A 230,686-nucleotide genomic window follows, 5' to 3' on the forward strand; every position below is an offset into this window, starting at 1 on the left:
TGGCGGAGCGAAGCGGGTCTAAAATAGGACATAGGAACATTGAATTCCAGACGTTACTTGAAAAGGGAAGTTATCTTGTTTTAACGTTTGATCAATAACCTGTTTTGGCACTTCTAAACGAGGCCAAAACAGGTTTTTTGTTTGCTGGCGTAAGGAGTTTCGGCATTGGGATCAAACCGTGGTATAATTGAATTTCAAAAATACAATAAACGTCATGCGGGCTGTACATACGCTGCATGCAGGAGACATTATGGATTGGATTATTGGCGCCGTATGCGCTTCTATGGTGGCAGGTGCTGCCTATGCGAAAAAGTCGCTAACCTTGTCTGGCTGCCTGGCAGCCATCATGATGGGAACGATATATTACGGAGCGGGTAACCTGTTCTGGTTTGGCACGTTATTGTTGTTTTTCATTACTTCAACGTTGCTCTCCAGGTTTCGTAAAGATCGGAAGCAGGAGCTGGAGAAATCCTATGCCAAGTCAGGAAATCGGGATGCCGGACAAGTGATGGCTAATGGTGGAATGGGTATGTTCCTATGTCTGGGATACTGGATATTTCCACATCCGGCATGGGTGTATGCTTTCATTGGTGTAATGGCTACCGTTACATCGGATACATGGGCAACCGAAATTGGGAGTCTCAGTCGCAAGCCGCCGCGCTCTGTTCTCACGTGGAAGGTACTTACGCCAGGTGCTTCAGGAGGTGTCTCACTTCTTGGCACCGTGGCTGCAGCCGTAGGCGGGGGTCTGATTGGTGCGGGAGCATTCTTGTTTTCCTGGATCGCCGGGATAGAAGGGCTTAGTCTGTTTAGTTGGACTTTTGTCGGTCTTGCAGGCGGGTTGGCAGGGGCTTTTGCCGATTCCTATCTGGGCGCAACGGTGCAGATGATGTATCGTTGTACTGTGTGTGGCCGTGAAGTTGAGGTACATGAACATTGCGGGCATCCAACGGTGCGGGCTCGTGGCTGGGCATGGATGAGTAACGACCTGGTGAACGTGCTTAGCTCGGTGATCGGCGGATGTGTGGCGATTGGTTTAGGTAACATTTTGGCGTTGTAAGGGGGAGTACATTTGAGCACTGTACAGGGAGACAAATCGGAGGCTATTTTGGATGCGGCCTATGGTATTTTTGGCTCGAAAGGTTTTTATGAGACCAAAATGTCTGATATTGCAGACGAAGCCGGCATCGCAAAAGGCACCATTTATTTATATTTCAAAAGCAAGGAACAATTATTTATCGCAGTATCCAAGCGGGATTGTAACAGTTTTATCAGTCGTCTTGAATATGCTTTGAACTCGTATGAGAACACAGGTGATAAACTTGGAGCAATAGCCAAGACCCACCTTACGTATTATTATGAGCGTCGCAATCATACCAAGCTCTTTTTTATGGCACCCAATAATGATCCGGATCTGATGAAATTCATGAAGGCATTCATGAATCAATACATGAGTATGGTGTGTGAGGTATTGGAAAGTGCAAGTGTACCTGAGCCTGTATTGCTCGCTGAAGCCTATATTGGAATTCTGGACCGGCTGAAGATGGATATCATGTTGAATCCGGAGTTTAATGAGGAACATCTGAACAAACGAATTGCTTTTGCAGCAGCATTGTTTCTGGATGGATGCCGCTCTTTTTTACAAGTTTAAAGTAAGTGCGCGGATGTACGTAATATTGAATTTTAATTCACAGAGAAGTGGGTACGAGCAATGAACATAATGACGGTAGAGCAAATTGCAAAAAGTTATGGCGAAAAAATATTGTTCAAGGATGCTTCATTTGGTATGGCTGATCAGGACAAGATTGGTGTCGTTGGGGTAAATGGAACCGGTAAATCCACGTTTTTGCGTGTGATATCTGGTATGGAACCTGCAGACGCGGGACAGATCTCGATCGGTAATGACGTACGTATTCAGTTCCTGGCGCAAAATCCGGACTTCAATCCGGATAATACGGTACTGCAACAAGTATTCGAAGGTGACAGCATGGAAATGAGAACCGTGCGTGAATATACGGAAACGATGGAATTATTGGAACTGAATTCGTCCGATCCAGCGTTGCAAGAGCGGTTATTACGTTTGAATCAGCAAATGGAGCAGCTTCAGCTCTGGCAGATGGAGAGTGAAGCGAAGAGCATTTTGTCCAAACTGGGTATTCGTCAATTCGATGCACTGATGGGCACATTGTCTGGCGGACAACGCAAAAGGGTAGCACTTGCTGCTGCACTGATTCATCCTTGTGAACTGCTCATTCTGGATGAGCCTACGAACCATATTGATAATGATTCGGTCGTTTGGTTGGAGCAGTACTTGCAGAAGCGCCGCGGCGCACTGCTTATGATTACGCATGATCGGTATTTCCTGGATCGTGTGGCGAATGTCATGCTGGAATTGGATCATGGTCGTTTGTTCCGCTATGAAGCCAACTATACACGTTTTCTTGAACTGAAGGCAGAGCGCGAAGAACGGGAAGCTTCTTCGGAACAGAAGCGTAAGAACTTGCTTCGGACGGAGCTTGCATGGATTCGTCGTGGTGCCAAGGCACGGACGACGAAACAAAAAGCGAGAATTGATCGCTTCGAACAACTCAAAGACCAACAAGGAGTCCAGCGCTCGGGTTCATTGGAAGTATCCGTTGGCTCCACTCGTTTGGGTAAAAAGATTCTGGAGATCGAGCATCTTTCCAAATCCGTGGGTGGCCGCACGCTGATCGAAGATCTGAGTTATATTGCCGTACCTGGAGATCGGGTAGGGATTGTCGGACCGAACGGTAGTGGTAAGTCCACGTTGCTTCAGATGATATCTGGCAAGCTGGAACCTGATGCAGGTGTGGTTGACGTTGGTCCTACGGTCAATCTGGGTTATTTCACACAGGAACATCAGGAGATGGACGAATCTCTTCGTGTGATTGAGTATATCAAGGAAGTGGCCGAGAATGTGAAAACAGCTGATGGCTCTCTGATTACAGCATCCCAGATGCTGGAGCGGTTCCTGTTTACTCCGGCATCCCAGTGGACGCCAATCTCCCGTCTTTCTGGTGGAGAGAAGCGTCGTCTGTATCTGCTGCGTGTGCTGATGGCTGCTCCGAATGTATTGCTGCTGGATGAGCCGACGAATGATCTGGACATCCAGACACTCGCTGTACTTGAAGACTATCTGGACGATTTTCCGGGTGTTGTTTTTGTGGTATCCCATGATCGCTATTTCCTTGATCGTACTGTCGATAAAGTTTTGTCTTTTGAGGGCAACGGTGCAGTACGTGTGCACGTCGGCGATTACAGTGAGTATGCGGAATGGATGCTGAAAAATGCACCTGGAGTTACTCAGGAAAGTGATACAGGAGCGGTGAAGGTGAAGCAGTCATCGGAGAAAACGACTCCTGCTGTGTCAGCGGCTAAACCGAAGTTGAAATTCAGCTTTAAGGAGCAACGTGAATACGACCAGATTGATGAAAATATTGAGAAGGCTGAAGCCAATCTTGTCCGGATTAACAAAGAGATGGAAGAGTCGTTTAGTGATTCTGCCCGTCTGCAGGAGTTGATGGCGGAGCAGGTTGAGGCTGAACGTCATCTGGATGAATTGATGGAACGCTGGACCGTTCTGAATGAACTTGCAGAGCAGATTGAACAGAGCAAGTCTTAATTTATAACTAAACATCGCCCTTTTTTCCTTCGTGACATTATGTCGCATAGGAGGAGAGGGCGTTTTTTGTCTGCAAATTTGCGCATTAAAGTGAAACGTTCTGTATGTTCATAACGTTTTATAAGTAAAGAATTCCATAGAAGGGAGAGAACACCACACTTATGTATAAGGAAATTAATGAACAATTGGCAGTGCTCAAGGAAAAGGGGAGAATTTACGAGAAATGGACCAAACGTCTGGAGAAGCTTCAAACGGAGGAAAGCGAATGGGAAGCAAAGGTAAAAAGTCGTCTGGAGCATCTCCAGAAGGAGCAGAAGGACGTTGATCGACTGAACAGTATGACATTGTCAGCATTTTTCTATCAATTGATTGGCAAGAAGACAGAACGGCTGGAGAAGGAAGAACTGGAACTCATGGAGAGCAAGGCTGCATACGACACCGCTTGTCGCATGTTACAAGACGTACAGGAGCAACGAATTCATGTGGAGCAGGAGTTGGAGGGCCAACGGCAGTATCAGTACTGGCAGAGCGATTACAACGCGCTGTGGGGGAAGAAGGAAGGTCGTCTGCTGGACCAGGATGCGGAATTGCAACAGATGGCTGAGAATCGGGAACATCTGGCGAGCGAGCTACAGGAACTGGATGAAGCTTTCCGGGAGGGAGAATATCTGCTCTTTGCTCTTGAACGTGCCGAGAAGGCTTTGTCTTCGGCAGGTAATTGGGGGATATATGACATGATGGGCGGTGGAGTCATCTCCACGCATATCAAGCGAGGAAGAATGGATGACGCTCAGGTCGCCATCATGGATGCAGGTAAGCGTCTACGACGTTTTCAGAAGGAACTGGAGGATGTAGAGATGGCTGTACACGCGGATCTGCATCTGGGAGGTCTGCTTTCATTCGCAGACTATTTCTTCGATAACCTCTTCGTGGACTGGATGGTTCAGGACAAAATTCGCAAAGCCGAACGTCAGGTGAAGGATGGACTAAGCGCGGTTAGGAAGACCATGCAAGTGCTAAGAAATGAAATGCGTGACCATAAGGCAGAGTTAGAAATATTGGATAGTAAATATCATGCATATGTGGAACAGGCAGATTAAGAGATATGACAACAAAGGCCCCTTCCAAGCACACCGAATTGTGCTTGAAAGGGGCCTTCTGCTTAGACGAACATGTGGATGTTATTCATGACAATTTCGTCGATCAATGATTCTTTTTTACTTGGTTGTAATGTAGGCTGCGAGCAATCGTGCCGTATTCAGGACAGCATCCTTATGTGTACGCTCCATGGAATGAGATGCATGAACTCCAGGACCGATCAGTGCTGCACGGATATTGTTTCCTCCGCGTAATGCTGCACTGCCATCTGAGCCATAGTGGGGATAAATGTCGACGACGTAATTCATCCCATCTTGTTTGGCCAGTTCAATGAGACGACTGGTCATATCGTAGTCATACGGGCCAGAAGAATCTTTGGCACATATAGAAACGTCGGTTTCTTTACAGCTCAGGTCATCACCCATAGCTCCCATGTCTACAGCGATCATTTCACTGATTTCCGCAGGGATATACGATGCGCCATGTCCAACTTCTTCATAGTTCGAGATAAGCAGAGAGACGTTATGTAATGGTTTCCAGCCTTCACGATGTGCAGACTCAAGGATGCCAAAGAGGGCAGCCACGCTGGCTTTGTCGTCCAGATGACGTGATTTGATATAACCACTCGGCGTGATGACTGCGCGAGCATCAAAGGAGATAAAGTCGCCGACAGAGATCCCGAGTTTCAACACATCTTCCTTGGAGGAGACGACCTCATCGATTCGAACTTCCATATGGCTCTCGGACCGTTCAAAGGTACGTGCATCCGGATAGACGTGGACAGACGGATGAAGGGAGAGAATGGTGCCCGTGTATGTTCTTCCATCCCGAGTATGGATGCTGCAATATTCGTTTTCGATACTTTGCATGGAAAATCCACCGACAGAAGTAAGCTTCAATGTGCCATAGGATGTAACCGAGCGTACCATGGCCCCTAGCGTATCCACGTGAGCGCTTAAAGCGATTGTCTTGGAAGAGTCCTGTCCGGGCAATGTAAGCACCGCCCCGCCCTTGTTATTCAGCTCACAGGCGATGCCCAGTGCGGCTGCTTCCTTCCGGATCATCTCGATAATATGATGTGTGTAACCACTTGGGCTTGGTGTATCCAGCAATTTTTTCAGGAAAGACAGAACGTATGATTCATCAATTGTAAAACTCATTGTGTAATTTCCTCCTCGGATCATGGGTGTGGTGTGAAACAAAATACAGCCTGTCTGGGGGAGAGAATGTGATACTACCATTCCTGACTCGCCAGCAGGCTGTCTCTGATTGGTTACAGTGTTCCCGTAGGGTTTCCTTTGCGCTGACTCTGGATCGAATCATTCTCCAATAGGCTGTCGGATTCATTTGAGTCAAGCGAATCCATCGATTTGAAAGAATCCAACGTAGATTTGCTTGTCGCGGAGCTTTCCAATTCAGATACACGCAATTTCAATTGTTTATTCTCACGTTGCAGTCTGTATTGGCGATAGATGCCATATGACCCTACAATAATTCCACCGATCAGGGTACAGCCGAGAATCAGCAAGATCAGCGGGATTTGTACCGTGTTAAATAACAGGTTGACTTGTACGGAATCCACATTAATAACCGCAAAGATTCCCGTGAGCAGTGCAAAAACAAGACCTGCTATGAGTGCCCATTGCATTTTCATGGTGTTGCCTCCTTGTTGAACAATTGAGAACTAGATATGCATTACCCATATTCGGGTATGTTGCATCTTGCAATGATGATAAAATCCCCTGCCCGAACGGGCAAGGGATGCAGGTCACATGGAAAGACAACCTTATTTGGTTAGTTGCTCCATCTGTTCAATCAGTTCCTTGAAGACACTCATAGCTTCACGAATTGGCTGTGGTGTAGACATATCCACACCTGCTTTTTTCAGAATGTTGATGGAGTAATCACTGCCACCGCTCTTCAGGAAGCCAAGATATCGGTCAACAGCCGGTTGGCCTTCTTCCAGGATTTGCTTGGAAAAGCTTGTTGCTGCGGAGAAGCCTGTAGCATATTTGTAAACGTAGAAGCTGTTATAGAAGTGGGGAATACGAGCCCATTCCATTTCAATTTCTTTGTCAACAGCCATGCCTTCTCCGTGATATTTAACGTTCAGATCATAATAGATCTCGGATAACAATTGTGGTGTTAATGCGTCACCTTGTTCCGCACGTTCATGAATGATTTTCTCGAATTCAGCAAACATGGTCTGACGGAATACCGTTGTACGGAATTGGTCGGCATAATACGTCAACAGATACAATTTTTCCTTTGGATCTGTTGATTTGTTAAGCAGATAATCCATCAGCAACGCTTCGTTGGTTGTGGATGCAACCTCAGCCAAGAAGATGGTGTACTGTGCATCACGATACGGAAGTGTTGTATCCGAGTAATGTGAATGCAGAGCGTGACCCATTTCATGTGCGAGTGTGAACATACTGTTTAGGTTATCTTTGTGATTCAACAAGACATACGGGTGAGTGCCGTAAGCGCCCCAGGCATATGCGCCTGAACGTTTATTTTCATTCTCATATATATCGATCCAGCGGTTATCATATCCATTCTGCAATGCGTCAGCATAGTCCTTGCCGAGTGGTTTCAGACCGTCTTTAACCGTTTGTTTCGCTTCCTCATAGGTAATATCCATTTTGTATTCGTCTACGAGTGGAGCGAACAGATCGTACATGTGCAATTGATCTACACCCAGCAACTTTTTGCGCAGGTCCATATAACGATGCAATAACGGAAGGCTCTCGTGAATGGTGTCTACCAGATTGGTATACACATCCGTTGGGATGTTATCTCCATATAGGGACATTTCCATCACGGAAGGGTACTTCCGAACATTAGCATAGAACATATTTTTGGTTACATTTGCATTCAAGGCAGCTGCAATTGTGTTCTTCTGTTTGGCATAGGTTTCGTATACCGCTTTGAAGGCACGTTCGCGAACTTCACGGTTAGGGTTCTCCAGGAACTGAATGTAGCTGCCGTGTGTCAGCTCAACTTCGTTACCATGTTCATCCTTGATTCTTGGGAACTTGAGATCGGCGTTATTCAGCATGCTGAAGATTGTCTGTGGTGCTTGTGAAAGGTTGCCTACCTGTGCAAGCAAAGCCTCTTCTGCTTGGCTAAGAACGTGGGCTTTTTCGCGTTTCATCTCTTCCAGCGTAAATGTATAAGCAGAAAGTTTTTCGTTTGCAATAAATGCGTCCAACTGATCATCCGGCAGGGAAAGAATCTCTGGTGTGACAAAAGAAAGTGCTTCACCAACCCGTACGCCTAATTTCTGGGCTTTTTGGGACAGGTTTTGATATGTAGGATTCGCTGTGTCTTCATCTTGATGCATACGTGCGTACACAAAGAGGCGTTCTATTTTGAGGCTGATCTCATCTTCGAATTCGAAGCAAGATTTGAGTACATCAGGTTGATTCAGTTTGCCTTGGAATTCGGAGGCCTTCTTGGCCAAAGACGATACTTCTTCATATTCTTGATCCCAGGCTTTCTGATCGGCAAATAAATCTTCCAGTTTCCAGCTATGTTCAGCCGGCACCTCGGAACGTTTCAATAATTGACTCATGGAAATCCTCCTTTGATGATCTGATGAATGTATGGACGAAGCTGCCTTCGTCTCGCTTGCCTGTGCGGAGAGAGACGAAGGAATCAGACTAAGTACCAGGATAACAGATAGCGATTTCTGGTATTTCAACGGCCTTCCTCCTTACGATACGAATAATCTCGTATAGTATGACCTTAGGCACGTTGAAATATTTGAGCATCTGGGTCCCCGTGATTAGGCTCCCATGTTATACAGAAAATAAACGATCAGGAAAAAGGCGAAACAAATGAGCAGGGTAGCAATAAGCGCCATTCCCCGTCTTAATCGATCCGGGATGGAATTGCGTCCCAGAATAAGCACAATACCAAGAGAGAAGGCAAGGATAATAAAGATGACGACATTGCTTGAGTCAAGCTGCATGGGTTAGACCCCTTTGAAGGCAGCCATCAATTGACGCCATTCATCCTCACGGTTCTCAAAATCTGCTTTTGGAAAACGGCGTTCAGCCCAGTGCATTAATGCAGGACGGCTAAGGAATGTATGGCATTCTTCGCCCCACTCTTCCGAAATTTCTCGCAGTACGAGATATTTGCCTTGAACTTCTACGGTCATCATATTCCACTTGTCTGTTTTGTATATTTCATGTTTTTTTATCATAGGTAGTCTCCAAACTAACGGTTTTGGTAAAATGATACCGTACCCTACGATTCAAAGCAAATTTTTTCGACATTTATGGAAAGATAAATTGCAAAATGGAAGCCCATACAGTATAATAAGGGTATTCGCCATAGATGGCGATATTTTTAGGAGGTTTTTCATTTGAAAGGTACAGTTAAATGGTTTAACGCAGAAAAAGGCTATGGCTTTATTTCAGTTGAAGGCGGCGAGGACGTATTCGTACATTTCTCCGCAATCCAAGGAGATGGCTTCAAAACATTGGAAGAAGGTCAAGCGGTAGAATTCGAAATCACTGATGGAAACCGTGGTCCTCAAGCAGCTAACGTAAACAAACTGTAAGAATTTATCCGGCTAACGGACTTCTTATATATTATAAATTTATAGCTGAATAATAAGAACCTAAGCACAGTCCCCCAAGGGAGGCTGTGCTTTTTTTGATTCTAACATTTTCAGTGTAAATAACGGTTGAATACGATGTAAGTTTCCCTGTGTGTTCAGGAGACACGATTGGTCATGCTGGACCATAACTTCAATCCGAAACCGATTAGTGCAGCCAGGGAGAAAGCCATAGCGGTGAGATAGAAGGTTTGTCTGCCTGCATGTTCCAGCAGCAGTCCGCCCAACGTTCCACTAAGAAGTCCCGAAGCACTGGACCAGACAATGGTGAACAAAGCCATACCTGTAGCTCTGTAGCCGTCCGGAACTAGGCGAATGATGTAGCGGACCGCCGTAACGTAGAAAATACCAAAGGTAACACTGTGCATCGTCTGAATCGCAACAACAGCTGCAGGTGTATCGGAGACAGACATGAGAAGCAAACGAACCGTATACATCAGTGCAGCAAAAGCAATTAGCGGCAGTTCTTTATAACGGTTTCCATACTTGCTGAGCAATAGAAATATGGGGATTTCACTTACGGAAGAGATCAGCAAAGACCAGCCGATCAGCCCCTCGCTGGCACCCAGATCTTTTAACGTGATGGTAAGGAATGCTTCGTTCATGCGATGTCCCATGGCAAGCAAAAATACACAGCCAAAAAAGGTGAGCACATCTCTGCGTTTCAAAATAGCCCATAACCCAGATAGATCCATTTTGCTACTGCTCCCCGAAGGTTGATCCTTCAATTGAAAACTGATCAATAGTGTAGTTGCAGCAAGACCAACGCAGACCCAAATCGTCCATGCTGGACCAAAAGATCCAAGGAAATACCCGATACTTAATGCAAAGAAGGCATAACCGATCGATCCGAAGACTCGAATGGAAGTGAAATTTCGGCCGTACTTGCTGGCCGTTGTAATAGCCATCGTATCGGAGAGTGGATAGACCGGATAATAGAAAAAGTAAAACAGGGTCACGAGTACAAATACCTGACCAAAAGTTGTTGCATTGGCGAGCATGATCCCTGTGATCAATTGACCACCAAGCAGAATGATCATCACTTTGCGTACCGTTTGGTAGCGGTCGCTGGCCATGCTCCAGAACATATTGGAGAACACAGAGATGAGGGGGCCAATTCCGTAGAGATATCCAATCTCAGCCCGACTGAAGCCCAGATGACTGAAGTAAAGCTGGAAGTAGGATACCACCAGAACGGTGGAACCAAAGATGGTGAACATGAGAGCCCGCAACCAGTTCTGATCCGGGCGGGCGTTGTGACTTAATTTCATGATGAGAGACTCCAATCTTGATAACAATTCAATGATTTTATTACCCTTTCAGGGATGTTGATTTACGGACTTTCGGCACGGACATCGTAGGTTCTTGCTTCGTGCGTCGGATAACAAGCCAGACAATGATGAGTTCGGCGAGCAGGCCAAGGGATTGGGCAACAGCGCCAATCATGCCGTTCCACGCAGGAAAAATACTAACCAGTATAAGCAGCACAATTACCGTGCAGATTGCATTCGCCGTTTGCGAACGAAACATCGTTTTTGTCTGACCGCGAAGCAGAATGAGGCCATTGCTGAAATCCAGAAAAGGGAAGATCAGCGGAAATAAGACGAACGCACGCAGTGTCCACAGACTTTGTTGCAAAAGCTCGCCCTGAACGCTCATGACATTTTCGAGTACCCATGGTCCCAAGGGGGTATAGGCAATCGACACCATCATCGCAAACGGAATAAATCCGGTGACAAGTGCGAATTTTCGTACCAGTTTGGCGTCTACAAGGTAGAAATTCAGCACGATCTGATGGATGTATGTAAAGAAGCTTAGCATCAACTGCATCAGACTGCTTGCTATGGCAAAGGATGAAATGGCTAGTGCGATCCCGGTCGTTTTGCCAAGTACGATGTTAATAACCGGTCCTATGAACAGCGCTACAAAGCTGGATAACAGAAGCGGCTTATAAAAGCGAAATACGTCTCCCTTGCTCTCGACGGGATGATCCTCAAGCTTGGCTGGCATCTTGCGCTTGATGCTGTTACCCTCCAGAAAGCTGACAAGCGCTTCAATCATCATGCCAGTAGCAAAAATGATAGCGCCTACACGTCCACTGTCAATGCTGTCTGTGTATATGAAATAGAGGGATAGGCCGTACATTCCGGCTAAACGGAATACCATCCCGATGGTTAACCACTTGGTGCGGTTATTCGTAATGATGATCCCCTGATAGATGTTGCGGATCACTGAAAAGATACTTACATACATGAGAATTTCATATACGTCGATGACTTTGTTCAGCAGATCCGGACTTACACCAAACAAGTATTTGAACACCCCGGTACCAACGGGAGAGTATACGATAAGAAACCCAATGAGAAGCACACAGGCAAGAAATATTTTGGTCACAAACGTGAGGGCCTGAAAGGAAAGGCGATCGCGAACCAGTGCGGAACAGGTTTGCCGCAGCAGGGTGGAGGGGCGTTCCGTGAGGGTTAACAAGCTACCGGCGATTGCATAGCTGGCAATAACCGTCTCGGGATGAGCGGAACGTGCTAATGTGCTGTTTATGATGACGTGAGAAATGGTGACGAGAGAGGCGGAAATGCCAAGTGGCACAAAAAAAGAAAATAACCGTCTCCACGAAAGTGATTCACTTGACGACATGTCAACGACTCCTTTGATGGATGAAATATGCCTAGTATATCACAAAGCTTTGGGCGCGGATGCGATTTTTTATGCGGAATATGCGGCAGATCATTTGTACAATTAAGGGGATCATATTATAATAGGAATGGTTAAAAATCGCTCTAATACGTATTCAACCAAGTGGAGGCACATTTATTTTGAGCCAATCAAATCGAAAACGTCATCAATATCCGCGTGGACCGCTGGCATTGATGAGAGGGGTGTACAAATACACCATTCCGGAAACACGGAAGGCACTGAATGGATGGCGTGCTCAAGCTGAGGCGATTCCGAATGAGGAATTGCGTACACAGGCACTTGCCAGTCTGAAGGATAAACAGTTTCACTGTGAAGGCGGAACCGTCTACGCATTAGCTGATTTGCCAAACAGACACATTCTGATTCCGCTGATCGTTTCATATCAAACTATTAGTGATTATTTGGACAATCTGTGCGACCGCAGCACGTCGATGGACCCGGATGACTTTCGTCTTCTCCATCAATCCATGCTTGATGCGGTAGATCCCGAAGCAATTCCCGTCAATTATTATGCCCTCCGTGAGGAGCAGGATGACGGCGGATATCTGCGGAATCTGGTGACCACATGTCAGGAACTGACCCGTCAGTTACCAGGCTATACGTCCGCCAAGCCCCAAATTCAGGATCTGGCAGGCCTATACACGGACCTGCAGGTATATAAGCATATCAAGCCGGAACTGAGAGAAACGGCACTGCTCGAATGGTGGTCGGAGCATCGCCATCGCACACCTCAGTTTCGTTGGAACGAATTTGCTGCTGCAACTGGCTCTACACTGGGCGTTTTCATGCTGTTTCTGGCTGCGAGTGACGATCAGTTGACTGAAGAGCAAGCGGCCTCGATCCACACGGCCTATTTCCCACATGTATGCGCATTGCACATTATGCTCGATTATTTAATTGATCAGGATGAGGACCGCATCGGGGGAGATCTCAACTTCTGCAACTATTATGAGAATGTGGAGACAATGCTGGACCGAATTGCTTTTATTGTGGAGATGGCACGCAGCGATGTGCAGAAGATTCCGGGAAGCTCCTTTCACCGGATGATCATCGAAGGACTGATTGCCATTTACCTGTCTGATCCCAAAGTCAGCGAACAACAGGAAGTTCGCGTTGTATCCAAACGTCTGCTGAAAAATAGTCCGATCACAAGAATATTTTTCTTCATTTTCAGTCGCTGGATACGGAAAAATATGTAAGTCAGGTGTGATATTGCGGAGCCTGAAGTGAAACTAGAGGAGGAAGAAACATCATGACAGCAGTAAAGAAAATCGCAGTATTAACGAGCGGTGGTGATTCACAGGGGATGAACGCGGCTGTTCGTGCGGTTGTTCGCAGCGGACTGTTTCACGGTCTCGAAGTATTTGGAGTTCAACGTGGATACCAGGGTCTTTTGAATAATGACATTTTCCCAATGGATTTGCGGAGTGTAGGAGATATCATCCAACGTGGGGGAACGGTTCTTCAATCGGCACGTTGCAAGGAGTTCTATACCGCTGAAGGTCAGCAAAAAGGTGCGGACATTCTGCGTGCGCGTGGCATTGACGGTCTGGTTGTTATCGGTGGGGATGGTTCCTACAACGGAGCAAACAAACTGAGCAAGCTGGGCATTAACACCATGGGTCTGCCAGGAACGATTGATAACGATGTTTCATTCACCGACTATACCATCGGATTTGATACAGCTGTAAGCATAGTAGTTGATGCAGTAAACAAATTACGTGATACGATGTCTTCACACGAACGTTCTTCCATCGTTGAAGTTATGGGTCGTCACTGTGGGGATATCGCTCTGCATGCCGGACTTGCTTCGGGTGCTGAAACGATTCTTGTCCCAGAAGTTCCATTTGATATGGACGAAGTAGCAGATCGGATGAAAGCTAACTTTGCACATGGCAAACGTCACAGTATTATCATCGTTGCAGAAGGCGTAGGCAAAGGTGAGGATGTAGCAAAAGAACTGATGGAACGTTGCCCAACGTATGAGCCACGTGTAACCGTTCTAGGTCACATTCAGCGTGGGGGTACGCCAACACCTTTCGACCGTAACCTGGCAAGCCGTCTTGGCGACTTCGCTGTTCGCAGTCTGATTGCAGGCGAGACAGACAAAGGTTGTGGCATTATCAAGGGTGAACTTACCCTGACGGATATTGATAAAGTGGTTAACACAAAAAAAGATTTCGATATGGTGACTTACGAGCTTGCACAACGTTTGTCCCAATAATTCGATTCATACGCAAAGAGCACAATCCCGCTTTAACGTGGATTGTGCTCTTTTTGTTGTTTCACGGAGTGAGTATATCAATGTTACCCCTTGCGGAGTGCGGCTTGTTTTTGTACTAGGAAGAGTCTCCAGAGAAGCGCTGTTGCTCCTACAGCAAGGCCGGCAATGAGGCCGATCCAGTATCCGAAGGCACCGAGTGAAGTATACGTAGCAGTTAGATAACCTACAGGCAAGCCAATGATCCAATACGCTATGAACGTAATGATCAGTGCCGGATTAACATCTTTGTAGCCACGCAATGCTCCTTGGGTCGGTGTAGCAATCGCATCCGAGATCTGAAAGAAAATGGCGTAGATGAGGAAATGCTGCGTAAGTGCAATGACCTCTCGATCGTTTGAATACACGCCTGCAATCTGTTCGCCGAACACAATCAACACGATCGCTGTCAGCAGTGAGAGTCCGATGGCTCCACCAATTCCAAGCAGACTGTATTGTCTGGCATCTCTCAGACGCCCCGCACCTGCCTCATAGCCCACAAGGATCGTAAGAGCCATACATATGCTCACAGGCAGCATGTAGAGCGTAGAAGCGAAATTCAGCGCCGCCTGGTGGGCAGCAATTGTTGTGGTATCGAAACGGCTCATCATTAAAGTCACAGCAGCGAAGATGGACGTTTCGAAAAAAGTCGCAAATCCGATGGGCACTCCAATCTTGAGTAACTCTTTCCATTTGGAGAATGAGACACGGGTCCATTGACGGAAAATGCCATACTGGGCGAAAGGTTCGACCCGATGGACAAAAAAGAGACTAATAAGAAAGATCAGCCAGTATGTACATGCTGTAGCAACACCAGCACCAACACCGCCCAATTGTGGAAAGCCCCAGCGACCGAATATCAGCAGATAATTTAGAAAGATGTTAACGGGCAGGGAAACCAACGTAATGAACATCGTAGTCCGTGTCTGGCCAAGTGCATCCATGAAGCTGCGCAGCACTGTATATCCGAAGAGCGGGATAATGCCAAAAGCAAGTGCACACAAAAAATAGAAGGCAACTTGGGCAACCCGGGGCTCCAGAGGCATTCCGTTCAGTATAGGGCCAAGTAACAACGCCCCGGCTCCGATAACGACGAGACTGACAGCAATTCCAAGATACAATGCCTGGATGACGTTATACCCGATCTGATCATTACGTTTGGAACCCAGCAGATGGGAAACGACAGGTGTAATACCGATCAGAATCCCGCTTAGTCCAGTTTGAACTGGCATCCAAAGACTTGTGCCGATTGCGACGCCTGCAAGGTCGGCCGGAGAAAACTTGCCTGACATATTGGTGTCGAAGAACGACATGGCAGAGAGGGCGATTTGAGTGGTGAAGATGGGCAAAAATATAATCAGGAATTTCTTCACTTTTTGGGAAAAACTTGTTGTGTTCATGTTCACTGGCAGTGCCTCGCTATTCTAAAGAGATGTCATCCAAGTGTCATATCTGGACAGCTATTTATTGTAGTGGATTTTGTTCAATTTGAATAGGGACAGAACCAGAGTAGGGGGGAGAGAAAAATGAACACCAAAAAACCTCGCTCCGCTTCAAGCAGAACGAGGTTGGATGAAATGAGAAGTATGAAAGAGTGCGGATTACTTATATTGTACACCTGATGTATAACGGTTGGACGCATTCCAGAGCAGATATTCATGTACATCCATGTCTTTCATTGCTCTAATCTGGTCTTCCACTTGTTTCTTGCCATACTTGACATAATGCCCACTGCCCAGCCAGCTTGCTGTGAAGTCCTGAATCCACGGACGAATGACGGGTTTGAGTTCTTTGGTAGGGTCTAGTTTCTTGTGTGTATCTTCCATTGAACCCTTGATGGTTGTGTAAGGATCTTTGTCAGGGTCCTTGACCCCATACCAGCCAGTAGAATAGTGACTAGGGTATACCATCGGTGAGATTACGTCCACGTTTTCGGATATTTTAACAAAATCCTGTCCAATGCCTTCAGCCGCAGGTACAGAAGCGGCATAACCGAAAATATCAACCGAGACACGGACCCCTAGCGGGGCTAACTCCTTGCGTGCATATTGCACGAATTCAGCCACAACATCCACGCGTGACTTGTCAGATTTGGTATATTTCAATACATCGGCTCGAGTTTCGAAACCTTCCGGGAAACGAACGTAGTCAAATTGAATCTCTTTAAATCCAAGCTTGGCTGCTTCCTTTGCAATCTCAATGTTGTAGTCCCATACTTCCTTGCTATACGGATTCACAAAGCTGTCGCCTTTGCCATTTGCCCATACAGATCCATCCTTGTTTCGAAAGGAGAGCTCCGGATTTTTCTTGGCAAGAATCGTATCTTTGAATACAACGACACGTGCAATCGGGTAGACCTCATGTTTTTGCAATCGTTTCATCAAGGCATCGATATCCCGGATAAAAGGTTGGGATTTACCCATTTTCTGAAGCGCTTTGTTTTCTGTGGGATAAGTTATGTATCCGAGATCGTCTTTGATATCAATGACCATGGCATTCAGTTCTGTACTGTCTGTCAGCTCCAACAATTCTTTCATACGTGCGCCGCCTGCGCTGTAGGCCGTTACATAAATACCTTTGACCACAGGTGCATCAGGTTGAGGATCAATTTTGGCAGGTGGGTTATCGGCATCAATAACAACCTGATCTTTTTGAGATTGGATAATTGCGGTGTTAAAACTGTTGGTTAACGATTGGAATTGAGGGGTTCCCTGGTCCGCCACTGCGGGGGCACCACCAAAGCTTCCAAAGGCCATAGCCATTAAAGCCCAAAACATGTTCATTCATTTCCACTCCCTTATGTGTGCATTCCATGTATGAATTATACATTAAAGCCTCTGGGCTTTTAACCATATTAATCAAGTAATGAAACACATGGAAAAAATGAAAACCGCTTCCTGCTGAGGAAATCCCCTGCAAGAAGCGGCGTGATCAATCTGAAAAAAATTATTGAATGTAAATCTCATTTTGATGCTCACAAATACTGTACTGAATGATTTCCATTGCGTCTCCCTGTTCCAGGATGCCCAGCCCATCCCGGAGGACAATCAGTGAGTCGAGTTCATTCGGTTTCAAGAAAGGGAGCATTTCCGGGCACCATCTGTTGACAATCTCAAACAGTTTTACCGTTTCCATATCCACAATAATCACCCTTTCCTACTCGAATTCCAAAATGGTAAGTCATTCGGCGCGATTCGGGAAAGCATATGGCCTGTGAAATTGAAGGGTTGAACCTGCTATACAACATATTTAGGAGCCGTACACCGTTATTATACCACAATGTTGTGAATTGTTAACCGTACAGGTGTCTCAACTTCTGCGAAATGAACCCATAACACCAACCGTTTCCACAATGTTAACAAAAGCGTTTGGATCTGTATCCTTGATAATACGTTTAATTTCAACCAACTCGTAGCGGGTGGTAACGGTCATGAGCATGTCCTTCTCAATATCCGTGTATGCTCCCTGAGTCTTAATTTTGGTAACTCCACGAGGCCGAACAAGTAATTTTTTTAACATGGCTTCGGTTTCGTTTGTAATAATGTACAGTGTTACTTTGACGTGACTGATATGGATCAGATCAAGCACTTTGCCTGTAATGTAGATGGATACCATCGAGGCCAAGGCTGTATTCCAATTGTCACTCAGGTAACCTGCAAGCATAATGATCGTACCGTTCATACCGGCCATCACTGTACCAATCGGAAAGTCTCGTTTACGCGTGAAAATGGACCCAACAATGTCGAGTCCTCCTGTGGAGCCGCCGACTCGGAAGGAAACGCCAGTACCCATTCCAATAAGCACACCGCCAAATACAGAACTAAGTAAAGGATCTGTAGCCACAGCAAAAACAGGCAGAAGCGCAATGAACCAGGAAGTGGCTGCTACCGAAAGAATACTTAATGTAATGAAGCGTCGTCCAAGAATAAACCAACCTGCAATGAGCAGGGGAATGTTAAGAACAAAATACATTATACTAAGATTCAACGTTGTAAAATAACCCAGAAGCATTGAAATACCGGACACCCCGCCGCTTAAAAGCTGATGGGGGACCAAAAACCAGTTGAAGCCGCAGGCAATAGCTGCAGCACCCAAAATGATCACTAAAGAGTGCCAAATTATTTTGGGCAATTTAATCACCTCATTTATATTTAAAACCAGATTGCTGGTAATCTTGAATTGTTTTGTGATATAATAATTTGTGGATATTCTTGAGTAGGAAACTTTTCCTAAATGGAGCAATAAAATTTTGAAATGTTTCAAACACATGTATGTAGTTTTAGTCTTATGTTGGGGACCCATTCATGGAATTATATTCGTTAGTGAAAATAATTCGTCCCGTTGGGATACCCTATAAATATTAACGCTACTTAAGAATACAGACAACAAAGTGGATTGTCCACCATGTCCACCATATAAAAGGAGCATGAATAATTTTGACAAATTTAAACTTTACAGATTTCAATCTTGAACCACTGGTGCTGCAAGCCATCACTGAGCTCGGGTTTGAAGAAGCAACACCGATCCAATCCAAAGCGATTCCTTTGGCACTCGAAGGCAGAGATTTGATTGGTCAAGCTCAAACAGGTACGGGTAAAACAGCTGCATTCGGTATTCCGTTGATCAGCAAAATCTCAAAAAGTGACGAGAAAATCCGCGCCCTTATTATGGCACCTACACGTGAACTTGCAATTCAAGTTGCTGAAGAGATCGAAAAACTCACTCGCTTCAAAGGTCTTCGCTCCCTGCCAATCTACGGCGGACAAGATATCGTGCGTCAAATCCGTGCACTGAAAAGAAAACCACAGATCATCATTGGTACACCTGGACGTCTCCTTGACCACATCAACCGCAAAACAATCAAACTAGATGATGTACAAACTGTTGTACTGGATGAAGCAGATGAAATGCTCGACATGGGTTTCATGGAGGATATCCAATCCATCCTGAAACAAGTTCCAGACGAGCGCCAAACTATGCTGTTCTCAGCAACAATGCCTCCTAACATTCAAAAATTGGCACAACAATTCTTGAACAATCCTGAACACATTTCTGTGATTCCGAAACATGTTAGTGCACCATTGATTGACCAATCCTATATCGAAGTACCTGAGCGTCAAAAATTCGAAGCATTGAGCCGTTTGTTGGATATGGAATCTCCTGAACTGGCGATCGTATTCGGACGTACAAAACGTCGTGTTGACGAATTGGCTGAAGCTTTGCAAAAACGTGGATATTCTGCAGACGGTCTTCATGGTGACTTGTCCCAGAATCAACGTGATGCGGTAATGCGTAAGTTCCGTGACGGCAGCATTGACGTACTCGTTGCAACAGACGTGGCTGCACGTGGTCTCGACGTATCTGGTGTAACTCACGTTGTTAACTTTGACCTTCCGCAAGATCCGGAGAGCTATGTTCACCGTATCGGTCGTACAGGTCGTGCGGGTAAAGAGGGTGCTGCTTGGTCCTTCGTTACACCGCGTGAGATTGATCACTTGCACTTCATCGAGCGTGTAACACGTCACCGTATTCCACGTAAACCACTGCCAACAATGGCAGAAGCGGTTGAAGGTAAACAACGTTTGACAGCAGAGCGCTTGCTGGAAATCGTACAATCAGGCGAACTGAACGAATACAAAGGTATTGCGATTCAAATGCTTGAGCAATATGATTCTGTTCAACTGTTGTCGGCTGCACTGAAGCTCCTGACAGGTGACAAAAAGGATGCTCAAGTTGATCTGACTCCTGAAGATCCAATCCGTGCAAAACGTCGTAAACCAGATGTTCGCTCAGGCGGACGTAAACCATCGGGTTACAGCGGCAACCGCACAAGTGGTAGCGGCGGCAGTGGTGGTGGTTACAACCGCGATCGCAACAGCAGCGGCAGCGGACGTGGCGGTTACAACCGTGATCGTAACAGCGGCAGCAGCACTGGCACTGGCGGTGGAAGCAGAGAAGGTGGTTACAACCGTGACCGCAAACCGCGTCCAAGCAGTAACGAAGGACGTCGTCCAGCGAAAGATTCTTCTTTCGAGTAATATAAACGTATGATCTGAAAAATGGAGCGGGCAACTGCTCCATTTTTTTATTTTCAAAGTGACTGCATCATTTTATTTTACTATCATAAGCGGCCAGAAGCGCTAGCTAAGGACAATGACGATCTCTTTTCGGGAAGTACTGGCTTTTCCTATCTATAATAAGGTATATTAATATTAGACTTCAGGTAATTCGCAAGGCTGCAGAGGAGGAGAAATGTTTGGAATTTAAAGGAGCTATGGGTGGGATCTACCGGCTTACAGAGTGGATTACGAGACTGGCCGCAACCAATCTGTTGTGGGCTATTTGTTCGTCTCCGTTCTTGTTTTTCTTGATTATGAAACTGCTCGTGATGCAGCAGAACCTCGCAAACGAATCATTGCAAATGAACTGGGCTATAGCTATTGTGGCACCGCTTACACTGTTCCCGGCGACTTCGGCGCTGTTTACGGTTGTTCGTAAATGGAATATGGGCGATACGGATGTACCGATCTTCCGTACTTTCTTTGTAGGTTACAAGGAAAACTACAAGCAAAGTTTAATTGGGGGTATTTTTTACACACTGCTATTCGCGATTATGTATCTGGATTATACAGTGTACATGACTCAGTTCCGCAATATGCAGCTCGTGGGAATCATCATGTTAGTACTGCTTCTCTTGTTATTTGTATCACTCTTTAACTTCTTCTCGATGGTTGTACATTATCATATGTCCATCGGACTCATTATCAAAAACGCGGTATTGCTTACGCTGATCAGACCATTCCGTGTATTTTCCACATTGCTGGGAAGTGGATTGCTGTTCTACATCGGTTTCCGTTATCCGGTCTTGTTTGTTTTCTTCATTATCAGCATCATTGCTTGGTTCGCTTTCTTTAACTTCTACGCAACCTTCAACAAGATGCAGGAGCAGATGGAGAAGATGCAACTCAAGAAGGAAGAAGAGGAAGCTGCTGCGCTGGCTGAACAATCAGCAGAGAATGGTGAAACACCTGAGCCATCAGACGACAAAAACATTACATTGCAAAAATAAAACATGATGAATCGCCATTTACTTTTTACACAGTTAGGGATATAATAATTGTACATCCTGCGATGTACGTTTCGGTTATTCGTTGTTTTGAACCAATGATGATGTCTTCGGGAGATCAACACAGAATGTTGCTGAAAAGCCCTGTCTATACGACATGGGGACTTCAAAAAGCATTTTTGCGGTCACCCACCTGCCAAGCAGGTTCATAAGACAATGTAGCCGGACGGCATAGGCGGGTTCCTAAATCTTCATGTACAGCACCCTGACTTTTCCTCTACAAAAGGAATTTCAGGGTGTTTTTAAGTTGTGATGAATGTTTTTGATTGGTTTTATGATAAATATGATGCTTGCCCTTTTGTTACTACTTGAACAATGTTACACTAAGATACATAAATGGAACGGTTACAATCAAAGGAGGAAGGGTCTTGACCTTAAAGAGAACGCTCGTCGGTATCATCCGCAGCATGGAGGGGACCAGCGATCGAGCCAAGGATCCCAAATTAAAAACACGGTATTATAACTTATCCAAAGACAGAGCCTGGGAAGAGGTCTCTTCGACACTCAAAAAGATTCCGGGTTATAAAGTGCTGCATGAAGTGCCTTCTGTTGGAGAAGTTATTCTGGAGAAGCGGACTACCTTTGGACGGACGATGGATATTACAGTTTCCATTATCTCAGTAAGTCCTGTTCGCAGTGCGGTGGATATGTATTCAGCTTCACGTGGTTCACTTGGAGACTTGGGTTCCAATTATCGCACGATTATGAACTTATTCTCTGTACTGGATAAAAAGCTAAGCAAGTATAAAGCAAATGATTGAAATAGATGATAAATAACAAAAAGCGAGTGAAGGTTAACCTTCCTCGCTTTTGTTCTGAACGTATGATAACTTCTACAGCAAAGCTTTTACAGCAGCAATCGCTTGTTCGAAGTTAGGGGAGTCTGTCATTTCAGGCAAATACTCCACATATGTAATCCGGTCTTCGGCATCCAAAACAAAAATGGAGCGCATGTCGAGTTGGAATTCTTTGATCAGAACGCCGTAGTCTTCACCGAAAGAACGTGTTTTGTAGTCTGACAATGTAACTACGCGGTCAACACCAGCTGCTCCACACCAACGAGCCTGAGCAAACGGAAGGTCAACACTGACTGTCAAGACAACAACATTGTCTCCGAGTTCTCCAGCTTCCACGTTGAAACGACGAGTTTGCGCATCGCATACGCCAGTATCCAGGGAAGGAACAACGCTGATTAATTTGATTTTGCCTGCGAAGTCTTTCAGGGAAGCATCCTCAACCAGGTTCTTGCTCAGTGTAAAATCAGGTGCTTGATCGCCCACTTTCAGTTCGGGTCCGATCAATGTAATAGGGTTGCCTTTAAATGTGGCTGCGCCTGTACGTTCTTGTGTCATAATAATGTTCCTCCTTATAAATTGGTGATCCGTGCCAAAATCCATTATAATCTTTTATGAAAGGCATTGTCCAATTCGGGCATGTACCATTACGATGGATCAGAGATGTGAGTCCGATCTGAACAGGGTGGAGTGAAAGAAGAAATTTATGATATTTATTCGCTATGAGAACTGGAAAGGTTATTTGAAGTATTTCCCTTTGACGTCGCTTTTTTTAATTGCCAATGTAGTCATGTTTATTGTGTTAACGGTGAACGGTGGATCAACGAACAATATGGTGCTGCTGAAATTCGGGGCACTTACGAATCATGAACTGTTCGCGCATGAATGGTGGCGTTACATTACATCCATGTTCCTGCATGCGGGCTTCGGTCATTTATTGTTTAACAGCTTTGCGTTAATTGTATTTGCTCCACCGATGGAGCGGTTGCTCGGGTCGGTAAGGTATGGTGTATTGTACCTGGGTGGTGGTGTATTGGGTAATATTCTTGCTGTTGCGTGGTACAACTCGGTTGGGAGTATTACCATCTCGGTAGGTGCTTCAGGAGCGATCTATGCCGTCTATGGTGCATTCCTGTATGTAGCGCTGTTCCAGCGAACGATGATGGACGAGGCTTCGCGCAAAACGATGTACACATTGCTTTTGTTCGGGATCATATTCTCCTTCGCCATGTCAGGCATCAACTGGATGGCTCACCTTGGCGGATTGTTGGGTGGATTCTTTATTTACGGACTGTTGATCAGATTGTGGAAACCCCGCAGCTTAAAGCGGTAGTCAGAACGTTCTCAAGATGGAATACAGTCAAGGATAAGTAGTGTATAACAGATTGGAGCGATCAGGCGAGTGGAATTAAGACAGTTGCATTACTTTTTGAAAGTGGCACAGAAGGAACATGTAACACAGGCTGCTGAAGAGTTGCATGTGGCACAGTCGGCGGTGAGTCGTCAGATTCATCAGCTGGAAGAAGAACTGGGCGTGGACCTTTTTATGCAAAAGGGACGAAACCTGCAGTTGACTGCAGTGGGGCAGCTTTTTTGCAAACGAATTGAAGGTATATTAAAAGATTTGGACAAGGCAGTTGGGGAAGTTCATGAGTTTCTGGACCCGGAGCATGGAGAGATTCGAATTGGGTTTCCGCATAGCCTGGGGATTCATCTCATTCCTTCCGTGGTGGCTGCTTTCCGTCAGCGCTACCCCAACGTGAAATTCAGATTCAAGCAGGGGATGTTCCCTACGCTGATTCGTGATGTGTTATCCGGAGAGGTAGACTTGGCATTCATTTCTCCTTTTCCAGAGAAGCATGATCAAGTAGATGGCGATATTGTACTCACGGAAGAATTACATGCGATCCTTCCTCCTAATCACCCGTTAGCTGGTGAAGAGACAATTGCGCTTGAACAGCTCAAGGATGATAAATTTGTATTGTTTAGCAAAGGTTATTCTCTTCGTCCTATTGTGTGGCATGCCTGTCTGGAAGCTGGTTTTACACCCAAGATCGCATTTGAAGGGGAAGAGACCGACACCATCCGCGGATTGGTCGCTGCGGGCATGGGGGTCAGTCTGCTGCCTGAGATGGCGTTATTCCAGACGAATCCGTTGCAACCGGCACATGTGGCTATCTCCCATCCAAAAGTAACGCGAACTATCGGGTTAATTCATCGTGCGCATGATAAACTGCCGCTGGTTGCTCAGTCCTTTCGTTCATTCTTGCTTGATTATTTCGGTTTACAACAAAACAATACCCCATCCGATTAACGGTGGGGTATTGTTTTTTGTTTTTGTTGTATTAAGTATCCAATTAATCGCGGCTGTTGAAGATTCCGATGTAACGAATCAACTCAAGCAGTGAAATCAACGCTGCAGCAACGTAAGTCAAGGCTGCGGCATTCAGAACTTTTGCAACACCTTTTTCTTCTTCATTACGGATGTACCCTTCGGATACCATAATCTCTCTAGCGCGATTACTTGCATTGAACTCAACCGGTAAAGTGATGAGTTGGAATGCTACAGTTACGGAGAAGAAGATGATACCGATACCTACAAGGTTCATGGCATTGAAGATGAATCCTGCAATTAACAGGAATGGAGCTAATCCGGATGCAAAGTTCACAATTGGGAAGATCCGGTGACGCAGTGCCAGCATCGGATAACTTTCTTTATGCTGAATGGCGTGGCCAACTTCGTGACACGCTACCGAAACAGCTGAGATTGAGTTTTCGTAATATACTGGTTCTGATAAACGTACAACCCGATTGATCGGATCATAGTGATCAGAGAGTGTACCGCGTACAGGTTCAATTGGAACATCATGCAGGCCGTTAGCATCAAGCATCTGGCGAGCGGCATCGTAACCAGTCATTCCGTTCTGGTTCGGAACCTCCGACCAACGTCTAAACGTACCTTTAACGCGAAATTGCGCCCATAAAGAGAGCAAAAAGGCGATAATGATCAATACGAACATACCGTTATTAAAACTCATATTCATTCCTCCGCTTTCTAAGAATAAGCTACATCATGGTGTTCTCAAGCAAGATTTTTAGTGCCTCCATTGTACCGGCACTTTTGGTGAGGAGTCCTGCCATCATTTTACGTGCTTGTACAGGTTTCATCTCTCCAAGTAGCGGTTTGAGTTCGTTAACCTCTCGCTCAAGTTGTTGTACGTGAAGTTCCAATGTTGTCAATTTGCTGGCAACTTGTTCTTCTGTACTAACCAGACGCCACTTCTCAAGAGATTGCTTAATCTCGTCGAGACTATACTTCTCTTGTTTCATCTGTACAATACGTTCAAGCCTCGTTAAAGTTTCATTACTATAGAGACGATAATTTTTTTGTGTACGTTCTTCGGGAGCGATTAGTCCAAGCTTTGTGTAATAATCAATCGTCCGTTCACTAACACCAGCGGTCTTGGCGAGTTCGCCAATCCGAAAAAGTTTCATATCCCCAATGATATTCACCTCGCTTGCAAGTTCAAATGTAGGGAATTGTAGTTTCCACTTGTGAATTTCTAGACTACGCCCAATTTTTCTTACTAATAAGTATGATACATGATCTTTAACCGTACAGTCAAACGTTATGCTTTGGCAATCAGCATACTGCATTTCTATATCTATGTACTCATAGAATGTGATTATGTACTTAAGTGCAAGAAAAAGACGTATGACTTTATTCCCAGAAATAATTTTCAATTTTGATGAAAATACTCTTGTCAACTTTCCTCTCTTCTGCTTATAATGACATTAAGAGTTTCACGTTATGTGAAGAAACTTAACATAAGAGGGAGTGGGGTATATGAGAAAGAAATGGTTGGTTTCCATGTTAGTAATGCTTACTTTGTTCGCTTTTCCGGTTAGCGCATTTGCGGCTGCGGAGGGTCCGACTAACATTGAACTTCAAAGTGGTTTGAACTCAGCCTTTACGTTTTTGGCTGTTGTACTCGTGTTCTTGATGCAAGGGGGATTTGCTTTACTTGAAGCGGGTTCAACACGAATGAAGAATGCAGGACACATTGCGGGTAAGACCATCCTGACATTGGGAATTTCAGTTATTGCCTTCTGGGCTTTGGGTTTCGGTCTTGGTTTCGGTAATGGTAACAGCTTCTTTGGAACAACAGGATTCTTCCTGAGCGGTGACAAGATGGCTGCTTCCTTCGAATCACTGGCTTTCTCCGATGTTCCACTGACTGTTAAATTCGTTTTCCACCTCGCTTTTGCGGCGGTATCTCTGGCCATTGCCTGCGGTGGTATGGCTGAACGTGCAAAAATGAGCGTATATATTGTATTCGGTACACTTTATACCATTATCATGTATCCGGTTGTTGCTCACTGGGTATGGGGCGGCGGCTGGTTGGCTGAGCTGGGTATGCAAGACTTTGCAGGATCGACGGTTGTTCACTTGACTGGTGCGACTGCAGCATTGGTAGCGACGATTTTGTTGAAACCACGTATTGGTAAATACAACAAAGACGGCAAACCTAACATCATTCCAGGTCACAACCAAGTGTATTCCGTACTCGGGGTTATTATCCTCTGGATCGGTTGGTTCGGTTTCAACCCAGGTAGTACGTTAACTGCCTTGGATGACGGATTCTTTGGTTATGTTGCATTAACTACTAACGTAGCTGCTGCAGCTGGTGGTGTTGCTGCACTGTTGATTTCTTGGGCAGTTCTTGGCAAGTCCGATATTCCTAGCATGTTGAACGGTGTGCTTGCGGCACTCGTTGCAATTACAGGTGCTTGTGCCTTTGTTGAACCTTGGGCAGCTTTGGTTATCGGTGCTTTGGCTGGTGTTATCACATTCTTCACAGCACAGTACTTCGATCGTAAAGGAATTGACGATCCAATCTACGCTTTCTCCGTACACGGTGTTGCTGGTATGTGGGGAGCAATCTCCACAGGTTTGTTCGCTACACCAGAACTTGCTGAGCATGCGGGTGTAGGTCAAGCGGGTCTGTTCTATGGCGGTGGATTCCACCAATTGGGCGTACAGCTTCTCGGTCTGGCAGGTGCTTTTGCCTTCGTACTGGTAATGTCCTTCATTATTCTGGGCGGAATGAAAGCGATCATGGGCATCCGTGTTACTGAAGAAGAAGAAACAATGGGTCTGGATATCAGTGAGCACGGTACTTACGGATACCCTGAACAAATGAAAAATGTAGATTCTAAATCCAATGGCGGTACGTTCAGCTCCTGAGGTGAATAATGCTGAAACATGCTTCAAGGAGGCTGGACATGATGGAACCCATCTCGTATACAAACTATTCCTGGTCTTATCAGGGAATCGATGGTGCGGTGTCTTCTCAAGAACTGCGCCAGGCACGTGTGATATTACAGAACGAGCTCCAGGAATTGTTGTCCGCTTCCTTGTCGCCGATCGAGTGGTACCAAACGGTAAATGAACTGCATGACCGGATTGCACGGAAAGCAGTAGAGTTATGCATTCAGGGGATGGTTGAGGAAGGCTTCGGCCAACCTCCCGTCCCCTATGCCTTTATCGTATTTGGCAGTTCCGGCAGGGAAGAAGCAACGTTATGGAGTGATCAGGATAATGGCATGATCATTAGCGATACTCCGCATGAAGGTAAAGAGGAATATTTTGCTCAGCTCGGACAGCGAATGACGGATATGTTAGAAGAGCTTGGTTACGCCAAGTGCGAAGGTAAAGTCATGTGCTCAGAGCCACTCTGGAGAAAAACGCTGGCGTCATGGAAACAACAATTAGCAGATTGGAGCTCGGATCTGAATTGGGAGCCCGTTCGTAATCTGATTATTGCTTCAGACATGCGTTTTGTTGCAGGTGAGCAAAGTCTGGCGGAGGAATGGATCACGAGTTTTTATGAACAGTTCAGACTGATTCCTGAACTTTCGGATGCAGTTCTTCGCAATACGGTTAAACATAAAGCTACATTAAATGTACTTGGACGTGTGGTCACAGAACGATTTGGTGAACATGCAGGCGGATTTGATGTCAAGTATGGCTTGTACATTCCGCTGGTGAACAGTGCTCGTTATTTGGCTTTGCAACATGGAATCAAGGAGTCATCTACGTTAAAAAGAATGGAGAGACTGACTTCACTTGAAGCTGTTCCATTTACATTACTGGATGCATGCCAGCGGGCCTTCTTAGCTGCTTTGAAATTTCGCAGAAGTACACCGGTTGTCATCCAAGGGGATTTGCAACATAGCAGTGGGTTTCTGGATGAGAAACAGATGAAACAAAAACAGATTCATTATGAGCTCAGGGATACGCTCGGGTTGGTACGACGAGTGCATCGTGCTTTGCAAAGACAGTTGCGTTTTGCAGAAAGGAGACGTCCATGAGAGAGCCGGCAAGGGGCAATACAGGATTCTGGAATTCGCTGCGTCAGGGAGGGGTTCCTTCCGCCATCGCTTCCATTATGGGAGCCCCTACGGCGCAACACATGGCGTTTATCCGCTCTATGATGAGAGAACAACGCAGACCTGAGGTTCTGCATACACCTCTAAATGAGCTGGACGCAGTTGTATTTGATCTGGAAACGACGGGATTTTCGCCCCAGCACGGGGATGAGATTATCTCATTTGGTGCGGTCCGTATACATGGAGGTGTGGTACTGGAAGGAGAACAGTTTTATACGGTGGTGCAGTCCAAGACTGCGGTTCCGGAACATATTACTGAACTTACAGGTATTACACAGGAGATGACGTTGGACGCACCAACTTTGCTGGAAGGGTTGCATGATTTCATGTCTTTTGTAGGTGGAAATGTTCTGATTGCACACGCAAGTGCGCATGACCGAGCTTTTCTGAATGCAGCTCTGTGGCGGACTTCAAAGGTAAGGCTGACACATCGTTTAATCGATACGATGATGTTGGCCCGCTGGCTTGAACCAAGCAGGCCGGGGTATGGTTTGGATGAATTGCTGGAATCCAGAGGGATTCCGATCTATGGACGTCACCATGCACTGGAAGATTCAAAAATGACTGCACAGTTATGGTCCTGCTACTTGGAGGACATGACTCGTAAAAATGTGGAGACTTTGGGTGATTTGTATACCCAGCTAAGTCACGCATAACGGAACGGGAAGCAGATTGTATGAAGGCACAACGTGTTGTGCCGGATCCTGCGATTCCTTCGAAGATTCAATCCGATAACCGTTCAGATGCATATGAGATCGCGACCCGCTTGTAAGGTCGGGTGAGCCGATGAGGTACATCTGAAGCAAACCGGCGAAGGCCGGAAGAGCTTGCAAGTCCTCTAAGGAAGGAACAGGCCTGGTCTGGGGATGAGAATGGAAGATACCGATGAGCTTGGGCTCGGAGAATACGCACCGAATCCATTCGGCATCATCCAGAGTAAAATGGTGCAGCGGGTCAGGTGCTACGTTACGAATGGGCTGAAACCGACTGATTCGTATACCGCCCGCTGCGGTTTCACCCAGCATAACCCCGCAGGCTTCTTGCGGCAGCGAAAGGAACATGTGCTTTGACATCTCTTGTTCTACGGAAGAAGGGATGTAGAAGGCGTTTTGCTGCCCGTGAAGTGCTGCCATTTGTATTCACCCCTCTCTCTTTGGCTCCTGCTATGGCAGGAGTCCTTTTTCATTTTATTTTCTGTGATGCGGATTGTAAAATTTTAAAGGAAAAGGGTACAATAATAAAGAGAACATTTGGGAATCATGTTCTGGTGAACTATGATAGAGCGTGATAAACACTTAGCATATGCAGAAATTACGGTTTCAGTTTCAATATGCTAATTATATAAAAGGGTGGCGGGTTATGAAACGAAACATATACATACTCCTTGGTGTTGTCTTGCTGGTTGGTATTGCACTGGCCCAGAATGCGGGTGACGGCATTGCAGCCGTCTTTAAGCAGGAAGAACCCATGCCTACAGAGACGGGACCTCGTGCGGGTCTTCTGGCGCCTGCTTTTTCTCTGACAGCAATGGATGGGAAGACGTACAGTGTGGGCGGTGCCAAAGATAAGGCCACGTTTGTCAGTTTCTGGGCATCCTGGTGTGAGCCGTGTAAGCAGGAAGCTCCAGAGCTGAACAGAATGGCTGCAAAATACAAGGATAAGCTTGACATGTATGGGGTTAATGTAACGTCATACGATAAACTCAAGGATGCCAAAGCTTTTGTGGATGAGTACCAACTGACATTCCCTATTCCCTTGGATGAGAAGGGGACTGTGTATGCTCAATACAATGGGGTGGCTTTTCCAACGAATGTTCTGATTGACTCCAGAGGAGTTATACAGGAGATTGTTCTGGGCATATTACCCGAGAAAGAGTTGGAACGTAAGATTAAAAAGTTAATTGCGAATTAATTTTCATGTAAACAAAGAAGCCTTTGCATCCATGAATCATGGGTACAGAGGCTTCTTTTTATTTTCCGGGAAATAAGCGTTATTAGTGGTTGCTTATCCCATGAGCAGGAATAGGGAGTGTGCCCGGCTCATCCTGCAATTTTTCTTGAAGCAATGCATAGCGGAAACTGTGAACGAGCGCTTCCCAACTTGCTTCAATTACGTTCTCGGATACACCGACAGTGTTCCATGTGTTCTCCGTATTTTTGGATTCGATCAATACACGAACTTTCGCGGCTGTGGCATCTTTCTCATCCAGTACACGTACTTTGTAGTCCGAGAGGTGCATGTTGGCGAGTGAAGGGAAGTATTGCACCAGTGCTTTCCGAAGCGCATTATCGAGTGCATTCACCGGACCGTTACCTTCAGCAGCGGTATAAGCGCTTGTTCCAGCGATATTCACTTTGACAAAAGCTTCAGAAACAACGGATTTGCCTGCCGTTTTCTCTACAAGCATTTTGAATGATTCAAACGTGAACAATTCTTTCATATCACCGTTCGCTTCACGAATTAACAATTCAAGCGAAGCATCTGCGCCTTCGAACTGGTAACCCTGATGTTCCAAGTCTTTGATCTTTTCAATAATCTGACGTGAATTGGCACTGCTTGGATCGAACTCAAGCCCCAGTTCCTGAGCTTTGGATACAATGTTACTTTGTCCGGCAAGTTCAGAGACCAGCACACGTTGTTTGTTACCAACCAGTTCAGGCACGATGTGTTCATAGGTACGTGAATCCCGCAGGATGGCAGAGACGTGAATCCCACCTTTGTGAGCAAAAGCAGCATTGCCGACATAAGGCTGATTAATCGGCATATTCACATTGGCAATCTCGCTAACATAACGAGCCACGTTTGTAAGTTGTCTCATGGAATCATCAGTAACACATTCATAGCCAAGTTTCAGTTGCAGGTTCGGGATAATGGATGCGAGATTGGCGTTACCGCAACGCTCTCCATAACCGTTCATCGTTCCTTGCACCTGACGGGCTCCGGCTTGTACAGCGCTGAGTGTGTTGGCGACAGCCAATTCACAATCATTATGTGTATGGATCCCGAGATGTGCATGAGGCAGGATTCTATGCAGTGTGGATACGATCTCGTGCACCTCGTTTGGCATCGTCCCGCCATTGGTATCACACATAACGAGCCAGTCCGCTCCAGCTTCGTGGGCCTTGGTCAAGACCGCTTGAGCATACTCCGGGTTATGTTTGAACCCGTCAAAGAAGTGTTCTGCATCAAAGATCACTTCCATTCCATTCTGTTTCAGATAGGCGATGGAATCATAGATCATGGACAAATTTTCTTCCAAAGTAGTCTGCAAAGCGGTATGCACATGGAAGTCCCATGATTTACCGACCAGGGTTGCAGCCTGAGCACCAGATTCGATCATGCGCTTCAGGTTGGCGTCTTCACTAGCAACGCTGCCTTTACGGCGGGTACTGCCAAAAGCAACAACCTTTGCGTTGAGGTTTAATTCCTTGACTCTTTTGAAAAACTCAATGTCCTTGGTATTGCTGCCGGGAATTCCGCCTTCAATATAATGGACACCCAGGTCATCAAGCTTCTTGGCAATTTTGAGTTTGTCGTCTGCCGATAAGCTGACACCCTCCCCTTGTGTGCCGTCACGTAAAGTCGTATCGAAGATGGAAATGGCCTTTGACATGAAGATCCTCCTTTGAGATAAAGCGCTCTTTTAAAAGTTTGGATTGTAAGTTAGGAAAAGCTGTTAAGTACGTTAGTGGACGAATCCTTCGATTCGGCAACGCTACACTGTGTTAAACTCAATGCGCTGATTTGTCCTAAAGTCGTCAATTTGTATAATTAATTATTATAGCACCATTATAGCCAAATGCTACATAGAAATCGCAGTTTCATGTAACAATTAACGGATTTTAGAGAAAAAAGAAGGATGTTAATCATAATCCGGATGTATGTTATAATCTATTATTGAGTTTTAATTGGAATATATGGAAGAAAAGGAGGGTTAATTTTGAGTTTTGTATGGGAAAATACGATTATTGCTCTGATCACTTTGATACTTTTTGTGAGTGTAGGCTGGTTAATTATTCGGTCTCTGATCAGATCTCGCAGAAAATAAATGCTCATGACTGAATTAACATAACGGGTTTGATATACTATAGAAGAAAGAAATTCGTTTCATTAATTAGTGTGCAAGAAAGGGCGGGGGTTCATGATGTCTTCAGGCGGCAATCCTCCAGCAAATGTGGATCAATATTACCCTGCAGCCGGACGGGTAATTCTGCATGTCGATATGAATGCTTTCTACTGCTCTGTACATGAAGCCGAGGAACCAGATTTATATAGAGGAAAAGCAACGGCCGTTGCGGGCAGCAGTGAACTGCGAAAGGGTGTAATTGTAACCTGCTCATATGCCGCTCGTAATCGAGGCATCTCAACAGGTATGGTTGTGCACCAAGCCATGAAAAAGTGCCCTGATCTCATTGTGATTCGTCCTGATTTCCATTTATATCGTCAATATTCAAGAGCCTTCATGCAGATTGCGTATAGTTATACGCCTCAACTTGAGGCTACATCCATTGATGAATGTTATCTTGATATTACAGGTTCAAGGCAATTCGGGAATCCAATGGAGATTGCGGAGAGCATTCAGCGTAGAATCAAGGATGAATTGGGGCTGCCATGTTCCATTGGCATTGCACCCAACAAATTATTGGCGAAAATGGCTTCGGATCTGAAAAAACCGAACGGTATTTCCATTTTACGCATGAGAGACGTACCCCGGATTCTTTGGCACAGACCATGCAACGAGATGTTTGGCATTGGCAAAAAAACGGCCGAAAAGTTGAAAAAACTGGGTATTGAAACGATTGGTCAATTGGCCAAGTCGGATGAGAACATGTTGACCGAACTATTTGGAGTTAATGGAGCATGGCTCAAAAATTCCGCGAATGGCATTAACCATTCCGCAGTTCACGCGGAACGTGAAGCCAATAAATCCATTGGGCATACAACCACTTTACCGGCGGATGTATCGGATATGAATGAGATTCATCGGGTGTTCCTCAATATAAGTGACCAGGTAGCCAGAAGGTTGCGCAAGCACGAAATGTTCAGTCAGGGTATTCAGATTACAATCCGGACACCGGATATGAAGACAATCACTCGATCACGTCTAATGGAAGTTCCTACGGAGGATGCAACGGTCATTTACCGTGAGGCCTGTAAACTATTTGAGAAGCATTGGGGTAGTGGCAAACCTGTACGCATGCTGGGTGTGACACTTCAAAACCTGATTCCAAGAGAGGAATCCGCTGTACAGATGGACTTGTTCGAATATGAGCAGAAGCCCAAGAAGGACAATCTGATTCGGATTATGGATCAGTTACGTGATAAATTTGGTGAGAATGCTGTTGTGACCGCGGGCATGCTTGGAGACGATCCTTCCGTGCTGCTTCGTAATCATAAAGTGCGCGGTACTTCCCTGCAAAAAGATAACTTGCAAAGTCTTGATTAAATAAGGGATAATAGAGACTTGTGGTTGCAAAATGTTTGTAATTATCCTTACTTTGTATTAATATGTTTCTAGATAAAAACACTGTACGTTTTGAATTTTAGGAGGAGAGAATGTAAATGAGTAAATATACTTGGGTTGAAAAAGACACATGCATCGCATGTGGCGCTTGTGGAGCAACAGCTCCAGACATCTACGATTATGATGATGAAGGTTTGGCTGAAGTTATCTTTGACGGCGATGCTAACCATGGTGTCAAAGCTATTCCAGACGACTTGTTTGACGATATGCAGGATGCATGCGATGGCTGCCCTACAGATTCAATCAAAGTAGCGGACGAGCCTTTCAATAAAGAAGGCTAAGTATTTCTCACATGAACATAGAGCACTTTCTTTTGTCTTAACGACAAAGGAAGGTGCTTTTTTTGCATTCATTTAACTGTGATTATCTGACTATGGATCAAGGACGAACATTGTCGACCCCCCTTTTTTCCACCGGGTACTCAAGTCCTATGGATTCAACGCCTGGTTATGCCGATATATAATGATATACGGAAAAAGGCGAAATAGTGGAGGATCGGATGCAAAATACTCATCTAAGAACATATGTCAAGAAACATCCCGACAATAAAATGGCCTGGTACTTGCTCGGAAAGGAGTATTTGGGCGAAGGACAGGAGGCCAAAGCCAACTATTGCTTTCAGCAAGCGGGCGAGGTTTATGAGGCATTTGAACGCAGTAAAGCTCCTGCTGACATCTGGGTAGACTATCAGGAGAAACTGGTGGAGATGTCTGAGCAAAAGGAGAGAAAACAACGTAGACGCAAAATGTGGCTTACGTTGCTCATGCTGCTTGTGTTGGCAGGTCTGCCACCTGCGGACGCTCCGGGTTTCAGTCGGGAAGCAGCTGACGCACTGTCAGCCGCACTGGAATCCACGGATGACATCGAAGCGCCTGTAGAAGCGGATAAACAGGTTGGAACTGCATCCATTGCGCCAAGCAATGTGTTCACTGCTGCGGCATTTGGTGGAGGTAATCATGGCGAGGCTGCGCTCGCAGCTGCCTGGTCCGGGTCTGGCCCAAAAGTAGAGACTTCTGCTGTACTGGGTATGCAAACCACGGATGACTGGTCTTTATGGAAGCGAAATATGCCTGTGAAATACATAGTACAAACCAATACAAGCGGGAAATTAACTGCACAGAGTTATGATGCCAAGCAATGTAACTGTGAACCTCCTGAAATTACACCGAAAATCAAAAAGATGGCCTTGGCGTGGACCGCCAAGCAGGAAGCAGCTGCATCATTATCAAGTGCAATCGTTGCCTATCGCAAAAAAAATGACGCTTGGCCCAAGAGTGTAACGCAAATGGCTCAGCCATTTCCGAACAATATTCTGGGAGAGACTGCGTCAGGGATGACCGAGATGTTTCCGAAGCTGCTAGCTTTGCATCAAGGAAAGGTACAGGAAGGAAAGAACGATTCGAGTGGTAAAGAGAATGGTTCAACGACTTCGAATTTGTCTCAAGGCAAAAATGCCGCTTTTGCAGATACGCTGGGAGGTCAGCCTTTTTTGCAGGAACCGCTGGAGATTGTCATTGATAAGAATAAACATAAACTTGCATTAATCAGTGGGGATACCATTGTTCGTATGTATGATGTGGGACTTGGCGGTGATCGAACACCGGAGGGGTCATTTGTCATTACAGATAAAGTGGTCAATCCGAATGGACGCTCGAACGGTGAGTTTGGAAGCAGAGGTATGCAACTCTCGAATACGAATTATGCCATCCACGGGACCAACGAGCCAGACAGTATCGGACTGGATGAGTCCCTTGGATGTGTGAGAATGCGTACAGGAGATGTAGAAGAGTTATTCGCTCTTGCTCCGCAAGGCACTCCGGTACGCATTGGAGAAGATGTACTGCCAGATCTGACGCTTGTTCCAGAAGCAAAGCAGCGTTATCAGCATACGCTTGTTCCAAAGCAGAATAATCCGAACAAAACGTATCACTGGCTGAATTGATCTGTTTGATATGTAGAATCAGATGGATTCAGCCTGAATCATCTACATGTTGGCAATAATGATAAGAGCACCAATGATGATGATCAAGCCGCCTACACTGGCTGCTGTCCATGCAATGGCTTTGCGATTCACTTCTTCTTTCTTTTGCTGTAATGCAGGTGGTTTACGTTTGGGAGCCATGAGTTATTCCTCCTTATTTGGAATAGAACTGGTGTAGAGTAACCATGCTCTCATTGTAAAGAATTCAACTCGTCATTTCCAGTGGGCGGGTGGATTTCTTGTGAGCATTTTGTATTATTCGATTTGTGCTGTCTATGCGCAAACTACTTTCCTTTTTAATAAGAAACAGATAAACTTGTGAGTAGAGTGTTTTTTTACATATGAAAAGACGGACAACGGCTTTTTGGCGTACCGGACCAGAACGGAGTGAGTGATTTGTTATACAGAAGTCTTGCTAAACCTTTGTTGTTCAAAATGGACCCTGAACAGGCCCATCATCTGATTATTGGCGGCCTTAGTGGCGTGGGTAGCATCCGTCCGGTTCCTTCCGGACTGCGTGTGATGTACGGCGTTCGTGAAACGTCTGATCTGGCTGTTGACATGTTTGGGTGTCATTTCCCTACACCTGTTGGTCTGGCTGCGGGTCTGGACAAAAACGGGCAGGCCGTAACGGGCTTTTCTTCCATCGGATTTGGATTCATGGAAGTGGGAACCGTGACACCACTTGCACAACCTGGTAACGATCAACCACGGCTGTTCCGTTTGCCTCCAGATGAGGCGTTGGTGAACCGAATGGGCTTTAACAATCTTGGTGCGGAAGCCATGGCAGGTGAATTGGCACGTCTACAGGATCGGCGTATTCCAGTGGCTGTTAACATCGGCAAGAATAAGGCAACTTCTAATGAGGAAGCTCACCTGGACTATTCGAAGTGCATTCAGGCACTATACGATTATGCTGATCTGTTCGTGGTTAATATCAGTTCACCAAATACACCGGATTTGCGTAATCTGCAACATGGGAATGAATTGAAGGAACTGCTCGCTGCGGTTATGAACGAGATGAACGTGCAGCATGCACGAGCGGGCGGACCGACCAAATCCGTTCTGGTGAAGATCGCACCGGATGTGAATGATCAGGAACTTGAATATATGGTTCAAACAATTGCAGACAGCGGTGTTGCTGGCATTATTGCTACGAACACAACCATCAGTCGTACAGGACTTTCCCACCAACATGCGAAGGAAACAGGTGGTCTGAGCGGTAAACCTCTACGTGACCGTTCAACGGAGATTATTCGCCAGATCTATCGCCAGACCGAAGGCAAACTTCCGATTATCGGTTCAGGTGGCATTTTCACAAGTGAGGATGCATACGAGAAAATTAAAGCCGGAGCAAGCTTGGTCGAAATATATACAGCATTGATCTATGAAGGACCTGAGGTGAATCGGCGCATTCATGCCGGACTGCGTGAGTTGCTACGCAAGGACGGTTATCGTCATATCTCCGAAGCGGTTGGTGCGGAGCATCGGTAAGAAGGAATGTGAATCCCCGGAATGAAAATATAGAAGCATGGGAAGAGCGTAAAATGGTTCGGGACTCTTCCCCCCACCAAACATCATGTATAATGGAATAGAACAGGGGACGCTATAGAGACAGGAGGCATAAGCATGGACGGTAGAGACTGGGGTACATTTTTACTTCCTTATGAACAAGCGGTAGAGGAATTGAAAGTCAAGTTTAAGACAATGCGAGCGGAACTGAAGAAACGGGAAGAGTATGCCCCGATTGAATTCGTTACCGGTCGTGTCAAAAAAATATCCAGTATTTTGGAGAAATCCAGACGACTGAATGTGTCGCTTGATGACGTGGAAACAGGCATTGAGGATATTGCAGGTATCCGCATTATGTGCCAGTTCGTGGATGATATCCGCCGGGTTGCCGAGTATATTCGAGGTCGTAAGGATCTCACGGTACTCATTGAGAAAGATTACATTACGAATTTCAAAGAGAGCGGCTATCGCAGCTTCCATATGATTATTGAGTATCCTGTTCAGACGGCTCTGGGACAAAAGAAAGTTTTGGCCGAGATACAGATCCGGACACTTGCCATGAATTTCTGGGCTACCATTGAACATTCGCTGAGTTACAAGTTTCGCGAAGGGTTACCTGATGAGATGAGAACCAGGCTGAAAAAAACGGCTGAGGCCGCGTTTATACTGGATAACGAGATGTCTGCAATTCGTCTACAGATTTTGGAGGCGCAGAAGGCATTTGAGGATGATTCCAATATCGTGTCAAGAACATTGAATATCATTCATCAATTATACTTCTACCACCTTGTCAGTGAAGCAATTGAAGCACAGAAGCGATTTAACGATTACTGGGAACGGCATGATATGGAAGGGCTCAAAGACTTGCTGGATGACGTGAAGAAACTTCTGAACAACGCCAGAAAGGGCGAAAACCCGGATGAGCACCTATGAGCCACTGTACGTTGACTACTTAATCTACTTCAATCGGGATCAGGATTATTTCGAGTGTCATGAGGTGTTGGAAGAATTGTGGCTGGAACGTAACCGGGATTCTCTCTATAAAGGGTTGTTGCAAATTGCAGTTGGTTTATACCACTTCAGGAATGGCAATCTCCGCGGAGGAACGATGATGTTACAGAGCTCACTTGATCTTCTGGAACCTTATCCTGCTACGACTCTGGGCATTGAGCTTGGGATTTTGGTACAGGAAGTAAAGGCAATCGTGAAGCAACTGTCTGAGCCTGACGCTCAGTCTGTGACTTATAGGGATTTGTCCATACGAATTGTTGATGAGGTCTTAGAACAAGAGATATCTAGAAGATCGCTTGAGCTAAAACCTAATATTCCGCAGCGCCGGAGTCCTACCAGAGGGCGAATATACGAAGAGAAGATGAAGGCGATGGATCAGAGTAAAAGTTGAACCGTAATCAGCGTTAACATTCAAATGAGCATCCCATGGATATGAAGTTCCATGTATATGAAACACCCCGACGATTCCTGTAAAGGGAACGATCGGGGTGTTTTTGAATGTTGCGTCATATTCAGATGATTGCAGGTGGCACGGCCTGTCCTTCAACAGAACAGTGTCTGGTGATACAAGTGCCTGATTGTAGATACTTGTGGAAACGGATCTATCAGTTAGCTTGCCGAAGGAGTAGCGCTGCCTTTATATTTTTGGAAAAATTGTTTGTAATCATCCAGTGTGTAGCCTTGGTCACTGCCATTCTCTTTCAGTCCGCCAACCATACGGTCTTTCTCGACACCAGCCTCATAATAGACGAGTGTAGGCGTGAACTCGATATTGTAATCGGTCCATCCTGCTTCGAATTCACGCAGATTGAACTGCGGAAGCTCAATACCTTCACTGTCAACCAGTGGCATCAACTGAGGTGTTGTTGCACGGCAGTGCGAGCAATCGGAAGCAAAGAAATAAACGAAAAAGCTGTCTTTGTTATCGATTTTGGCTTTGAGATCAGTGGGTACAATAATTTGTTGATAGTTGGGATCACTAAGTAGCTCCCGTGTAGCTGGATTAAGCTTGGAAGCAGCGATGCCATAAGCATTTTCCACTGAATCCATCTGTTTCTTGGATTGCTGGTCTACGACAACCAGTGCTGCAATCATAATGATTAAAATACCCAGGAAAATAAGGATCGCAGCACTTTTCTTTTTCTTCTTGGATTTCATTGGACATCCCCCATCGATCATATCGAAATATAGTTTGGGCAAAAATAAAGGTTGGGATAATATGCATAAACACCCGAATTTTTGCTCAGGAATCAATCTACTTGCCATTATACTACATTACACGCTGTAGTGGAATAGATACGATATGATAGGAAAGCAAAGCTTGGATATGATAAAATAAAACGATATTGCAATCTTACCAAGACAGGATGAGTGGGAATATGGGTGTAAAGTTACCTTTGATATTTGCTGAGCGAATGAAAAGTTTGCTGGGTGATGAGTTTGAACAATTTATGAAATCTTATGAACAGTCTCCCCATGCGGGACTGAGAGTGAATACGCTAAAAATATCGATGGAACAATTCGATGAGATTGCTCCGTTTGATCTAAGACCTATTCCGTGGTGTGAGACAGGATTCTATGTACCTCATGGTGTTAAACCGGGGCTGCACCCTTATTATCATGCAGGCCTGTATTATATACAGGAACCAAGTGCAATGGCTCCAGTTGAATTATTGCAGGTGGAGCCTGGAGATCGTGTGCTTGATCTGTGTGCTGCTCCTGGAGGGAAAACAACACAGATTGCTGCAAAGCTGCAGGGCAAGGGTGTACTTGTGACGAACGATATCCATGCTGAACGCACCAAAGCGCTGGCCAAAAACGTGGAGTTGTACGGGGTGCGTAACGCGGTTGTTTTGAATGAGTCGCCAGAGCGGATCGCAAATGCATTTCCTCATTATTTTGACAAAGTATTAATTGATGCGCCTTGCTCAGGTGAAGGTATGTTCCGCAAAGATGAAGACATGGTGAAATCGTGGGAACATCATTCGGTGGAAAAATGTGTGCTCATGCAGCGGGATATCTTGGAGACTGCGGCACGGTTGCTGGCACCGGGAGGAACCATCGTATATTCGACATGTACCTTTGCGCCGGAGGAAAACGAAGCGATGATTGCGGAGTTCCTGAATGTAAACCGGGATTTCGTAGTAATGGACATTCCTGAAGATACAGGGTTCGCAACAGGACGTCCGGAATGGGTACGTCAGATGATGCCAGAGAAGGCAGAGGAGACGGAAGCTGTACTGGATCAAACGCGTGGCACCGCAAGATTGTGGCCTCACCTTTTGGAAGGAGAGGGACATTATGTCGCTGTATTGCAGCATCGTCTAGGGCAAGAAGTAGAAACAGATCAACCTGGAGTAGTTAAAGAAGGAGCAATGGAGTATGGGCAGGTCGTGGATGTGCCCAGGATTGAAGCAGAGGGGAACAAGGATCACTCTATTGCTGCTTCTTCAATTGCTATAACCAAGGCTGATCGTAAAAAGGAACGTTTATTGCGAATCGAATCCCGAGAGTCCCATGACAGACAGGCTGGCGGCGGCAAGAATTCGGGTAAACAGGGCAAAAAAGGTAAAGATCACGGTGGTCGTAAATCGGAACGGGGTCATGGACGCGGAGCTGATTCGGCAAGTATTGATCCGGTTGCGATCTACAGTCAGTTTATGAAAGAACAATTGGAGATTGAGTTAACGGGAGAGACGGTATGTTATGGAGATCGTGTGTATCAATCATCGGTTGGTGCAGCTCGGTTGGAGGGACTGAAAGTCATTCGTCCAGGCTGGTTTATGGGCACGATCAAGAATGGACGATTTGTTCCGTCCCACCCGCTTGCGTGTGCTCTGAATGCATCTGAAGCACGGAGAAGCGTAAATCTGTCATCCGCTGATGGCGAAGCCGTGAGATACCTCAAGGGTGAAACGTTAAATATTGAAGAAGAACGAGTGGTGCTCAAGGCGGATACGTTTGCCAAAGGGTATGTTCTTGTATGTGTAGATGGTTATGCCGCTGGCTGGGGAAAATGGCTGGATGGTGTACTGAAGAATGAATATCCGGCAGGGTGGAGGTGGACATCGGTATGAGTGGAAAAGGCAAACAAACGTTGCGTCTGGACAAAATATTAAGCCATATGGGTGTGGGAACACGAAGTGAACTCAAAAAGATGGTGAAACAAGGCAGAATCCATGTGGACGGCAAAGCGGTGAAAGACAGTGGTGTACAGGTGAACCCTGAGGTCAACGTTATTGAAGCCGATGGTGAGCGGATTGTGTATCGGGAGATGACCTATCTGATGTTGCATAAACCTCCGGGTGTCGTGTCTGCTACCGAGGACAACAGAGATAAGACGGTACTGGATCTGCTGCGCAAAGAGGATCGGGTGTTCAATCCTTTTCCTGTGGGACGACTGGATAAGGATACGGAGGGACTGCTCATTCTTACGAATGACGGTCCACTTGCCCATGATCTGTTATCTCCACGCAAGCATGTGCCCAAAACCTATGAAGCCCGTGTGCTGGGAAACGTGGATGAAGCGGATGTGCAACGTTTCAAGGCGGGCATTCAATTGGATGACGGGTACGAGACATTACCTGCTCAGCTGACTATACTCGGTCAGGAAGAGACGGAAGAAGGTACGATCTCGTCGATCTCGCTTATTATTCACGAAGGGAAGTTTCACCAAGTGAAACGTATGTTTCAGGCGGTAGGCAAGCGAGTGGTCTATCTGAAACGCGTAGCCATGGGTGAGCTGGAACTAGCTTCCGATCTTGCTATCGGAAGCTATCGTGAACTAACCGCAGATGAGTTGAGCCTTCTGCGGAAGTAAAAGCTCCCGTCCTTCGCGAAGCGGAGCAGGGAGTCGTGGAGGGAAGCGGAGCCCCGATACTAACGCCGAAGGCGAGAAAGCTCCCGACCTTCACGAAGTGAAGCAGGGAGCCGGGCAGAGAGCGAAGCCCTGCCCGTAATGGTCCCGGTTAAGCTTGGGCGGGACCGCCGCTGACCAGCGGTGTGCCCGGCAACAAGCGTTCCGACAACAACCGTGACATAGCAAGACCCGACCTAACACCGGTGAGCAAGACGGGAGTCCAGAGGGCAGAGCTCTCTGGGGCCCTCCCTCGGAAGGGAGGGTTTGGGTGGGTGCGACCACTAACAGATGAGGATGAAGCCAGAATGACTTATAAATTAATTGCACTTGATGTAGATGGAACACTGCTGAATGATCATCATGAACTTACCGAATGGACTCAGGAGACCTTGATCCAAGCTTCCCGTCAGGGAGCAGAGATTGTCCTGTGTTCAGGTAGAGGTCCTGCCAACACGATTCCTTTTATGGAGCAGATGGGACTGGATGGATATGTGATTACGCATAACGGCGCCGTTACCGCACAAGTCGATACCCGTGAGGTAGTTCATCATTTTGCATTAGATGGACAAGGACTGGAGCCGATTATATCCTACTGTCGAGCCAATGGAGTACATTTTGACATCAATACGGCATTTGGTCTGTATGTGGATCAACCGGAAGGTTTGGGGTTGCAGGTACGTGAGATGTATTACAACTTTATGGCTGAGCCGCTGAAGTTACCCAAGTGGGTTGACATGACAGAACCGCTGGCGAAGTTCACTGCATTTGGTCCGATTAAACAGATGGATGCAGTACTTCAGGAATGGTCTACCTGGAATCTGCCTTATTATATGACACGGAGTGGTGACTTTTTTATTGATCTGATGCATCCCGAAGCGTCCAAAGGCGCTGCACTTAAAAGGCTTGCTGAATCGAAAGGAATCATGCCTTCGGAGATTATGGCGATTGGCAACTACTTCAATGATATTACGATGCTGACTTTTGCGGGAAAAGGCATTGCCATGGATAATTCACCGGACGAGGTGAAAGCTGCTGCGGACGAGGTTACACTCTCCAATAACGAGCAGGGTGTGGCACACGCAATCCAAAAATATGTGTTATCCGTCTAACCCTACATCTTATACTTAAAATGCACGCTTTCCTCATAATCTACCGTCCTCAGGGGCATCCTAAGAGAATAACGTTAGGAATGGAGGAGGACACGTGATGAATTATGATGTGGAATTGGTTGCAGACCTGCGGACATCAGGTGGAGAAGTACAGGACGTGATGGTCAATGGTCAATATGCAGGCTCACTGTTCCTTGTGTATAGAGAAGGAGATCGTTTATCAGGTAGTCTTCAGATCGAGCAGGAGTCTCTGCCAGATGATACAGAGCAACGTATCGTGGAAAAAGTACATGCCTATGTCCGATCTCTTGCAGATGCGTTGGAAGCTGCGTATTATGAAGTGCTGGTTAGTTGTGGCTCATTACATACGGTTCTGCATATGCCTGAGTCAGAGACAGTGTGGCCGTCTGAAGAGATGAATCATGACGAAGGCAGCTATGACGATATAGACAGCAGTGGAAGTAAGGTAATCCCTGTTTCACAAGCCGAATCGTTTACATATGAAGATCGGGATCAGGTTCTGGAGATGGAAATGGTAAGCGCAGGACGCAGCATATCGACGTATATTTTCAATGATGTCGAAGGGCAGGAACTTGCAGAAGCTTCCTTAAAACAATATGGCGCTGATGTACAAGGTGAAATACACTGGTATGACGAGCCGGAAGAGAATCAATTGGAAGCTGCGGCAGAGTTACTTGTCAGAGAGCTGGATGAAGATATCATCGATACGATTACAATCCGCATGTGGCATCAGGGCAACGAACTCGAGACGCTAGAGTGGGTACATCGCGATTTCTCCGAGGAATTTGAGGATACCGATGAATCGGATCTGGATGAGTTGGAAGCTGCTGAAGAAACATGTTATGTCATGCTGAAGCGTAAGGATCGGGAGTTCCGGGTATATGAGCTGTTTCTTCAGGAACGAGGTGGATTGCCTGTGGGAACAGCAACAATAGACACTTCTCATTCCGATCTGACGGGATACATTGATTACGAGGTTCCTGGTACCAGCATTCAGCGAAAGAGCCTGGTCGAAGTGTTGATGCAGGAGTTGGACAAGGAAATGGAGTTTGACACCTTGCATCTGACGATGTTGTATCGAAATCAGATTATTGATGAAGCCAGAATAGATGGGTAAAGGGCAACCGCCTTTTACCTTTTTTTTGTTCTCATTTTGACGAAAAATCCATTTCCCGGTATAGTACCATTAGTTTAAAAGAGATCAGGAAGCGGAGGAGAACAATGATGCACTCATTCAGGATCAGTAGCGAATATATTAACGATGGTTTTCAAGCGGTTCAGGCGAAGCTGGAAGATACGGAGGATGTGATGTCGCTGCTGGTGGAGACAGCCGAATGGTTACAGAGCCAAGGTTCTTCCCAATGGAACGCTTTGCTTAAAGGTGAAGATTCACATGATACGGCAGGGGCGATTCGCCGTGGGGATGTGTTTGTATTCAAAAAAGGGGCGGACGTAGCGGGGATGGTCATCCTTTTGGTTCAGCCAAGTCCTTGGGATATTCATCTTTGGGGTTCAAAAGCTCATGCCGAGGATGGCGCAATTTATCTGCATCGGTTAGCGATTCGAAGAAAATATGCTCAGAGCGGTTTAGGACGTTCCATTTTGCAATGGTCCAGCAGCGGGATACATTTTGAAGGCAAACATAATCTTCGGTTAGATTGCGGAGCGAGCAATGCTACGTTGAACGCCTTTTACGCGCGGAACGGGTATACTTTTTTGGGAGAGACCGATGGTTACAGTACATATGAGAAGCCCGTGGAGCCACTGAGCTGAGAATTCTGACTATCCTATGAATATGTTGACGACAACCGCAAGCGATGGGCTGCTGAATTAGAGCTTTTGCTTCTGAGGGGAACGTTTCATGAATATGTTGTATATACGAGTTATCGTAATATAGATGTTCCGGCTTCCCTATGTCATAATGGATAGTAGATTAGTACGTAAGTTAGAAAGGGGGAAACTAACGGTGAAATTGCTGCAGGCGCTTTTCTTTCCTCCGGAGCAGCCCGGAGGTGTATCCTCTATGATTCCGTATATGCAAGAGAGATTTACAACCCCGAGGTGGGAAATGGATCTGTTCTCGTTGCCAAAGCGAATTCGCAACAAGGGCAGAGAGGAAGTTCAGTTCGAAACGTTTGACTGGACGGAATATCAGGATAGTCCTGTTGTCCAAAAATATATTCAAACTTATCGTGATTATCTTTGGTGGACCAAACTGCGTATTCAGAAGCCCTATGATCTGATCCATGCCCACCACCCAATTGCAGGACTTGCGATGAGAACGGTTTTCCGAGATACACCCCTCATTCAGACGATACACTCCAGTTATGAACGAGAATTAATCCTTAATGGACGCATTGAAACGGATGGACCGGAGCATCGATTCCTGCTTGCGATATATGGTGAGCTGGAACACCAGGCAGAGCGCCTTTTGACGGTGTCGGATTCGTTCCGCCGTTATCTGGCTCCCTACGTGAAGGAACCTGATGTCATCGGTGTGATTCCCAATGGATTTGATGAGAAGCGCTTTAAGCCGATCCCTCATGATAATGCGATACCACAGCTGGTCACGGTATGTCGGCTTGTTCCGGCAAAAGGGTTGGATATTCTTTTCAAAGCTTGTGCGGAACTGAAGGGTCGAGGTCATGATTATGTGTTACATATTATTGGAGATGGACCGATTCGTCCTGATCTGGAAGAATTGGCGCAACGATTGGGGATCTATAATGAGACCATTTTCTATGGTTACACGCTGCACCCTGAGGAATTCATGCCATTCTTTGATATTTTTGTACTTCCTTCACGGGCAGAAGCATTTGGTTCCGTCTTCGCTGAAGCGGCGCTGAGTTGTCTTGCCCTTGTGGGTACGGATGTAGGTGGTATACCGGAACAGATCGAGAACGGTAGCAATGGGTTGCTTGTACCGGCAGAAGATCCTTCTGCATTGGCTGAAGCGCTTGAAAAGGTGATGCTGGACCCGGCTTATCGTTATGAACTTGCCCGTTCAGCGTGTGAAAAAGCCAAGACACATTACTCGCTCGGCAGATCAGTCAATGAGCTGAAAAAGATGTATCTACAGTTTCCTAGCCAAGCCTAAAACGTAGAGCAAAAAGTGCGAGCCGCTGTGATAAACAGCGGCCTTTTGTCATGTTTAAGGAAAGAGTACCCGCGGTGAATTGTGGTTAGAAGGCAAACGGATGCTCATATTCATGAAATACATGGACCGTGAGATTTATATATTGTTGCGTTTACGAAAGGTGCCCCAGCGGTTCAGTACCAATTTGGCAGCCCAGATTAATGCCATTGTTCCAAAGATGGGGTAAAGGATGGACAGCAGGGAACTGAATCCAAACTGGCTGAGTGAGTAACACAATAGCATAATGCTTAATGTAATGAAACGGGGATGGACACGTATATGTTGTCTCAGTTGCAAGGTCATTCCATAGATATCGGCTACAAAGGTAGTGAATATTTCCATGAAAATAAGGGATACATATACAGATTGCACTGCCCATCCAAGTTGAAAGGCAATGCTGCCCATCGGGATTTCGAATTGGATGATGCCGGGCATCTGAGCTGACATGGCAAAATGAGCTGCCATCAGCATGAAACCAACGCCAATTCCACCCAATACTCCACCCCACTTCAGCACATTCCGGCTACGAATCTGGTTACCTACAGGCACAAGAACAGCTTGAGCCAACACCAGATTGAATGAAGTATACAACAGTGGAGACAGCCACACTTGAATAGGGTTTGAGTCTGTCGTCAGTGTGATGAATCGGGAAGCACCTGGATGATGGATGGTACTTGTGATCATGAGCAGAGATAACAGGAGCATCATGGGCACAACGATGCTATTCATTTGTAGGATGGCTTGAATGCCCCGACCGAGAAGCAGATATGTCCCTACAAGTGTGACGATCAGACCTGTCTGATAATGCAAACCCAGATGTTCGACAAAAACGGAGCCTGCTCCGGCAAGCATGACACTGTTCACGCCAATGAGAATGAGAAGGGTCACCCAGGTGATCCATTTGCCCGCCTTATGGCCGAATAAATGTTTGTTCAGATCCTCATAAGAGCGGGACCCGGTATCGTGAGCGATCAGCATCATTTTGGTACCTAACCAGACAAAGAGCATGGTGGATAAGCCTATGGTGATGGTGGCCCATTTGCCATACTGGGTAAAAAACTGCAAAATTTCCTGCCCTGTAGCGAAGCCGGCTCCAACAACCGTTCCAATGTATGTAAATGCGATCTGCAGCACCCGAAATGCCTGTTTCATGTGTTTCCCCTCTCAGGCCCCTGTATAGTTTGGACATGCGGGTACCATGGTACAAGGTATGCTTGACCCACGAAAGTCATGACAATCGATAATGAGCTTTGGCTTGAAATGCGTCCCAAGGACAGCGTCAAGGCAATTTCGCTTGAACTTATAGATAGATATATGATACTTTTACCTCATAGGATAGGCTTGGGAGGTCAAATCATGGAATTATTGAAACAACGAATTTTACAAGAAGGTGTGGTTATCTCGGATCAAGTATTAAAGCTGGATGGTCTGTTGAACCACCAAATTGATCCTGCATTAACGATGGAGATGGGACGTGAGTTCGCTGCCCGTTTTCGTGAAAGTGGAGTAACTCGGGTAATCACGGTAGAATCCTCAGGGATTCCGGTTGCGTTTGCCGCAGCCTATGAACTGGGGGTGCCACTTGTATTCGCCCGTCGCAAAAAAACACTTCTGGCTGATCCTGATGCTTACTGTGAACGTGTACCGTCCTTTACCAAAGGAATTGTAACTGACATTATGGTATCCCGCGAGTTCATTCATGAGAATGACCGCATTTTGTTCATTGATGATATTATTGCCAATGGAGATGCCGCTCGTGGCGTCATCAAAATTATCGAGCGTTCCGGTGCGGAACTCGTCGGATTCGGCGTTGTGGTCGAGAAAAGTTTTCAGGCGGGGGCACGCACGATTCGTGAACAGGGTATTCCGGTGGAAGCCTTGGTACGCATTCGTTCCCTGAATGATGGTACGGTACAATTTGACGATAACGAAATGTGACATTTTAAAGGAATAGGGCCTATTTTTTGAACTATGCCTTTGCATGACCGCCGATTTCATTTATAATGGGGTTATGTTAGGGAGAGGAGGCAACACCATGGGGAACCAACCGGCAACAGAACAATTTTTTAATGATAAGCTGGCGGAATCGAAAGTTCATTTTGAACGTGCCCTGGATTGTAAACATACGGAATTCGATGACCTTTATCCCTATATGATTGAACATCCTCAATTTTTCTGGTACAAACGCTATGTTGCCTGGTCAGAATTACTGACGATTGTAGGCTTGTGCGAAGAGTTGTCCTTCTCTTGGAAAGAACAATTTACACCGCATCAAGTGGAGTACCTTGAAGAACGTGTGATGTCCGCCAAAGTGCTTGATTTTTGGTTCGAGAAGAACGACAGCAAAGAGCACGCGCAGCGGTAACTTTCAGTCGGGACATAATTTCGAATGACATGACAGTCCAATACAGTCACGTGAGACCTAAATGACTTTTCATTTAGGTCTCTTTTTGTAAATAAATTTGAATTATAGGAGCCATGAAGATGATTAGTGATACAGAATTGGACGCCCTGCGTCTGTCAGGTGAGAAAGTTAGAGTCGTACGGGACGAGCTGGAATCGAACGACGTGAAAGGGATTGTGGTTGCCTGGGATGGCGAGCAGGTACTTATCCGTCGTCAGAATCGACGTGTCGTTAAGCTGGACCGAGGTTACAGCTATCAGCTGTTCAGCGAGCCGCGCCAGAGTCCACTTAGTGAGTAACAGCTGATAATTATGGCAGGGCCATGAGCTTTAAATGTTTGGAATTACCATGATTTCTTGGCATAATTGGCTCACTCGGGAGAGAAGATAGGTACAGTGAGGAAGATCTGTAACTATAGCCGAGAGGGTGTGCTACAAGCCATGACATTGATGAATGATAAAGTTCATGCCTACAAGGATCAGATTGGAGCATTAAGCGATGTGCTGCCAGGTGTGGTGAAGTCGTATCATGAGTTTACCGGAGAATGTTTCCAACCTGGTGTGATTGATGCGAAGACAAAACAGCTAATTGCGCTTGGCATTGGATTATTCGCCAACAATGAGGTATGTACCTTCTACCATGTAGAAGAAGCCCGTGCTAAGGGCGCAACAGATCAGGAGATTATGGAGACCGTAGCCGTGGCTGGAGCTGTTGGTGGAGGACATGCCCTGTCTCAGGGTGCGATGCGAGTGCAGAAGGCGCTGCATTAGTAAGCAATGCAACATACATTTTTAAGTGCAAAAAAGGCATCCGGTTAATAACCGATGCCTTTTTGTATGTGAATCACATTTTACCTAACATTTTATCATACATAAACTGTCCAGTTACCCGACGTGCTGTTACATAACGATCATTGAAGTATGGATTCGATAACTTCGTGATGCTTACACCTTTACTGCTGGAGGCATGAGCGAATTGTCCGCCGCCGATATATACACCTGTATGTGAAATGCCTTTGCCTGTTGTATTAAAGAACACCAGATCACCTGTCCGAACATTGCTCTTGGATACGGGAGTACCTGCTTTGGCTTGCTGCTGCGAAGTACGTGGTAATTCAATGCTGTATTTGTTGAAAAGATATCTCATAAAACCAGAACAGTCGAAGCCGGCTACAGTTGTGCCACCCCATTTGTAAGGAATACCTGTCATGTTGTTCACTACGGAGTTGATACTGCTTGCCTCTGTGCTTGTTGCCCCGGATGTAAATAATACAGCTGCTCCAAAAATGGAGATAATCAGTTTTTTCAAAATCAATGTTCTCCCTTCGATGCCTACGGAGTTAGCTAAGGGTTCGGTAGAAGGTTCCCTATATTTCCTATGTATAAGAATAATTCACCCAAATTGGTTCCCCCGTTTTCAAACATGAAACTCGGCAATGAATAATTAAGTTTTTGTAACTATTTGAAACTATATTGCATAAATGCGTAATTGTCAAACCCATTTAAAACCCTTCGTAATACCTCAATGTTAGCGGAATTAAGGTTTTTATATGAAAGAAGGGATCAAGTTTGGGTATCATTCATGACAAAAACGTCATTATTGGTTCGTTTAAGACGAATTTGGATAAATAAATAGGTTTGTCATGAGTTAAAAGAACTATCCCGTTATGTAGAATTAGAGAGATTATATTCATTAAGTTGCATATATTGACAAAAATCGATTTTTTGCATATTATCTGATTATCCAATCCACATATTGGATGAAAATTGATTTTATTATGCGATAAATACAAATAAAGGAGGTTTGGGTCGTATATCATAGGTAAAGTAGAAGTGGAAGATTTATAAAAACGAACATAGGAGAGTGTTACATTTGAAAGCGAAGAAAATAATTACTTTTGTCCTGGCATGTACGATGGTGTTCTCAGTAGTTGGAATGGCAGTTCTCCCTGTAGGGACGGTATCTGCTGCAGATGCGTCGGGTACTACAGCGAGTATTTCTGATATTTTGAAGAACCAGCTGCCGGATGGAGGTTGGAGAAAAGATTATAAACAGACAAGTGGAGAGTGGGCAAAGTCCACGATAGACAACAAGGCTACATACTCAGAAATTAGAAGATTGGCGAAGGAATTTAAAAAGACGAATGATCCGCGTTACTCCACAGCTGCAATCAAAGGAATTAACTTTTTGATCAACATGCAGTATTCAAACGGCGGGTGGCCACAAGTTTACCAAAGCTCCGGATACCACAAGCACATCACTTACAATGATGATGCCATGATTAATGTAATGATCATGCTGGATGAAGTAGCAGCACGCAAAGGTGATTTCTCATTTATCGACAGCACACTTGCTAACCGCAGTAAAAATTCAGTTGCCAAAGGTGTGGAGGCGATTCTGAATACACAGGTCGTTTCAGGTGGTAAGCTGACAGCATGGGGACAACAACATGATTCCAGCTCTCTTAAACCAGCGAGCGCAAGAATCTACGAAGTGCCATCACTGACAGCTGGAGAGAGTGTAACGATTGTTAAATTTCTGAAAACCAGACCTGCTAACGCTAAAATTACCGCATCCATTAAAGGAGCGGAGGCTTGGTTTAACAAAGTGAAAATTACGGGTTACAAGTATGAAAGAGCTAATGGAGATAGTAAAATTATCGCTGATTCCAAAGCTGCACCAATTTGGGCACGCTTCTATGAGATCGGAACGGATAAACCAATCTTTATTGGTCGTGACGGGGTAGTTAAATACAAATTAAGTGATATTGATAAAGAAAGAAGAGGCGGTTATGCATGGTATGGCAACTGGCCTTCCAAGCTGTAATTTGTAGTATGCTTCCGTTTTAATGAACCAAACTATTAACAGCAGTTAAAGGTAAAGCCCGAATCGACATGGACGTCTGATTCGGGCTTTATTGTTATTACTTTCAGTGTTGACATGATAGATTACGCATGATATATTATTTCTTGTCGCCGATATGGATGACGGAGATACAATATGCGGTCGTGGCGGAATTGGCAGACGCGCACGGTTCAGGTCCGTGTGGGCTAACCCCCGTGGAGGTTCGAGTCCTCTCGACCGCATCTAATAAAAAGACTCCTTAAGCTAACGCTTAAGGAGTCTTTTTTTGCATTTTTTGATATAACACTAACTTTAGTGATGAGTATTCAAGAGGTTAGTGCTTAGCTGCACGTACAGCAAATGTCTTCCATCAGCCATACGGAACGTTTATTGTGCTGCGGTAACATTAACGCTGTCAATATTCGGTCCTTCCGATCCGGTGGTAACTACTTTCAATGTATTGGTCCCCGTGTTCATGGGGACCTGTATTGTTTTTTCAACCCAAGTGGACCAGCTTCCCGTAGCCGGAAAGGGCTCGTTGCTAATGACTTTGGTTCCGTTCACAAAAATGTCGAGGTTCCGAGTGCCGCTTTCCAGCGCATAACGAAACTTTACGTTTTTGGTACCTGTTGTCGTGTTATTAATGCCGTTCCATTGAATGGCCGAACCAGTCATCGCATTGAAGTTAACATACCCGGAGCCAGTGTAACCGGGGTAGATTGTTTCAATGGTAGCTTCCGTAAGTGACGTTCCGGTCTCGGCTTCATACGTCGTGCCACTGCCTGTATTCCCGCCGCTATTTCCGCCAGTAACGTTGGCAACAAACGTTGTTACGCTCTGAGGCGGGAGCTGTGCCGTGAAGGCTCCATTGGATACGTTAAGCGAGGTTCCGCTTGCCAGGTTTCGACTGCTGTCCGTAATCCATGAGGACACAGTAGAGGCATTACCATTCTGCAGAACGAATTTTTGGCTTGTGGCTGAAGTTCCACGGTTAATTGCCACGACGACGACTTTGTTATCACCTTTATAGGCTGAGACAAATGTGTTTGTATCCGGATTTTTCGTTGCATCGACTCGCAGGTAGCCTGGACGCACGAATTTAGAGAAATGAGCCATATTATACCCGCGTTTGCTTATGGTACCGTCCTCTTTCATCGGACCATACTGTCTGCGGATGTACCACCACACGTAGGCCTGGAAATCACCTTCTACCATGGCATTGTGCATGTGATAGGAAACGTCTAATGCTTCAGGCCAGCGGTCTGCTGAGTTGTTGTCACTGTTTGGAACATACACTTCAGTCATCCACAGTTCTTTACCGGCTCCTTTTTGCTTAAAGAGAGGGTAGGCAAAATTCGAAATCTGGGTTCCATACGTATGTGCTCCCAGAATGTCCATGTTGGCAAGTGCCTGCGGATCATTCAGGATTGGGTCGGATATGTTTTTTAAGTACTGGAAGGATTCAGGCGCCATGACTTTGGTACCTTGGATGGACCCGGCATTTTCTTTCATGAATCGAAGGATCTCTTGTGGAGTCCACCAAGTCCAGTCATGAGCATAATCCGGTTCGTTTTGTACAGAAATGGCATACAGATCTACGCCGTTATTTTTCATGTAGGTTACAAAGTCGTTCAGATGTTGCGCATATGCGGTATATTTGTCGTATTTCAGACGTTTGGCATTTGTGTCCCCATTGCGGTTGAACGTTTCAACCATGCTGCTTGGAGGATTCCATGGGGATGCAAATACAATAGCACCCTTTTCGATAGCTCGTTTGGCTGTGGCAACTTCACGATACCAGTTATTGGAATCTGGATCAACGTAGATCCTGAGAATGGAGAAGCCTAATTGATTCTGGTCATTACCAAAAGCAGTTTCACGTTGAGCGGGAGTCAGATCACCAATCCAGGCAGGAAGGTTAATGCCCCCAAAGCCCTTGATCAGCTGTTTTTCCGAGGACAAATTAATGTTGGCATCGCTGGCTGCTGACACATTTGTCGGGGTTAACATCAAAGGCAGGGCTGTTAAACAGGCCAAAAGAACATTAATCGTCTTTTTTAGTTTGAATTTCACTACTTTCATCCTCCTCGATAATAGTAAGTTGCATAGAGAAACCGCAACCAGGAATAACAAACAAGAATAGCGGATTGTCTGGCATTTATTTTATGTAAACCCTTTCAAAACCTCCTTCCATAAATCATAGGATAGAAATGAAGCATAGAACCTCTTTCATTTGTTGATTCTACTAAAAAATTCCTAAACTGAAAACCTGACAAATTACAGTATTTTTTCTAATTAATCTCTTTTATAACTGTTCAATGACAGTTCTTGTCTGAATGCTAAGGAGAAAACTGGAATGATGGAGATCTTCACTTGAGATAGAGGTCTTCAATGGCGGGGATATGATTATTAAGGAAGGCTTTGGCTTACATAATCCTCCCTTCATTATCAAACAATGAGATCACAGAAGTTACGGGGAGGGAATCATGATGAAGGTACAGAGAAAGATTTATCGATTCATTGCAGGTATCATGGCATTGTTGATTGTGTTTTACGCAGGCATATCGGCAGGAGGGCCTACAGCGGCAGCTTCAGAGTCCACATCGAATCACAAACGGTTAGCGATTATCATCGATGATGTTGGTAATGACATGAAGGGTACGGCAGAGATCCTGGCGATGCCAGTCAAACTGACGGTAGCGGTTATGCCTTTTTTACCAACAACGAAGAAAGATGCGATGGCTGCACATGAAAAGGGAATGGATGTGATTGTGCACATGCCCATGGAACCCAAGAAAGGACGACCTGAATGGCTGGGCCCGGGTGCAATCACATCCAATCTAACAGATGAAGAAGTCCGCTCACGCGTGGAGAAAGCGATTGATGATGTGCCCCACGCCATTGGCATGAACAATCATATGGGTTCCAAAATTACTTCGGACAAACGCATCATGTCCATTGTGCTCGATGTATGCAAGGAGCGGGGTCTCTTCTTTGTAGACAGTCGTACGAACTTTCGCTCCGTGGTGGGGGAACTGGCCATATCCAAAAACATGCCACCTGTAGGTAATGACATTTTCCTGGATGATCAAAACTCCAAGCAACACATTCGCAAGCAACTGGATCTGGCTGCTCAGCGTGCGATCGACAAGGATATCTGTGTTGTCATTGGTCATGTCGGTCATTCGGGGATGAACACATCCGCAGTAATTCGTGAATCCGTCTCCCGTCTGAAAAATCAGGTCCAATTTGTAGGGATTGGTGATCTGGTTCGAGATGTGTGGCAATGGCAGTCTGCTCCTACACTACCGACAGATAATAAATAATGCCATTGGCAATGGACTGGGCGATTCGTTTTTGCTCAGCGGGGTCATTCATTCTGGCTCGATCTGCCGCATTGCTCAAAAATCCGGTTTCGACGATGACGGCAGGTTGCTTCACGTAATTCAATATATAAAAGGGCTTGCCCCATACAACCCCGTGCTCCGTTTCGTACAACTTGTTCATGGCACCCTGAATGGATTGGGCCAGCAAATAACTCCTGCCTTCTTTCTGGTGCAGTACCACCGGGCCGTGTGCTGTCGATCGGGGACTCCAGTTCGCATGAATGCTGACCACGATATCTGTACTTACTTCTTCGCTAAGGCTTTTACGTTGGGCAAGATCTCTGGTATGACGGGAGCGGCTGTTCAGCCAGCGGTTCTCATCACTAAGTGCATAATCACCAAGTCGATTGATGATAACGGCATAACCTTTGCTGCGAAGCAGGAGATAGACCTTTTGGCTAATGGCCAGGTTGATATCTTTTTCCAGCACACCTTGGGCTGACGTACCACCGTCAATACCCCCATGGCCTACGTCGAGCAGGATAACGGGTGCTGCAAAGGCATGATGACTTGAGCGATAAGCATCTCCATCGGTCACTGGCAGCATGGATGGACTGTTCTGGGACGGGGCTGCTTTTCCATGCGCGACATGGTGGGGCAGGATGGGAAGACAATGGAAGCTAATGAGCAAGGCCACCGAAGCGGTCAGCAGCTTATACATGGGAATACACACTCCTTCATGAAATAGGTACCGGATGCAGATTAAAGACTGTATGGATACCTTTGGCATTAGACTGTGCATTTTGAGGGTTTTCATACTCCTTTCAATAAAAAAATGTTTAACCATTGCACATCCTGCACACAATAGAACTATCGTAAGCTCCGTGAAAGTGCAGGAGCGAAGGAGGCAGAGGTTATGGCCAAAAGTGATGAGTTGGTAAAATACATTACGCAACGTGTAGTACATTATATCGATACGCCGAAGGATGAGCGGAAAGGTCGCACCAAAAGGAAAGAGCCGTGGGCGATGAAGTGGTTTGGTATGATCCCTTTCGCTGTATCCCTGTGGGTGGGGAAAAAGGAAAAAGAATTCGATACACAGTCTCATAAACGAAGTTCTTCGGGCAAAGGGTGACTATCGCTTACCTATTTCACTAATAGTAAACCAAAAGACGCAATCCCTTAATAAAATGGGAAGGCGTCTTATTTGTTGTTTTACAAATTATCTGACTGTGTCTTAAGAATTTGCTGATGATCAAGGATTTACGAGGTAAAAATGGCCATCTTGCTGCAATGTGTTCAAAGGGACAAAGCGTTGAATGGATGATTTTCCACCTAGCGATACATATAGAATGGACTCTGCTTCCTGATCTGTATGCCACAGCTGATAACCGCTAACGGGTAGAGGACCGCCGTATACAACGTTACGATCACCCGCTGAGAAAACAATCTCTTGATTCTCCCCGTGTTGTATCACATCTTGTGCCCGGTCGGCAGCAACAGGTTTGGAGGTAATCCACAACAGATTGTCAGCCGGATTGAAGACGGGTCGCAGATGAAGTGGGTCGACTGATAAAGATGGCGTTGTGGATAAATCAGTTATGCTGACAGAGGTCTGTTTGGAATCAGTCTCCAGCAGGTTCAGGAACTCTGATGGCAGTACATCTCCGTTCGTAGCATCAATATAAAGTGCAGGATGATTAGGTTGCTCCACTTTCCAATAAGCCAGCAGGGGAAGAGCATAACCAAGATGAAGCTCTCCTCCGGCAGCAAGTAATGCCTCAAGGTTCACATGTTGTCGATCCAAGGTTTGTCCAAGAAGTTCATTGTTGTATGGTGACTGTTCTCCATGACCATATTCACTAAGCATCAACTGACCCTGCTCTGTGGCCGTAATAATCATATATCCGATCGGTTTGCCTTCAAACTCAGCTTGTACGAGCCAGCTATGTAAACCCGGCCCCAGAGGGTAGAAGTCCAGGTCGGCGTTCTTCCAATGCACTTCGCCGTTAGCTGTACCAAGTGTAACAGCTTGTTGCTCTGCAAACCGTTGCACAGCAGCGGGAGCTAGCTGTTCATTCTGAATGGCATGATGTTTGGGACTATACTCAATTGATGATGCGGGGGATAGCGAAGATGTTTTTTGTTCCTCTGCATTGGCTATCGACCAAAAAGAGAATAGGGCAAGACAACTGAGCAAGCCCAAGGTTATACAGGTTGTTTTCCGAGCGTTGTTCCAACACGTATGAAAGAATCGTTTCAAATTTACACCTACTTTTTCATTTATCCGTTACCTGAGCGGGTCCTAATTTCATTCTAGGGGACAGGTTATGCAAAGGTTGCTGCAACCTGTCGGGCGGCTGATCATGAATAAACACTACTTTTGCCAGCATTTGCAGGAAAAGTAGTGTCTTCGTCTATCTTAAGTGAAACATGCCGCTGCTAATGGCAGTCACTTTCACTTTGGGTTCATATTGCCAGATCATCTCGGTCCGGCGTGTCTCATACTGCAGTTTCATAGCTTCGCGATCGATTACCGCCTGTTTTGCTTTCTCTTCTTCGGCATCTGTCTCGGAGTCGATCGGTACTGCGGCCTCTGCCGCCAGTTCTACATCTGCTCCAATGGGTTTAGCGTTAGTTATATCCACAACTTTTATCAGTGATGCAGGTGGGGTGCGGTCAGAATGGACATTCTCATTCTCCGTGTCTGAGGTTATGTTACCTGGTAATTCTACCTCAGGCGTATCTTCCCGGAGTACCGCCTCATAGTAGGTGTCCAACACGTCCAGCTCCAGATCAAGCCGCTCTTGGGCTTTCTCTGCCCAGCTATAATCGAGTTCCAGCAAGCGGTTCGTCAAATGAGATTCCAAAGCAGCTCCGGCATCAAATAACGAAACTTTAGCTGTCTGTACATGCATGTTCTCCGCAAGCCTCGGACTGAGATCACGTCGGTTCAGCTTCGTGCCGAATTTTTCTATAATTTCACCCGAGCGAAGGGAGATGCCGAGAAAATGCAATTCCTCCCGTTTCAAATCACAGGCGAATTCCACCTTGAAACACACACCAAGCCAAGGCTCATATACGGCTGGCGCTGTAGCCCGCAATTGCCGTTTGGCAGCCTGTTCGAACAGGTTCACGAAGGCACCGCCTTCACGGGCAGCGCCGAAAATCTGCTGCAGTCTGCGACTGCCATACACCACTTCTTCACGCAATATTCGTCCTGGTCCCAGCTGTGGCAGTGATGGCGTAATACCGAAGTAACGGCCTAGAATAGTTTCTTTTGGTGGTTCCCCTTGAGGACTGCCGTTGGTTACGCCATTCGTTCCATCAGGGTTAGGAACAGCAGGAGGTGATGCTTGCGCAGCTGTGGCTTCTGCTGCTTCAATGGCCTGCTGATAACTGTCAGGATCAAATATAAATGTAAAGGACATCGTCTCAGCGGGTGCTCCGGTTCGTTCCACAAACCCCCAATAATAGGGGCGATTGGTCAACGCTTTGTCCGCCTCAGGCGAGAGTTTGACTGTAACATGGGCAGGGGAACGCTCCATAATCTGACAATCCAGTGCTTCCAGATAGGTGAGAACATAAGCCTGCACTTCATGGGGAGACATGGTCATGAGTTAGCTACCTCCTTTGCGAAGATCTAACAACCTGGATACGGCAGGCCCTTCATCTGAAACCTCACGTTGAATAGAGTTCAACGATTGTCCAAGTGAATCCATTTTGCGGCGAATATCTTCATCAGTTTGTGATTCCAGCATGATTTTGTACAAACTTTTCTCAATAGACTCCTTCTTCTCCAGCCGTTCCAGAATGACATCCAGCCCGCCGATCACCATCTCAAACATATTGATCTTCTCATGCAGCAGATTCAGAATATGTTCCTCAATGGTTCCAGTCGTGGATAAATTGAAGATGTTCACGTCATTTTGCTGTCCCAGCCGGTGTACCCGACCGATTCGCTGCTCTACCCGCATAGGGTTCCAAGGCAGATCAAAGTTGATCATATGATGGCAAAATTGCAAATTGATGCCCTCACCACCCGCTTCGGTTGCAATCATGGCCTGTACACGCCCGCGGAAGAGATCCATCATCCAGTCTTTTTTGCCTCGATTCATACCACCCCGATAGGGTACAGCCGTAAGCCCATTGTTGCGGAAATAGTTTAGCAGATACTCCTGCGTGGCCCGGTATTCGGTGAAGATAATTACTTTTTCATTCATGTTCCGAACCAGTTCCATCGTTTTCTCCGCTTTGGTATTCTCCTTGATCGCTTTAATATGGGCAACGAGTTCCCAAATCTTGTCCCGAAGGGGAGAGTCCAGCGGAAGTTTCTTCGACAGATTAACCAGCGTCACGAATACAGCATCCCGACTGCTGCACACTTCACGCTGCAATGTAACAAGGGAGAGCATGCTGCTCAGGTTGCCGCCAGCTTCCTGGTACTGGTCTTTAACAAAGGAAGTCACGCCATCATAAAGCGCTTGTTCTTCGGGCGATAGTTGCAGATTCACGTTGGAGACATTCCGTTTGGTAAATTGAACAGGGCCTTCGCCGCGGCGGTTACGAATCATGACTTTGGATAACTCGTTCTTAAGCTGTTCCTGATTTTTCGGAACCCGTTTGTCTACAACAAAGTTGGCCGCAAAGTCACCCTGACGACCCAGTTGACCGGGCTTCAGCAGGTTGATCAAATTGAACAATTCACTCATATCGTTCTGCACAGGTGTAGCTGTAAGAAGCAGACAATACTTTTTGCGCAATTTCAGCATGAATTGATAGTTGGTTGTTTTCTTGTTTTTGAGCTTATGAGCCTCGTCAATAATAATCATGTCGTAATCAGTATTCAGCAGCATATCTTTATGCGGGTCACGTTTGGCTGTATCCATGGAAGCAACAACCACTTCATTCTGCCAGGAATAGGCCTTTTTCTGGGCAATAGCAGGGATGCCAAATTTTGAATTCAACTCCCGTACCCATTGCAACACAAGAGAGGCTGGCACGAGAATGAGTACCTTGGATACGAGACCCCGAACCATATATTCTTTCAGAATGAGACCGGCTTCAATGGTTTTGCCCAGACCCACCTCATCGGCGAGAATGGCCCGGCCTGACATTTCAAATAATACTCTGCGTGCAGTGTCCATCTGGTGAGGGAGTGGGGTAAGGCCTTGTAGATGCTTGAGACATTGGATCTCGTCAAAATTGGGAATAAGGTTGGTCTCTTCGGCTTGAATGCCGAGTTGAAAGAGTCGGTAATCCCCCCAAGGACCTCCTTTATCCAGTCGTGATTCCAATTGATTAATCCAGGTCCGATCAAATTCCAACGGAACGGGCAGCTCGGCTACAGGTTGATTCATGTGGTGCGGGTTTTTCCGGTTCATGGTGTTTCCTCCCCTGCCATACGTGATGACGTTTTATTCGTAGGTAATAGTATGGACGAATGAGAGTCAGTTCATAACTATGTGGGTTCAAATAAGGAATATTTACACTTGTCAATCCGATGACAGAATAACCTTCCAATCGCTGTTATCCCCAGATTTTTTTTGATTCCCTTGTCCAAAGGGGGAAAACCCGGGGATAGCGTATGCTTTCGATGCAGCTTTCTTTCAGAAAGCTTTTAGGCCAACGCTTCGCTTTTTCAGGTTTTTTCTGTCCTCTCCGTTGACGTGCAAATGATTAGTTTAACTTATATTGAACCCAGAAATTTAGTAAAGGCACATGTTTTTTCTGTGCCAAAAAATTCACTGATGTCGTATTCATGCGTATGAGGGTGTGTGAAGAAGTTTGTCCGAACAGGGGAGTCTACAAAATAAGGTCTGTGATAAAAGTCATATGTAAAATCAATATATGGTGTATTATACTGAATTTATATCACTATATGTGGTGTATCGTCATAATTTACTCATATAGTGAACATGGAGCTTTATACCGGGGAGGTTGAATGTAGCGATGAAATCGAACCAACGATCGTACCAATTAGAAGGACTCAGCGAAAAAATATTTCTGGACCGATACGCTTGGAAGGACGCTGATTCGAATCATGCCAAGGTCGGAGATGTGGTATTGGTATTAACGAAGGATGATCCGAAGTTCCCAACCAAGGAAGTGGGCGAAATCATAGAACGTCAGGGTCAGCTTGTACAGGTAAGAACTCGAAGCGGAGAGATGATCGAGACAAGTGTGGAGAAATTGACACTCAACATAGAAAAAACACCGGAAGAGATGTGGGACCGTCTTGCCAAAGCGATGGCTTCTGTCGAATCCACAGCTGATAAGCGGGCAACGTGGGAGTCCAAGTTCCGCTCTGTGTTGGAAGATTGGAAGTTAGTACCCGGAGGCCGAATTGCTGCAGGTGCGGGGGCAAGCGATGAGTTGACACTTTTCAATTGTTATGTCATTCCGTCTCCGCAAGACAGTCGGGGTGGAATCATGAGAACCTTGACCGAGATGACGGAGATTATGGCACGTGGGGGAGGTGTTGGCATTAATTTGTCCTCTTTGCGTCCTCGCCGAGCGGTGGTGAAAGGTGTCAACGGATCATCCAGCGGTTCCGTATCGTGGGGCGGATTGTTCAGTTATACGACTGGACTGATTGAACAGGGCGGAAGCCGCCGGGGTGCGCTCATGCTGATGATGAATGACTGGCATCCAGATGTGCTTGATTTTATTACCGTGAAACAAACGATGGGGCAGGTGACCAATGCCAATCTGTCTGTATGTGTGAGCAACGCATTTATGGAGGCTGTCAAGCAGGACGGAGATTGGGACTTGGTTTTCCCCGATACGAACGATCCGGACTACGACATCGAGTGGAACGGGGATATGCAGCAATGGAAAGCCGCAGGTCATTCGGTGGTGCACTATCGTACACTGAAGGCGCGCGAAATCTGGCATACCATTATTGAATCAGCCTGGAAATCGGCAGAGCCCGGTGTGGTATTCATGGAGTACTACAACCAGATGTCCAACAGCTGGTACTTCAATCCGATTATCTGTACTAATCCTTGCGCAGAACAGGGTCTGCCTGCCTGGGGTGTATGTAATCTGTCTGCCATTAATCTGTCCAAATTCTACGATGAAACAAATCATGATGTGGCATGGGATGAACTGGCGGAAACCACTCGTATCTCGACTAGATTTTTGGACAATGTCATCGATGCAACACCATATCATTTTGAGGAAAATAGACTGAATCAGCAGCGTGAACGCCGGGTTGGGCTTGGCACCATGGGACTGGCAGAGCTGATGATTAAGCTGCGTATTCGATACGGCAGTCCTGAATCTCTTGTTTTTCTGGATAGACTGTATGGATTCATGGCGAAGGAGGCCTATCTGGCATCGGCAGAGATTGCAGCAGAGAAGGGAGCTTTCCCAGCTTTTGAAGCTGAACCGTATTTACAGAGTGGATTCATGAAAAACATGGTTGCGACGTACCCTGAAGTGGGAGAGGCCATCCGTAAACAGGGCATTCGAAATGTCACACTGATCACACAAGCGCCAACGGGAAGTACAGGTACGATGGTGGGCACATCAACAGGTATTGAGCCGTATTTCGCCTTCAAGTATTTCCGTCAAAGCCGTCTAGGTTATGATGAACAGTTCGTACCGATCGCACAAGATTGGCTGGATGAACATCCTGGTGAAGCTTTACCAGACTATTATGTGACGGCGATGGATTTGTCGGCTGAGAATCACATACGGGTGCAGGCAACGATTCAGCAATGGGTGGATAGTTCGATCTCGAAGACGGCCAACTGTCCGGCTGATTTTACAATGGAGGATACGGCTGAGCTGTACGAACTGGCCTTCGACCTTGGCTGCAAAGGAGTAACGATATACCGTGATGGCAGCAGGGATGTGCAGGTGTTGTCCACGTCGAAGAAGGAAGAGACCCAAGGTGAAGATCAGAACACGGCGGAAGCTGAAGAGAAGACAGTCGTATCTGCTATAGAAAACCCGAATAATGCTGAAGTACAGGCAAGTGATGGAACTTCGAATAGCCAGGTTGGTGTTAGAACGCATTCTTCCGATCAAGCCCCGTCCTCTTCTACAGTGCTGGATAAACAATACAGAAGCCGTCCTCAAGTACTGCGCGGTGCGACATACAAAATCAATACGCCATTCGGGATGGCTTACATTACGATCAATGATCTGGAGGGAACGCCGGGTGAGATCTTCCTGAACGTGGGCAAAGCGGGATCGGACGTGTTTGCCATGGCTGAGGCACTCGGTCGAGTGTGCTCTCTGTTCCTTCGATACGGAGATCATGGGCACAAGGTTGAACTGTTGATCAAACATCTCAAGGGAATCGGTGGTTCGGGAGCGATTGGCTTCGGGGCCAACCGGGTGGAATCGATTGCTGATGCAGTCGCCAAAGCATTGGAATGTCATGTACAGAGCGATGTGCAGGAGAACGAAACTGGAGCATTAATAGAACAGAATCAAGTGGAGAGCACGTATCCAGAAGTGGAGGATCAGAAAACCTTTATCGAATCGAGAGATTTATGTCCTTCATGCGGCTCGGCATCCCTGATGAATGTGGAAGGTTGCAAAACATGCAGCAACTGTGGGTACAGTAAATGCAATTAAATATCTTTTGAAAAAAAGAGAAAAAGAAAGGCACTCCTGACTCCATTACGAAGTCAGGAGTGCCTTTTTGTCATTTAGATAACTAACACCAATCTTGGCATCGATCTGCAAGTGATTGCAATTCATTAAATACAACACCAGCATGGTAGCCGTCGCACACGGCGTGATGTAACTGAACGGATAAGGGAAGATATACTTTATCGTTCTGTTGAACATATTTCCCCATCGTGAAAATAGGCAACAAGTAGGTTCCCTCGTTGTAAATATTCAGATTAAATGCCGTAAAGTTCACCCAAGGAATACTGGAAACGGGAAAAGTATTTGGCGGTTCAGTGGGTTTGGCAACAAATTGTTTGTGATCTTTGTAATTCTTCATATCTTCCAGATAACGAATGTGGAACGTCTCGAAATCTTCATGGAATGCTGTCCAGATCGTTGAGAAACTCTTGTTGTCCTCATGAAAAATCGTATAATTCGGAGACATTTCGTCCCAGTAGCCCAATCTCCCCTCGGCATCAAAACAAGTTCGAAATTCCCTGTGTGCATTGACGACCGTAGAGATCATATGAATAAGAGCCGGATAGAACTTCAATCCTTTAAGCTTCAGTTCGTTGATCAATAGAGTGATATCCAGATTAGCAGTTATGCTGTAGGTACATCTGACCTGATTCAAGTAGTGGTCAAAGTATGGCTTTCGATCCCACTGATCTAACACGATTGAATTAAACATAAGTTATAACCTCCTAAATTTGAATAATGGATTTATTTAGGAGGTATATTTGACTGATTTGACCATATCCTATCACATTCCCAGTATCGTATTTTTAGAAATTGACCATTTCAGTATACCATGATAGTGAATATGTCGCTTATAGCGAAATCGTTTGCAAAACGCTTTTTCAACCTGTTTCTTTCCTTTATAATTAAAATTGTCTTTATAACGAAGAAGAGAGGGGATTAGATGCGTCAGCCGATAGAAGAACCTATATTTTATTCTTATCCTGGAATGGTAGCGGTGGTGACTTCACGTCATGAGGGAGTTCAGAATGTGATGGCGTCCGGATGGCATACATACATCGGATCATCACCAGGCGTATACGGCATCTCCCTTCGTAAGGAAACATACTCCTATGAACTCATTGAGAAGAGTGGCGTATTCGGTGTTCATTTCCTGCCAGGTCATCGATCAGAGTGGATTCAAGCTGCAGGAACGTTCAGTGGAAGAGATACGGATAAATTCACAAGATTCGGCATTCCATATGAGGAAGGAATCAAGGTAAGTGTACCCATGTCGACAGATGCTTATTTTGCTTATGAATGCAAGGTTATGGATATTACGACATATGGTGACCATGAATGGATTGCAGGCGAAGTGTTGCAGCGATATCAGGATCAGAAGTACTTTCTGGAGAATGGAATGGTTGATCTGGAGAAGTTGCAAATCCCAATGTACACAGGGCGTTCAGCATACCGGATCATGGATGCGAGGACAGAAGAAAAGATTCACCCGTTCCACCTCTAGGGTCCTAGGCAAGAAGAAGCAATTATGAGCAAAACTTTCAATCCGGTCTGACATAGGTTTATAATGGATATTGGCTGCTGAGCAAGTCGGCAGCCTTTTGTTATGAATTCAATTGTTTCAATCGATGTGTGCGTGGGTATGCTGGTTTGCGCAAGTGAGACAGGTAATTTTAGCCACTCGATGAAAAGTACTATATTTAACGACAAAATTAGAGTATGATTTTACAGCTATATGAGCTGGCAGGAAAGGTTACATCGGTTTAATCGTTTGTAACTATTCCTGTAAAGTATAAGGCTTAATACGGGCGTATAATGCTAAACGTGAACTCACGAATGAATATAAAGAATATTTTAATAATTAAACTTAATGGACAGGCAACTCGTCTTCTTTAAGATTATAGAATTCACACAGAATGTCGCATCATCGGATCGTGCTTCGAACAGAAGCTTTTCTTATGTTGTAAATGAAAGATGGAAGGTGCAATACGTATGTTAATGACAACCAGAACGATCAGGAGTTCCTTTATGCCCCTAACACCGATGTTGTTGACTCACAGTAACAAGGAGGGGCATGCATGTCACAATCGTTAAATCGTAAGAGACATATGAACGGACTTGACGGCTTGCGAGCCATCGCTGTACTTGCGGTAATCGCGTATCATCTAAATTTGGATTTTATTCCGGGCGGACTGCTCGGTGTAGGTATATTTTTTGTTCTCTCGGGATATTTAATTACAGATATTCTCGTGTCACAGTGGCAGGAACATGGACGCATTTCACTCGGTGATTTCTGGGTAAGACGGGTAAGGCGTTTGCTTCCAGGCATGCTGACCATGACAGCTGTGGTGATGATCTGGTTGGCTTGTACAGATCCATCCCGGCTTGCTGCGCTTCGTGGTGATATCGTTTCGGGTGTATTATACATAAGCAATTGGTGGTATATCTTTCACAACGTTTCCTATTTCGAAAGTTTTGGCCCTCCATCACCGTTTGGACATTTCTGGTCACTGGCTGTGGAAGAGCAATTTTATCTTATATGGCCTCTTCTACTGATCGCAGCAATCGTAGTGTTCAAAAGAAAGGGATGGCTGGTCGTTTTCATTGTCGTCGCAGCTGAATTATCTGCTGGCGCAATGGCCATCATGTATAATCCGGATTTGGACCCGAGCCGTGTATATTATGGAACAGACACGCGGGCATTTGCACTGCTTGCTGGTGCTGCTCTTGCCGTGGTGTGGCCTAGTCGCAAGCTATCGAACTCTCTGTCTGGCATGAACCGGCTTGTGCTCGATGTGTCGGGACTTGCTGCGCTCGCTTTGTTAATCTACATGATGCTGAACAGCAGTGAATATGATCCGTTTCTGTATCAAGGGGGCATGGTGCTTCAGGCTATTGCAACAACGTTGCTGGTAGCGGTGTTGGCTCACCCATCGTCTTTCCTGGCACGTATCATTGGCGCGAAGCCATTACGCTGGATCGGAGAGCGATCCTACGGATTATATCTGTGGCATTATCCGGTCATTATGTTAACCAATCCCGCGGTGGATACGGGAGGAACACACCCTGTACGCATCATTTTACAGGTTGCTGCAACGGTTGTACTGGCCTCATTGTCCCTTAAATATATTGAAAATCCGATTCGGTACAATGGATTCCGTGATTCTTGGTCCCGATTATGGGGAAGAGGGCGGTCATCAATCGGTATACGTAACGTATGGTGGAAGCGGGCAGGTCTGTTGATGACGATTCTGCTGTTGTCCTATACGGTATCTCAGATGATGGTCTCACATGCAGCGAACTCCGATTCCCATTCGGTATCGATGTCCAACACATTAAATGGAGAGAATTCCGTAGCGGAGGAACAGGGACAGGATGTGTTGCCAGCTATTACAGGAACGTCAGGCTCTGGCCAAAAGAACGATACTCATACCCATAAACCGGAAGCAGGAACGAAAGATGATCCGGGGGAAAATGAGAAGCCAACAGGAGAGTCTGCTCCAGATTCAAAACCTGACGAACAGGACAATTCAGTGAATCCTGGCAAGGACGGTCAGTCTGAAGATAAGCCGGCTGATGACTCCGTGACGAACGAGAATGATACATCGGATGACGCCGGAGCGAATCAATCCGATAATACGGATCATACGGATCATACGGATGATACACCTGATTCATCTCAGGACAATGAAGAAACGGCTCCTCCAGCCCAGGATGGTAAGGTTCATTATACTGTCATTGGAGATTCGGTGATTTTGGATGCAAAACCGTATCTGGAGCAAAGTATATCAGGAGTGTATGTGGACGGACATGTCGGTCGTCAGATGTGGCAGGCAGGCGATGTATTGGAAGGTCTGAAGCAAAACAACCAAATGGGCAGCAAAGTGGTGCTGGAGCTCGGGACGAATGGTTCTTTTAACTCCAAAAACTTGAATGCTGTGCTTGATTATCTGAAGGATGAGGATCGGGTATATCTGGTTACTGTGCGCGTACCTCGTCCATGGGAACGAACGGTGAACAGGGCGTTGAATGAAGCAGCATCCAAATACAGCAATGTCTCGTTAATTGACTGGAACAGTGCAAGTGAGGGACATGACGAATATTTTGAAAAAGATGGCGTACATCTCACTACGCAAGGGTCCGAAGCTTTTGCAGAACTGGTGAAGAACAGTATCCAATAATACGCAATCCATATTTAATACGATTTAGCACTCATTCATTATATATAGCCTGGGGTGAAGCAGCCGACGGCTGCAACAAGAAAGAGCTCTCATTGTGAGGGCTCTTTTTATATGTTATGAACAATAAGTCAGCAAAGTAAATTCCAAACAGGGGAACCGATATTTTTCACCCCTGCATCCGTGGATCGTCACCTTACGGTATGATAGCGTTAACATTTACAATAAGTGTATTCAAATCGCCGAGGGGGATTATAGAGATGTTGAAAAAATGGCTTTCGGGTTTCCTGACAATAACATTGTTCTCCATTATTCTGGCTGGCTGTGCTGGCGGGGACACTTCAGAAGGAGGCAGCGGCAATGACAAAGTAAGCGTCACACTCTGGCACAACTGGACCGGACAGGATGCAAAGGCGGTTGCGATGCGCAAAATAATTGAAGATTTCCGCGCGGCGCATCCAGATATCGAAGTTGTGGATGAAGGCTTGCCAACAGATGGTCTCAAAACCCGGCTTCGTACGGTGGCCGCTGCCAACGAGATGCCAGACCTGTTCGTGATGTGGCCGGATGCCATGACTAAGGAATTTGTCAAAGGGGATCTGCTACAGCCCATTAATGCAGAGCTGGACGCAAAGCCGGAGTGGAAAGACAACTTTATCCCGAATGCACTGGATGGATACACTGTGGACGGGAATATCTACTCCGTGCCGATGAATCTGGCGCCAAGTTCTTTCATTTATTACAATGAAGCTCTTTTCAAACAGTACAACGTAAAAGTACCTGAGACATGGGCGGAACTGGAACAAGCGATTGCTACTTTTAATCAAAATAAAGTCATTCCCATGGCACTTGGCAACAAGGCCAACTGGGTAGCTCAATCTACGATATTCAGTACACTGGCTGATCGGATTACCGGCACAGACTGGTTCCTGAAAGCGGCAGCACAAGAGGGTGCAAGCTTTACCGATCCACAATTTATTGAAGCCTTGAACAAGATGCAGGAGCTTGGCAACACCAAGGCATTCCAGGATGGATTCAATAGTATCGATGAGACACAGATGATGCAGCTTTATTTCCAAGGTAAGGCAGCGATGGTCATGAACGGCGGATGGGCCTTGGCAAATCTGGTGAACAATGCACCTGAAGAGGTGTTGAACAACACACATATTACGATTCTTCCTCCAGTGGACGGAGGTCAGGGTGAACCAAGAACAACATCCGGTGTAGTAGGAACCGGGTTGGGTGTAAGTAAAAAGCTGAGCGGTGCACAAAAAGAGGCAGCGATGGAGCTGTTCTATGCGCTGGCAGGACCTGATGGTCAGAAGGCCACATTGGATAGCAGCACATTGGTGAGTTACAAGATTGATCTGGACAAAACCAAAGCACATCCATTGTTCGTAGAATTATATGATCTGATGCAAGAAGTGAAGATCACGCCAGTATACGATTCCAAGCTGGGATCGGCAACGGTTGAGGTTATTAATAATGCATTGCAAGAGTTGCTAATGGGCGGCAAGGCTGAAGACATTGCAGCCAAAATTCAGGCAGCTCAAGCCAATGCAGTTAGTCAGTAACCATTCGTTAAAACCCCTTCCCGGCAGGGGAGGGGTTTTAAGTATGAATGGGATAGTCAGTTGCAAGTTGGTAAAGGCATTTATCGAAGGGAAGTGAACAGATGAACGCACTGCGCAGTCGGCGTTTTATTATGCTGGGGTTGGCCCCGGCAGTCATCATTTATGCATTGTTTGTATTTGTACCGGTCGTGTGGTCGGCATACTACGGTTTCTTCAACTGGTCCGGCATCGGCGCATCCAAATATATTGGTATGGATAATTACGTGGAGATCTGGCATGATCCTGTATTTTGGCGGGCACTGAAAAATAACGTTATTTTTGTGTTGGCATCGGTGTTTGGACAAATTCCGTTAGCGTTGATGTTGGCGGTCATATTACACAAAAGCAATCCATTACAGCGGTTTCTGCGCTCAGCCGTATTTCTGCCGATGGTGTTATCCACTGTCGTTATCGGTATGATCTGGCAGTATATCTATCATCCGCAGATCGGGATATTGAACTTTCTGCTGGACGCTCTGGGGCTGGAAAGTTGGAAGCTGCAATGGCTTTCCGATGACAAGATTGCCATTTTCTCATTGGTACCGCCGCTGCTCTGGAGCTTTGTCGGGTTGTATCTGATTATCTTTATCTCGGCACTACAGAATATTCCAGGCGAGATTCATGATGCTGCCAAAATAGACGGTGCTTCAGGAATCCGGAAACTGGTGTCGGTCTCTTTGCCCATAATCTGGGGTACGGTTCAGGTAGCGATCATTCTATGTATTTCGGGTAGTCTGAAATCATTTGATCTGGTCTACATCATGACCAAGGGTGGTCCGGCACATGCGACGGAACTGCTTGCAACGTATATGTACAATTCAACCTTTACAACATACCGATATGGTTTTGGTAGTGCGATCTCCACAACCATCGTACTGATCTCCCTGCTGCTGATCGGAACAAGCCAGTGGCTAACTAGTCGCAAACGAAAAGAGAATCAATAGAGAGGAGGAGTTATCATGCGCGTGACACCTGTATCCATGCCATCACCACAAAGCAGCTCGGGCCATCCGATTCGCCGTCTACGTAGCGGAATTGTTTGGACGCTGCTAACGGTCTATGGTATTTTAACATTGTATCCGTTCTACTGGCTCGTGATTAGTGCATTCAAAACAAATGAAGATTTCTATAGCAGGCCCTTTGGTCTGCCGGAAAACTGGAATGTTGCCAATTTCAGCAATGCATGGGAAAGCTCCAGGCTGGGAACCGCTTTTGGCAATTCACTAATTGTATCGGTGGGATCACTTATTCTGACGCTGTTTATTGCAGCGCTGGCTTCATTCATCCTGGCTCGTTTCCAGTTTCGCTGGAAAGGGTTGATCATGACCTTCTTTGTTGTTGGTATGCTCATTCCGATCCATAGTACGCTTGTCCCCTTATTTATTCTAATGAAACAGATGTCCTTGCTAAATACGTACTGGGCCTTAATATTACCTTATACGGCTTTTGCATTGCCTACGGCCATTTTTGTGCTTACGGCTTATCTGACAAGTGTTCCACGTGATATTGAAGAGGCAGCTTTCATTGATGGAACAGGACTTTGGGGGCTGTTTACCCGGATCATGTTACCCATGTCTGTACCTGCGTTGTCAACGGTTACGATCCTGAGTTTCCTGCATGCGTGGAATGACTTTTCATTTGCGCTTGTATTCATCAACAAAACCGGATTGAAAACGTTACCGCTGGCCATTGCGAACTTTGCGGATGGGTATCAAACCGATTACGGATTAACGCTTGCTGCCATGACCCTATCGGTCATTCCAACCATTATCTTGTATCTCATATTCCAGGAACAAGTTATGAAAGGCATGACAGCAGGAGCTGTCAAAGGATAAGCGAAAGCGCATCCAGAGGAGGAGAAACGTTTGGCACGCTGGCTCACATCTTCGTTACAAAGGAAGCTATCGGTCGTCGTGACGGCTTCAATGATTGTGCCATTGCTGGCGTTGGGTCTGTTCGCCTTTCTGATCTCTTCCCGCATTACAGAGCAAAAAACAAAGCTGTCCGGCATGGATACGCTGAAACAGGTGGAAGCGAATCTTCGTTATATGTTACAAGATGCCGAGAACCTATCGATTTTTCTGATTGGAGAACGGGACATCCAGCAGTATCTTAGCCACAATGAAGATCATGAGCTGGACCGGGTGGATATCCTGGGCAGGATGACCAATCTGGCGGCTTCCAAGAAATATATCGCCAACATCGCCATATATCCGGGACGTTTTGATGCCACATTGTCAACCGCTACCTGGTATGTATCCAATGAATCCAACCTTTCGTATCCCTCTGTTCCAAGCGGTGAAGCAGTCAAACAATGGACAGGGGTATACCCGGTGCAGAATTACGCGGGTATTCAAAATGTGATCACATTGGTTCGGCCAATCCGTAGTATCCATGATTATCGACCCATCGGCTGGTTAGCCATTAGTCTGGATGAGAAGGCCATATCCAAGGGATGGGCGGCTCTGGGATTAGGCAGAGGGCAAGGCAGACTGGAGCTCATCGGCAGTTCTGGAGAGATTCTGTCTTCGATGGACAAATCCCGGCTTGGACTTAAGCTGGAAGGTGTCGAACCAGGGATTACGACGTTAATTCAGGATGGCGGTAGCGGAACCACCACGTATGGCAGTGGTGACGATAAACGGACGTTGCTCTATTATCCGGAAGAATTGACGGGGTGGACGTTGGTTGGAACAGTCCCATACGACCAGTACAAGTCCGAGAATCGGTACATTCTTATTCTAACCGGCTGCGCCGTTGCCATGTCTGCTGTGATCAGTGCTGGCTTGGTCTGGTTTACGGTGCGGCGTGTGACGAGGCCGCTTCGTGTGCTTACCCGGCATCTGTCCCGAATTGATCCGGAACGCCCGCTTCCTCTGTTTCGATCTGAAAGTGATGACGAGATTGGCAGGCTTGGGGAGAGTTACAATCTGCTCGGTGCACATATTCAGTTATTAAAGGAAGAGGTTATTCGAGGTGAAGCTCGCAAAAAAGAGGCAGATCTTCGGGTGCTTCAGGCGCAGATTAATCCGCACTTCCTATATAACACGCTCTCTTCCATTCACTGGATTGCCTTAATGTCTGAAGAGAAGAGAATTGCGGATATGGTTGAGGGCCTGAGTGATTTTCTGCGTATCAGCTTGAATAATGGTCAGGATTACTGCCCTGTGGAACAGGAGATTGCTCATATTCGCCATTATGTGCGTGTGCAGTCGATTCGTTTCCCTGATCAATTTGTGTTGCATTATATCGTAGATCCAGCGCTTGAGAAGCGAATGATGCTGAAGTTATTGCTGCAACCGCTTGTTGAGAACGCCATGATTCATGGCATTCAGCCCAAAGCAGGCGTGGGTACCATCACTATAATGATTCGTAAGGACCCGGATAATGAACAGATGAATGTGCTGGTGCTGGATGATGGTGTAGGCATGGAGCCGGACAGACTGGAGCAATTAAGGATAAGCATTAGGGAATGGAAGGGAAAACAGCCGGAAAAACAGCTGAACCAAGGCGGTTATGGGCTCTGCAATGTGAATGAGAGACTGCTGCTCCATTATGGAGCGGATGCACAGCTTGAAGTAGACAGCAGGGTTGGGGGAGGTACCCGGATTTCGTTTTCCATTCCAATCTTGGAGGGTTTACCATGAGACTATTAATTGTTGATGATGAAGTGATTATCCGTACAGGGCTTGCCAGCGTTATCGCTTGGCATGAACTCGGAATTGAACTTCTTCAACCTGCTGCCTCGGCAGAGGAGGCGTTAACACGCATGGCTGAGGAACGTCCGAATATCCTGATGACGGATATTCGGATGACAGGCAGATCAGGGCTGGAACTGGCAGAAGAGGGCCTGCGATTGCTACCTGAGCTGGAGGTCATTATTTTGTCCGGATACGATGACTTTTCTTATGCCCAACAGGCGATTCGCCAAGGTGTTACAGATTATCTGCTCAAAACAAGTAAGCCGGAAGAGATCATCAAAACCGTATTACAGGCCAAACAGCGCATCACGGAACGTTGGGCAGAGAAGTCCAGAGAGGGACAGCTTATGCGGGAGAATCGAGAGCGGTTATTTGCTGGATGGATCATTGATGGTGACACCGCTTCGGGCCATTTTCCTTCATTCTTGCGATCTGATGCTGGAAAAGAGGCAGGGGTTGTTGGCCTTGATGATGAACAGATTCTCAGACAAGTCATTATTCTTCGAGCAGAGGGTTGGGATCGATCCTCGGATGCGCTATTACGATTTGCGGTCCAGAATACCCTGGAGGATATGTTATCTGGTGCCATTGCTCATGTAGAGAAACAGCAAATTATCTGTGTAGTTTCATGGCCGCCTGTGGAACATGAAACTACGTTCAGGCTGGAGAGTGCATTACGTCGGGTGGAGCAATTACTGAAGTGCACCCTGCGCGCAGCGGTAGGTCTGCCTATGCGTGGATATGCAGATCTGCACGAAAGCTACAGAACTGCTTCAGCTGCCTTTCGATATCGGGGTTTGATGGATGATAAAGTATGGCATTATGAGCACTTTCAGGATCGCCGAGGTGGTAAAACTGTACTTACACACGAAGAGGAGACCAGACTTGGTACAATATTGCTGGATAATGATTCAGTCACGTTAACGACTTGGACGCGGGAACTTGTGGCTAATCTGATTACAGAACCGGAGGTCACACCAGATTCGTTCAATGCTTGTCTGCACTCGGCCGTTATTGCAGGTCATCGCTGGCTGACTCGCACAATGCGAGCCACAGGGCGTGAAGAACCCGCAAGGCTCGAGCCTTGGTTGCCGGAACCGGATGGCGAGGCTGCGGAGCTCGGGGATATGCTGTTTCATCATCTGTATGGTCTGATGCATGTCTATCATAGCCGAATGGGTCAGGGACAGGCTGCCCATGTGCAGAAGGCTATTGGTTATATTGAATCTTCATTGGCGCAGGATATTAATCTGCAGCAGGTAGCTGGACATGTTCATTTGCATCCAGGTCACCTCAGTGAACTGTTTAAAAAAGAAATGGGTGTGACCTTCGGAGATTTTGTCACCGATATGCGTATACGAAGAGCGATGGATATGCTCGCGGTGTCTCCAGCGAAGGTCAGTGAAGTCGCTGCAATCAGCGGCTACGAGGACGTGAAATATTTTAGCAGACTGTTCAAAAAACATACGGGCAAGACCCCGAGTGAGTATCGCGAAGAGGCGTTGTTGTTCAAGCCTTCGGGAAGTTAGAAATGAGCAGATTAGGAAACATGTTTTACCTTTCTGCAAACGTTTTCGATATGGTATTACTCAGGGTTATTGGAGAGTGAGGGCATACTGATGAAGACCTATAGTTCAAGTCAGGATTTATCGGGACAATGGAAGATACAGCATTTTGAAGTTGGAGAGAAGCGGGCAATGGATGTGGCAGCAGCTGCGCTGGATGACCGTTTCTGGATCGGGGCTGAAGTGCCTGGCGATGTACATGCTGCATTGGTTGAGCGCAGTATCATTGATCCGCCCTATTACGGACATAATGATGCCAAAAGTCGCTGGATTGAGCAAAAGGAATGGTGGTACCGCACAACCTTCAATCTGGTGAGCGATGCAGAGACGGAGGAGCACTTTGAATTGGTGTTCGAAGGATTGGATACGTTTGCAACGGTATATGTCAACGGCCATGAGGTCGGGAAAACGGCCAATATGCTTATGTCACATGCATTTGATGTAACGTCTCTGGTACGCAGCGGCTGGAATGCGATTGCTGTCAAGTTTGATCCGCTTCACCTGCATCACCGGGACAAAGAAACCTTTGACTGGTCCTCGTATACGAAGGAACGGCCATGGTTGCGCAAAGCAGCGATGAACTTTGGCTGGGATTGGGGTCCACGCATGGTTACGGTGGGGATCTGGGGTGCGGTAAGGCTGGAAAAACGAACAATCGCCAAGCTGGAAAGTGTATATGCTCGAACGGAATCAGTCAGTTCAGAGCTAGCTGTTTTACATGTCACGGCGGATGTGAAGTCGGTCTTGTCTTACCGTAGCAGACAGAAACGTGAGCAGGCTGTGGTTGCGACCTGTAATGTTCGTCTGTTGGATCGCAGCGGACACGAGGTGGCAGCTGCCATTGAACTACCCGCAGTGGGAGGCAAAGCAGATACCACATTAAACGTAACGTCACCTCAGTTATGGTGGACTCATGATCTGGGTGAGCCGTATCTGTATATGCTGGAGGTTACATTATTCGCAGATGGCGTTGAGGTGGATCGTTATAGCGAGCCTTATGGGTTACGAACGATTGAGCTGGCTCTTCACAATGAACGGGGTGAAGATGCGTTTGCGTTTATCCTGAACGGAGTCAAGATCTACGCCAAGGGAGCCAACTGGATTCCGGCTGATCATCTGATTGGCGCCATCCCGAACTCTCGGTATCGTGAGCTTGTCGAGCTGTCGGTGGAAGGGCATATGAACATGTTGCGTGTCTGGGCTGGTGGTATATATGAGAAGGATGTCTTCTACGATGAGTGTGATCGGCAAGGAGTGTTGGTGTGGCAGGATTTTGCATTCGCGAATGCACTGTTCCCGGATTTCAATCGTGATTTCATGGATAATGTACGGCAAGAGGTAGAAAACAATGTCTTACGTCTGCGTAACCGTGCCTCGCTTGCCCTCTGGTGTGGGAATAATGAAATAGATTGGCTCTATGATATGAAGTCTGCAAGTGGAGATATTACCAGCCCGTTCTACGGTGAACAGATCTATCATGAGCTAATCCCTGAAGTGCTAGAGCGATTGGATCTGTCTCGTCCGTACTGGCCTTCTTCGCCGTTCGGAGACAGCAACGGTCAGGATGCGAATGACCCGGATGTGGGGGATCGCCACAACTGGCAGGTATGGCATGGTTCGGTCTATCCAAGGAAGCATGGAGAGCCACCACTGCTGGACTACAGTATTGAAGGTGTAACGTTCAAAAATTACAAAAACGACCATGCATTGTTCAGTAGTGAATTTGGTATGCACGCCTCGGCCAATCGTTACACACTGGAGAAAAATATGCCCGCAGGTCAGTTTTACTGGGGCAGTCCGGAGATGGCCTATCGTAACAAAGATACCAACCACCAGAAAGGTATTTTGCTGATGGAGGGTTACACAGGGATTCCGCAAGATATAGAAGAGTATATGAACTACTCCATGCTTACTCAAGCAGAAGGGCTGCGATATGGAATTGAACATTTCCGGCGCATCAATCACCGTAACAGCGGTGCGCTTGTATGGCAATTGAATGATAGTTGGCCAGGAACAAGCTGGTCCATGATCGATTATGAACTGCTGCCGAAGGCATCCTTTTATTATGGGAAAATATTCTTTCATCCTGTTCTGTTGTCACTGGAGCATGAGCCAGGTGAGCCGCTTGCGTTGTGGGTTGTGAACGATACACGTGACGTCTTGAAAGGGGAGCTTCGACTCAATGTCTATGCATTGAATGGAGAGAAGATCTACTCCAGCTCACATGCTGTTGAGGTAACATCCCAATCCTCACGGTGTATTGCTGAATTAACTGAAGTACAGGTGTTACAGGGTAGACGCGCGGAGGAAGTAATGGTTGAGTTGGTATCCGAAGGATTTGCGGCACCGAGTAATCGATACTTCTTGAGTGATCCTAAGGATGTGAAGTTGCCAGAGTCGCAATTGAGCGTGCATGTGAACGAGGAGGAGCAGTCTGTTACGGTTACGGCCAGTGGTGCGATTGCACGATTGGTGAAGCTGGAGCTTCCCCTTGGGCGTGTCCGATTCAGTGACAATTATTTCGATCTGCTCCCCGGTGAGAGCCGAACAGTGAGACTACGTCATCCAGAGCAAACGTCTCTGCCTCTGACGGAACTTCGAGTTAGTGCCATGAACGGCAGAGAAGGATAAAATAATAATCACAGACTTCGAATCTTATTCGAGGTTCAAGGTGGTAATCCTGAGCAGGGATGCCACCTTTTTTACTTTTGCAGCAGGGTGAGTTCCTGTCGTTGTGTCAGGTGGTTTAGTCCTTATTCCACAAGCGAAACTTCCAATCGGGTTCACGTCTTGAATCATTAAGGTTAGAATGATATAGAGAAATCGTTTTCAAAGGAGGTGGATTCATGTCATTTGTCTTTTATCCGGAGATGGTTATATTCATTCTGATGTTGATCCTGCTGATTATTGGTATTGTATATATCGTACGTAAAAGCAAACAAGTATTGCGCCGCTTAAGCAATCTGGAGAAAGCAGTATATGAAAAAGATAACATCTCATCCTATCCGAAGGACGTGGATACTGTACAAGAAGCACCCAGAGAAGACACGTTTGCTCCACGCAAACGAAAATGAAGAAGGATACGGAATTACATAAAAAAGATAAACCAACAAACCAAAGAGCCGATTCTTCTCTATGAGGAAGTGATCGGCTGTTTGGGCATATAGACATTTTACTCGTATTTACTGGGTTTAGAGAAAGGATTCATACCGCTGTTGGAAAGAGGATTCCATCTCCACTTGTCGTGCAAGTTGCTGCTGTACCTTTGCACCGCGAATCGTCTGAAGTTCCTGAAGTTGTGCAGTGGAACTGAATTGATCTGCAGCCATTTGGACAAGTAATTCGGAGAGCACATCCGCATCTTCGAGCGCGGCATTAAGTCCAAACGCACCGGTTGGTGTCATGGTATGAGCGGCATCACCGATGAGTACAACATTGTCCTGTGCCCACGACGGGCAATAGCTGCTTTCGACAGATAACAGAACAAAATCACTCCAGCTCTGAATGTTGGCAGCTACAGAATCAGACAGGCAAGGAAAAGCAGATACAAGTTTATCTACAAAAGGAGAAATCGGCTGCTCTCGCAGCTTGGAGTAAGCTCCTTCGGGAATGTTCCATCCAATCTGAACATAACCGCCGAACTGTGAGAACAGTGCGAGCTGTTGACCATCCATGCTGGCCATTCGAACAGCGGGTTCCCAACCTACGGGTGCCGGAATGCGTGCCCAGAGCAGATCATACCCATGCTTACGAATCTCCGGGGTCATACCGGAATGTTTGCGTACAGCAGAGTATCTGCCATCAGCACCCACAATTACAGATGCTTCAATGGAGGCAGGAACACCCTTCTGCCGAATGTTAATACCCACGACCTGGCCGTTCTTGTCTCGTAACAAACCGGTCATAATCGTATTGAATAGTACTTGTTCGTTTGAATTGTGCTGCTGAGCATGCGACACGATGGCTTCCAGGAGATGATCTTGGGGTACATGAATACCAACATGAGATTCTCCATTGCCCGGTGATACCGTATGAATAATCTGCCCATTTTCCCAATACTGAATCTGTTCCAAGAGCAGCGCTCCTCGTTCCTGAATGAGGGAATAGAGGGCGTGTTTATTCAAAATGGCTTCGCCATCCACATTAAGCAACTCCCCGCGAAACGACTTGTGCAGGTGGGGCTGCCGCTCAATGAGCATCGTGGAGATTCCTTTTTGATTCAGTAAATAAGAAAGCAAAGCACCGCCAGGTCCCGCGCCGACGATGCAAACATCCGTTTTGAGTTGTGATTGTGTATTCTGATTCATGTGCATAAGTCCCTTGCATTATAATGGTGACGCTTTATTTACTTTATAACAACAGATTTATTAAAATCATTAAGTAACTAAAAGTAACTTTAAAGATATAGGTTATTATAAACAAACCCGTTGCCATAATGCAATAGGCGAAACCCAAAATAAAACAAGAGTCTTGCAGTCAACGATAGGGTGTCGGATACAAGCGCATTTTTCACAAACATCATAGTGTAAATATGTTACAATATAAGGTAGGTTATGATGAAAGGCGGAGGAACGTTTATGAGCCCGGATACGGAGCGAAACTCTCAATTGGCAAATGTAGATCAATTGTTGGAGGCCTTCTTCAGATATAAAAACAAAGTATTGGATCAGCAGCAGAAGACCGAAACCAACTGTAAGCTGAATCCGACAAAAAGTCATATATTGGGCATGATTTTACGTGAAAAACGTTGCATGGCGGTTGATGTGGCCAGACAACTCAGTTTGTCTTCCGGCGCAACCACCATTGTACTGAATCAACTGGAGACGGAAGGGTTGATCCAGCGGGTGCGCAGTGAAGAAGACCGGAGAATTGTGTGGCTGTCCTTAACGGATGAAGGCGCGCAGCTTGCCAAGACACTTAATGCGAATCGTGGCCGAATGACGTGGGAATTGTTGCAAGCACTTTCCGAAGAGGAGCAACAGCAGATGTTTGGCATGCTGAAGAAAATTGAACTGAAACTGCTGGAGAACATGAAGTCGTTTGAGCAGATCCACCGGTAGTCCATAATATGACTTGATTCCTTGAAGACGTCAGTCCTCATGAGTTCGTCCCTAATTGCGGGGGGATGAACCTTGAAGACTGGCGTTTTTGAGTTGGTTTACAAATGAAAGCGAACCACATGATCTGTCATGCCTTCTTGGATCAAAATTTCTTTTTGCTTGCTGCCCATCAGGTCAAAGTGGGGAAAGGGCTGCCGACGATGAATGTATCGCGGGTCCAGCCCATGATCGTTGCACCAACGTTCGAGACGTTCCAGATCTGCACAGCCAACTTTGGTGACACTGGTGATACCGGGAAATCGGTTGTCAATCCAGAAATGAGTGAGGTACGCAATCTCACCCCGAGCCACTTGTTCCTTCCACGCAGCAAGCTCTTGTCGTTTAATTCCAAATGCCATAGATGCAAGTTCCTTTCCAAACGGGTATTGTCCTGAGCATATTGTAACATCTTATATACAGAATCCATCAGAAATCTTTCATTAAGACTAGTCTGAGGCGAGTTGATTGGGTATATGAATATGACAACATTTTTATAATAAAGTCTGGATTATGTTAAAATAAACCTATACAACAAAGGTTTCACCACTTCTATAGCGGAAAGGGATTGTCATCATGGAAATATTTATTGCCGTACTTGTGTTACTGGTACTGATTGGTTTATCCAATATTTTAAACCGGTTTGTACCCTTTATTCCCATTCCGCTCATTCAAATCGTGCTTGGTGTAGCTATAGCTTTGCTTCCCGCAGGTGTTCACCTGCCATTGAATCCGGAATTGTTCTTTGTACTGTTCATCGCACCTTTGTTATACAACGATGGTAAGCGAACGCCAAGGAATGAATTATGGAATCTGCGTGCACCGATACTTCTGCTTGCACTAGGGCTTGTATTCGTGACGGTGGTCGTGGCGGGATATGCCATTCACTGGCTGATTCCTTCGATTCCGTTACCTGCTGCTTTTGCTCTTGCAGCCATACTGTCCCCGACAGATGCTGTGGCCGTTGGCGCCATGGCGGGCCGGGTACATTTGCCCAAAGGCATACATAGGCTTCTTGAAGGTGAAGCATTAATGAATGATGCATCTGGCCTCGTGGCCTTCAAATTCGCAATTGCAGCCACAGTTACAGGTGTATTTTCCCTGGCGAATGCAACCTTCAGTTTTATTCTGATTGCGATTGGCGGACTTCTTGTCGGGGCATTGTTATCTTTTCTGTTAATCAGGCTAGGGGTATGGATCCGTAGACTGGGCATGGAAGATGTGACCATTCACATGCTGCTGCAAATCCTGACGCCATTTATCATCTATCTGGTGAGTGAAGAAATTGGGGTATCAGGTATTCTTGCGGTAGTGGCAGGCGGTATTATCCACGCCATTGAGCGTGACCGCGCTGAATCGGTTCAGTTGAAAATGCAGGTGGTATCTGCGAGCACATGGTCAGTCATTTTATTTATACTAAATGGTCTGGTGTTTGTTATTTTGGGTGTACAGGTACCGGATGTGCTGAGTACCATCTTTGAAAATGTTTCGTTTAATAATCTGCAGGTGTTGGGATATGTGGGCTTGATCTCGGTGCTACTGCTGGTTCTGCGTTTTCTCTGGATCTATCTGTTCTGGCAAGGGAATGAATTGCTACGTACCAAATCCTCTATTGGCAGGCCCAGATTCAAGGATATTACGATCATTTCCCTCTCTGGAGTGCGGGGGGCTGTAACATTGGCGGGTGCGTTCTCCATTCCTTATGTGCTTCAGGATGGATCACCTTTCCCTGAACGGGATCTGATTATTTTCCTCGCGGCAGGGGTTATCCTCTTCTCCCTGATTGCGGCGAGCGTGTTTCTTCCAGTTCTGGCCAAGGACGATGGGAAATCCACAGAAGAAACACCGCAGAAGTCAGAACGAAAAGCACATGACATTATGCTGAATGCGGCAATACGAGCTGTCAAATCCGAAATGAACGATGAGAACAAAGCTGCGGCACTCGCGGTTGTCTCCGACTTGTCCAAGTACATCAGACAGGCCGCAGGTCAGCTTACCGCCGATAAACGCAAAGATATTCAGAAACAAGAAACGGCGATTAACCTGATTGCCACCCGGGCGGAGCGTAAAGAAGTTGAAGTAATGTTAGACGAAAATGCAATTGCTTCTGATGCGGCCTTCAAATGTGACAGCTGGCTGGATCGCAAGGAAATGATGCTGGCGAATCGTGCAAACACTCAGTTCATGACCTCGATCAGCGAGATCGGTCGTGTGTTAGGACATCTGTTCACGAACCGGTCCCAGAAGCCGAATCAACCATTTATGCTTGAAAATGCAGAACTGTTCCGTCAGGTAAAGTTGCGCACCTCTGAAGCGGCAATTAAGGCTATTCGTGCCCATATGAATGATGGGAATCGAGTCGTCGCACTGTCGGTCATTGCCAAGTATGAGCGTGTAATTGCCAAATTGCGCACCTGGAACCAGGGTAAAACGGAAGATCCGTTTAATCAGGAGAAATTGGAGTTGCAGATGGTGGCGATTCAGGAACAGCGCAATACAGTGCAACAACTGTATGAAAACGGCGAAATCACCCGTGATGTGGCTGCGAAACTGCGCCGGTTTATTAACGACGTGGAAGCAACTGCGCTGAAAAACACCTAATCCGATAAATCCGATATTTTAAATATGCTAAATGGTTTGATATAATATGGGACAAGAAAGACGTTACAACTAAATTATACTTATTCGATCAGTGAAGGAGAGATGAGACATGGCAGAACAACAAATTCGGTTGGGCAAGACGGATCTGATCGTGAATCCCATTGGACTGGGTGCGAATGCAGTAGGCGGACATAATATCTATCCGGACATGCTGAATGATGAGACGGGTAAGGAAGTGGTTCGTACAGCTTTGAAACAAGGCATTAACTTTGTGGATACGGCATACATCTATGGACCGGAGCATTCCGAACGACTGATTGGTGAAGTACTGAAGGAAACCGGTCAGCGGCAGAATACCATCATTGCAACCAAGGCAGCTCATAAATTAGTGGATGGCAAGATTGTCATAGATAACTCACCTGCTTTTCTGAAAACATCCGTGGATGAGGCGTTGAAACGTCTGCAAACCGATTACATTGATCTGTTCTACATCCACTTTCCGGATGAACATACGCCTAAGGATGAAGCGGTAGATACGTTAAAACAATTAAAAGACGCTGGCAAAATTCGTGCCATTGGCGTATCTAATTTCTCCATTGATCAGTTGCGTGAAGCCAACAAGGACGGGCATGTAGACGTACTGCAATCTGAATATAATCTGTTCAAAAGAGATGCGGAGAAAGAGCTATTGCCGTATACGGCTGAGCATAACATTTCGTTTGTTCCTTACTTCCCTCTAGCAGCGGGACTGCTGGGCGGGAAATATAATCGTGATACAACCTTTCAGGATGGACGGGCAAAGAACCCGCTGTTCACAGGTGAAGCTTTCATTGAAAATCTCGATAAAGTTGAGCAACTGCGCAGCATAGCACAATCCAAAGATGTTGAGGTCGCGCATCTGGTTCTGGCCTGGTACCTGACTCAGCCTTCCATTGATGCATTGATTCCGGGTGCCAAGCGACCAGAGCAGGTCATTAACAATCTGCAAACATTAAATGTGGAATTAACTGCTGAGGAAATTGCAGTCGTGGATCAGATCTTTCGTTAATGAGTTCGGGTGAATCGGGAAATGCTAACAGGGAGTTTACGTATGAAGACAAAGTGAGGACACCACATGAACCTGAAGGCAGCCCGAGTCATCGGAATGTTCACGCTAATTATTTTGCTAGGTAGCAGTTCTGCTTATGCGAAGCCTGTACAGAAGAACCGTCAGTATTATGAGGAACGAGGAGAGATTGTGTGGGAAGTTCCCACGCAGGATAAACTCATCGCCCTTACCTTTGATGATGGACCAGATCCGATTCAGACTCCGCAGATCCTGGCTTTGTTACAGCAGTATCATGCTAAAGGAACTTTTTTTGTACTTGGCAAATGGGCAGATAAATTTCCTAAACTGATTAAGCAGGAACAGCTCGAAGGGCATGAAATCGCCAACCATACGTATGCGCACACGTATGCAGTTCGATCAACACGTGCGGACAAGTACATGAAGGATATGAACGAAGCAGAAAGTTCCATTATTAAAGCTGGCGCGGAGCGTCCCCTGTTATTCAGACCACCGGGCGGCTATTACAATGACATGGTCATCCAGGCTGCCAAACAAAAAGGGTATACCATTGTACTCTGGTCTTGGCATCAGGATACACGGGACTGGGCTTCTCCAGGTGTATCGGCTATCGTTAACAAAGTGTTGAAGAACGCACGTAATGGGGATATTGTACTTTTTCACGATAAGGTGGAAGGCAAGTCGCATACGGTAGCAGCACTCAAAACGATTCTGCCGAAACTACAGCAGCAGGGGTACCAATTCGTTACGGTGTCTGAGCTACTTGCTGTAAAGGCACGCGAAGCCGCGAAGGATGGAACTTCGCCCTCGTCTATTTTGAAGCATGTGCAGCCCTGAACATGGTAATCCAATTAGAAACCGTAGGTCTCAGATGAAGAGACCTGCGGTTTCTTTATCTTGGTCTTCATATCAACCATGGAACCAGCCTTAGGAGGTTATTGCCGTGTCCCTTTTGTTTTGAAACCAAAACGTCTACAATAGATGGAGCTTTGAGTTTAAGGGTTATATAGTATACATGGTATGAATTACGACATAGAGGAGAGTGAACATAATGAATGGACAACAACGTGTAAATATTAAGCCAGGTCTGGAAGTGGACATTGTGCTGAAGCAGGATCAAGCTACAGGTAAGCTGACACGGGGCATTGTTAAGGATCTGTTAACCAAATCACCTACGCATCCACACGGAATCAAAGTACGACTGACGAGTGGTCAAGTGGGACGTGTGAAACAGGTCATTACAGGAGGCTCGAACTAACTGTGGTCCAAGGCGGGAAGATGAGTACTACCGCAGAAGTAATGGCACATCTGGCTTCGGGCAATGCACGTCAGCAGGACGCCTATCATGTGTTACAGAGCAGTGGATTACTTGATATATTAGCTGACTATCACCCGTATCCAGCAGGAACGGTGCCAATTGATATTGATATACCTGGGAGTGATCTGGATCTGCTGTGTTATGCAGAGGATCTGGACGTGTTTGAAGCCGAGATACACAATCGAATCGGAGCCGTTGCTGAATTTCAATGTGTACGTGGTGGGGATCTTCCAGACCAACGTCCTTATGTGACTTGTAATTTGCAAGTGGGACATTGGCCTGTGGAGATTTTTGCCCAATCCGTGCCAGTTTACAGGCAGAATGCATACTTACATATGATCGTTGAGTGGAGATTATTACAACTGTGGGGAGACGCGGGACACCGTGAGATCCGCAGACTGAAACAGGCAGGTTGGAAGACGGAGCCTGCTTTTGCTTCTGTACTTGGACTACAGGGAGATCCATATGTGGACATGCTGCATCTGGCAGAGATGAAACGTGAAGATCTCTGGAACTGGGCGCGTTCACGCACGTCTTTTTAAAATGTCTATTTGAGATGAACTAATCATTTACACGATAACGGAGAGGACAGAAAAAACCTGAAAAAGCGAAGCGGTCGTTTAAAAGCTTTCTGAAAGAAAGCTGCATCGGAAGCATACGCTATTACCGGATTTCCCCTTGAGAAAGGGGATCAAAAAAATCTGGGAATAACAGCGATTGGAAGGTGCTTCTGTCATCGTAGTGTCAGTGTAAATAACCTTTGGTCAGATCAGAAAGATGGCTACAATTGTTGTTACCGTGAGCCCCAGCAGTACAGGCTTCAGGTTGCGTCTTGCAAGTTCAAAAGGATTGACTCCGCAGATTGCAGCAGCAGGAATCAATGCCCATGGAATCAAGGTTCCACCACCTACCCATATGGCTGCAACCTGACCTAATGCTGTCAGTACAGGTGCGGAATCTGCCGAACCTGCAAACATGGACGCAATCGAGCCAACCAGGGATATCCCTGAGAACCCCGAACCATCCATTCCTGTGACCGCTCCGGTCACCGTCATTGTAATTGCGCCCACCGTATCATTCAATGGTACCAGTCCAGCAAGGGCGACCCCAAGATCATTCACGATCCCGTGTGAACCTTCAGGAAGAGGGTTGATGAACAACTCCGTAATTGCAGCATCTCCCAGATAAAAAAATGCGGCTATGGGAATAACCGGTCCAAACACCTTGAAACCAAACTGAAATCCTTCTATTAAATAATTGGTCGTTTCCTCTGGTCCCGCATGTCGGTGTGCGGCAAGGGTAACGGCGATCAGTATAACCACAGCGGTTCCGCCAATCAGAGCTGTTGCATCGCCGCCTTGCAATTTCAATACAAACATCAGAATCACATCAACTGCGAATAACAGAGGGATAAGCAGAGCGAATGCTTTTTGCAAACGGAGTGACATGGCTTGACGTTCAACAGGCTGATCAGTGGGTAGGGAGGTGGACACAGCCTCTGATAAAGAAGAAGGTTCCGTGCTCACGGTACCTGATGTAACGTTTGGGGAATGAACAGGTGAACCTGATTTCATCTCTTTGCGTAGCATCCAGAAGGCTGTAAGTGTAGATACGGTGCCCATGACAATGACCAAAGGAATGCTGGCCGTCATGACGGAAGTGACTGGTAGACCCGCTGCATCGGCCGTAAGTTTGGGAGCCCCCTGAATAATGTAATCTCCCGACAGTGCTATCCCATGTCCAAACAGGTTCATGGCAATAGCAGCTCCAATCGGAGGAAGACCTACACGCACGGCTACAGGAAGCAGTACTGCTCCGACGAGTGCTACGGCTGGGGATGGCCAGAAAAATAGCGATACTACCATCATGATCAATCCGATACCCCAATACGCGACCTGAGGGGAACGGATAAACCGGGTGACGGGTGTTACCATGACCTCATTAATGCCGGTTCTGATCAGAACACGGCTCATCGCCACAATAATCGAGATGATAAAGATCGTACTTAGCAACTCTTTTGTTGCATAGATAAAACTGCTGAAGATCCCGGCAACTGACCCGCTTAAGGTTTCGGTTGCCAGAAGTCCAATGGTCATAATACCCGCGACACAGATGATGGTAGTATCCCTGCGCCGGATCATTACCGCAATAATCAAGACGATAAATGCCAGATAGACATAGTGTAACGCAGTGAGTTGAATATTCATCGAACAGGCCTCCCTACATCCTGGTGACTAACCCGAGGAGTGATATATCGTATGCATGTCAAGATCGGGCGTTCGTGGAGTCCGGGGCTTGCCGCAGCATTTATTTTTAGGGAGAAGCTTCTGAGTAATAATGAAGGATTTTTTTTACAACTGGAGAATTTATTACTACATGAAGCTTGTTACTCTTGAAATTGGAGCGGATGGAAGTCACCAGAATTGATATGTGAAGGTCACGGGACCCCATAGACAGTGGCAAGCAGGGGTGATTACAATAAACATGCCATCATAAGGAAGAAAATAGAAAAATATGTTTAAATAAAGTGTGTGTTCAAAAAGTCTGGTTTCAGTACAGCGGACTTTTTGAACTACCTCTAAAAGGGCGGGAATCCATAATCCATGAGCTTTATCCGTTCACTTCGTTTTAAATTTATAGTGGGTCTTACATTGATCATGCTGCCATTATTCATGCTGCTTTATTACAACAACGTCTACGCCATGAAAGTTGTACGTGACAAAGTATCCCTCACCAATATGAATCATCTCGCCAAGAGTGTGGAGCAGAATGAACGTGTGTTACAGGAGACGAATCGGTATTTATATAGTCTGGGCGAGCGGGACCCGGATATTATCTCTCTGTTTTTTCTGAAATACGGCAGCGGCGATTATATCATTGCAAAGCAACGGATTATGAACAAATTCATGACAGATATCGGTTTTTATAATCTAATCGATTCTTTTTTTCTATATGATGCCGTGAATGATGATCTGCTGCTCGCCACTTCAGGCAATTATGATGTCAAAAAGTCGGTTGTGCAGGAGAGTATGCCAGTCCAGATGCAGCAATTGGAAGGGGATATCCAGAAGCCGGAATGGAGCATCGTGCGTGGCGGGACGTGGAATGCGCTGGTGAAAACGGTGCGAATCAACCAGCAGTTCTATGCAGGTGCACTTGTTGATATGAATGCACTGAATCATACACAACAATTCACTGAATCCGGAGATCGGGGAGGTGCAGTCATTGTTGGAACAGACGGTGGGGCACTATCGGATTCCACATTGAATACTGCACAGATTCAGCTGGCTGCAGCGCATCTTCCCGGCCTGAAGAATCCGTATCAGGTGATCTCTGAAGTTGTGAACAAGGGAGAAGCACGTCAATATTTGATGTTGGGTACTGCCTCGGCCATGTCCCAGATGAATTATATCGTGCTGCTGCCTGAGGAAGACATGATGCGTAACCTCCCGTTTTTCCAGCAGATCATTCGTCTGCTTCCTATTGGTGCGGCAGTAATTCTGGTTACTGCACTGATCTTTTTGCGGCATCTGTTATTCCGCCCGATGAATGCGTTAATCCGAGGCATGAGAAGGGTCAGCCGTGGAGATCTCGATGTGAAGCTGGACCCGCCATCTTCGTCGGAGCTTGAATTTATGACACGAAGTTTCAATCAAATGACCAGTGAGATCAGGCATCTGAAGATTGATGTGTATGAGGAACAGTTGCGGACGCGGGAGGCAGAGTTCAAACAACTGCAGATGCAGATCAATCCTCACTTTTACCTGAATTCACTCAATATTATTCATAGTCTGGCTTCCTTGCAAAAACATGAGTTGGTGCAGCAGATGGCTGGTCATCTGGCCGATTATTTTCGATTCAGTCTGCGTGCAGGCAAACGTGTTATTCGTCTGGATGAAGAGCTCGAGCACATTCGTCATTACTTAGAAATTCAAAAGCTGAGGTTTCCAAGCAGATTCGATTTTGAACTGGATATCGAACCGAATCTGGGACATTATGTGATTCCGCCATTAACCATTCAGCCTTTTGTGGAGAATGCCATTATTCATGGATTTCAGCGCCGGACACAAGCCTTTGTCATTCGGATCGTGGCGCGCCTCGGTCAGAAGTCGTCCGGTCAGGTAGATGGGACGGTGCTTCAACTGATGATTGTGGACAATGGTGTTGGATTTGAAGAGGAATTGTTGGGGCGTCTGCAACATGGACAATACGCTGAAGACCCGAGTGGACAGCATATCGGTATATGGAACGTGGCTCATCGGCTTTTAGTGAAGTATGGTGATCAAGCCAGTTTGCAGTTTGGCAATGAGGTGGATCATGGCGCCAAAGTCATCATTGATTTACCCGCTCAGACCGAAGAGGAAGAAGGGGGAGCCTATGCGGAACCTGTTGATCGTGGATGATGAAGTGTATGCATTACAAGCAATGGTGGAAGGAGTCGATTGGCAAGCAGCAGGCATTGACCAGGTATACAGTGCTGGTGATGCCGAAGAGGCACGAAAGATTTTAAAGGCTAATGCTATCGATATTATGATCTGTGATATCGAGATGCCTGGTGAAACAGGGCTTGACCTGCAAAGTTGGGTGTTAAAACATGATCCAGGCATACTGACCATTTTCCTGACAGGGCATGCTTTATTCGATTATGCTCAGACAGCCATTAAGCTAAACAGCTTTGATTATGTGTTGAAGCCGGCTCCAGCGGATCAATTGATTAAGGTAGTAACCCAGGCGGTGGAGAAGATCAAGGATGGGGAGCAGCGTACCCGTACCAACGAAGTTTATGAGACCGTATACAAACGCTGGAAAACCCATAAACCGCTGCTGACGGAACGCTTCTGGAAAGATGCCATCTCTCAGCGTATCACGTTAACCGAACAACGGTTGCAAGAGCTCGCAGAACTGTATGGTGCCGAGATAGATCCGCAGGCTCGTGTGTTACCCATTGTGATATCGGTAGAGGAATGGGTGCGTGATTTTGATTTGCGTGACGAAGAGGTATTGGAATATGCCCTTCGTAATGCAGCCAAAGAGATGCTGCTTAGCGACAAGCCCGGTGAGGTGTTTCAGGATCAAAGTGGATTAAATATAGTGCTTGCTTATGAGCAAGATGGCATCATTCCGAGTGCGAGCGAAGTGGCACAACGTTGTCAGGGATATATTCAGGAATGTGGTACGTATTTCTACTGTCGGTTGTCCTGTTATGTTGGTGCCCCGGTTGCTGTGACTGAGCTGCAAGGCATGTTAAATGAACTGATGGATATGGAGCGGCGCAATATTAAGGAGCTTGAAGAAGTATTTGTCTATGATGAGCGGGGAAGAGATCAGGAAGATCGCTTTTTGCCTATTCCATGGTTTTCGGAATTATCTATTCTTTTTGAGACAGGTAAAGTAGGGGATTTGCGAGAACGTGTGGATGAGATTTTTGAGTTGCTTGCTGCACAGGAGGGTTTATCTCCTGAAATGCTGCATCTCTACTATCATGCCATGCTGCATGTGGTCTATCCGCTGCTTCATCAGAAAAACGTGTCAATACGCAGTCTGTATCCGGGTGAACGGGAGCCGGAGGAGAGTATGGTGACAAGGTCGTTGCCGCAGTTGAAGCAGTGGACGGCTGATCTGATTGATCGTGTTATCCCGGTATTGTACCCGGACGATCATAGCCCCATGACCATTGTGGATCAGTTGTGCGTTTATATTGAAACTCATATTGGTGAAGAACTTATGCGAGAGGAACTTGCAGCTTTTGCCGGATTCAATCCAGCTTATCTATCACGTCTGTTTCGGAAAGAGAAGGGGATGTCCCTGTCTGAGTTTATTCTGCAGGGCAGAGTAGCCAAAGCGAAGACATTGTTGTCCCAGTCCACCGTCAAAGTGACGGATATCGCTGGCAAGGTGGGGTACTACAATTACTCGCATTTCACCAAAATGTTCAAAAAGTGCACGGGTATAACGCCACAGGAGTTTCGAAAACAGTCACGTACCGTATAGTTCAGGGCGCAGCATGCTGCGTCTTTTGTTTTTTTTGGTACTAAAGTCATAATTTGATAAGTCAACAGGTCACCACAGCAGATAGAGGTCTTACTCGCCCCGCCGTATACTTGAACCACAGGAGCCGCAACGGAGCTTCATCCTGAGGAAGAATTCAAGAGGAGTGAGGGAGAACAAGTTATGAAGACACAACCCCAGGCGGGTAAGGGAGTACGGATATCGGAAATACCGGGAGAAACAGTCCGAAAGCGCAAGTCTGTGTGGCACAATCTTGGCAAATTCAAGGTGCTGTATCTCATGTTCTTGCCAGGTGTCCTGTTTCTACTGGTGAACAACTATATGCCGATGTTCGGCGTTCTGATCGCATTCAAAAATGTAAACTATGCAGATGGTATTTGGGGTAGCCCATGGAGTGGATGGGACAATTTTAAATATTTGTTCTCAACCAGTGATGCATGGGAAATTACCCGAAATACACTCGCGTATAACACGGTGTTCATTGCACTGAATCTCTTAGTAGGTGTCGGGCTTGCTATTCTGCTCAATGAAGTGAAGAACAAGGCAATGTCCAAGTTATATCAATCACTTATGCTATTACCGTATTTCCTGTCCATGATTGTGGTCAGTTATCTGGTACTGGCTTTCCTGGGCAAGGATTCAGGCTTCATGAACTCAACGGTTCTGCAGATGTTCGGCGGTCAGCCGATCGACTGGTATTCAGAGCCGAAGTATTGGCCGTATATTTTGCCACTGGTGAACACATGGAAGAATATTGGATATTATGCGGTCATTTATCTGGCAGCTGTCGTGGGTATCGATGAAGAATATTATGAAGCAGCTGTGCTCGATGGCGCAACCAAATGGCATCAGATACGCTTCATCACCATTCCGTTTCTCGTCCCATTAATCGTCATTATGACATTATTGCAAATTGGCCGTATATTCTATGCAGACTTCAGTCTGTTCTACCAGGTTCCATTGGAATCGGGGGCGCTGTTCCCTGTAACGAATGTACTGGATACCTACGTATATCGTACGTTCCTTATCGGTGGAGATATCGGGATGTCATCAGCAGCCGGTCTATACCAAGCAATCGTTGGATTTGTGCTGGTTCTTGTATCCAATACCATCGTAAGGCGAATAGATAAAGATAATGCATTATTTTGAGAGGAGGCAAGTCAGCTGTGAAATCACGTGATCCACTAGCCGTATCGAAGCGTTCCGCATCCGTTATTCATGCGATGTTTCTATTCTATGCCATTGCCTGTATCGTGCCGATCCTGCTTGTCTTCGCCATCTCATTTTCGGACGAGACAACAGTAATTGCCAATGGATATAAGCTTATTCCAGAGAAATTCAGCCTGACGGCTTATGAGTTTCTGTTCAGAGATATGGATCAGATCATTCACTCGTATGGTATATCCTTTATCGTTACCGTTGTAGGTACCATTACAAGTGTTGCGCTGACCGCATTGTATGCGTATCCGCTCTCACGGAGAGATCTGCCTTACCGGGGCTGGTTCGCCTTTTTCATCTTCTTCACAATGTTGTTCAATGGGGGGCTGGTACCTTGGTACCTGGTCTATGTCAACGTATTGGATCTGAAAAACTCCCTACTGGCACTCATTATGCCGCTACTGCTATCCCCATTCTTTGTACTGGTCATGCGTACATTCTTCGCGAACTCCATTCCGGTGTCTATTCTGGAATCGGCTCGGATTGATGGTGCGGGAGAATTGAGAACGTTTGCACGTATCGTGCTTCCGCTCTCTCTCCCCGTAATGGCAACCGTCGCGTTGTTCAGTACATTGAATTACTGGAATGACTGGTACCTTAGTATGATTTTTATATCAGATAACCGGACGATCAGCCTTCAGTACCTTATGTACCGGACGTTGCTCGATATTCAATATTTAACAACCAACTCCAACGTCTCTTCACAGATTTCGTCGCAGGGTGGATTGCTGAATCTGCCTAACAAAACTCTGCAAATGGCGATGGCTGTAGTCGGTATTGGTCCAATTGTACTGGCATATCCGTTCTTCCAGCGTTATTTCATCAAAGGTCTTACGGTTGGCGCTGTGAAGGGATAACTCTGAACCGGTTAGCGGAGTGGGCAAGGTAAATGAAGATGGACTGAAAGGGCATATACAGAAGTAGTTATCGGTTTAATTGTGAATTGGGGAATTCGGTTGTATGGTTCAACACATGACAGGAGGGGTTCAATTGGTTAGATCATTAAAGGTATGGTCACGCATGATGGCAACGGTTATGGCGCTGAGCCTGGTGCTGGCTGCTTGCTCATCAGACAAGGGTGGAACAACAACACCTGGCGCAGAAGGCGGAGGAGCAAGTGAAGGTGGGGGCAAACCCTATGAAGTGACACTGTTCTACCCAGGGACACCTCAGAAGGATGTCGCTCTGGTGGAAGCCGAGATTAACAAAAAGATGGAACCAAAGATCGGGGCCACGCTTAAGATCAATGCAATTGACTGGGGACAGTGGGATAACAAGCTGAATCTCATGATTTCCTCAGGTGAAAAATCAGATATTATATTCACAGCAGCTTGGCAGAACTACACGGTGAATGTAGCTAAAGGCGCATTCTTGCCCTTGAATGATCTGCTTGATGCACATGGTCAGGATATTAAGAAAAACCTGGACCCTGCCTTTCTGGAAGGTTCCCAGGTGGACGGCGTGAATTACGGCGTTCCTACGAATAAGGAACTCGCTGCGACACGTGGTGTGTTGGTACGTAAAGATCTGGCTGACAAGTATAAACTGGACCTGACATCTGTAAAAACTTGGGCTGATCTGGAGCCTCTGCTCAAAACAATCAAGGAAAACGAGCCAGCCATCACACCATTCTATATGTCCAATACCAACGGTAACGGGCTGTTAGAGAATCTGGATTGGGATTATCTCGGTGATGCTTCCGTACCTGGAGTCATCTCCAAAACAGCAGGCGGAACAACGGTGCTGAATGAAGTGGAGACCCCAGAATTCAAAGAAGCAGCTGAACTCGCTCGCAAGTGGTATCAAGCGGGATATATCAACAGTGATGCTGCTACTTCTAATGTGTTCCCGAAAGACCAGGCGAAGGCTGGAAAAGCGTTTCTCTGGACAGATGGCATGAAGCCAGGCAAGGATAAAGAAGAAGAAGGGTATGTGGGTTTCCCACTCACTCAGATTGAGATGACACAGCCAACAATCACGACGGGTGATGCGTCTGGAGCGATGCTTGCAATCTCCCGTTCTTCCGAGCAACCGGAGAAAGCGATGCAGGTCATTAACCTGCTGCATTCCGACAAGGAAATTAACAACTTGTTAAACTTCGGAATTGAAGGTACACATTATGTGAAAAAAGACGGACAGGATAATATCATTGCTCTCCCTGATGGCGTAGATGCCAACAGTCGTACCTACAATCCAGGTGCACAATGGCAACTGGGTAACCAATTCCTGAACTTCCTCTGGGATAATGAAGATCCACAGAAATGGGAGAAGTTCAAAGAGTTTAACGCCAAAGGTGTGAAGTCGCCAGCACTGGGCTTTACATTCAACAGCCAATCTGTCAAAAATGAAATTGCTGCGGTCAACAACGTGAACAAACAGTTCAAGCCGGGTATGACATCGGGCGCAGTTGATCCAAATGAGATGATTCCGAAATATCTGGAGAAATTGAAAGCAGCGGGAATCGATAAAATTATTGCAGCCAAACAGGAACAACTCGATGCATTCTTGGCTAAGCAATAAATGATCGTTAGCCATAACAGAGAGACCTGTGTTATTACAAGTTCTTGTCAGCGGTGAAAATGGAGGACGTTTTCGGTGAACAACCGAAGACGTTCTTTTTATTGTTGTTTTTTTAATTTGGATTGTTAATCATAAATAGGAAAAATATGATATAATAAGGTGGTTGATTAGGGGGTGTTCGTGTGTCGAGAACCAGACTTGTGTTCTCAGGGGCTTTATTGCTTTTTGCTATTATCTTTACATGTAACCATCATCTTGGTTTTTCTGTTGGAGATACCATGCTGTCAGCAATAGGTATATCACCGTATACTACATCTTACTTGAGTGGAGTTCATATCACACTTTTCATCGGATTGGGGATATTCGCGTGTGGATTCTACCTTACTCGCAAAGAAATCGGGAAATCATTCCCCGCTCTTGCAAAAGGGTTATGGATCGTAGTTATCGCTATCGTTCTCAGTTATTCGTACATGACGGATAAATTCATGTATGTAGCCAAGTGGGGAGCTTCAGGCATTAATGCGGTATCCTATGTACAGAATGCAAGTTCTTGTACCTTTAACGTGCTGAAAACGGGTGAGACCCGAGCAACCTGTGATCTGACACTCAAAAATTACGGCAGAGATTCCGTATCCGCCGTGTTATTGCCTGATCTCGCACGTAGTTATAAGTTAAAGGACGATCCCCTATTGGAAGCCTTGCAGTCTGTCCAATTAAGGCCCGTACATGTTGAGATTGAACGCCATGGAACGTTTACAGGTAAGTTGGAGTTTTACGGGAAAGCGGAATCCCCTCTGTTCGTCAATGGGAAACTTATGGATATTGTGCTGGATGTAGGCGTGGATGGAGCGAATACGGTATTTGATTATGATATTCCATAGTTGATATTTTCATAGAAAAAAAGAATAATTACATAAACAGAAGTGGAATAAAGTTTGAGTTGAATAGAACGATTAAAGATATATACTGAAATTAGATAGAGAGCTGGCTAATCGCTGGCTCTTTTTGTGCGTGGAAGTTGCATTTAGTGCAGAAATATTGGTTTTATCTCCTTTCCCCTTGAATTGGTAACGCTTACGCTAGATAATGAATCGGTTTGTCTCAAAAAAATTGTTTGTCTTTAGCGCTTACATCATTACAATTAATGTCACGACAAATTAAGACAAGGTGAGATGAAAAGATGTCATATCGGACAAACCTGTTTTCCAAAATGGTCATTCTTATTCTGATTATGCTGATTCCTGTAGTGCTTTTGTACTGGTACTCCAATCACAAAACAACAGCTGTTCTCAGAGATGAGTTGAATCGATCGAATAGTAACCAGCTTGAATTTTTCCAAAATCAAGTGAACACACACATCGAACTGTTATCCTCATGGCCGAATCTGCTCATACATGATCCTGATATTGGCAGCTTCCGGCGAATCTATGCGGACAGTAACTACTTTGATCTGGATGCGATCAACCTGGTCAAACGTATTCAGAATAAGCTGAGTATTCAGGAAAGCTCATCCAATTGGGCCACGAAATTATATCTGTATTCTCCTTCGCTGGGCAGGGTGGTTTCCGAAAGGGACGCACGTTCTTACGATAAAGAAGCGCTAAGGGAAAATATCATTTCCGGCTGGGATGTACGCAAAATTCAGGATGGGGAAGATGATCGGTTCATGTTTAGCTGGATTACGGTATCTCCATACGGTATTAAAGACCCGGCTAATAATGCAGAAACGATTATTAAACTGGAGTTTGATAGTGATAACATTCGAGATATGCTCGACAAATTCAAAGACGATGGCAGGCATGACCCCTTCTATTTCCGTGAAGAATCGGGTGTTATCTATAACCGGACTTCAGATCGTTCATTAACGAATCAGTTGATGGAAGAACTGTCCATCCATAAACTTCAGGACGTTGATAATCGTACAGTAGTGATCGGGAACGAGCCTTACATGGTCAACACGGTGAAATCCAGTACAACAGGCTGGTATTTGGTGGACTATATGCCCCTATCAGATATTCTGAAGCCCATTCATCAATCCAATATGCTGTTCTATTCTTCCATGATTTGTTTGTTGTTAATGAGTTTTGGTGTGGCGTATTTGTTCTATGTTCAGGTGCAGGTACCAGTGAAACAACTCATTCGCGGGTTCCAGCGGTTGAAGCAGGAGGATTATTCCGTGAGGATTAAGCCAAAGGGCCGCAATGAATTCAGCTTCCTGTCCGAACGTTTCAACTTGATGGTGGAGCAGATCCAGCAGTTATTTGAACACGTTTACCTGGAACAGATTCATGTACGTGAAGCTCGGTTGAAGCAGCTGCAATCGCAGATTAACCCGCACTTTTTCTATAATTGTTTCTCCTTCATTACGAGTATGGCGAAACTCAAGCGTATGGACGCTGTTGTAGCGATGTCACATAATCTATCGCGATATTATCGGTATACGACAAGACAGGAGCGGGACGTGGTACCGTTGACAGAAGAAATTGAATTTGTCAGCTGTTATCTGGAGATCCAACGGATGCGTATGGACCGCATTCATTACAAGATTGATCTGTCTGATGAGATGTTAAGACAGGAGGTACCGCCACTCATCGTGCAGCCACTAGTGGAGAATGCGGTAATTCATGGTATCGAAGCGGACGCGGAGGCTGGAGAAATAAGAGTATCCGGGGAAAAACAGGGTGGTGTCATGGTTCTTGTCGTTGAAGATGATGGGCAAGGCATGACGCAGGAGGCACGTGAGGCGCTTCTGAATAAGCTCAGGGGAACGATGGATCAGGAGATGGGCTGTGGCCTGTGGAATGTGAATCAGAGACTCCAGCTTCGATATGGGGAGCAGGCGGGGCTGGATGTAACGGAATCGGAACTTGGTGGATTACGCGTTACGCTGTCATGGCCTGCCGAACAGGAGTTTCTTCTGGAGAATGAAGGATAAGCACTTGGAATGTGTAGCGATGGAATCCATTTGCAGAATGAACGAAATAGGGAGTGAATCACTTGATTGATATATTACTGGTAGATGATGAGACATACGTAACAGAAAGTCTGGAACTTACGATCCCCTGGGGAGAGCTTGGAGTAACGACCGTGCTGCGTGCCGCATCCGGTAAGGAAGCGTTGGAGATTATGGAGGAAAATGCAGTAGATATCGTGGTTACCGATATTCGCATGCCTGGCATGTCAGGACTGGATCTCATTGCAGAGGTAAGCAAGCGCTGGTCTCATATCCGCTGTATTTTACTAACGGGTCACAGTGATTTTGATTATGCTAAAAAAGCCATTCAATTGCAGGCAGCAGATTATATCCTGAAACCCGTAAACGATGATGAGTTTATGGGATCGGTGTCGGCAGCCATCACGTCTCTTCGCGATGAGTGGGATGAATTCGATAAATATCACCGGCTGTTATACAGTCGGAAGTCTGACTATAAAATTTTGCGGGAAAATCTCATGCATGATCTGCTGCTGGGGCGTGAGATCACGGCGCGGGCACTTCGGGAACAACTGCAACAATATGAGATTCATATCGATCCAGAACAATCGGCTGTGATGATGCTGATTCGCCTTACAGGACGTTTCTCATCAATGGACCAGCAGTCTCTGGATCTGATGGATTTTGCGGTAGGTAATATTGCAGAGGAAGTACTTGGAGAGCAATTTAACGTGTGGTTTGGTCGTGGACCCCATGAGTGTCTGGTTATGTTCTTGCAGAATCAAGATCAGATCGGAGCTCCGCAGATGGAATTGGAGACGTTGAGAATCTCAGCTGAAACTTTCCGTGAGCATGTCATTCGATATTTACAGGGAGATCTGTCCATGGTAGTTACACCGTCATTTCCCTTTAACGAATTGACAGCAGCTTATCGAAAAAGTCTGGGTTCGCTTGTCCTTTCAGGACCGGAAGAACACAAGATTATATATATGGACATGGATCAGGCACTCAGCAAAAGACCGGAGAATGATGCAACGCAGGCGCTCGAAGAGCTATATAAACCACCTGTACTTCCGCAATTGCTTGAGACCAAGCAATGGGAAGCGGCAGCGCGTAAGCTGAACACGGTCTTTGACGCGGCAGAACAGGTACGATTGTCCAGAGAACATGTGTATGAGATGTATCTGTCGGTAACTAATGCATTTATGTATATCGCCCATAAACAGGGGCATCTGGTGCATGAGATTGATCATGCGGGATTCGATCTGCTCCTTGCTCATCAGTTGATTCAATCCCCCGAGAAGCTGCGGCGTTGGGCAACCGAGATGCTGGCGAAGCTTCAGGAAGAGTTGTCCGATCAGGAAGGTGTGCAGAGCCGCAGGCATGTAATCAAGCAGGTTCAGGAGCTGGTAACAAGAGATACAGGACAGGATCTGTCAGTGAAGATGATTGCGGACAAGGTATATTTACACCCCGTATATCTATCGAAAATTTACAAGGCAGAGACTGGGGAAGGTCTTGGGGACTACATGATTCGTATGCGCATGGAACGTGCTCTATATCTGCTTAAGAATAGCAACAAAAAAATATACGAGATTACGAGTGAACTTGGCTATCAAAATCCGCAATATTTCAGCAAAATGTTCAAAAAACATTATGGTATGACACCAAATGAATTTCGGGATCAGGCATAATTTCAACAACATTCCAGAATATAGGTTGGCAAAGGTGCAGAAATCTTGATTTCGTATCATAGGCTCAAAGGCCTGGTCAGCCTATAATGAAAGGGTAACCAAAACGATTTAAGGGGGAACAACATGAGAGCGCAATCAACAAAAAAGAGATTCTTGACGCTTCTCGCTACAACGCTGAGTCTAACTGTCGTTCTTGCAGGATGTTCAGGAGGCAGTGGGGGCGGAGATAGTGCAACACCAAGTACATCTGGAACCCAAAACGAATACAAAGAGAAATATGATCCGGCAGTTACTATTACTACAGCATGGGGAATCGATCCAGAGCTGAAATTTAAAAATGGCGAATCCATGGAAAATAACGTGGCAACCAAGTGGGCCAAAGATCAATTCGGGATTGAAATCAAATCGTTGTGGTCAGTAACAGACACAAATGGAGCATTTGCAACCAAGCTTCGTCTTGCGATGTCATCAGGACAGGAAATGCCTGATATTGTAAACGTAGGTGATAATCTGCTTGCTCAGGATCTGATTGATTCTGGAATGTATCAAGAAGTAGGTCCACTGTTCGATAAATATGCTTCGGACACATGGAAAAAAGCAATTGAACAAGATCCAAACGTATGGAACCAGTATAGTCGTGATGGAAAAAGAATGGGTATCCCTGTTCTTGACTATGCCTACAACAATGATTACTTGCTCTGGATTCGTCAGGATTGGCTGGATAAGCTGAACATGAAGGCACCAAAAACCATCGACGAACTAGAAGCTGTTATGGAAGCATTCAAAAACAATAACCCTGACGGCTTGGCTCCTGATAAAGTCACTCCGCTCAGCATTGGTTTCAAAACTTCCATGAATACATGGATGGGAGACCCATCTTGGATCTTCGGAGCATATGGAACATTGCCGTTCCAATGGAATCTGGGGGAAGACGGCAAGCTGGAGTATGGCTCCATCAATCCGGGTATGAAGCAAGGTCTGACCAAATTGAGCGAATGGCTCAAAAAAGGATATATCCCGCAGGAAGCAGCTCTATGGGATGAGAACAAAACAGCAGAGCCAGCAGTTGCAGGAACTGCCGGTATTATTCCAGGACCTTACTGGATGAGTGGATGGCCACTTCTCGATACAGTGAAAAATGTACCGAGTGCCGTGTGGAAACCGATTGAAATTCCTACCGGTCCTGAAGGCAAAGCGATGCGTCACGGGACACAGTTCGTTAATGGTGTTACGTTGATCAAAAAAGATATGGCGCACCCAGAAGCATTCTTTACGTACCAGAACTACCTGTTTGACAATTATGCAGACCCGGCACCAGGTAGCCCTTATGATAACGGTCTGTTTGCAGGCTATGACTATCAATTGGATGCAGATGGGAAACAAATGCCGATTGACGAGATCGAAGGCGGATACGTGAACGTTGTACGTTATTTGCTTGTTCGTGACGGTGCTCGTATTCCAGATGCACAGATGAAAGCTCTGATGAATTTGGCCAATGGCAAAGAGCCGGAAACCAAGCTTGAAAAAGATGTTGCTGTCAACTACGGTAAAGAGACTCCAGCAGCAGCGAAAGTGTTGCTGAGCCAAGAAGAAATTTCCTTCAAAAACATGTTCACAGGTCCGACAACAAAGACGATGAAATCCAAGCTTGACTATTTGAACAAAATCGAGAATCAAGCATTTAACGAAATTATCTATGGCAAAAATCCGGTTGATGCGTTTGATACCTTTGTACAAACGTGGAAATCCGGTGGCGGTGACCAAATTACGCAAGAGGTTAACGAATGGTATGACAGTGTGAAAAAATAATTACAAGGAGCGCTCAGACGACTAACGTCTGGGCGCTTTTTTTGTTTATTCAAGTTAAGGCAAAGTGGTTGAATTTGTGCCATTTATATTGCTTTTATGTGCTGTTTGGACCCCGTAAAAGGTTGATATAATCGCATTATAAGCCACTCAGGGAGTACTTGAGTAGGAAGAAATACAGGGGGAGCAATCATGAGAACTTTGAAACGCACTTGGCCATTCCACGTTATGCTGTTGCCAGCCATTATCTTTCTGATTATCTTCAGTTATGTGCCTATGGGCGGAATCATTATGGCGTTCCAGAACTACAAGCCATGGCTTGGGATTAGTGGTTCTGAATGGGTTGGGCTGGACAACTTTAGATATTTGTTTGAACGTGAAGACAGCTTACAGGTCATCTGGAACACATTAATTATTGCTGTACTTAAACTAATTTTTAATTTATTTGTTCCATTTGTTTTTGCCATTCTTTTGAATGAGGTTCGCAAGATGGCTGTACAGCGAACGATTCAAACACTCGTATATTTACCTCACTTCTTGTCCTGGGTCATTCTGGGCGGGATTTTGATAGATCTGTTGTCAACAGGCGGCTTGGTTAACCGGGTGCTGGGAACCTTTGGACTCGGGCCATATTTCTTCCTAGGAGACAACAGTTGGTTCCGATCTACGGTCATTCTGACAGATGTGTGGAAAGAATTTGGCTATAACATGATTGTCTTTCTGGCTGCCCTTGCCGGAATTAATCCAGCGTTGTACGAAGCAGCGGAGATCGACGGAGCAGGACGCTGGAAACAGACACTGCACATTACAATCCCTTCGCTTGTGCCGATGTTGATGGTTGTAGGAACACTGGCGCTTGGTAACGTGCTGAATGCCGGATTTGACCAGATATTCAACTTGTATAACCCGCTCGTATATCAAACGGGTGACATCATTGATACATTCGTATATCGTTCCGCAATGCAGAATGGTGAGATGGGCTTTGCAACCGCGATCGGATTATTCAAATCGGTTATTAGTATGATCTTGATCCTTGTATCGTACAGCTTAGCCAAAAAATACGCTGGATATCGCATATTCTAAACGAATGAACAGAGAAAGAAGGGACCACGATGTATCATAAATCATTGCCTTATCGCGTGTTTAATATAGTCAATACCTGCTTTCTGATTTTGGTCGCCATTATGTGTATCGTACCAATGATTCATGTACTGGCAGTATCCTTTAGTACAAAGGCTGCTGCAGATGCCAATCTGGTCAATCTCTGGCCCGTAGGTTTTTCACTTGAGGCTTACAAAAAAACGATGAACAATCCAATTTTCTTGAACTCGCTCTGGATTTCACTTCTACGTACAGTGATCGGTACAGCTATTACCTTGCTGATTACGTTCCTGGCGGCGTATCCGTTGTCCAAAGAGAATAGTGAATTCAAAGGCAGAACGATCTACTCCTGGATTTTTGTATTCAGTATGATTTTCAACGGGGGACTGGTGCCGTTCTACATGGTTATCCAGAAGATCGGGTTGATGGATTCCTTCTGGGTACTGGTACTCCCAGGAGCAGTTAACACATTCCTTGTCATTCTGATGCTGAACTTCTTCCGCGGTATTCCAAAAGAGCTGGAGGAAGCGGCGCTCATGGATGGAGCTAACCATTTCAGAACATTGTTCAGGATCTTCCTTCCCATTTCGATGCCGTCCATTGCAACAATTGCATTGTTCAGTATGGTGTTCCACTGGAATTCCTGGTTTGATGGATTGCTCTACATGAATAACGCCAAGGATTACCCACTTGCTACATTTATGCAAACGGTCATTATTGGACGTGATATGAGTAGCATGAGCATGAATCCAAAAGAAATGGAAGCCCTCTCTCAAACTACGGTAAGGGCAGCTCAGATCTTCATCGGAAGTGCACCAATCTTGATTGTGTATCCTTTCCTGCAACGTTTCTTTGTCAAAGGTATGACGTTGGGCTCAGTTAAAGGCTGAGCCTGTACCCCAAATTAATGGAGGTTGATACAGTGAGCAACTTGACGGAAAAGACATTCATTCTGGGAATGGATGTGTCCTTTATGGATGAAATCGAACAGCATGGCGGGAGTTATAGTGATGTGGATGGCAAGGAACAAGACTTGCTGTCCATCCTGAAGATTAATGACGCTAACGCGATACGACTTCGAATCTGGAATGATCCTGTTGGTGGATTCTGCAATCTGGAGCGGACGGTGGAGGTAGCCAAACGGATCAAGGAACAGGGCTTGAAATTTTTGCTTGATTTCCATTATTCTGATCGCTGGGCTGATCCAGCCAATCAATGGAAGCCGAAAGCATGGGAGCACCTGTCCTATGAAGAGCTTCAACGTGCGGTATGCATGTATACAGCTGACGTTCTGAGAACGTTGAAGGAACACGATGCGCTTCCGGACATGGTGCAGGTGGGCAACGAGATTACACCAGGCATGTTATGGAATGAGGGACGTGTCGGTGGAGAAGAGCATGATACGGATGAACAGTGGGAGCGTTTTGCAGGCCTTGTGAAGTACGGAATTGCTGCGGTCAAATCCGTTGACGCGGATATTCAGATTATGATACATATTGATCGTGGTGGAGATAACACCGAGAGCCGCAAGTTTTACGATCGCTTTGAAGCACTGGGTGTGGAGTTTGATATCATTGGTCTCTCGTATTACCCTTGGTGGCATGGCACACTTGATGCGTTACGTGACAATTTGCATGATCTGGCTGAGCGTTATGGCAAACCTATCAATGTAGTTGAAACCGCTTATCCATGGACGCTGGAGCAGCCGGAAGGCATTGAATGGATTTTGAATCAGGAAGATATGTTGTTACCGGGATACCCTGCAAGTGTAGAGGGACAGACCAAATATCTGAAGGATCTATTGCAAATTATTCGCGAAGTTCCTGGTGGTTTGGGGCACGGATTCTATTATTGGGAACCTGCCTGGATACCAAGTAAAGAAGAATGGTCCGTCGGTCATCCGAATAACTGGGGCAACCTCACCATGTTTGATTTTAAAGGTCGCAAGTTGGAATCGTTTACAGCACTTGCTGCTGTTGAAGAATCAGATGTCGTGACATACGTGTAATCTAGCGTAATACGTATCTTCTGTGAAGTCGTGTTAACGTATATAAACTAAAAAAAGTAATTAATTAATGCAAGGGAGTTGTCCTTATGACATACAAATTTCCACCTGTAAGTTCCAAAGCCCCGCACATGTTGCATGGCGCAGACTATAACCCGGAGCAATGGCTCCGCTATCCTGAAGTTCTGGAAGAAGATATTCGCTTGATGAAGCTTGCCAAGTGTAACGTGATGTCCATTGGTATCTTCTCATGGGTATCCCTTGAGCCGGAAGAGGGTGTATACACGTTTGAATGGCTGGATCAGGTTTTGGATCGTTTTGCAGCAAACGGCATCTACGCATTCCTCGCTACACCAAGTGGTGCCAGACCTGCCTGGATGTCCGCGAAGTACCCGGAAGTGCTCCGCGTATCCGAGAAGCGTGTCCGCAATCTGCATGGTTTCCGTCACAACCATTGTTATACTTCCCCGGTATACCGTGAGAAGGTTACTGCGATCAACACAAAACTGGCAGAACGTTATTCGGATCATCCGGCTGTAATCGGCTGGCATATCTCAAACGAGTTCGGCGGCGACTGTCATTGTGATTATTGTCAGGAAGCATTCCGTGGTTGGGTTCAGAAGAAGTATCAAACACTTGATGAACTGAATCATTCCTGGTGGACGACATTCTGGAGCCATACGGTTACAGACTGGAGTCAAGTGGAATCTCCGGCTCCACACGGTGAGACACAGGTACACGCGATGAATCTGGACTGGCGCCGTTTCGTTACGGATCAGACAGCTGATTTTATCGTGCATGAAACGAAACCGTTGAAAGCTCAGAATCCTGATCTGCCAGTCACAACAAACCTGATGGAATTTTATGGTGGCCTGAACTATTGGAAGTTCGCTGATATTCTGGATTTCCTCTCTTGGGACAGTTATCCGACTTGGCACGATGCAGATGACGACGCGAAACAGGCATCCCGTATCGCCATGATGCATGATATCGTTCGTTCCATCAAAGGCGGTCAGCCGTTCTTGCTGATGGAGAGTACTCCAAGTTCGACGAATTGGCAAGATGTCAGCAAACTGAAAAAACCTGGCATGCATCTGCTCTCTTCTCTCCAGGCTGTGGCACACGGCTCCGATAGTGTTCAGTACTTCCAGTGGAGAAAAAGCCGGGGGTCCAGTGAGAAACTTCATGGTGCGGTGGTAGACCACGTAGGAACGGAACACACTCGAGTGTTCCAAGATGTCACCGACGTAGGAACGGCTCTTGAAGGCATGGAAGCTATTGTAGGAACAGCGGTTCCGGCAGAAGTTGCAATCATATTTGATTGGGAAAACCGCTGGGCCGTTAATGATTCCCAGGGTCCGCGTAATATCGGTGTGAAGTATGAGCAGACGGTGGAAGAGCATTATGAAGCGTTTTGGAAAAAGGGAGTCGCTGTAGACGTTATTGATATGGATGCAGATCTGTCCAAGTATAAGTTGCTGATTGCTCCAATGCTCTATCTGGTACGTGAAGGTGTCGGGGAACGTATTGAGAAGTTTGTAGAACAAGGTGGTACGTTTGTAGCAACTTACTGGTCTGGTATTGTTAACGAAAACGATCTGTGTTTCCTGGGTGGATTCCCAGGCCCGCTGCGTAAGACACTTGGCATCTGGTCCGAGGAAATTGACGGACTGCATGATCGTGATCTGAACGGAATTATCCCTGAGAAGGGCAATGAGCTTCAGCTCAATACAGCGTATGATGCAATTGAACTGTGTGATCTGATTCATCTCGAAGGCGCGAAGTCCCTGGCTACGTACCGTTCTGACTTCTATGCCGGACGTCCGGCATTGACGGTTAACCAGTTGGGTTCAGGAAAAGCATATTACGTAGCGACACGTCTGAAAGCACCATTCTATGATGATTTCTATGCGAAGCTAATCGCTGACCTGAACATTGAGCGTGGACTTGAAACTGAGCTGCCTGCCGGAACAACGGCACATACGCGTACAGATGGTACAGCAGATTATGTGTTTGTACAGAACTACACGCCAGATGAGAAGCTGGTTAAACTAGATGGACAGTCCTATACCGATCTGCTCAGTGGTGATGCTGTGGAAGCAAGTCTCAGCTTGAAGCCATATGACATTTGTGTTCTGCGCAGACCGGCTGCCCGGAAATAATGTAGATTCTATATGTTACTAAATAAATGAAGTTAGTAATTAGAAAAAGAGTGCCCTGAACGCCTGCATTGGTGTTCAGGGCATCTTTTTTATTTTATGCATTTGGCTGTTGAACGACTTTTTCTGGACAAGATAAAGGATAAACGTGTCCGCGCAGCGAAGACAAACACGTAACATGTAACTCAAGACTTTCAGTCTGGGAGGAATGGAAATGAATCAAAGGAATCTGGATGGTAACAGCATTATTATTCGACTGGAAATGACAACTAAGGATATCAAGTTTGGCGAAGTGGCTTCGGCCATCTCGGAAGCTGGGGGAGACATCATTGCCATCGACGTGATTTCCACCAATCAGGATGTAAGCGTGCGCGACTTGACGGTCGCAGTTACAGATGCACAAGATAACAGTAAAATTATAGAAGGGGTGCGCCAGCTCAAAGGTGTATCCATTATTAACGTATCGGATCGGACGTTCCTGCTTCATCTGGGCGGTAAGATCGAAGTAACACCAAAGACCCCGATTCAAAACCGGGAAGATCTGTCACGTGTGTACACTCCGGATGTGGCTCGTGTATGTTCAGCCATTTCAGAAGAACCTGGCAAAGCCTTCTCATTGACAATTAAACGGAATACAGTGGCCGTCGTATCTGATGGCAGTGCGGTACTTGGACTGGGCAACATTGGTCCCCGTGCAGCGATGCCTGTCATGGAAGGTAAAGCGATGTTATTCAAACAGTTTGCTGGTGTGGATGCTTTCCCAATCTGCCTGGACACACAGGATACTGAGGAAATCATACGTACTGTGAAAGCGATATCACCTGGTTTTGGCGGCATTAATCTGGAGGATATCTCGTCACCGCGTTGTTTCGAAATTGAGCGTCGTCTGAATGAGGAATTGGACATTCCTGTATTTCATGATGACCAGCATGGCACAGCGGTTGTGTTATATGCTGGTCTGATCAATGCGCTCAAACTGGTGGGCAAGTCCATTGAAGATGTGAAGATTGTGGTCTGTGGCATCGGTGCAGCAGGTGTAGCATGCAGCAATATATTATTGTCCGCGGGAGCCAGTCGGCTTATAGGTGTCGATCGTGAGGGTGCAATTGTACGGACACAAACCTATGAGAATGAAGTCTGGAGTGATTATGCAGCTCGTACTAATCCCGAACTGGAGACTGGCTCGCTGCGTGATGTCATTCGTGGAGCCGATGTGTTCATTGGCCTGTCCCGCGGGAATCTGTTAACTCGCGAAGATGTGCAGACCATGGCAGAAGATCCAATCGTGTTTGCAATGGCAAACCCGGTACCTGAGATTATGCCTGCCTTGGTGGAAGACATTGTGGCTGTAATGGCAACAGGCCGATCCGATTATCCGAATCAGATCAACAACGTGTTATGTTTCCCGGGTATCTTCAGAGCAGTTTTGGATTGCCGTGCTACTGAAATTAATGAAGAAATGAAGCTGGCAGCCGCGCAAGCGATTGCTTCGGCCATTACGGACGAAGAGCGTACACGTTATTACATTATTCCGAGTGTGTTCAATGATAAAGTAGTCAAATCGATGCGCAGTCGCGTAATTGAAGCAGCTATTAAGACGGGTGTAGCTCGACGTATTCCTCGTGAACAGGCCCGTGAAGGCGGGGAATCGTAAGATGTCAGAGAACCCTCTTCAACCTGGTGGGAATCTGCAAGAATTAGGGCACATGCATAATATAGATGGAATAACGGCAGGAGAGGCTGTTCTGCGCGCCGCCCGATCCTTTGTTCAAGGGGACTCATCCAAGCATAGTGATGGTCATGACTGGCCGCACATTGAACGGGTAACCGCACTTGCGGTTGAACTCGCTCACCGTATGGGTGCAGATCCATTTGTCTGCGAACTGGCTGCATTATTACATGATGTACCGGATGAGAAGCTGAATGAGAGCTTGGAAGCCGGGATGGCCAAACTGAATGACTGGCTGGATACCCAGCCTCTTGACCCGGATATACGTAATAAGGTTGTGGGTATTATTAGCACCATCTCATATGCGGGAGGACAGCGTCCTGCGGTTAGCTCGCTTGAAGCACAGGTTGTACAGGATGCGGATCGACTGGATGCATTGGGTGCGATTGGGATCGCGCGAACCTTTGCCTTTTCAGGCGCCAGAGGGCGCGAGATGTACGATCCGTCCCTTCCCCCACGGGAGCAGATGACCCGTGAGGAATATCGCAATGGGCGCAGCACAACGATAAATCACTTTTACGAGAAGTTGTTCAAGCTCAAGGATCTGATGAATACCTCCTATGGCAAGGAGCTGGCGGAGCAGCGTCATGATTATATGGTGCAGTTTGTGGACCAGTTCAAAAGAGAATGGGAGGGCACGGACCGTTAGGCAGGCATAATAAGCATGAGCATTCCACAGAGGTTTCATAAGTAACAGAGGCGAATCTTTAAAGTGGTGAAAATCCATTTTGAAGATTTGCTTCTTTTTGGGTTAATAATGTGTATTAACATACATAAAGAAATCAATTTCACAGTACCTCTGACTTATGACATGGCAACGGAAGACCTTACATGGTACAATAAATCGTTCTCCTGAATGAATTCAGGCAAAAAAAGAAATATGGGGTAATAATGAACATGATTATCAAATGTAAAATTTCAGGTTCGGTAAAGAGGAGGGGTCATCACCATGTCGTTTGGTGCGCGTGTACTTAAGACGGGGATCGCGGTCACGCTTGCCTTGTACCTAAGCAGCCTGTTCTTGAACCCGCAATCTCCCGTGCCTGCCGCAATCGCGGCTATATTCGCCATGCAGCCTTCCATCTATCGTTCCTGGAAATACTTCCTGGATCAATTGCAAACGACCACGCTGGGAGCTATTGTCGCCCTGGTGGGGGGCATGGTGTTGTCCAATGAGCCAATCGCCGTTGGATTAATTATTGTACTTGTCATCATGATCTGTCTTAAATTGAATATGGGTGAGACGGTTGGCCTGACACTGGTCACGGTTGTATCCATTATGGAAGCCTCGGGTGATTGGCATTTTGCACTCAATCGTTTTCTGTTGACATTGGTTGGTATTGTATCGGCGTTTCTCATCAACATTACGGTATTTCCTCCGAAACCGAAGGTTCAGTTCGTGAAGCAGATCCATAGTGTATTCAGCGGTATGTCGTTGCTTCTGCGAACTTCGATCTCAGATGAGATCAAGGAAGTTGTATTCCGGGAGGAGAAAAGCAACCTGGGCGGTTCCATTAAGTCTTTGTCCGACAAGTATAACTTGTTCGAAGAGGAACAGAAAAAGATGAAACGTTCGAAATTCAGCGAAACTCGTCAGATGGTGGTCTACAAACAAATGCTGCTGAGTTTGCAAAAAGGGTATGAGGTGCTGGATTCGGTGGAACGCCACTATTTCCAGGCACCGCGGACAACGGCCATGGATCAGTTTTTTGACTCACATCTTGAACTGGTTATCAAATTCCATGAGCATGCACTGCTCAAGTTCGAGGATAAGCTCAAACCTAATGGGGAAGAGGCCGCACAGTTTGTATTGGATAATGACCGTTTCATGGAGCAAGCGATCACCCGGTTTGATATCGACAAGGAAGGGATGTTACGATTGTCCATCGTGGCTGCTGCCATTTATGATTATGGATATCAGTTGGAACGTCTAAATCGACTTGCCGAACATGTGCATAGCGCCAGTGAAGACAAAGAATCACAGGACAAAATTTTGAATTGGCTTAAGTGGCCTTAAATTCAAGTTCAAAAAGTCTGGTTTTCAGTACCAAGAAGATGGAATGAAGATAGAAATGGAGTAGCGGAGCGTAGGAAAACTACGTGAGCAACGGACATTTCGGCTAAATTTCATATTCGATGCTGATGATGCCGTTAGGCATGATTCGTAATCAAAAGTAGACTTTTTGAACAACCTTTCTAAGTGCGAATTGCGTACCTGCTTGGCGATCATATACAATGTAGTTACAACATAGCCCGGACAATCGTGTCCGGGTTGTTTTGTCATACATACGGCTGAAGGGCATGAATGAACATTAACGAACTGAGGGATAGAGACATGATTATAGAGGAATTAGACACTGAACTAATGGAATGGTTGAGTGGGACAAATCTGGAGCATAAACAGCATGAAGCCATGCAACTGCTAACTGTATCTGAGGATCAGTGGCCGCATCAGGCGATGATCAGTATGGGGGAAGTGATTGCGATAAATCCGCATCAGCTTAGACTTGCTTTATGGCCAGGTACACAGACCAGTATGAACATGAGCAAAACAGGCAAGGCTACCTTGATTGCGGTTCAAGGACATCGATTGTTGCATATCCGTACAGAAGTAGAACGGCTGCCTGAGATGAAGGGGGCTGTCCATCCGAGAGATCGTTTTGAAGCACAAGTGCTCCAGGTACGTGTGGATCACGCGCCATATGCGGAGATCACTTCAGGAATAACCTTTCAATTAAAAGATGAACTTGGAGCAATTACACGCTGGAAAGAGACGATTGAAGAATTACGAAAGTAGGCAGGAGTAGCTAAGTCAGTTGAGGACCCGGTGATTGGGTAATAATGAAGAAGAAAACAACAAAAAACGCCTCCGCTTGCATCGGGACGTTGTCACTGGTACAATAAAAAATGGTTTTCAGAAAATTAGAACTAATTAACATATAATTAAAATGTTTACTTTCTAATAATTATACCATTGCCTTTTCGGGCTTGTCAAATGGGATTTTGAGGACACAATCCGGGGAAAGAGGGGCTATTAACATATGAGTACAGATCAGCAATGGATTAAGGAACAACAACGGGTCAACACCGTGACCGATCAGATTGAACGCAAGATCACAACGCTGGAAGATGAAGTTGGTTCCTTCCGTGACGAAGTAGTTGGCATGAGAAAAGACTTCTGGGACGAAGTCACGATGAACTTTAGCGAAGCGGATGATGTCGGGGAGACTTCAACCAGCATGCGGCAGCAGTCACAGGTATTGTCCGATCGGGAGCGTAGCCATCTCAATACAGCAGCTGCGTTGGATAAAATGAAACGACTGCATCATTCACCGTATTTTGGGCGCATTGATTTCAAAGAAGACGGATATCCAAATGCAGAACGCATTTATCTCGGCATTGCATCGTTGCTGGATGAGAAGGAAGAATCTTTTCTGGTCTACGACTGGCGTGCGCCAATCTCCAACCTGTATTATGACGGAGCACCGGGTCCAATCACGTATCATACACCCAGTGGGGAGATCAGCGGTGATATAGAGATGAAGCGACAGTTTGTCATTCGGGATGGTCGTATCCGGTTTATGTTTGACACAGGGGTCACGATTGGTGATGAGTTGTTGCAGGCCGTGCTCAGTCGAACTTCGGATGCACAGATGAAGAGTATTGTAGCGACCATTCAGAAGGAGCAAAACCGGATTATCCGTAATGACCGGACACGTATGCTCATTGTGCAAGGCGCAGCCGGCAGTGGCAAAACATCCGCGGCGCTCCAGCGTGTGGCATATCTTCTCTATAAATACCGCGAGCATCTGCAAGCGGATCAGATGGTTCTTTTTTCACCAAATCCAATGTTCAACAGTTATGTATCCACGGTACTGCCTGAGCTTGGGGAGGAAAACATGTTGCAAACGACCTTCCAGGAGTATCTGGAGCGCCGTTTGGGTCGTGAATATCAACTGGAAGATCCGTTTATTCAACTCGAATATGTACTTACGGGGACGGAAGATCCCGATTACGATGTTCGGATGTCCAGCATTCGCTTCAAGTCGTCCGAAACGTTCCTCAAGGTTATTACACGTTATAAGGAAAGTATGTTGTCAGGTGGCATGAAATTCAAGCCGGTTCGCTTCCAGGGCCGAGCGATTGTCACGTCAGAGGCTATGGCTGAGAAATTCTACAGCTTCGAGTCATCCGTTAAGCTGGTGAGTCGACTGGAGATGTTACGGGACTGGATGCTGAAAGAACTGTCTGCCTTTGGTAAAGGTGAACTGGATGCGCCTTGGGTTGATCAGCAGCTTGATCTGATGGAGCCGGAGGATCTGCAACGTGCGTATCAACGGTTGAAGCGCAAGCAAAAAGGAAAGACCCATACGTTTAATGACTTCGAGCAGGAAAGAGGGATTCTGGCACGTATGGTGGTCAGTGACCGACTCAAACCGTTGCGAAAATGGATTAAGTCCTTACGATTCGTTGATATAAGACAATTATATGCACATCTATTCAACGATCAGGCTCAGATGGAGCGATTGCTGGGTGACGAAGTGCTACCTGCTCAATGGGATGAAATCTGTAAGATGACTTTACGCAGATTGAAGCTTCAGGAGTTGGCATATGAAGATATTACGCCATACTTGTACTTGCGTGAGCTTATGCTTGGATTCCATATTAACTCGAATATTCGTCATGTCATTATTGATGAAGCCCAGGATTATTCCGCGTTTCAGTTGGCATTTATGAAGAGATTGTTCCCACGGGCGAAAATAACAGCACTTGGTGACTTTAATCAGGCAATCTATGCCCACTCTTCAGTACTTAGTGGAACAGGACCTTTGACTAACCTGTACGGACCAGACAACACGGAAGTCATTGAGCTGACCAGAAGTTATCGATCTACCCGGGAGATCGTGGAGTTTACACGTGGCATGGTGCCTGGTGGGGAAGAGATTATTCCATTTAACCGCAGCGGTGAGAAACCTAAAGTGATCGTTTCTTCTGATTCAGAGCGTCATATGAATGTCATCACGACAGACCTCAAGCACTTGATTAAGGAAGGGTACGAATCGGTTGCAGTTATCTGCAAAACCGCCGAAGAGAGCAGAGACGTACATGCTACATTGAGTAAGGCGCTGCCCACAGCACCGAAGTTAATCAAAAAAACGACGCTGGCTTTTGAGCAGGGTGTTCATGTCATCCCAGCGTATCTGGCCAAAGGTGTGGAATTCGATGCAGTCCTGATCTATGACGGCTCTGCGGAGCAGTATGCTCAGGAGCATGAACGCAAGTTGTTCTATACGGCTTGCACACGAGCGATGCATCTGCTGCACGTTTACTGCGTGGGCACACCAAGTCCGTTCATTACCGCCCAGTCGGAAGAACAGTATGATCTTGGCAAGGTGTCTACTGCGCAAGTGGACTGACATAACACTTCATATGCATAAAGAAGGCTTCCGTTCAATGGAACGGGAGTTTTTCTGTATATGATACATATATCGGGAAGAAGCTAGCTTAGCGAGGGAATTATACGTGATGAGGTTACAGCCATATAGGTGATCGTATTGATAAAAATACCTAACGTGAATTCGTAAGGATTGGGTCCCGTGGATAAATACGTCTGCATAATTTGTATTTAAGCACAATGGATGTGATTTTTCTTTACACATGAGGTCCGGACTCATATAATCGTAACAATATATTTTTTTGGATCGTTTATTAAAGGAGGCAACAAAATGAACAAATCATCTTTTGAACGGCCACTTATGGCCGATTGTGTACCTGATCTGGTCGCTACAGCACGGGGAGATTTGCCGGCGACTTTGGTCATTCGGGGAGGTACGCTGGTAAACGTGATATCGGGTGAGATTTTGCCTGAGATGTCCATAGCTGTACAGGGAGCTCGAATCGCTTATGTCGGTAAAGATGTAAGCCACACCATCGGAGAACATACCCGGATCATTGAAGCAAACGGTAAGTATATCGCTCCTGGTCTGCTGGATGGACACTGCCATATCGAAAGTACACAGATGAAAGTAACCGAGTTTGCGAGAGCGGTATTGCCTTCAGGCACGACCGGAGGTTTCTTTGACCCTCATGAGATCTCTAACGTGCTTGGCCTTAAAGGTCTGAGACTGATGCTGGATGAAGCACGGACCACACCGATGGCTGCTTATATGCAGGTGGCTTCCTGTGTCCCTTCCACACATCCAGGGTTGGAGACAACAGGTGCTTATATCGGACCTGAAGAGGTAGCTGAGGCTCTTTCCTGGGGTCCGGACATGATTGGTCTTGGTGAAGTGATGAACTTCCCTGGAGTGGTCTATGGGGATGAGACGATGATCGGTGAGATACAGGCGACGCTCCGGGCAGGTAAAGTGGCAGACGGTCATTTCACCTGGGCAGCAGATGACTGGCGTCTGCCAGCCTACGCAGCGAGTGGTGTTACAGGGGATCATGAATGTGTGACCAAGGAAGATGTGGTTGAACGTCTGCGACTCGGAATGTACGCGAAGATGCGCCAAGGTTCGGCATGGCATGATGTGGCTGAGACGATCAAAGCTTGCACTGAGCTTGGACTGGATACACGCCGGATGATGCTGGTGACAGATGACCGAAGTTCTGAATCGCTGCTCAAAGAAGGACATATGGATTTTGTTGTTCGTCTCGCAATCTCTCAAGGGGTGAAGCCGGTTACGGCTTTCCAGATGGCAACCATTAACACGGCTGAGCGCTTTGGTGTTGCGCGCGACATTGGTGCGATTATTCCGGGCAATATAGCCGATATTATTCTGCTGGACGGTCGGTTGGCGGATGTACGTGTAGGCATGACGATTGCTGCCGGGCAAGTTGTAGCTGAGAACGGGAAAATGACGGCGGTCTGGGACAGCTTCACGTACCCGGAGGAAGCGCTGAACACGGTGAAGTTAGAAGCTAATATTCAGCCAGTAGATTTGGAGTTGGCTGCGCCGATTCAAGAGGGGATCATTGGTGCCAAAATCATTCATGTGACAGAGAACCATGTGGATACAAAGGAGAAACACCTGCCTGTTACCGTAGAGAACGGCAAGGTTGTGGTTTCAACTTCAGGGGAAGTATGCAAAATTGCGGTATTGGAGCGTCACAAACAAACCGGGAATCGAGCGGTAGCGCTTGTTGGAGGCATCGGCTTCATATCACCTGCAGCGATTGCGATGACAGTTGCTCATGATAGTCACAACCTGTTGATTATCGGTAATGATGATGCGTTAATGGCTGAAGCCGGTAATCGCGTCATTCGTATGCAGGGCGGGGTGGCCGTGGTAACGGCAGCAGGGGTAACCGAATTTCCGCTGCGGATTGCAGGTTTGATGTCAACTGAATCTTTTGAAGTCGTTGCAGCCCAATCGGCAGCAGTCAGCGAAGCTTTACAGTCCGCAGGATGTACGTTGAATAATGCGTTCATGACGCTTTCGTTATTGGCGCTGGTTGTGATTCCAGAATTACGTTTGTCCGACAAGGGGCTTGTGCGGATCTCGGCAGAAGGTATTGAACTGGTGTCTCTTTTCGATGAAGTGGTTGACAACACACCTGTAGCTCCATCGGGTAATGAATGAACGGAAATGTCGACAAGACATCATTAAATAGGGTTCCATATAAAGCCGCCTTAGGGCGGTTTTTTGGTGTATTTTGAGAGAAAGCGCTTTCTAGGTCTTCTGTAGCTTGGTGTACATATGGCAATAATGACTGAAGTCATGCTGGAATAAGGATTGAATTTGAAAATAATAAATAATTGTGACTTTTGAACTATACATACAGAACTACGAATTCCCGAAATATAGTTATATGATTCTTTCGTCGTAAGTCTTAAAGATGATATTGCATATAAAAGCAAACCAAATTCGTCGTACCTAATAAGTATCCATTAAATGAATATGAAACGACACAATTTCATCCAGATTTGCACGTCAGAGCTGATAACTTCAGAGGGAGTGTACAAATATGAAAAGCAAAAGGGGTTACCGTTTTATCGTATTACTGAGTTGTTTGATCCTGTGTGCGAGTACAGCCTGTTCTTCCAAAGCCATAGCGGATGGTTCAGTCGACAGTTATGCAACGATTCATGGAAAACTTGATGTGCCAGTAAGAGCGACTTGGGTATGGGATACCACCCAGATCCGAAGTACTCCTCAAGAAGTGTTAAATTACGCTACAGCGAACAAAATCAATACGATCTATCTGCAGATGAACCGGGATATAAAGATTCCTGAGTATAAAAGTTTTATCCGCCAGGCGAGAGCCAAGAACATTGCGGTTGACGTCATGGATGGAAGATCAGCGTGGGGATTGACGGAAAGTCGGGAGCAGATTGCATCTTTCCTGGACTGGATCGAGGCATATCAGGCGCAGGCGTTGTCCAATGAGAAATTTGCTGGTATTCATCTGGATATTGAGCCACATGTGCACCCTCAGTGGAAAATCAATCAGGCCAGTGTAATTACCCAGTGGCAAGGCAATGTGGAGTATATTGTTGAGCGAGCATCACGGCTGAAGATGCCGGTAGCGGCTGATCTGCCTTTCTGGCTCGATAACTACAAAATTCCGGGTTCCACGATGGCCGTAAGCAGCTGGATGATTCGCAAGTTTGATTCCATCACCATTATGGCTTACCGCGATACAGCTGCTGCAATCTATAGTGTAGCGAAGGATGAACTTGCAGAAGCAGCTCTGCTCGGCAAGACGATCTCAATCGCCGTGGAAACAAAGCAAAGCAAGGAAGGCGACTTCATTACTTTTTATGAAGAGGGATCTGCTTATATGGAAGCACAATTAAAGTTGGTCGAAAAAATGGCTTCAGTACATGCGTCCTTTAACGGTTTCTCCGTACATGAGTACACTTCATGGAAGACGCTAAAAAAGTAAGACACTGTTAAGTTTCAAAGCGTAAGGCTGATAGCAGCCAATGAGATGATTTCTAACTGAGCCAATGTGGCTCAGATCAGATCGTTACCTCACTCGTTAGCAGGAAAGTTGATGAAGAAGATAAAGAAGGTGCTTGCAGCTGAATAGCTGTGAGCACCTTCTTCTTTTACACCTGAACTAGGGCAGACTCCATTCCTACGTTCTCATAGAACATTTTGCGATACTGTGAAGGTGTGGTGGCTTTATGCTTTTTGAATGTAGTGATAAAGTAGCTTAGATGCTCAAAACCCACATCCATGGCGATATCAACAATTTTGTGATCCGTATTCTCAAGCTGAACGCAGGCCTGCTGAACACGGTAATAGTTAATGTAATCAACCGGGGTTTTCTGCACCATCTGTTTGAAGAAACGACAGAAGTGCCCTTCACTCATATTGGCCTCATCAGCAAGTTCTTTCAGTTTTAATGGTTCAGGATACCGTTTGTGAATATAACTGAGCACGGATTTCAGGCGCTCTACCTTGTCATGACTGCCTGTAGTTACAGTGCCTTTGAGCGGAGCAGGTCTCATATGTTCGAACATTCGGGCAAATATGAGGTACAGGTAGGCTTTCGTTGACATTTCACATGTTTCGGTTCGGGTAGCATGGTCCGCAAATATGCGTTTCAGGTGATCCAAGATTTCTTGTCCCCAATCCTCATCTGCCTTGATATGGCTGGGGGGAATCACCGTTTTGCGTACCAGTGGACCGATGAATTTCTCTTGGACCGTATCGAAGGTACGGCTGCCAAGCAGTTCGGGATTAAATACAATGGAAGAGAATACGCAGGGCACATCGCCCTTCAGATACCCCGCATGAATCTCGCCTCTATTGATGAAAATCGCTTCTCCAGCTTGGACCTCAACAGTGTTCATATCGATCTGAAAGACGGCGCAGCCCTGGGTCACCATAGTGAACTCCATCTCATCATGCCAGTGGCAATCGAGAATGCTATCCCCGTTCAGTTGTTGAATATCTGGGTACACACTGACGGGATACATGGCATTGCCGTGAATCCGGTCTTCCCGTAATCGTTCACGTTCCATATCAGATTCTCCTTTTGTATCATTATTAATGTAATCGTTTCCATAGATTGGTGATGATGTTCAAGAATCGGATGTTTATTATCAAAATCGTGATATATTTGGTCAAAATAAGAGAAGAAATTCGTTATTAATATCAATATTATTATAATATAACCAAAGGGGGAAAGAAAACATGAAATTTACTGATGGATTCTGGATGACTCGTGAAGGGTACCAGATTCAAAACCCGACTGACATTCGTGATATTGTGCAAAAAGATAATTCTTTGACCGTATATGCGGCAACTAAATATATTCGCAGCAAAGGCGACACGTTGAACGGTACATTGCTGAAAGCAACGTACAGCTCACCTATGCCAAACGTTATTCGTGTAACCTTGAATCACCATAAGGGCGGCGTGAAAAAAGGGCCTGTATTTGAGCTTAACACACAAGAAGCCAACGTTGAGATCTCAAAAAATGAACAAGGTGCTGTTTTGAAAAGCGGCAACCTGGAAGTTCAAATCGACAAAACAAACGGTTGGGACGTTAGCTTCCTATATGGAGGAAAACGCATTACAGGTAGCGGTCAAAGAGCAGCTGGTTATATTACAGGTCCAAGCAAGGAAGCGTACTTCCGCGAGCAGCTTGATCTCGGTATTGGTGAATACGTTTACGGACTAGGTGAGCGCTTCACACCGTTTGTTAAGAATGGTCAAATCGTCGATACCTGGAATGAGGACGGCGGTACAAGCAGTGAGCAGTCCTATAAAAACATTCCGTTCTACCTGTCCAATAAGGGATATGGCGTATTTGTAAACCATCCTGAACGCGTATCGTATGAGATTGCATCCGAGAATGTATCTAAAGTTCAGTTCAGCGTAGAAGGCGAGACGTTGGAGTACTTCATTATCGGCGGTGACAATCCAAAGGATGTACTTGATAATTATACGAAATTAACAGGTAAACCAGCGCTTCCACCGGCATGGACTTTTGGTCTGTGGCTGACAACATCATTCACAACGGATTATGATGAAGCAACGGTTAATCATTTCGTAGATGGCATGGCTGAACGTGATCTTCCGCTGTCTGTATTCCATTTTGACTGCTTCTGGATGAAGGAATACCAATGGTCTGATTTTGTATGGGATGAAGCGATGTTCCCGGATCCGGAAGGCATGCTTGCACGTCTGAAAGAAAAGGGCCTTAAAATCTGTGCTTGGATCAATCCATATATTGCAGAAAAATCCTACTTGTTCGATGAAGGTATGGAGAACGGTTACCTGGTCAAAACAGCCGATGGTAGCGTATGGCAATGGGATATGTGGCAAGCAGGTATGGCTCTGGTTGATTTCACGAATCCGGATGCTGTGAACTGGTATAAGAGTAAGCTGGAAGTCCTGCTGGATCAAGGTGTAGATTCCTTCAAGACTGACTTTGGTGAAAGAATTCCGACAGATGTTGTGTACTTCGATGGTTCTGATCCGGTTAAAATGCACAACTATTATACACAGCTCTATAACAAAGCTGTATTTGAATTGCTCGAAGAGAAGATTGGCAAAAACGAAGCTGCCCTGTTTGCACGCTCTGCAACAGCAGGTGGGCAACAGTTCCCGGTTCACTGGGGTGGTGACTGCTCTTCCACGTATGAATCTATGGCTGAATCGCTTCGCGGTGGCCTCTCACTCGGGCTTTCCGGTTTCGGATTCTGGAGCCATGATATCAGTGGTTTTGAAAGCACAGCGAGCCCTGACGTATACAAACGCTGGGTACAATTCGGACTGTTATCTTCACACAGTCGCCTGCACGGAAGCACTTCCTATCGTGTGCCTTGGCTGTTTGACGAGGAATCCGTGGACGTTGTTCGTGACTTTACCAAACTCAAAATCAGCCTGATGCCGTACCTGTACAATTCTGCGGTTGAGTCAACGGTAAAAGGTATTCCGATGATGCGCGCTATGCTGCTGGACTTCCCAGAGGACCCAACAACATACAGCCTGGATACGCAATATATGTTTGGTGACTCGATTCTGGTGGCTCCAATCTTCAACAAGGAAGGTGATGTGTGTTATTACCTGCCTGAAGGAACTTGGACGAACTATCTGACAGGAGCGAAAGTACAAGGTGGACGCTGGATCAGTGAAAACCATGACTTTAAAACACTACCAATGATGATTAAGCCAAACAGTCTGATCGCTGTGGGTGCGGTGGATAGCAAACCGGATTATGACTTTGCAAATGATGTGTCCCTGCACTTGTTCGAACTGGCTGATGGTCAAACGGCTCAAGCTGTTGTTGTGAACCAAGCAGCTGAACAGGAGCTGACAGTTAACGTTACACGTAATGGATCAGTGCTGGATGTTCGTGCTGAAGGTGCGGGCAAACCTTGGAACATCGTACTTCGCGGTATTGAAAGTGTATCCAGCGTTGAAGGTGGTTCCCAAGTGTCTGGTGCAAATGGTGTTGTTGTTACAGCAGCAACAGGCGCAAGCGCGCTTACAATCCAACTGTAAAATGATATAGTAAAAGAAAAGGACGGTGCCGAAAGGTGCCGTCTGTTTGTCTACGATGATAGGAGATTGAATGAAATGAGTACAATGAATTCGGGTTTGCACTGTACGATATCAGCAGAGATGCTGCATCAACTGGTAGAAATTCATTTTGGAAGCGATACCAAAGTGAAGGAGTTTGGTCTCCTGCAAGGTGGACTTTTTAATACAACCTATCGGATTCACCTTGAACATACATCCTATACGGATGTGATTTTACGTTTGGCACCAGAGCGGGGAGAGATGGCGGCTGGTTCTGCGGCTGATCCACTTTTTTCTTTTGAACGCACGATGATGGCTGCTGAACCGATTGTGTATGAATATTACCGTAACGCAGGCATTCCTGCTCCCAACATTATCGCCTGTGATGACAGCGGATCAATCATCCCAAGAACGTACATGTTTATGGAGTTTATCCCGAGTAAGCAGCTGGATCACGCATCGATTTCAGATATAAACAAAGAGCGATTGTACCATCAGCTTGGCGCCTATACCGCCATCATGCATCAGATCGAGGGTGCATCGTTTGGTTGGCCGCAGGGGGACGGTTCAATTAAAGGCTCGGATCAATGGTCCGAGGTGCTGTACTCTTTTGCAGAAGAAACAGCACTTAAAGCGGCACGAGCCGATTATATGCCAGGTGTGGGAGAAGAGATCGCTGCTATTTTCATGCAAAATAAAGACTTATTTGATCAAGTGACCCGTCCGGTACTCGTTCATAATGACCTGTGGGAAGCAAATGTACTTGTTCATCAGGAAAATGGTGAGCTGAACATTGCGGCCATCATTGACGGAGATCGTTCCATGTTTGCAGACAGGGAGTTTGAAGCCATATTGTCGTCAGAATCAGCGGCTTTTCATGAAGGATATGATCGTCCACTGGACTCATCCGCTGAAGGACAGGCACGCAGGCTTGCCTATCGAATACTGTCTTCGTATTTTAATGCCTACGTTCATGAACATCAGGTCAATCAACCTGAAGATGGTCAGAAGTATCACCAGCGCACGCTGGATTTACTGGAGCAATGGAAGCAACTTGGACTTAACTAATTCGCAGGGGGAATGAAGGATGAAGGAGTATCATCAATACCCGATGTGGGATGCGTCACTTTCACTTGAGGAAAGGTTGGATGACCTGATTGCACGGTTGACAACGGAGGAGAAGATCAGACTAATTCCTACACGCGAAGCAGCTGTACCAAGACTGGGCATTCCAGCCTACAACGTTGGGGGCGAAGCTGCCCACGGGGTTGCATGGAAAGGGGAGGCGACGGTATTTCCGCAACCTCTCGGTCTATCGAGTACCTGGAATACGAGACTTATGCGGGAGATTGGTTCAGTCATTGGCGATGAAGCTAGGGCATATCATCACCGTGATCCTGAAGTTCACGGGCTAACTTTGTGGGCACCAACGGTTGATCTGGAACGTGACCCACGCTGGGGTAGAACAGAAGAGGGATATGGCGAGGACCCGGTCCTCACGGGAGAAATGTCGGCAGCTCTCGTCAAAGGTATGCAGGGAAATGATCCTTTTTATCTGAAAATGGTCGCGACCTTGAAACATTTTTTTGCCAATAATAATGAGAAAGATCGGCTGAATTGTTCATCCAGCATTGATCCGCGCAATCTGCGGGAATATTATTTGAAAGCATCTGAGACACCATTTGTGGAAGGTGGAGCCTTGTCCATGATGACAGCTTACAATTCCATCAATGGTACACCTGCCATTGAAAGTCCATATGTGAATGATGTGGTTAAGGGTGAGTGGGCGATGCCAGGTTTCATTGTATGTGATGGTGGAGACCTGTCACAGACTGTGAATTATCATGGTTATCATACCAGTCATGCCGAATCAGCAGCAGGTGCGTTGAAGGCAGGAGTGGATTGTCTTACAGATGAAGTTGATCTTGTTGTATCTGCTCTGGAAGAGGCTCTTGACCAGAATCTGTTGAAAATAGCTGATTTGGACAGAGCGATCCGCAACATCTTTGGTGTGCGAATGCGACTTGGACAACTCGATCAGTCCGGGCTCAATCCATATGCGTCTATTCCCGAGTCGGTATTATGTGCACCGGAACATGCCAAACTTAGTTATCGTGCCGCTGCCGAATCGATTGTTTTGCTCCAAAATGATGGATTACTTCCCTTGCAGGCAGAAGCGTTGCAGAAAATCAGTGTGATTGGGCCACTTGCGGATGTTGTCTATACCGATTGGTACAGTGGCACATTGCCTTATCGAGTATCCGTCCTAGATGGATTGCGCAATCGCCTACCTGAAGCAGACGTGACCTATGTGGATGGGAATGACCGTATTCAGCTGAAGACAACAAACGGTCAGGTTATAACCTTGGGTGTGGAAGGTACACTCGTCGCTATACCGGAAGTCAGTGCACCTACTGCCGCCGAATTTGAACATCAGGATTGGGGTTGGGGAAGTCATACGCTGAGAAGTGTAAACAATAATCGATACGTTAGTTTAACCGAGCAAGGCATATATCAGGCAAACGCACCGGAGATTGGTGGCTGGTTTGTGAAGGAAGTTGTTCGTATAGATCCTCTAACGGATGGAAGTAACACCTTGCGGACGTGGAACGGTATCCCTGTTGGACTGAGCGAATATCAGGGACAATCTGCTGTATCACCACTCCGGCCACAAGGAGAAAAAACTACAGCTACAGGTACAACTCAGGGTAATGTGAGTGCCTCTGGACACGCAATTCAATCACCAGGTAATACACAGAGACCTTCTGCATTCAATATTGATATTGTGAAACGCGGAATACAACAAGCCGTAGAAGCTGCACGTGGCAGTCAGGCATCTGTCGTTGTTGTTGGCAACAGCCCATATATCAACGGCAAAGAAGAAATTGACCGCCCAAGTCTGCTGCTTCCGCCGAGTCAGGTCGAGCTTGTCAAAGCCGTGTGTGAAGCCAATCCCAATACAGTGGTTGTCATTATGGGCAGTTATCCATTTGCCTTGCAGGAGTTGAAAGGTATTGCCCGCGCAATCGTTTATATGACACATGCAGGTCAGGAATTGGGGAACGCGCTTGCAGATGTACTGTTAGGTCATTATGCCCCTGCAGGTAGATTAAATATGACATGGTATGAAGACGAATCACAGCTTCCTGACATGATGGATTATGACATCATTCAGAATGGCATGACTTATATGTATCATGAAGGACCGGTTCAATATGCATTTGGTCATGGCCTGACGTATTCCGAATTCGAATACGAAGCGATTCGTGTAAGTCGCAGTGCTTCGGGGGAATCCACCACCACAGATCAATTGAAGATTGAGGTGGAGGTACACAATAAGGGTGAACGTGACAGTGATGAAGTTGTTCAGATCTATGGATCTTCACATACCTCGCGTGTGAAACGTGCTCAGAAGCAACTGCTTGCTTTCCGTCGTGTTCATGTCAAAGCAGGGATGCGTGTTACGATAAGTTTCGAAGTTCCTGTTCAGAAGCTGGCGTTATGGGATGTTACCCGAGATCGATACTGTGTGGAGACAGCGACCTGGGCCATCCTGGCAGGGCGTTCTTCCACAGATATACGTCAGTCGGCTGATATTAAAATTGAAGGTGAGACGATTCCGGATCGTCCGTTACACTTGCTTACCTTTGCCGAGAATTACGATGCTTGTGCAGGTGTTCTTCTGGATGAATGTCTGGAAGGGCGTTCGGCAGTTCGGGCAATCACTCCGGAAGAACCTTTATATCGAGAGGAGCAGTCGTCTTGGATCGCTTTCAACCATAATGCTGTTCAAGAAGTACAAGGATTTGAAGCCAGAGTGGCAGCTTTTGGGGAAGAGGGAAGACTGGAGATTCGTTCCGAAGGACTGGAGGGCGAACTGCTCGGTGTGTGTGAAGTTTCTGGACCTGGAGGCAGTGTGAATGGGAAAGATATCAAGTGGACAACAGTTCAGTGTTTGCTTGAGGCGCCACATAAGGTGAATGCGCTATATATTGTCTTCAAAGGTGGAGCAGCGTTACGGCACTTTAGATTGTTGTAGTTGTAGCATGTCCTGAATAATCAACCTCCGAAACAAGCACAATAATGCTGTTGTGTGTAGAATCTGTAAAGGTGGTTGTGGTATGAACGATAAAAAGTGGGACCTCGTCGCACTTGCTTCCATCCCTTTAATTATGACCTTGGGTAATTCCATGCTAATACCGATCCTGCCACAGATTGAACGTGAGTTGAAGGTATCTGCATTTAAGGTCAGTATGCTCATTACAGTCTACGCTGTAGTTGCCATCCTGCTTATTCCTCTTGCAGGGTACTTGTCGGATCGTTTTGGCAGAAAAGCAGTTATCATTCCCAGCCTCGTTATTGCAGCCGTCGGAGGTGCTGTCGCTGGTGTGGCAGCATGGATGCTGAACGGAAACATAGCCTACTGGACCATTCTGGGTGGCAGGTTATTGCAGGGAATAGGTGCTGCTGGCGCATTTCCTATTGTTATCCCGTTGGTTGGGGACATGTTCAATGATGAGAACGAAGTAAGCAAAAGCCTAGGTATCATTGAGACCTCGAATACGTTTGGTAAAGTCATAAGTCCGATTCTGGGTGCAGCGCTGGCGGTCTGGTTGTGGTATGCGCCATTCATGGCTATTCCTATCCTTTGTGTACTTTCTCTGGTTCTTGTTATTTTCCTGGTGAAGACTCCCCGGAAAAAAGAAAAGCCTCCCACCTTTCCTGAATTTGTAGCATCCATTCGTGACGTATTAAAAGAAAAGGGACGCTGGTTGTATGCGTTGTTTGCAATCGGCGGTATTTGCATGTTTGTCATCTTTGGTGTGTTATATTATCTATCCGAGACGCTGGAGAGCGAATTTGCCCTGAAAGGTGTACTTAAAGGACTTGTCCTTGCGATTCCGCTGGCAGCGTTATGTCTTTCTTCTTTCCTGGCAGGGAAGTGGATTGGGAAGAACAAAACACGAATGAAATGGCTTGGCTTTGCAGGACTTGCGCTTCTGACGGTATCCCTTGGCGTTATAGGTTTATTCGATAATATTTATGTTGTAGTAGGTCTTTTCACATTGGGGAGTGCCGGAATAGGTGCAACGTTACCATGTCTGGATGCCTTGATTACAGAAGGCGTAGACAAAAAACAGCGGGGCACAATCACGGCTCTGTTCAGCAGCATGCGATTCATTGGGGTATCTCTCGGTCCACCTGTCGTTTCTTTGTTGATCGGTTCTCATCATTTCCTGCTTTTTGGTGTGCTCGCCGCGTCTGGCGCCGTGGGCGGATTGCTCACCTTATTTGCAGTTAAGCCGGATAAGGGAGATCAACCTACTTCAGGAAGCAAGCAGAAACAGGATGAAACATCTATGGATGTGATCGAGACGAGTAGAAGGTATGCTCCCATAGGTCGCAAGAAAAGTCCATTTTAGATAGACGGTGCTGTACGCTGCGTTCATTTCGATGCTGTCTTAAGTGTAACATTCAGATTTGTTCCAAAAAAAACGCGTTTACGCCTAAGAAAGCGGATGAATTTGCTTTCTCGGTGTAAACGCGTTTCTCGTTTCTATGAGCAGAATGACTTTAACCAATCATTCGTGTTTGCTCTTATTCGACTGGCTTGTTTCGGTGTTGCCGGCTCCAGATTCTGAATTCTTGGATTGATCTTGAGGTGGTTCCGTTGCGGTAATATGCGTATGAGCGAGCAGAGCATGAGGTTCAATGGAGAAGCTGCCGCTTCGTTTTCCCTGAATCAGATATATAAGCAAGAACAGAATCATAAACATCACGGAATATCGATACATATCGGTATAACTGGTTATGGCCGCAATGGCACCAAGAAGAAGGGCACCGGTCGCGATACCCAGATCCAGCGAGTTTAAAAACATACCATTAGCCATACCCCGTTGAGTAGGAGATACAACTTGAATCATCCAGGTCTGCAGAGACGACTGCATGGAACCATAACCGACTCCGTAGATAAAGGCAGCAATGAACAGGAGGGACATGGAGGTTGCATACGAGAGCAGAATGAGGCCGACAGCAACGAATATTGCCCCTGGAATGAGCAGTGCTTTTGGCCCTTTATTGTCATAGATCCGTCCTGCAAATGGTCTAACCAATAACACGGCGAGTGCATTGAACAAAAAGAACAGCGCAGGATTGGCCAGATTGGCTTCCTTACCATACAAAACGATGAATCCGACAAGCCCGCCATAGGTGATGGATAATAGGCAATTCAGCACACTGGGCAGAATCAGCTTGCGGTTGAAAGGTGTCTTCTGTTTTGGGTTGGACCCTGAAGCACTTGTTGTGGCTTGTGGCATGATGGTTGTACTGTTATCGGTTCTGACTGCTTTTTTGCGTGTCAGCGAATAACTCAGTGGATAGATCACAGCGAGCACACCCGCAGTACATAACATCAGGGTTACAAAACCTGCTCCCTGGAGCAGAGTGACCCCAATGATTGGCCCCATAGACATAGCCAGGCTAGTTGATAGACCAAAGTAACCCATACCTTCACCCATTCGTTTCACGGGCACAATGTCCGAGGCCATCGTTGGAAAAGCGGTACTGCTCATACCAAACCCGATACCAAACAACATTCTGAGCAACAAGAGCACAGCTATGCCGGCAGCAAAATAATAGCCGAGCGTTGCCAGCAGGGCTACGGACAGGCCTATATAGATCATGGCGTTACGAAGACCCTTCTCCAGTGCTTTCGCGGAATAGAGACGGGCTGCTATGGCACTTAGTGCAAACAGACAGGTGAATAAACTTACTTCAAATGCATTGGCGTGAAATCGCTCCTGAACGTAGGACGGAAGCGGAGAGACAATCATGTGCAGTTGCAAGAACAACAAGAAGTTGCACAGCATCAGCAGTATAAAATCGGTGGTCCATAGTCTAACTTGTTGTGTAGATTGTTCTTTCATGATGATGTATTCCCCCTGAGTTGTGATTCATTACAAGTTGCGGTTAATGAGGGAAAGAGTATGTTTAAATGCTCCCATCTGGTCTTCGGATATACCTTCAGCAAGTTCTTTATTCATTTCTCTTTCAATCGGAACGAGGATATCAATTAACGCTTTGCCTTCCGTGGTGAGATATAACAGATAGGCTCTGCGATCCTGTTCGCTGGTCCGGCGTTCTACCCAGCCTTTTTTCTCAAGCAGATCAATAATCCGCGCAGTGGTGGGTTGGTCTTTGAAGACACGTGCAGCGAGCTCCTTCTGATTCACACCTTCACCGCGGTCAACATTAAAGAGAACAGAAAATTGCTCTGTCGTAATATCATAAGGTTTGAATCGCGTCGCAAGTAAAGCTACAGCTTTACGATGTGTGAAACCCAGCATGAATCCAACAGATTGTTCCAGTGTATAGTCCATGTGATTGCTAGACCTCGCTTCCATAATAAAATGTCCCAATTAATTAGTTGTTACAACAACTATATGTCAAACAAGTATTTTTGTCAAAATGAAATATTCTCATATCGAACGTACGTGTGCGCTGTGCAATGATCCGAAAATACTGTTAGAATAGGGATGAAACCGCTTTTATAGAATCGATGTCTAGCGTGCTTGAAGAATGGAGAAAACCAATCTGCTCTAACTGATGTTGGAGTTGAACAAGGAGAGCTGTGTATGCTAAAGAATATACCCGCAATAATACCTCCAGAGTTACTCAAAATCATGTCCGAAATGGGTCATGGAGACGAGTTGGTTCTGGCGGATGGCAATTTCCCCGCAGCCAGTCATGCCAAGCGACTAGTACGTTGTGATGCACTGGGAGTTGTTGAACTGTTGGATGCCATCCTGCAATTATATCCACTGGATACCTATGCTGAGCGTCCCGCTGCTGTCATGCAGGTTGTGAAAGGGGATCAGGTGATCCCGATCATATGGGAAGACTACCGCCGGTTGATTGAAGAATATGAAGGCATCACGGATGCTTTTGATCATGAAGAACGATTTGATTTTTATAAACGGGCTTCGAATGCCTATGTGATTGTTGCAACTGGTGAGCGAGCGCAATACGCCAACCTGATTTTGAAGAAAGGCGTCATTTTCCCCGATGCTGATCCTGGTCAGGAACAGCAGAATGCTGAATCGAACTGAATAATTACGGCGACGGAGAAGTGGATGCTTTGGTCGCCTTTTTTATTTTTGCCAATACGAAGTAAATATAACAAAACGTACAGAATTGGCATGGACTAGATAAGCAGGATGCAATCTGGAAACGCGCATGAACGAATGTCAGCTCACTGCTCAAGATACTACAAACTTTGATGCAGATGATGAATGGGGAAAAGGGAAGGACTGTTTTACAATTGAAAGAAATACAAAGGGGGAGACGATGCTCTCCATCCCAGAGGAGTTGAGTGAAATGCAGCACCGAATCAGACAAGCGGGTCTTCTTGATAGTAACGAAGTGGGACGTTTGTTCAATGAGTACAGGATGTTCTACAACCAAAATGCTGATATTGAGGCAGCACGTCAGTATATTAGAGAACGAATGGAAGGCCATGAATCGGTGATTTTGGTAGCAGAAACAGATGCGGAAAGTGATCATGGGACAGATGAAAGTAACGTTATTTCACTCTCGAAAGGCTTAATTTGTACTGGATTCGTTCAGCTATATCCCAGTTTTAGTTCCGTATCGATGGGGCCTGTCTGGGTGCTTAATGATCTATATGTGCATCCGGATTATCGTCAGCAAGGCATTGCTAGGAAGCTCTTGCAAGCAGCCAAGCAATTGGCATCTGAGCGAGGAGTTCTTCGTATATCACTCTCAACTGAGTTAAGTAACAAACAAGCGCAAGTTTTATATGAATCCGAAGGATATGCACAGGATACCAAATTCATGTATTATGAACTTAATGTATAAGAGTTTGCTCCAAAAGATGGACTATATGAATGAATGGCACACTTGTGTCGTCGGCAACAAGGGAGGGGAGTCGCAACATGATGCAGTGGATTGCCATGATCACGATGTTAATTGATCATATAGGGGCTGTCTTTTTTCCACATATTATAGAGTTGAGGATCATAGGTCGTATCGCTTTTCCAATCTATGCTTTTGCAGTGTATATCGGTTATAAACATACACGAGACGTACAAAAATACATATGGCGTCTGTTCTGGATTGCGATCATATCACAGGTGCCGTTTATGGCTGCGTTTAATCATTATTCTCTGAACGTGGTGTGGACATTGTGGTCAGCCCTGTTGGTATTATTCGTTATCGATAAATTGCCATCCAAACTACTAGGGATTCCGATTGTAATTGGAGCAGGGTGGTTCATGGAAATTAGCCAAATGGATTACGGGATGTACGGGTTGTTATTGGTTCTGTTATTCCGTTATTTCCAGGGTCCTGTACTTGTCGTGGCACATGTCTTGTTAAATGCACTATATCTTCTGCTGCATAACAGCTCTGTGCAAATGTATAGTGTGCTGGCAACCGCCGGCATTGCTATTGCTCAGTATTACCAGGCGGGATTCCGTATGAAGGGGCCACGTTGGGTCTGGCGTTATTTCTATCCAGCTCATCTTGCCATCATTGCAATTATCCGATGGGTCTAAAAAATGATCCGAAAATGCGAAGAAAAGAAGCCATCTTATCGTCAGTGAATGACGATAGATGGCTCCTTTTCGTGTGACCTTATTTATTAATTAAATGCTAATGATAAAGTGAACTTACTCCATTGCTGTAGAAGTGCCGTTATGGCGCCGGATTGCAGACGGGAAATATCCAATCTGAACGGCGTAGTCTAACATGGCGGAGATGAAGCGATCATCTGTTTTTGCACATGAGATGCCAGCAGGTTCCACATAAGCCGTTGTGACAGGGCAAGCATAGACATATGCTGAATCCTTCGCACCGTCGCCTTCAAGCTGTGCAATAGCCAACTGAAGAGCTTCCGGCTCTTTGCTGATGCTCGCATCGAACAACCAACGTGTGTAATCGGCGAAAGGTAGCGTTTCGACTTCGTAACCAGCCCGATTCACAGAACGGATCAGCTCATCATAACGGATGGGCTCCGGATTACAGATGTGGAATACACGACCGGCGGTATCCTGACGTAAGGCCAGATGAACGATAGCTTCACTTGCATAGTTTATCGGTGTAAAATCAACCATCCAGTCAGCCGCAGGAGCCTTGCCGAGCAATAACATTGCTTTGATCATACGATAAAAGGCGTTGCTATCAATATTGGACTGGAAGCGTCCGGTTTCGGAGTGGCAAGTGAGATTACCTGCACGATAGATGCTGACAGGTACACCTTCCTCTGCCGCAATCATGAGCACTTTCTCGGCTTCAAGCTTGCTGTCCGAATACAGGTTGTCCACATGCAAGTCAGCCGGGAACCGATCATATTGCAGGGAAGATTCCCATTGTCCGCTGAGTGCCAGATCTTCCGGAATACCCATCGTGGATACATGGTGGAAGGAAGCACCTGGTTTGCTGCGAATCAAGTCTAGCAATGCGACCGTTCCTTCCACGTTTGTTTTGGCGAACTGATCGGCATCGCCAAAATGACGTACGTCTGCAGCGCAGTGGATGACACGGTCAATTCGATCCTGAACATAAGCCGTTTGTTCAGCGGAAAGACCGAGATTAGGTTGTTCGAGATCCCCTTCAATAATCTCCACGCGAGTGGAGAGTTGGTCAGTCAGTTGTTTGCCGAAATATCCTTCCAGCACGTTAGTCAAACGTTCCATTGCAGTTATTCCATTGGATGGTCGACGAACAAGGGTGTAGATCCGTGTACTGGAATTCAGAATTAACTGTTGCAGCACATGAGAGCCCAGATAACCTGTTGCTCCAGTCAGTAACACATGCTCAGGTTCACGAATGAGCGGATACCCCAACTGGGGCGTTAGCTCCACAGGGTGTTCGGATAATTGTGTAATCATACCATCGGTCACCACTGAATCCGTAACTACTGCTGCACTGAGAGACAATACTTCCACACGACGAGCGAGAGCGCGGACTGTTTTCTCGGCAAAGAAGTCGGCAATGTTCAGTTGCGGATAATGTGGCTTCAGAATGACCAGTACATGAATGACCCGGAGTGAATCCCCACCGATATTGAAGAAGCTGTCTTCGACACCGAAGTCATCGTGCTGAAGGATTTCTTTCCATGCGTCTAGGATAATGGATTCCGTCTCCGTCTCAGGCATGACCCGGTCAGGGCGATCTTCATGTCGTTCCACATGAGGCAGGAATACCATCGCTTTGCGATTGATTTTTCCAGTTGGTGCAATCGGCATTTCATCCAGCTGACAGATCCACTTTGGTACAAAATAAGAAGGAAGTTTTTCCGTCAGTTCTGCCTTGATGTCCGTAACAGAGAGGGTACTGCCATCTTTCGATGTAAAGTAACCAACCAGCATATTTTGTCCATCGGATTCTTTCTTCGGAATGACCGCAACGTTCTGGATCTGATCAAGCCGTGCAAAGTGATCTTCAATCTCCCCGATCTCAATCCGGTGACCACGAATTTTTAGCTGAGAGTCACTGCGACCAACATATTCCAGCAACCCGGTATCCAGCAATTTGGCAATATCGCCAGACTTGTAGATTTTCTCACCTATCGCAAACGGGTTCTCAATGAATGCTTGCGCTGTACGTTCTGGCTGATTCAGATAACCTTTGGCCAATGCAGGGGTAGCAATATATACCTCACCAGGTACACCTGCCGGACAGAGCTGTTGTTCTTCATTTACAATGTATACTTTGTAGTTATGAATCGGTTTACCGATAGGGATGTTCACCACATGTTCAGGAACCTGCTCACTGATGCGGTGAGTAGTTGTGGCTACTGTACATTCGGTAGGTCCGTACACATTAACAATATCAATCTGGTTTCCAAATTTGCGCTGGAAGGCACGAACCTGTTCACCATATAACGCTTCTCCGGCTACAGTAATGATTCTGACTTTGGCCAGCTTGTGGAAACCTTCATCGGATAAGTAGGAAGCAAGCTGATTGAAGAAAATCGTAGGCAGTATCGTAATGATGGTTGTTCCTGTCCGTTCAATTGCACTTGCGAATTCTTCAACGGATACACGTTCTTCCGCAGACAACAGATATAATTCTGCTCCATAGAACAAGGCGCCAATGGTATCCCACACGGATGCATCAAAGCTGTATGTAGCAAACTGAGTTAATACATCACCTGGTTGAATGTCACAATCACGCTGAACCACACTGCCAAGATTGATTACACCCCGGTGGGCAATCAGTGCACCTTTGGGTTTACCGGTCGACCCTGACGTGTAGATAATATACGCAAGATCATCCGGCTGAATATCCAGATTGGGGTTACTTGCTGCAAATCCGGCTAAACGACCATCCACAGAGAGAATCTGACGGACCGTAGCTATACTGGAGAACAAGCTGGAAGCTTGGGCATAAGAAGCTTCCGTTGTCAGCACGAAGGAGGACGCCGTATCTTCCACGATATAACTGTTACGTTCTTGTGGATGCTCAGGATCGATCGGAACATATGCACCACCTGCCTTCAGAATACCAAGCAGGGAGATGATCGTCTCCAGACTTCGATCCATAAAGATACTGACGAATTCACCTTTCTGCAATCCATTGGATAACAGAACACGTGCAACCTGATTAGCTCGTTCATTCAATTCCCTGTACGTATAACTTTTGGATGGCGATGTTATCGCCGGTGAATCCGGATATGCCGCTGCCGTTGCTTCGAACCAGCCATGAACCGTCTGATTCTCTGGTTCGAGAACAGAAGTATCATTCATTTCACGGTATAGCAATCGATCTGAGGCGGAAAGAATATCTACCGTACCGATTGCTTTCTCACCGTCACGCACAAGGGCGAGTAGAAGAGTCTGATAATATTCTGCATATCTCAGCACGGTAGACTCTTTCAATAGTGAACTATCATAGAACAGATCGAGGATGAGCATGTTCTGATCATCTCGAACGTTCCAATTTAATATTTGAGGAGCTTGAGGCAACTGTACACTATTCAGCATAAAAAACGATTCAGGGTATCCACCGTTTTGCAACGTGTATTCAATCTTGAGCTGCTCTGAAACCTGATGACATAGTTGGCTGAAGGTCAATTTCCCCTGAATCTGTAATGAAAGATAAGAAGCTGCCTGATCCGGGGAAAGTATACCTATGGCAAGTTCCTGTTCAGCTGACAATCGGAATAACAAGGCTGCATAAGCTGAGAGGAGTACCGGGTACACCATCTGTTCTCCATACTTCTGTTTAAGTTCACGGCTCAGAGAAGCATGTAATGTGATTTGAGCAGACTGATAAGAGAATGATTGTTGACGTCGCCCAAAATCCAGTGGAATCTGCAGAACTGGCAAACTAGATTCCATGGAATGGGAAGAAGATGGTTGGTTTTCAATCACTTCAGTTATTCCTCCTTGGTTCAAACCGAATGTTTGTGGATTTGAATTATTGTTTGCTTACATTGAAATGAGAGATCAATTCTTGGAGTTCCTCAGACATGCTGTTAAGGCGTGTGGAGGAGTCTACCAGTGTAATCAAAGATGCTTTTTGCTCATCAACAGATGAGGAAATTTGTTCACTGCTGTTTGCTGTCTTGCTTACGCTTGAAGACAAGTCGTCCGCTGTAGCGGTCATTTCCTCCGTACCCGCAGAGATTTCTTCTGTCGCGCTTGATACTTCCTGAATCTGATTAGATACTTTTTTCGCTGCTTCTAAAATATCTTCGAACAGTTGTCCTGTTTGATCGGCTACGCTGAGTCCTGTATCTACTTCTGACGTACCTTGTTCCATTGCACGTACAGCTTGTTTAATTCCAGCTTGAATCTCTTGGATCAATACGCCAACCTGGCTGGTTGCTTGTTCAGACTGCTCGGCAAGTTTGCGTACTTCACCTGCAACAACTGCAAATCCTCTTCCTTCTTCACCAACACGAGCTGCTTCAATGGAAGCATTAAGAGCAAGCAAGTTGGTCTGGCTGGAGATACCCGAGATGATATTGAGAATATCGCCGATTTCCTGTGAACGACTCTCCAGAACCTCAATGGCAGAAGCGGTATTCTTAACCGATTCCGTAATCAGATTCATCTGTTCAGACACCTGACGGACAACGCTGTTACCTTGTTGCGAACGACGTTCCATCTCATAGGCTTCATCCGCTACACTTGCCGAGCTGCTGGCAATCGTCTGGATTACGGTAGCCATCTCGGACATGGCACGTGCACTATCCCGGGTTGCCTGTTCCTGTGAACGAATGTTGGAAGTGATTTGAGTTACATTATTATTGATAGAATCTGCATTCTCACTGTTGCGCTCGGAAACTTCATATAGCTCTTTGGCAGACTGATTTACTTCTTGTGAGGTGATTTGCACTTTAACGATAGTATCGTTGATTTTGCGAACCATGGTGTTGAACTTCTCGTTAACGAGTCCCAGATCGTCTTTGCCTGTCGGAATGTTGACATTCAAATTACCCCGACTTACGTCATCAATTCCTTTGATCAAGTGACGGATAGGGGAAAGTGTGTTTTTAACTACAAGGTATTGGATAATCAGGAATAACAGCAAGAAGGCCACAAGGATGATAATTCCGTTTTTGAGCAAGGAGTTTAGTCCCGCAGGTACGGCTGATGCATCTGCATCAACGGCAAAATATGAGAAAATCTTTCCGTTGCTGTCTTTGATTGGATATGCAATGGTTGTCCATGTTCCGAAATCATCGGAATAAAATGTTGTGAATGTTGGGCGATCCGTATTAAGCATTTCTTTCAGTGCATTGGCTACAACGACCGGCTGCTCATACATGTCACCAATATTTACGTTCTCACTTTGAAAAGCCTCTCTTAGATTGGTCGGCATCGCTACAAGGGAAGTTAATCTCTTGTTATCGCCACCGAGCTCAACACCGAAGATGTAGGCTTGTGCAATGTTAGGATAATATTCTTGCATCTCATCGAAATACGCTCGTAATTTCGTTTGTGTTGCTCCATCATAGCTACCTTCCGCAATAGCAGCTTGTACCTCGGTAGGATTGATATCTTCAGCCCACTTTTTGGTAATTTGTTCCACCTGTCCATGCAGCTGATCAACAAGAACTGTTTTTTGAAAATAGTAACTGCTTGCGATAAGTGCTACCCCGATGATAACGATATTGGTAAATGAGAGTAACAAATTTTTGGAGAAAAACGACATGCTTTTCCAACTTAATGATTTCACTAAATTCCACTCCTGATCTTCTTTAAATTAAGAAACTTTAGGGTTGCATTGGTACAGTGAACTAGATCATTCCGTGATCCCCTCCAAAGGAAATTTATGCGACCATGGTCTTGGTTTATCAGTCGCTTTCGTAGAGACTTATGTACCGTATGAACCATAGGTGTCTAATTATTAAAACACATCTATAATTAATATGTCGTATAAAATGTCGTTAAATTGAATAGTATCGTTAAATTTTTTTTAATATTTTACGTATTTATGGACATATCAGATGGTTTATAGGTATTTAGAACTGTTTATTTTAAAATTTCCCATTTTTTAGCTTCATTCTGTATTCTATAACATGGTGGGTAAAAATACATCCTTCAACAAAACAAAAATATGATGGCAGAGATGCAACAGAAGGCACGGATATACATCGGAAGCGGTTTTATCTATAATAACTACATATGCATTTCTCAAATTATGAGCAGCGGGGGTTTATAGATGAATCTTAAACAGATAGCAGCAGAGCGTGCGGCAGAATATGTTGAAGATGGAATGAAGGTTGGATTGGGTACAGGTTCAACAGCTTATTATGCCATCTGCCGGATCGGTGAGCGGGTACGTGATGGATTGAACATTCAAGCGGTTGCCACTTCAGAGGCTTCGGACAAGCTTGCCCGTGAATGGGGGATTCCCATCGTCCCATTTGACCAGATTGGACGTCTGGATCTGACCATTGATGGCGCTGATGAAGTAGATCCCGAATTTAACCTGATTAAAGGGGGGGGCGGTGCTCTTTTGCGTGAGAAAATCGTGGCGGCCAATAGTGACAAATTAATTATTGTAGCGGATGGCAGCAAAGCCGTACAAAAGTTGGGGAAATTCCCGCTTCCAGTTGAGGTGGTTCCATTTGCTTCTGAGTGGACCTTCCAGGCGCTCGAACAATTGGGATGTCAACCACAGTGGCGGATGGATGGACAGCAACGTTATCTGACAGACAACGGAAACCTGATAGCAGATTGCCACTTGGAGGCGATTGATCACGCTGCGGACCTTAATGTCCAATTGAACATGTTACCAGGTGTTGTTGATAACGGACTATTTGTGGATATGGCTAGTACAGTCATTCTTGCCAATGCGGACGGAAGTATCGAAGAGCTTCATCGTTCTTAATAAGGAAGAGGGTGCTTTTCATCGTATGAAAGAACTGCCAATCGTTGATGGTGAACTTGTACTCAGGTGTGTGGAGAAACAGGATCTGAAAGAACTCTACGAATTGATCTACAGTGATGATGTACCTGAATGGAAGCAATGGGATGCACCCTATTACCCACTTAAACACGAAAGTTATGAAATTTTTGAACAAGGTATGCTCAAACGTATGGACGTAGATCCAGGCGATTCCAGACCCGTATCAATCCGTATTATTGAATCCGACAGACAAATTGTGGGTACAATCAGCTATTACATAGAAGATGAGTTATCCATGTGGCTGGAAATGGGGATTGTAATATACAGATCTGTCCAGTGGGGACGCGGGGTTGGTACACGCTCACTTGTCATGTGGTCAAGTCATTTGTTCGAACAGATGCCTTTGGTTCGGGTTGGATTGACTACTTGGTCTGGTAATGAACGTATGATGCGTGCGGCTGTGAAAGCCGGATTACAGGTGGAGGGGCGAATGCGGAAGTGTCGCATCGTTCACGGGCAGTACTATGATTCAATTCGTATGGGTATGCTCCGTGAGGAGTGGGAGCAGAAGCTGGCCCCTCATACGAGCCGAAATGTAAACAACTGATGGAGGATTATTGAAATGCTGAACACGGAGGACAACCGGGAACTGTCTTTACAATTATTCGTGGTTCTTGTTCGGGCCTACAATTCTGTGACCTCACGTTCCAATCGGGACATCCAGAGTCACGGACTGAATACGACAGAATTTGGTGTGCTTGATTTGTTATATCATAAGGGACCGCAGGCATTGCAAAAGATTGGTGAAAAGGTCTTAATGTCCAGTGGTAATATTACGTACGTTGTAGATAAGTTGCAAAATAAAAATCTGCTGTTTCGTCGACCATCCAAGGAAGATCGGCGTGTCATTTACGCTGAGTTAACCGAAGAAGGAAGAGAATTGTTCACACAGATATTTCCTCAACACCATCAGGTCATCATTGATGCTCTGGAAGGACTTGACCCTTCCGAGAAAGTGGATGCGATTAAGATGTTGAAGAAGCTGGGACTGGCGGCAGAAGGGAAAACTGACTTGCGTTCATAACGCAGGTCAGTTTTTTTTGTGGATCTCGAAAAGTACAGGTATATACTGGCTGACTGACTTGCAAGGCCCTCCATAATATAGGAAGATTGTTCTATACATTCATCGTGTGTAAAACATGATTATCGAAAGTTCATGTATAATGGAACATAACGATTAAGAGCGGAATGGATGGATTGGATCAAGTAGAAGAACCTATCCCGATTGCAAGTCAGCTAACATCAATCTCATTCTGGATTAGTCACGAATGAAGATTGAGTAGGATGCGGGTATGAGGAGGGGTGCATCTATGAGTCATCAAGAAGCAGGAGAACGTTTGCTCCAGGAATCTGCGAACTTAGCTGATAAAATAACGGAGAAACAGTATCTCAGACAGCCCGATTTACTTGAGCGATTTGGCGAGAATGGAAAAATGCGAACCAAACAGGATTCGGAGTATAGCTTGAACTATTTGGCAGAAAGTGCGCTCGTACAGAGTCCAGGTCTGTTTACTCATTATATTGCCTGGCTGAAAGTTCTACTTGAGGGTTATAAGGTATCACCAGAAGATCTGGCGATTAATCTCAATCTGATCAAAGAGACATTGGAAGAAGAATTTGACCATCCGTCAAAGTCACTTCTGCTCGAGTATCTGGAGATGGGAATATATAGAACAACACATATGGAGTCACAGGCGGGTTACATCAACGAATCCATGCCATATGGAGATGCTGCGCAATCTTACTTACAGTGTTTGCTAGAGAATAAACGGAAAGAAGCCTTTGAGATCATTGAAGCTCAGTTAGAAGCTGGGGTGACGATTCGTGATATTTATCGATATATCTTTCAGCCCACCCAATATGAAATTGGACGATTGTGGCAATGCCATCGTATTAGTGTGGGGCAAGAACACTTTTGTACGGCAGCGACCCAGTCATTTATGTCACGTCTTTATTCCCTCTGGTTGAATCATACGGGTCAGGATAAAAAACTAGTGGCTACCTGTGTAGGCAGTGAACAACATGAGATCGGGCTGCGTATGCTCACAGATGTGTTCGAGATGGAAGGTTGGGATACGCACTATCTGGGAGCCAATGTTCCCAATGGAAGTGTAATAGAGGCTATAGAGCGGCATCAGGGCGATGTTGTTGCGATATCGGTTACGATGACGTATCACCTTCATCTGGCCAAAGAGTTGATTCATCTGATCCGTCATCATCCGGCAACGGCACATGTGAAGATTATGGTTGGGGGATATCCCTTCAATATTGATCAGGAGTTGTGGAAAACGATAGGAGCTGACGGTTATGCTCCAGGAGCCGATGAAGCGGTAGCGGTTGCAGAACAATTACTGGCTCAGCCAGCTACATGTAATCAGCTTGATATGGTTAGGGATTAAGAGAGGGATGATGTGATGTCTAATGAGAGCGGAGAGATACAGAGGCTACGCAGAACGATTGAGCAGTTATCGGATCAGATGATCCGGAGTAAAGAGCAAGAGGAACGGACACTCTCGGAATTCTCGGATATGAATAATGAACTGGTGACACTCCAGCGTATGCTTGCTAAGAACAATAACAGTCTTGAAGCTGCACGTCAGCAAGCAGTAGATGCAGGTGATTCAAAAATCGCATTTATTGCAGGCATCAGTCATGATTTTCGTACGCCATTAAATGGCATATTGGGGATGGCTGAGATGCTGAAGCTGTCTCCATTGTCTGAAGAACAGGAGAATTCCGTTTCCGTTATACAGGATGCTGCCAAACTGCTGCTTAAGCTGATTCAGGATCTTCTGGATCTGTCCAAACTTGAGGCGGGTCAGATGCGACTTGAACTGGGAGAAGTGGATCTGCAAGAGACGATAAACTATATTGTTCGTTTGCTCGAACCCCAAGTCAGAAAGAACGGAAATCAGTTATCGATAGACTGTGACCCCAGAATCTCTACTCTTCTTGAAGGGGATCCAACGAGGATTACACAGATACTGATCAATCTAATTCAGAATGCGAACAAATTCACATCAGAAGGTACGGTGCGGATACGAGTCACCCTTGTGGAAGATGATGAAGTTACACAAATGATCCGATTTGAAGTCGAAGACACGGGGATTGGTATCTCGGAAGAAGATCAGAACCAGTTATTTCAACCCTACATGCAGACTGAACGAGGACGCTCAAGTGAGTATGGAGGAACGGGCCTTGGATTATCGATCTGCAGGTCGCTCGTTACACTGATGGAAGGTCGGATTGGAGTAGACAGTCAGGAGGGTGAAGGATCAACATTCTGGTTCGAACTTACACTTGGTAAGAAAGACGGTAACCAGTCCGCTAACCAGTCTGTTGCTTCCGCTCAAGAGCAACAGGGGCAGGATATGGATGATGAAGCTCCTTCTGTATCTGTATTGCTGGCCGATGATAATGTCATCAACCGACAGCTTGTTATGTTGCAGCTCAAGAAACTGGGAATAACCCAAGTGGACGCTGTAGTGAATGGGGAAGAGGCAATAGCTGCTTTTCTCAGCAAAAAATACAGTTTGATTCTCATGGACTATATGATGCCATTGATGGACGGTTTGGAGGCAACACGCAAAATCCGCTCGATAGAAATGGATGAAATGCGCCATACCACACCAATCATTGCAATGACAGGTAATGTCATGCAGGGAGAGAAAGACAAGTGTAAGGAAGCCGGGATGAATGACTTTATTGGCAAACCCTTCACGCTGGAAATTCTGAGCAAGATGATCGAGAAGTGGCAGCAATCCTCCGAACCGACCGAGGTACTAAATATGAGCATCGTACATGAGATTGCGGAATTAAACACCGATGGCGATCGTACACTCCTTGGTATGTTGTTGGACATGTATCGTACCGATACACCTGGCAAAATTGAGGCGCTGCGCAGACATATTGTGTCCGGTGACCATGTTGCTGCAACCGAGGTAGCCCATGATCTGAAATCAGGGAGTTTGAGCCTAGGGATTCGTTATTTATCAACTTTGTTTGCTCAGATAGAGCAGTTCGCGAAGGAAGGTCAATCACGGAAAGCAGAACCTTTGCTGGATGCTTTGTTACCCGCCTATCAAGCAGCATGTGCAGCACTGCAACGAGTAAGTAAAGATTGAATTTATCTTAATGAGGAAAGAGGGTAGGGCTCGTTCATGTTATTCTACGTACTTGCAGCACTGGTACTGATCGTTCTTGCTCTTCTGTGGGCAGGAGGGCTTTATTTTTTCAAAACGGCCATTCGCCGTACGCCAAAAACGTTTTTGGTAGATAATCCAAATCTGATGCCTGAACCGGACAATGAAATCATTAGCAGTGCTTCTGACCTGAAGTGGCTGGATGCTCAGCCTACAGAAGAGATATCTCTTCAATCACATGATGGATTAAAACTGTATGGTACATGGATCGGTTCCAATAAAGGGTCGGATCAGACGGTTATTCTGGCACATGGTTATTCGGGGAGAGGCAGAGAAATGGCTGGATTCGCCCGGTTTTATGCGGAAAAGCATGGTTATAACGTACTCATGCCAGATGATCGAGGTCATGGACAGAGTGAAGGTGATATCATTGGTTTTGGCTGGTTAGATCGGAAGGATTATGTCCAATGGACGAACTGGGTGCTTGAAAAAGTGGGTACACAAGGTCAAATCATATTGCACGGCATATCCATGGGAGGAGCAACCGTACTGATGACAGGTGGTGAAGTCCTGCCGATTCAGGTTAAAGCCATTGTATCTGATTGTGCGTATACATCCGTGGAAGAAGAGCTGACGTTCCAGTTGAAGCAATTATACAAGCTCCCTGCATTTCCGTTTATACCTGTCACAAGTCTGATCTCCCGGTGGAAAGCAGGGTATTCCTTTAGAGAGGCTTCGGCTCTCAAGCAGCTTGCCAAAGTTAACGTTCCCGTGTTATTCATCCACGGTGAGGCTGATACGTTTGTACCAACGGAAATGGTGTACAGGTTGTATGAAGCTTGCCCAACCAAAAAGGAATTGCTGACCGTCCCCCGTGCCGGTCATGGCACAGCGTTTCAAGTCGATCGCACCGGATATGAGGCGGCACTGGAATCCTTTATGAAGAAAAATCTGTCACCTGCTTTTAATTGATTTTTTTGTGACGATCTGGGTATTAAGTAGAAGATGCAAATCATTTTCTAAACGATGGGGGTATCTTGATGGGAAACGAACAATTTGAGGCTGCACGAAAAGCAGAGGAAGGTTATCATTCCAATTTCTATCAGAATAATGAATTATTCGCCTCTGGTACCTGGATGTCGAGGCCCATGCCTATGGTGATGGATATGCTGGAACGCCTACTTGCTCACAAGGAGGAATTGCGTGTCCTCGATCTGGGATGCGGAGTGGGGAGGCATACGATACCGATTGCACAGCGCCTTGCAAAAACGAAGAGTGAAGTCATCGGTGTGGATTTACTGGATGAGGCCGTAGACGGACTTCGCAAGTATGCGAAAGAATATCAGGTTGATCATATCGTGCAGGCAGTGAAAGCAGATGTTGAACATTATGCTGTGGAGCCAAACTATTTTGACTATATCGCTGCTTGCTCTTGTCTGGAACATGTCTCAAATAAGCAAGCCTTCATGGAAGCGATAGACCGGTTACAGGCCGGAACTCGTACAGGGGGCATTCATTGTATTACGATGAGTACTAATGTGGAGGAGAAAGAAATCAATACAGGCAAGGAGATTAAACCATTAATTGAACTGAACCTGCCCACAGCCGAGGCGATTGCTATACTGGAGGATGCCTACAAAGGCTGGAATATTCTGCTTCAGGAACACGTTACACAGACGATTGAAGAGGAAAAGTATGATGAACCGACACAATTTCGTTGTGAACTGCTTCGTTTCGCTGTGCAAAAGCAATAAATTCTCTGCCGGGACCTGACAATGGACCCGGCACTCTTAATGTGTGGTCTGAAGGGAGCTCGTTAAGGATGAATACATATGTAATAGGGATGGATGGAGGAGGGAGCCACACGCGTGTGGCTGTCGCAGATCAGAACGGGAAGATTTTATCCTATGTGCAAAAGAATGGTTGCAACCGTTATCACGATACTAATGCTGAGCAAAATGTGCTGGAGGGTATCGGAGCTGAATCGGCACACGACTTGAACTTTTAGAGGCTAACGACTACAATACGATAACGGAAACAAGCAAGGTATAGGAGGAATCAAGGTGTTAATTAATCTGAAATCACGCATACAGGAGCCGGAAGTACAGGAGCTATTGTCCTACTCGGTCTTTCCTGATCCGGATCACTTGAACCGTGCGTTGCAACAATATGTAGAGAAAGACGAATTGCAAATGGGCGGTTACGAAGATGAGGGACAATTGATCGGTCTGATTGGATATGAGAAGACAGGAACAAGTGAGGTTACCATTCATCATATCTCGGTTTTGCCTGAAAACCGCTTTAAAAATTATGGACGTGGTATGATCTCACAACTGTTGGCAACATACAACCCTGATAGACTGATTGCGGAGACCGAGCTGGAAGCCGTCGAGTTTTATCGGAATACGGGGTTTGTGGTATATAGTCTGGGTGAATTATACCCAGGTGTGGAGCGATTCCGTTGTGTGCTTGAAAAAGAGGAAGATACAGACGAAGAGTAGCACAGAGACCTTTTATTACTTTAAGAAATATATGGATTATCATCAGTACAGGATGTTGGATTTGGCAATGAGCTGAGTCGGACGTCCTGTTTTTTTGTCGTTTTCATCTAAAAAGCAGGAAAAAAGTATTGCTTTGTAAGATTGTTTCATTATAGAATAGTTTCACAGGAGAATAGTTCGTTAAGTGAACTATATAGATTTGGGAAAGGAGAATGAAGAATGAGTACACCGGATGCAAAAAGTTTGGTGAACCGCTATTTGGATGCTTCCTTTATGGTCAATAAGCGGTTTGATACGCGGATACGCGAACAAGTGGGGCAGACCATAACGACCGATCAGTTCTGCGCACTTCGTCTGATTGAAGAGAAACCTTTCTGCACGCCCTCTGATCTTGCAGAGCTTCTGTGTATAGGTAAGAGCAGCATTACCGCTTTGGTCAACAAGCTGGTGGATCGCGATCTGGTCCATCGGGCCGGGGATGAACGTGACCGCCGCGTTGTATATCTGACACTGACGGATACCGGACGACAGGTATACAGGGAAACAGAACAGGAAATACAGCAGATTCTGGAGCCGTATCTGGTTCATTTTAAACCGGAAGAAGTCCGAATTTTCATTGAATCTTTTGAGAAGCTTGCAGCTTTGCTATCGCATGAAGGAGGACGGGAGAACGAATGAGAACGATACTAAAAGCAAGATGGTGGTTAATGGGGCTATGGGTTGTTGTAGCTGCCGTGTTGATGTTTACCGCCCCTAACATGAGTGAACTGATTCGGGAAAAGGGACAGTTTTCGGTTCCGGAAGGGTACTCTTCCACCCAGGCAGCAGCGATTCTGAATGAAGCTGCAGCACAAAAAGGAGAACAACAGGGGAGCCAGATCGCCCTTGTATTCTATAATCCCGATGGTCTGGGTACCACGGGGAAACAAGAGGCAGAGAAGGCCGTTAAGCAATTGGAGGCCGACAAGGAGAAGCTCGGTATTCTGTCCATTCTGGAACCTTTCTCTCAGCCTGAACTGTCCGAGAAGATGATCTCAGCTGACGGAAAAACGATTCTAACATCGCTATCCATTGATCAGGGAGATCGTACGGTCAAGGAAATGCGGGAAGACCTGAATGAAGCATTGAAGTCCGTCAATGTGGAGCACTACATAACCGGTAAAGGTCTGATTGATGAGGACACCATTGAAAGTTCCCAAGAGGGGCTTAAGAAATCGGAATATATTACCGTTGTCTTTATTTTACTCATTCTGTTCCTGGTCTTCCGTTCGTTTGTAGCTCCGTTTGTACCGCTACTGACGGTGGGGATCAGTTACATTGTATCGCAACAGATTGTTGCATTTCTGGTGGATGGGATGGACTTCCCGATATCCACGTTTACACAGATCTTTATGGTCGCCGTCATGTTTGGGATTGGTACGGATTACTGCATCCTGTTGATCAGTCGGTTCAAGGAAGAACTGGCTCATCATGAGAATACGTGGGATGCCATCATTGCGACCTATCGTACTGCCGGTAAAACGGTACTCTTCTCAGCACTAGCTGTGCTGGTTGGATTCATTGCGATTGGCTTTGCCCAGTTTATGTTGTACCGCTCTGCGGTTGCCGTAGCTGTAGGTATTGCTGTGATGATGCTTGCCTTGGTGACCATTGTGCCATTCTTCATGGCGGTGCTGGGCAAGAAGTTATTCTGGCCGTCGAAGGGTTCACTTGAACATGCCGAGAGCAAAATCTATGGTGCAGCTGGTCGCTTTTCACTTAAACGTCCATGGGCTGCGCTGCTCATCGTTGCAGCTGTCTGTGTGCCTCTTCTGGCAACCTACGATGGCAAACTGTCGTTCAATAGTCTCGATGAGATTGGTGAGAAATATGATTCCGTAAAAGCATTTAACATTATCTCTGACAGCTTTGGTCCGGGTGAATCGTTGCCGGGTCAGATCGTCATCCAGAACGATGAAGCGATGGATAATGCGAAATATATGGCCGTTGCCGAGAAAATTAGCCGGGAAGTAGAGAAAGTAGCTGGAGTCTCTGGTGTCCGTAGTATGACACGACCTACGGGTGATGAGATTAAAGATTTTGAAGTTACACAGCAAGTGGGAACATTATCGGATGGACTGGGTGAAGGCAAGACGGGTTTGGACAAAATCCGTGATGGCCTGAGTAAAGCCAGCAGTCAGCTAAGTAAAAATGAACCACAGTTAAAAGAAGCTGCTGATGGAGCAGGTGAACTTACCAAAGGAACCTCCCAGTTGCAATCGGGTATCACGCAACTCAGTGAGGGACTAGGGCAGATTGAAAAAGGTATTCGTGATGGTTCCGCAGGTGCGGGTGATCTGAAAGCCGGACTTCAGCAAGCCAAAACGAGTGCAGATCAGCTTGCGCAGGCGAACAATCAGTTGCTTGAAGCCTATCGTCAGGCGGGAGCAGGGGTCGCTGCACTGGGGGATGGAACCCGCGAACTGGAACAACAGCTGAACGGGGTTTCAACAGCTCTAACCAGTCTGTCCGAATCCTTCACAGCACTTGAAGAGCGTTATCCTGAATTGCAGCAAGATGCTGATTACCAGCGTATCAAAGGTACGATTGGTGAAACAGGTTCTGGCACAGCACAGCTTGCGCAAGGTTTGGGTCAGATTAAGACCAAACTTGGGGAAGCCGCTGCTGGAATTAATCAGGCCAATGAAGGGTTTGCCTCCGCAGCAGCCGGACAAAAGGCGCTTGCCGATGGCCTGGGCCAGATTGTAACGGGAATCGGTCAGTTGCAATCCGGTCTCAAACAGGCTGCGGATGGTCAGGGCAAAGTGATTAGTGAAATTCCTTCCATTCAGGATGGACTTGGCCAGCTTCAGGGTGGTCAGGAGAAAATCCAACAAGGCTTCTCGGATCTGAGTGGTCAGCTGACACAACTGACAGATGGACTGAACCAGAGTGTCGATGGAATTAAACAGGTATCCGGTGGACTGGATTCAGCGCAGGACTACCTGACGCAATTGCAAAATTCACCAGATTCCGATCTGGCAGGCTGGTACGTTCCTGATGAAGCACTGAACAGCAAAGACTTCACACAGGTATTTGATACGTATCTGTCTGAAGATCGGAAAACGATGACGATTGATGTTATTTTCGCCGAAAATCCATACGGAACAGAAGCCATTGATCGTGTTCCTGACATTGAGGCGGCAGTACATCGCGCGGTACAAGGCAGTACACTTGAAAAAGCAGATATCGCCATAGGTGGCGTTACCAGCACGTTTGCAGATTTGCAGGAGATCTCGAATAACGACTATACACGTACTGTAATGCTGATGCTGGCAGGCACATTTATTATTCTGGTTGTACTGCTTCGCTCGGTCATTATGCCATTGTATCTGATTGTTTCCTTATTACTGGCTTATTTCACATCGATGGCGTTAACCGAAGTGATCTTTGTTAATATCCTCGGATTCGCAGGCATTAGCTGGGTTACTCCGTTCTTCGGATTTGTTATGCTGATTGCACTTGGTGTGGATTATAGCATCTTCCTGATGGACCGTTTCAATGAGAACAAAGGTATGAAAGTACAGGATGCCATGTTGTACGCGATGAAGAACATGGGAACCGTTATCCTCTCTGCAGCAGTCATTCTGAGCGGTACATTTGCTGCCATGTATCCATCTGGTGTTCTCTCGATGATGCAGATTGCTACAGTAGTCCTTAGCGGACTGATCTTGTACTCACTGCTGTTCCTGCCATTCTTCGTCCCAGTGATGGTGAAGATGTTTGGCCGGGCCAACTGGTGGCCGTTCCCGAACAAGGAACAATCAGATTCCGTTGATTCGGATCGGACCATAGGCATGTAATGCATTGCAATGAATCAGGCTCTGCCGCGTTATGCGGCAGGGCTTTTTTCTTTTTTTACTTCTAAAAGAAAACTACAATCTTGTGCAAAAGAAAGGTGCATGCCTAAGGACACCATCCCGCGCCTTGTCGTCCCGCTCATCATAAGATATAGAGCAGTTCATTATTGTTCAGAGAAATCACAGCAGAGAGGGGCGACGGGATGGTATATCGATATGTGGCTATAGGAGATTCATTAACGGTAGGTACAGGAGCGTTGCTGGGCACCGGCTTTGTTCCTTTATATCGGCGAATGGCAGAAATGAATGTTCGTACGTTTGTATCCATGGAAAATATGGGCGTCAATGGACTGACGTCGGGGGAAATGTTGCAGATGATCTCTTCGCATCCCCGAGTGCGGCAATCGCTCCGTGAAGCGGATATCATTACCATATCCATTGGCGGGAATGATCTGATTCGTACGTTTAAAGCAAGTAATGGCATTCCAAATGCCAGCAAAATGACACAGGTGCTCGGAGAAACCCGCAGTAATGTATCTCAGATCATGCGGCACATTCGGCAGTTAAAGGGCAACCATGAGTATATGGTCCGATCCATCGGATTGTACAACCCATATCCACAAGCGACGGAAGCTGCATACTGGGTGCGCCAATATAATTCGTTTTTGAATGGAGCCGGATCAGGCAACTATGCGTGTGCTCAGGTCTATGACAGGTTTGAAGGTCGTGAACGTGAACTGTTGTTCTGGGATAGAGTACATCCTAATGCAAGAGGGTATCGTGTCATTGCGGAGCAGCTTAATCGGACGGGATATTACCCGTTCTCTTGATCACTTTGGAACAGAACTAGACCAAGCGATGGACTTCCTTTAAGATAAATAAAAGACAGTTCCATTTTGTGAGATAAAGGGGTTAATTTTTGGTGCAAAACATCGATTCCGGTTCCCTCCATCCTTCAGAGCAGCAGCGTATATCCGAAGTGTTGGCCTTATATGGTTTCACATCGGACTGGAAAGGCGAGCGTGGAAAGGGTGGGATGAATAATTCTACTTACATGCTCCATGTAGACGGGACTAATTACGTCATGAGACAATATGAAACACATAATGATCCGATGAAAATCACCTTTGAACACGAGGTGCTGGCAGCCCTTCAACGTTCGAACTTTAAGCTTGATACACCTTCACCTGTAAGGCGGTTATCTGGTGAGGGAGGTACATTCCTTCCTGTAAAAGATACCCTCACTGGTCATACCAAAATAGTGACTCTGTTTCATTATAGGGAAGGCGTCAATCCCATCTGGCACACACCAGATCAATTGATAGGGCTCGGTAAAGCGGCGGGGGCCCTGTCTACTGTTATGGCTACGCTGGATATACCACTTGAACCTGTGTATCCACCATACTATCGAATTCAGGATGCGTATCCGCTCTGTTCACCAGAACGATTATTACAGCTATGCACATCGCCGCCGGAGCAATTGGCCGCATGTACAAATGAGTTGAAGCAACTGAGAGAGGCGCTTCCAGATCTGTTTGAAGCCCTGCGGGGCATGGAACATCTGCCGCATCAATTGGTTCATGGGGACGTGAATGCCTCGAATGTGTTGGTAGATCAGCAGGATGGTGAAATCTGTGCCATTTTGGATTTTGAATTTGCGACATGGGATTTGAGGGTAATGGAGCTGGCTGTTCCGATGTCTGACCTCCTTACCATGGACAAGAGTGAAGATTGGATGTGGCAGGCACAGGAGGGACTGATCAGGGGATTTGGGGAACAGGTCAGCCTGAAACCGGAAGAGTTGCTGGCCATACCTCGATTGATTTTGCTGCGTAGTCTGGATGTGGTCATGCATTTCATCAGTCGGATGTTCGAGGGTACAGATGAGCCGGAAGTGGCTGTGGAGCAGATTGTGAAGCTCAAACAGCGGATCGACTGGATGAATCTCCATGAAGAACGACTGTGTGAGATATTGGTGTATTAATATCGCTGTTAAGAATAAAGTGCACTGGTTCTGCTCATACGAGGGCAGAGATCAGTGCACTTTTATTGGTTAGAAAAGTGATATATGAAGATTACGGTGTATAGCGGATGACATTACAATCCACGTTTGCGGAACCAACTGCGGACAGCCCAGCGGCGCTCCTGACGTTTTTTGTATTTGGGTAACGAACGATAAACGTTCAACGATTGCTCGTATGCCTGCTTCGCGTCTGCATTGCGCCCAAGGGAACGGTGAACCGAACCGAGCAGATAATAAGCTTCACTGGAAGAGGAATGAATCTCCTGAAACTGATGCACATAATCCAGCGCTTTGTCCTCATGCGTATCTTTGAAGGCTCCAGCAAGGGTTAGGTACGGGCGTCCGTACTTAACTCTGGGGTTGATCTCGAGTGCTTGCAAAATATGACGTTCGCCTTTTTCGATGTTGCCCAAATGAAGCTCAGTTGTTCCTAATGCCTCCCAGTACTCAGCTGATTGCTCGTATGGGCGTTCCAGTTCAAGCAATAACGCATGTGCCTCACTGTAACGCTTGCGCTCAATTAACAGGCGAGCCAGTTCCAGCTTGGAAGAAACTTCATTAGGACTCATGGCAAGCTGTTGCCGAAGCCGTGAGATGTTACGCATACGTTTGAGAGGTTTCGTGAAGCTTGGGAACACCCCAACGTAACGACGATCCAGGAAATACAGTATAACGAGTAAAATGAGGATGGCAATGAACGGATTACCTACAATCCGCCATAAAAGGCCAAAGATAAGAAATTTAATAAGCACAGGTTCAACTCCATTTATGATGTAATCGCGTTTCGTACACTTAAAATATATTTCGACTGATCCAGCGGGTTAACTCCTCTGCGTTTGCGCGTATGATTCACATCCGCAGGACAATCTTGGTATCCGGCAAACGAAGTCGTAAGCACTCCGCGGCCGCTGGTCTCGGAACGCAGTTTCACCGGATAATCCATTGAGGTGGCAAGAGGCATAACTCCTTCAATAATACAACGTCCGCTACCGATGACGGGGGCTTCGAAGGTTGCCCGCATATGTACCAGATCACTAAGGGCCTTACCGCCGTATTCCTCCGGGACCGTCAGCCGGAACTGAAGAAGGGGTTCCAGCAACGTGGTACCTGTTCTCGACAATCCATCCATGATTCCCATAGGCGTGGCTACAACAAAATCCAGGGGATGTGTATGCCAGACATGATGTTCCCCTTCCACCAGCGTGATGCGCAGATCGGTTACTTCCCAACCGAGCATACCTTGAGACAAGGCTTCCGGAATTCGTCGTTCAACTTCATTCTGATAACGTAACAGCAGATCTTCTGTCCTTACGGTTGAGGCATAGATCAGACCGCTTCCGCGAGGCAAAGGTTCAATCTTGAAGCGAAGGATGGCCCAGCAGGGCTTAGGCATCGTATAAGCGATGTAACCTTCTCCGGCTGTACGTGGTGTCTCCTTATAGATGACGGATGGCGGATCAAACACGACATCCAATCCGAAACGACTCAGCAACAGGCTGGATAAAATCTCAAGCTGAATGGTTCCCATGACCTTGAGATGCAGTTCTCGTTCCTCCGGCAACCATTGCAGGTCGAGTAAGGGGTCTTCATCCGTCAACTCTTGCAATGCTGCGACAAGATCGGGGTAACGTGCCGGGTCCTTGCCATGTACTTGTACGGTCAGCAAAGGCACAGCCATCTGTGGCAGAGGAGGTACACCTTCAGGATTGCCGATAATGTCACCCACATGTGTGTCACTCAGTCCATACAGCGCAGCAATCTGCCCCGCGTGAACGGCACCGGTATCCGCCCATTTTCGTCCATCCATACGGCGAATCTGCGTCACTTTCTCTTCAAGCTCCCGCGTCGAATTATGGATGGTATCCCGATTGTGTAAGCTGCCACCATACATACGGACGTATGCCGTGCGGCCCATCGTACGGTCACGTTCAATTTTGAACACAACACCGGATACGGGAGAGTCCACTGGTTGTGCAGGTGGAGGCAGAAATGCAAGGACCGTGTCCAGCAATGCCGTGACGCCAATTCCTTTGCCGGAAGCCCCATAACACACAGGGAACATCTCACCCTGATGCACATACCGCAGGAATGCTTCATTCAGATCCCTTTGTGATAACGGAGTCTCCTGGATGTAGGCTTCCATGACCTTTTCGTCCAGCTCGGCAAGTATCTCGACCAGACCTGGAATGGAAGGTGTGCCATCTGACAGAGAATCTTGATTCGGGTTCCATAGCGAGTCGATGCCATGAAATGAATCTTCGTGGAACTGATACGTTTGGATTTCGCATGCGAAAGGGGACAGGGTGGAACGAATCTGCTCCATTACCGCTGGGGCAGACGCACCAATCCGATCCATTTTATTAATATAAATGATGGTTGGGATGCGAAGTGAACGAAGGGCATGCCAGATGGCTTCACTCTGGGATTGAATGCCTTCTACTGCCGACAGAATGAGAATAGCGCCATCCATTACCCGTAGCGTTCGCTCTACTTCGGAGCTAAAATCAATGTGACCAGGCGTATCAATGAGGTCAATGATGGTGTTCTTCCAGATCAGAGAGGTCATGGCGGCCTGAACGGATATGCCACGTTCTTTCTCAATGTCCAGGGAGTCTGTGGCTGTTGTTCCGTTATCTACACGTCCCGGACTGCGGACGACACCACTCTCAAATAACATATGCTCGGTGGTGGTTGTTTTCCCCGCATCCACATGGGCGAAGATGCCAATATTCCTGCGATTCAATTCGTTTAACATGGAATGCTAAGCTCCTCTGACAACGGAATGCAATGTTTCCGGCAAGTAATAATCCAGATTATCATACCACATCTTCCATATGGAAGAATATGTGGATATATATGATTAGACCCAGGCACCTATGTTCCAGTCTGGTTCTATTTTAACGAGAACTGTTCATGGTTCTGCGGTATGCTGCGGGCGTTGTACCGGTTAATTTTTTGAATTGACGGTAAAAGTGGGGCAGGCTGTCGAACCCGCAAGCATCGGCAACGGCTGCCATCGTCTCATCACCTTGCACCAGATGCTCTTTCGCCATAATGACCCTTCGTGCTAATGCGTAATCCGTTAGAGTCATTCCCGTGTATCGTTTGAAGGCACGACTGAAATGGGCAGGGGATACAGAGGCGTACTGCGCCAGTTCAGGGAGGGAAAGGCCATTCCGAAGGTTCTCGTCAATATGAGAGATCGTAGAAGAGAGCCATGAGGGACCCGGAGCGGATTTACCCGGATTCGCAGGTCCCGCAGCTTCCAGACGTTCCAGAAAAATGAGCAACAGTTGCAGCCTTAACAGGGCCGCATGTGCGCTTAGATGATGACCGAGCTGGAATTCGGTCTGAATATCATCAATGAGGGCAGCCACCTGTGATTGCTCCTCTGTGTTCAGATGCCTCTTATACACACGTTGTTTACGACAACGTTCAAACAGGCTTAGCAAAGAAGAAGCAGCACCTCCGGCGGTGGATGCCAGTAAGCCCGGGCTGAAGAACAATGCGGAAGATGTGACAGGATTGCCTGCATCCGGCAAGGCTCGGTGAACCGTGCTGCCCGGTATAATGAACAGATCTCCTTCCTGCATATTCTCAAGTCCCGTATCAATAAAGATGCTTCCCTGACCCCGATATACATAGATAATTTCATGCCAGTCGTGAAGGTGATCTGGCAATTCGTTCTGAGGGGATTTGGTATCGCTGTACACCAGGCGGAACGGAATACCGGATTCTGCTTGAATAGTCGTACGAACAGGTGAACGTTCCATAAAGACTCCTTTCCAGACGATCGTCTTCAACGAGATGTTATACCTGGTCATGAGAGAGTATATTTACCGCAATATAAGCAATTTAATTTCCTTTTATTGATGATACAATGAATTTAAAGCGTTTACAATAAAAGGGTGCAGAGCCTTCGAGCTGCATTCCGACAGTACAAATAATCGATGAGGTGAGTGTCCATGTCGGCAAGCACGAAACGGCCAAGGTTGAAGCTGAATTTACTGGGGAGCGATGGTCAGCGCAAGTGCAAGGAGATTATGGAACGTCCTGTGAAGGTTTTGCAGATTGGAGAAGGTAATTTCTTGCGGGGATTTGCAGACTGGATGCTTCATGAGAGTGCCAGACAAGGCAAATTCCATGGAAGTGTAGCTGTTACCCAACCACGACCGGGAGGCAAAGCCAAGCTGGAGCAGATTCGTGATCAGGATGGATTATATACGATGATTACACGAGGGCTGTCTCAAGGGAAGCCGGTTGAGCGGACAGAGTTGATCTCCATTTTCTCACAGTGTATTAATCCGTATGAGGAATGGGATGCCTTTCTGAACTTGGCGGAACTGCCTTCACTTGAGTTCGTTATTTCCAATACAACCGAATCAGGATTGAAATATACGTATGCGGACTATATCGAGGGTGAACCGGTCCAATCATTTCCGGGGAAATTAACGGTTTTCCTGCATCAGCGATATTTGAAATTTGATGGTGATCCATCCAGAGGTTTGATTCATCTGCCATGTGAGCTGCTTGAAGGCAATGGTGATGTGCTTCGCAGTTGTGTCCTCCGTCATAGTGAGGATTATGGGTATTCGGATGGCTTCCGTTCATGGATCGAGAACCATAATCACTTCCTGAACAATCTGGTAGATCGAATCGTAACAGGTGCGCCGACCCAGGAGGAAGCCGATTCCCTGACGAATCGCTGGGGGTATGAGGACCAGTTGATTAATACGGCAGAGCCATATCATTTTTGGGCCATTCAGGGTGATGAATCATTGGACAAAAAACTTCCTCTCAAGCAGGCAGGTCTCAATGTACATTGGGTGAAAGATCTGAAGCCTTTTCAGGTACGCAAAGTTCGTATTTTGAATGGGGCACATACCTTAATGTCATCCCTCGGCATTCTGCAAGGTAAGCAGCATGTGAGAGAAACGATGGAAGATCCACATTTTGGCTCATGGATCAGGGAAGCTGTGCATCAGGAGATCGTGTCTGCTCTGGATATGCCCGATCATCAGCTGGACCAGTATGCAGAAGAAGTATTCGAACGGTTCCTTAACCCGTATATTGATCACAAATTGCAAGATATTGCTTTGAATACGATCGGAAAATTCAAGGTGCGTGTGCTGCCAACACTATTGTCTTACGAGCAAAATCAGGGAAGTTGGCCAGAACGTTTAATTCAAGGGTTTGCTGGATTATTGTGTCTCTATCGTCCGGTAAATACGCCAGAAGGTTACAAGGCACAACGACTGAATGGGGAAGATATTCTGCTGCGGGATGACCCGGATGTCCTGGCTGCTTTGGCTGCACACTGGGACGGTTATGACACGCTTAACAGGGATCAGAACCAATTGGATGACCGGGTAGCGGCCGTGTTGTCGGATACCTTGATCTGGGGCGAAAATCTGGATGCAAGAGAAGGGCTGCGTGCATCACTTGTTCGTGAAATCGGATTGTTGGAAGGTGAAGGGAAATGAACACAACAAGTACAATCAATGACTGGATTGCCATTCAACCACAGGATGATGTCATTATAGCGCTTCGGGATTATGCCAAAGGAGAATGCATTACCCTGCCAGACGGTGTTTCTTTTACCTTGCTGGATGACGTGCCCAAAGGGCATAAGATTGCTGTGCATACCCTGGCACCGGGTGATGATGTGATGAAGTATGGTTTCTCCATCGGGATTGCCCAAGAGCAGATTGAGCAGGGAAGCTGGATTCATAGTCACAACCTGAAGACGGGTCTGCACGGATTACTTGAATATGAGTATCAGCCGGGCGCGCAGGTTCAGACGGACATGCCTCCGGAACATCTGCGCTCATTTGATGGATATTTGCGCCCCAATGGTGACGCAGGTATTCGTAATGAGATCTGGATTGTGAATACGGTTGGATGTATCAATAAAGTGTGTGAAGCTTTGGCACGTATGGGGCAGTCCCAGTTTGGAAGCCGGGTAGATGGTGTATTTCACTTTCCGCATCCATTCGGGTGTTCACAGCTTGGTGATGATCTGAAGTATACACAACAGTTGCTGGCCTCCTTGGTGGAGCATCCGAATGCAGGAGGCGTGCTCGTCATCGGTCTGGGCTGTGAGAACAATCAGGTCGATGAATTCCGTGAGTGTATTGCTCCGGAATACCGCGGTAAAGTACGGTTTCTCAAAGCACAGGAAACGGATGACGAGCTTGAGGAAGGGCTTCGACTGATGGAAGAACTTGTGGAGATCGTTGAACATGAACAACGGCAGCCGCTTCCGCTCAGTAAACTCAAAATTGGGTTGAAGTGTGGCGGTTCCGATGGTTTATCCGGCATTACAGCCAATCCACTGGTCGGTGCAGTTGCTGATATGTTGGTTGCTGCCGGGGGTACGGCTATTCTGACGGAAGTTCCGGAGATGTTTGGTGCGGAGACGATCTTGATGAACCGGGCTGCCAATGAGCAGGTGTTTCACGATTTGGTGGACCTCGTGAACGGCTTCAAGCAATATTTTGTGAACCATGGCCAGAACATCTATGAGAATCCTTCACCTGGGAATAAGGCTGGTGGCATCACAACGCTAGAGGAAAAGTCACTTGGGTGTACGCAAAAGGGAGGACGTTCTTCCGTAGTCGACGTTCTACGTTATGGCAAACGTGTAACTCAAACCGGTCTGAACATTGTAGAAGCACCGGGTAATGACTTGGTATCTGTAACGGCACTGTCTGCGGCGGGTGCACATATTGTGCTCTTCACAACAGGGCGGGGGACTCCCTTCGGAGGTCCGGTACCTACCGTCAAGATTGCGACCCAATCCGATCTGGCGAATCGCAAAAAACACTGGATTGACTTCAACGCAGGCCAGCTGTTGGAGGGGAAGACGATGGATGAGGTGAAAGTGCAGTTGTTCAGCCAGCTGATTGACATTGCTTCAGGACGGTCACACACACTTAGTGAGCAGCATGGATTCCGGGAGATTGCCATATTCAAGGATGGCGTAATTCTCTAAATCCATTGTCGATGGGGGCTGTTGATCGTCTGGGTTACATTATATGGTGAACCACAGCCAATTCCGGTTGAAATTTGCACTACAACCGGGATTGGCTTTATTTAGATTCCACGGATGCCAAACGCTTTGGAGATGCTTGATAATGCTGCAGGTGAAGCATGTTGTTGTAGTTGCACAATCAATAGTTCACGTGCCTCTTCTATGCTGCCTTCATATGGCTTAATGCCGTGACGTTCCATCCAGTGACCAGCAGTTTCGTATGCGGAGCTGTTCCAGGCGACTTTGCCTTCTGCGAGCCCTTCTTTTTCTTTGGTGCCACTGATCACAATGGCTGCACAGCCCTGAAGGTCCAGAAGTCCACGGTCAAATGTTTTTTTGTCCTCTTTTGCCCCGAAACCGGCTTGTGATCGCAAGGCACGTCCATCGATGCCTTCTTGTTCTGCAACTAACGCATGGAGTTTGAACGCTTCACGGGAGAGTAGACCCGCTTCATACTGTTCCTTGATAGTTCTGGAATCGGCAAGCAGTCGGTGTACCCAAGGGAAGTATTCAGATGAGACAAGAAGCGCTTTCTTTTTGACAAATTTTCCATATGCAGCAATGCCCTCTTCAGCCAGGCGTGAACGCCATAACCAAGGATCGAATTCATCATCCTTGTGCCAATGTTCTTTGGGGGTTAGCGATGACAGAGAAGGATAATCGGCAAATAGTGGTGCCAGAGGCAGCAGCCCTATAGACTCGATACGCTGTACTGCTTCTTCGTACGTTATAACGGCTTCATATGTCATGATATCAGTAGGCTCCTTTTTGTGTGTAGTCAAGCTACGACTTGGTTGAAGCAAGGTATCTCCGGCTCACTTCCTCGGCATGCTGACGAATCTCACTGCGAAGTTGGAGAGGTTCAATCACTTCGGCTTCACGTCCTAATCGGTAAAAGAATCGTACGGCCCAGTCCCATTCCCCTGGTGGACAAAGGAATGATAATTCCCAGAGATCCGGGGCAATTTCAGTCATCTTTTCACCAATATGCTCGTCCTGTTCAGCTTCAATCATTCCCCGATAACTCAGTTGTACCTTAACCAGGGTTGGCGGCTGTTCTGGAGGGGTCGGCTTACTCTGCTGTTGCTCTGCCTGTTCATTAAGCATCTGTGCATCCTGTGGTTCGATCGCTTTGACTTCGATAATTCGGTCAACCCGGAACAGCCGTTGTTCAACATGTTCGAGGGAATATGCTTCACAGTACCAGAAGCCAGAGGAAGCATATACCCGTGTGGGACAGATATGCAACCAACGCTGACGTGATGCGGAGCGATACAGCACACTAAGCCACCCGTGTTCGGGTATACATGCCAGCAGTGCGTCCAGATGAGGAAGAATGTAATTGCGGTCTGGAATATGATGATGCAGTTGTTTGAGCATGGGATCAATTCGCGACATAATATCATCCGGAATGATAGCCTTAACTTTGTTCATCAGGGTCCAGCGTTTCTCATGAAAGGGTGTGTCGGCGTAGCGACTTAGACCTTCAAGAGCGAATAAGAGCGTCGCTGCTTCTACCGGGTCCAGCTGTAATGGGGGTAATACGTAACCCTCCATAAGACTGAAACCGCCTCCCGGACCGGAAATGGCAATAATGGGCACATTCATCTCGGAGAGGGATTGAATATCCCGAAGAATCGTGCGACGGGAAACCTCAAATTTCTCACCTAATGAGTGTGCCGTTTCGTGACCATGCTGTAATGCCATTACAATGGCAGCAAGCCGATTTGTTCTGTTCATGTCAGCCACTCCGTTTCGATCTGCGCCGCCGGAAAGTGATGTCGTAGTATATTTCAATTGTAACAACGAATAAGTGACATCATGAGTGTCACCAATTTTTCAACTGTTCATTATTTTATAATGGATCAGCATCAGGATTCACAAGCATGTTCCGGCAGGCGTTGTTAAAATGTGTTTCTCGTCCAATTCGCTTTGCATACTGATATTTCCTTCTATCAAAAAGACCACAGATCATGCCAAAAACCCGTATCCGGTGTAGACGGATACGGGAAGTAGCAGCTTTTGGCTTACAGAAGACGATAAAGGTCTGAAATCTATACCAATATCCTCGCTGAAGACAATAACAAGTATAAAAGGAATGAATATGTGACACTTTGTATCGCGGGAATTTCTATCACATTATATTATTCCGAATGATTTCAATTAAGCGAAATCGCTTATTTCATTTCGAGCAATTGCACTCCACGGGCTTCAATCTCAACACTTCCCGAAAGCTCACGATTGGTGAGCAGATCATGTGCCTTAGCTGTTCCCAGATCATAGGATTGTGTGGTTGCGTTATGGTTCATGACAAACAGGTAGGGTTTGCCGTCTTTGGTTCGTGCGCTTACTTCAACACCTTCTGGTGTCTCAAGCAAGGATTCTACGTTCTTGGCTGCTGCAAGCTGTCCCAGCAAACCATCCAGGAAGTGCTCATCCGGGTCGGATGCAACGTACCAGGCTTCACCTTGACCAAAGGTATTACGTGTCACAACAGGCATGCCTTTATAAAAGTCGTCTCCATACTCCGCAATGATTTCGGCTCCTTCACTGTGCAGCAGGTCACACAGCATACCGCACCCATACTCTCCTTGAAGATCACCGTAGGTTTCTTTAAGGACAATGCGGTTCTTTTGCTCAGGAAGCAGGGCATCAATCTCTTCCACCCAGATTCCGAGCAGTTTACGAAGTTCTCCCGGATATCCACCTGTGGTCACGAGATCGTTCTCGTTGACAATGCCGCTGAAGAAGGTCGTCAGGAATGTTCCACCTGCTTCAACATACTTCTCCAGTTTGGCGGCAAACCCTGGTTTAACCATGTAAAGAACAGGGGCAAGGACAATGTCGTATTTGCTCATATCCGTATCCACACTGACGATATCTACCTGTATGTTGCGGCGGAAGAAGGCTGCGTAGTATTTATGGATCTGATCCACATAGTTCAGGGCAACCGTAGGTCCGCTTGATTTTTCGATGGCCCACCAGTTATCCCAGTCGAACACAATGGCTACTTTGGATTCAACAGATGCATCCAGCGTGGTATCTCCAAGGATCTGCAATTCCTTGCCCAGCTCAGCGACTTCGCGGAATACACGTGTATTCTCATGCCCAGCATGCTCAATAACTGCACCGTGATACTTCTCACAGGCACCAATGGAGCGGCGAAGCTGGAAGAACATGATGGTATCGGCCCCGTGCGCAACAGATTGATAACTCCACAGACGCATGACACCTGGACGTTTCAGTGAGTTATACGGTTGCCAGTTCTGCTGACTTGGTGTTTGCTCCATCAGCATGAACGGTTGACCATCCTTCAATCCGCGCATAAGGTCATGAGCCATTGCCGTGAAGCTGACGGGTGTTGCGAGACCAGGATAACTGTCCCAGGAGACGATATCCAAATATTTTGCCCATTTGAAATAGTCTAATTGCTTGAAGAATCCCATCAGATTGGTAGTAACAACGGAGTCCGGAATATGTTTTTTGATCGTATTGTATTCCAATAGATAACAATCCAGCATGCTGTCGGAGTTGAAGCGAGAGTAGTCCAGCGAGATTCCCTGGAACGTTGAATTGTTGTTACCCCAATGTTCGCTCAGGTTGCTTGGTAATACAATTTCGTCCCAATCGTAGAAGGTATGCCCCCAGAAATTCGTATTCCATGCTTTGTTGACCTGTTCCAGAGTCTGATAGCGTTCTTTCAGATACACGCGGAACGCTTTCTCACAGTTGTCACAGTAGCACTCACCGCCATATTCGTTGGAGATGTGCCATACGAGAACCGCGGGGTGATCCTTGTATCGTTCGGCCAGTTTATCCGCAATCTTCTCAGCGTATTTGCGATAGGTCAGGCTGTTGGGACAGGAATTATGGCGCCCACCGAATTTTCGTTTGCGTCCATCGGCATCTACACGAAGCACGTCTGGATATTTCTTTGCCATCCAGGCCGGATGGGCAGCAGTGCTTGTTGCAAGGCATATATAGACACCGTTTTCATGTAAACGATTAATCAGTTGGTCGAGTTCTTCAAAACGGTAAGTAACTTCATCAGGCTGAATCAGTGCCCATGAAAATACGTTGATTGTGGCAATATCAATGCCTGCCAATTGGAACATGCGCAGGTCTTCAAGGTGGGTTTCGTGATCCCACTGTTCCGGGTTGTAATCGCCCCCGTAGAACATTTTGGGCAGTTTGTTACTAATCAATGTGTTCACCTCTTGTATAAGAATAATCCTATACTATATGATACATATGACTTTTAAAATATAATAAAAGTAATGACTCATATAAGAATACGGAAGTTTACTTCAACTTATACCCAAGGAGGCATCCCATGTTTATCTCCCACCGACATCAACGATATTTCATGACGTCACGTGATCAGCCGTTGCCCCTTTATATTGAGAGCCTAGGTTATAACGGCAATCAGGAGAAGGTGTCCAGACCTGTGGGGTATCCCTGTTACCATTGGCTTCAGACAGTAAAGGGAGCCGGAGAATTCAAGTTTGCCGGGTCCACGGTCGTACTGGGGGAAGCATCAGGTATTTTGCTGCCGCCAAATGAACCGCATGAATATGTGCGCGCCCAAGGAGAGTGGGAGACATTCTATATTACATTTGGCGGTTCCCAGTGTCCGGCAATCTTGGAGTCACTTAGTCTGGGTGAAGCAGCGTTGCATCAGTGGGAGCAGAGCAGTCCGTTCAATGATTACGGCCAGGAAGTGCTGGATTCGATCAGAAGTGATCAGGATTTGTCGGGACTCGAGGCGTCAGCAGATATATATCGATTTCTGATTTTGCTCAAAAAACATGGCATGACCGGCAATCGCTCTTCGATCTCTCATGCCGTGGAGAGACTCGCTCCGCTCATTGCATTCATGGAACAGCATTATGCGAATCCTGAGATTGGTCTCGAACATATGGCTGACGTCACGGGGATCTCATCCAGACATCTGAACACCTTGTTCAAGCAGTCCTTTGGCATGACAGCCTATAGTTATTTCATTTTGCTGCGTATCCGCAAAGCCAAGGAAATCATGACCGGGGATACCGCCCTGACGATTAGGGAGACTGCAGTTAGGGTAGGGTTTCGAGATGCAAGCCATTTTGTAGCAACTTTTCGCAGGATTGAGGGGGTGACTCCTGAACAGTTCCGTAATTTGTACTAACATGTACCCAAATGATCAAAAAGTGATGCCAGGAAGGTATTGATGCGTTAGGGTCATTACCGTTATGATGGTATCGATTCCTGAGATTCGAAAACGTTTAAACGGACCCATGTATCCGTTCTACTTGGAGAGGATGATTGAAGATGACAACAACTATACCCTTATGGGATCATGCTGCACCTTATGCAGCCCAGGGCCATGAAGACGAAATGCCAGATTTGATTCCATTTATTCAGCCCGGTTCCGAGAGCGCTGTCATTGTATGTCCAGGGGGCGGCTATGGATTTTTGGCTGATCATGAAGGTGCTCCAATAGCCGAATTGTTGAACCGTGCAGGTATAAGTGCATTTGTCCTGAATTATCGGGTTGCGCCTCACCAGCATCCTGCACCTATAACAGATGGTCAGCGTGCCATACGTTATGTTCGTGCTCATGCTGAGCAGTACGGCATTAACCCTGCCAAGATTGCAGTACTTGGTTTCTCCGCAGGCGGACATCTCACAGCAACACTGGGAACGCTGTATGACGAGGGACAACCGGATCATGAGGACCTCATCGAACGCCAGAGTTCACGCCCGGACCGAGTTATTCTCTGTTATCCGGTCATTACGATGGAGTCCTATGGACATGCCGGTTCCCGTGAGAATTTGCTTGGGTCGGACGCCTCTGCCGAGCAGATCAAGGCTTTCAGTGCGGAGCAGCAGGTAAGAGCGGATGCTCCTGAAGCGTTCATCTGGCATACCAGCGATGACCAGGCAGTGCCTGTAGAGAATAGCTTGCGTTACGCACTTGCATTGGGTGCGCATGGCATCCCCTATGACTTGCACGTTTTTGAGAAAGGGTCACATGGACTTGGATTGGCTGAGGACAACCACGCGGTTCGGGTATGGTCAGATCTGTGTCTCACATGGCTCAAGAATCAAGGCTGGTAATCACTGATTGGATAACAACTTAACGGTCTGATTAATCAATTATTCTTATATTAGCGCCTTGGAGCGAAGGAGAAAATAACGATGAAATTGCAAAAAAATGACAAGCTTCTGTTTATCGGTGATTCGATTACAGATTGTGGTCGGGAACATCCTGTAGGCGAAGGTAGCTCCGGTCTGGGACATGGTTACGTAGCGCAAGTCTATGCCCTCTTGCGGTCCATCTATCCGGAATTGATGTTGCGTGTCCAAAATGTGGGTAATGGTGGAAATACGATTCGTGATCTGAAACAGCGTTGGGATCGTGATGTGCTGGACCTTAAACCGGACTGGCTGACGATCATGATCGGCATTAATGATGTATGGCGTCAGTTCGACAACCCATTGTCAACAGAATCACATGTGTTTCTTGAAGAATACGAATCCACATTGCGTGAACTGGTGGCTTCGGTTCGTCCCAACCTGAAAGGTCTGGTACTAATGACACCTTATTATCTTGAGGCTAATCCGGAAGACCCGATGCGGGCAACGATGGATATCTACGGAGAAGCGGTACGCAGGGTAGCCAGTGAGTATGATGCAGTGTATGTGGATACACAGGCTGCATTTGCTCCATTTTGGGATCATTTCTATACGTCTGTGCTGACTTATGACCGGGTACATCCGGATGCAACGGGCCATATGGTATTGTCCAAAGCATTCTTGGATGCCATCGGATTCGAATGGTCAGGCGGCGTCAAATCTGAATAAGGACGTGAGGGCATGAGCGACGTAACTGTAGCAGTACAAACCCCGGCATTACTGGGGGAAGGTCCAAGCTGGGATGCGGAGAACAATCGATTGTTGTGGGTAGATATTGAAAGCTTTAAGGTGCATGTGTATGATCCAGCTACAGGGCAGGATCAGGCTTATGATGTCGGTGAACATGTCGGGGCTGTTGTTCCCTATCGTGGTGACGAAGTTGTGGTTGCTTTACGCAGTGGATTCCATACGTTTCACTTGCTTACGGGTGAGCTGCAGGCTATTGAAGACCCTGAACAAGATAAGGATACCAATCGTTTTAATGATGGAAAATGTGATGCGAAGGGCCGCTTCTGGGCAGGCACGATGAGCATGAATAATGAGAGCAAAGCCGGATCATTGTATTGTTTGGAGCAAGGGCAACCCGTTCGCACAATGGTACAAGGTGTGTCTACATCCAACGGTCTGGGCTGGAGTCCGGATCGGCAGACCATGTATTACATTGATACCCCGACACGTTCTATTGACCGGTTTGATTTTGATCTGACGGCAGGTACGATACAAAATCGGACAAGTATCATTCACATACCGGAGGAATTCGGTTTTCCGGATGGGATGACGGTTGATGGTGAGGGCATGCTGTGGGTTGCACACTGGGGCGGAGGAAGAGTCACTCGTTGGAACCCGCATACATCAGAATTGTTGCAACAGATCGAGGTGCCGGCAGATCAGGTAACATCCTGCTGTTTTGGTGGACCGGATCTCGAACAGTTATACATTACAACAGCACGTATAGGGATTAAGGAAGAACGTCTAAAAGAGACACCGGATGCGGGCTCACTTTTTGTCATCAGACCGGGCGTTAAAGGGCAGGAGACTCACACTTATGGTAGCCAGAAATAAACAGGTTCCATTCATGTAGTGAACCTCTATCTGGCTTGCCAGGAAAGAAACGATTCCATTTTTTTTTTTTTTTTTATATATAAAATGTCGAAAGGTGCTGTTCTAACAGCATCTTTTTTTGTTGCATAAACGAGTTTAAACACTGAAAATATTTTACAAAAATCAGAATTTCGACAGAGGGGTTTGGAGATTGCCAGCGAATGTTATTTATTGAAAGTATTATCCAGATAACCGCGAATCAAGAACAATTATGTAAGCGCTTAACAATATGACTGGAAGGGGGTGAGGCTTCTTGTATCAAGGGATGCATTGATTCGTCTGGCACGCCATCATCAGCACGATGAGACAGCGGGGATAGACCGAAATGCAGTAACGAAGTAGAAGAGGAGGATAAGTTGATATGAGAACGTTTATGGGGAAATTGCGAATGATGAGCCTGACGGTTGCTGTAGTAACCGCCTCGCTGGGAGGACTCGCTGGAACAACAGCGGCGGCACCAAGTGAAGCCTATGAGTGGAAAAATGTGGTGACGGGTGCAGGAGGCGGGTTTGTACCTGGCATTATTTTCAACGAGTCAGAAAAGGATCTGATCTATGCCCGTACAGATATCGGGGGAGCCTATCGCTGGAATGCGGTTGACGAGAGGTGGATACCCTTAACGGATTTTGTCGGCTGGGATGACTGGAACAAGAATGGTGTGGACGCACTGGCTACGGACCCGGTTGATCCCGATCGGGTGTATATGGCAGTTGGGACGTATACGAATTCGTGGGACCAAAATAATGGCTCCATCTTGCGCTCTACGGACCGGGGAGATACATGGCAAACCACAACACTTCCGTTCAAAGTGGGCGGCAACATGCCGGGACGTTCAATGGGAGAACGCCTGACCGTGGACCCAAATGATAACAGTATTCTGTATTTCGGTGCACGAAGTGGTCATGGGTTATGGAAAAGTACCGATTACGGTGTGACCTGGAACGAAGTCACAAGCTTCCCGAATCCGGGAAATTATGTGCAAGATCCTTCGAATGAATATACCAGTGACATCGTAGGTCTGGCATGGATTACATTTGACAAAACAACAGGTTCGGCAGGGCAAGCAACCCAGACAATCTATGTGGGTGTTGCGGATAAAGATCAAAGCGTATATCGCAGCACAAATGGCGGCCTGACCTGGTCAGCTGTTGCTGGTCAACCTACAGGTTATATTCCGCATCATGGTGTGTTTGATTCAGACGGAAGCCTCTATATTACGTACAGCGATGGTGTTGGACCCTATGATGGGGCAAAAGGTGACGTGTGGAAACTGAATACGTCGACAGGTGTCTGGACCAACATCAGCCCTGTTCCAAGCAGCAGCACGGATAATTATTTTGGATATGGCGGATTGGCTGTTGATGCACAGAATCCCGGTACATTGATGGTTGCGACATTAAATTCCTGGTGGCCGGATGCCACCTTGTTCCGCAGTACAGATGGCGGAGCGACGTGGACACGCATATGGGAATTTGAAGGATATCCGAATCGGAAGTTACGTTATACACAGGATATTTCGGCAGCGCCATGGCTCACATTTGGCACCAATCCTGCCCCACCTGAAACAACCCCAAAACTGGGCTGGATGATCGGTGATCTGGAGATTGATCCGTTTGATTCGGATCGCATGATGTATGGAACGGGTGCTACGATCTATGGAACGAAGAACCTGACAGACTGGGATGATGATGAAAAAATCAATATTTCAGTGATGGCGAAGGGGGTTGAGGAGATTGCCGTGCTGGATCTGGTCAGCCCGCCAAGTGGTGCACATTTGATAAGCGGATTGGGAGATGTCTCCGGATTCCGTCATAACAATCTGGACCAGGCTCCAGCTACCATATTTACGAGCCCGAACTATCCTTCCACAGAAAGTCTGGATTTTGCAGAGTTAAGTCCAAATACGATGGTTCGCGTAGGTAAAGCAGATTATGCTGCTGATCCCAATGCAAAATCCATTGGTTTGTCCAGTGACGGAGGTACTACGTGGTATAAGGCCAATGCAGAACCTGCCGGCACAACCGGAGGAGGGACCGTAGCCATCTCTGCGAATGGTAACCGACTCGTATGGAGCACATCAGATAAAGGCGTACATTATTCGACTGACGGCAATTCATGGACGGCAAGTACGGGCATACCTGCACAGGCAAAAGTGATTTCGGATCGTGTCAATCCAAACAAATTTTATGGATTTGCAGCGGGTAAAATCTATGTGAGTGTGAATGGTGGTGCTACTTTCACGGCAACATCTGCGACCGGACTTCCGATGGAAGGAAATGCCGATCTGGATGCCGTTCCAGGTGTTGAAGGTGAACTCTGGTTTGCAGGTGGTAGTGAGGAAGAAGGTCCTTACGGATTATGGCATTCTACGGATTCAGGCGCAACATTCACGAAGCTTGCCAATGTAGAGGAAGCAGACAGTATCGGATTTGGTAAAGCGGCCCCTGGGCAGAGCGTTGTTGCGTTATACACGGTTGCACAAATCGATGGAACACGTGGATTCTTCCGCTCCGATGACGGTGGTGCCAATTGGGTTCGTATCAATGATGATCAGCATCAGTATGCTCGTGTAACCACAATTACGGGTGATCCGCGTCTGTATGGAAGAGTATATCTCGGAACAAATGGCCGCGGAATTTTGTATGCTGACCGTGTTGGAGGTAACAATGGCGGAGGTACACCAGTGACTAACTCTGCGATTACACCGGTTACAGCCGAATTTGATCGCAAAGCAGGCAATCAGGTTAATATTCCAGTCACGTTAACACTTAACGGCAATACACTTGCATCCATTCGCAACGGGAATGCAACGCTGGTTTCAAGTACAGATTACACGTTGACAGGCAATGAGGTCGTATTAAGTGAAAACTACCTGGCTTCACTGCCAAATGGCGCAGCGGCGCTAACCTTTCAATTCAGCGCAGGCGCTCCTGCGACCTTGAATCTGCTCATTAAAGACACAACAGCTGCACCTGTTGGAACCATACGCATTGAGATGTTTAACAGCAACACTTCAGCGACGGGCAGCTCGATTAGTCCCAAATTTAAACTGACAAACACAGGTACTACAGCCTTGAATCTGTCTGATGTGAAAATCAGATATTATTACACGATAAACGGCGAACAGCCTCAGAACTTCTTCGCTGACTGGGCGACTGCTGGCAGTGCGAATGTAACAGGCACGTTCAGTGCACTCAATCCAGTTCGGACAGGTGCTGACCACGTGCTTGAGATTGGATTCACAGCTTCTGCTGGAACTCTGAATGCAGGACAAAGTACGGAAATTCATACGCGCATCTCCAAGAACAATTGGACCAACTATACGCAAACGGATGATTATTCTTTTGCAGGTAGTCAGACTTCCTATACGGACTGGTCCAAAGTCACTGGTTATATCGTGGGAAGTCTCCAATGGGGGATTGAACCATAAGTGAGTGATTTAACGAAATAAAGGATTGAAATAGGGGTCCTGATTCGCCAGATGATCAAATGGCGAGTCGGGGCTTCTTATTTTGTCGAAATATAGTGTAAACTATAGATAGTTACCATTGCTTAAAGGATCGTTTTAGGATATAAAAAGATGTACAATTAATTTAGAATTAATGTAACCGCTAACACTGGAAAGTGTTTATAACCGATATATAATAGTTGGTATAGCCTGTACAGATATAGAGGAAAGATTAGACAAGGGGGTCGCGATCATGAACCGGTTGTGCAAGGTGCTGATTGTTGACGATGAGTTTCTGGTAAGACAGGGCATAAAGCACCATATGAACTGGGAAGCGGAAGGATTTATCATTGTGGGTGAAGCTTCCAACGGTGAAGAAGGATTACAGCAGGTGAACCTGTTAAAACCGGATATTGTGATTACCGACATTGTCATGCCTGTCATGGATGGGGAAACGTTTGTCCGTACACTAAAAGCCAGTAATCCGCAGATTGAAGTTATTGTACTTAGCAGCTTCAGTGAATTCGAGTATGTACGTTCAACGCTTCAGCACGGGGCAGCCGATTATATACTGAAACCCAAGCTGGATACAAATGAATTATTGCAAGTCCTTCAACGCACAGCGGGTAAAATTCCGGAGCTACAGTTCGAGCCGTCGCACGATGGCTGGAGACTTGGACAACTGATGGAGAAGATGCTGTCCGGATTTACACTGGATGAAGATAGCGAAATGCCGATCATTCGAGATACCTTTCCGTATGAATCCTTTCGCTTGCTTGTGTATAAACCCGTGGGTGCTGGAGGGAATCCACTGAAGATGGATCAGGAACAGATTGAATCCAAGCTCCGCAGTGATCTGCCTGAAGTAGAATGTGCAATGGTTCCCGCAGAGGGTACATTACCTGTGATGCTTCTTAATGTCGATCCTGTGAGAGATGAATGGATGCTTGAACGGATCAGACAGTTGGCCAGTGAAAATGCAGCAGGAGAAGACAGTCCTGGTTGGGTGCTTAGTGAAAGCTTTACTTCATTTGAACAGATGGGTGTTGTTTACCGGGAACGCCTGATTAAGCTGATTGAATATCGCTTCTATTATAAGGGTCGACCAATCCTGGTGTATGGTGAACTGCCTCCAATGCATCCCGCAGGTTACCAGTTTAATGTGAATATGTTTTTGCAGCATGTGAAGCGTAACCGGGTCGAAGCGGCAAGGGAGTATTTACAGGATCATGCAAAAACACTTGGACGGGATTATATTGCCGATGTGTTTGAGATCAAATCATTTCTCGGTAACTTGATCTTTAACGTGACCATTACCCTCGCGGATATGGATGTTCAGTCTGCCGGGCTGGAAGAGAGCAAATATACGTATTTTAAAAATGTGGACGGGGCTTCGAGTCTGGACGAAGTCATGACTGTGCTTGACCAATTCATGACGGAAGTTCAGGAGTGCACCGTTGGTGCGGGTGGAAAACGAAGTGATCCCAACATGAAGATGCTGCTGGATTACATGCATGAGCACTTTGATCAGCCGCTCGGGCTTGCTGAAGTAGCAAAGCACTTTCATTTTAATCCATCGTATTTATCCAGTTATTTCTCATCTCACAAAAAAGAAGGATTTAATGAATACTTAAATAAAATTCGGATAGAAAAAGCCGAGGAATTGCTCCGATCCGATGATGTAACGATCTCTGAGATTAGTAGTATGGTAGGTTATTCCGATCATAGTTACTTTTGCAAAGTGTTCAAAAAATTCACCGGATTATCACCAAGCCGATACCGGCGCAAATTCTGGGCATAAAGTCAGAAGGATAAGATTATGAAGAAATGGATGAACCAATTATCTCGTCTCGGATTATTTCCCAAGTTGTTTCTGGTTATGGTGGTCAGTATTGTCCTCGTTTCTGTACTCATCTTATGGACGACCATTCACATGTCAACTAATCTGTTTACTGAGACGTTCAGTATCACAAACTCCAAGGTGCTTAATCAGATCAAAACAAATTTTGAATCTTTTAATGAGGCCATTGCTGCCGTATCGAATAATGTGACGCAGAGTGGATCGATTCGAGGATTTCTGTCCGAAGGTGATGCCGATTCCCTCACGATGGCCAAATCCTTCTATAATATGAGGGAAACGATGGACCGCGTTCAATCCATCACAGAATCCTACGAAGTTGGGATAACAATTATCGGGATTAATGGACGGAGCTATTCCACGAATCGTGCTCACCTTCAGTTGTCCGTGGATGAATTGAAGCAGGAGCCAATTACGATGGAAGCAGCTGAGACGCCGAGTCGTCTTATCTTTGATGTTTACCAAAACGAGTCAACGCTCGGGAGTCAGCAGATGATCTCTGCGACGAAAGCGTTGACGGACCGAACACGCAGCCGGATATACGGTACGCTCTATGTCACGATGAGAGAAGACATATTCCGGCAATTTTACAGCAGCTTTACAAGTCGTGGCAATGATGTGGTCATTATGAATGAAAAAGGTGAGATTGTATCATCGAATCGTGAAGACTGGATCGGAACAACTCAGCTGGATTTGCTATCGTATGCCCGGGATATGAACAACAACTCTCCGAGAAGTATTAATGCTCGTGTGATGGATCAGGATAGCGTTGTGTTATCCGAGTATTTACCGTTCTATCGGTTTTATATTGTCAATGTAGTGGATAAGGATCTGGCGATGGGTCAACTTATCGACATGAAGACGGTTGCCCTGATCTGTGCAGCTATCGTTGTGGGGGCACTCATCCTTGTGTTTCTCATCACCAGCCAGATTACCAAGTCACTGCGCAGACTTGTGAAGCAGATGTCCAACATTACAAAAAGTGATCTGGACAACTATATTCCGGTGAGCGGAAGCTACGAGAGCAGGCAGCTTGGTCATGCTTACAATTACATGCTTGATGAACTGCATGATTATGTGGATCAGTTAGTACAGACACAGCATGAACAACGGAATGCAGAGCTTGCGGCATTACAGAGTCAGATTAATCCTCACTTCTTGTACAATACACTTGCATCTGTCAAAGTTCTGGTGCAACAAGGCAACAAAGACAGGGCTGCGGAGACGATTAATGCATTAATTGGATTGCTGCAAAATACGATCAGTGATGTGAGTCAGACGGTTACAGTGGAACAAGAAGTCGAGAATTTGAAAAATTATGTCTTCATTAATCACGTCAGATATGGTGGCCGGATTAAAGCAGCTTTCTACGTTGCTCCGGATTGTACACACTATCATGTACCCAAACTGGTGATCCAGCCGTTTATCGAGAATGCATTTTTCCATGGATTCATCAAGAAAGAAACGGGTACGATTCATGTCATGGTTTCCAGAGCGGGAGAATCACTCATCTGTGAGATTATGGACAACGGGGATGGAATTGAAGGACTTGTCATGGGAGAAACGTTGCCCAATCCAAAGAACAATCGTCAACTATTCAGTGGTATCGGTATTCGCAATGTCCATGACCGTATTGAGTTATTATATGGTTCACCTTATGGTGTCACCATTATGAGTACGGTTGGGGAAGGAACGAGAGTCACCGTTACACTACCTTTAATCACGAGTTGAATCGAAACCCGATTCCATTAAATACACTTAAAATCGAGATCCCTCGCTTCTGTTTTCTACAGAGTCGGGGGATTTTCACGTGTCAGAGGTAAAGCGGGTGAAATCATTTTTGTACTATTTCAAGATCAAGAAATTACAAAATCAAAAGAAATTACAAAAAACTAAATTTAATGCAAACGGTTTCTGTAAAGGTTTTCATTGTGGCAATAAGATGACAAATCCGTACAAAATTATTACTAACGAATGGAGATATGGGAATGATAAGATGAATACATCGAAAGCAACCGCTTTCAGAAAACGTAAACAAATTACACACAAAGAGGTCGAAGGGGAGTTGAATGTTTTGAAAAAAATGTGGGTATTGATGCTCGTTACAGTACTGCTGTTGTCCGCATGTTCATCCGGTGGCGGAGGTAAATCCGCTAGTGGTGGTGACGAAAAAACAAACGAAATCACGGTCTGGGCTTGGGACAAAGCTTTTAACGTAGCTGCAATGGAAACAGCAAAAGAAGCATATCAAAAAGCAAATCCTGATGTGAAAATTAACATCATTGAATACGCTCAAGCTGATATCATTCAGAAACTGAACACAGGTCTTAACTCCGGAACTGCGAGTGGTCTTCCAAACGTAGTTCTGATTGAAGACTATCGTTCACAAAGCTTCCTGAATGCATATCCTGATGCGTTCAAAGATCTGTCTTCCAGTATCACGGCTTCCGATTTTGCAGATTACAAACTCGGACCAACAGCGTTTGATGGCAAACAATACGGAGTACCATTTGACTCCGGCGTTGCTGGTTTGTACTACAGAACAGATCTGCTGGAGCAAGCTGGCTACAAAGCAGCTGACCTGCAAGACATCACTTGGGATGACTACATCCAAATTGGTAAAGACGTAAAAGCTAAAACAGGTAAAGAGCTTCTTTCTCTTGACCCGAATGACCTTGGTTTGATTCGTATGATGATTCAAACTGCAGGTAAATGGTATTCCGCAGAAGATGGTAAAACACCTGACATTGCTAATAATGCTGCTCTGAAAGAAGCGTTTATTACTTACAAAGCAATGATGGATGCCAACATTGTTAAATTGCACTCTGACTGGAGTCAATTCGTTGCCAACGCCAATAACGGTAGCGTAGCAACAATTCCTACAGGTAACTGGTTCTCACCATCTGTACGTCAAGAAGCTTCCCAATCCGGTAAATGGGCTGTAGCTCCAATACCAAAAATGGCTGGTCAAGCAAACTCTGTTCACGCATCCAACTTGGGTGGTAGCTCTTGGTATGTTATGAACAACGTTCCTGGCGCAGATCAAGCAGCTGATTTTGTAGCAAAAACATTTGGTTCTGACAAACAATTGTATCAAGATCTGTTGAACAACATCGGCGCAATTGGTACGTACAAACCAGCAGTTGATGGTGACGCGTATGCCAAAGCAGACGAGTACTTCGGCGGACAAAAAATCTTCACAGACTTTGCAAATTGGACGAAAGAAATTCCAAGCGTAAACTATGGTATCAACACATATGCCATTGAAGATATTCTGGTAGTAGAAATGCAAGCATTCCTGAACGGTAAATCAATCGATGACGTTCTGGCTGATGCACAAAAACAAGCTGAAGCACAATTAAACTAAGATACCCAAGGTAACTTATAGAACCCTAGGAAACATCGGAGCCATCTCCCATGTCCGGCGCAAGTCGAACCGGATATGGCGAAGGGCTCCGTGGGTTCTACCCATGTTCCATGGAGAGAGAGGAGCCATACTGTGAAAGCCATGAATACAGGAGACAGTCTCCAAAAGAAAAATAATTTGACTGGATGGGCTTTTGTTTTGCTGGCTGTTATCGGGATTGTTGCATTTTACTTCTACCCGATGATCCAAGCGCTGCTCTTATCGTTCAAATCTGGTGTAGGAGCCAACCTTGAATTTTCGGGCCTTTCTAACTACAAAAGATTGTTAGTTGATACAACGTTCCGTACAGCATTATCGAATACATTTATCTACTTGATTATTCAAGTGCCTGTAATGATTATCCTTGGTTTGTTTATTTCCGTATTGCTGAATGACAGCACACTACGTTTCCGGAGCTTCTTCCGTACAGCGATTTTCTTGCCTTGTGTAACTTCATTGGTAGCGTACTCTGTTGTATTCAAATATCTGTTCGCACCAGATGGAATGGTGAATCAATTCCTGATGGGCTTGCACATTATTGGCGATCCAATTCAATGGATCACAGACCCGTTCTGGGCTAAAATTACGATCATAATCGCCGTTACTTGGCGTTGGACCGGATATAACATGATTTTCTATCTGTCATCCCTGCAAAACATCGATCAATCGATCTATGAAGCTGCAAGAATTGACGGAGCGAATGCTTTTACACAATTCTTCAAAATCACTGTACCTTTGCTTAAACCGATTATCCTTTTCACGTCCATCACATCAACGATTGGTACATTGCAAATCTTCGATGAGATCATGAATATTACCAAAGGTGGTCCAGGTAATGCGACCATGTCGATTTCACAATACATCTACAACCTTTCGTTCAAATATTCACCGGACTTCGGTTATGCAGCAACAGTGTCGTATTCCATCGTAATCTTGATTATTGTATTGTCCATCATCCAGTTTAAAGTGGCAGGTGATAATAAAAATGGCTAAAGCTAAAGCAAAACGGATTTTCACGTATGTGTTCCTATCCATCGTCGCCTTTGTATCCATTTTCCCTTTCTTCTGGATGCTGGTCAGTTCAACAAATGCATCAGTCGATGTCACCAAGGGTAGACTACTGCCCGGTTCAGCTTTTATTGATAACTTCAACAAACTGATTGATTCGACAAATCTGGTACAGGCTCTCGGAAACTCGGCGATTATCTCTGTGGTCTCCACTCTCTTGGCACTGTTTATTGGTTCCATGGCAGGTTATGGTTTCGAGGTATATCGCACGAAGTCTCGTGACATTGTGTTTAATATCCTGTTGTTATCCATGATGATCCCGTTTGCAGCGATCATGGTACCACTGTATCGTATGTTCGCAACAATCTCGGGAGTTGCACCGGTTATCGGAATCAACACGATGGCAGCAGTGATCCTGCCAACCATCGCAACAGCGTTCCTGATCTTTTTCTTCCGTCAGAACACCAAAATGTTCCCGAAAGACTTGCTGGAAGCTGGACGTATTGATGGTTTGAGTGAACTGGGCATCTTCTTGAAGATCTATATGCCAACCATGAAAACAACATATGCAGCGGCAGCAATCATTACATTCATGAGTAGCTGGAACAACTATCTGTGGCCACTCATTGTATTGCAAACACCTGACCAACAAACGATTCCACTGTTGATCTCAAATCTGGGTGCTGGTTATTCTCCGGATTACGGAGTAATCATGACAGCAATCGTGATTGCAACACTGCCTACAGCAATCGTTTTCTTCATCATGCAGAAACATTTTGTTGCAGGTATGGTAGGTTCCGTGAAGTAATGAAAACAGCATAATCCGTGCAAATGACGGATGCAGGAAAGAAGAGAGGGCGCTGTTATGGCGTACCTCTGTCTTTTTTGTTTATGTAAAGCAAAAGGAAATCCAGCGTAAACCTTGAATAAGTCAAACTATAACGTTTTAAAGGGAGAGAGAGCCGATGAAAGCAACAAAGGCAGATATCAACTGGTTGGGGGACGTAAGTGTATTTGAGGTGAACCGTCTTCATGCCTATTCCGATCACCGTTACTACCAAACAATGGACGAGGCTGTAGGTTCAGGCGCGATGTCCATGCGTTATGATCTGAATGGTACGTGGAAATTCAACTATGCAATTCGTCCAGACAGCCGTTCTGAGTTTTTCTATACATCCGATTTTTCCAGTGAAGGCTGGGATGATATTGAAGTTCCGGGGCATATCCAACTACAAGGATACGGACAGATTCAATATGTAAATACACAATATCCTTGGGATGGACTGAACGAAATTCGTCCGCCGGCATTGCCGCAGGATAAAAATCCGGTTGGAAGTTACATTCGCACATTCCACCTGCCGACAGGTTGGGAGTCGAATCCGGTATATATTTCTTTCCAAGGTGTAGAGTCTGCATTCTATGTATGGCTTAATGGACAATTCGTAGGATACGGGGAGGACAGCTTCACGCCATCTGATTTTGACCTGACGCCATTCCTTCAGGATGGAGAGAACAAACTCGCGGTTGAGGTGTATCAACGCAGCACAGGCAGCTGGCTGGAAGATCAGGATTTCTGGCGTTTCTCCGGTATTTTCAGAGATGTGTATCTGTATACCGTCCCGACTGCACACGTTCGTGATGTTCATGTTCGCACAGATCTGGACAAGTCCTATACCAACGGTACGTTGCAACTGGATTTGAAACTGGAAGGAAAAGCGGTTGCTGGAGCGCGAGTAGAGGCTGAACTTCGTGATCGTGATGGCAATACCGTTAAAACGTTTGAGTCCAAAGTTAACGATGGACAAGTAAGTCTTCGTGAAGACATCGGCACAGTGAACCTGTGGAGCGCAGAGATTCCATACTTGTACCGTCTCTATATTCGTGTATATGATGCTGCGGGTGCACTGGTTGAGGTTGTTCCTCAAGCCGTTGGTTTCCGTACATTTGAAATGATCGATAAAGTGATGCACATCAACGGTAAACGTATCGTATTCAAAGGTGTGAACCGCCATGAGTTCAACCCGCGTCGTGGACGTGCAGTTACGAAGGAAGACATGCTGTGGGATGTTCGTACGATCAAACAGAACAACATGAATGCCGTACGTACGTCACACTATCCAAACCAAAGTCTTTGGTATGAGTTGTGTGATGAATACGGACTATATGTTATTGACGAGATGAACCTGGAGACACACGGATCTTGGCAGAAACTTGGTGCTGTTGAGCCTTCATGGGTTATTCCAGGTGACAAACCGGAATGGCATGATATCGTTATGGACCGCGCTGTATCCATGGTGGAGCGTGACAAAAACCATCCGTCTATTCTGATCTGGTCTTGTGGTAATGAATCACACGGTGGTGAAGTCATCTACAAAGTATCCCAATACTTCAAATCAGCTGATCCAACACGTCTGGTACATTACGAAGGTGTATTCCATGATCGCCGTTTCGATGAAACAAGTGATATGGAGACTCGCATGTATGCCAAACCGGCGGACATTGAGGAATTCCTGAATGCAAACCCGACGAAACCTTATATTAGCTGTGAGTACATGCATGCCATGGGTAACTCTATTGGCGGTATGCACAAATATACGGAGTTGGAAGACAAATATCCGATGTATCAAGGTGGATTCATCTGGGATTACATCGACCAATCCATTTATAAAAAAGATCGTTACGGCAAAGAATTCCTCGCTTATGGCGGAGATTTTGGTGATCGTCCATCAGACTATTCGTTCTGTGGTAACGGGATCGTCCATGCTGACCGTAAAGTAACTGCGAAAATGCAGGAGGTCAAATTCCTTTACCAGAACATCAAGCTGTTCCCGGATCGTGAAGGTGTTAAAATCGTGAACGGTAATCTGTTCGCAGATACATCTGCGCTGGAACTGGTATACAGCCTAGAGCGCGAGGGACATGAAGTGCTGCGTGGAACATTGGAAGTCAACGTGGATGCCCAAAGCGAGACGGTAGTGAAACTTCCGCTTGGTGCAGAAGCTCTGGCGGGCGGCGAGTACGCTGTGAACACTGCATTTGTGTTAAAAGAAGCTACAATATGGGCTGACAAAGGCGAAGAAGTGGCATTTGGACAGTTTATTTTCACACAGGATCAGGTAAATGATGCAGCCGAGACGGACCTGAACCTTGTAAGTGATGTACACGTTATCGAAGGTGACGTTAACATTGGTGTTCGTGCTGGCAAGACACATGCGCTGTTCTCCAAACAGTTTGGGACACTGGTTTCCCTGAAATTGTCCGGTCGTGAGACGATTGCTGTGCCACCTGCACCGCTCTTCTGGCGTGCAATGACGGATAATGACAAAGGTATGGCGATGGGCTTCGAACTGGGCGCCTGGTATGCAGCGAGTCTGATGCCACGTTCTGTAGAGTGGAAAGCGGAACAGAAACCGGATCAATACCGGATCGAGTTCACGTACAAGCTCAACATTTCGGAGGATGTACAAGTGAAAGTGGTATATACCGTTCATGCAGATGGAAGCGTGCGTGTGCATAATGCGTACAAAGGTACAGCTGGATTGCCAAACTTGCCAATTCATGCATTGTCCTTCAGAACATCACCTGACTTCGAAAACGTGGAATGGCTGGCGATGGGACCAGAAGAAAACTATGCAGACCGCGCATTTGGCGCACGTCTCGGTATCCACGGCAGCAAGGTAGCTGATACCATGGCTCCATATCTGGTACCACAGGAATCAGGCAACCGTACGGGCGTACGTTGGGCCAAATTGACAGACAACGCGGGACGTGGCTTCAAAATTGAAGCATCTGGAACCCCGGTTGAGCTGAATGTTTCACCATATACGGCATTTGAGCTGGAGAACGCACAACATGCGTACGAATTGCCTCCTGTACACTATACGGTCGTGACTGTAGCAGGTAAACAAATGGGTGTTGGCGGTGATGACAGCTGGGGTGCTCCAGTTCATCCGGAATACCTGATCCCTTCGGACGGCGAACTGACATTTGAATTTGTCATTCGTGCTCTGTAAGTAAAAGAATCGTACAGAATAAAGAATGTATTCTATAAAGAACAGAGGTCTTCGCTATCGGAGGCCTCTGTTTTGTTATGTCAACGAACAGCTTGAGAGGCTTGGTATGGAACCGTTCTCTCTCCAACCTCGTAATGTACGAGACAGGAAACATAAGAGGGGGGTTCAAGATGAGTAAAAAAGCAAAGACAGGTATATGGGTGACGGTGTTGGTCTTCTTGGGCATCATAGTTGGATGTTTCATATGGTATTTCAATACCGCTTCAGGTGAACGTGCACTCAAAACAATGAGGTCCAATAACTCTGGTGGCCTGGAGAGGGTTGTTAAAGTGTACAGCAATAATGGTGAATTGATTCAGACCTATGATGGCAAGATTGACGTGGAAGATACGGAATACGGCAATAAAGTATTATTTGATCTCAATGGGAAACGTGTTGTGATCTATAATGCAACGATTGTTGTTGAAGAGAAGTAAAGCAAAATTAAGGAAATGATATAAGGGTCGGGTGAGATTTTTATGGTGGATATGTACCTCATAATCCTAGTTGCTATCTTGGGAATGATCCTGTTCTATAGCTTGATCGCTTATTTCTTGATTCGTTTCATTTCGAAAAAAGCATTCAAGCTGACGTTAACCAAATATGAAATGACGGAGATTATGACTTGGCTCGCCGTGTTGTTTATTACCTTCATGATGATTAAGACGGGTTCGATAAATCTTCTCTTGCCGGTTGTTTTACTTATCATTCCATTGATCAATTTGCGAAGGTCTAATCGGAAGCATCGAGAGATGAATTAGTATAGCTCTTGCTAAGTTGGGGGAAGGCACAAGAAGGATGAACATAGGAAAGGTTGACGGAGATTACATTACTAGTCAACCTTTTCTAGTTGTATGATTATGAATGGTGAAAATGAACGGGAGGATTTCAATAATGATCTTCGGAAAATCAACGGATACTTCAGGTTTAACGCAAGTTGCCAATCTTTCGGATGAGTTGCAGTCTGTTTTTGATCAAGCAGAAAGCAAATATAAAATAGTTGATATTGAACTCTTCTTTGTTTTCAGGTGTCTTCCTGAAGAATACGATAGAAGATCCACCGTTAGGCATGTGAAGAAGGAGAATGTCATCTATTTTGATCTGGTGGTCAGCGAGGATCGTTATAAGACATTAAGCAAAAGCAAACAACGGTATGTCTTAAGCCATGAGTTTTATGCTTTTTTAAGTGAAAAGATCCAGAAATACAAGATTGAACATTTAAAAGTGAATGAGTTTATTGCAGATATGGGCATGTGGCTGAGGGAGATTGGATGGTTGCAGACCGAAGAGGAAGCCGAAATAAGTGAATTTGAAGAAAAGTATAACTAGCAAAATAAATTAAAACATAACAACAAAAATAGGCCCTCTTTCGAGGGCCTATTTTTCATGGGAGAGGAGAAACCGGACGAAGAGCTTATGGGGAAACGTAAGTCTTCTCCGCGGTTGTCTACGACACTTGTGATGTCGATAATTATAGAATCGCCCGATTGTTTCCTTTTTATACATATGCGTCAATAATTCGTCAACAATTTTCCAAGGGAAATGAAGACCGCACATTTTTCAAACCGAACCCGAATGTGGTACGATAGTCGTATCAATAAACTTACATAGAGAAAAGGTGACTCGTCAAGTGAGAGTGGTATCTGGGAGTGCAAAAGGCAGGCCGCTGAAGGCTGTTCCTGGCACGGGTACGCGGCCAACCACCGACAAGGTGAAGGAAGCGTTATTTAGCATGGTTGGTCCTTATTTTGAGGGCGGCACAGCATTGGATCTGTTTGCAGGCAGTGGAGGTCTCGGTATTGAGGCGCTGAGCCGCGGCATGGACAAGGCTGTTTTTGTTGATTTGGAATCGAAAAGTATTGAAGTCATCCGCATGAATCTGAAGGCAACCAAGCTGGAAGACCAGGCGGCCGTATATCGTAATGATGCAGGTCGAGCATTGAAGGCACTCGCCAAGCGAGGCACAACGTTTGATCTGGTGTTTCTCGACCCGCCATATCGCATGAAGAACGGGCACGAGTTAATGCTGACCATGCACGAACTGGAACTTTTGGAACCCGAAGCAACCATCGTGCTTGAATATGAATCCAAACATGATTACCCTGAGCAATTCGGCCCGTTTGAACAAACGCGCAAGGCTTTGTATGGGGAGACGGCAGTATCCATCTATTATTATGCGCCAGAAGCAGTTGAAGATGGAGAATCCATTACACCGGAAGAGGAGGCTCCTCATGACTGAAATGATACATCGACAGGAACGGATCGCCGTATATCCTGGAAGTTTTGATCCCGTAACGATGGGGCATCTGGATATTATCGCCAGAGCGTCGAAGCAATTTGATCGCGTCATTGTGGCTGTGTTGAACAATATGAGCAAAAATCCGCTGTTTACGGTGGAGGAACGCAAGGAACTGATTACGGAAGTAACCCGCCATCTACCGAATGTCGAAGTGGACAGTTTCCGCGATCTGACAGCCAATTATGTCCGGCAAAAGGAAGCTCAGGTTATCGTTCGTGGTATACGCTCGGTAACTGATTTTGAATACGAGTTGCAATTGGCGTCGACCAATAGCAAGTTGAACCCGGATGCGGAAACCATATTTATGATGACAAATCCGAAGTATTCCTATTTAAGTTCCAGCATCGTCAAAGAAATCGCTCATTATCATGGAGATGTTACAGATCTTGTCTCACCTGAAGTGGAAGCTGCGCTCCGTCAGAAAATCAGCGAGAAAACCGGCGGTTAAACCAGAAGGTAAGACCTGATAGACTAACCATGACTGCAAGAAGTAACGCAAGTCCCATGCATGCAGCAGGGAAGATGCTCCAAATGGTGTTGATCGTGTATGTGTTACCTGGACTATGTATGAATAGCCAACCGAATGGTGTCGAGAGGTCTTGCTCTGCATTCGTCTGTAATGTGGTCCAGACTTCTGTGCTATAACGGCTGAACGGCATCCATAGGAACAGACTGATGAAAAAGGCGATTAATCCATGAGTCAGACGAACTCCGGCAAAGTACAACATCGATTTGCTGCCCGGACCAGTTGTTTTCAAGACAGCAGAGACTTGCAGATGGGAGCATAAACCACCCCATCCCAGAACGGCTGCAAGTAGAGACATGAGCAGCATGGGTGTTAATGAAGTCTGGCTCAAATGATAGGTGCCTAGGTGAATCTCGAAGAAGGCTGGCCACAGCGCAGCAGAGGACCCGGGGGTCAGATAAAGGGAGACCAGCCGGATAAATACGGCAAAACCGATCATGTATCCTCCAGTCATCATTAAGGTCTGCACAGCTTGGGATACAGTGTCACCTAACAGTTTGCCAAATCCTCTTCCATCACGACGATGGGCTTCTCTGGCTGCAATCATCATATCAGACCATATACTGCGTCGTTTGTTCGTAGCATGGTGGGGGGCAGATGAGCGACTTGTGGAACTTGCAGGACTTGCAGGCTGAGAATCAAGAGAGTTATTATCTGTTTGCGCGGCTGTGGAGCCAACCCTGTTTGTCTGGTTACCCGGTGCTGGCAGGAGACGTGTGGCAAGAATGGCAGCAATCCAGCCGCTGATCCAGTGGACCGCGAGTAGAAAATATCCGGCCGCTGGCTGGTGGAGAAAAGCAGCACCAACGACCAGTATGATCATCATTGGATTGGCAAAATGAGATGCCGCCGCAAGGACAACCGCCTGCTTGGCGGTAATTTGTCTATCCTGAAATAAACGGGATACCGCATCTGCTCCTGCGGGGAATCCGCCGCACATGCCAACGGCAATTGCCAGACCTGCGTTGCCTGGGAGTCTAAACCAGCGTTGCATTAACGGTCCGAGCAAGGCGCCGATCGCGTGGGTGAAGCCAAACGCAGTGAGCATTTGGGATAACATGAGGAACGGGAGCATGGCAGGGAAGATGATTTTCCACCATATATCCAGACCTTGAATAGAGGCATCAAACGCTTGTTTGGGGGACGCAACTACCGCAATGACCAACATTAAAGCGCCGGTACTTAGGATTATCGTTCGTAACGGGCCAGAATCTCTAACCTCGCTCTGTAATGTCATCGTTTCACCTCATATCAGATAACGCCGATTTGGCATCTGAATCGTTATGGACGGCCGAATGACGCCCGAAGGGCGGTTCGGCCTTGACCGGACAGGCTATTGTATACAGCGGCCTATCCGGCCTGTACCATTGTATGCACAAGGACCAGAGTGTTAGACTTGAAAAAATGATTAAACAAGATGGAATTACGATCGCTGATTAGTGTAGAGTTCAGCTTATATAGAGATACAAAGAACGGAGGCTCATGCGATGAATCGGATTCGGAAATCTGGCGGATTCAGAGCTTCGATCTTTGTGATCGTGGTGGCTCTGGTCGTCTATGTTGCCGTGTACATGCCAACGCCGTATATCATATATATGCCTGGCAGTGCAGATGAAGTAAAACCAATGGTAACCGTTAAGGGTGGAGACCAGGAAGAACACGGTGTGTTCATGATGACAACCGTGTCGGCAACATATGCCAATGTGTTTTTGCTAGGAACCTCTCTGTTCAATAAAAATGCTCAAGTGGATAAAAAGGAAGACCGACTGCGCGGCAAAAGCGAAGCGGAATACTCTGCCGAACAGGTGTGGTTCATGAGTGACTCACAATCCTCCGCAATGGAGGCTGCATATGAGCAGGCTGGTGTGACTTACTCTATTGTACCTGAACATATCTTTGTATTTGGACTGTCCGAAGATCCAAAACCGGAAGGAGACATTGCTCCGGGAGATATCATTCTGGGAGTGAACGGAACAGCTACGCCGGATAATACCGTGCTTTCTGCCGAGTTAAAAGATAAAAAGGTCGGAGATACGGTTGAAATGCAACTGGAACGTGGTGGAGAGACCATTAGCCGGGACGTGAAACTGATTCAGGTAAAAGACAGTAAAACGGGTGAAACCCGCCCGGGACTCGGAGTAATGATTGGTACGGTTCAGAAGGTGAAAGCTGAAGAGCCAGACAAACAGATCTCCTTCACCGATACTCAGGTTGGTGGTCCGTCTGCCGGCTTGATGTTTACGTTGGAGATCTATAACCAGTTAACACCTGGAGATCTGACCAAGGGGCATCGAATTGCGGGTACAGGTACCATTACCAAGGAGGGTGTGGTGGGTGCCATTGGCGGTGTAGTACACAAGATTGTAGCCGCTGATCGAAAAGAAGCGGAGATCTTCTTTGTACCGAAGGATAACTATAAGGAAGCAGCAGCCAAGGCTGAACAGATCGGCACCAAAATGAAACTTGTGCCTGTGAGCACGGTGGATGATGCGCTGGCTTATCTGAAAACCTTGTCCGTGAAATCATAGGATTTAAACGGGCGGGAAGAGATCGAGCCAACGTTGAACCGGATGGATAAAGAACGGATAAAATCGGAATAAATGATTACAGTGGAATGAAATGTGATCAAGAGATTTGAGAAGATCAACAGACTCACTAGACCCAAAGGGGTAGAGATACCCAAAAGTTATAAGAGAACAAGAATTAAGAGAATAAGGGAAGTGAATAAGGAAATCCCCTTGTTGCGAGGTGCCTGAGAGGCGCGTAGCAAGGGGATTTTTTAATTGTATAGTTGAGTGTGGAACAGTGGATATCAATGATCTGTTTGATGATGGAATAAAAAGCTCCATAGAGATGAAGCCTTATGGTCAAAAGCGGATTACAGTCTCACAGGCGACTCATAGTAGTCACTGAACATCCTACGTGTGTCCCTGTGCTCGCAAGCGAGCCCATACGCAACCTGAGCTTGTATATCCAGTTCCAGCTGATTGTGTGTGAACGTCGATGGTTTCAGCACAACAGGCAGTGACGCGGTTTTCTTCATTTGTTTAAGCAGGCTCTGCCCTTGAGCATTAAATCCGAGGACTCGGAGATATCCGGGTCCGGCAGCCAATTGCTCTGGTGAACACTCGGCTTTGGTGTGATTCAGGAGCAAGTGGGCGAGCATACGCTGGAGTTTGGTGCGCGTGTATCGTTTGGTCTTCAGTGCATTCAGGAGTGCTTCGACTGAAGGCTCCGGGAGCTGAGCGAGTGCACGGCTCAGCCGGTATTCCAGGCCTTCCGTGACTTCGGCGATGCGTTCCAGCTCGGAGGCACGGCGGGTGGCCGCGAGGTGCAACAGCGGCTGTGCAAAGCGCTCCCAGTGTATGGGAGCGCGCCCTTCCTGCCATTCGCGATGCAGAATGGCAAGGGTTGCCGCCGGCACGTATGGCGCGGCGGCGTTGGGGCCGTCCGCCATCAGAAGGCGGCGGACGGCTGTTGCACTGGCGATCGCCCCCGGCCCGGGCGTCGCCTCATGATACGCGGCACCGGTACGCGCCGCCGTATAGGGCTGGATCACGCTGCCAAGTCTTTGCAGCGCGATCAGGTAGTGCAGCCCAAGCGAATTGTTGGGCTGCTCCAGCAGTGCAGCGGCGTCGTGAACATCGACGCCGCCGGGCGCCAGCGCCGCCGCCGCGCCTGCGTACGCGGCGGGGTAGCTGGCGCCTTCCCGCAGGCGGCGCGCGATGTCCTCGCGCATCCCTGCGGGCTCCACAGCCAGCACGCGCGAAATGCGCTGCAGGCTGTCCAGGTCGCCGGACTCGCTGCCAAAGCAGAGCGAGTCCACAACGCCGGTGCGGTGCAGCAGCGAGACCGCACCGAAGGCAAACCACTCTGCCGGTTGGACCGCGTACGCAACCGGCAGTTCAAGCACGAGATCCGCGCCTGCGTGCAGCGCCATCTCGGTGCGTGCCCTTTTACCCACGATGGCGGGCTCGCCACGCTGGAGAAAAGGGCCGCTCATAACTGCGACAACGGCGTCTGCTCCGCTTAGCCGCCGTGCTTCCTGCAAATGATAGACATGCCCATTGTGCAAGGGGTTATATTCAACTATGACGCCTACGGCATTCATGATTAGACGTACTCCTTTCGATTGGATAACCGAGTATGTATAACATCCATTCCATCATAGGGGATGTCATGTATTAGATCAAATCATGCACCAATTTAGACAAGAAAAAGGCACAATTTCAACATCAGCAGATGTCAGACTGTGCCTGTAAATCTATTGTATATTACACATTTTCGATAATCGGAGAACGGCTTCTTCATCTTAATAAATCATCGTAGTAGTACACTTACCTATACACTTATACATGTAGGAAGAAGTTAGGTTAATCACATCTCACAATCTCAGCACGCTTAGACACTTTCCGGCGTGGGAGATAAACTTGCTTTGGGCCCAAAAAATTCATAATGAATGTTGTCCGCCGCAACACCGAGTGCCTGAAGTTCCGTATACACTGCCCGCATGAACGAAACCGGTCCGCACAGATAATAGGTGGAATCCAGTTCATTGATCACTTGGCGAAGCCAGATCGCATCTATATAACCTTCCTTATGAAAATACTCATTTTCACGATCAGCATCCTCAGGTTGAGTATAACAATAATAAGCTTTAACGCCCTGATTACGTTTGGCCAGACTGTCCACATAATCACGGAACGCGTGAGATTGACCATTGGGACTTGCGTGCAAAAATGTAATGGTTCGATTTTCATTCAAGTTAACCAGCGTATTTAACATACTGATCATGGGCGTTAAGCCAACACCACCACTCAGGAGAACAACAGGCCGCTTATCGTCTGCAATCAGCGTGAAGTCCCCAGCAGGAGCAGATAGCTCCACCAGACTACCTTCTTCAATGTGATCGTGGAGATACGTTGAGATAACTCCGTCAGGACGCTCTAATACACCTCGCTCACGCTTAACGGAAATGCGATAGTGGGGTTTACCCGGGGTATCTGAAAGGCTATACTGACGAATCTGGGTAAATGACTGTGCCTCTGGTTTGATTTTGATACTGATGTATTGTCCCGGTTCATAACTAGCAATGGGCTGGCCATCGTCTGGAACGAGGTAAAAGGACGTGATGATTTCACTTTCCTGCACTTTCTTGGCAACCTTGAAGGTACGGAACCCTTCCCAGCCACCCGTTTGGTTTTCCGCTTCCGTATACATATCCTGTTCAATCCCGATAAAGGCGTCTGCAATGACATTATAGGCTTCGCCCCACGCCGTGATAATTTCATCCGTTGCCGCGTCTCCAAGTACATCTTTGATGGCTTGAAGCAGATAGGTGCCAACAATCACATATTGCTCGGGAACGATACCCAGGCTGCGATGTTTATGTGCAACTTGCCGGACGGCAGGCAGGATGGAGGACAGATTATCGATATGCAGGGCAGCGGTGTATACCATATTGGCGAGGGCGGCTTGCTGTCGTCCCTGTTTCTGATTTGCGTGATTGAAAATATTCAGTAGTTCCGGATGAGCTGTGAACATCGTTTCATAGAAATGGCGTGTGATCGCTTCGCCGTGGACTTCAAGTACAGGTACTGTAGATTTAATGACTCTAATGGTGTGCTCGCTTAACATACATTTTCCCTCCCGATATAATATGAAATAGTTGGATAATAAATCGGTCATGGAGCTGACCATGCTTCGGTTTATAGCAAGTATAGATAGGGAGCAAGCGGGTCTGTGTGACATAGATCACACTAAACTTTAACGAAATGTGACCGCTATTTGCAAGGAACTACAATTAAAATGACGACTTGTAGTTTATCTTAAAGTGAGTCTATAATAGACCAGATGGAGTAAACGGTTCTGGGCCATTGGTTTTAAAATAGGGTGTAAAGTTAAAAGTGTTGACAAACGTCTTGAAAAATCGGTATAATGATTTTTGTTTGTTAAGTCAATTTCATAATACTTTTAACGAAGATTCGTCAGAATACATACAGTCAGGATTTATTGCTTTACAAAAGCAGGCTTGACCTGTATAACTGTCGTGATACGTTTGATACGAATTATGAAATTGGTTTCGTTTGGAGTGATGGAAATGTTAATGCCATTTCGCAAAGTGGCTACCAGTGATGGTCCCCTGAAGTTTAACGAACAGTGGGAGATCAAGGAACTGGTTTCTAACCGACAAGATATCACAGCCGTTACCCCGCTGACTGCGGACTTATCTGCAGAATTCAGAGAAGGTGACGTTGTGGATGTTCATGGCAAGCTGACTGTAGGAGTGGACATGTTGTGCTCCCGTTGTCTTAAGCCGATCAATGAACATTTTCATATTGATTTTCATGAGCAATTCAAGCAGGGAAAACAGCCAAAGGAATTACACGAAGACGATGATACGCTCTATGTGGATGGAGATAGCGTTGATCTGAAGGGTTATGCCGAGGAAGCTTTTCTGCTGGATCTTCCGTTTATACCGCTATGTAGCGATACATGCAAAGGGTTATGCCCCAAGTGTGGCCATGAGCTGAACGAAGGTGACTGCGGTTGTGATAACGAGGTTATTGATCCGCGGCTTGCAGGGCTCAAGGATTTTTTTAAATGAGCATGATTGAAAATCGAACATTTTAAGACTACCTGCAAAGGTTGATTTTGATAAGGAGGTGGGAATAATGGCAGTACCTCAACGGAGAACGTCCAAGACGCGTCGCGACAAACGTCGCACTCACTTTAAATTGGCTGTACCGGGCATGGTGAAATGTGAACAATGTGGCGAACTTAAACTTAGTCACCACGTGTGCAAAGTGTGCGGAACGTACAAAGCAAGAGAGATCATCTCTCAATAATAGTTGGACATTAAGTAGCACTTCATTTCGATGAGGTGCTACTTTTTTTGGATTAGAGAGTGTAGGTAGAGTGAGCTAACAAGCATGAAATCCTTGCACCAGAAGGGTGAATTGTTTTTGTTAGGCCAGTCTTTCTTTTTGACACGGGATGAGATATACTATAGTTTAGTACCAGGTTCTAAGATTTGACGTTACATATAGATGAACCATAATCCGTTTGAGAACGACCCTGGTGACCAGGGATGCAACTATAGAAGCAACACGAAAGAATGGTTGAACTGGCCGGACGGGACGGTTCCGTAAACGATACAGCGGGGGGTGTCAGGCATCGAACGTGTACCGAAGAGACAGAGGCAACAGCAGTTAACCAGAATGATAGAAGAGAACCCGTTTGTGACGGATCAGGAACTTACACGCCAATTGAAGGTGAGTATTCAGACGATTCGTCTTGACAGGCTGGAACTTGGAATACCCGAACTTCGGGAGCGGATGAAACTGATGGCAGAGCTCTCGTATGATCAGGTACGCTCGTTGCCCTTGCATGAGATTATCGGTGATATTGTGGATCTGCAACTGGATAAGAGCGGGATTTCCCTGTTTGAGATTAAGGAAGAACACGTGTTTTCCAGAACAGGGATTGCACGCGGACACTATGTCTTTGCACAGGCCAACTCCTTGGCTGTAGCGATTATTAATGACGAGATCGCGTTGACTGCATCAGCAGACATTCGCTTTGTCCGTTCGGTTCATCTGGGAGAGAAATGTATTGCAAAGGCTTATGTGAGATCGATTCCGGGTCAAAAGGGCAAAGCCAAAGTGGAAGTATTCACTTATGTAGGTGAAGAAATGGTGTTTCAAGGCAACTTTGTAATCTACCATTCAGGTGGAGAAGACAGCGGAGAAGGAGGTCATTTGGAATGAAAATCGTCATTGATGCCATGGGAGGCGACAATGCACCTGCATCAACGGTAGAAGGTGCGATTGCCGCAGCCACGGAATGGGCGGATACACAGATCGTCCTGATCGGCGATGAAGCCAAGCTGGAACCTCTTTTGAGTCAGTCAGGTGTTAGACCTGCCAATCTTACGGTCCGGCATGCTTCCGAAGTTATTGGTTCGGATGATGAACCCGTCAAAGCAGTGCGTCGCAAAAAGGATGCCTCCATGGTGGTCGCAGGCCGTATGCTGAAAGAGGGCGAAGCGGACGCGATGATCTCGGCGGGCAATACTGGAGCGCTCATGACAGCGGGTTTGCTTGTTGTAGGTCGCATGGAAGGCATTGAACGTCCGGCGCTTGCGCCTATGATTCCAACGATTGATGATGTAGGTGTGCTTGCGCTGGATCTAGGAGCGAATATGGATGCCAAACCGGAGCACCTTGCACAATATGGCTTGATGGGCAGTTTGTATCGGCAAAAAGTACAGGGCATTGAGTCCCCACGAGTGGGCTTGCTCAATGTAGGAACAGAGCCAGGCAAAGGAAATGAGTTGACCAAACATGCATACCCTTTACTGGAACAACTCCCAATTCGTTTTGTCGGTAATGTTGAGGCACGTGATGTGCTGACTGGTGCTTGTGATGTGCTTGTATGTGACGGTTTTGCAGGGAATATCCTGCTGAAGTCGCTGGAAGGCACAGCAGGTGCCATTTTCGCCTTGCTTAAGGAACAATTTTCATCTTCTCTCAAAAGTAAACTGGCTGCAGCTGTACTAATGCCTGAGCTGCGTGGGTTGAAACGAAAGCTGGATTATACGGAGCATGGCGGAGCGCCACTCCTCGGTTTGAGCAGACTGGTTGTGAAAAGTCATGGATCTGCTGATGGCAATGCCATCAAAAATGCTGTGCGCCAAGCTCGGATTGCAGTGCAGAATCAGCTGGTAGAGAGCATATCTAAGGAAATTAGCGGGAAGTGAGTGAGGATATGAATAATTTGCGCCCAGTAGGGATTATTGGTACAGGGAAATATGTGCCTGAGAAAATTTTGACAAATAGCGATCTGGAGAAAATGGTCGATACCAATGACGAGTGGATCGTCAGTCGTACAGGAATCAAAGAGCGTCACATCGCTGCACCCGATCAGGCAACTTCTGATCTGGCATATGAGGCGGCTATTAAAGCCCTTGAATCTGCAGGCATGACAGGCAGTGATCTTGATCTGATTATTGTTGCAACCATTACTCCGGATTCTTCGTTCCCATCGACAGCCTGCATCTTGCAGGACAAATTGGGTGCAAAAGGTGCCGCGGCATTTGATCTGTCGGCTGCTTGTTCCGGATTTGTATACGGTTTGGCTAGTGCTACGAGCTTCATCCAAAGCGGTATGTACAACAATGCACTTGTCATTGGTGCGGACTGCTTGTCTCGTATTACGGATTATACAGACCGTAACACATGTGTCCTCTTTGGTGATGGAGCAGGCGCGGTAGTTGTTGGTGAAGTTCCGGAAGGTCGCGGATTCAAAGCGTTCGATCTCGGTGCTGAAGGTGCTGGCGGTAGTCTTCTTCAGATGGAAGGCGGCGGTTCCCGACTGCCTGCTACTGCAGAGACTGTTGAAAATAAAAAACATTACATCAACATGAACGGTCGTGAAGTGTTTAAGTTTGCGGTACGTGTCATGGGGACGGCTACCATTGAGGTATTACGCAAGGCTGGTATGGAGCGTACGGATGTGGATCTGTTTGTTCCTCACCAAGCGAATATTCGGATTATCCAATCTGCGATGCAACGACTGGAACTTCCTGAAGAAAAGGTTGTAGTCAACGTGGATAAGTATGCTAACACATCTGCTGCTTCCATCCCGCTTGCTCTGGTAGAAGCAGCAGAGGAAGGTCGCATGAAAGCCGGAGATACCGTTCTGATGGTTGGATTCGGTGGCGGTTTGACATGGGGTGCATCGGTACTCGTTTGGTAAAATAGACATCTGGGAGATGAATGAGATGGGTAAAATAGCATTTGTATTTCCCGGACAGGGATCACAGGCTGTAGGCATGGCCAAGGACGCGTATGAGTCCGTGCCTGCGGCAACCGAAATTTTTCGCACAGCAGATGAAACATTGGGTTTCTCTCTGAGCAACCTTGTATTTGAAGGACCGGAGACCGAGTTGAAACAGACATCAAATACACAACCGGCTCTGTTGACAGCAAGTATTGCCTTGCTAGAAGCTTTCAAAGAAAAAGGAATTCAGCCTGACTATACGGCTGGACACAGTCTGGGAGAATACAGTGCACTGGTGGCAGCGGGCGTTCTTTCGTTTGCAGACGCAGTGAGCACTGTGCGGGCACGTGGTCAGTATATGGAACAGGCAGTACCGGGTGGACAAGGAGCGATGGCTGCTGTGTTGGGTGCGGATCGGGAAGCGCTGGGGGTGCTTTGCCGTGACGTATCTGAAAGTGGTCATGCGGTTGAACTTGCCAACATTAATTGTCCGGGACAAATCGTCATTTCTGGTGTGAAGGAAGGCGTAGCTGCTGTTGCGGAACGAGTGAAAGAAGCAGGCGGTAAACGCGCCATTGCATTGGAAGTAAGCGGTCCGTTCCACTCTTCATTGATGAAGGGTGCGGCTGAGAAGCTGGCAGAGAAACTGAAAACCGTTACGTTCTCACCGGCATCGGTCCCTGTAGTCGCTAATGTGACTGCAAGACCTGCAGAGGATGGACAGGTTCAGGATTTGTTGACAGCTCAGGTCTATTCTCCTGTATTATGGGAAGACAGTGTGACATGGCTTATTGAGCAAGGTGTGGATACGTTCATCGAGATTGGATCTGGCAGTGTATTGACCGGTTTGATTAAAAAAACAGATAAAACCGTAAAACTGTACAATGTGAACAGTCTTGAAACGCTCGAAGCAACGGCAATTGCGTTGAAGTGATTAGCAGGGATTAGATTTGGGGAAAGGAGGAATGATTATGTCTAAACCATTAGAAGGTAAAAATGCACTCGTTACCGGGGCATCCCGGGGCATTGGGCGCAGTATTGCACTGGCACTTGCAGAAGCTGGAGCGAACGTAGCCGTGAATTATGCGGGTAGCCAAGCGGCAGCTGAGGAAGTAGCGGAAGCGATTCGTGCCAAAGGAGTCAAGGCGATTACACTTCAAGCCAATGTTGGCCTGATGGATGAAGCTGAACAAATGGTCAAAGCTACACTCGAAGCATGGGGCAACGTTGATATTCTGGTGAACAATGCTGGAATTACCCGTGATAATCTGATCATGCGTATGAAAGAGGAAGAATTCGATCAGGTTATTGAAACCAATCTCAAAGGTGTGTTTAACTGCCTTAAGGCGGTTACACGTCCAATGATGAAACAACGGTCGGGAAGAATTATCAATATCTCCTCGGTTGTAGGTGTGCTCGGTAATGCTGGACAAGCGAACTATGTTGCTGCCAAGGCAGGTGTCATTGGCCTGACAAAGGCATCTGCTCGTGAACTGGCTTCTCGTGGAATCACAGTTAACTGTGTTGCACCAGGTTTCATTGAGACAGATATGACAAAAGAGTTGTCCCAGGAGCTGGTGGACGGTATGCTAAGTGGTATTCCGTTGTCCCGTTTGGGTCAGCCGGATGAAATCGCCGGTGTAGTCACGTTCCTGGCTTCACAGGCTTCATCTTATATGACAGGGCAGACGCTGCATGTCGATGGTGGCATGTACATGTAATTCTTCCCGGACTTGAACAATAGTCGGGGAACAGGCGCTGGACGATCCGAAATACCGGAAAAAGGCCGGGTTCCCCGGCCGGGAGCCGCATATGTCTTCTATGGCATTTTGCCTGCGATTCTCGTATAATACCAAAGAAGGAGGTGAACCGGATGTCCGATGTATTGGAGCGTGTAAAACGCATCGTCGTCGACCGCTTGGGCGCAGACGAAGCTGAAGTTACACTTGAAGCATCTTTCAAAGAAGATTTGGGTGCTGATTCTTTGGATGTAGTGGAATTGGTCATGGAATTGGAAGATGAATTTGATTTGGAAATCTCTGATGAAGATGCAGAAAAAATCACGACCGTAGGTGAAGTTGTAAACTACATACAATCTCATACCTAAAGTCATTTTTAGTCCCGCACATGTTTTCGAACAGGCGGGACTTCTCATCATTCATTGGTTTTTCTCATTCCGCAAGCAGCTCTACTCAAACAGGCCTATCTTGGTTGAGTAGATGTCTGTTTGCGGATATTCCCACAAAATACTTGCGTAATGCAGTCGATATAGAGGTGACTCGGTTTGAAACAAAGAGTAGTAATTACCGGAATGGGCGTAATGACATCGCTCGGAAAAGATTTGGAAACGTTCTGGGGCAGTTTAATGGCAGGAAAGTCCGGAATTTCTCAGATTGAGGCGTTTGATGTTAGTGAATACACGACACAGATTGCAGCCGAGATCAAGGATTTCAACCCGGAAGAATATATGGATCGCAAGGATGCTCGCAAAATGGACCGTTTTGTACAGTTCGCTGTGGCAGCCGGCTTCAAAGCCGTTGAAGACAGTGGTCTGAAAATTAACGAGAATATTGATGCAGAGCGTTTCGGTGTATCCATCGGATCAGGTATTGGTGGATTGGGTACGTGGGAGGACCAACATAATGCATTGTTGCAAAAAGGTCCAAAACGGGTAAGCCCATTCTTTATTCCCATGATGATCTCCAACATGGCTTCAGGCCAAATGTCCATTTCTCTTGGTGCCAAAGGTCCTAACATTAACGTTGTTACCGCTTGTGCAACAGGTACACACTCCATCGGAGATTCCTTCAAGCTGATTGCCAATGGTGATGCAGATGCCATGATCTGTGGTGGTGCGGAAGCAACAATCAGACCAACGGGTCTTGCAGGGTTCTGTGCGATGCGCGCAATGTCTACACGTAATGATGATCCTGCGAAGTCAAGCCGTCCTTTTGATACAGAACGTGATGGTTTTGTTATGGGCGAAGGCGCTGGTGTTATGATTCTGGAATCCCTGGAGCATGCTCAAAAACGTGGTGCACGCATTTATGGTGAAGTGATCGGTTACGGTCTGACAGGTGATGCACATCACATGACAGAACCAGATCCGGACGGAGCAGCACGTTGCATGAAGATGGCACTTCGTAATGCGGGCATTGAGCCTGAAGAAGTGGACTACATTAATGCACACGGAACTTCGACGCCTGTAGGCGACAGATCCGAAACGCTTGCGATCAAAAAGGCGTTTGGTGATCATGCGTACAAGCTCGCCGTGAGTTCCACTAAATCCATGACGGGCCACATGCTTGGCGCTGCTGGTGGTGTAGAGGCGGTTATCTGCGGATTGTCACTGACACATCAGACACTGGCTCCAACGATCAATCTGGAAAATCAGGACCCGGAATGTGATCTGGATTATGTACCAAATGTTCCACGTCAAACCAAAGTTAATATTGCCATGTCCAATTCATTTGGATTCGGCGGTCACAATGCCACCATTATTCTCAAAAAATTTGAAGCATAAGGGGCTAGTTCGTTTGAGTGAAGATCTGAAGCAGTTACAACATAAACTTCAAATCAAATTTGACAACAGGCAGCTTTTAAAACAAGCGTTTACCCATGCTTCTTATGTAAACGAACACCGGTTCAGTCAGCATCAGGACAACGAGCGTCTGGAATTTCTGGGCGATGCCGTGCTGGAACTGACTGTATCGGAGTACTTGTATCATTTGTATCCTAACCGTCCGGAAGGTGAATTAACTAAGCTGCGGGCATCCATTGTCTGTGAGCCTTCCCTCGTCAAATTTGCTGAAGTGTTGGGTTTTGGGCAGTATGTACTTCTTGGTAAAGGTGAGGAACTAACTGGAGGACGGACACGGCCGGCTCTGCTGGCAGATGTGTTTGAATCTTTCATTGGTGCATTGTATCTGGATCAGGGGCTTGCGCCTGTTCGGACATTTCTTGATCAGCATGTCTTCCCATTAATCGTATTGGGCAGCAAGCTGCAAATGAGTGATTACAAAACGGAACTGCAGGAACTTACTCAGCATCACAATATGGGAGCTTTGGAATACCGTATCGTTGAGGAACGGGGGCCTGCCCATGAACGTGAGTTTGTCTCGGAGGTCCATATGGGTCAAGAAAGGCTTGGCAGAGGTACAGGACGTTCCAAAAAGGAAGCGGAACAACAGGCTGCATCTGCAGCACTTGATCGACTGAAGCTTCCGGAAGCCGGAGCTTAACCGATAGCGCATAGACAAACGAAGAGCAAAGAGCAGCCCGCGGGTCCGCCCCGGCGGAAGTAATCGGCCGGACTGCTTTTTGCTCTTTTTTTTGTAAAGAGGTTCAGGAGAAGGTTACCTGATCGTTAACTAAATAGGTGAACTTTATTTTAGTTCAATTTAGTTAGGCGCTTGAATGCAATACTTGAAATTTGCAAGAGGAGGTGACGAGAAACCCTATGTTTTTAAAACGGATTGAATTGGGTGGATTCAAGTCATTCGCCGACAAAACGGAGATGGAGTTCGTTCGTGGCATTACGGCTGTTGTAGGTCCGAACGGAAGTGGAAAGAGTAATATATCGGACGGAATTCGCTGGGTTCTGGGGGAACAAAGTGCTAAGTCGCTGCGTGGTGGCAAAATGGAAGATATCATCTTTGCAGGTAGTGACGCACGGAAAGCCGTTAATTTCGGTGAGGTGTCGCTAACACTTGATAACGAGGATCACGCACTTGCATTGGATTTTGGTGAGGTGACGGTGACTCGTCGTGTACATCGCAGCGGAGATAGTGAATATTTTATTAACAAACAATCTTGTCGTTTGAAGGATATCACGGAGTTGTTTATGGATACCGGCATCGGTAAGGAAGCCTACTCGATTATTGGACAGGGGCGAATCGAAGAGATTCTGAGTACCCGTTCAGAGGATCGCAGAGGTATCTTTGAAGAAGCTTCAGGTATCGTTAAATATAAATCCCGCAAGCGGGATGCGACGCGCAAACTGGATGAGACAGAGCAAAATTTGCTTCGTATTCATGATCTGGTGACTGAACTGGAAGATCAGATTGGACCGCTAAAGGAACAATCAGAGAAAGCGATCCACTATAAAGAACTTCGTTCTCAGCTCAAATCGCAGGAAATTTCCATGTATGTGTACCAGATCGAACAGATTCATGCTTCCTGGAGTAAGGCAAATGAGCGCCTGCAATCGCTAAAACAGGAAGAGGTTGGACTCGCAGCGATTGTCTCTACGCATGATGCCAAGCTGGAAAATGATCGGAATGCGCTGCGTATCCTGGAAACAGAGACAGAGCAACTGCAAGCCGCTTTATTGCAATTCAGTGAAGCGACGGAGAAAAGTGAAGGACTTGGAGAATTGCTCAAGGAGCGCTCGCACCATCTGCAAACAAATCAGGAGCAGCTCAAAGTAACGCTTGCCGCCAGTGAAGAGAGACATCGCGAACGGGAAACCGAGCTGCTTGCACTGCGTGAGAAGTTTGGCAAACTTGAGCATGAACTGAATGATGTGAGAAATCAGTTGTCCCAGGAAGAAGCCAAACTCATCGGTGTTACAGGTGGCATTAGTCAACAGCAAGAGGAAAGCCTCAAAGGAAATTTGCTGGAACTGATGAATCAGATGGCTCAGACACGCAATGAAATTCGTTATGTGGATCAGCAGAAAGAAACGCTGGAGCGCAGAATGAATCGCGCGGCTGAGGAATCGGGCAAATGGGAAGATCAAAAAGAGACACTGGAAAGTCGCAAAGCGGACATTGAGAAAAAAGTTGTTCGTTTGGGCAAAGAAATCAGTGATCTACGTGGTGGATATATTACGGAAAGTGAACGACTCCAGTCGCTGCAGAAGCTGCTCGAAGAAAGTCGGGGTACGGTCCGTAAATGGGAACAGAAGCGTGAAGCTCAAGTTTCCCGCCGCGATACGATGAAAGAGATGCAGGATGATTTTGACGGATTCATGCTGGGTGTCAAGGAGGTCCTCAAGGCTTCACGTAAAGGTACGCTGAGCGGTGTTCATGGAGCTGTGGCTGAACTTGTCAAAGTTCCCGAGAAGATCGAACTTGCGGTAGAAACAGCAATGGGAGCATCCTTGCAGCATGTGGTCATGGAAAATGAATCAGTTTCCAGACAGGCAATTGCTTTTCTGAAGCAACGCCAGTTGGGGCGTGCAACGTTCCTGCCTTTGGATGTCATTCGTCCTCGTGCCATTGGAGCGGCTGAACGTTCCATGATCGAAGGTATGGAGGGTTTTGTGGGGATCGGTGCTGATCTTGTACAATTCGAATCCAAATATGCTTCAATCATTGGCAGCTTGCTCGGTAATGTTATTATTGCCGAAACGTTGGAAGTCGCCAATAAAATTGCGGCTCGCTGTCAGTATCGTTTCCGGGTTGTGACGCTTGAAGGTGACGTGGTCAATGCGGGTGGTTCCATGACAGGTGGTAGCCAGCACAAGAAAAATGTGAGTCTGCTCAGCCGGAAACGGCAGCTGGACCAGCTCGACCAGGATATTTTGGATACGGAAAATCAAATCGTGAAACTGCATCGCAGTGTGGATGATGTAAAAGTCCAACTGGAACAGTGTCAGGACAAACTGGATGAACTTCGTCAGTCCGGTGATGATACCCGAAATGCAGAACAGCAGGCTTCGATGGAAATGAAACAGGTAGAGCATGAGCTTCGCCATGTGCTTGAACAGGTTGCCGTTGCCGGGCAGGAGAAGAGCGGCTTTACCGAAGAGATCAAAGAGCTGGATACGGCTCGGATCGTCGCTGTGAAGAAGCTGGAGCAGCTTGAAGAGGAAGAAAAAGCGACTCATCGTGCCATTCATGCAGCTGAGTTTGCTCGGAAAGCCAATGAATCCGCGAAGGAAGAATTGCAGAGCCAACTCACCGAATTGAAAGTGCGCGAAGGCAAGCTTGATCAGGAGCGATTCTCCAATGGAGAACAATTGCGACGTCTGGAGCGGGAAGTGGAGTCGCTGGTGAAAGATCTTCGTCAGAATCGCACGTTGCTGGCTTCGATGGAAGCAGATCTCAAGAAAACACAGACCGAGAGTGTTAAACAGATTGAAGATCTGAACCAGTACAAGCTGAAAAAAGCGGAAGCTTCTCAAGAGCTGGACTTCAAACGTGCTGCCCGAAGTGAGTTGTCGAAAAAGCTTGAGCTTGCCGAGAGCGAAACGAAGGAACAGCGCACGCAGTTAAAAGCTGTGGAAGAACAGATGCGACAGACGGAAATTTCCGTGAACCGGTTGGATGTTGAGCTGGAAAATATACTGCGAAAGCTGACGGATGAATACGAACTGGGCTATGAACTGGCCAAAGAGCGTTATCCTGTACCGGAAGACGTGGAGCATACACAGGCAGAGGTACAGAAGCTGAAGCGCAGTATATCCGCCCTAGGTGATGTGAACCTGGGAGCGATTGAGGAGTTCCAGCGAGTCAATGAGCGATACGAGTTCCTGAGTGAACAGAAGAATGACCTGGTGGAAGCTAAAACAACGTTGTATCAGGTTATTCGGGAAATGGAAGACGAGATGGCGAAGCGATTCAAGATTACGTTTGATGCCATCCGCCGTGAGTTTGGTACCGTGTTTAGCAAGCTGTTTGGCGGGGGACGTGCTGACCTTGTTCTGATGGACCCGGAGCGCTTGCTTGAAACGGGAATAGATATCGTGGCTCAGCCACCAGGCAAGAAACTGCAAAACCTGCAACTGTTATCCGGTGGGGAGCGGGCTTTGACGGCGATGGCTTTATTATTTGCTATTCTGCATGTGAAACCTGTACCATTCTGCGTGCTGGATGAAGTTGAGGCAGCGCTGGACGAAGCTAACGTGGTACGTTTTGCCCAGTACTTGCGTGAATTCTCCGAACAGACACAGTTTATCGTTGTTACCCATCGTAAAGGTACGATGGAAGAGGCAGATGTGCTGTACGGTGTTACGATGGAAGAGGGCGGAGTATCCAAGCTTGTTTCGGTTAAACTGGAAGATGAGGAAGCAGTAATTGCCTGATCTGATCCAAACTTGCGAGACAAATGAACTCATTGTAATCATTGAAAATCATTCAGATTGAGCATTTTTGCAAAAGCGCTTAGATTATGTACACGATGGAGGGGCTTTATGAGTTTTTTTAAAAAGCTTAGAGACAGCATTGCAAGCAAAACGGAGTCGGTCACCAAACAGTTCAAGGATGGATTGGAAAAGACACGTAAAGGGTTAGTGGAAAAAGTGTCGGATCTCGTAATCCGTCGCAAAAAAATCGATGAAGAGTTCTATGAAGAACTGGAAGAGATTTTGATCGGAGCAGACGTTGGTGTGAATACAGTCATGAATCTGATCGAAGACCTGCGCGTTGAGGTGAAAAAACGCAAAATTGAGGATGCGGCTGAGCTGCAGCCTGTATTGTCCGAGAAACTGACGGGTCTTCTTCGCGGTGAACAGAATAACGAATTGAAAATGAACCCGGATGGCATTACCGTCATTTTGTTCGTTGGTGTTAACGGTGTTGGTAAAACAACAACGATTGGCAAGCTGGCACATCGATTTAAACAACAAGGTAAAAAAGTCATCATGGCAGCTGGAGATACGTTCCGTGCCGGAGCCATTGAACAGCTGGAAGTATGGGGGCAACGTGCCGGTGTCGATGTTATCAAACAGCAATCTGGTTCTGATCCAGCAGCGGTTATGTATGATGCGGTACAAGCAGCGAAACAACGGGGTGCGGATGTTCTGCTCTGTGATACAGCAGGTCGTCTGCAAAACAAATCGAACCTGATGGACGAGCTTAACAAGATCTATCGTGTCATTCAGCGTGAAATTCCGGATGCTCCGCATGAAGTACTGATGGTACTGGATGCAACAACAGGTCAAAATGCTTTGAACCAAGCCAAACTTTTCGGTGAGAAAAGCGGCGTAACTGGCCTCGTACTGACGAAACTGGATGGAACAGCCAAAGGGGGGATCGTTGTTGCGATCCGTCAGGAGCTGGACTTGCCTGTGAAGCTCGTAGGACTGGGTGAGAAAATTGATGATCTGCAGCCGTTTGACTCGGAGCAATTTGTGCATGCTTTGTTCGCCGGATTAATCCAGGAACAGCCAGCGGAAAGTGCTGAAGAAGAGGAAGCTAATTCCTAGAATCATTAATAATAGAATGAATTAATAATGTTAACCGTATTGCCAGTGATATACGTGATAAGTGTCACGTGTAATGTCACTGGCAATACGTGTATAATGGAGGAATAAAGCAGGCAATGTTAAAGGGTTAGAAAGGACGGTTGAAAATGGCCAATACGTATACCTATTCTCGCCGTGAAGAAGTCGCCAATGCGGTGACACATGGAATCGGCGCTGCACTCAGTGTAGCTGCACTGGTGATATTGATTGTATTTTCAAGTATGAAAGGCACGGCTTGGCATGTGGTCAGTTTCACGATCTACGGAATCACCATGCTGCTACTCTATACAAGTTCTACACTCGTGCATGCATGGAAAGATGGAAAAGTGAAAGATTTATTTGAGATTTTCGACCATTCTTCCATTTATTTATTTATTGCGGGATCGTACACTCCGCTTTTGTTTATTGCTGTTCGCGGTACACTTGGATGGACCCTGTTTGGTATAATCTGGGGTATCGCATTATGCGGCGTGATCTTTAAGGCATTTTTTACGAAAAAGTTTCTATTCATGTCCACGATTTTCTATATTGCGATGGGCTGGCTGATCGTTATTGCCTGGCAACCTCTTATGGCGGCCATTCCTACAGGCGGCATTGTGTTGCTGGTTGCTGGAGGCCTGATGTATACACTTGGTACGCTCTTTTATGTATGGCGTGGATTTCCGTACCACCATGCGATTTGGCATCTCTTTGTGTTAGCAGGCAGTATTCTTCATTTCTTTATGGTACTGCTGTACCTGACACCACTTCGTTAGAACACCATAGACGGATGCATCTCCACGGACTGAGACGCATTCGTTTTTTCTTCTACATAGAGGTGGGTCGCAGGGACACAGATAGAATTTGCTTGTAGTGAAGAAGGGCATAAAGCACCCGTTAAACATCGAAATAACGTATCATCAGAGCTGTTTTTATTGTGACAAGTATTTTTGCTTGACAACCTGATTTGTTTTAGGTATTATTAGGAACGTTGCAAGAGTGTAAAGTGTTTTTCCTTGACGAAGGGAGTGCCCCGATGTGAGTCAAGAAAATCGGCTTGAGAAGACAAACCGGATTAACTTGCTGTTTGCTTTTTATGAATTGTTACTTACCGAGAAACAGCAGACTTTTCTAAAGTATTACTTTCATGACGATTTCTCACTTGGTGAAATTGCAGCCGAGTTTGAGATCAGCCGCCAGGCGGTATACGAGCATATCAAGCGTGCCGAACAAGTGCTGGAAAATTACGAAAGCAAGCTGGGCTTGCTGGAAAAGCATGAACGGCGTAATCGCAATCTTGAAGATTTGCAAAATGCATTGGAACGCGCAGGCGTCTCCATTGATAACAACAAACAAATACACGATATCGTTGCTCAGCTTAGTGAATGAAATATTGGCTGAGCGGAACGTATCGGTCTTGAAAACAGTATTAAAGCTTAAGGAGGTGGGATCATGGCATTTGAAGGATTAACGACCCGATTACAGAATGTGTTCAGCAAGCTGCGCGGCAAAGGCAAGGTGTCTGATGAAGATGTAGCCGAGGCTATGCGCGAGGTACGTCTGGCATTGCTCGAAGCGGATGTAAACTTCAAAGTGGTCAAGGAATTCATCGCCAAGGTGAAAGAGAAGGCTGTTGGCAAAGAAGTGATGGAGAGCTTCACGCCAGGAATGGTCATCATCGACATCGTTAACAAGGAACTAACGGATTTGATGGGTGGAAGCCAAGCGAAACTGGCTAAAGCGAACAAACCGCCTACGGTGCTGATGATGGTTGGTTTGCAGGGTGCTGGTAAAACAACCACATCGGGTAAACTGGCTAAAATGCTGCAAAAGCAAAACAGCAGACCATTGCTTGTTGCAGGAGATATTTATCGTCCCGCAGCGATCAAACAGTTGCAAGTACTTGGTGAGCAGATCAAAGCGCCGGTATTCACACTGGGAGATCAGACAAGCCCTGTTGAGATCGCGCGTCAAGGTCTTCAACATGCGAAGGATAACGGTAATGACTATGTTATTATCGATACAGCTGGACGTCTGCATGTTGATGAAGAACTGATGGAAGAACTTCGCCAGATTCACAGCGTAGTGAATCCGGATGAAGTACTGCTTGTTGTAGACAGCATGACAGGTCAGGATGCGGTTAACGTAGCAGAACACTTTAACCAGCAGCTTAATCTGACCGGGGTTGTCCTGACAAAGCTGGATGGAGATACTCGTGGTGGTGCTGCGCTTTCCGTCAAAGCAGTTACGGGTTGTCCAATCAAGTTTGCTTCCCTTGGAGAGAAACTTGACGCTTTGGAGCCGTTCCACCCGGAACGTATGGCTTCACGGATCCTCGGTATGGGTGATATGTTATCTCTGATTGAGAAAGCACAATTAAACATTGATACCGATAAAGCCAAGGAAATGGAACGGAAGATGCGTAATGCAGAATTCACGTTTGAAGATTTCCTGGAGCAGATGGATCAAGTGAAAAAGCTGGGACCAATCGATCAGATCATGGATATGATCCCCGGCATGGGCAAGATGAAACAAGCCAAGGATCTGAAGGTTGATGATAAACAGATGGGCCGGATCGAAGCGATCGTTTACTCAATGACGACCGAAGAGAAACGTAACCCGGACATGATCAACCATAGCCGCCGGAAGCGTATTGCTACCGGAAGCGGAACATCTCTGGCTGAAGTAAATCGTCTGATCAAGCAATTTGATGAGATGCGCCGCATGATGAAACAGTTCTCGGATATGATGGGACCTAAAGGCGGCGGTAAAAATAAAGCGATGAAGCAGCTTAAAGGTATGGGTAAAGGAATGAAGTTTCCTTTCCGTTGATTTAAGCGAAGCTGGATCATATACAGATTTCATTGAAGGAGGTGAATTTTCAAATGGCAGTTCGTATTCGTCTGAAACGTATGGGTGCTCACAAAGCTCCTTTCTACCGCGTAGTGGTATCGGATTCCCGTTCCCCACGTGACGGTCGTTTTATCGAGGAGATCGGTTACTACAACCCGGTTGAACAACCGGCTGTTGTTAAGATCGATGAAGATAAAGCATTGGCATGGCTTCAAAACGGTGCACAAGCATCTGACACTGTCCGCAACTTGCTTAGCAAAGCGGGCGTGATGAAGAAGTTCCACGAGTCTAAATTATCTAAATAAAGTGCTGATTCGGAGGGTCATCTATGGAAGAATTAGTAAGCATAATTGCTAAGGCTTTAGTCGATCATCCGGAAGATGTGACGGTTCGGACGGTTGAGAAAGACCGGCTTGTCGTTTATGAGTTAACCGTTCATCCTGACGATGTCGGGAAGGTAATAGGTAAACAGGGACGAATCGCGAAATCACTTCGTACGGTCGTCACATCAGCAGCAGTTAAGATGGATAAACGGGTTACCGTTGATATCATATCTTAAAGATATACGAAAGGGGGTTAGGATGCATGTCCTAGCCCCTTTTCGTGCATGCTGAAACTTAAATAATATGATTGAGATAGCTCGTCAAGTATGATTATTTGCGGAAGTAGTGAAGGGTACGGAATCGATTCTGAAGAAGCGTCAGCGCTCGCCTTTATCACCGGATTTTCACCTTTAAAAATAATTAAAAAAATTAGGGGATAACAGCGATCCGAAGAACGATCCGTAACCGGAACGGTCGCAGGGGATCATCTAATAGGAATACCAATAAGAATGGATCGTAGGAGGAACGTATGGCAGAGTTTATGAATGTAGGTAAAATCGTTAATACGCATGGAATTCGCGGTGAGGTGAGAATCATGCCTATAACCGATTTCCCAGAAGTGCGTTTCGCGAAAAATGCAGAGTTGTTTTTCTTTACACCAGATAATCATCCAGTCATGGTTAACGTGGAATCTGCACGTTTGCATAAAAATATGTATATTCTTCGTCTGAAAGAGTATGGCAATATTAATGAAGTAGAGAAGTTTAAAGGCGGTATGGCCAAAGTGTTAAAAGAGAACCTCGCTGAGCTGGAGGAAGGTGAATACTACTTCCATCAAATCGTTGGGTGTTCGGTTATCACCGAAGAGGGTGAAACGCTTGGAACCATCTCTGAAATTTTGACTCCTGGTGCCAATGATGTATGGGTTGTCAAAACGCCAGCAGGTAAAGAAGTGTTGATTCCCGTTATTGATGATGTAGTACTTGATGTGGACATCGAACAGCAGCAAGTGAAGATTCACCTGATGGAAGGGCTGCTGTAACATGAAAGTGGATGTATTAACACTATTCCCGGAGATGTTTGATGGCGTATTCGGAGCAAGCATTCTGGGTAAAGCCCAAACTAAGGGGCTGGTGTCCCTCGGTGCAACCAACTTCCGTAATTATGCGACAAATAAGCACAATACGGTCGATGATGCTCCTTACGGTGGGGGTGGAGGCATGGTGCTGAAACCAGATCCGATCTTTGCTGCTGTTGAAGATGTACTGGAGAAAAGCGGAGAAGCCGCGGCGACCATGAAAGCTCCACGTATCATTTTAATGTGTCCGCAAGGTGAGACGTTTACACAGAAAAAAGCAGAAGAACTTGTACAGGAAGATCATCTGATTTTTATATGTGGACATTATGAAGGTTACGATGAGCGAATTCGCGAATTTCTCGTGACGGATGAACTATCCATTGGTGATTACGTGCTCACTGGTGGGGAATTGCCTGCTATGGTTGCGATCGACAGCATCGTACGCCTTATTCCCGGTGTGCTTGGCAATGAGACAAGTGCAGTAACCGATTCATTCAGTACTGGACTCCTCGAATATCCACACTACACACGTCCACCCGAGTTTAGGGGCATGAAAGTACCGGATATGCTGTTGTCAGGACATCACCTGAACATTGAGGCATGGCGCAGAGAGCAGTCTTTGCTTCGTACGCTGGAGCGCAGACCGGAGATGTTGGAAACGGCTGATTTGACGGATAAAGAACGCATTTGGTTGAAAAAGATACGCTCAAACCGTAAACATAGCACAGAATAAGTATATATATCGTATAAACACGTAAATATATCTTTTTATAGAGTTTGAAAAAGCCAACCATGATACCAAAGGTTGGCTTTTCTTATGTGTTTTGTAAAGAAAGCTGGATATTCAATGGGTTATTTTATAAAATGGAGGTATATTTTAAAACTAAGTTTCACCAAATGAAACCAAAGGCGGTGTATGAATGACTTACAATATTATTGGTCTTGATCATATTCAGCTCGCAGCACCTGAATCTTGTGAAGCGGAGGCACGTCATTTTTTCAATAAAGTACTGGGTTGGACGGAGATTCCCAAACCTGAAATTCTGAGAAAACGGGGTGGTGTATGGTTCGAGTGTGGCAGACACCAAGTGCATATTGGCGTACAAAAAGATTTTATTTCCGCTACAAAAGCTCATCCGGCATTTCATGTACAACATTTGGATCAGTTGCGTGATCATCTCATTCATAACCAAATTCATATTGTTGATGACGAAGCAAGGGCAGATGAAGGTGTAAGACGTTTTTATATAAATGATCCTTTTGGCAATCGTCTTGAGTTTTTAGAGTGGGCTTAAATCATTTGTTTAAATCGTTTAATTACGTAGGCACTTTTTTGCAGCTTTGAACATTTTTGCATGACCACATAATAGGGTTGTAAAAAACAGGGGTTTTCTTTATGGTGAACTCAGCTGGATTTGAATAACAAGGATAAGCTGAGGAGGAAGATGATGAGCATTCAGTCTTATGAAATCGCCAGAGTAGATATTAGCCAAGCTGGAGAACGCTGCAAAATGCTTTTGGGAGATATAAACGGGGATGGCAGACTTGAAATGTTGCTGGTACAGGCAGATGGGGGGATAGACGATCGGTATGTTCCGCATCAGGTATGTTGTTTGACTGCGTTTGATCTGGGAGGAACATTACTATGGCAGGTCGGAACTCCTGATCCCGATGCAGGGGGTCCGGGTTCAGACTATCCCGCTCAGGTCGCAGATTGGGATGGAGATGGAAATAATGAAGTATTGTGTGTGATGGACAAACAATTTCTCGTGTTGGATGGCCGGACCGGGGAGATCAAAGAAACACGTGATCTGCCAGGTGATGAAGCACATGACTGCATTATTCTCACCAACCTGACGGGTAACCAGCAGAAAATGGACATTATACTGAAAGACCGCTATAAGACGTTATGGGCACTCGACCATGATTTTAATTTGTTATGGAAGCATGAAGGGAATCCGGGACATTTTCCATGGGTATATGACATCGATGGAGATGGGAAAGATGAAGTGATGGCCGGATATGACATGCTGGATCATGATGGGACGTTGTTATGGTCTTGTCATAATCTCGATGATCATGCTGACTGTATATGGTTTGGCGACGTTGATGGTGATGGGGAAGTCGAGATTGTTATCGGTGGCAGTGTTACGGTCATGATGGACCGCTATGGTAATGAGAAGTGGCGTTATGAAGATTCGATTGAATCACAGCATATTGCATTAGGCCATTTTTGTACTGGAATGATAGCTTTACAGATTGCAGGTCTGGACCGGATTGTCCGAGGGGATGAGCATGGTAAGGATGGAATGTTCATGCTTGATAGCGCAGGGCAAGAAATATGGAAAGAAAACCGCACGACTCCTGGCTGGTTAACCATTATAGAGCCTGTATATAACTGGGATGAAGGTGGACTCGATTATATTTTGGCGTATCGCAGAGGTGGAGATGTGTTGCCTTCTTTGGTAGATGGAGATATGAAAACGGTTACTGAATTCCCAAAAGAGGGATATGCGGTACATGCAGACCTGGTTCAGACGGGGAAAGAACAGATCATCATCTATGACGCAGAGGAAGCAGTGATTTATTCCAGCTCTCCGATGACATTATCACTTACCGATGCAAAAAAAGCCAAGCCACAGCTAAAAAGGCTGTATAACTCGACTCTGTATCCGGGCGGTGAAGTTAAAATCTAGGTTTTACTGGTCGTTCTCCGATGCAGATGATTCGTTCTGCGGACTGGATTCGGGTTGAAGCAAGGTCGCCAAATCAGTGCCTGTCGTGACCGTCAAGCGAGGCAGCTTCATGGGATGATCTCCTGGATGCACAAATCCAGACTTTACGGTAAAAGCCATGCGATATCCATGTTGCTGTAACTTGTAGATCATCTGTGTGCTGGTATAACCAAAAGGATAGGCCAAATAAGGTGTGTCTATTCCGGTTTCCTTCATTTGCTGGATATCATCATCCAGAAGACTGGTGTCCAGACCGACAGGTACGCTGTTCCCACAGCGCATAAATCCCTTATGATGCAGGTTATAGGTATGGCTGTTGAACTCAAATACGTCGGTTGCTGCCTGCATCTCTGGCTTGGAGATGAAACTGTTGATGGCGGGCTCAAATACCGAAGGTTGATCCTGAATTTTACTGCCTATGACAAACAGTGAGGCATGAAAATTATATTTCTGAAGCACAGGGTAAGCTAAAGTATAATTGTTCTGGTATCCATCATCAAAGGTAATCACAATGGACTTCTGTGGCAGGGAAATCTTCCCGCTAACATATTGCTCAAGCTGATCCAGTGTAATCGTTTGGTAGCCTTCATCATGCAGGTATTTCATATTTTGCTCAAAATCCTCCAGATTAATGATGGATTTATTATCTGTCTCTTGATTATTCAATTTGGGCTCTATGTAATGATACATCAGCACAGGAACTTCTGTAGCGGTATCTTGTTCAATCCTAAAGGTAGAACGATCCAGCGCAGATTGGTTAGAGAAGTCAGTGTGTGACAGCTCGAATGCTTTGCGTTTGACTATGTCCCAGGATGTGCAGGCTTTGTGTGACAGTGCATTCGTTGGGTGAGTTACGGCATATGAATATAGTGTAATGGAGCATGTGAGCATGGCGAGTAGGGCAAGTGTGATCTTTTTCCAATATTTCATAAGTCTTGGGATTCTCCTTTTAAAGTGGTCAATAAGTTATATCATAGACGATATTACTACACTGGAAGTTACAGTATTTTTTCCTGTATCAGGTTGACTTGCAGATGAGAGCGTTGATTCACTTTCCATATGGGAGAATGTATTTTTGAATGAAGTTAACATGTGATGGATGAGTTTCAGAATGGCAGATTAATCAATAGGCATTTGTTTAATTTCTCTTGTGTTTTGATATGCTGCGTGATACAATAAGTCTGTTATGTGGAATACGGCGGTCCTCTATGGATGATGAAGGAGACAAGGTGATCTCTGGAAGAAGTATGAACGCCTGTATGGAAGGAGGGAGTCATAGATGAATATCGTTCAAGCGATTACACAAGAACAACTTCGCAAGGATCTTCCGAGTTTTCGTCCTGGTGACACTTTGAAAGTGCACGTTAAGGTAATCGAGGGAACTCGCGAGCGTATCCAATTGTTCGAAGGTGTTGTGATTAAACGCCGTGGTGGTGGAATCAGTGAGACTTTTACAGTTCGTAAAATTTCTTACGGTGTAGGTGTGGAAAGAGCTTTCCCGCTTCATTCCCCTAAAATCGATAGAATCGAAGTGGCTCGCCGTGGTAAAGTTCGTCGTGCGAAGCTTTATTATCTTCGTGAACTACGCGGTAAAGCAGCGAGAATTAAAGAAATTCGTTAATATAACGGATACCGGGAAGGGCTTGGAGACAAGCCCTTTTCGTTTTTGTCCGGGAAAAGTTGAACCGGAGGTACACTTCCGAGTAAAATGGTATGGCAACACATGCGGGGAATAGTCCGGGAGGCTTGTAAAATCAGTTATTGATAACATTTGAATTGTGGATTAAATGTACTGTAATGCTTGGTGTAAGATTACATAACTGATGTGAATGTTTTGTATCCATCCATTGAGTTATTGGAACGATACAGAATGCTGGATGTGTGTACTGCTATAAACATGTACTGTGAAGAGAGGAAGATCTTGAATGGAACAAGAAGTTCAACATGACCAGGGCAATCCTGCCGAAGAGAAAAACAGTCGATCCAAAAAAGCCAAAAATGAAATTGTTGAATGGCTTAAAGCCATTGTTATTGCATTAGTTCTCGTCATTCTGATTCGGTGGTTGCTCTTCAAACCGTTTGTTGTGGACGGTCCGTCCATGCAGCCGAACTTTGAAACGGGTGAACGTGTGATCGTCAACGAAATCTTATATGATATCAGAGAACCGAAGCGCGGTGAAGTTATCGTCTTCCACGTACCATCCGAAGGTCGAGATTTCATTAAACGTGTTATTGCTGTAGAAGGTGATACCGTTGAGGTTCAAGACGATACCGTGATGGTTAACGGTAAAAAGGTTGATGAAACGTATATTCAAGGAGCCATTGATGCAGCTGAAGCAAATGGTGGAACCTATAACGTGAAGGATTTCCCGAATGAACAGTTCCCTGATGGCAAAGTGCCGGCAGGTCATGTGTTTGTCATGGGAGATAACCGTCCGAATAGTACAGACAGCCGTATGATCGGTTATGTTTCGTTAAAAGATATTATTGGTCGTGCAGATGTGATTTTCTGGCCGATCGGTGAGATTAAGTGGATCAACCACTGAATTTGAAGTAAATAATGAGGTGAAGACAAGTTGACGATACAATGGTTTCCAGGTCATATGACTCGAGCCAGACGCCAGATTCAGGATAAGTTAAAGCTCATCGACGTGGTCATCGAACTATTGGATGCCCGTCTGCCTGTCTCCAGCCGTAATCCAATGATTGACGAAATATTGCTGGATAAACCCCGGATGATTTTGTTGAACAAATCGGATTTGGCAGATGCAAAAGTGACGCAAGAATGGATTGAATATTTCAAAAAAGAAGGAATTACCGCTTTTCCTGTAGATGCTTCGACGGGAACCAATGTTAAAGATATTCCCGTGCAGGCCAAGCTTCTTCTTAAAGAAAAAATTGACCGTCAAATTGCTAAAGGGATTAATCCTCGTGCGGTTCGCGGGTTGATCGTAGGGATTCCCAATGTAGGTAAATCAACACTGATTAACCGATTGGCTGGACGGAGTATTGCGTTAACAGGAGATCGTCCTGGTGTGACGAAGGGGCAACAGTGGATCAAGGTAGGCAAAGAAATGGAGTTATTGGATACTCCAGGTATTCTTTGGCCTAAGTTCGAAGATCAAAATGTAGGTTATCGTCTTGCCGTAACTGGTGCGATCAAAGAGGAAATTTTGAATGCAGAGGATATCGCCTTTTTTGGAATCAGTTACCTGATGCGTTATTACTGGGACGCCCTTGAAGAGAGATACGGACTTCAGGAGTTCTCCAAGGATGCAGATGATTCAGACAGTGTTATTGCGATTATGGAACAAGTCGGTCGTATACGTGGTTGCATTGTAAGCGGTGGGCGTATTGATCTGGAAAAGGCATCACGAGCATTTCTGCGTGAACTGCGAGCGGGTAAAATGGGACGTTTCTCTATGGAAGCTCCCTATTAAAAAATGGACTTTACACGATGAAGATCATTATCTTTATCTGTTCATTTCATATATACAAGTGCCGAAAGAAGCGGCCGTTACCGGATTACCGGGAGCGGTCGTTTTTTTTGTGTATATAAACGTGGAAGTAGAGCTGGAACATACGTCGAAAACGATAAAATGGAAGAGGATTGAAGAACAGTACGCTTTATGGAATTGGCTGACCTATATATCAGGTGCATCTAAATCGTGCTATGATAAATGGTGGTGCAATTTAAATTAGACGAGGTCTGATATATTCAATTTAAACCATCAAATACCGATAAATGAAGACATCACTATCTTTATATTGTAAATCTCAAGGAAAGGTTTTACTGAGAGAGACAGGTTGTACAGAACAAAAGACAGAGGATCTACGTCTATATTATAAAAAGTTGTAAGTGATACGTATGCTGAAAAAGCGTGGGTAGAGGAGATGAGCGTTATGGTTGAAAATAATGAAGAGATCGGGTTGAATCTACTGGATACTCCGATTGGACCAAAGAAGAAAAAAGAAGCCAGTGAACCTCGAGATCTGTTGCTCTATGAGCGGGAGTATTGGGACAGTGGATTTGATCGTATTGCTGGCATTGATGAGGTAGGACGGGGCTGTTTGTTTGGGGATGTTGTCGCAGCGGCGGTTATTTTACCAAAGGATCTCATCCTGGAAGGTGTGAATGACTCCAAGAAATTAACGGAGAAAAAACGTGATGCATTATATGACGTCATTATGGAAAAAGCGCTGGCGGTAGGTATCGGGTACGCGGATGCAGAGACGATTGATCGGCTTAACATCAAACAGGCTGCGAGACTTGCGATGAAACGTGCGGTTGAAGCATTGGGAGAAACTCCTGATTATATGCTGGTGGATGCCGAGAAGGTGGATGTCAATGTACCTCAACTGTCCATTATTAAAGGTGATGCTAATAGTCAATCGATCGCAGCGGCATCTATTATTGCCAAGGTAACGAGAGATCGGCTGTGTAAGGAAGAATGGGATACGTTATATCCGGAATATGGTTTGTCGATACATAAAGGATATGCAACAAAAGTTCATCGGGAGCAAATTATGGCATTGGGGGCAACCCCGATGCATCGGCGCAGTTTTCTGGGCAACCTGCTTGGAGAGCAGCAATCTTTGTTTTAACACAAGTTTGAAGAAAGGAGGGGGAGAGATTTGAATATCGGTTTCATGATAAAGGGGTTAATGGGAGACAGTAAGCCCGGCAATGCCAAACCGCTTGAATTAAAGGAAGGTCAGGTGGTTCGTGGCTCCGTCGTTAGTGTATCCGATGATGGGGGAGAAGCAGTTCTGCAGATTCAAGGTGTGCAGGTGCGCGCCAAGTTGGAGACTCCACTCCGTCCGGGTGAGACCACGTTGCTTCAAGTGCAGCCTCCAGGTGAAAATGGCATAACGGTAATGAAACCTATGACGGGTACACTTGCTGAGCTGCCACAAGCTTCGCTGAACAACCTGCTTAAGGATGTAGGACTGCCGGATACAAAAGGGAACCGGGAACTGTTACTTGCCATGCAGCGTAGCGGATTGCCGCTAACGAAGGATAATGTGGCTATGGTCCAGAATATGATGACTGCTAAACCTGCCCAGGTACCTGTGGAAGAATGGGTGCAGGCGACGGGAATTGCTTTTCAGCGTGGTCTTCCGGTTACGGCGGAAACAGTAAAAGGATTACACCAGACGGTGTTTGGCCCCCCTCTGCACCAGTTGTTAAGCGGGTTGGCTGACCAGTTGGAAACGATGCTTACTCAAACAACAGGTAAACCGGTATTGCCTGGAGAGCAATCTGCTGCCATGAAACCAGCTGTTGTGGCTGGTGTACCCGTCGTGCTGAATGGAGCACACATGGAAGAAGGATTGGCTGCATCAGGCAACGGTCGTCAGGTGACTGGAACGGGAACACCTGCTTTGTCAACGCAACAAGGACAAGCGGCGTTGGCAGGTGCTATATCCATGACGGATGGCGGGGCAGAGGATGCAGGTACTGCGGTGAAAGGAAACGTGCAAACCGGCGGAGACACCGGAAATGCTGAAGCCGGGGCAAAGGCAGTTGCCAGCAACGTTGAAACGGCTGGCAAAGGGGGTGCAGGTATTCCGTCTGGAACCGGAATACCTGGCGAGAGCCCGCGCGGGGCTGACGCGGGCCAAGTCGGGAGCCGCCCGGGTACACCGGGGGCGGCAGCAGAATCTGTGGCTGGCCGTGCAAGTGCAGGCCAGCCTGAAGCAGGCGCGGCCGGTCGGACTGACGGTCGCGCTGAAACGCCTGTTGCTGCGGGGACGCCGTCCGCAGCAGGCCAGGCGGCGTCAGCAGCGCCTACGGCAGCGCAGCTGGCGCCCAAGCTGCTGGCGCTGCTGGACGCCCTGCGCAGCGCGTCCACTGCCGCACCGGCACAGCCTGGTGCGGCAGCACAGGCCGCCCCTGCATCGCAGGGCGGCCAGGCGGCTGCGGCTGCCGGAGGCATGCCGCAGCCGTTGCCAGCCGGCGCTGATGCGCCGCCGGCTGGCGGTAGTGCCGCAGCACCTGCGGGAGCTGCGGCAGTGCCCGCACCTGTCACCCACGAGGGGGACCCGTGGGTGGGGCGCGTGCTGAAGCTGCTCGGTGCGGAGCACGAGCAGCAGGCCGTTCACGGCGCGGCAGTGCAGCCGCGCGTGGGGGATGCGGCGAGTCCGGCAAATGCGGACACGCTGAAGGGCTTGCTGCTGCAACTTGCCAGCAGCGAAGGTGCACCGGCGGCGCTTAAGGATGCCGCCGGACAGGCCGTGCAGTATCTGACAGGTCAGCAGTTATTGCTGACGACAGATCGCAGTGCTACTTTTGCACAGATGCATTGGTTTATTCCGATCACTGGACCGGACGGGGAAGAAACGGCGTCTGTTCAGATTCAATCACGTCGTGGATCTCGTGGAGAGCTGGATGCGTCCAACTGCCGTCTATGGTTTGATCTGGACATGAAAAGTCTTGGGCCTACTCTGGTAGATGTCCATGTGGTTAATAACATTGTCAGTCTGCGTGTATTAAATGATCGCGAAGGAATGGGACCGCTTCTGGAGAGCGGACGAGAGGTGATCCATCAGGCATTGGACAAGCTGGGCTATCAACTGCTGACCTTCAAGGCGGAACCGTGGCCTGCGGGCCAGGAGCCGGGCGCGGAACGAAAAACGCGGGCCTCGGACTATAGTCCTGAACGATACAAAGGGGTGGACTTGAAGGTATGAAAGACGAGTCGTCACAACCGGACCTGCTTTCCAAAAAGGCGGTTGCCCTAAAGTATGTCCCTGGAGAGAGTGAAGCACCTGTTGTTGTAGCCAAGGGGCGCGGCAAAGTGGCAGAAGCCATTCTGGATAAAGCCAGAGAAAACGGCGTGGCTGTTCAGGAGGATGCAGCACTTGTGGAGGTGCTCTCCAAGTTGGATCTGGATGAACAGATTCCGGCAGAACTGTATCAACTGGTCGCAGAGGTGCTAACGTACGTCTACCGTGCAGATCGCATGGCCTCAGGACGTGAGGAAAATGAGTCATGGTAGAACGTAGATTGGGTCAGGAGCCAGAATTAAAGCTCACACGACAGCAGAAAGGCCGATTAGGTGAAGAGGCTGCCTGTCAATGGTTGCGAGAGCACGATTATCGGATCATTAGACAGAACTGGCGTTGCCGTAGCGGTGAGATTGACATCATTGCTTCCTGCGAGGGCCTGATTGTCTTTGTGGAAGTAAGAAGCAGAAGTGGAGCCGCTCAGTACGGTACACCTCAGGAATCGGTTGATATGCGTAAAATGCAGCAGGTACGTTCAACCGCATCCGTGTATTTGCAAATGACGGGAGAGACGGAACTTCAGATCCGTTTTGATGTAATTGCTGTAATGCTTGATCAAGCAGGAGAAATTGTCTCTGTGAATCATATTGTTAATGCTTTTTAAGAATTACACTCGAAGTTATTGCTGTATTAATTGATACGGATTGTATCTTTTTAATGTGAGTCGGTCAGTTATTTCGAAGTACAAGTTTAATTATGTCTTATCTTTGCATTCGTTTTAGTTTTAAAATTAGTTAATATATTAAAGCCGTAGTTCCTATTTATACAGGATCTGCGGCTTTTTTTGATTTAACTATGAAATCATTAAACAGAGGATAGAGCATTGATAATAAAATCATTGTATTTCAGAAATTTATAGATACAAAATGTATCATTTGTAATAAACTAAGAAAGTTGAATTTTAAAGAGAGGTTGGTGGGATGTATGAAAGAGCTTCAGAATACTTCGAACAACACAGTAAAACAAGTATGGGAGTGCCCTCGGATGGAAGTGCTGGATATCAGCGAGACCATGAACGGTGGACAGGGGATTTGGCAATATGTTTGGGACGGAGAATTCTGGAAGCTTGAACTTATGGTCAGTTAATTTTAAGAGGCTAAAGAGGAATGTTTGATCAATAAAATAAATAGTGAGGTGTAGTGAGAAGATGCAGACAAGTATCAAATGGATCATTCGACTAAGTACACTATCTTTATGTTTCATTTTGTTTGGAATCATGTATTCCGGAGTTTCTTATGCAGCCGATCCGTCTACACAGGCAAGTGTATCAGGTAAAGTTATTGATCGTCAGGGATTACCTGTCCAGAACGCTACTGTCAAGTATTGGCTTAATTATCGTGGGGATACGTCTGAGAAAAGCGTGAAGACGGATGGGAATGGACGGTATCATATTATAGAGTCCGTTGAAGACAATACGGACATTACTTTTGTAGTTGAAGCAGAGGGTTATGTGACGTACAGACACTATGGCTCCTACGGATTGTCCGGTGGAGAGCAAATAAAGCTTGATTTTCATATTTATGAGCCATCCACGATTGTAGGAACAGTCAAAGATCAGGCAGGCAGACCGGTTCCAGATGCTCGTATAAAAGTAACAAGTGTCTTTGATCGTATAGTGAAAACTGATCAGCAAGGTCGATATGCGGTTACAGGAATTGATTACGCCTATAATCCGAACATTGCAATATGGGTAGATGCCGATGATTATATGTTATATGAACAGGATCGCTTGGGTGTCCGGGAGGGAGGAACCTTGAGAATGGATGTTGTTTTGGCAGAGGCGGCACACGTGCGGGGAAAAGTTGTAGATGAGTCGGGCAATCCAGTAAGTGGGGCTAAAGTTAATGCTGGAGGTTCGGCAACAACAGATGCTCAAGGCAACTATTTAATAAAGCGCGTACCAACAGGGGCTAGAACGATAACGGGAGAAGCAGCAGGATATCTAAAAACGAGCCTGAGCGTTACTCTTGTAAAAGGAGATCATAATACGTTTAATATCGTACTTAAGAAGGATGCAGATATTACACCTCCAGTAACCAAGTACAGATTAGTTCCTATTACAGATACTGTGAACGGGAAAGTATACATCAAAGGATTTACATTCAGACTTCAGGCAACAGACGAAGTCAAAGGTTCGGGCGTAAAAACAACGCAATATCGAATCAACGGGGGAGAATGGAAAAACTATGAAGGACCCGTCAAGTTTTATGCCCCTGATGTCAAGGTGGTAGAGTACTATAGTACAGATGTTGCAGGTAACCAGGAGAAGTACAACAAAATGGATTTTATTAATGGTACATTTGAAGGGAATGGCACGTTTGAAGGGGCGAGTTACGACGATTGATTACTCGTTGATATGATATGTGAATCAATAACATGAGAATAAAAGACGGTTCTGACTTGAAGATTCCTCGTGGTGAATCAACATTCAGAGTCGTCTTTTCTGTTCGTAATGACCTTAACGGTAATGATCTCTGCCGCCCCTTTGAATCTCGTGATCAGATGGGTGTATAATCAAGAAGGTAAACTGGTATTTTATTATGTCATAAAGAAATTATATTGAATGTACAAGGCCGCGAATCACTATTGCGGTTGCAAATGATTTTATAAACAGGAGGTACGGCCGATGAGTAAAGCTACGAAAACAACAAATGAAGTCAGAAATGCGATTCAAAACCGTCGTACGGTGAAAAAATTCAAAAAAGAAGCTGTTCCTACACAGCAGATTATAGAATTGCTGGATACGGCAGTCTGGGCTCCTAACCATAAACTGCGTGAACCTTGGAGATTTTTGTTGTTTACAGGGAATGGACGGAAGAAACTGGCTGAGGCTATTGATGCAGAAATGGGAGAAGACAACAAATTCTCACCCAATATTATGCAAGTTCCATCCGTTATGCTTGTTGTGCTGGAAGAAGATCCAAGACAGAATATCTGGGACGAAGACTTCGCTGCGGTTAGTGCATTGGTTCAAAACTTTATGCTTGCAGCCTGGAGTGAAGACATTGGAACGTTCTGGGTGACCAAGCCATTTTTGTACGCTCCCAAATTCCGCAAATCGCTTGGAATAGAGGCGGGAGAGAAGATTGTAGGCATGATTTATATGGGTTACCCTGATGTTATTCCTTCTGCCAAAGAACGCACACCAGCCAAGGACAAACTCACTCTTTTTGAATAATAAATTGTTGTAGACCTTAGCTATATACGATCCCCTTACGTTTACAGGGAAATCTACGTACAAGTACCTTTCTTCACAGAAGAGAAGGGCTTGTACGTTTTTTGTCATGTTGGTGTATCCGCATTGTAGAATCTGCATAAGGAATCCTTCTCGATTTTCCTCTGCTGTTTACAGTTTCATGCCCATTCCACTGCCTTTGGGTAAATCGGCCTGTTCTTCCCTCCATATGCTTTTAAAATAGCTTCAAAATAAATTAAGATCCAATTGACGATACTGGATGGCTTCAGCCACATGAGCTGTCACAATTTCACCTTCATGGTCCAGATCAGCAATTGTTTGTGCCATCTTGATAATCCGATCATGTGCACGCATGCTCAGGTTTAACGTTTGCAGCGTTTGCTCTAACAGTTGCTCTGCCTCTTGGGGGAGATGGATCGTTCGTCGCAAAAGCGTGCCCGAAAGCTGGCTATTCCAACGAACCGAACTTTTGGCATAACGTGTAGCCTGAATTTGATGAGCGTGGATCACTTTTGCCTGCATTTCTGCAGAGGAAGGGGAAGCAGCAGACTTGCGCCACTCGCCTGGTGGAGGAACCTCAACCTGAAGATCAATGCGGTCCAGCAGTGGTCCTGAAATTTTGGCTCGGTACGCGGCAACACGGGCTGGACTACATATGCAGCGTTGCTCCTCCGAATGAGCGGACAAATATCCGCAGGGACAGGGATTCATGGAACATGCAAGCATGAATTGGGCCGGAAAGGTGAATGCAGCGCGAGCCCGACTAATTGTCACTGTGCGATCCTCTAACGGTTGCCTTAATACCTCCAGCACTTGGCGCTGGAATTCAGGTAATTCATCCAGAAACAATATGCCCCGGTGGGCAAGGCTCACTTCACCCGGTTTTGGGATACCACCGCCTCCAATCAGACCAGAGGTGGATATCGTGTGGTGAGGCGAGCGAAAAGGTCTGTCTGCAATCAGGCCTTGAGGCGCTTCTTTCAATTTGCCAGCGGCACTTAATACTTTGGTGACTTCCAACGCTTCATCTTCTGACAAAGGAGGAAGGATGGAAGGCAGACGTTTGATTAACATCGTTTTGCCCGTACCTGGAGGTCCAACGAGCAGTATATTATGCATGCCGGCTGCAGCAATCATAAGCGCGCGTTTTACATGATGCTGCCCTAGAACATCACTATAGTCGTCTGCAAATAATGGTGTTTGTCTCGTCTTCCTATCCGCCATCTTATGAGTCTTATCAGTTATAGGAGTAGCGAGGTGTGCATAATTTTTCAACACGACTGGTCCTGCATTCGAATTATTTGGTATTCCTGCTGATCTAGCGGGTTGATCTGGGTTTTCCGGAGCAATATCCTGTAAATGACGAATGCCAAAAACCTGGATACCTCGAATCAGTGACGCTTCCTCCACGTTATCCAAAGGCAGGAGCACGGACGTAAAGCCTTGCCGTTTGGCCAGATCCACCATGGATAAAATGCCCGGCACGGACCTGAGCGAACCGTCCAACGCCAGTTCGCCAACCACTAGTGTCCGTTCCTGGGGAGGAAGTACAAGCTGGCCGCTTGTCATAAGTAAACCAATAGCAATGGCTAGATCAAAGGAAGATCCTTCCTTGCGTAGATCAGCGGGGGCCAGATTGATTGTGATCCGCTGTAAAGGATACTGATACCCGCAGTTTTTAATCGCTGCACGGACACGTTCAACGGCCTCACGAATAGCTGAATCCGGTAAACCGATGATGGACGTCTGTGGCAGACCATTGGATAAATCAGTTTCCACCTCGATCAGAACGCCATCAATTCCGTACAAACACGCACTGTGTAATTTTCCGTACATAACAAAGAAACACCTCACTCGATTCTTGACTCCGCATAATACGGGCCAGTCTACGAATTAAGGTGCTTCCTCAGCTTCTATTAAGCATTTTATATAAAAGGAATCATGGAGTCAACCTGTCATTATCATTGCTGTAGTCATCTTTCCTGATCCCTGAATTTTATTTCTGGAAGGAAATCATTAAATTACTTTGGCCAAAATGGCTACGTATAAACTTTCATTATGTTTATTAAATTTGACCCGAGAAAGCGTGAATCTGTTCGATGGACTTATCTATTATTGTTGTTAAATCATGGGGATGAACTGCTGATTATCTTTATGTTTTACACAATCTAATTTATCATAATTAAATTGAATAGTAAAATCATTTGTGCTCAATTATTCTGTTTTTTTTCTATTTTGTGATAGTATAGATCTATAGTTCCTGTATTATTAGGAATAGATTGCACAATAGGCAGGTGAGAAAGACATATGCAGACTGACAGTTTGAAGCTGGATAACCAATTATGCTTTGCCATATATGCTTGTTCACGTGAGATTACGAAGATGTACCAGCCTTATCTGGAGGTACTTGGCGTAACGTATTCCCAGTATTTGGTGTTGATGGTTTTGTGGGAACGTGAAGAATGTACGGTTAAGGAGATCGGGGAGGCTCTCTATCTCGATTCGGGAACGTTGACACCACTTCTCAAACGTTTGCAGTCAGCAGGACTTATTAATCGCGAACGCTCGGCTCAGGACGAACGAAAAGTATTAATTACACTAACCGACTCGGGCCGTGAGTTGCGGAACAAGGCATTATCCATACCTGAATCCATTCAGGGAGATGCATGTTTGAACAGCACAGAGTTTGAAACATTGCTGGGTCAGTTCAAAGGATTGCTGGAGAAAGTTCACGAAACCAACACCAACGCAGCCAAAAAATAAAATCTAGTTTTACATCAAGGAAACCTCAGTTTTTATCTGGGGTTTTTTCCATATATACCCAAGCATTCACAATATGGGATCATACTCATATCAAAATACTGTCTATTAACCATTAGTTTTTTAAGGAAAGCGTTTTAAAAACGTGTTACAATGAATTGGGCTTGAGTGAAAATAGTCAACATTTGTCTTTTGTTAGTCTACCAACCCGCCTTGTTGCAGTCATGTTGATAGGAGGATTCGAGAATGAATATCCATGAATATCAAGGAAAAGAAGTACTGAAACAGTATGGAGTTACCGTTCCAAACGGAAAGGTTGCTTATACAGTCGATGAAGCGGTCGCGGCCGCTGAGGCATTGGGCAGTCCAGTGACTGTTGTCAAAGCACAGATTCACGCAGGTGGCCGGGGTAAAGCCGGCGGCGTAAAAGTGGCAAAGAGTACGGATGAAGTTCGTGCCTATGCTTCCGAAATTCTGGGCAAAGTATTGGTAACACACCAGACTGGACCAGAAGGTAAAGAAGTGAAACGTCTTCTGATTGAAGAAGGATGCGATATCCGCAAAGAGTATTATGTGGGTGTTGTTGTGGACCGTGCCACAGGCCGTGTAGTTATGATGGCTTCCGAAGAAGGCGGTACTGAGATTGAAGAAGTAGCTGAAGCTACACCTGAGAAAATTTTCAAAGAAATCATTGACCCTGCCATTGGATTGCAAGTGTTCCAGGCCCGTAAACTGGCCTACAGCATTAAGATTCCAAATGAACTGGTGAACAAAGCTGTTAAGTTCATGCTCGCGCTGTACACTGCATTTGTCGAAAAAGATTGCTCTATTGCAGAGATCAATCCTCTCGTTGTTACCGGAGATGGAAACGTTATCGCGCTAGATGCGAAATTAAACTTTGACTCCAACGCCCTGTTCCGTCACAAAGACATTTTGGAACTGCGTGACCTGGATGAAGAGGATGAAAAAGAAATCGAAGCTTCCAAATACGACCTCAGCTACATAGCACTTGATGGCAACATCGGCTGTATGGTCAATGGTGCGGGACTTGCGATGGCAACGATGGATATTATTAAATACTACGGTGGAGACCCGGCCAACTTCCTTGACGTTGGGGGCGGTGCAACAACAGAGAAGGTGACTGAAGCATTTAAGATCATCTTATCCGATGCCAAAGTAGCTGGGATCTTTGTTAACATCTTCGGTGGCATCATGCGCTGTGATGTTATCGCCAATGGTGTTGTTGAAGCCGCGAAGCAGCTTGGCCTGACCAAACCGCTGGTTGTTCGTCTTGAAGGAACTAACGTGGAGCTTGGCAAACGTATTCTGGGTGAATCTGGCCTGAATATCGTTCCTGCTGATTCCATGGCCGATGGTGCACAGAAAATTGTTGCCCTCGTAAAATAAGTTCATTCCTTAGTACCGGAGCTGTCCGGGAATTGAAAAATAACCGTAAGGATGTGAAGCAACGTGAGTATTTTGATCGATAAAAATACAAAAGTCATTACGCAAGGCATTACGGGTTCAACGGGAATGTTCCACACGAAGGGCGCATTGGACTACGGAACCCAGATGGTAGGCGGAGTTACACCGGGTAAAGGCGGAACTAATGTGGATATCACGTTGGAAGACGGTACAGTAGCTAGTCTGCCGGTGTTCAACACTGTGCAGGAAGCGAAGGAAGCTACAGGCGCAACAGCGAGCGTCATTTACGTTCCTCCTGCATTTGCAGCAGATTCCATTATGGAAGCTGTTGATGCTGAGCTGGACCTCGTGATCTGTATTACAGAAGGTATTCCGGTTCTTGACATGATCAAGGTTGACCGCTTCATGGAAGGTAAAGATACTGTCCTGATCGGACCAAACTGTCCAGGTGTCATTACACCAGGAGAATGTAAAATTGGTATCATGCCTGGTTACATCCATATGGCAGGGCACGTAGGCGTTGTTTCCCGTAGTGGAACACTTACCTATGAAGCCGTTCATCAACTGACGACACGTGGTATTGGACAATCTTCAGCTGTAGGAATCGGGGGAGACCCTGTAAAAGGCTCGGAGTTCATTGATATCCTCAAACGGTTCAATGAAGATCCACAGACTCATGCGGTCATCATGATTGGTGAGATTGGTGGTACAGCTGAAGAGGATGCTGCAGATTGGGTACGTGAAAACATGACCAAACCGGTTGTTGGCTTTATCGGTGGCGTAACAGCGCCTCCAGGCAAACGGATGGGCCATGCTGGCGCTATTATCTCTGGCGGTAAAGGTACAGCCAAAGAGAAAATTGCTAAGCTGGAATCATGTGGAATCAAAGTAGCACCAACTCCTGCTGAGATGGGTTCGACTTTGGTGAGTGTACTTGAGGAACGCGGTATTTTGAATTTGTGCACGACACATTAATTCTTTTTCGTTATAATAGAAGAAACGGCTCGGAAATGATTTATTTCTGGTAGACCGACTATTATGGTTACGGAAAAGGTAAGCAACCTTTTGTCCTTGAACAGGGCGAAGGGTTGCTTTTTTGCGTTTTTTTTACGGGAAAAGGGGGAGGAATTGTCTCTCATCTGCGTAAACGCTTGCATTCCGTGGTCACTTAACACACAATATGAGGGAAGATCTCTTCCCGCTTTGGGAGGTTTATGGTATGGAAGAAAGATGGATCTTGTTTGGGTTACATGAGATGGAGGGCATTGGCAAGAAAACAATCTCGAAACTGATTCTGGGACAACATGAATTACCCGAACTATTGAATTATGGGGAAAGCGACTGGGTCGCAGCAGGCTTGCGCAAAGATCAAGCTGCACGCTTGGCTAGCCAATTTACTATCGACTGGATCGAGAGTAAAAGAGAACACGTTTACAATCAGGGGATAGAGGTTATTACTTATCTGGATCAGAAATATCCCATATTAATGAAGGAAACCGTTCAGCCTCCCTGGGTAATGTATGCTCGAGGGGATATTAGTTTGCTACACAATTCGTCTATTGCCATGGTAGGAACTCGTATGCCAACGGTGTATGGGCGCAAAGTTGGAGAAAAGCTGGCAGAGCAATTATGCAATGCAGGACTGACGATTGTAAGCGGGCTTGCCCGTGGTATTGATAGCGTATGTCATGAGGCAGTACTACGTGCTAAAGGAAAAACGATTGCAGTATTCGGAACAGGGATTGATAATATATACCCACCCGAAAATACAAGCCTCGCTGAACGAATCGCGGAGACGGGGCTGCTTTTGTCGGAATATCCACCAGGTACGAGAGCACGCCAAGGATTATTTCCGGAACGGAATCGAATCATTGCTGGTCTGACACTGGGAACATTGGTTGTTGAGGCTGACATTCGCAGTGGTTCACTCATTACAGCAGATGCTGCACTTGAAGCAGGCAGGGATGTATTTGCAGTCCCTGGACCGATTACATCGCCGAAAAGTCGGGGAGCACACAATCTTATCCGTCAAGGGGCTAAATTGGTCACTTGTGCAGCAGATGTATTGGAAGAGTATCGATTGGGCTTGCCAAATGCAGAACAACTTCCTTACAATAGAGGACGTTCGACCGTAACAACCGAGCTTTCCGGGCGAGGGATATTCGCTGAGGTTAAGCTCTCTCCAGATGAACAACGTGTGATTTATCTGTTGGAACAGGGAGAACAATCATTGGATCAAATGGTTGAGCTGCTTGGTTGGGATTTTGGACATTTGCATTCAGTTCTGTTATCTTTAATCATAAAAAAGCAGATTAGCCAATTACCAGGCACTAAATACGCGAGGGTATGACCAAGCTACAACCTACGTAGTGCGTGGAAATATATAATTAGCAGAAGTTATTAACTATGCATAAGCTTACAGAAACAGTTTCATGACAGTTTCATGACTGAGAGGAGGATGAACCTATGGCGGATGCACTCGTAATCGTGGAGTCGCCCTCAAAGGCGAAGACGATAGGCAAATATTTAGGCAGCAAGTTCATCGTAAAAGCTTCGATGGGGCATATTCGCGATTTGCCAAAGAGTCAGATTGGCGTTGAGGTAGAGAATGATTTTAATCCGAAATATATTACGATCCGCGGCAAAGGTTCAATTTTGAAAGAACTGAAGGATGCACGGAAGAAAGTGAAAAAAGTGTATCTCGCAGCTGACCCGGATCGCGAAGGTGAGGCTATCGCATGGCATTTGGCCCATGCCCTTGAACTGGACGATACGGCAGATTGCCGGGTAGTATTTAATGAAATTACAAAACAGGCGGTCAAAGATGCGTTCAAAACGCCGCGGAAAATCAATATGGATTTGGTTAACGCGCAGCAGGCAAGACGTATTCTGGATCGGCTCGTTGGATATAAAATTAGTCCGTTATTATGGAAGAAAGTGAAAAAAGGTTTGTCTGCAGGCCGGGTTCAGTCCGTGGCTGTTAAAATCATTTTAGATCGTGAAAATGAAATTGATGATTTTGAGCCGGAAGAATACTGGAGCATTACCGCCAAGCTGACAGCAGACGGCAATCCGTTTGAAGCCAAGTTTCATAAACTGAACGGGGCCAAAACAGAGCTGGGCAGTGAAGCGGAAGTGCAAGCGATCCTGAAACAGATCGAAGGTGCAGACTTTACGATCAAGGAAGTTAAAGAGAAAGAACGGAGCCGTAACCCTTCCGCCCCGTTTACGACAAGTTCGCTGCAACAGGAAGCGGCGCGTAAATTGAATTTCAGAGCTTCCAAGACGATGTCGGTCGCCCAACAACTATATGAAGGTGTAGACCTTGGAAAAGAAGGCACAGTAGGTCTCATCACGTATATGCGTACGGACTCCACACGAATTGCGGCATCTGCACAAGAAGAAGCCAAAGAATATATCGTTGGTAAGTATGGTGAGCCATTTGCACCTGAGACTCCACGAAACTATTCCAAAAAAGCAGCTAATGCTCAGGATGCGCATGAAGCGATTCGTCCAACTTCAATTTTGCGTGACCCTGACTCAATCAAGTCATTCATGAGTCGCGATCAGTTCCGGTTGTATAAACTGGTATGGGAACGTTTTGTAGCGAGCCAAATGTCTTCGGCTATCTTGGATACACTCTCTGTAGATATTGCTGCGGGGGACACCATTTTCCGTGCAGCAGGTTCGAAGGTACGATTCCAAGGTTTCATGAAGGTATATGTTGAAGGAAACGACGATGGTACAACCGATGAAGATCGTCTGTTGCCCCCGTTGAAAAGTGGAGATGTGCTTGAGAAGCAGGAGATTGAGCCAAAACAGCATTTTACACAACCGCCACCACGATATACGGAGGCAAGGTTGGTTAAGACGCTTGAGGAATTGGGTATAGGGCGTCCGAGTACATATGCGCCAACACTGGAGACCATTCAGAAGCGCGGATATGTTGCAATTGAGGAAAAGAAATTCATGCCGACCGAGCTGGGTGAACTGGTCATCGAACAGATGGAAGAGTTTTTCCCTGAAATCCTGAATGTAGAGTTTACCGCGAACATGGAAGGTGATCTTGACCATGTGGAGGAAGGTTCGGAGGATTGGGTCAAAGTACTCGCAGAATTCTATGAATCTTTTGAGAAACGCCTTGAGTTTGCGGAAGAAGAAATGAAAGAAATCGAGATTGAAGACGAAGTATCCGATGAGATCTGTGAGAAGTGCGGCAAACCGCTGGTTTATAAACTCGGACGTTTTGGCAAGTTTCTTGCGTGCTCGGGCTTCCCTGATTGCCGGAATACCAAACCGATTATCAAGGATATCGGCGTGACTTGTCCGAAGTGTAAGGAAGGTCATGTTGTTGAGCGTCGTAGCAAAAAAGGACGTATTTTCTACGGTTGTGACAAATATCCTGAATGTGATTTTGTCTCATGGGACAGACCTTCAGCCAAACCATGTCCAAGTTGCGGATCGCTAATGATTGAAAAGCGGAACAAAAAGGGAGCACGATTGCAGTGTACTTCATGTGATCATCAGGAGCCGGTGGATGAACCGGATGACGAATCAGCAGATTAGTATATATGTGAATCAATACAATTATAGTGAAATATGAAATTGCTTTATGGGGGTAAATGATTTTGACGAATGAACAACAAGTAACCGTTATTGGTGCCGGGCTGGCAGGAACAGAAGCGGCCTGGCAGATTGCAAGTCGCGGCGTACGCGTAAAATTATACGAGATGAGACCTGTTGTGAAAACGCCAGCCCATCATACGGATAAATTTGCAGAACTGGTATGTAGCAACTCGCTGCGTGCGAATGGATTGACCAATGCAGTAGGTGTGTTAAAAGAAGAAATGAGAATGCTCAATTCTCTTGTATTGTCAGCAGCAGACAAACATGCAGTTCCCGCAGGTGGGGCGCTTGCTGTGGACCGGGATGGATTTTCAGGTGAGATTACATCCACGTTGCACCAGCATCCGCTCATCGAAGTGGTGAATGAGGAATTAACTTCTCTGCCGGAAGATGGTATCGTTGTTGTGGCAACGGGTCCGTTGACTTCACCGGCATTGTCTGAGCAAATCAAGGCACTAATGGGTGAAGAATATTTCTACTTCTATGATGCAGCAGCACCGATCATCGAAAAAGATTCAATTGATATGAATAAAGTGTATCTGGCTTCCCGTTATGATAAGGGTGAAGCGGCATATCTGAACTGTCCGATGACAGAAGAAGAGTTTGATGTCTTCTATGAAGCTCTCATTACTGCTGAGGTTGCTCAATTAAAAGAGTTTGAGAAAGAAATCTACTTTGAAGGCTGTATGCCAATCGAAGTGATGATGAAACGCGGGAAACAGACGGCTCTGTTTGGTCCAATGAAACCGGTAGGTCTGGTTAACCCTCATACAGGAGAGTTGCCACATGCGGTTGTTCAGCTTAGACAGGACAATGCAGCTGGAACCCTGTATAACTTGGTGGGCTTCCAGACGCATCTGAAATGGGGAGAACAGAAACGTGTCTTTTCCCTTATTCCTGGACTTGAAAATGCAGAGTTCGTTCGTTATGGCGTAATGCACCGTAATACATTTATTAACTCTCCTAAACTGCTTCTTCCGACGTATCAGTTTAAAGAGCGTCCAAACCTGTTCTTTGCAGGTCAGATGACGGGTGTAGAAGGATATGTGGAATCTGCTGCATCAGGGCTTATTGCCGGCATGAACGCAGCCAAAGCAGCACTTGGGCAGGAACTGGTGGTATTGCCAGTAGAAACAACACTTGGCAGTATGGCTCAGTATATTACAACTGCTGACTTCAAGCACTTCCAACCAATGAACGCAAACTTTGGTTTGTTGCCGAAGCTTGAAACAAAGATTCGTAACAAAAAGGAAAAAAATGAAGCTCTTGCACAGCGTGCACTGGATGGCATTACTAGTTTTGCTGCGGCAGAAGGTCTAACTGTTCCGGAACGCGTATAAATTATTCGTGGGAGGATGCTGATATCATGGATATGTCATTTCATGCTACAACGATCTGTGCTGTTCGTCATAATGGTAAGGCTGCAATCGCAGGAGATGGTCAGGTGACCATGGGCCAAAGTGTTGTGATGAAGAATACAGCCAAGAAGGTAAGACGTTTGTACCGCGGACAGGTTGTTGCTGGCTTTGCTGGTTCTGTGGCGGATGCGATCACCCTGTTTGAGAAATTCGAAGGTAAGCTCGAGGAGCACCATGGTAACTTGCAACGTGCTGCTGTAGAGCTTGCCAAGGATTGGCGTCAGGATCGGATCTTGCGTAAGCTTGAGGCACTGTTGATTGTGATGGACAAATCAGGTATGCTGCTCATTTCAGGCGGCGGGGAGATAATTGAACCGGATGATGACGTTATTGCTATCGGATCAGGTGGAAACTTTGCCTTATCTGCTGCGCGTGCGTTGAAACGTCATGCAGTAAACCTGGAAGCGAAAGATATTGCGCGTGAATCACTTCAGATTGCCTCGGAGCTATGTGTATATACCAATAATAATATTATTGTAGAAGAGTTATAAGCCAAAGAAATCTCCCGTAGTGGAGCATGATTCTGTAATCTGCTCCAGGACGTCTAGGGGATTCTTTGTCCTTGTTAGGAAAAATAAATTCAACATACTGGTAGGAGGGAAGCAATATGAATACTCAAGCGTTAACACCGAGACAGATTGTTGCAGAGCTTGACAAGTATATTGTAGGTCAAAAGAAAGCTAAAAAATCGGTAGCTGTAGCCCTTCGTAATCGATATCGGCGTAGCCTTTTGCCTGAGCACACTCAGGACGACATTGTGCCTAAAAATATCTTGATGATTGGACCTACCGGTGTGGGTAAAACGGAAATCGCCCGTCGCCTTGCTAAACTGGTAGGTGCGCCATTTGTGAAAGTGGAAGCTACCAAGTTCACTGAAGTAGGTTACGTTGGCCGTGACGTTGAATCGATGGTGCGTGATCTGATTGAGACATCACTGCGGATGGTGAAGCTGGAGCGGACTGAAAAAGTGAAGGACAAAGCTGAAGAAGCTGCCAATGAGCGAATTGTACATATTTTGGCTCCTTCACAGTCTAAGTCCAAGAGTCAGCGTAATCCCTTTGAGATGATCTTTGGTAATAATGGCAACAACGTTCAGGAACAGGATGAGCCAGAACCAGATACCGGGGTTGCCGAACGCCGCCGTAAGATCAAGTTTGATCTGTTGTCCGGCAAGTTGGAGGATGACATCATTGAGATTGATGTCGAAGACACTGCGCCTAACATGATGGACATGTTTGCTGGTCAAGGTAATGATCAGATGGGCATGAACATGCAGGAGATGTTTGGTAGCTTGTTGCCTCGTCGTACGAAAAAGCGCAAGCTCGCTATCAAAGAAGCTCGCAAAGTGTTGATCCAGGAAGAAGCAGGCAAATTGATCGATATGGATGATGTTACACAAGAGTCCATTCGCCGGGCGGAGCAGACAGGTATCATTTTCATAGATGAAATCGACAAGGTTGCCAGTCAAGGACGCGGTAGTGGACCCGATGTATCCCGTGAGGGTGTGCAACGTGACATTCTGCCTATCGTAGAGGGCTCTACAGTGATGACGAAATATGGCCCTGTCAAAACGGATTATATTCTGTTTATGGCAGCTGGCGCATTCCATGTCGCCAAACCCTCTGATTTGATTCCTGAGCTTCAGGGACGCTTCCCAATTCGTGTGGAACTAAGCAGTCTAACACTGGAGGAGTTTGTATCCATTCTGACTGAACCCCAAAATGCACTGACCAAGCAGTATGTTGATCTGTTGCGCACAGAGAATATTGAGATTGAGTTCTCGGATGAGGCTATTCGCGAGATTGCCAAATTGGCTGAATCCGTCAATCAAAATACAGAAAATATAGGTGCACGTCGATTGCATACGATTCTTGAGAAGCTTTTGGAGGATTTATCCTTTGAGGCACCTGAGCTTACACTGGAACGTATGGTGATTACTCCGGAGTATGTCCGGGAGAAATTAAATGATATTGCGCTTGATCGTGATTTGAGTCAGTATATCCTGTAACATGCGGCTGCGGCTAGTAATGTAGTTGTTAAAATGATGTTATAAATGAACGGTATGCAAGAGAGTAGAGAACATTTGTGTGATCGACAAAGGGAAGCGATCCTTTAACGAATCACAAAGGCCCTCTTACTTAACGCATATCGTTTATTTTTGTTTCTATCTAAAGGATTTTGATGTTACAACCGATAAAAGATGTGTGGTTGTTATACGGATCGACAAAACCTAGGACTTGTGCCGCATGTATCCGGAGTTAAAACCTATCGGAGTGGTAGTTATTCTTCCATTCCATACCCAATGATTCCCATTAAAAGAATTTTCCTTATTCCAAGTCTGGTCATCGGTTTAGTCGACAGATTGGTAAATGTTGCGTAAATGCGCAAAATGATGAATTGTTGAAAAGTTTGAAGCCACTAATTGTTTTCTTAAAATTAAAATATATAGACCCCACTGAATTGTTAAGAAAGTGTTGTGTGGGCAAGACGAGTTTTCTTTATTCTTGAAAGATAATTTGTCAATTGATTAATATACAGCTTTGTATGTATACCTATCATATTGTCCTTAAACCCTTAGTATGACGGCAAAAAATTCTAACATTATCAACTATGAAATATTCGGAAATATACATAATTACGGGCGTTATAAGCTCATGTTGAGACTCGAAATTTTTTTTTTATTTTAAGAATGTATAAGAACAATAAGGGAGAGTATTAACATACTTTTGTTTTGGGCCCCAACATTTACGAAAAAATTCATAATTTGCAGAAAATACACAAAAAGCCCCGTCTTTCAGAAAAGATAGGGCTTTTTTCTTATTGTAATAAATCCCAAACTCGAAGAAACTTATGTTATACGACAACATCAGAGTTAATTCTACTTAAGTCCTAGAAAACCGTGTAAAGACGAATATTTTTGTCGAAAAAAACATAAGAATTTTCAAGGGAAAAGATACAATCTTTTTCCATAACTTCTAAAGAGAGGAGGGAGATTGTGAATCTTTTAAACGATATCAGCTTTAAAAGATTGCAAGGTGCACTCGATGCGTCCAATATCAGACAACGAACAATTGCTGACAACATCGCGAACGCCGATACTCCGTATTTCAAGCGCTCGGACGTTTCTTTTGAAGAAATGTTGCAAGGGCAAATGAATGGAGATATGCCTGTTCTTAAGGGTAAATTAACTGATGCAAGGCATTTTGTCATAGGTCCTTCCTCTTCCGTACCCACGCCAGTAGTTAATATGGACCAGTCAACCTCCATGAATAACAACGAAAACAATGTCGATATAGACAGAGAAATGAGTCTTCTGGCG

The 230,686-nt window shown here is 46.2% G+C and carries 196 protein-coding genes, 1 tRNA gene, 1 other RNA gene and 1 riboswitch (2 of these 199 only partly in view); of the genes, 153 read left to right on the plus strand and 45 right to left on the minus strand.

Going from position 1 to position 230,686, the window contains the following annotated elements:
• From MHI55_RS10945 to MHI55_RS10965, 5 genes are all read left to right on the plus strand, one after another.
• Positions 1–22, plus strand: the final stretch of a protein-coding gene (locus MHI55_RS10945; RefSeq protein WP_340389981.1) for an ABC transporter permease. It extends 752 nt beyond the left edge of the window; the window shows 22 of its 774 coding nt (coding positions 753–774); its start codon lies beyond the left edge, outside the window; the stop codon is at positions 20–22.
• Positions 23–250: 228 nt separating this feature from the next.
• Positions 251–1,060, plus strand: a complete 810-nt coding sequence (locus tag MHI55_RS10950; RefSeq protein ID WP_076326951.1) for a DUF92 domain-containing protein — start codon at positions 251–253, stop codon at positions 1,058–1,060.
• 12 nt (positions 1,061–1,072) lie between these two features.
• Positions 1,073–1,651 (plus strand): TetR/AcrR family transcriptional regulator, encoded by a 579-nt coding sequence (locus MHI55_RS10955; protein ID WP_036609680.1) that lies wholly within the window; start codon positions 1,073–1,075, stop codon positions 1,649–1,651.
• Positions 1,652–1,711: 60 nt separating this feature from the next.
• Positions 1,712–3,643, plus strand: coding sequence for an ABC-F family ATP-binding cassette domain-containing protein (locus tag MHI55_RS10960; protein WP_340389983.1), 1,932 nt, complete (start codon positions 1,712–1,714; stop codon positions 3,641–3,643).
• A 161-nt stretch (positions 3,644–3,804) separates the two neighbouring features.
• Positions 3,805–4,743, plus strand: a complete 939-nt coding sequence (locus tag MHI55_RS10965; RefSeq protein ID WP_340389985.1) for a hypothetical protein — start codon at positions 3,805–3,807, stop codon at positions 4,741–4,743.
• A 117-nt stretch (positions 4,744–4,860) separates the two neighbouring features.
• On the opposite strand, the gene MHI55_RS10970 is transcribed toward MHI55_RS10965, so the two are convergent.
• The 5 genes from MHI55_RS10970 to MHI55_RS10990 form a co-directional block, all read right to left on the minus strand.
• A complete protein-coding gene (locus tag MHI55_RS10970) occupies positions 4,861–5,901 on the minus strand; it encodes a M42 family metallopeptidase (protein ID WP_340389987.1) in 1,041 nt (346 codons plus the stop codon).
• 113 nt (positions 5,902–6,014) lie between these two features.
• A complete protein-coding gene (locus tag MHI55_RS10975; RefSeq protein WP_047842377.1) occupies positions 6,015–6,395 on the minus strand; it encodes a lipopolysaccharide assembly protein LapA domain-containing protein in 381 nt (126 codons plus the stop codon).
• A 132-nt stretch (positions 6,396–6,527) separates the two neighbouring features.
• Positions 6,528–8,318 (minus strand): oligoendopeptidase F, encoded by a 1,791-nt coding sequence (pepF, locus tag MHI55_RS10980; protein WP_340389989.1) that lies wholly within the window; start codon positions 8,316–8,318, stop codon positions 6,528–6,530.
• A gap of 213 nt (positions 8,319–8,531) precedes the next feature.
• Positions 8,532–8,717, minus strand: coding sequence for a hypothetical protein (locus MHI55_RS10985; RefSeq protein WP_036609669.1), 186 nt, complete (start codon positions 8,715–8,717; stop codon positions 8,532–8,534).
• A 3-nt stretch (positions 8,718–8,720) separates the two neighbouring features.
• Positions 8,721–8,954: a hypothetical protein gene (locus tag MHI55_RS10990; RefSeq protein WP_017689395.1), complete on the minus strand. Its 234-nt coding sequence runs from the start codon at positions 8,952–8,954 to the stop codon at positions 8,721–8,723.
• Between the two features lie 162 nt (positions 8,955–9,116).
• On the opposite strand from MHI55_RS10990, the gene MHI55_RS10995 reads away from it, so the two are divergent.
• The gene (locus MHI55_RS10995; RefSeq protein WP_017689394.1) at positions 9,117–9,314 is read left to right on the plus strand and encodes a cold shock domain-containing protein; all 198 of its coding nucleotides are present in this window, start codon (positions 9,117–9,119) and stop codon (positions 9,312–9,314) included.
• A gap of 155 nt (positions 9,315–9,469) precedes the next feature.
• Here the strand turns inward: MHI55_RS10995 and MHI55_RS11000 are convergent, their stop codons facing one another.
• Positions 9,470–10,642, minus strand: a complete 1,173-nt coding sequence (locus MHI55_RS11000) for an MFS transporter (RefSeq protein ID WP_036670134.1) — start codon at positions 10,640–10,642, stop codon at positions 9,470–9,472.
• 40 nt (positions 10,643–10,682) lie between these two features.
• Positions 10,683–12,023 carry a multi antimicrobial extrusion protein MatE gene (locus tag MHI55_RS11005; RefSeq protein ID WP_340389991.1) on the minus strand — a complete coding sequence of 447 codons (1,341 nt, stop codon included), beginning with the start codon at positions 12,021–12,023 and terminating at the stop codon, positions 10,683–10,685.
• A 179-nt stretch (positions 12,024–12,202) separates the two neighbouring features.
• On the opposite strand from MHI55_RS11005, the gene MHI55_RS11010 reads away from it, so the two are divergent.
• Both MHI55_RS11010 and pfkA read left to right on the plus strand, forming a co-directional pair.
• Complete coding sequence (locus MHI55_RS11010; RefSeq protein WP_017689390.1) at positions 12,203–13,282, plus strand: tetraprenyl-beta-curcumene synthase family protein; 1,080 nt, start codon at positions 12,203–12,205, stop codon at positions 13,280–13,282.
• Between the two features lie 53 nt (positions 13,283–13,335).
• A complete protein-coding gene (pfkA, locus tag MHI55_RS11015; protein ID WP_036609663.1) occupies positions 13,336–14,307 on the plus strand; it encodes a 6-phosphofructokinase in 972 nt (323 codons plus the stop codon).
• 83 nt (positions 14,308–14,390) lie between these two features.
• Here pfkA and MHI55_RS11020 read toward each other — a convergent pair whose 3' ends face one another.
• The 4 genes from MHI55_RS11020 to MHI55_RS11035 form a co-directional block, all read right to left on the minus strand.
• Positions 14,391–15,743, minus strand: coding sequence for an MATE family efflux transporter (locus MHI55_RS11020; RefSeq protein WP_340390590.1), 1,353 nt, complete (start codon positions 15,741–15,743; stop codon positions 14,391–14,393).
• Positions 15,744–15,944: 201 nt separating this feature from the next.
• Positions 15,945–17,105 carry a putative glycoside hydrolase gene (locus MHI55_RS11025; RefSeq protein WP_235200769.1) on the minus strand — a complete coding sequence of 387 codons (1,161 nt, stop codon included), beginning with the start codon at positions 17,103–17,105 and terminating at the stop codon, positions 15,945–15,947.
• 184 nt (positions 17,106–17,289) lie between these two features.
• Positions 17,290–17,478 (minus strand): hypothetical protein, encoded by a 189-nt coding sequence (locus MHI55_RS11030; RefSeq protein WP_029880762.1) that lies wholly within the window; start codon positions 17,476–17,478, stop codon positions 17,290–17,292.
• Between the two features lie 174 nt (positions 17,479–17,652).
• On the minus strand, positions 17,653–18,474 hold the full coding sequence (locus tag MHI55_RS11035) for a YitT family protein (protein WP_036609659.1): 822 nt from the start codon (positions 18,472–18,474) through the stop codon (positions 17,653–17,655).
• A 305-nt stretch (positions 18,475–18,779) separates the two neighbouring features.
• On the opposite strand from MHI55_RS11035, the gene MHI55_RS11040 reads away from it, so the two are divergent.
• The 4 genes from MHI55_RS11040 to MHI55_RS11055 all read left to right on the plus strand — a co-directional run bounded on the left by MHI55_RS11040 (position 18,780) and on the right by MHI55_RS11055 (position 22,230).
• Entirely contained in the window at positions 18,780–20,381 is a 1,602-nt protein-coding gene (locus tag MHI55_RS11040; protein ID WP_340389993.1) for a DEAD/DEAH box helicase, read from the plus strand.
• Positions 20,382–20,599: 218 nt separating this feature from the next.
• A complete protein-coding gene (locus MHI55_RS11045; RefSeq protein WP_036609655.1) occupies positions 20,600–21,412 on the plus strand; it encodes a DUF624 domain-containing protein in 813 nt (270 codons plus the stop codon).
• A 51-nt stretch (positions 21,413–21,463) separates the two neighbouring features.
• Positions 21,464–21,655, plus strand: a non-coding RNA gene (gene ssrS / locus MHI55_RS11050) — 6S RNA.
• A 182-nt stretch (positions 21,656–21,837) separates the two neighbouring features.
• Positions 21,838–22,230 (plus strand): DUF1499 domain-containing protein, encoded by a 393-nt coding sequence (locus MHI55_RS11055; RefSeq protein WP_017689382.1) that lies wholly within the window; start codon positions 21,838–21,840, stop codon positions 22,228–22,230.
• Positions 22,231–22,302: 72 nt separating this feature from the next.
• Here the strand turns inward: MHI55_RS11055 and tpx are convergent, their stop codons facing one another.
• On the minus strand, positions 22,303–22,821 hold the full coding sequence (gene tpx, locus MHI55_RS11060) for a thiol peroxidase (RefSeq protein WP_036609653.1): 519 nt from the start codon (positions 22,819–22,821) through the stop codon (positions 22,303–22,305).
• A gap of 148 nt (positions 22,822–22,969) precedes the next feature.
• Between tpx and MHI55_RS11065 the strand changes: the two genes are divergently transcribed.
• On the plus strand, positions 22,970–23,596 hold the full coding sequence (locus tag MHI55_RS11065; protein WP_036670140.1) for a rhomboid family intramembrane serine protease: 627 nt from the start codon (positions 22,970–22,972) through the stop codon (positions 23,594–23,596).
• A gap of 69 nt (positions 23,597–23,665) precedes the next feature.
• Positions 23,666–24,577, plus strand: a complete 912-nt coding sequence (locus MHI55_RS11070) for a LysR family transcriptional regulator (protein ID WP_036609648.1) — start codon at positions 23,666–23,668, stop codon at positions 24,575–24,577.
• A 43-nt stretch (positions 24,578–24,620) separates the two neighbouring features.
• Here the strand turns inward: MHI55_RS11070 and MHI55_RS11075 are convergent, their stop codons facing one another.
• Both MHI55_RS11075 and MHI55_RS11080 read right to left on the minus strand, forming a co-directional pair.
• The gene (locus MHI55_RS11075; protein ID WP_036609646.1) at positions 24,621–25,301 is read right to left on the minus strand and encodes a zinc metallopeptidase; all 681 of its coding nucleotides are present in this window, start codon (positions 25,299–25,301) and stop codon (positions 24,621–24,623) included.
• A 28-nt stretch (positions 25,302–25,329) separates the two neighbouring features.
• Positions 25,330–25,758 (minus strand): MerR family transcriptional regulator, encoded by a 429-nt coding sequence (locus tag MHI55_RS11080; protein ID WP_017689377.1) that lies wholly within the window; start codon positions 25,756–25,758, stop codon positions 25,330–25,332.
• 352 nt (positions 25,759–26,110) lie between these two features.
• Between MHI55_RS11080 and MHI55_RS11085 the strand changes: the two genes are divergently transcribed.
• Genes MHI55_RS11085 through MHI55_RS11095 form a run of 3 tightly spaced genes read left to right on the plus strand, consistent with a single transcriptional unit; the run spans position 26,111 to position 29,372 of the window.
• Entirely contained in the window at positions 26,111–27,511 is a 1,401-nt protein-coding gene (locus MHI55_RS11085) for an ammonium transporter (protein ID WP_076249901.1), read from the plus strand.
• A 38-nt stretch (positions 27,512–27,549) separates the two neighbouring features.
• Positions 27,550–28,638 carry a DUF294 nucleotidyltransferase-like domain-containing protein gene (locus MHI55_RS11090; protein ID WP_340389995.1) on the plus strand — a complete coding sequence of 363 codons (1,089 nt, stop codon included), beginning with the start codon at positions 27,550–27,552 and terminating at the stop codon, positions 28,636–28,638.
• Positions 28,635–29,372 (plus strand): exonuclease domain-containing protein, encoded by a 738-nt coding sequence (locus tag MHI55_RS11095; protein ID WP_017689374.1) that lies wholly within the window; start codon positions 28,635–28,637, stop codon positions 29,370–29,372. The genes MHI55_RS11090 and MHI55_RS11095 overlap by 4 nt, the downstream gene beginning before the upstream one ends.
• Here the strand turns inward: MHI55_RS11095 and MHI55_RS11100 are convergent.
• Complete coding sequence (locus MHI55_RS11100) at positions 29,358–29,849, minus strand: M67 family metallopeptidase (protein ID WP_076249900.1); 492 nt, start codon at positions 29,847–29,849, stop codon at positions 29,358–29,360. The genes MHI55_RS11095 and MHI55_RS11100 overlap by 15 nt on opposite strands.
• A gap of 226 nt (positions 29,850–30,075) precedes the next feature.
• Between MHI55_RS11100 and MHI55_RS11105 the strand changes: the two genes are divergently transcribed.
• Positions 30,076–30,627 carry a TlpA disulfide reductase family protein gene (locus MHI55_RS11105; protein WP_100529308.1) on the plus strand — a complete coding sequence of 184 codons (552 nt, stop codon included), beginning with the start codon at positions 30,076–30,078 and terminating at the stop codon, positions 30,625–30,627.
• Positions 30,628–30,709: 82 nt separating this feature from the next.
• On the opposite strand, the gene cimA is transcribed toward MHI55_RS11105, so the two are convergent.
• On the minus strand, positions 30,710–32,329 hold the full coding sequence (cimA, locus tag MHI55_RS11110; protein ID WP_076249899.1) for a citramalate synthase: 1,620 nt from the start codon (positions 32,327–32,329) through the stop codon (positions 30,710–30,712).
• Between the two features lie 531 nt (positions 32,330–32,860).
• Between cimA and MHI55_RS11115 the strand changes: the two genes are divergently transcribed.
• The 3 genes from MHI55_RS11115 (at position 32,861) to MHI55_RS11125 (ending at position 36,182) form a co-directional block, all read left to right on the plus strand.
• Positions 32,861–34,162, plus strand: coding sequence for a DNA polymerase IV (locus MHI55_RS11115; protein WP_076249898.1), 1,302 nt, complete (start codon positions 32,861–32,863; stop codon positions 34,160–34,162).
• 116 nt (positions 34,163–34,278) lie between these two features.
• Complete coding sequence (locus MHI55_RS11120) at positions 34,279–34,521, plus strand: ferredoxin (RefSeq protein ID WP_017689369.1); 243 nt, start codon at positions 34,279–34,281, stop codon at positions 34,519–34,521.
• A 218-nt stretch (positions 34,522–34,739) separates the two neighbouring features.
• Positions 34,740–36,182: a L,D-transpeptidase family protein gene (locus tag MHI55_RS11125; protein ID WP_340389999.1), complete on the plus strand. Its 1,443-nt coding sequence runs from the start codon at positions 34,740–34,742 to the stop codon at positions 36,180–36,182.
• Between the two features lie 42 nt (positions 36,183–36,224).
• Here MHI55_RS11125 and MHI55_RS11130 read toward each other — a convergent pair whose 3' ends face one another.
• Positions 36,225–36,362 carry a hypothetical protein gene (locus MHI55_RS11130; protein ID WP_017689367.1) on the minus strand — a complete coding sequence of 46 codons (138 nt, stop codon included), beginning with the start codon at positions 36,360–36,362 and terminating at the stop codon, positions 36,225–36,227.
• Positions 36,363–36,617: 255 nt separating this feature from the next.
• Here MHI55_RS11130 and MHI55_RS11135 point away from each other — a divergent pair, with 255 nt between their 5' ends.
• From MHI55_RS11135 to MHI55_RS11145, 3 genes are all read left to right on the plus strand, one after another.
• Positions 36,618–37,715, plus strand: a complete 1,098-nt coding sequence (locus tag MHI55_RS11135; protein ID WP_340390002.1) for a quinone-dependent dihydroorotate dehydrogenase — start codon at positions 36,618–36,620, stop codon at positions 37,713–37,715.
• A 135-nt stretch (positions 37,716–37,850) separates the two neighbouring features.
• Positions 37,851–38,666 carry a GTP pyrophosphokinase family protein gene (locus tag MHI55_RS11140; RefSeq protein ID WP_036609636.1) on the plus strand — a complete coding sequence of 272 codons (816 nt, stop codon included), beginning with the start codon at positions 37,851–37,853 and terminating at the stop codon, positions 38,664–38,666.
• On the plus strand, positions 38,653–39,135 hold the full coding sequence (locus tag MHI55_RS11145) for a DUF309 domain-containing protein (protein ID WP_340390004.1): 483 nt from the start codon (positions 38,653–38,655) through the stop codon (positions 39,133–39,135). Before MHI55_RS11140 ends, MHI55_RS11145 begins: the two co-directional genes overlap by 14 nt.
• Positions 39,136–39,353: 218 nt before the next feature.
• Here the strand turns inward: MHI55_RS11145 and MHI55_RS11150 are convergent, their stop codons facing one another.
• Positions 39,354–39,902, minus strand: coding sequence for a thioredoxin family protein (locus MHI55_RS11150; protein WP_074094461.1), 549 nt, complete (start codon positions 39,900–39,902; stop codon positions 39,354–39,356).
• Between the two features lie 221 nt (positions 39,903–40,123).
• On the opposite strand from MHI55_RS11150, the gene MHI55_RS11155 reads away from it, so the two are divergent.
• From MHI55_RS11155 to MHI55_RS11180, 6 genes are all read left to right on the plus strand, one after another.
• A complete protein-coding gene (locus MHI55_RS11155) occupies positions 40,124–41,821 on the plus strand; it encodes an RsmB/NOP family class I SAM-dependent RNA methyltransferase (protein ID WP_076249896.1) in 1,698 nt (565 codons plus the stop codon).
• Positions 41,818–42,564 carry a pseudouridine synthase gene (locus tag MHI55_RS11160; RefSeq protein ID WP_340390006.1) on the plus strand — a complete coding sequence of 249 codons (747 nt, stop codon included), beginning with the start codon at positions 41,818–41,820 and terminating at the stop codon, positions 42,562–42,564. Before MHI55_RS11155 ends, MHI55_RS11160 begins: the two co-directional genes overlap by 4 nt.
• 344 nt (positions 42,565–42,908) lie before the next feature.
• Positions 42,909–43,712 carry a Cof-type HAD-IIB family hydrolase gene (locus tag MHI55_RS11165; protein ID WP_340032411.1) on the plus strand — a complete coding sequence of 268 codons (804 nt, stop codon included), beginning with the start codon at positions 42,909–42,911 and terminating at the stop codon, positions 43,710–43,712.
• A 97-nt stretch (positions 43,713–43,809) separates the two neighbouring features.
• On the plus strand, positions 43,810–44,850 hold the full coding sequence (locus tag MHI55_RS11170; protein ID WP_340032412.1) for a hypothetical protein: 1,041 nt from the start codon (positions 43,810–43,812) through the stop codon (positions 44,848–44,850).
• A 107-nt stretch (positions 44,851–44,957) separates the two neighbouring features.
• Positions 44,958–45,506, plus strand: a complete 549-nt coding sequence (locus MHI55_RS11175; protein WP_100529317.1) for a GNAT family N-acetyltransferase — start codon at positions 44,958–44,960, stop codon at positions 45,504–45,506.
• A gap of 193 nt (positions 45,507–45,699) precedes the next feature.
• Entirely contained in the window at positions 45,700–46,830 is a 1,131-nt protein-coding gene (locus MHI55_RS11180) for a glycosyltransferase family 4 protein (RefSeq protein ID WP_340390008.1), read from the plus strand.
• 135 nt (positions 46,831–46,965) lie between these two features.
• Here the strand turns inward: MHI55_RS11180 and MHI55_RS11185 are convergent, their stop codons facing one another.
• The gene (locus tag MHI55_RS11185; protein ID WP_340390010.1) at positions 46,966–48,021 is read right to left on the minus strand and encodes a hypothetical protein; all 1,056 of its coding nucleotides are present in this window, start codon (positions 48,019–48,021) and stop codon (positions 46,966–46,968) included.
• A gap of 204 nt (positions 48,022–48,225) precedes the next feature.
• Here MHI55_RS11185 and MHI55_RS11190 point away from each other — a divergent pair, with 204 nt between their 5' ends.
• The 4 genes from MHI55_RS11190 to MHI55_RS11205 all read left to right on the plus strand — a co-directional run bounded on the left by MHI55_RS11190 (position 48,226) and on the right by MHI55_RS11205 (position 50,043).
• Positions 48,226–48,807 (plus strand): xanthine phosphoribosyltransferase, encoded by a 582-nt coding sequence (locus MHI55_RS11190; RefSeq protein ID WP_036609617.1) that lies wholly within the window; start codon positions 48,226–48,228, stop codon positions 48,805–48,807.
• Between the two features lie 97 nt (positions 48,808–48,904).
• Positions 48,905–49,234 (plus strand): hypothetical protein, encoded by a 330-nt coding sequence (locus MHI55_RS11195; RefSeq protein ID WP_036609615.1) that lies wholly within the window; start codon positions 48,905–48,907, stop codon positions 49,232–49,234.
• Between the two features lie 119 nt (positions 49,235–49,353).
• A complete protein-coding gene (locus MHI55_RS11200; protein ID WP_036609613.1) occupies positions 49,354–49,572 on the plus strand; it encodes a hypothetical protein in 219 nt (72 codons plus the stop codon).
• 141 nt (positions 49,573–49,713) lie between these two features.
• Positions 49,714–50,043, plus strand: coding sequence for a carboxymuconolactone decarboxylase family protein (locus MHI55_RS11205; protein WP_017689352.1), 330 nt, complete (start codon positions 49,714–49,716; stop codon positions 50,041–50,043).
• Between the two features lie 73 nt (positions 50,044–50,116).
• Here MHI55_RS11205 and MHI55_RS11210 read toward each other — a convergent pair whose 3' ends face one another.
• Positions 50,117–50,581, minus strand: a complete 465-nt coding sequence (locus MHI55_RS11210; RefSeq protein WP_036609611.1) for a C40 family peptidase — start codon at positions 50,579–50,581, stop codon at positions 50,117–50,119.
• A 5-nt stretch (positions 50,582–50,586) separates the two neighbouring features.
• Positions 50,587–50,718: riboswitch (cyclic di-AMP (ydaO/yuaA leader) on the minus strand.
• A 418-nt stretch (positions 50,719–51,136) separates the two neighbouring features.
• Between MHI55_RS11210 and pelA the strand changes: the two genes are divergently transcribed.
• Together pelA and MHI55_RS11220 are read left to right on the plus strand one after the other, a co-directional pair.
• Positions 51,137–52,099, plus strand: coding sequence for a pectate lyase (gene pelA / locus MHI55_RS11215; protein ID WP_036670167.1), 963 nt, complete (start codon positions 51,137–51,139; stop codon positions 52,097–52,099).
• 176 nt (positions 52,100–52,275) lie between these two features.
• A tRNA-Leu gene (locus MHI55_RS11220) sits at positions 52,276–52,359 on the plus strand.
• A gap of 145 nt (positions 52,360–52,504) precedes the next feature.
• On the opposite strand, the gene MHI55_RS11225 is transcribed toward MHI55_RS11220, so the two are convergent.
• Entirely contained in the window at positions 52,505–54,190 is a 1,686-nt protein-coding gene (locus MHI55_RS11225; protein ID WP_340390012.1) for a carbohydrate-binding protein, read from the minus strand.
• A 413-nt stretch (positions 54,191–54,603) separates the two neighbouring features.
• Here MHI55_RS11225 and MHI55_RS11230 point away from each other — a divergent pair, with 413 nt between their 5' ends.
• Entirely contained in the window at positions 54,604–55,443 is an 840-nt protein-coding gene (locus tag MHI55_RS11230; protein WP_340390014.1) for a divergent polysaccharide deacetylase family protein, read from the plus strand.
• Here the strand turns inward: MHI55_RS11230 and MHI55_RS11235 are convergent.
• Positions 55,418–56,164: an N-acetylmuramoyl-L-alanine amidase gene (locus MHI55_RS11235; RefSeq protein ID WP_340390016.1), complete on the minus strand. Its 747-nt coding sequence runs from the start codon at positions 56,162–56,164 to the stop codon at positions 55,418–55,420. The two genes, MHI55_RS11230 and MHI55_RS11235, sit on opposite strands and share 26 nt — an antisense overlap.
• Before the next feature lie 195 nt (positions 56,165–56,359).
• Here MHI55_RS11235 and MHI55_RS11240 point away from each other — a divergent pair, with 195 nt between their 5' ends.
• Positions 56,360–56,578 carry a YqzE family protein gene (locus MHI55_RS11240; RefSeq protein ID WP_036609606.1) on the plus strand — a complete coding sequence of 73 codons (219 nt, stop codon included), beginning with the start codon at positions 56,360–56,362 and terminating at the stop codon, positions 56,576–56,578.
• Positions 56,579–56,698: 120 nt separating this feature from the next.
• On the opposite strand, the gene MHI55_RS11245 is transcribed toward MHI55_RS11240, so the two are convergent.
• From MHI55_RS11245 to MHI55_RS11255, 3 genes are all read right to left on the minus strand, one after another.
• Positions 56,699–57,649 carry a hypothetical protein gene (locus MHI55_RS11245; protein ID WP_340390018.1) on the minus strand — a complete coding sequence of 317 codons (951 nt, stop codon included), beginning with the start codon at positions 57,647–57,649 and terminating at the stop codon, positions 56,699–56,701.
• A 211-nt stretch (positions 57,650–57,860) separates the two neighbouring features.
• Positions 57,861–59,060: a YqhG family protein gene (locus MHI55_RS11250; protein ID WP_340390020.1), complete on the minus strand. Its 1,200-nt coding sequence runs from the start codon at positions 59,058–59,060 to the stop codon at positions 57,861–57,863.
• Between the two features lie 3 nt (positions 59,061–59,063).
• On the minus strand, positions 59,064–60,827 hold the full coding sequence (locus MHI55_RS11255) for an SNF2-related protein (protein ID WP_340390022.1): 1,764 nt from the start codon (positions 60,825–60,827) through the stop codon (positions 59,064–59,066).
• 568 nt (positions 60,828–61,395) lie between these two features.
• Here MHI55_RS11255 and MHI55_RS11260 point away from each other — a divergent pair.
• Positions 61,396–64,035 (plus strand): adenosylcobalamin-dependent ribonucleoside-diphosphate reductase, encoded by a 2,640-nt coding sequence (locus MHI55_RS11260; protein ID WP_340390024.1) that lies wholly within the window; start codon positions 61,396–61,398, stop codon positions 64,033–64,035.
• A gap of 82 nt (positions 64,036–64,117) precedes the next feature.
• Here MHI55_RS11260 and catA read toward each other — a convergent pair whose 3' ends face one another.
• Positions 64,118–64,765, minus strand: coding sequence for a type A chloramphenicol O-acetyltransferase (gene catA, locus MHI55_RS11265; RefSeq protein WP_338708365.1), 648 nt, complete (start codon positions 64,763–64,765; stop codon positions 64,118–64,120).
• 231 nt (positions 64,766–64,996) lie between these two features.
• On the opposite strand from catA, the gene MHI55_RS11270 reads away from it, so the two are divergent.
• The 9 genes from MHI55_RS11270 (at position 64,997) to MHI55_RS11310 (ending at position 78,184) form a co-directional block, all read left to right on the plus strand.
• A complete protein-coding gene (locus tag MHI55_RS11270) occupies positions 64,997–65,557 on the plus strand; it encodes a flavin reductase family protein (protein WP_340390026.1) in 561 nt (186 codons plus the stop codon).
• 574 nt (positions 65,558–66,131) lie between these two features.
• Complete coding sequence (locus MHI55_RS11275) at positions 66,132–68,234, plus strand: acyltransferase family protein (RefSeq protein WP_340390028.1); 2,103 nt, start codon at positions 66,132–66,134, stop codon at positions 68,232–68,234.
• Positions 68,235–68,491: 257 nt separating this feature from the next.
• On the plus strand, positions 68,492–69,805 hold the full coding sequence (locus tag MHI55_RS11280; RefSeq protein ID WP_340390030.1) for an extracellular solute-binding protein: 1,314 nt from the start codon (positions 68,492–68,494) through the stop codon (positions 69,803–69,805).
• 101 nt (positions 69,806–69,906) lie between these two features.
• On the plus strand, positions 69,907–70,788 hold the full coding sequence (locus MHI55_RS11285; RefSeq protein WP_036609591.1) for a sugar ABC transporter permease: 882 nt from the start codon (positions 69,907–69,909) through the stop codon (positions 70,786–70,788).
• 36 nt (positions 70,789–70,824) lie between these two features.
• Positions 70,825–71,679: a carbohydrate ABC transporter permease gene (locus MHI55_RS11290; RefSeq protein WP_235193817.1), complete on the plus strand. Its 855-nt coding sequence runs from the start codon at positions 70,825–70,827 to the stop codon at positions 71,677–71,679.
• Positions 71,680–71,709: 30 nt separating this feature from the next.
• Complete coding sequence (locus MHI55_RS11295) at positions 71,710–73,491, plus strand: sensor histidine kinase (RefSeq protein WP_340390031.1); 1,782 nt, start codon at positions 71,710–71,712, stop codon at positions 73,489–73,491.
• Positions 73,488–75,074 carry a helix-turn-helix domain-containing protein gene (locus MHI55_RS11300; RefSeq protein ID WP_340390032.1) on the plus strand — a complete coding sequence of 529 codons (1,587 nt, stop codon included), beginning with the start codon at positions 73,488–73,490 and terminating at the stop codon, positions 75,072–75,074. The genes MHI55_RS11295 and MHI55_RS11300 overlap by 4 nt, the downstream gene beginning before the upstream one ends.
• A gap of 90 nt (positions 75,075–75,164) precedes the next feature.
• Complete coding sequence (locus MHI55_RS11305; protein WP_340390033.1) at positions 75,165–77,741, plus strand: glycoside hydrolase family 2 protein; 2,577 nt, start codon at positions 75,165–75,167, stop codon at positions 77,739–77,741.
• A 215-nt stretch (positions 77,742–77,956) separates the two neighbouring features.
• Complete coding sequence (locus MHI55_RS11310) at positions 77,957–78,184, plus strand: hypothetical protein (protein ID WP_047842410.1); 228 nt, start codon at positions 77,957–77,959, stop codon at positions 78,182–78,184.
• Between the two features lie 117 nt (positions 78,185–78,301).
• On the opposite strand, the gene MHI55_RS11315 is transcribed toward MHI55_RS11310, so the two are convergent.
• On the minus strand, positions 78,302–79,417 hold the full coding sequence (locus MHI55_RS11315; protein ID WP_340390034.1) for an FAD-dependent monooxygenase: 1,116 nt from the start codon (positions 79,415–79,417) through the stop codon (positions 78,302–78,304).
• A gap of 270 nt (positions 79,418–79,687) precedes the next feature.
• On the opposite strand from MHI55_RS11315, the gene MHI55_RS11320 reads away from it, so the two are divergent.
• Positions 79,688–80,170 (plus strand): MarR family transcriptional regulator, encoded by a 483-nt coding sequence (locus MHI55_RS11320; RefSeq protein ID WP_036609579.1) that lies wholly within the window; start codon positions 79,688–79,690, stop codon positions 80,168–80,170.
• A 98-nt stretch (positions 80,171–80,268) separates the two neighbouring features.
• On the opposite strand, the gene MHI55_RS11325 is transcribed toward MHI55_RS11320, so the two are convergent.
• Positions 80,269–80,568 (minus strand): hypothetical protein, encoded by a 300-nt coding sequence (locus tag MHI55_RS11325; RefSeq protein ID WP_047842412.1) that lies wholly within the window; start codon positions 80,566–80,568, stop codon positions 80,269–80,271.
• 214 nt (positions 80,569–80,782) lie between these two features.
• On the opposite strand from MHI55_RS11325, the gene MHI55_RS11330 reads away from it, so the two are divergent.
• From MHI55_RS11330 to MHI55_RS11350, 5 genes are all read left to right on the plus strand, one after another.
• Positions 80,783–82,807 (plus strand): Na+/H+ antiporter, encoded by a 2,025-nt coding sequence (locus tag MHI55_RS11330; RefSeq protein ID WP_036609574.1) that lies wholly within the window; start codon positions 80,783–80,785, stop codon positions 82,805–82,807.
• 109 nt (positions 82,808–82,916) lie between these two features.
• Positions 82,917–83,855 carry an aldo/keto reductase gene (locus MHI55_RS11335; protein WP_076318452.1) on the plus strand — a complete coding sequence of 313 codons (939 nt, stop codon included), beginning with the start codon at positions 82,917–82,919 and terminating at the stop codon, positions 83,853–83,855.
• Between the two features lie 66 nt (positions 83,856–83,921).
• Positions 83,922–84,710 (plus strand): polysaccharide deacetylase family protein, encoded by a 789-nt coding sequence (locus MHI55_RS11340; RefSeq protein WP_051449686.1) that lies wholly within the window; start codon positions 83,922–83,924, stop codon positions 84,708–84,710.
• A 214-nt stretch (positions 84,711–84,924) separates the two neighbouring features.
• Positions 84,925–85,131: a YwbE family protein gene (locus MHI55_RS11345; protein ID WP_026081155.1), complete on the plus strand. Its 207-nt coding sequence runs from the start codon at positions 84,925–84,927 to the stop codon at positions 85,129–85,131.
• Between the two features lie 20 nt (positions 85,132–85,151).
• Positions 85,152–85,733, plus strand: coding sequence for a DUF4269 domain-containing protein (locus tag MHI55_RS11350; protein ID WP_340390035.1), 582 nt, complete (start codon positions 85,152–85,154; stop codon positions 85,731–85,733).
• A gap of 222 nt (positions 85,734–85,955) precedes the next feature.
• Here MHI55_RS11350 and MHI55_RS11355 read toward each other — a convergent pair whose 3' ends face one another.
• On the minus strand, positions 85,956–87,398 hold the full coding sequence (locus MHI55_RS11355) for a hypothetical protein (RefSeq protein ID WP_340390036.1): 1,443 nt from the start codon (positions 87,396–87,398) through the stop codon (positions 85,956–85,958).
• 396 nt (positions 87,399–87,794) lie between these two features.
• Between MHI55_RS11355 and MHI55_RS11360 the strand changes: the two genes are divergently transcribed.
• From MHI55_RS11360 to MHI55_RS11455, 20 genes are all read left to right on the plus strand, one after another.
• The gene (locus tag MHI55_RS11360) at positions 87,795–89,594 is read left to right on the plus strand and encodes a sensor histidine kinase (protein ID WP_282321978.1); all 1,800 of its coding nucleotides are present in this window, start codon (positions 87,795–87,797) and stop codon (positions 89,592–89,594) included.
• Positions 89,569–91,182 carry a helix-turn-helix domain-containing protein gene (locus tag MHI55_RS11365; protein ID WP_338708378.1) on the plus strand — a complete coding sequence of 538 codons (1,614 nt, stop codon included), beginning with the start codon at positions 89,569–89,571 and terminating at the stop codon, positions 91,180–91,182. Before MHI55_RS11360 ends, MHI55_RS11365 begins: the two co-directional genes overlap by 26 nt.
• A 180-nt stretch (positions 91,183–91,362) precedes the next feature.
• Positions 91,363–92,349, plus strand: coding sequence for an ABC transporter permease subunit (locus tag MHI55_RS11370; RefSeq protein ID WP_036670214.1), 987 nt, complete (start codon positions 91,363–91,365; stop codon positions 92,347–92,349).
• Between the two features lie 17 nt (positions 92,350–92,366).
• Complete coding sequence (locus MHI55_RS11375) at positions 92,367–93,275, plus strand: carbohydrate ABC transporter permease (RefSeq protein ID WP_017689303.1); 909 nt, start codon at positions 92,367–92,369, stop codon at positions 93,273–93,275.
• A 133-nt stretch (positions 93,276–93,408) separates the two neighbouring features.
• Positions 93,409–94,938 (plus strand): ABC transporter substrate-binding protein, encoded by a 1,530-nt coding sequence (locus tag MHI55_RS11380; protein ID WP_340390037.1) that lies wholly within the window; start codon positions 93,409–93,411, stop codon positions 94,936–94,938.
• A gap of 182 nt (positions 94,939–95,120) precedes the next feature.
• On the plus strand, positions 95,121–95,819 hold the full coding sequence (locus MHI55_RS11385; protein WP_340390038.1) for a hypothetical protein: 699 nt from the start codon (positions 95,121–95,123) through the stop codon (positions 95,817–95,819).
• Positions 95,820–96,118: 299 nt separating this feature from the next.
• Positions 96,119–97,873, plus strand: a complete 1,755-nt coding sequence (locus MHI55_RS11390; protein WP_036609555.1) for a sensor histidine kinase — start codon at positions 96,119–96,121, stop codon at positions 97,871–97,873.
• 62 nt (positions 97,874–97,935) lie between these two features.
• Positions 97,936–99,564, plus strand: a complete 1,629-nt coding sequence (locus MHI55_RS11395) for a response regulator (RefSeq protein ID WP_340390040.1) — start codon at positions 97,936–97,938, stop codon at positions 99,562–99,564.
• Between the two features lie 123 nt (positions 99,565–99,687).
• Entirely contained in the window at positions 99,688–101,373 is a 1,686-nt protein-coding gene (locus MHI55_RS11400) for a sugar ABC transporter (RefSeq protein WP_338708382.1), read from the plus strand.
• Between the two features lie 189 nt (positions 101,374–101,562).
• Complete coding sequence (locus MHI55_RS11405; protein WP_017689297.1) at positions 101,563–102,453, plus strand: ABC transporter permease subunit; 891 nt, start codon at positions 101,563–101,565, stop codon at positions 102,451–102,453.
• 29 nt (positions 102,454–102,482) lie between these two features.
• A complete protein-coding gene (locus tag MHI55_RS11410) occupies positions 102,483–103,361 on the plus strand; it encodes a carbohydrate ABC transporter permease (protein WP_036670224.1) in 879 nt (292 codons plus the stop codon).
• A gap of 32 nt (positions 103,362–103,393) precedes the next feature.
• Positions 103,394–104,479, plus strand: coding sequence for an arabinogalactan endo-1,4-beta-galactosidase (locus tag MHI55_RS11415; protein ID WP_253507361.1), 1,086 nt, complete (start codon positions 103,394–103,396; stop codon positions 104,477–104,479).
• Between the two features lie 86 nt (positions 104,480–104,565).
• Positions 104,566–106,638: a beta-galactosidase gene (locus MHI55_RS11420; protein ID WP_301291351.1), complete on the plus strand. Its 2,073-nt coding sequence runs from the start codon at positions 104,566–104,568 to the stop codon at positions 106,636–106,638.
• A 211-nt stretch (positions 106,639–106,849) separates the two neighbouring features.
• Complete coding sequence (locus tag MHI55_RS11425; protein WP_074094504.1) at positions 106,850–108,289, plus strand: NAD-dependent malic enzyme; 1,440 nt, start codon at positions 106,850–106,852, stop codon at positions 108,287–108,289.
• A gap of 1 nt (position 108,290) precedes the next feature.
• Positions 108,291–109,013: an HD domain-containing protein gene (locus MHI55_RS11430; RefSeq protein WP_083656915.1), complete on the plus strand. Its 723-nt coding sequence runs from the start codon at positions 108,291–108,293 to the stop codon at positions 109,011–109,013.
• Positions 109,014–109,313: 300 nt separating this feature from the next.
• Positions 109,314–110,381: an aromatic acid exporter family protein gene (locus MHI55_RS11435; protein WP_338708385.1), complete on the plus strand. Its 1,068-nt coding sequence runs from the start codon at positions 109,314–109,316 to the stop codon at positions 110,379–110,381.
• Between the two features lie 288 nt (positions 110,382–110,669).
• Positions 110,670–111,161, plus strand: coding sequence for a pyridoxamine 5'-phosphate oxidase family protein (locus tag MHI55_RS11440; RefSeq protein WP_338708386.1), 492 nt, complete (start codon positions 110,670–110,672; stop codon positions 111,159–111,161).
• A gap of 244 nt (positions 111,162–111,405) precedes the next feature.
• On the plus strand, positions 111,406–113,781 hold the full coding sequence (gene helD, locus MHI55_RS11445; RefSeq protein ID WP_253507369.1) for an RNA polymerase recycling motor HelD: 2,376 nt from the start codon (positions 111,406–111,408) through the stop codon (positions 113,779–113,781).
• Positions 113,782–114,090: 309 nt separating this feature from the next.
• Entirely contained in the window at positions 114,091–115,950 is a 1,860-nt protein-coding gene (locus MHI55_RS11450) for an adenine deaminase C-terminal domain-containing protein (RefSeq protein WP_340390042.1), read from the plus strand.
• A 385-nt stretch (positions 115,951–116,335) separates the two neighbouring features.
• Entirely contained in the window at positions 116,336–117,256 is a 921-nt protein-coding gene (locus tag MHI55_RS11455; RefSeq protein WP_340390044.1) for a hypothetical protein, read from the plus strand.
• Positions 117,257–117,422: 166 nt separating this feature from the next.
• On the opposite strand, the gene MHI55_RS11460 is transcribed toward MHI55_RS11455, so the two are convergent.
• Positions 117,423–118,343, minus strand: coding sequence for an AraC family transcriptional regulator (locus MHI55_RS11460; protein WP_036670244.1), 921 nt, complete (start codon positions 118,341–118,343; stop codon positions 117,423–117,425).
• A gap of 172 nt (positions 118,344–118,515) precedes the next feature.
• Between MHI55_RS11460 and yicI the strand changes: the two genes are divergently transcribed.
• From yicI to MHI55_RS11480, 4 genes are all read left to right on the plus strand, one after another.
• Positions 118,516–120,834 carry an alpha-xylosidase gene (yicI, locus tag MHI55_RS11465; protein ID WP_340390046.1) on the plus strand — a complete coding sequence of 773 codons (2,319 nt, stop codon included), beginning with the start codon at positions 118,516–118,518 and terminating at the stop codon, positions 120,832–120,834.
• 75 nt (positions 120,835–120,909) lie between these two features.
• Complete coding sequence (locus tag MHI55_RS11470; RefSeq protein ID WP_340390048.1) at positions 120,910–121,920, plus strand: aminoglycoside phosphotransferase family protein; 1,011 nt, start codon at positions 120,910–120,912, stop codon at positions 121,918–121,920.
• A gap of 19 nt (positions 121,921–121,939) precedes the next feature.
• Complete coding sequence (locus MHI55_RS11475) at positions 121,940–124,891, plus strand: glycoside hydrolase family 3 C-terminal domain-containing protein (RefSeq protein ID WP_340390050.1); 2,952 nt, start codon at positions 121,940–121,942, stop codon at positions 124,889–124,891.
• 82 nt (positions 124,892–124,973) lie between these two features.
• The gene (locus MHI55_RS11480) at positions 124,974–126,275 is read left to right on the plus strand and encodes an MFS transporter (RefSeq protein ID WP_074094512.1); all 1,302 of its coding nucleotides are present in this window, start codon (positions 124,974–124,976) and stop codon (positions 126,273–126,275) included.
• Positions 126,276–126,434: 159 nt separating this feature from the next.
• Here MHI55_RS11480 and MHI55_RS11485 read toward each other — a convergent pair whose 3' ends face one another.
• A complete protein-coding gene (locus tag MHI55_RS11485; protein WP_340032435.1) occupies positions 126,435–127,778 on the minus strand; it encodes an MFS transporter in 1,344 nt (447 codons plus the stop codon).
• 30 nt (positions 127,779–127,808) lie between these two features.
• Positions 127,809–128,231: a MarR family transcriptional regulator gene (locus MHI55_RS11490; RefSeq protein ID WP_340390052.1), complete on the minus strand. Its 423-nt coding sequence runs from the start codon at positions 128,229–128,231 to the stop codon at positions 127,809–127,811.
• 255 nt (positions 128,232–128,486) lie between these two features.
• Here MHI55_RS11490 and MHI55_RS11495 point away from each other — a divergent pair, with 255 nt between their 5' ends.
• The 3 genes from MHI55_RS11495 to MHI55_RS11505 all read left to right on the plus strand — a co-directional run bounded on the left by MHI55_RS11495 (position 128,487) and on the right by MHI55_RS11505 (position 130,427).
• Complete coding sequence (locus tag MHI55_RS11495) at positions 128,487–128,960, plus strand: RbsD/FucU domain-containing protein (RefSeq protein ID WP_036609525.1); 474 nt, start codon at positions 128,487–128,489, stop codon at positions 128,958–128,960.
• A gap of 268 nt (positions 128,961–129,228) precedes the next feature.
• Positions 129,229–129,729: a GNAT family N-acetyltransferase gene (locus MHI55_RS11500; RefSeq protein ID WP_340390591.1), complete on the plus strand. Its 501-nt coding sequence runs from the start codon at positions 129,229–129,231 to the stop codon at positions 129,727–129,729.
• Positions 129,730–129,806: 77 nt separating this feature from the next.
• Positions 129,807–130,427: a TraX family protein gene (locus tag MHI55_RS11505; RefSeq protein WP_237176010.1), complete on the plus strand. Its 621-nt coding sequence runs from the start codon at positions 129,807–129,809 to the stop codon at positions 130,425–130,427.
• A gap of 114 nt (positions 130,428–130,541) precedes the next feature.
• Here MHI55_RS11505 and MHI55_RS11510 read toward each other — a convergent pair whose 3' ends face one another.
• Together MHI55_RS11510 and MHI55_RS11515 are read right to left on the minus strand one after the other, a co-directional pair.
• Positions 130,542–134,249, minus strand: coding sequence for an amino acid adenylation domain-containing protein (locus MHI55_RS11510; RefSeq protein WP_340390054.1), 3,708 nt, complete (start codon positions 134,247–134,249; stop codon positions 130,542–130,544).
• A gap of 46 nt (positions 134,250–134,295) precedes the next feature.
• Complete coding sequence (locus tag MHI55_RS11515; RefSeq protein ID WP_100529440.1) at positions 134,296–136,038, minus strand: methyl-accepting chemotaxis protein; 1,743 nt, start codon at positions 136,036–136,038, stop codon at positions 134,296–134,298.
• 510 nt (positions 136,039–136,548) lie between these two features.
• Here MHI55_RS11515 and rpiA point away from each other — a divergent pair.
• The 13 genes from rpiA to MHI55_RS11580 all read left to right on the plus strand — a co-directional run bounded on the left by rpiA (position 136,549) and on the right by MHI55_RS11580 (position 149,764).
• Positions 136,549–137,220, plus strand: a complete 672-nt coding sequence (gene rpiA, locus MHI55_RS11520) for a ribose-5-phosphate isomerase RpiA (protein ID WP_017689275.1) — start codon at positions 136,549–136,551, stop codon at positions 137,218–137,220.
• Positions 137,183–137,845 carry a GNAT family protein gene (locus MHI55_RS11525; protein WP_340390056.1) on the plus strand — a complete coding sequence of 221 codons (663 nt, stop codon included), beginning with the start codon at positions 137,183–137,185 and terminating at the stop codon, positions 137,843–137,845. Before rpiA ends, MHI55_RS11525 begins: the two co-directional genes overlap by 38 nt.
• A gap of 15 nt (positions 137,846–137,860) precedes the next feature.
• Positions 137,861–138,322: a MarR family transcriptional regulator gene (locus MHI55_RS11530; protein ID WP_017689273.1), complete on the plus strand. Its 462-nt coding sequence runs from the start codon at positions 137,861–137,863 to the stop codon at positions 138,320–138,322.
• Between the two features lie 286 nt (positions 138,323–138,608).
• Positions 138,609–139,697 (plus strand): cobalamin-dependent protein, encoded by a 1,089-nt coding sequence (locus MHI55_RS11535; RefSeq protein ID WP_036609522.1) that lies wholly within the window; start codon positions 138,609–138,611, stop codon positions 139,695–139,697.
• A 15-nt stretch (positions 139,698–139,712) separates the two neighbouring features.
• Positions 139,713–141,422, plus strand: coding sequence for an ATP-binding protein (locus MHI55_RS11540; RefSeq protein ID WP_340390058.1), 1,710 nt, complete (start codon positions 139,713–139,715; stop codon positions 141,420–141,422).
• 36 nt (positions 141,423–141,458) lie between these two features.
• The gene (locus tag MHI55_RS11545; protein WP_340390060.1) at positions 141,459–142,412 is read left to right on the plus strand and encodes an alpha/beta hydrolase; all 954 of its coding nucleotides are present in this window, start codon (positions 141,459–141,461) and stop codon (positions 142,410–142,412) included.
• A 68-nt stretch (positions 142,413–142,480) separates the two neighbouring features.
• The gene (locus MHI55_RS11550; protein WP_036670268.1) at positions 142,481–143,194 is read left to right on the plus strand and encodes a class I SAM-dependent methyltransferase; all 714 of its coding nucleotides are present in this window, start codon (positions 142,481–142,483) and stop codon (positions 143,192–143,194) included.
• A gap of 68 nt (positions 143,195–143,262) precedes the next feature.
• Positions 143,263–143,448, plus strand: a complete 186-nt coding sequence (locus MHI55_RS11555) for a hypothetical protein (RefSeq protein WP_211081698.1) — start codon at positions 143,263–143,265, stop codon at positions 143,446–143,448.
• A 55-nt stretch (positions 143,449–143,503) separates the two neighbouring features.
• Positions 143,504–143,941: a GNAT family N-acetyltransferase gene (locus tag MHI55_RS11560; protein ID WP_036609514.1), complete on the plus strand. Its 438-nt coding sequence runs from the start codon at positions 143,504–143,506 to the stop codon at positions 143,939–143,941.
• Positions 143,942–144,160: 219 nt separating this feature from the next.
• The gene (locus MHI55_RS11565; protein ID WP_036609512.1) at positions 144,161–144,619 is read left to right on the plus strand and encodes a MarR family transcriptional regulator; all 459 of its coding nucleotides are present in this window, start codon (positions 144,161–144,163) and stop codon (positions 144,617–144,619) included.
• Positions 144,616–147,783, plus strand: coding sequence for an MMPL family transporter (locus MHI55_RS11570; protein WP_340390062.1), 3,168 nt, complete (start codon positions 144,616–144,618; stop codon positions 147,781–147,783). Before MHI55_RS11565 ends, MHI55_RS11570 begins: the two co-directional genes overlap by 4 nt.
• A 200-nt stretch (positions 147,784–147,983) precedes the next feature.
• On the plus strand, positions 147,984–148,610 hold the full coding sequence (locus MHI55_RS11575) for a GDSL-type esterase/lipase family protein (protein ID WP_017689264.1): 627 nt from the start codon (positions 147,984–147,986) through the stop codon (positions 148,608–148,610).
• A gap of 92 nt (positions 148,611–148,702) precedes the next feature.
• Positions 148,703–149,764, plus strand: coding sequence for a phosphotransferase (locus MHI55_RS11580; protein ID WP_101313420.1), 1,062 nt, complete (start codon positions 148,703–148,705; stop codon positions 149,762–149,764).
• A 113-nt stretch (positions 149,765–149,877) separates the two neighbouring features.
• Here the strand turns inward: MHI55_RS11580 and MHI55_RS11585 are convergent, their stop codons facing one another.
• From MHI55_RS11585 to MHI55_RS11595, 3 genes are all read right to left on the minus strand, one after another.
• Entirely contained in the window at positions 149,878–150,555 is a 678-nt protein-coding gene (locus tag MHI55_RS11585) for a tetratricopeptide repeat protein (protein ID WP_026081149.1), read from the minus strand.
• A gap of 14 nt (positions 150,556–150,569) precedes the next feature.
• Positions 150,570–152,558, minus strand: coding sequence for a translation factor GTPase family protein (locus tag MHI55_RS11590; RefSeq protein ID WP_340390064.1), 1,989 nt, complete (start codon positions 152,556–152,558; stop codon positions 150,570–150,572).
• 142 nt (positions 152,559–152,700) lie between these two features.
• Positions 152,701–153,576, minus strand: coding sequence for an AraC family transcriptional regulator (locus tag MHI55_RS11595; RefSeq protein ID WP_076208950.1), 876 nt, complete (start codon positions 153,574–153,576; stop codon positions 152,701–152,703).
• A 192-nt stretch (positions 153,577–153,768) separates the two neighbouring features.
• Here MHI55_RS11595 and MHI55_RS11600 point away from each other — a divergent pair, with 192 nt between their 5' ends.
• Both MHI55_RS11600 and MHI55_RS11605 read left to right on the plus strand, forming a co-directional pair.
• Positions 153,769–155,286, plus strand: a complete 1,518-nt coding sequence (locus MHI55_RS11600) for a tagaturonate reductase (RefSeq protein WP_340390066.1) — start codon at positions 153,769–153,771, stop codon at positions 155,284–155,286.
• The gene (locus tag MHI55_RS11605) at positions 155,283–156,797 is read left to right on the plus strand and encodes an altronate dehydratase family protein (RefSeq protein ID WP_340390068.1); all 1,515 of its coding nucleotides are present in this window, start codon (positions 155,283–155,285) and stop codon (positions 156,795–156,797) included. Before MHI55_RS11600 ends, MHI55_RS11605 begins: the two co-directional genes overlap by 4 nt.
• 101 nt (positions 156,798–156,898) lie before the next feature.
• Here MHI55_RS11605 and MHI55_RS11610 read toward each other — a convergent pair whose 3' ends face one another.
• The 3 genes from MHI55_RS11610 to MHI55_RS11620 all read right to left on the minus strand — a co-directional run bounded on the left by MHI55_RS11610 (position 156,899) and on the right by MHI55_RS11620 (position 161,041).
• Positions 156,899–157,585, minus strand: coding sequence for a hypothetical protein (locus MHI55_RS11610; RefSeq protein WP_340390070.1), 687 nt, complete (start codon positions 157,583–157,585; stop codon positions 156,899–156,901).
• Positions 157,586–157,619: 34 nt separating this feature from the next.
• Complete coding sequence (locus MHI55_RS11615; protein WP_101313422.1) at positions 157,620–158,576, minus strand: WYL domain-containing protein; 957 nt, start codon at positions 158,574–158,576, stop codon at positions 157,620–157,622.
• Between the two features lie 437 nt (positions 158,577–159,013).
• Positions 159,014–161,041 (minus strand): beta-galactosidase, encoded by a 2,028-nt coding sequence (locus MHI55_RS11620; protein ID WP_340390072.1) that lies wholly within the window; start codon positions 161,039–161,041, stop codon positions 159,014–159,016.
• A gap of 128 nt (positions 161,042–161,169) precedes the next feature.
• Here MHI55_RS11620 and MHI55_RS11625 point away from each other — a divergent pair, with 128 nt between their 5' ends.
• The 16 genes from MHI55_RS11625 to coaD all read left to right on the plus strand — a co-directional run bounded on the left by MHI55_RS11625 (position 161,170) and on the right by coaD (position 181,134).
• On the plus strand, positions 161,170–162,003 hold the full coding sequence (locus MHI55_RS11625) for an AraC family transcriptional regulator (protein WP_340390074.1): 834 nt from the start codon (positions 161,170–161,172) through the stop codon (positions 162,001–162,003).
• Positions 162,004–162,146: 143 nt separating this feature from the next.
• Positions 162,147–162,935, plus strand: a complete 789-nt coding sequence (locus MHI55_RS11630) for an alpha/beta hydrolase (protein ID WP_340390076.1) — start codon at positions 162,147–162,149, stop codon at positions 162,933–162,935.
• An 81-nt stretch (positions 162,936–163,016) separates the two neighbouring features.
• Positions 163,017–163,682 (plus strand): SGNH/GDSL hydrolase family protein, encoded by a 666-nt coding sequence (locus MHI55_RS11635; RefSeq protein ID WP_339784611.1) that lies wholly within the window; start codon positions 163,017–163,019, stop codon positions 163,680–163,682.
• 12 nt (positions 163,683–163,694) lie between these two features.
• Positions 163,695–164,576: an SMP-30/gluconolactonase/LRE family protein gene (locus tag MHI55_RS11640; RefSeq protein WP_340390078.1), complete on the plus strand. Its 882-nt coding sequence runs from the start codon at positions 163,695–163,697 to the stop codon at positions 164,574–164,576.
• 430 nt (positions 164,577–165,006) lie between these two features.
• Complete coding sequence (locus tag MHI55_RS11645) at positions 165,007–168,045, plus strand: X2-like carbohydrate binding domain-containing protein (RefSeq protein ID WP_340390592.1); 3,039 nt, start codon at positions 165,007–165,009, stop codon at positions 168,043–168,045.
• Positions 168,046–168,316: 271 nt separating this feature from the next.
• On the plus strand, positions 168,317–169,864 hold the full coding sequence (locus MHI55_RS11650; protein ID WP_340390080.1) for a response regulator transcription factor: 1,548 nt from the start codon (positions 168,317–168,319) through the stop codon (positions 169,862–169,864).
• A gap of 18 nt (positions 169,865–169,882) precedes the next feature.
• On the plus strand, positions 169,883–171,652 hold the full coding sequence (locus MHI55_RS11655; protein WP_339198876.1) for a sensor histidine kinase: 1,770 nt from the start codon (positions 169,883–169,885) through the stop codon (positions 171,650–171,652).
• Between the two features lie 352 nt (positions 171,653–172,004).
• Entirely contained in the window at positions 172,005–173,288 is a 1,284-nt protein-coding gene (locus MHI55_RS11660; RefSeq protein WP_235193818.1) for an extracellular solute-binding protein, read from the plus strand.
• A gap of 141 nt (positions 173,289–173,429) precedes the next feature.
• A complete protein-coding gene (locus MHI55_RS11665; protein WP_101313478.1) occupies positions 173,430–174,320 on the plus strand; it encodes a sugar ABC transporter permease in 891 nt (296 codons plus the stop codon).
• Positions 174,313–175,143 (plus strand): carbohydrate ABC transporter permease, encoded by an 831-nt coding sequence (locus MHI55_RS11670; protein ID WP_036609483.1) that lies wholly within the window; start codon positions 174,313–174,315, stop codon positions 175,141–175,143. The genes MHI55_RS11665 and MHI55_RS11670 overlap by 8 nt, the downstream gene beginning before the upstream one ends.
• Before the next feature lie 157 nt (positions 175,144–175,300).
• Positions 175,301–178,348 carry a glycoside hydrolase family 2 TIM barrel-domain containing protein gene (locus tag MHI55_RS11675; protein WP_340390082.1) on the plus strand — a complete coding sequence of 1,016 codons (3,048 nt, stop codon included), beginning with the start codon at positions 175,301–175,303 and terminating at the stop codon, positions 178,346–178,348.
• Positions 178,349–178,518: 170 nt separating this feature from the next.
• On the plus strand, positions 178,519–178,824 hold the full coding sequence (locus MHI55_RS11680) for a hypothetical protein (RefSeq protein WP_017689244.1): 306 nt from the start codon (positions 178,519–178,521) through the stop codon (positions 178,822–178,824).
• Between the two features lie 84 nt (positions 178,825–178,908).
• Complete coding sequence (locus tag MHI55_RS11685) at positions 178,909–179,148, plus strand: hypothetical protein (protein WP_340390085.1); 240 nt, start codon at positions 178,909–178,911, stop codon at positions 179,146–179,148.
• Between the two features lie 133 nt (positions 179,149–179,281).
• Positions 179,282–179,716 carry a hypothetical protein gene (locus MHI55_RS11690; RefSeq protein ID WP_076249839.1) on the plus strand — a complete coding sequence of 145 codons (435 nt, stop codon included), beginning with the start codon at positions 179,282–179,284 and terminating at the stop codon, positions 179,714–179,716.
• 301 nt (positions 179,717–180,017) lie between these two features.
• Positions 180,018–180,626 carry a 16S rRNA (guanine(966)-N(2))-methyltransferase RsmD gene (gene rsmD, locus MHI55_RS11695; RefSeq protein WP_036609474.1) on the plus strand — a complete coding sequence of 203 codons (609 nt, stop codon included), beginning with the start codon at positions 180,018–180,020 and terminating at the stop codon, positions 180,624–180,626.
• Position 180,627: 1 nt separating this feature from the next.
• The gene (gene coaD / locus MHI55_RS11700; protein WP_085981453.1) at positions 180,628–181,134 is read left to right on the plus strand and encodes a pantetheine-phosphate adenylyltransferase; all 507 of its coding nucleotides are present in this window, start codon (positions 180,628–180,630) and stop codon (positions 181,132–181,134) included.
• Here coaD and MHI55_RS11705 read toward each other — a convergent pair.
• Positions 181,112–182,449 carry a nucleoside recognition domain-containing protein gene (locus MHI55_RS11705; protein ID WP_340390087.1) on the minus strand — a complete coding sequence of 446 codons (1,338 nt, stop codon included), beginning with the start codon at positions 182,447–182,449 and terminating at the stop codon, positions 181,112–181,114. The two genes, coaD and MHI55_RS11705, sit on opposite strands and share 23 nt — an antisense overlap.
• Before the next feature lie 250 nt (positions 182,450–182,699).
• Between MHI55_RS11705 and MHI55_RS11710 the strand changes: the two genes are divergently transcribed.
• Positions 182,700–183,740 (plus strand): SepM family pheromone-processing serine protease, encoded by a 1,041-nt coding sequence (locus MHI55_RS11710; protein ID WP_127543806.1) that lies wholly within the window; start codon positions 182,700–182,702, stop codon positions 183,738–183,740.
• A 350-nt stretch (positions 183,741–184,090) separates the two neighbouring features.
• Here MHI55_RS11710 and MHI55_RS11715 read toward each other — a convergent pair whose 3' ends face one another.
• Positions 184,091–185,323 carry a nucleotidyltransferase gene (locus MHI55_RS11715; protein ID WP_340390089.1) on the minus strand — a complete coding sequence of 411 codons (1,233 nt, stop codon included), beginning with the start codon at positions 185,321–185,323 and terminating at the stop codon, positions 184,091–184,093.
• A 290-nt stretch (positions 185,324–185,613) separates the two neighbouring features.
• Complete coding sequence (gene hmpA / locus MHI55_RS11720) at positions 185,614–186,849, minus strand: NO-inducible flavohemoprotein (protein ID WP_340390091.1); 1,236 nt, start codon at positions 186,847–186,849, stop codon at positions 185,614–185,616.
• A 469-nt stretch (positions 186,850–187,318) separates the two neighbouring features.
• On the opposite strand from hmpA, the gene MHI55_RS11725 reads away from it, so the two are divergent.
• The 21 genes from MHI55_RS11725 to MHI55_RS11825 all read left to right on the plus strand — a co-directional run bounded on the left by MHI55_RS11725 (position 187,319) and on the right by MHI55_RS11825 (position 207,114).
• Positions 187,319–187,819 carry a DUF177 domain-containing protein gene (locus MHI55_RS11725; RefSeq protein ID WP_340390092.1) on the plus strand — a complete coding sequence of 167 codons (501 nt, stop codon included), beginning with the start codon at positions 187,319–187,321 and terminating at the stop codon, positions 187,817–187,819.
• 67 nt (positions 187,820–187,886) lie between these two features.
• A complete protein-coding gene (gene rpmF, locus MHI55_RS11730) occupies positions 187,887–188,060 on the plus strand; it encodes a 50S ribosomal protein L32 (RefSeq protein WP_017689233.1) in 174 nt (57 codons plus the stop codon).
• Between the two features lie 372 nt (positions 188,061–188,432).
• Positions 188,433–188,981: a transcription factor FapR gene (gene fapR / locus MHI55_RS11735; protein ID WP_047842457.1), complete on the plus strand. Its 549-nt coding sequence runs from the start codon at positions 188,433–188,435 to the stop codon at positions 188,979–188,981.
• On the plus strand, positions 188,978–189,973 hold the full coding sequence (gene plsX, locus MHI55_RS11740) for a phosphate acyltransferase PlsX (protein WP_017689231.1): 996 nt from the start codon (positions 188,978–188,980) through the stop codon (positions 189,971–189,973). Before fapR ends, plsX begins: the two co-directional genes overlap by 4 nt.
• A gap of 8 nt (positions 189,974–189,981) precedes the next feature.
• The gene (locus MHI55_RS11745; protein ID WP_036610885.1) at positions 189,982–190,971 is read left to right on the plus strand and encodes a beta-ketoacyl-ACP synthase III; all 990 of its coding nucleotides are present in this window, start codon (positions 189,982–189,984) and stop codon (positions 190,969–190,971) included.
• A gap of 25 nt (positions 190,972–190,996) precedes the next feature.
• Positions 190,997–191,929, plus strand: a complete 933-nt coding sequence (fabD, locus tag MHI55_RS11750; RefSeq protein ID WP_340390094.1) for an ACP S-malonyltransferase — start codon at positions 190,997–190,999, stop codon at positions 191,927–191,929.
• 37 nt (positions 191,930–191,966) lie between these two features.
• Complete coding sequence (fabG, locus tag MHI55_RS11755) at positions 191,967–192,716, plus strand: 3-oxoacyl-[acyl-carrier-protein] reductase (RefSeq protein WP_017689228.1); 750 nt, start codon at positions 191,967–191,969, stop codon at positions 192,714–192,716.
• Positions 192,717–192,868: 152 nt separating this feature from the next.
• Complete coding sequence (gene acpP, locus MHI55_RS11760; RefSeq protein WP_024630176.1) at positions 192,869–193,102, plus strand: acyl carrier protein; 234 nt, start codon at positions 192,869–192,871, stop codon at positions 193,100–193,102.
• A gap of 177 nt (positions 193,103–193,279) precedes the next feature.
• The gene (gene fabF, locus MHI55_RS11765; RefSeq protein WP_036609459.1) at positions 193,280–194,518 is read left to right on the plus strand and encodes a beta-ketoacyl-ACP synthase II; all 1,239 of its coding nucleotides are present in this window, start codon (positions 193,280–193,282) and stop codon (positions 194,516–194,518) included.
• A 13-nt stretch (positions 194,519–194,531) separates the two neighbouring features.
• Positions 194,532–195,236, plus strand: a complete 705-nt coding sequence (gene rnc / locus MHI55_RS11770) for a ribonuclease III (RefSeq protein WP_036609458.1) — start codon at positions 194,532–194,534, stop codon at positions 195,234–195,236.
• 218 nt (positions 195,237–195,454) lie between these two features.
• On the plus strand, positions 195,455–199,024 hold the full coding sequence (gene smc, locus MHI55_RS11775; RefSeq protein WP_076208926.1) for a chromosome segregation protein SMC: 3,570 nt from the start codon (positions 195,455–195,457) through the stop codon (positions 199,022–199,024).
• A gap of 108 nt (positions 199,025–199,132) precedes the next feature.
• The gene (gene ftsY, locus MHI55_RS11780) at positions 199,133–200,146 is read left to right on the plus strand and encodes a signal recognition particle-docking protein FtsY (RefSeq protein WP_036609455.1); all 1,014 of its coding nucleotides are present in this window, start codon (positions 199,133–199,135) and stop codon (positions 200,144–200,146) included.
• A gap of 146 nt (positions 200,147–200,292) precedes the next feature.
• On the plus strand, positions 200,293–200,940 hold the full coding sequence (locus MHI55_RS11785) for a hemolysin III family protein (RefSeq protein WP_076326827.1): 648 nt from the start codon (positions 200,293–200,295) through the stop codon (positions 200,938–200,940).
• Between the two features lie 262 nt (positions 200,941–201,202).
• Positions 201,203–201,553 (plus strand): YlxM family DNA-binding protein, encoded by a 351-nt coding sequence (gene ylxM / locus MHI55_RS11790; protein ID WP_017689221.1) that lies wholly within the window; start codon positions 201,203–201,205, stop codon positions 201,551–201,553.
• A gap of 63 nt (positions 201,554–201,616) precedes the next feature.
• The gene (ffh, locus tag MHI55_RS11795; protein ID WP_017689220.1) at positions 201,617–202,996 is read left to right on the plus strand and encodes a signal recognition particle protein; all 1,380 of its coding nucleotides are present in this window, start codon (positions 201,617–201,619) and stop codon (positions 202,994–202,996) included.
• 53 nt (positions 202,997–203,049) lie between these two features.
• Positions 203,050–203,322: a 30S ribosomal protein S16 gene (gene rpsP / locus MHI55_RS11800; RefSeq protein ID WP_017689219.1), complete on the plus strand. Its 273-nt coding sequence runs from the start codon at positions 203,050–203,052 to the stop codon at positions 203,320–203,322.
• A 23-nt stretch (positions 203,323–203,345) separates the two neighbouring features.
• Positions 203,346–203,576, plus strand: a complete 231-nt coding sequence (locus MHI55_RS11805; RefSeq protein ID WP_017689218.1) for a KH domain-containing protein — start codon at positions 203,346–203,348, stop codon at positions 203,574–203,576.
• A gap of 293 nt (positions 203,577–203,869) precedes the next feature.
• Complete coding sequence (rimM, locus tag MHI55_RS11810) at positions 203,870–204,382, plus strand: ribosome maturation factor RimM (protein ID WP_036609454.1); 513 nt, start codon at positions 203,870–203,872, stop codon at positions 204,380–204,382.
• A 1-nt stretch (position 204,383) separates the two neighbouring features.
• Positions 204,384–205,151, plus strand: a complete 768-nt coding sequence (trmD, locus tag MHI55_RS11815) for a tRNA (guanosine(37)-N1)-methyltransferase TrmD (protein WP_340390096.1) — start codon at positions 204,384–204,386, stop codon at positions 205,149–205,151.
• 187 nt (positions 205,152–205,338) lie between these two features.
• Positions 205,339–205,713 carry a VOC family protein gene (locus tag MHI55_RS11820; RefSeq protein WP_340390098.1) on the plus strand — a complete coding sequence of 125 codons (375 nt, stop codon included), beginning with the start codon at positions 205,339–205,341 and terminating at the stop codon, positions 205,711–205,713.
• Between the two features lie 153 nt (positions 205,714–205,866).
• A complete protein-coding gene (locus tag MHI55_RS11825; protein WP_340390593.1) occupies positions 205,867–207,114 on the plus strand; it encodes a hypothetical protein in 1,248 nt (415 codons plus the stop codon).
• A gap of 3 nt (positions 207,115–207,117) precedes the next feature.
• Here the strand turns inward: MHI55_RS11825 and MHI55_RS11830 are convergent, their stop codons facing one another.
• Complete coding sequence (locus MHI55_RS11830) at positions 207,118–208,083, minus strand: polysaccharide deacetylase family protein (protein WP_340390100.1); 966 nt, start codon at positions 208,081–208,083, stop codon at positions 207,118–207,120.
• Between the two features lie 349 nt (positions 208,084–208,432).
• On the opposite strand from MHI55_RS11830, the gene rplS reads away from it, so the two are divergent.
• The 10 genes from rplS (at position 208,433) to MHI55_RS11880 (ending at position 217,120) form a co-directional block, all read left to right on the plus strand.
• Complete coding sequence (gene rplS / locus MHI55_RS11835; protein ID WP_017689212.1) at positions 208,433–208,774, plus strand: 50S ribosomal protein L19; 342 nt, start codon at positions 208,433–208,435, stop codon at positions 208,772–208,774.
• Positions 208,775–209,078: 304 nt separating this feature from the next.
• On the plus strand, positions 209,079–209,699 hold the full coding sequence (gene lepB / locus MHI55_RS11840; protein WP_047842465.1) for a signal peptidase I: 621 nt from the start codon (positions 209,079–209,081) through the stop codon (positions 209,697–209,699).
• A 30-nt stretch (positions 209,700–209,729) separates the two neighbouring features.
• Positions 209,730–210,593 (plus strand): ribosome biogenesis GTPase YlqF, encoded by an 864-nt coding sequence (gene ylqF / locus MHI55_RS11845; protein WP_017689210.1) that lies wholly within the window; start codon positions 209,730–209,732, stop codon positions 210,591–210,593.
• A gap of 463 nt (positions 210,594–211,056) precedes the next feature.
• A complete protein-coding gene (locus MHI55_RS11850; protein ID WP_340032462.1) occupies positions 211,057–211,758 on the plus strand; it encodes a ribonuclease HII in 702 nt (233 codons plus the stop codon).
• A 45-nt stretch (positions 211,759–211,803) separates the two neighbouring features.
• Positions 211,804–213,846 carry a DNA ligase gene (locus MHI55_RS11855; RefSeq protein WP_340390102.1) on the plus strand — a complete coding sequence of 681 codons (2,043 nt, stop codon included), beginning with the start codon at positions 211,804–211,806 and terminating at the stop codon, positions 213,844–213,846.
• A complete protein-coding gene (locus MHI55_RS11860; RefSeq protein ID WP_036609395.1) occupies positions 213,843–214,154 on the plus strand; it encodes an EscU/YscU/HrcU family type III secretion system export apparatus switch protein in 312 nt (103 codons plus the stop codon). The genes MHI55_RS11855 and MHI55_RS11860 overlap by 4 nt, the downstream gene beginning before the upstream one ends.
• Entirely contained in the window at positions 214,148–214,546 is a 399-nt protein-coding gene (locus MHI55_RS11865) for a YraN family protein (RefSeq protein WP_340032464.1), read from the plus strand. Before MHI55_RS11860 ends, MHI55_RS11865 begins: the two co-directional genes overlap by 7 nt.
• A gap of 320 nt (positions 214,547–214,866) precedes the next feature.
• Entirely contained in the window at positions 214,867–215,028 is a 162-nt protein-coding gene (locus MHI55_RS11870; RefSeq protein WP_139331839.1) for a paeninodin family lasso peptide, read from the plus strand.
• 61 nt (positions 215,029–215,089) lie between these two features.
• Entirely contained in the window at positions 215,090–216,286 is a 1,197-nt protein-coding gene (locus MHI55_RS11875) for a carboxypeptidase-like regulatory domain-containing protein (protein ID WP_340390104.1), read from the plus strand.
• A gap of 282 nt (positions 216,287–216,568) precedes the next feature.
• Positions 216,569–217,120 (plus strand): nitroreductase, encoded by a 552-nt coding sequence (locus tag MHI55_RS11880; protein WP_076249824.1) that lies wholly within the window; start codon positions 216,569–216,571, stop codon positions 217,118–217,120.
• Positions 217,121–217,363: 243 nt separating this feature from the next.
• Here MHI55_RS11880 and MHI55_RS11885 read toward each other — a convergent pair whose 3' ends face one another.
• A complete protein-coding gene (locus tag MHI55_RS11885; protein WP_340390106.1) occupies positions 217,364–218,974 on the minus strand; it encodes a YifB family Mg chelatase-like AAA ATPase in 1,611 nt (536 codons plus the stop codon).
• A gap of 471 nt (positions 218,975–219,445) precedes the next feature.
• Between MHI55_RS11885 and MHI55_RS11890 the strand changes: the two genes are divergently transcribed.
• The 9 genes from MHI55_RS11890 to flgB all read left to right on the plus strand — a co-directional run.
• Complete coding sequence (locus tag MHI55_RS11890; protein WP_036609387.1) at positions 219,446–219,901, plus strand: MarR family transcriptional regulator; 456 nt, start codon at positions 219,446–219,448, stop codon at positions 219,899–219,901.
• Positions 219,902–220,144: 243 nt separating this feature from the next.
• Positions 220,145–221,305, plus strand: a complete 1,161-nt coding sequence (sucC, locus tag MHI55_RS11895) for an ADP-forming succinate--CoA ligase subunit beta (protein ID WP_036609384.1) — start codon at positions 220,145–220,147, stop codon at positions 221,303–221,305.
• A 63-nt stretch (positions 221,306–221,368) separates the two neighbouring features.
• Positions 221,369–222,298, plus strand: a complete 930-nt coding sequence (gene sucD, locus MHI55_RS11900) for a succinate--CoA ligase subunit alpha (RefSeq protein WP_074094556.1) — start codon at positions 221,369–221,371, stop codon at positions 222,296–222,298.
• A gap of 244 nt (positions 222,299–222,542) precedes the next feature.
• A complete protein-coding gene (gene dprA / locus MHI55_RS11905) occupies positions 222,543–223,673 on the plus strand; it encodes a DNA-processing protein DprA (RefSeq protein ID WP_076249821.1) in 1,131 nt (376 codons plus the stop codon).
• Positions 223,674–223,789: 116 nt separating this feature from the next.
• Positions 223,790–225,889 (plus strand): type I DNA topoisomerase, encoded by a 2,100-nt coding sequence (gene topA / locus MHI55_RS11910; RefSeq protein ID WP_047842473.1) that lies wholly within the window; start codon positions 223,790–223,792, stop codon positions 225,887–225,889.
• A gap of 62 nt (positions 225,890–225,951) precedes the next feature.
• The gene (gene trmFO / locus MHI55_RS11915) at positions 225,952–227,289 is read left to right on the plus strand and encodes an FADH(2)-oxidizing methylenetetrahydrofolate--tRNA-(uracil(54)-C(5))-methyltransferase TrmFO (protein WP_036609377.1); all 1,338 of its coding nucleotides are present in this window, start codon (positions 225,952–225,954) and stop codon (positions 227,287–227,289) included.
• 26 nt (positions 227,290–227,315) lie between these two features.
• A complete protein-coding gene (gene hslV / locus MHI55_RS11920) occupies positions 227,316–227,858 on the plus strand; it encodes an ATP-dependent protease subunit HslV (protein ID WP_017689194.1) in 543 nt (180 codons plus the stop codon).
• Positions 227,859–227,974: 116 nt separating this feature from the next.
• On the plus strand, positions 227,975–229,375 hold the full coding sequence (gene hslU, locus MHI55_RS11925) for an ATP-dependent protease ATPase subunit HslU (RefSeq protein WP_047842474.1): 1,401 nt from the start codon (positions 227,975–227,977) through the stop codon (positions 229,373–229,375).
• 987 nt (positions 229,376–230,362) lie between these two features.
• Positions 230,363–230,686, plus strand: partial view of a flagellar basal body rod protein FlgB gene (gene flgB / locus MHI55_RS11930; protein WP_036609373.1) — the 5' portion only. The gene runs 84 nt beyond the window's last position; 324 of the gene's 408 nt are visible here — the first part of the coding sequence; its start codon is at positions 230,363–230,365; the stop codon falls past the right edge of the window.

It is taken from the genome of Paenibacillus sp. FSL E2-0151, from assembly GCF_037993015.1.
GTDB classification, from domain to species: Bacteria; Bacillota; Bacilli; order Paenibacillales; family Paenibacillaceae; genus Paenibacillus; species Paenibacillus amylolyticus.

Bases quoted from the DNA above. Each gene is read 5' to 3' on its own strand.
- MHI55_RS10950 (WP_076326951.1), top strand. From the start codon at position 251: ATGGATTGGATTATTGGCGCCGTATGCGCTTCTATGGTGGCAGGTGCT.
- MHI55_RS10960 (WP_340389983.1), top strand. From the start codon at position 1,712: ATGAACATAATGACGGTAGAGCAAATTGCAAAAAGTTATGGCGAAAAA.
- MHI55_RS10965 (WP_340389985.1), top strand. From the start codon at position 3,805: ATGTATAAGGAAATTAATGAACAATTGGCAGTGCTCAAGGAAAAGGGG.
- MHI55_RS10970 (WP_340389987.1), bottom strand. From the start codon at position 5,901: ATGAGTTTTACAATTGATGAATCATACGTTCTGTCTTTCCTGAAAAAA.
- MHI55_RS10975 (WP_047842377.1), bottom strand. From the start codon at position 6,395: ATGAAAATGCAATGGGCACTCATAGCAGGTCTTGTTTTTGCACTGCTC.
- pepF (WP_340389989.1), bottom strand. From the start codon at position 8,318: ATGAGTCAATTATTGAAACGTTCCGAGGTGCCGGCTGAACATAGCTGG.
- MHI55_RS10985 (WP_036609669.1), bottom strand. From the start codon at position 8,717: ATGCAGCTTGACTCAAGCAATGTCGTCATCTTTATTATCCTTGCCTTC.
- MHI55_RS10990 (WP_017689395.1), bottom strand. From the start codon at position 8,954: ATGATAAAAAAACATGAAATATACAAAACAGACAAGTGGAATATGATG.
- MHI55_RS11000 (WP_036670134.1), bottom strand. From the start codon at position 10,642: ATGAAATTAAGTCACAACGCCCGCCCGGATCAGAACTGGTTGCGGGCT.
- MHI55_RS11005 (WP_340389991.1), bottom strand. From the start codon at position 12,023: ATGTCGTCAAGTGAATCACTTTCGTGGAGACGGTTATTTTCTTTTTTT.
- pfkA (WP_036609663.1), top strand. From the start codon at position 13,336: ATGACAGCAGTAAAGAAAATCGCAGTATTAACGAGCGGTGGTGATTCA.
- MHI55_RS11020 (WP_340390590.1), bottom strand. From the start codon at position 15,743: ATGAACACAACAAGTTTTTCCCAAAAAGTGAAGAAATTCCTGATTATA.
- MHI55_RS11025 (WP_235200769.1), bottom strand. From the start codon at position 17,105: ATGGCTATGGCCTTTGGAAGCTTTGGTGGTGCCCCCGCAGTGGCGGAC.
- MHI55_RS11030 (WP_029880762.1), bottom strand. From the start codon at position 17,478: ATGGAAACGGTAAAACTGTTTGAGATTGTCAACAGATGGTGCCCGGAA.
- tpx (WP_036609653.1), bottom strand. From the start codon at position 22,821: ATGACACAAGAACGTACAGGCGCAGCCACATTTAAAGGCAACCCTATT.
- MHI55_RS11065 (WP_036670140.1), top strand. From the start codon at position 22,970: ATGATATTTATTCGCTATGAGAACTGGAAAGGTTATTTGAAGTATTTC.
- MHI55_RS11075 (WP_036609646.1), bottom strand. From the start codon at position 25,301: ATGAGTTTTAATAACGGTATGTTCGTATTGATCATTATCGCCTTTTTG.
- MHI55_RS11080 (WP_017689377.1), bottom strand. From the start codon at position 25,758: ATGAAACTTTTTCGGATTGGCGAACTCGCCAAGACCGCTGGTGTTAGT.
- MHI55_RS11085 (WP_076249901.1), top strand. From the start codon at position 26,111: ATGAGAAAGAAATGGTTGGTTTCCATGTTAGTAATGCTTACTTTGTTC.
- MHI55_RS11090 (WP_340389995.1), top strand. From the start codon at position 27,550: ATGATGGAACCCATCTCGTATACAAACTATTCCTGGTCTTATCAGGGA.
- MHI55_RS11095 (WP_017689374.1), top strand. From the start codon at position 28,635: ATGAGAGAGCCGGCAAGGGGCAATACAGGATTCTGGAATTCGCTGCGT.
- MHI55_RS11100 (WP_076249900.1), bottom strand. From the start codon at position 29,849: ATGGCAGCACTTCACGGGCAGCAAAACGCCTTCTACATCCCTTCTTCC.
- MHI55_RS11105 (WP_100529308.1), top strand. From the start codon at position 30,076: ATGAAACGAAACATATACATACTCCTTGGTGTTGTCTTGCTGGTTGGT.
- cimA (WP_076249899.1), bottom strand. From the start codon at position 32,329: ATGTCAAAGGCCATTTCCATCTTCGATACGACTTTACGTGACGGCACA.
- MHI55_RS11115 (WP_076249898.1), top strand. From the start codon at position 32,861: ATGTCTTCAGGCGGCAATCCTCCAGCAAATGTGGATCAATATTACCCT.
- MHI55_RS11120 (WP_017689369.1), top strand. From the start codon at position 34,279: ATGAGTAAATATACTTGGGTTGAAAAAGACACATGCATCGCATGTGGC.
- MHI55_RS11125 (WP_340389999.1), top strand. From the start codon at position 34,740: ATGCAAAATACTCATCTAAGAACATATGTCAAGAAACATCCCGACAAT.
- MHI55_RS11130 (WP_017689367.1), bottom strand. From the start codon at position 36,362: ATGGCTCCCAAACGTAAACCACCTGCATTACAGCAAAAGAAAGAAGAA.
- MHI55_RS11140 (WP_036609636.1), top strand. From the start codon at position 37,851: ATGGACGGTAGAGACTGGGGTACATTTTTACTTCCTTATGAACAAGCG.
- MHI55_RS11145 (WP_340390004.1), top strand. From the start codon at position 38,653: ATGAGCACCTATGAGCCACTGTACGTTGACTACTTAATCTACTTCAAT.
- MHI55_RS11150 (WP_074094461.1), bottom strand. From the start codon at position 39,902: ATGAAATCCAAGAAGAAAAAGAAAAGTGCTGCGATCCTTATTTTCCTG.
- MHI55_RS11155 (WP_076249896.1), top strand. From the start codon at position 40,124: ATGGGTGTAAAGTTACCTTTGATATTTGCTGAGCGAATGAAAAGTTTG.
- MHI55_RS11160 (WP_340390006.1), top strand. From the start codon at position 41,818: ATGAGTGGAAAAGGCAAACAAACGTTGCGTCTGGACAAAATATTAAGC.
- MHI55_RS11165 (WP_340032411.1), top strand. From the start codon at position 42,909: ATGACTTATAAATTAATTGCACTTGATGTAGATGGAACACTGCTGAAT.
- MHI55_RS11170 (WP_340032412.1), top strand. From the start codon at position 43,810: ATGAATTATGATGTGGAATTGGTTGCAGACCTGCGGACATCAGGTGGA.
- MHI55_RS11175 (WP_100529317.1), top strand. From the start codon at position 44,958: ATGCACTCATTCAGGATCAGTAGCGAATATATTAACGATGGTTTTCAA.
- MHI55_RS11185 (WP_340390010.1), bottom strand. From the start codon at position 48,021: ATGAAACAGGCATTTCGGGTGCTGCAGATCGCATTTACATACATTGGA.
- MHI55_RS11190 (WP_036609617.1), top strand. From the start codon at position 48,226: ATGGAATTATTGAAACAACGAATTTTACAAGAAGGTGTGGTTATCTCG.
- MHI55_RS11195 (WP_036609615.1), top strand. From the start codon at position 48,905: ATGGGGAACCAACCGGCAACAGAACAATTTTTTAATGATAAGCTGGCG.
- MHI55_RS11200 (WP_036609613.1), top strand. From the start codon at position 49,354: ATGATTAGTGATACAGAATTGGACGCCCTGCGTCTGTCAGGTGAGAAA.
- MHI55_RS11205 (WP_017689352.1), top strand. From the start codon at position 49,714: ATGACATTGATGAATGATAAAGTTCATGCCTACAAGGATCAGATTGGA.
- MHI55_RS11230 (WP_340390014.1), top strand. From the start codon at position 54,604: ATGATGAAGGTACAGAGAAAGATTTATCGATTCATTGCAGGTATCATG.
- MHI55_RS11235 (WP_340390016.1), bottom strand. From the start codon at position 56,164: ATGTATAAGCTGCTGACCGCTTCGGTGGCCTTGCTCATTAGCTTCCAT.
- MHI55_RS11240 (WP_036609606.1), top strand. From the start codon at position 56,360: ATGGCCAAAAGTGATGAGTTGGTAAAATACATTACGCAACGTGTAGTA.
- MHI55_RS11250 (WP_340390020.1), bottom strand. From the start codon at position 59,060: ATGACCATGTCTCCCCATGAAGTGCAGGCTTATGTTCTCACCTATCTG.
- MHI55_RS11255 (WP_340390022.1), bottom strand. From the start codon at position 60,827: ATGAACCGGAAAAACCCGCACCACATGAATCAACCTGTAGCCGAGCTG.
- MHI55_RS11260 (WP_340390024.1), top strand. From the start codon at position 61,396: ATGAAATCGAACCAACGATCGTACCAATTAGAAGGACTCAGCGAAAAA.
- catA (WP_338708365.1), bottom strand. From the start codon at position 64,765: ATGTTTAATTCAATCGTGTTAGATCAGTGGGATCGAAAGCCATACTTT.
- MHI55_RS11270 (WP_340390026.1), top strand. From the start codon at position 64,997: ATGCGTCAGCCGATAGAAGAACCTATATTTTATTCTTATCCTGGAATG.
- MHI55_RS11275 (WP_340390028.1), top strand. From the start codon at position 66,132: ATGTCACAATCGTTAAATCGTAAGAGACATATGAACGGACTTGACGGC.
- MHI55_RS11280 (WP_340390030.1), top strand. From the start codon at position 68,492: ATGTTGAAAAAATGGCTTTCGGGTTTCCTGACAATAACATTGTTCTCC.
- MHI55_RS11285 (WP_036609591.1), top strand. From the start codon at position 69,907: ATGAACGCACTGCGCAGTCGGCGTTTTATTATGCTGGGGTTGGCCCCG.
- MHI55_RS11290 (WP_235193817.1), top strand. From the start codon at position 70,825: ATGCCATCACCACAAAGCAGCTCGGGCCATCCGATTCGCCGTCTACGT.
- MHI55_RS11300 (WP_340390032.1), top strand. From the start codon at position 73,488: ATGAGACTATTAATTGTTGATGATGAAGTGATTATCCGTACAGGGCTT.
- MHI55_RS11305 (WP_340390033.1), top strand. From the start codon at position 75,165: ATGAAGACCTATAGTTCAAGTCAGGATTTATCGGGACAATGGAAGATA.
- MHI55_RS11310 (WP_047842410.1), top strand. From the start codon at position 77,957: ATGTCATTTGTCTTTTATCCGGAGATGGTTATATTCATTCTGATGTTG.
- MHI55_RS11315 (WP_340390034.1), bottom strand. From the start codon at position 79,417: ATGAATCAGAATACACAATCACAACTCAAAACGGATGTTTGCATCGTC.
- MHI55_RS11320 (WP_036609579.1), top strand. From the start codon at position 79,688: ATGAGCCCGGATACGGAGCGAAACTCTCAATTGGCAAATGTAGATCAA.
- MHI55_RS11325 (WP_047842412.1), bottom strand. From the start codon at position 80,568: ATGGCATTTGGAATTAAACGACAAGAGCTTGCTGCGTGGAAGGAACAA.
- MHI55_RS11330 (WP_036609574.1), top strand. From the start codon at position 80,783: ATGGAAATATTTATTGCCGTACTTGTGTTACTGGTACTGATTGGTTTA.
- MHI55_RS11335 (WP_076318452.1), top strand. From the start codon at position 82,917: ATGGCAGAACAACAAATTCGGTTGGGCAAGACGGATCTGATCGTGAAT.
- MHI55_RS11340 (WP_051449686.1), top strand. From the start codon at position 83,922: ATGAACCTGAAGGCAGCCCGAGTCATCGGAATGTTCACGCTAATTATT.
- MHI55_RS11345 (WP_026081155.1), top strand. From the start codon at position 84,925: ATGAATGGACAACAACGTGTAAATATTAAGCCAGGTCTGGAAGTGGAC.
- MHI55_RS11350 (WP_340390035.1), top strand. From the start codon at position 85,152: ATGAGTACTACCGCAGAAGTAATGGCACATCTGGCTTCGGGCAATGCA.
- MHI55_RS11355 (WP_340390036.1), bottom strand. From the start codon at position 87,398: ATGAATATTCAACTCACTGCGTTACACTATGTCTATCTGGCATTTATC.
- MHI55_RS11360 (WP_282321978.1), top strand. From the start codon at position 87,795: ATGAGCTTTATCCGTTCACTTCGTTTTAAATTTATAGTGGGTCTTACA.
- MHI55_RS11365 (WP_338708378.1), top strand. From the start codon at position 89,569: ATGCGGAACCTGTTGATCGTGGATGATGAAGTGTATGCATTACAAGCA.
- MHI55_RS11370 (WP_036670214.1), top strand. From the start codon at position 91,363: ATGAAGACACAACCCCAGGCGGGTAAGGGAGTACGGATATCGGAAATA.
- MHI55_RS11390 (WP_036609555.1), top strand. From the start codon at position 96,119: ATGTCATATCGGACAAACCTGTTTTCCAAAATGGTCATTCTTATTCTG.
- MHI55_RS11400 (WP_338708382.1), top strand. From the start codon at position 99,688: ATGAGAGCGCAATCAACAAAAAAGAGATTCTTGACGCTTCTCGCTACA.
- MHI55_RS11405 (WP_017689297.1), top strand. From the start codon at position 101,563: ATGAGAACTTTGAAACGCACTTGGCCATTCCACGTTATGCTGTTGCCA.
- MHI55_RS11410 (WP_036670224.1), top strand. From the start codon at position 102,483: ATGTATCATAAATCATTGCCTTATCGCGTGTTTAATATAGTCAATACC.
- MHI55_RS11420 (WP_301291351.1), top strand. From the start codon at position 104,566: ATGACATACAAATTTCCACCTGTAAGTTCCAAAGCCCCGCACATGTTG.
- MHI55_RS11425 (WP_074094504.1), top strand. From the start codon at position 106,850: ATGAATCAAAGGAATCTGGATGGTAACAGCATTATTATTCGACTGGAA.
- MHI55_RS11430 (WP_083656915.1), top strand. From the start codon at position 108,291: ATGTCAGAGAACCCTCTTCAACCTGGTGGGAATCTGCAAGAATTAGGG.
- MHI55_RS11435 (WP_338708385.1), top strand. From the start codon at position 109,314: ATGTCGTTTGGTGCGCGTGTACTTAAGACGGGGATCGCGGTCACGCTT.
- MHI55_RS11440 (WP_338708386.1), top strand. From the start codon at position 110,670: ATGAACATTAACGAACTGAGGGATAGAGACATGATTATAGAGGAATTA.
- helD (WP_253507369.1), top strand. From the start codon at position 111,406: ATGAGTACAGATCAGCAATGGATTAAGGAACAACAACGGGTCAACACC.
- MHI55_RS11450 (WP_340390042.1), top strand. From the start codon at position 114,091: ATGAACAAATCATCTTTTGAACGGCCACTTATGGCCGATTGTGTACCT.
- MHI55_RS11455 (WP_340390044.1), top strand. From the start codon at position 116,336: ATGAAAAGCAAAAGGGGTTACCGTTTTATCGTATTACTGAGTTGTTTG.
- MHI55_RS11460 (WP_036670244.1), bottom strand. From the start codon at position 118,343: ATGGAACGTGAACGATTACGGGAAGACCGGATTCACGGCAATGCCATG.
- yicI (WP_340390046.1), top strand. From the start codon at position 118,516: ATGAAATTTACTGATGGATTCTGGATGACTCGTGAAGGGTACCAGATT.
- MHI55_RS11470 (WP_340390048.1), top strand. From the start codon at position 120,910: ATGAGTACAATGAATTCGGGTTTGCACTGTACGATATCAGCAGAGATG.
- MHI55_RS11475 (WP_340390050.1), top strand. From the start codon at position 121,940: ATGAAGGAGTATCATCAATACCCGATGTGGGATGCGTCACTTTCACTT.
- MHI55_RS11480 (WP_074094512.1), top strand. From the start codon at position 124,974: ATGAACGATAAAAAGTGGGACCTCGTCGCACTTGCTTCCATCCCTTTA.
- MHI55_RS11485 (WP_340032435.1), bottom strand. From the start codon at position 127,778: ATGAAAGAACAATCTACACAACAAGTTAGACTATGGACCACCGATTTT.
- MHI55_RS11490 (WP_340390052.1), bottom strand. From the start codon at position 128,231: ATGGACTATACACTGGAACAATCTGTTGGATTCATGCTGGGTTTCACA.
- MHI55_RS11495 (WP_036609525.1), top strand. From the start codon at position 128,487: ATGCTAAAGAATATACCCGCAATAATACCTCCAGAGTTACTCAAAATC.
- MHI55_RS11500 (WP_340390591.1), top strand. From the start codon at position 129,229: ATGCAGCACCGAATCAGACAAGCGGGTCTTCTTGATAGTAACGAAGTG.
- MHI55_RS11505 (WP_237176010.1), top strand. From the start codon at position 129,807: ATGATGCAGTGGATTGCCATGATCACGATGTTAATTGATCATATAGGG.
- MHI55_RS11515 (WP_100529440.1), bottom strand. From the start codon at position 136,038: ATGTCGTTTTTCTCCAAAAATTTGTTACTCTCATTTACCAATATCGTT.
- rpiA (WP_017689275.1), top strand. From the start codon at position 136,549: ATGAATCTTAAACAGATAGCAGCAGAGCGTGCGGCAGAATATGTTGAA.
- MHI55_RS11525 (WP_340390056.1), top strand. From the start codon at position 137,183: ATGCGGACGGAAGTATCGAAGAGCTTCATCGTTCTTAATAAGGAAGAG.
- MHI55_RS11530 (WP_017689273.1), top strand. From the start codon at position 137,861: ATGCTGAACACGGAGGACAACCGGGAACTGTCTTTACAATTATTCGTG.
- MHI55_RS11535 (WP_036609522.1), top strand. From the start codon at position 138,609: ATGAGTCATCAAGAAGCAGGAGAACGTTTGCTCCAGGAATCTGCGAAC.
- MHI55_RS11540 (WP_340390058.1), top strand. From the start codon at position 139,713: ATGTCTAATGAGAGCGGAGAGATACAGAGGCTACGCAGAACGATTGAG.
- MHI55_RS11545 (WP_340390060.1), top strand. From the start codon at position 141,459: ATGTTATTCTACGTACTTGCAGCACTGGTACTGATCGTTCTTGCTCTT.
- MHI55_RS11550 (WP_036670268.1), top strand. From the start codon at position 142,481: ATGGGAAACGAACAATTTGAGGCTGCACGAAAAGCAGAGGAAGGTTAT.
- MHI55_RS11555 (WP_211081698.1), top strand. From the start codon at position 143,263: ATGAATACATATGTAATAGGGATGGATGGAGGAGGGAGCCACACGCGT.
- MHI55_RS11565 (WP_036609512.1), top strand. From the start codon at position 144,161: ATGAGTACACCGGATGCAAAAAGTTTGGTGAACCGCTATTTGGATGCT.
- MHI55_RS11570 (WP_340390062.1), top strand. From the start codon at position 144,616: ATGAGAACGATACTAAAAGCAAGATGGTGGTTAATGGGGCTATGGGTT.
- MHI55_RS11575 (WP_017689264.1), top strand. From the start codon at position 147,984: ATGGTATATCGATATGTGGCTATAGGAGATTCATTAACGGTAGGTACA.
- MHI55_RS11590 (WP_340390064.1), bottom strand. From the start codon at position 152,558: ATGTTAAACGAATTGAATCGCAGGAATATTGGCATCTTCGCCCATGTG.
- MHI55_RS11595 (WP_076208950.1), bottom strand. From the start codon at position 153,576: ATGGAACGTTCACCTGTTCGTACGACTATTCAAGCAGAATCCGGTATT.
- MHI55_RS11600 (WP_340390066.1), top strand. From the start codon at position 153,769: ATGTCGGCAAGCACGAAACGGCCAAGGTTGAAGCTGAATTTACTGGGG.
- MHI55_RS11605 (WP_340390068.1), top strand. From the start codon at position 155,283: ATGAACACAACAAGTACAATCAATGACTGGATTGCCATTCAACCACAG.
- MHI55_RS11610 (WP_340390070.1), bottom strand. From the start codon at position 157,585: ATGACATATGAAGCCGTTATAACGTACGAAGAAGCAGTACAGCGTATC.
- MHI55_RS11615 (WP_101313422.1), bottom strand. From the start codon at position 158,576: ATGAACAGAACAAATCGGCTTGCTGCCATTGTAATGGCATTACAGCAT.
- MHI55_RS11625 (WP_340390074.1), top strand. From the start codon at position 161,170: ATGTTTATCTCCCACCGACATCAACGATATTTCATGACGTCACGTGAT.
- MHI55_RS11630 (WP_340390076.1), top strand. From the start codon at position 162,147: ATGACAACAACTATACCCTTATGGGATCATGCTGCACCTTATGCAGCC.
- MHI55_RS11635 (WP_339784611.1), top strand. From the start codon at position 163,017: ATGAAATTGCAAAAAAATGACAAGCTTCTGTTTATCGGTGATTCGATT.
- MHI55_RS11640 (WP_340390078.1), top strand. From the start codon at position 163,695: ATGAGCGACGTAACTGTAGCAGTACAAACCCCGGCATTACTGGGGGAA.
- MHI55_RS11645 (WP_340390592.1), top strand. From the start codon at position 165,007: ATGAGCCTGACGGTTGCTGTAGTAACCGCCTCGCTGGGAGGACTCGCT.
- MHI55_RS11650 (WP_340390080.1), top strand. From the start codon at position 168,317: ATGAACCGGTTGTGCAAGGTGCTGATTGTTGACGATGAGTTTCTGGTA.
- MHI55_RS11655 (WP_339198876.1), top strand. From the start codon at position 169,883: ATGAAGAAATGGATGAACCAATTATCTCGTCTCGGATTATTTCCCAAG.
- MHI55_RS11660 (WP_235193818.1), top strand. From the start codon at position 172,005: ATGTGGGTATTGATGCTCGTTACAGTACTGCTGTTGTCCGCATGTTCA.
- MHI55_RS11665 (WP_101313478.1), top strand. From the start codon at position 173,430: ATGAATACAGGAGACAGTCTCCAAAAGAAAAATAATTTGACTGGATGG.
- MHI55_RS11670 (WP_036609483.1), top strand. From the start codon at position 174,313: ATGGCTAAAGCTAAAGCAAAACGGATTTTCACGTATGTGTTCCTATCC.
- MHI55_RS11675 (WP_340390082.1), top strand. From the start codon at position 175,301: ATGAAAGCAACAAAGGCAGATATCAACTGGTTGGGGGACGTAAGTGTA.
- MHI55_RS11680 (WP_017689244.1), top strand. From the start codon at position 178,519: ATGAGTAAAAAAGCAAAGACAGGTATATGGGTGACGGTGTTGGTCTTC.
- MHI55_RS11685 (WP_340390085.1), top strand. From the start codon at position 178,909: ATGATCCTGTTCTATAGCTTGATCGCTTATTTCTTGATTCGTTTCATT.
- MHI55_RS11690 (WP_076249839.1), top strand. From the start codon at position 179,282: ATGATCTTCGGAAAATCAACGGATACTTCAGGTTTAACGCAAGTTGCC.
- coaD (WP_085981453.1), top strand. From the start codon at position 180,628: ATGATACATCGACAGGAACGGATCGCCGTATATCCTGGAAGTTTTGAT.
- MHI55_RS11705 (WP_340390087.1), bottom strand. From the start codon at position 182,449: ATGACATTACAGAGCGAGGTTAGAGATTCTGGCCCGTTACGAACGATA.
- MHI55_RS11710 (WP_127543806.1), top strand. From the start codon at position 182,700: ATGAATCGGATTCGGAAATCTGGCGGATTCAGAGCTTCGATCTTTGTG.
- MHI55_RS11715 (WP_340390089.1), bottom strand. From the start codon at position 185,323: ATGAATGCCGTAGGCGTCATAGTTGAATATAACCCCTTGCACAATGGG.
- hmpA (WP_340390091.1), bottom strand. From the start codon at position 186,849: ATGTTAAGCGAGCACACCATTAGAGTCATTAAATCTACAGTACCTGTA.
- MHI55_RS11725 (WP_340390092.1), top strand. From the start codon at position 187,319: ATGCCATTTCGCAAAGTGGCTACCAGTGATGGTCCCCTGAAGTTTAAC.
- rpmF (WP_017689233.1), top strand. From the start codon at position 187,887: ATGGCAGTACCTCAACGGAGAACGTCCAAGACGCGTCGCGACAAACGT.
- fapR (WP_047842457.1), top strand. From the start codon at position 188,433: ATGATAGAAGAGAACCCGTTTGTGACGGATCAGGAACTTACACGCCAA.
- plsX (WP_017689231.1), top strand. From the start codon at position 188,978: ATGAAAATCGTCATTGATGCCATGGGAGGCGACAATGCACCTGCATCA.
- MHI55_RS11745 (WP_036610885.1), top strand. From the start codon at position 189,982: ATGAATAATTTGCGCCCAGTAGGGATTATTGGTACAGGGAAATATGTG.
- fabD (WP_340390094.1), top strand. From the start codon at position 190,997: ATGGGTAAAATAGCATTTGTATTTCCCGGACAGGGATCACAGGCTGTA.
- fabG (WP_017689228.1), top strand. From the start codon at position 191,967: ATGTCTAAACCATTAGAAGGTAAAAATGCACTCGTTACCGGGGCATCC.
- acpP (WP_024630176.1), top strand. From the start codon at position 192,869: ATGTCCGATGTATTGGAGCGTGTAAAACGCATCGTCGTCGACCGCTTG.
- smc (WP_076208926.1), top strand. From the start codon at position 195,455: ATGTTTTTAAAACGGATTGAATTGGGTGGATTCAAGTCATTCGCCGAC.
- ftsY (WP_036609455.1), top strand. From the start codon at position 199,133: ATGAGTTTTTTTAAAAAGCTTAGAGACAGCATTGCAAGCAAAACGGAG.
- MHI55_RS11785 (WP_076326827.1), top strand. From the start codon at position 200,293: ATGGCCAATACGTATACCTATTCTCGCCGTGAAGAAGTCGCCAATGCG.
- ffh (WP_017689220.1), top strand. From the start codon at position 201,617: ATGGCATTTGAAGGATTAACGACCCGATTACAGAATGTGTTCAGCAAG.
- rpsP (WP_017689219.1), top strand. From the start codon at position 203,050: ATGGCAGTTCGTATTCGTCTGAAACGTATGGGTGCTCACAAAGCTCCT.
- MHI55_RS11805 (WP_017689218.1), top strand. From the start codon at position 203,346: ATGGAAGAATTAGTAAGCATAATTGCTAAGGCTTTAGTCGATCATCCG.
- rimM (WP_036609454.1), top strand. From the start codon at position 203,870: ATGGCAGAGTTTATGAATGTAGGTAAAATCGTTAATACGCATGGAATT.
- trmD (WP_340390096.1), top strand. From the start codon at position 204,384: ATGAAAGTGGATGTATTAACACTATTCCCGGAGATGTTTGATGGCGTA.
- MHI55_RS11820 (WP_340390098.1), top strand. From the start codon at position 205,339: ATGACTTACAATATTATTGGTCTTGATCATATTCAGCTCGCAGCACCT.
- MHI55_RS11825 (WP_340390593.1), top strand. From the start codon at position 205,867: ATGAGCATTCAGTCTTATGAAATCGCCAGAGTAGATATTAGCCAAGCT.
- MHI55_RS11830 (WP_340390100.1), bottom strand. From the start codon at position 208,083: ATGAAATATTGGAAAAAGATCACACTTGCCCTACTCGCCATGCTCACA.
- rplS (WP_017689212.1), top strand. From the start codon at position 208,433: ATGAATATCGTTCAAGCGATTACACAAGAACAACTTCGCAAGGATCTT.
- lepB (WP_047842465.1), top strand. From the start codon at position 209,079: ATGGAACAAGAAGTTCAACATGACCAGGGCAATCCTGCCGAAGAGAAA.
- MHI55_RS11850 (WP_340032462.1), top strand. From the start codon at position 211,057: ATGGTTGAAAATAATGAAGAGATCGGGTTGAATCTACTGGATACTCCG.
- MHI55_RS11855 (WP_340390102.1), top strand. From the start codon at position 211,804: ATGATAAAGGGGTTAATGGGAGACAGTAAGCCCGGCAATGCCAAACCG.
- MHI55_RS11860 (WP_036609395.1), top strand. From the start codon at position 213,843: ATGAAAGACGAGTCGTCACAACCGGACCTGCTTTCCAAAAAGGCGGTT.
- MHI55_RS11865 (WP_340032464.1), top strand. From the start codon at position 214,148: ATGGTAGAACGTAGATTGGGTCAGGAGCCAGAATTAAAGCTCACACGA.
- MHI55_RS11870 (WP_139331839.1), top strand. From the start codon at position 214,867: ATGAAAGAGCTTCAGAATACTTCGAACAACACAGTAAAACAAGTATGG.
- MHI55_RS11875 (WP_340390104.1), top strand. From the start codon at position 215,090: ATGCAGACAAGTATCAAATGGATCATTCGACTAAGTACACTATCTTTA.
- MHI55_RS11880 (WP_076249824.1), top strand. From the start codon at position 216,569: ATGAGTAAAGCTACGAAAACAACAAATGAAGTCAGAAATGCGATTCAA.
- MHI55_RS11885 (WP_340390106.1), bottom strand. From the start codon at position 218,974: ATGTACGGAAAATTACACAGTGCGTGTTTGTACGGAATTGATGGCGTT.
- MHI55_RS11890 (WP_036609387.1), top strand. From the start codon at position 219,446: ATGCAGACTGACAGTTTGAAGCTGGATAACCAATTATGCTTTGCCATA.
- sucC (WP_036609384.1), top strand. From the start codon at position 220,145: ATGAATATCCATGAATATCAAGGAAAAGAAGTACTGAAACAGTATGGA.
- dprA (WP_076249821.1), top strand. From the start codon at position 222,543: ATGGAAGAAAGATGGATCTTGTTTGGGTTACATGAGATGGAGGGCATT.
- topA (WP_047842473.1), top strand. From the start codon at position 223,790: ATGGCGGATGCACTCGTAATCGTGGAGTCGCCCTCAAAGGCGAAGACG.
- hslV (WP_017689194.1), top strand. From the start codon at position 227,316: ATGGATATGTCATTTCATGCTACAACGATCTGTGCTGTTCGTCATAAT.
- hslU (WP_047842474.1), top strand. From the start codon at position 227,975: ATGAATACTCAAGCGTTAACACCGAGACAGATTGTTGCAGAGCTTGAC.